The organism is Streptomyces olivoverticillatus (assembly GCF_014203555.1).
GTDB classification, from domain to species: Bacteria; Actinomycetota; Actinomycetes; order Streptomycetales; family Streptomycetaceae; genus Streptomyces; species Streptomyces olivoverticillatus.
The window spans coordinates 327,188-550,896 of the sequence record NZ_JACHJH010000003.1; the positions used below are offsets into that span (position 1 = coordinate 327,188).

Below are 223,709 nucleotides of genomic sequence, written 5' to 3' on the forward strand. Positions count from 1 at the left end.
CACCCTCGCCCCGCTGTCGGCGGCCGGCGTGGGCACCGTCCTGGCCCGCGTCCTGGGCGGTCCCGCCGACGACGCGTTCCGCGAGGCGGCGGCCCGCGCCACCGAAGGCAACCCCGGCGTGCTGCACTCGGTGGCGGGACGCTTCGCCCGGCACGGCTGGCCCGCACGCGTCGACCATCTGCCCCATCTGACCGACAGCGCGGCCGAAGCCGTCAGGGAACGCGCCGTGCGCACGCTGGCCGTGCTCCCCGCCGAACTCCTCGAAGTCCTGCGGGCCATCGCGGTCTGCGGCCGGCACGGCACCCTCGACATGATCGCCGCCCTGGCGGAGCTGCGCACCGTCAGCGCCCGCCGCGCACTGGAACTGCTCTCCGGCACCGGCCTGCTGACCGGCACGGAGCAGCCCGCCTTCCGCGAACCGAAGGCCGCCGAGGCCGTGCTGGCCTGGCTGAGCGCCAACCGCCGCGAGGAGCTGTACGCCCGTGCCGCCGAACACGCCCACCGGGCGGCCGTCCCGGACCGGGGGCTGGCACGGATGCTGCTGGGCGCCCGGGTGCTGGGCACCGCCTGGGCCGTGGACGTCCTGCGCCGGGAGGCCGCACGCCGGCGGTCCGCCCGGGAACCGGCCGAAGCGGCCCGGCTGTTGCAGCGCGCCCTGCGCGAACCGATGCCCCCGCACCTGAGGATCGCCACCGTCGTCGAACTCGCCGAGGCCGTCCTGCCCTCCTCGCCCGAGGCCTGCGACCGCCACCTGCACCAGGCGCTCCTCGCACCGGCCGACGCCGACGCCGGCCCCTCCTGGGTGCGCGCCGCCGAACTGCTCATCGCCCGCGGCGACGTGATCTCGGCCCAGCCGCTGATCGCCCGCGTCACCGACCGCACCCCGGTGCGGCCCCCGGAGCGCGCTGCGCTACGGGCCCTGTACTGGATGGCCGAGCACAGCCAGCCGGAAGCCGCCCACGCGCTCGACCGGCCGCCCGTCGTCGAACTGCCCGAACACCCCACCGCACCCGCCGAAGCCGGGGCCGCCGCCTGGCGCGCCGCCCTGCTCGGCCGCGACATCACCGGCACCAGGGAACTCGCCCGCCTGGCCCTCGCCCCCGGCCACACGGTGCCGCCGGCCGCCCAGATCGCCGCCTGCCACGCCCTCGTGCTCACCGACGACCACGCTGACGCGCACGCGGGCCTCGACGCCCTGCTGCTGAGGGCCGAACACACCCACAACCACCCCGTCGCCGGCGTCGCCCTGCTCGTCACCGCGCTGGCACACCTGCACCAAGGACGGCCCGAAGCGGCCTCGGCCGCCCTCGACCGGGCCCAGGAGGTCATGCCCCCGCACTGCTGGCACCCCCTCATGGCACCCGGCCCGGTCGCCCTGAAGACCCTCGTCCACCTCGAACAGGGCGACGTGGCCACCGCCGAACGCTCCGTGCAACTCGCCCGCGCCGGCTCCACAGACGGCGGTCTGGCCTGGGCCTACCTCCTCTACGCCCGAGGCAGGGTGCAACTGGCCGTCGGCCGCCGCGAGGAGGCACTGGCGGACCTGCTCGAATGCGGCCGGCAGCTCCTCGCCCGGCAAGCGGCCAACCCCGCCGTGCTGCCCTGGCGTTCGGCCGCGGCCCGGGCCTGCGGACCCAACGACGCGATGGCCGCCGCACTCCTGGCCGAAGAGCGCCGCCTCGCCCTCCACTGGGGCGCACCTGGCTCCCTGACCCGGGCCCTGTACGCCGGTGACGAACCCGGCCGCCCGGCGGGCCCCGAACCGTCCGCACCGGCCGGCTGGCAGTACCGCCAAGCGCTCGTCGCCCTGGCCACCGCACCGCTGTCCGCACCGGACGCCATCGGCCCACTGCTGAACGCCGACGGCACCCCCGCACCGGAGCGCACCGCCCTGTCCGTACGCCCCCGGCGCCCGGACACCAGGGCACCCGGCCCCGCTCCCGGCACACTGCCACGCGGCCTGACCGGTGCCGAACAGCGTGTCGCCGCCCGGGCGGCGAGCGGCATGCCCAACCGGGCCATCGCCGCGGAACTGTCGGTGACACCGCGCACCGTCGAACTCCACCTCACCAAGGTCTACCGGAAGTTGGGCATCCAAGGACGCCCGGAGCTGGCCGACGCACTGGGGCACACACCAAGGGAGACGTCATGACACCCCTGCTCGACCGGCAGCGCGAGCTCGACGCGATCACCCACGCCATGCAGGCGGCGGAGCCGGCGCGCGGCGCCCGCGGCGCCCTGCTGGTCGTCACCGGAGGCATCGGCATCGGCAGGACCGCCCTGCTCCGCGCCCTGCCCGCCATCGCCGAACGCCGCGGCACCCAGGTCCTCTCCGCCAGCGGCGCCCTGCTCGAACAGGACTTCCCCTTCGGCGTGGTCAGCCAGCTCCTCGACCCCCTGCTCCCCGGGGCACCCCTCGACCCGCCCGAGGGCGACCCGCACGGCGACTGGCTCGCGCTCGTCGCCGACCGCAGCGCCCGCAGACCCCTGCTGATCCTCGTCGACGACCTCCAGTGGGCCGACCCGCCCTCCCTGCGCTGGCTGGGCTACCTCGCCAAACGGCTCGCCAACCTGCGCGTCACCGTTGTCGTCACCGTCCGCGAGGGCGACCCGCGCTCGGAGGAGCCGCGTCTGCACGACGTCACCGACCGCGCGGCCCACGTCCTGCGGCCCTCCCCGCTGACCCGCTCCGGCATCGCCGAACTCGTGACGGCACGCTTCGGCAGGCCCGCCGACCCCGCCTATGTGACGGCCTGCCACGACGTCACCGGCGGCAACCCCATGTTCCTCACCGCCACCCTCGCCGCGCTGGCGGGCACCGGCGAACCCGTGGCCGCACAGGCCACCGCCGTCCGCACCCAGCGCCTGACCTCCCTGCGCGAGCGGCTCGCCATCGCCCTGGGCTCCCAGCCCGCGCCCGTACGCGAACTCGCCAAGGCCCTGACCGTCCTCGACGAGGGCACCGACCCCGAACTCGCGGGCCGGCTCGCCGGGCTCGACGACACCGGACGGGAAGAGGCCGCCAGAGGACTGCACCGGCTGGGGCTGCTCGCCCCCGGACCCGCACTCCGCTTCGTCCACCAGGCCGTCCGCGACGCCGTCGAGGAAACGATGACCCCCGTGGAACAGGAGGACGTCCACGTCTGCGCCGCCCTGCTCCTGCACACCGGCGGCCACCCCGCCGAACAGGCCGCGGCCCAGCTCCTGGCCGCCACCTCCTGCCAGGACGACTGGGCCGTCGACGTGCTGCGGGCCGCCGCCGAGGCGGCGCTGCGCCGCGGAGCCCCCGAAGACGCGGCCCGCTACCTGCGCAGGGCCCTGCTCGGCAGGTCGCCGTCCGGGTCCGACCGGGCTGCCCTCCTCGTCGACCTCGCCGTCATCGAGCGCGCCTTCGACCCCCTGGCCGCGATCCGGCACGTCTCCCAGGCCCTCCTGCTGCTCCCCACTGCCACCCAGCGCGCCAAGGCGGCCATCCGCATCCCGCCGTCCCTGCTCGGCGGCTGCCCCACGCCCACCGTCGAGGTGGTCGCCAAGGTGGCCGGTGAACTCGGCCCGGCCGAGCTCCTCACCGGATCCGACCGGGAGCTCGCCCTGCGACTGGAGGCCCGGCTGCGCCACGTCGCCGTCATCGGCCCCGGCGAACTCCCCGGCTGCGCCGACCGGTTGCGCGCCCTCGGCCCGTCCCCCTCGCTGCGCACCGCGGCCGAGCGCGAGCTGGTGACCGTACTGCTGCACGGCGCGACCATGACCCAGGGCCTGACCGCGTCCGAGGCCGCCCCCCTGGCCAACCGCATCCTCCAGTACGAGCCCGCCACCCCGGACCACGCCCACACCGCCCTGCCACTGCTCGCCCACGTCCTCATCGCGGCCGACTCCACCGAGACCATCGGCCCGTGGCTGGCCACCGCCCGCGAGCGCGCCCGCCGCGAGAACGCCACCGTCCCGCAAGGCGTCATCGCCATCGAGCTCACCCATGTGCTGCTGGCCCAGGGCAGACTCGCCGAGGCGCGCGCCCAGGCGGACGAGGTGCTCGCACTGGGCGTGGCCAACTGGGCCACCCTGCAGTCGATGACCGCCGTCGTCCTCGTCGCCATCGAGAGCCGGGACACCGAACTGGCCCGGCGGCTGCTGTCCTACCGACCCGAAGGCGCCGACCACGGCTACCGGCCCTCCTCGCTCCAGCTCATCCGGGGCTCCTCCGCGGTCCAGCGCGGCGACCTGCCCACGGCGCTGGAGTACTTCATGGACTGGGGGCGCTCCGCGGAGCGCGCCGACTGGCGCAATCCGGCCGTCTTCCCCTGGCGGGCCTGGGCGGCCGGGCTGCACTACCGGATGGGCGACACCCGCCAGGCCCACGAACTCGTCGACGAGGAGTACGCGCGGGCACGCGCCTGGGGCACCCCCGTGGCCATCGGCCGCGCCCAGCGCGTCAAGGGCGCCCTCACTGCGGGGGAGCGCGGCCTGGACCTGCTGCGCGAGTCCCTGGCCACCCTCGAGGAATCGCCCAACGGCATGGAACGCGCCAGGACCGGCCTGCTCCTGGGCCGCCGCCTCCTCGACGCGGGCCGCCCCGAAGCCGAGACCCACCTGCGTCAGGCGCGCGAGGCGGCCCTGCTCAGCGGGGCGCACTGGCTCGCGGACCGGGCCGGCCGGGCGCTGTCCACCCTGGCCAGCTCCACGGCCTCGGTCGCCGTGGCCGCACTCACCCGCACCGAGCGCCGCGTCGCGGGCCTCGCCGCGCACGGGGCGTCGAACAAGGACATAGCCGAGCGGCTGGAAGTGAGCTCGCGCGCGGTCGAGAAGCACCTGACGCACGCCTACCGGAAGCTGAACGTGGCCGGCCGGTCCCAGCTCGCGGACGTCGCCCACCTGCTGCCGGGCGCCGCGGCCGCATTCCCCGACCGAACCGAACCGAAGTCCAGAACTTACCGCCGGTAACCGAACCTCGGGGCCGCCTCCACAGGGTTAGGCCCCCGGCCTTTTGCAACTCTTGACGGTCTTCACAGGCCGTCCATACGGTCAACTCGGCGGTGCCAAAGGCGGCGCGCCAACCCTGAAAGGCAGGACATGACGCAGGCCGTGCCGGCGACCTTCTCCACCGTCCGCGAGGACTTCTTCAACCCACCGGCCGTCATAAGGGAATTCCGCGAAAAGGCGCCCCTCACCCGCATGGCCTTTCCCGGCGGCCACCCGGGCTGGCTCGTCACCGGCCACGCCGCCGCCCGCGCCGTGCTTGCCGACCCCCGGTTCACCGCCCGGGCCGAGCGCGGTCACCCGCCCGTACCGCGCGCCGCGACCCTGGAGGAATTCCCCGCCCCGCGCCACGGGTCACCGGGCCGCACGGAGAACACCGGCCGGCGCCGCCACCGCGAACTGCTCACGGCCCAGTTCACCCCCCGCAGAATGCGCCGGTTCACCGAGTGGGCCGCAAAAGCCGCCGGGAAACAAGCCGCGGCGATGCACCGCGCAGGCCCCTCCGCCGACCTCGTCGGGGACTTCGCCCTGCCGTACACCTCGCTGGCCCTGTGCGAACTGCTCGGCGTGCCCGAGGCCGACCGCGAGACGTTCCAGCGCGACGTGCACACCTGGGCGCTCCCCGGCACCACCCGCGACATCACCCGCGCCTTCGCCTCCCTCGGCGCCCACCTGCACCACCTGGTCCTCCGCAAGCGCGCCGAACCCGCCGACGACCTCCTCGGCGGCCTGATCGCCGCCGAGCCCGCCCTCAGCGACGAGGACCTGACCTCCACCGCCTTCCTGCTGCTGATCGCGGGCCACGCCACCACCGCCCACCAGCTCGCCCTGGGCATCTTCGCCCTGCTGCAGCACCCCCGGCAGCTCGCCGCCGTGCGCGCCGACCGCTCGCTGACCGACGGGGCGGTGGAAGAGATGCTGCGCCACCTGAGCGTCGTCCACCACGGCCCCACCCGGGCGGCCCTGGAGGATGCGGAGATCGACGGGACGCTCGTCCGGGCGGGCGAGATCGTCATGGTCTCCCTCCCCGCCGCCAACCGTGACCCGGACCACTTCGAGAGCCCCGACCGCTTCGACGTCACCCGTGACGGCACGGGGCACCTCGCCTTCGGCCACGGGGCCCACCACTGCCCGGGCGACCAGGCGGCCCGCATCCAGCTGCGCGCCGGCCTCACCGCGCTGCTCGACCGCTTCCCCGGCCTGCGCCTGGCCGTCCCGCCGCAGGAGATCCCCCTGCACACCGACACCCAGGTCTACGGCGCCCACCGGCTGCCGGTCACCTGGTAGCGGCCTCGGACCCACAGACCACCACGGCACCCGGGCCCGTCCACCGAGGCCCTTCCCCCAGCACCCCCGAAAGGTCAGGTACAGCCAACGTGATAGAGAACCAGCACTTCTCGCGCCGTCGTCTGCTCGGCATGGCGGCCCTCGGCGCCGCCGCCCTCACCGGGGCGACCACCATCACCACCGCCCCCCGAGCGGCCGCCGCCGAGGCCCAAAGCGGTGACGGCGCGTTCGTCCCCGCCGTGGTGATCGGCACCGGCTACGGCGCGGCCGTCGCCGCGCTGCGCCTGGGCGAGGCCGGCGTCGAGACGCTGATGCTCGAAATGGGGCAGCAGTGGGACAAGCCCGGCGCGGACGGCAACGTCTTCTGCGGCATGCTCAAGCCCGACGAGCGCTCCAGCTGGTTCAAGAGCCGCACCGAGGCCCCGCTGGGTTCCTTCCTCTGGCTCGACCTCGTCAACAAGGACATCACCCCCTACGCGGGCGTGCTGGACCGGGTGAACTTCGACCAGATGTCCGTCTACGTCGGACGCGGCGTCGGCGGCGGCTCGCTGGTCAACGGCGGCATGGCCGTACAGCCCAAGCGCTCGTACTTCGAAGAGGTCCTCCCGCAGGTCGACTCCGCGGAGATGTACGACCGCTACTTCCCGCGCGCCAACTCCGTGCTCCGGGTCAACAACATCGACAAGGGCTGGTTCGAGGACACCGAGTGGTACAAGTTCGCCCGCGTCTCGCGTGAGCAGGCGGGCAAGGCGGGCCTGGGCACCACCTTCGTGCCCAACGTCTACGACTTCGATTACATGCGCCGCGAGGCGGACGGCCAGGTGCCCAAGTCCGGACTGGCCACCGAGGTCATCTACGGCAACAACCACGGCAAGCAGAGCCTGGACAAGACCTACCTCGCCGCCGCCCTCGGCACGGGCAAGGTCACCATCAAGACCCTGCACCAGGTCAAGACCATCAGCAGGCAGCGCGACGGCGGCTACGTGCTGTCCGTCGAGGAGATCGACGCCTACGGCAAGCGCGTCGGCCGCAAGGAGATCTCCTGCAAGTACCTCTTCCTCGGTGCCGGCAGCCTCGGCTCGACCGAGCTGCTGCTGCGCGCCCGGGAGACCGGCGCCCTGCCCGACCTCAGCTCCGAGGTCGGCGCGGGCTGGGGCCCCAACGGCAACATCATGACCGCCCGCGCCAACCACATCTGGAACCCCACCGGCGCCCACCAGTCGTCGATCCCCGCCCTGGGCATCGACGACTGGAACAACCCCGACGCCCCGGTCTTCGCGGAGATCGCTCCCATGCCGGCGGGGCTGGAGACCTGGGTCAGCCTCTACCTGGCGATCACCAAGAACCCCGAGCGCGGCACCTTCGTCTACGACAAGGCCAACGACCGGGCGAACCTGCGCTGGACCCGCGACCAGAACACGCCCGCGGTCAACGCCGCCAGGTCGCTGTTCGACCGCATCAACAAGGCCAACACCACGATGTACCGCTACGACCTGTTCGGCAGCAAGCTCAAGAACTTCGCCGACGACTTCTGCTACCACCCGCTCGGCGGCTGCGTCCTGGGCAAGGCCACCGACCTCTACGGCCGGGTCTCCGGCTACAAGAACCTCTACGTCACGGACGGTTCGCTGATTCCGGGCTCGATCGGCGTCAACCCCTTCGTGACCATCACGGCGCTGGCCGAGCGCAACGTCGAGCGCATCATCAAGCAGGACATCGCCGCATAACGCGAACGGTGCCGTCCGCCCGGATCCCTCCGGGCGGACGGCACCGCATGCGTCGCCTGCGTTCCCTACGAGCTCTGCAGGTCGCTGCTGACCTTGCCGTCCTGGGAGATCCAGTCGTCGAAAGCGGTTCCCTTGCCGCGGGTGCTGCTGAGCCGTCCGTCCATGCCGAGCACGACCGCGACCGTACGGCCGCGGGCGTCCTGCGCGACGCCCGGCGTGGCGCGGTGCGCTATCCCCTCGTCCTGGCTCTGCCAGGGACCCGGGCGCCCCGAGCCCGCCGACAGACGCAGCCGGCCCTTGTCGTCGCGGGCGGCGAGCACGGTGGTGGTGCCGGACTGCTCCAGGGCCACCCGCCCGTAGCCGCCGATCGGCTCGCACTGGGTGGTGACCTTCCAGCCGCCGTTGCCCGGCCGGTCGGCGATCACCACGCGCGCGGTGGACGGCTGGCGCATGGCCAGGCGCACGCCGTCGCCGGACAGCGGCGCCAGCGTCAGCGGGCCCGTGGCGGCGGGGAGCCGGGTCGGCTCGGCCATCTGCAGCGCGGCGCCGGGGGAGTCGGAGAACCAGTGGTGGACGGTCTTGGTGTCCGCGGCCACGACGTGGAGGCGGCCCTTGCCGTCGAGCACCGCGTCCAGCCCGTCCTCGACCTTCACCGGCTTCCCGGTGACCGGCAGCCCCTCCCAGTCCGTCCAGTCCTGCCCGCCCTTGCCGGTGCGGAAGCTCACGCCGCCGTCCCAGTTCTTGACGAAGAGGTGGACGGAGCCGTCCTTGTCCGCGACGGCGACGGGGTAGCCCACCTCCATCGAGCGCTCCGGGTCGGATTCCGGCGAGCCGAGCGACTGCCAGGCGTCGAAGGCCGGAACGCCGCCCGGGCCCGTGGTGCCCTTCTGCTTCGCGGTCACGACCTCGCGCAGGTGCGGCTTGCCGGCCGTGGGCAGCACGGTGCGTATGGAGAACAGCTGGAGCGTGCCGTCGGCGTGGCGCAGCGCCTGCACCTGGCCCTCCAGCATCGTGCCCGGGACCGGGGAGGGCTTGGTCCAGGTCCCGCTGCCGGCCTTGGTCTCGGTCCAGCACTGCGCCTGGCCGTCCAGCAGCGCGAAGGCCGCGAGCCGCCCGTCGGGCAGCGGCTGCACCCAGCGCTGGGTGCCGGTCGCCCGGTGGCGCAGGTTGTCGGACCAGCGGGTGTCCTTCGAGCGGTTGCCGACCTTGCGGTCGCCGCAGCCGGCCGGGTCGCCGCAGTCCTTGCCGTCGGCCCAGCCGTAGATGTCGAGGAGCTGGATCTTGTGCTTGGTGGTGGCCCGGTCGAGGCTGTTGGGCAGCAGGGCCACCTCGTAGCCGACGTAGGTGTCCACGGCGGTCGGCCGGGAGTGCTTGCGGCCCCAGTACTGCTCCAGGGCGGCCTGGGCGAAATAGGCCGAAGTCGTATGGTCCTGGTGGTCGTAGTGGGATATGCCCTGCAATACGGGCGGGGTGTTGGGGTAGTGCGGCTCCTGCGCCCGGTGGGTCGGGTTCGGGTCGAGGGTGCGCACGACGGTGGGCTGGTAGCGCTCCAGCACGGCGGTGAGCGAGTCGATCACCTGCTGGCGGCTGTACTGGAAGGTGCGCCGGACCGGGCTCGCGGTGGGGACGAGCGTGGTGAGCCGCGGGGTCGCCCCCAGCCACAGGCCGCGCAGGCTGTCCTTGCGCGGTGCCTTGATGAACCGGGCCTCGATCAGCTCCATGAAGATCAACTGGACCTGCGGGGCGGCTTTGAGGGTGTGCAGCTCGACCTCGAAGCCGCGCAGCAGCGTCATCGGCTCCACCGTCCACGGGCTGAGCCAGTCGCCGGTGGCCATCTGGGCGGTCGCCTCGCGCAGGCCGTTGATCCGCGCCCGGACGAACTCGGGCCGCTTCTCGGGCATCTTGTTGTAACCGGGGGTGCGGGATAGGGCGTTGCGGCCGTCCGACTCACCGCCGGTCATGCAGACGGTGACCGTGGGGGCGCCACTGCGTATGGACTGCTCCAGCTCGGGGTTCATGAAGTACAGCGAGTCGTCGGCGTGCGCCATGATGTGCACGAACGACTCGTTCGTCGCGGCCTTCGCGGGCCGCGCGGGGAACTCCGAGCGGTGCCCCTTGGACGTCGGGGCCAGCCACTGCCAGGCCCCGACCGCGCCCGTTCCGGCGAGCAGGCATCCGCCGGCCGCCTGGAGCACTCGTCGACGGGGTATTCGCCCTGGCACGGGACCTCACCTATCTCCTGCGCCGACAGCGCGGTAGAGCACGGAACAAGGAAAGGGGCGATTGGAAGTCAATCGCCCGCTGATCATGATGCGATCCTATGATCCGCAACCTGCCGTTTCCCCACTGTTGTGTAACAGCCGTGCGACGGCGAGGCATAGATTCCCATGCGATTGGGCAACGTGGCGCCGGGCCGGTCCCGGCGGGGTCGATCTGACGCCGACCGGGGTCAGGCCGGGGGGCTGTCGTTGAGGATCTTCTGGAAGAGGAAGTGATCCCTCCACTCCCCGTCGATGTGCAGATACCCCTTCGCGGTGCCGATCAGCTCGAACCCGCACTTGGCCAGCACCCGTTGGGAAGCCGCGTTGGCGAGGACGGTGCCGGCCTCGATCCGGTGCAGCCCGAGCCGCTCGTCCGCGTCCCGGCACGCGGCCGTCACGGCAGCCGTCGCCAGCCCGCGGCCCGTGTGGCCCGCGGCGATCCAGTAGCCGAGGTTGGTGCTGCGGAAAGAGGCCCGCACGATGTTGGAGAGGTTCACTATTCCGAGGATCTCGCCGTGGCCGTCGGCCAGTACCCAGGGCATCGCCCGGCCGGCCCGGCGCAGCTCGAGCAGCTCCGCGAGCCGGGCCGCCTGTCCCTCCGTGGTGAAGAAGCCGTCCGGCCGGACGGGCTCCCACGGCCGCAGGTGCTCACGGCTGTTGCGGTAGGCCCGGGCCAGGGCCACCGCGTCGGCGGCGCTCACCGGTCGCAGGACGACGTCCGGGGCAAGGGCGATGACAGGAGGGTCGCTGATCATCCCCTCACCGTAGGCCGGTCCGGGGCACGGTGGTGTACCGCGCCCCGGAAGCGTCCGCTCCGGCCGTAGGTCATACCCGGGTATCACCCGGCGGTTGGCTCCCCGGTGTGACGCCCGGCGCCCCGTCCGCCTCCTACGTTCCCCCTCGTCACACAGGAGAACGAGAGGGAGGCGCCATGCGCCGCTTCAAGCGCACACTGGCCGCCGTCGCACTGATGACGACCGTGATGGCGGGCACGGCGGGCTGGGCGGTGGGCGGCGAGCAGAGCGCCGTCACCGGCCCGCCCGCCGGCGCCGGGGCGTGGCGCGCCGACCGCTCCCTCCACCGGCCCCTGCCCGACCCGGCCACCGCGGCACCGGCCGACGTCGCCCGATTCTTCGCCGCCCTCGACGAGACCGACCGGCACCGGCTGGCGGCCCGCCACCCCCTGATCGTCGGCAACCTCGACGGCGCTCCCGTCCCGCTGCGCTACGAAGCCAACAGGCGGGCCATCGAAGACGAACGGGCGAAGGAGCCGGCGGGCAGCGCCCTCGCCGAGCGCTACACCCGCCTCCTGGAGCCCGGCCGTCACCTCCTCGCCTTCGACCCGCGCGGACGGGGTCAACTGGCCGAAGTCTACGGAGACTTGACGACGGCCCGGCATGTCGCGGCCCTCGTCCCCGGCTCGGACACCGACCTCGCCTCCTTCGACCGTACGGACCGCCTCGGCACCCCGGGCGCGATGGCCCGCTCCCTGTACGCCGAGATGGCCCGCCAGGCGCCGCACACCCCGTCCGCCGTGATCGCCTGGGCCGGCTACACGACCCCGGTCGGCGTCGGCCTGGACGCCGCCACCGGCCGCCTGGCCCAAGCGGCGGCCCCTCGCCTGACCCGCTTCCTCACGGGCCTGGCCGCAACGGGCGCCGTGGCGCCAGCCGTCTTCTGCCACAGCTACGGTTCGGTCGTCTGCGGTCTGGCCGCCCCGGCCCTGGACGCCGCGAAGGCGACGGACCTGGTCGTCCTGGCCAGCCCCGGCATTCGCGCCTCCTCGGCCGCCGCCCTGCGCACGGGCGCCCGCGTCTGGGCGGTCCGCCGCAACGAGGCCGACTGGATCGGCGACGTCCCCCACGTCAACGTCTTCGGCCTGGGCCACGGCGCGGACCCGACCTCCCCCTCCTTCGGCGCCCGCCCCGTCCCCTCGGGCGGGGCCCACGGTCACAGCGACTACTTCAGGGAGGGAACCGAGTCGCTGCGCGACTGCGCGGGGATAGCGGTGGGCGAGACGGCCCACCTGCTGCCGCCCCGCTGAACCTCTTACTTCGTACCGCTTATACGTACCGCGCCAACAAGTACTCCGACAGCCCCATCAGCTCGTCGGCCGCACCCGGCGCCAGAGGCGCGCTCGTCAGGTGATCGCAGGCGGCGGCGATGAGCGTGCGGGCCTGGGTGAGGGTGGCGGTGCGGGCTCCCGTGCGTTCCATCAAGGTGGCCGCCCGGTGCGCCGTGGCCTCGGTCAAGGGTGCGGGCGAGGACAGGAGCGCGGCGAGTTCACGGCTGTCCGGGGTGGACGCGGACAGGGCCGCCAGCACGGGCAGCGTCTTCTTCTTGCGGAAGAGGTCGCCGTGTACGGGCTTGCCGGTGGCCCGCGGATCGCCCCAGGTGCCCAGCACGTCGTCCACCGCCTGGAAGGCGGTGCCCAGCAGGCGTCCCGCCTCGGTGAGGGCGAGGACCACCGGCGGGTGCGCGCCCGCGAGGACCGGGCCCAGGGCCAGGGCGCAGCCCAGCAGGGACCCCGTCTTACCGGCGGCCATGGCCAGGTATTCGGGCAGGGTGACGGCCTCCGGGCCGGTCCACGGCCGGTCCTCGAAGAGCAGGTCGTCCGCCTGGCCGTGCACCAACTCCCGCAAGGCCGCAGCCAGCAGGCCCACGGCCGCTCCGCTGCGCGCGCCGCCGCCGCGGGCGAGGGTCTCCGCCGCGAGCGCGAACAACGCGTCGCCCGCCAGCACCGCGGGGCCGGTGCCGAACGCCTTCCAGGCGCTGTCGCGGTGCCGCCGCCGTTCGTCGCCGTCCATGATGTCGTCGTGCACGAGCGTGAAGGTGTGCACCAGCTCCACCGCGACCGCCGCCGCCACGGCCGCCTCCTCGGGTGCCCCCGCGGCCTCGGCGCCGAGGACGGCCAGGGCCGGACGGATCCCCTTGCCCCCGGCGGTCGCCGCGGGGCTGCCGTCGGCCTCGCACCAGCCCAGCGCGTAGCCGGCCATCCGGCGGGGCCAGGGATGCAGGGTCCCGACCGCTTCCTTCAACGCGGGCTCCACCAGCGCCTGGCAGCGTTCCAGCGCATCACGCGCGGACGCGCGCCGGTCCTCCAGCGTGGTTTGTGGTGTCACGGGCGTCCCGCCGATCCCGCGTCCGCGGGGACCAGGCCGAGATCGGTCCGGGCCCGCTCGACCATGTCCCGGGCGTGCCGCAGGCCCAGCCCGTCGAGGGTGCGGTGCAGCTCGTCGAGGTCGGCGGCGGTCGCCGCCCGCTCCCGCCCGAGCCGTGCCTCGGCTTTGACCAGGCCGAGCCGGGCGAGCGCTGTGCCACGCGGCTCGGACATCTTGGTGAACTCGTCCAGCGCACCGGCGTAGACCACGCGCGCCTCCTCGTAACGGCCCGCGCGGTAGAGAACATTGCCGCGCATCTTGTGATTGTATGCCAGCGCGCTGACCAGCCCCATACGGCGGCAGGCGGTCTCGGCGCGGGAGAGCAGGTCCAGCGCCCGCTCGCTCTCGCCGCGCAGCGAGAGCACGTCGGCTATGCCGCGCAGGGCCCAGGCGTGCCCCCGGGTGTCGTCGGCCCGGGCGGCTATCTGCGCCGCCTCCTCGAACATGGCCAGCGCCTTGTCGTACGCCCCGGTGTTGCGGTGGATCTGTGCGATGCCCTCCAGGGCCCACACGGTGTGCCGGGCCTCGCCGCGCCGTCTGGCCTCGGCCAGGAGTTGCTCGTGCAGTTCGGCGACGGCCTGGTAGTCGCCGCGGATCCGGCCGGTCTCGGCCAGCCCGGCCAGCGAGTAGCCGCGGGCCACGACGTCCCCGCCCCGCTTCGCCAGTTCGGCGGCTATGGTCAGCCAGCGCATGGCGAGGGCCAGGTCGCCGCACTGCCGGGCCAGGGTGCCGCCGCTCCACACCGCCCAGGCCATCGCGCCCTCGTCCCCGGCGCGCCGGGCGGCCCGGTAGCTGTCCTTCCACGCCTGCTCGGCCTGTGCCACCCGGCCCAGGCGCCGGCTCGCCTCGGCGACGGCGAGCCCCGCGTGTGCGGATTCCAGGGCGTCGTCGGCCCGTTCGGCCTCCCGCAGCCGGTCCAGCGCCGTGCGCAGGACGTCGTCGAGGGAGGAGTTGACCGAGAGTTCCCCCAGTGCGCCGCGGTATTCGGGGGCGAATGCCTTGCCGTACATGACTGCCTCTCCACTGGCCGTTTCCTGTCTCCCTAGAAGCTATGGCCAGAGATCGGCCGGAGTGATCCGTCCATGAGCCGGTCTGCCCGTACCTCTGCGGACGGGTTCCGGCGGGCGGTGTCATCCCCGAGATGTACACCCCGTGCTACGTGAGTCCACCAGGCACCGGGACGGTGTCATGCATTCCGGTTCACCTGGTAGTTTCAGCGAGTTGATCATGTATACACACCGAGTTAAGGAAGCATCAGTGGCCCGCCACCGTATTCGCCGCTTAGGCCGTCTCGCCGGATGCGCCACGGCCTCGGCCGTCACCCTCGCCGTCCTGCCCGCCGGCCCGGCCTTCGCCGACGACTCCGCCACCCCGCACCTGGACGCGGTCGAGCGGACGCTGCGTCAGGTCTCGCCCGGCCTCGAAGGGGACGTCTGGGAGCGGACCTCGGGCAACAGGCTGGACGCCTCGGCCGCCGATCCGGCCGACTGGCTTCTGCAGACGCCCGGTTGCTGGGGCGACGACAAGTGCACCGAGCGGACCGGGACGAAGCGGCTGCTCGCCAAGATGACCGAGAACATCTCCAAGGCGACCCGCACCGTCGACATCTCCACGCTGGCGCCGTTCCCCGACGGCGCGTTCCAGGACGCCATCGTCGCCGGCCTGAAGGCCTCGACGGCCGCGGGCAACAAGCTGAAGGTCCGCATACTCGTCGGCGCCGCGCCGGTCTACCACCTGAACGTGGTGCCCTCGAAGTACCGCGACGAGCTCCAGGGCAAGCTCGGCAAGGCCGCCGACGACATCACCCTGAACGTCGCGTCGATGACGACGTCCAAGACCGCGTTCTCCTGGAACCACTCCAAACTCCTCGTCGTCGACGGGCAGTCGGCGGTCACCGGCGGCATCAACAACTGGAAGGGCGACTACCTCGACACCGCCCACCCGGTGACCGACGTCGACCTGGCCCTGACCGGGCCCGCCGCCGGCACCGCCGGGCGGTACCTGGACCAGCTGTGGACCTGGACCTGTCAGAACAAGAGCAACATCGCCAGCGTCTGGTTCGCCGCCTCGGGCAGCGGCGACTGCATGCCGACGATGGAGAAGGACGCGGCGCCCAAGACGGCGGCCGCCACCGGCAACGTGCCGGTGATCGCCGTCGGTGGCCTCGGCGTGGGCATCAAGGACTCCGACCCGTCCTCGCCCTTCCGCCCCACCCTGCCGACCGCCCCCGACACCAAGTGCGTGGTGGGCCTGCACGACAACACCAACGGCGACCGCGACTACGACACGGTCAACCCCGAGGAGAGCGCACTGCGCTCGCTGATCTCCAGCGCCGGCAGCCACATCGAGATCTCCCAGCAGGACCTCAACGCGACCTGCCCGCCGCTGCCGCGCTACGACGTGCGCATCTACGACGCCCTCGCCGCCAAGCTCGCCGCGGGCGTCAAGGTCCGCATCGTGGTCAGCGACCCGGCCAACCGCGGCGCCGTGGGCAGCGGCGGCTATTCGCAGATCAAGTCCCTGTCCGAGATCAGCGACGTGCTCCGCAACCGCCTCGCCCAGGTCACCGGGGACCAGCAGCGCGCCAAGGCGGCGCTGTGCTCGAACCTGCAGCTGGCCACCTTCCGCAGCTCCCCGAGTGCCAAGTGGGCCGACGGACACCCGTACGCCCAGCACCACAAGCTGATCTCCGTCGACGGCTCTGCCTTCTACATCGGCTCCAAGAACCTGTACCCCTCATGGCTGCAGGACTTCGGCTACATCGTGGAGAGCCCGGAGGCCGCGGGGCAACTCGACACCAAGCTGCTCCAGCCGCAGTGGAAGTACTCGCAGGAAACGGCCACGGTCGACTACACGCGGGGCATTTGCTCCCTGTGAGCCGGCGGGTGCCCGCACCGCACAGGTGCGGGCACCGTGTCCAACGAGACTTCGGCCGATAAGACCATCCCTTTTCACTCTTTGGTGAACAGAATTTCTCCGGACTCCCGGGGGAGTGCAACCATGCGCTCGCCCGAATCCGATGAGCGAGGAATTCTGGAGACCACATGGAACGATGCGGGGGACGTGCGGTCCGTCGATGGGGAGCGGCGCTGACCGCCTCGGCCGCGGCCGTCGCGATCACCCTCCCGGCGGCCACCGCGCAGGCGGCGGACGGCCCGGCGGGAATCGGCGCCAAGGGCGCCTACCTGCTCGACAGCGGCGCCAACCGGCCGCTGTGGAGCAGGGCCGCGGACACCCGGCGGCAGATGGCCAGCACCACCAAGATCATGACAGCCGTCGTGGTCCTGGACGGCCACGCCGCGGACCTGGACAAGCAGATCACCGTCAAGCAGGCCTACCGCGACTGGGTCGCCGACCACGCCGCCAGCACCGCCGACCTGCGCACCGGCGACAAGCTGACCGTACGGCAGCTGCTCTACGGCCTGATGCTGCCCTCCGGCTGCGACGCCGCGTATGCGCTCGCCGACACCTTCGGCAGCGGCGACACCGAAGAGGAACGCGCCGAGTCGTTCATCGGAAAGATGAACGAAAAGGCCGTCGAACTGGGCCTGCGCAATACCCATTACGATTCGTTCGACGGAATTTCCGCGCACGGCGGCAACTACACCACGCCGCGCGACCTGGCGCAGCTTTCCCGGCACGCGCTCGGAAACGGCACATTCGCCACCGTGATGAAGTCGATGAGCGTCGTGCAGAAGGCGAAGAACGTCGACCGCATCTACACCTGGTACAACACCAACAAGCTGCTGGGTTCCTACCAGGGCGTGATCGGCATCAAGACCGGCTCGACGCGAGCCGCCGGCCCCTGTCTGACGTTCGCCGCCCGGCGCGGCGGCCGTACGGTCGTGGGCGTCATCCTCAACGACCCGACCGGCCGCTACCCCGACGCCGCGAAGATGCTGGACTACGCCTTCCGCACGCGCACGCCCATGAAGCTGCGCCAACTGCCCTTCGGCGCACACGAGGACTGACGGCGGAACCACGACGCCCGGGCTCCGGCGGCCGCGGGCCACCGGAGCCCGGGCGTCGGTGTCAGCGCCCTTCCGGGATGCGCGGGGCGGGCAGCTGAGCCCTGGCCCGGTGCCGGAAGCGCTCGACGGGGTGGCAGTACTCCAGCCCGGCCAGGGGGGCGTCCGAGAAGAAGCGGACCAGCAGGTCCACCAGCTCCTCCGGGCATTCGAGGTGGACGAGGTGGTCGGCATCCCGCAGCGTGGTGAACCGGGCGTCCGCACACTGGGCCGCGACCTCCCGGCTCAGCGCGGGGGTGGCCAGCGGATCGTGCTCACCCGTCGCCACCAGCACCGGCACCCGCACCCCGGGACCGCCGGGCAGCTCGGCGTGGTCGAGCAGCCGCCGGGAGTTCTCCCGGTACTTCACGAGGTCCTCGGCGCTCATGTCGTGCAGGGCGCGGGACAGACAGCGGATGACCGTGGACCGCCGCGAGATTGTCACCCGGGGCGAGAAGCACACCATGCCCTCCAGGACGCTCTCCACGAACTCCTCGCGCTTGCCCTGCTCGGCCATGCGTACGGTGTGGCGGACCCGGTCGCGGACGGCCTCCGTCAGATGCGCCATGGTGCCGACGAGCGCCACCCGCCCGGCCCGCTCGGGGTGGTTGCGCGCCCAGCGGTGGGCCACGGCGCTCCCGTACGAGGTGCCCAGCACGTTGACCGGGCCCGGCGCGACCTTGAGCAGCAGCTGGTCGAGGGCCTCGGCGAGGAAGTCGAATCCGTACCGGGCGGGCAGCCGGTCCGCCCCGCCCCAGCCCGGCAGGTCCACCGTGACCACACTGGCCACTTCGCGAAACCCCTGTTCCAGACGGCCCCATGCGTTCTGGTACTGGAACGCCCCGCCGACCAGAACGATGGGCGCCAGTCTGGCGTCCGGCTGGTGGACGATCCGGCCGCTGTACGCATAACCGTCGATGGTGAGCGGAATAGCCTCTTCCAAGAGTGCGGTACGCGTAGCCAAAGCCGTCTCCGAGTCTCGTGGTTGTCTTCACCTGTGGAACGACGGCCGCGCGGGGACGTTACTGCCGACCGGACCACGTGCCCGGGGAACGGCCGTCCGCTCATGTCCCCATGGCCCGGATCTCCTCCCGGATCAGCTCCGGGATCCGCGCCGCCAGCTCGCGGTGTGCCTGGTCCGTCACGGCCGTCACCACCACGCTCGCGTCGTGCAGGATCATGGTCAGGGCCAGCGGATGGCCGGGACTGAGCGGAGCCAGCCCCGCCACGGCGGCCAGGCGTGCGGAACCCAGCGCGAGCGGACCGGTGTACGTCGCCGCGCTGCTGCACAGCAGCGAGGAGTACAGCGGCGAGTCCGCGTAGCGGCCGAGGGCGTCGCTCAGCAGGCCGTACCGCCGCGGCGCCGACGACACCATCAGCGCCTGCGCCCGGGCCCGCTCCTTGAGCGCCGCCCGCCGGGTGAAGGCGTCGACGGCCGCGAGCCGTTGCACCGGACGCCCCCGGGCGGGCAGCGGCACCCGGACCGTGGCGTAGTGATTGCCCAGCACCACCGTCTCGCCCTCGGTCCGCACGTCGACGGGCACCATCGCGCACACCCCCGGCAGGGGCAGCCGGCCCGTCACCCCCGCGGAGCGCAGCGCCCCGGCCGTCGCGGCGAGGAAGACCGCGTTGGAGGAGGCCCGGCCCGTGGGCAGGGCGTCACGGGCGGCGCGCACTTCCGCCACCGGCATCCGGCTCCAGGAGACAGCGCGCCGGGTGTCCACGCGGCCGTGGAACGGCAACGGCCGGGCCCGGGGCAGGACGTCGGCCAGCGCACGGGCCAGGGCGTGCCGGGGCGGTCCCGGGTACTGCCGTGGGATCCGGGGGGACGACACCGCCCCGGCGGTCGCCTCGGGGGCCGCGAGCAGCGCCCGCAGCAGCGTGATGAGCGACATCCCGTCGAGCAGCGCGTGATGGGCCCGCAGCAGCAGCGCGAAACCGCCCTCCACCGGCACCAGATGCAGCTGCCACGGTGGTCTCGACGGGCCCAGCGGCTGGGCGAGCAGCTGTGCGGCCAGGCCCTCCAGGGCCGCGGACCCGGTGGCCGGGAGCGAGGTGATGTGCTGCGCTGGATCGAAGTCGGGCCCGCCGGTCCACCGCGGCCAGTCGAGATGGGCCGGGTGGAAGCCGGGGGTCAGGCGCAGCCGTGCGTACGGGCCCCAGCGTCGTTGCGCCAGGGCACGCAGCTCCGGCAGCGCGGGCGGGGTGCCCTCGAACCAGGCGAGCAGCCCCGTCGTCATACAGACCGCCCCACTGCTCTGGTGCCGGTGCAGCCAGGCGTCCAGCGGCGGCATCTCGACTCCGGCCGACCGCTCGGCGTCGTGGCGGGACGCGGCGAGGGCCGCGGGCGGCTTGGATGGTGTCATGGTGTCGTCCTCTCGTTCCGGGCTTGCAACAGCGCTACGGCCGTACGCCGAGGCGCGCCCCCGCGCCCGCCTCCGCGATGCCCCGGGCGACCGCGCCCGCCCCGTCCTCCAGGCCCACTCGGGCGGCCAGTTCGGCGGCCCGCAAGGTGTAGCGGGGATCGCCCGTGACACGCCGCAGGGCCTCGGCCAGGCGGTCGGCGTTCAGCCCGGACAGCGGCAGCACCCCCGGGCTCACCCCCAGCCGCACCAGCCGGGCAGCCCACCAGGGCTGGTCGGTCATCACCGGCACCGGCACCGAGGGCACCGCGGCCCGCAGCCCGGCCGCCGTCGTCCCGGCCCCGGCGTGGTGCACCACCGCGGCCATCCGCGGCATGAGCCAGCCGTGCGGCAGCGCGCCGACCGTGATGACGTCGTCGTTGACCACGGACAGCCCGGCCCAGCCGGACTGGACGACACCGCGCAGCCCGGCCTTGCGCAGTGCGCGGGCGGTGATCCCGGCGAGTCGCTCGGGCCCGCCCGGCATCATGCTGCCGAAGCCCACGAGCACCGGCGGCGGACCGGCCGCCAGGAAGTCGGTCACCAACGCGGGCGGCTCCCAGTCCGGGCACTCGTGCGGCCACCAGTAGCCCGCGACCCGCAGCCCGGGGCGCCAGTCGGCCGGGCGCGGCAGCACGACGGGGCTGTAGCCGTGCCAGATGGGCCACCGGCTGCGCTCCCGGTCCGAGCGGAGCCGGTGGCCGCTGCGGAAGGCGAGGCCGAGCCGGGCGTGCAGCGCGCGGTTCGCGGCCCCGTACAGGGCGTCGAGGACGGCATTGGCGGCGTGCCCGCGAAGCCGGTTGGCCTGCCCCGGGGGCTGCCAGGGCGTGGTGCACGGCGAGAATGCGGCCGTCGGGGTGTCGGGCTGCAGGAAGGCCCCCATGCTCGGCAGCCCGTGATACTGCGCCACGACCCTGCCCAGCGGCGCGACCAGCGACGACAGCAGGAGCAGATCGGCCTTGGGATCCACCGCGGAGAGCAGCCCGTCGGCGAGCGCCACGGCTGCGCGCCGGGTGGCGCGTACGAACTCCAGAGCGGCACCCGGAGAACGGCCGGGCGCCCGCAGGCGCTCGTGCGCCCCCAGCAGCTCCTCGAAGGGGTCCGCGCCCAGCGGCCGCATCCGCAGCCCGCAACAGGTCACCACGTCCGCGAACTTGGCGTGCGTGACGATCTCCACGTCGTGCCCTTCGTCCCTCAGCCGGTGCCCGAGACCGGTGTAGGGGGCCACGGAGCCCGTCGTGCCCGCTGTGATGATCTGGATGCGCATGTTCCCCGGCCTTCCTGCCGCCTTGCCGTCTCAACGAGAGGGCACCCGGACCGGATACGGCGCCGTGCTACTTCGCCGCCCCGACGGGCACGGGCAGCGGATTGGCGGCACAGGTGGTGTCGTGCGTGGGAGCCGCGCCGGTGAGCAGGTAGTCGTCGACCAACTTGTCCACACAGGCGTTGTTGTTGTGGTACTGGCCGTGGTCGCCACCGCCGACGACGGTGACCAGGCGCGAGTTGCGCAGCGCCTTGTGGGCGCGCACCGCACCCTCGTAATAAGTCGCGGGGTCGTGCACCGAGTTGAGCATCAGCGTGGTCGGCAGCCCCTTGCCCGTGACCTTCACCTTCGGCGCCGGGGACGTCGGCCAGTACGCGCACACCGACGCGAAGGCCAGCTCGCGGGCACCGAGCAGCGGCAGGGTGCGAGTGTCCTTGGCGCTCTGCGCCTTCCAGTAGTCGGTGTCCCGCGTCCACGGCGTGTCGTTGCAGGTCACCGAGAAGTACTCGGCAAGGAAGTCCGGGCTGAGGTATTCGCCGAACACCTTGCCCGCCATCCCCTTCTCCTGCGGCGTCGCGGTGTCCCAGTGGTCGAGTGCGGCGAGCGAGCCGGCGAGCGCCGGGAAGCCCTGCTCGGCGTTGTATATGGTCCGGATCGCGCCGTTGTCGAGCTGGTTGGCGCCGATCGTCACCGAGCCGATGACCAGCGGCTTGTCATGCAGGGCCTGCCGCTGCTTCTCCCACTTCGCCTTGACCTCCGCCACCGTGCGTCCGTAGTGGTAGACGCTGTCGTACTTGGCCAGCCACGGCAGGAAGTCCTGTTCGAAACGGCGCTGGAAGCTCATGGGCTGGGCCTGCATGAACTCCTCCCACGTGCCGTTGAACGCGATGTTGCTGTCCAGCACGGCCCGCTCGACGCGCTGCGGGAACTCCGTGGCGTAATAGGCGCCGATCATCGTGGCGTAGGAGGGCCCGTAGTACGAGATCTTCTCCACGCCGAGCAGGGAGCGGTACAGGTCCATGTCCCGCACCGTCTGATCGGTGTTCAGGTACGGCAGAAGCCCGCCGCTGCGCTCCTTGCAGTTCTCGGCCAGCTTGCGCGAGCGGTCCAGCACGCCCTTGAGGGCGGCGGGGGAGCGGTCCCGGTAGTCGCCCTGGAGGAAGTCCTGGAACTCCTGGTCGGTCTGGCACACCGCCCGCGTGCTGCGGCCCACCCCGCGCTGGTCGAAGCTGACCACGTCGTAGGCCGCGCCCACCGCGGGCGAGTCCTTGACGAAGCCCTCGGGCCGGCCCAGGCCGGAGGCGCCCGGTCCGCCCGCGGCCATCATCAGCACCCCGCGCCGCTTGGCCGGGTCGCCCGCCCGGTGCCGGGAGACGGCGATGCTGATGTCCGGTCCGGCGTCGGGGTGGTGCCAGTCGCGGGGGACGGTCATCGTCGCGCACTCCAGCGACGAACCCTTGTCGCAGGGCTGCCAGTCGAGGTGCTGCTGGGCGTAGCGGGCCGGGACGGTCGGCCGGGCCTGGGACTGTGCCTGGGCCACGGACGCCGGAAGGACGGCGGCGGCGATGGCCGCCGTGACCACACCGGACAGAGCGGCCGCCGAACGCTGTGACTTACCGAGCTTGAACATCGATCCTCCTGGGCGGGTTGGGCTATGCATCGATGTTCCGCCCCGGCGCGCTCGTGATCGATCCCGCTGCTATCCGTCTCGGGGGTGGTGCTGGTGCCACCCCCGAGACGCAGCGGCCGGCCCGGTCAGCCCAGGTAGTCGATCTGATAGATGTGCAGCGTCTTTGTCTGGTGGCCCAGGTAGATGACGGCGAACACCTCGTCCAGCACGAGCATCCGCATGATTCCGTCGTCTTCGCCGTAGGGCACGGTCGCGGCGAGGGGGTCCGTGCAGGCCGCGGCGAGGACGTCGCTGAGCTGCTCGCTCACCGGCTGGGGGAGCGAGTCCCAGACGGCGGCTATCGTCGCATCGTATTTGAGCGCGTACACCTTGCTCAGGGTGTCAGCTGCAGGCCGCTCCGCGGGAGCGAATGAGGGCAGCGTCCTCCTGCACCTTCTGGGTGATGTCGATCCACTCGCCCGGCACCTCGCCTCCGGCGGCCTCGGCCGCGGCGGCCTGGCGGCCCCGTTCGACCGCGGCGAGCGTGCGTTCGGCGATGCCCTGCCATTTGGCGAACACGGTCAGTACTTCGTGTGCCGGGGCCCGGCCGATCTCGCTGACGAAGCGCCGGGAGAGGTCGGGACTGCCGAGGGCGTCGCGGATGCGCTCGATGCTCCACACCTGGCCGGTGTTCATGGGTCCTCCCCGCGTCGGCGGCTCGACGGCCCAGGGTAGCGAAAGAGCCCCCGCCGTATCAGGGGAACCCTCGGTGGTCGTGCACCGGCGTGCGCACGGCCAGCCCGTACACGCGCCGCGCGTTGCCCGCGCCGATCAGCTCCGCCACCCGCTCCGCGTCCCCGGACGACCAGGCGTCCTCCCGCACCCACCCGGTCAGCAGCCGCGTCAGCGCCTGCCGGAAGAGCTCGACGCCCACGACATAGCGCTCCGGCAGCCCGTGCGCGTCCGTGGAGAACAGCAGCTTCCCGAACGGCGTCAGCTCCAGCGTCTCCGACAGCACCGCCTCGGCACTCGCCCCCACGTGCGAGAGGTTCAGCCCCACGTCCGCGTAGACGTGCGGAAAGACGTTGGCGAGGTAGGCGGCCCCGCGGTGGTACGGATAGCCGTGCAGCAGCACCAGCGTGCAGCCGGTGGGCCGGACCGCTCGTACGAAGTCGGTGAGCAGCAGCGGATCGCAGCGGTGCAGGCTCAGGTCCGGGTCGCCGAAGCCGGTGTGCAGCTGGATCGGCCGCCCGGTGTGTACGGCCGACCACAACAGGTGCCGCAGCAGCACGGGGTCGGTCAGCCGCCCGCCCGGTGCCCGCGTGCCGAGCCACCGGTCGGCCGCCGCCCGCACCTCGGCTTCCCGCGGCGGCTCCGGCGGGAGGTCGAGCCCGAAGCGGTACGCGGCCACCGATTTGAAGCCCACCGCCGTGCCCGCGGCCTTCTCCACCGCGTCGGCGAGGGCGTCGAGGAACGCGGCGCGGCTGCCGGAGCGGTCGGCGATCCGCTCGGCCAGCCACTCCAGGCGGACGATCTCGTGGCAGGCCGCGCCCGCGCCCGCCGCCGCGAGCTCGTGCGGGGCCAGCAGGCCGTCGGTCAGCCCGGTGTCCACCACGTAGTCGGCGATGCCGGTGGAGCCCAGGAGCCGGCGGTTGACCTCGGCGGCGCCCAGTTCGCGGCGCCGCCGCAGGTAGTCCTCGGGCGGGCAGTGCGGTTCGAGGTCCAGGAGGGGCGGGCACCAGCGCCGTACGGCGAAGCCCAGCTGGGTGTCGAAGAAGGTGGTGCCGGGCGCGGGCGGCGCGTCGGACTCGGAGAGGTAGGCGGCGAAGGCGTCGGGTGCGAGGTCGTGGCGGGCCACGCCGTGGCAGTGGTGGTCCACCAGCGGGGGCAGCGGCAGCGGTGCGGACATCAGTACCGCCCGCGGGTGGCGGCCGCGATGTCCTGCGGGGCGACGCCTTCGAAGCGTGCCGCCTCCGCCCTGCGGACCGCGGCAATGGCCTCGAAGAGGGGGTCTCCGAGGGCCTCGCGCAGCACGGCCGAGCGCTGGAAGTGCTCCAGCGCCTCGGCCAGGGAGGTGGGCAGCCGCCGCTGCCCACCGGTGGTGGCGGGGTCGCCCGCGACCGGCGGCGGCAGGGTCAGCCCGGCGTCGATTCCGGCGAGCCCCGCGGCGGTGACCGCGCCGACCACCAGATAGGGGTTGGCGGCCGGGTCGAAGCACTTGACCTCGGCGTTGGCGGCCCCGGACGCGTCCGGGGCGCCCGTGATGAAGCGCAGCGCCGCCTCCCGGTTCTCCAGGCCCCAGCACTGGAACGCCCCCGCCCAGTGAGAGGGTTCGAGCCGCAGATAGCTGGCGGGTGAGGGCGCACCGATGGCGAGCAGCGCGGGCAGTTCGCGCAGCACGCCGGCGAGGAAGGCCTCGCATTCCCGGGTCATGCCGAACGGGCCGTCGCCGCCCCCGCACACATTGCGGTCGTCCCGCCACAGGCTGAGGTGCAGGTGCGCGCCGTTGCCGACCGTGCCCGCCTCGACGACGGGCCCGAAGAAGGTGTCCAGGCCGTGCCGTGCGGACACCGCCCGGATGGTTTCGCGGACCAGCACGACGAGATCGGCCGCGCCGACCGGGTCGGTGGGGGCCACCGACACCTCGAACTGGCCGGGGGAGTACTCGGGATGGATCTGCAGCAGCTCGACGCGCTGTGAGGTGAGCGCGTCCACGACATCGCGCAGGTAGTCGGAAACCTCGACCACACGCGTCATCCCGTAGGCGGGCCCGACGGCCGCATAGCGCAGCTGCCCGCCCTGGCCGTCGGCGTGGGTCGCGACCCACTCGGTCTCGAAACCCGTGCTCAGCCGGAGCCCGCGCGCCGCGGCGCGCTCGGCCATCCGGCGTGCGAACTGCCGCTGGCAGGCCGGGTAGGGGCTGCCGTCCTGCTCGTAGCGGTCGACGGGCGCCCAGGCCCAGCCGGGCTGTGCGGCCAGCAGCGTCAGCCGTTCGAGGTCGGGGAAGAGCCGCAGGTCGCCGTCGGGGCCGCCGATGTGGCGGCTGGTGACGGCGGAGTCGTCGGCGAGGTAGACGTCGAAGACGGGCGACATGCCCACCCCCCATCGGGCCGTCTGCGCGAGCCTGGTGGGGGGGACGGCCTTGACGCGGGTGATGCCCGCGTTGTCCACCCAGGTCAGTGCCACGGCGCGGACGTTCTGCGCGGTGAGCTGCGCCGCCTCCTGTCGAGCCGCCGACTCCGCTTGTTCCCGTTCCGGCCTTGCCACCGCTCACTCCTCCGTCTGGGACGCCGCGCCGCCCGGGTCCGGGCCCGCTCTGCTCGTCTTAGCCGCCTGTGACCGCCCTTACACCTCGGGCTCCACACGCATGTGTCCTTCCGGCGCGGGTGCGGGTGTGCGGTCCGCGCCGGAAGGACCGGTGTGCCGGTGCGTCAGCGGAGTTCGGCGAGCGCTTCCACGGGCGAGGGGGTCCTGCTGCCGGCCGGCGGCTTGGCGGTGCCGCAGTACTCGGCTTGGACGAGCCCGTCGAGATCGGCCGCCCAGTCGTCGTTGAAGTTGAACGCGCTGGTGTGCCGGCCGTCGGCGGTGGAGGTCGCCAGTGACGTGGAGCCGTGGATGCCGCCGCTGTGCATCCAGACCGTCTTGTCGCAGGAGAGCTTGACGGCCATGACGCCGAGGCCGTACCGGCCGCCCGGGATGGCGTCGCCGGTGGGCACGGTGGTGAGGAGCTCCTGCTGCTGGTGCCGGGGGAGCAGGTCGCCGCGCAGCAGCGCCCGGTAGAAGCGGTTGAGGTCGCCGGTGGTGGAGATGATCTCACCCGCGGCCCAGCCCCAGGACGGGTTGAGTTCGGTGACGTCGTAGATCTTGGCGTCCGGGGCTTCGCTGAAGAGCTTGCTGTAGGCGCGGCCGTGCGGGGAGGGCATCCGGACGGAGCTGCCGGGCAGGGTGGTGGAGCGCAGGCCGAGCGGGCGCAGGACGCGCCGGTCGATCTCGGAGGCGTAGGGGTGGCCGGTGACCTTCTCCACGATCATTCCGGCGAGGATGTAGTTGGTGTTGGAGTAGTGCCAGCCCTGGCCGGGTGCGAAGGAGGGCTGGTGCCGCATGGCGGCCGCGACCAGTTCCTTCGGCGTGTGGGTGTCGTAGCGGTGCTCGGGGAAGCCCGTGGAGATCCATGCGTGGACGGTGGGGTCCTCGGTGTAGTTGAAGACCCCGCTGGTGTGGTTGAGGAGTTGGCGGACGGTGATCTTGTTGCCGTCGTGGCCGTGGCCCTGGACGACGCCCGGCAGGTGGTGCTCGACCGTGTCGTCGAGGCGGAGCTTGCCCTCGGCCTCCAGCTGGAGGAGGACGACGGAGGTGAACGCCTTGCTGATGCTGCCGACCCGGAAGCGGTCCTGGGGAAGGCGCGGCCGTCGGCTCTGGAGGTCGGCGACTCCGGCCGAGGCGTTCCAGGTGCCGTTCTTGTCCTGAACCTGTCCGAGAATCCCCGGTACCCCGGCGTTCTTCACCTGGGCCTCCATCGCGGCCTCGGTGGCGGCGTGGGAGCCGTTTCCGTGGGCCGGGTCGGCCGACGCGGTCGTCGTGAGGGCCGCGGTGGCGGTCGCGGCCACGACCGCTGCCACCACGGCTCTGCGTACCGTTCGTATGGTCATCTCTCCTGCCTTTCCGTGCGACGATGCGGTGTACGTCGTGCAGGACTCCGTCAACGGCGGCGACGTTGAAGGGAGTTCGGGGCGGCAGTCGAGATCCGGACACCCTCGTGCACGGCATGCGGATGCGAGCCGAGGTGTCGGAACGTCACTCGTTCGATGGAATGCACAGAAGGTAGTCAGAAGACTACGCTTGGTGTGTGCCACTGCGGGGACCTGCTGCCGGGCCGCAGTCCGCATTGCGGGCTGTGGTGGCGTTGCTGTTGTCCGCGCTGCTGGTGCTGGCCGGAGCGGCGTCCGATGCCCTCGGAGCCGTCCCCGACCGGGAAGAAGCCCCCGCCTCCACCTCCCTGACGGACGCGTCCTTCGACGAGTGCGCCGCGTGCGTGCCCGAGCAGCGTGTTCCGCGTCCCGGGAGGGTGGGGCGGCCGGCGGGCAGGCGTGCCTGCCCGCCGGCTCTGGCGCCTGCCGCCGGGGAGACCGGGGGACTCCCCGGTCGGCAGGCCGCGCCCTCGCGCCCGGGCGAAGCCATTGCCGCTGCCGCCCGGGCGCACCACTCTGTCCTGCGCTGCTGAGCGGAGCCACGTCCCGACCCCTGTCCTGGGGCCGGGACGTCGCTCGTTTTCCCGGAATGCCGGCAGTTACCACAGCAGGAGTGACGTCATGCGCATTGATGCCGCGTGCGCCCTGAGCGCCTATGTGCGCGCCGAGGCCTACCGCGCCCAGCAGCAGCCCACGCTCGACCCCGACCCCGACCCTGACTCCGAGCCCGAAGCCGAGCCCGTCCTGTCCGTTGCCGCGGCAGCGGACAGGACGGCGGCACCGGAGGGCTGTCCGGAGCCCGCCGCCCGTCCCGCGACACGCGGACAGGGAATGTTCGCCCGGATCCTGTCCCTGGGCCGGCGGCCGACCGCCCAGGGGGGAGCCTGACGGCCGGCCGCTGTGTGACGGGCGAGGTCAGTGGTCGCTGTAGCTGACGTCTCCCACGGTCCAGGCGCTCACATCCTCCAGGGCGATGCGGTACATGCCGCCGGTTTCGGGGATGCCCAGGCTGCCCTGGAGGATCCGGGCGAGATGGAAGTGCAGATGGGTCGGGGGTCCGCTCGCCTCGGTGGTCGCGCTGCGGTCCGCGAACACGGCGGAGAACAGCCCCAGACGGTCGGAGTCCCCGAGGACCTCCGCCACGCGCTGTCTCCACACGGTCTCGGGGGCGAGCCGGCCGGTGATGACGGCGCCTTGGACCACCACGGTGAGGGACATCTGGTTGCTCTGCTCCGACTCCACCAGTGCGGCGACACCGGCGAGCAGGGCGTCAGGCTTCGACATGGGCGTTGAGTTTATTGCGGAAGCCCGTAAAAGCGCCGCCAAGTCTCACCCGGCCGGGGGAGAGAGAGGGGCGGCCGGCCTTCCGGGGGCCGTGGCGGCGCTGGCATGCGATTGCGTACCTACCGCCATAAAGTGGGCGGGACCTCGCAGTATCCCTCGTCGAGGAGAGTCGCATGCCCGGCCGTACGCTCAAGGACAAGGTCGTCGTCATCGGAGGAGCATCGAGGAACCTCGGCAGCCTCATCGCCAGGGAGATCGCCTCCGACGGCGCCAAGGTGGTCGTCCACTACAACAGCCCGTCGTCGAAGGACGACGCGATGAAGACGGCCCAGGCGGTCAAGGACGCGGGCGGCGAGTCCGTCGTCCACGAGGCCGATCTGACGAAGACCGACGAGGTCGAGGGGCTCTTCGAGGTCGCGATCGGCGCCTTCGACAAGGTCGACTGCATGGTGAACACCGCGGGCATGGTGATCAAGAAGCCGATGGCCGAGGTCACCGAGGACGATTACGACAAGATGTTTGCCGTCAACTCCAAAGCGGCGTTCTTCATGATGCGCGAAGCCGCCAAACGGCTGGAGGACGGCGGAAAGATCGTCACCGTAGTGACCTCGCTGCTCGCCGCCTACACCGGCCTTTACTCGGTGTACGCGGGCAGCAAGTCACCGGTCGAGCACTTCACCCGGGCCCTGTCCAAGGAGCTGTTCGGCCGCAACATCTCCGTCAACGCCGTCGCCCCCGGCCCCATGGACACCGGATTCTTCTATCCGGCCGAGACCGAGGACTCCATCGCCTTCCACAAGTCGTCGTCGATGAACGGCGAGCTGACGAAGATCGGGGACATCGCGCCCTGTGTGAAGTTCCTGCTCACGGACGGCTGGTGGGTCAACGGCCAGACGCTGTTCGTCAACGGCGGCTACACCACCCGCTGACCCCCACCGGTGAGCACATCGGTCAGGGCCGGAACCGGGAGAGGGACCGCTTCGAGGGCGAAGAGCCGCACCAGCGGCGGGATGCGGTAACGGGGCTCACCGCTCGGCTGCCCGTCCAGGACCTCCACCAGATGGCAGTCGGTCAGGTCACCCACGATCCGGCGCGCCCGGGCGACGCCGCAGCCGAGGACCACCGCCGCACCGTACGAGCTGAACCCCTGCCGCAGGACGCCCGCCAGCCGCGGCAGCGCGCCCTGAGCCTGCTCGTCCAGCAGCGCGAACGACGCCGCCACGGCCGCCCGTACCGTCAGGTCGCCCGAGCTCAGTTCCCGCAGCCGTGTGCGCGGATCGTCCAGCACCTCCTCCACGAGCGTCCGCACGGTCCAGTGCGGGCGGGCGAGCAGCCGGCAGCCGACCGCCCGCAGCGCCAGCGGGAGGTGACCGCACACCTCCGCCACCCACGCCGCGTCGGAGCGCGCCGCGCCCAGCCGCTCCTCGCCGAGCATCCGGGCCAGGAATCGCAAGGACTCCTCCGGTCCGAAGACGCCCACCTCGATGCTGTCGGCATCCGCCAGCGCCGACAGCCGGCGGCGGCAGGTGGCGATCACGGCCGAGCTGCCCACCGCCGGGCGTGCACAGCGGACCTGTCCCTCCGTGACGGCGTCGTCCAGGACGACGAGCACCCGCTTGCGGGCCAGGAACGCGCGGAGCCGGGCGCTCGCCTCTTCCAGGGATCCGAGGCTCTCGTCCGCGGCCCCCACCGAATGCAGAATCCGGTGCACCACCTCGGCCGGCCGCAGGGCCGGGCGCCCGGCGGGGGCCAGCTCCACATACACCTGGCCATCGGGAAAGCGGGCGCGGGAGCGATGGGCGGCGTGCACGGCCAGGGCCGTTTTCCCCACTCCGGGGGGACCCGTGACCAGCATCGGACGACGGGCGGACGACGTCGGTCCGGGCACGGCCAGCGCATTGTCGAAATAGTGCAATTCCCTTTCCCGCGCCGTGAAATCGGCGAGGTCCGGGGGAAGCTCGCATGCCGCATTGCCCTGCGAATCGCAGGGGCCGTACGTGCCGGGATGCGCGGGCGCCCGGACCTCGTACGGGTCATCGGACGCGGTGCCGGGGCCGCCGCCACCGGAGTGCGAAGGCGTGCCGCCGTGCTCCGGCGCCAGCCGGGCCGACCTGGCCGCTTCCGTCAGCCGCCAGACACCTTCCTCGTCCTGGGACAGCGCTTCGGCCAGCAGTGCCACGGACCGCCGCTGCGGCCTGCCCGTCCGGCCGCGCTCCAGATCGCTGATGGCGCGGACGCTGAGGGTGGACGCGGCGGCCAGCTCCTCCTGCGTCATGCCCGCGGCGAGCCGGCAACGGCGCAGAAGCAGTCCGAACGAAAGTCCGCGGTCCTCCTCGACCACCTTTACCCCCTTGGCCGGCTTCCCCCAGGGTAGGGCCATTGTCCCGCCGGTTAAAGCGCCTCAAGTGAGGGTGATAGTCGTACTGTCGGGCCGAAGTCGGCGGAACTTCCGTGAGGCTGCGGGCGGAAACTCATGGAGTGAACGATGGTTTGTGTAGTTCCCTGAATTCACGGCAACCACGTCGACGGAGGAATGCACCCATGGCCACGGACGACACCTTCCGCGTCATCCTGCGGTTCGACGTCAAGCCCGGAAGCGGGCCCGAATTCGAGAAGGTCTGGCTGGGGGTCGGACAGGCGGTCACCGCGCTTCCGGCCAACCGCGGGCAGGTGCTCATGCGCCACAGCGACAAGGCCGACGTCTACTTCGTCCTCGGCGAGTGGGCGTCGGAGGCGGCGTTCCGGGAGTTCGAGCAGAGCGACGCGCACCTGAGGGCTCGCGCCTCGCTCCTGCCGTTCCGCAACGGCGGCAGCATCGAGACGGCGGTGGTGGTCCACCGGCTGCCCGTCTGCTGAACGCGGCGCGGCATGGCGTGAATGCGGGTGGACAGGGCCGGGCGCGGCCGTGAAGGTCGTAACGGCACCGCAACGGCCCATCACCCGAGCAGCCGAGGGGGAGCGCCATGGCCACGCCGGACGCCCGGGGCGTCGTGCTCGCCGTACACGGCGGCGCCGGAGACGCCCTGCACCGCGAGGACACCGACGCCCGCACCGAGAAGGCCTACCACGACGGGCTCGCCCACGCCCTGCGGGCCGGGCACAAGGTGCTGCTGCGCGGCGGCGACAGCGTGACGGCCGTCGAGGCGGCGGTACGCGCACTGGAGGACGAGCCCCTGTTCAACGCGGGCAAGGGGGCCGTGCTCACCGACGACGCCGGGTTCGAGCTGGACGCCTCCATCATGCGCGGCTCGGACCTGGCCGCCGGCGCGGTCGCCGGCCTCCGCCATGTGCGCAACCCCGTCTCCGCGGCCCGCCTCGTCATGGAGAAGACCGAGCATGTGCTGCTCGTGGGCGAGGCAGCCGACGTCTTCGCGGAGCGCAACGGGCTTCTGCCGGTGACCCAGGACTACTTCTGGACGCAACAGCGGTGGGACGAACTGATACAGGCGAAGCAGCCCACCGGAACGGCCGCGCCGCAGACGACCGGAACCGTGGGAGCGGTCGCGATCGACCGGGAGCACGGCCTCGCCGCCGCGACGTCGACCGGCGGCATGGTCAACAAGATGGCGGGCAGGGTCGGCGACTCGCCCCTGGTGGGAGCGGGCACGTACGCCAAGAACGGCACGGTCGCGGCGAGCGCCACCGGCCACGGCGAAGTCTTCATCCGCGGCACGGCGACCGCGACCATCGGCCACCTGATCGAGTTCGGCGGCCGCGACGTGGCGTCGGCGGCCTACGAGGTCGTCGTCGAACGGCTGCCCGGCCTGGGCGGCACGGGAGGCGTGATAGCACTCGACGCCCAAGGTCTGCTGGCGGCTCCGTACAGCAGCGAGAGCATGCTGCACGGCTATGTGACGGCGGACGGAAGGCTGGTGACCAGGGTATTCCCGGACGAGTAGCCGCGGCCCGGGGGAGCACAGCGAGGCACCAGCTTCGCCGATCGGGCGACACTCCGTGCACGTCCGGTCGCCTCCGGGAAGGGTGCACGCGCCGCCCCGCCGTGTGAATCTGGAAGGAAGGGGTCCGTAGTCCAAGAGATCGGATCAGTCATGATCGGGATGCCGTGGAGAAAGCACAAGGAGACCCGCGCCGCCGGTCAGCAGGGTGATCAGCGGGACAAGGCCGCGGGCGCCGTGGAGCAGGAGCGGGAGAAGACGGCGGAGGAGCGCCCCTACAAGCCCGCTCAGGAGCAGGACGTGCTCGGCTGGGGGCACCGCACGGACATGAACCCTCCGTGAATTCGGGTCACCGTCGGCAGCGCTCGACCGCGACCAGCGCGACGTCGTCGTGCAAGGCGCCGCCCGCGTGGTCGAGGAGGTCGTCGTGCAGGCGTTCGACGAGCCGCTGGGGGTCGGTCTCCCGCCAGGCGGCCATCCGCTCGGCGAGCGGGTAGAAGGTGCCCTGCGCGTCGCGGGTCTCGACGACACCGTCGGTGTAGAGCAGGAGCAGATCGCCGGTCGCGTAGGGGAACCGCTCGGGCGTGTAGTCGTCCTCCGTGAGGCTGCGGCCCACGCCGAGGGGGAGCCCGGGATCCAGCACGGCCAGCTCCTCGACCGTGCCCTCGTGCATCAGCAGCGGCGGGGGATGGCCACAGTTGATCAGGTCGACCACTTCCTCGTCGTCGGGGATCTCGAGGATCGCCGCCGTGACGAAGCCCTCGCCGGCCGAGGTGTCGTCGAAGGGCTCCTCCACGTCCCAGTAGACGGTGTTGTGCAGGTGGGCCACGAGCCGGGGCAGCGGCGGGTTCCGGTGGGCGGCGGCCCGGTAGGCGCCGAGGAGCAAGCCGGCGTCGCTGATGGCCGTCAGCCCTTTGCCTCGCACGTCGCCGATCATGATCCGCGTGCCTCCGACGGCGCGGACGGCGGCGTAGAGGTCGCCGCCGATGCGGGCCTCGGCCTCGGCCGCCACGTACACCGCCGCCAGCCGCAGCGGGCCGATCCTGGACGGCAGGGGCCGCAGCAGCACCCGCTGGGCGGCGTCGGCGACCGACCGGGTCTGGTCCAGCACCCTCTCGCGCCGGTCGTACATGAGGCGCAGGCCCACCACGAAGAGGGTGACGACGACAAGGGCGAAGATCTGTGCCTCGTGGCTGGTCGTCGTCACCCCTCCGTGGACGACGCCGATGAACACCTGCGCGACCACGGCCAGCACCCCGACCAGGGCGGTGAGCAGCGGGCTGCCGAAGGCCGCCGTGATCGCCGGGGCCGCGACCAGCAGAGGCCCGAGGTGGATGTTCGGCCCTGCCGCCACGTCGGCCACGACGATCAGCACGATGAGCGCGATCGGGATCACGACCAGCATGCGGTGCGGGCGCCGTGGTTCCACGCGTCCGGTGAGGTGGTGCGGAAGGCGCATGTTTCCTGGATACCTGCACCGCGCCCGTGGCGCCCGCCGGGCGGTGAACAGCACGTTATCGGCCACCTCGGTCACGGACATCCTCATGTCGAGGCTGTCGCCGATGACCTTGCCCGGCATGCCAAGAATGCGGATCATCATGGCATAACAGGCAGGATTGCCGTCCCGGCGGCCGTCCATCACCCCGGGAGTCCGGAGCGGTCCGCACCAGCCCGTATCCCGCCTGTGGCGCAAATGCACCGGTGCCGACCCGGTCATCTCGACCAACATCATTAAGCGCTGCTTCACTTGCGCGGCGGGAGCTCCTTGTCGCCCGATCGGGCGCATTCAAGGGGCTCTCTCTTGACGCATGCGCCCAGATGGAAAGGGACCGGGATGGCGACCGCAGCGCACCGGCAGCAGCCGGAGCAGCCCGAACAGCAGGCAGGCCTGGCGCAGCTCAGCCTGGGTATCGCCGCTGCGCGGAACCTGGCGACCACCACCAAGAGCGTCCCGCAGATGCAGGGCATCAGCTCGCGGTGGCTGCTGCGCATGCTGCCCTGGGTGGAGGTGAAGGGCGGCGCGTACCGCGTCAACCGGCGCCTGGCCTACGAGGTCGGCGACGGCCGGGTCACGTTCGTCCAGGAAGGGGCCACGGTCCGGGTCGTCCCCGCGGAGCTCGGGGAACTGCCGCTGCTGCGCGGCTTCCACGACGACGAGACGCTGCGGGCCCTGGCCGAGCGCTGCCGGCAGCGGGAATACGAACCCGGCCAGGTGATCGCCGAACGGGGCCGGGCCGTCGACCACGTCTATCTCATCGCGCGCGGCAAGGTGGAGAAGGCCGGCACCGGGAAGTACGGCGAGGAGACCCGGCGCGGCGTGCTGACCGACGGCGGGTTCTTCGGCGCCCAGGCGGTGGCCGAAGAGCCTGGCGAGTGGGCGTTCACGGCACGCGCCATGACGGCCTGCACCGTCCTGGCCCTGCCCCGGGACGCGTACAAGGAGGTGGCGGCCCGCAGCGAGCGGCTGCGGGACCACGTCCGGCTGCGCCAGGACGAGAAGGCGCGGCCGCAGAACAAGAAGGGCGAGGCGAACATCGCCCTCGCCTCCGGCCACACCGGCGAGCCGGTGCTGCCGGGCACCTTCGTCGACTACGAGCTTGCCCCCCGCGAGTACGAACTGAGCGTGGCGCAGACGATCCTCCGGGTGCACAGCCGGGTCGCCGACCTCTACAACGACCCCATGGACCAGGTCGAGCAGCAACTGCGGCTGACCATCGAGGCGCTGCGCGAGCGTCAGGAAGCCGAGCTGGTCAACAACCCCGAATTCGGCCTGCTGCACAACGCCGACTACAGCCAGCGCATCTCGACCCACTCCGGCCCGCCCACGCCCGACGACATGGACGAGCTGCTGAGCATGCGGCGGGGCACCAAGGCCTTCTTCGCCCACCCCCGGGCCATTTCCGCCCTCGCCCGCGAGTGCAACAAGCGGGGCCTGTCCTTCGACAGCGCCGACGTCGGCGGCCACCCGGTCCCCGCCTGGCGGGGCGTGCCGATCCTCCCCTGCGGCAAGCTCCCCGTCTCGGAAGAGGGCACTTCCGCCATCCTCGCCATGCGCCTGGGCGAGGCCGAACAAGGCGTGGTCGGCCTGCGGCAGACCGGTATCCCGGACGAGTACGAGCCCGGCCTGAACGTGCGGTTCATGGGCATCAACGACCAGGCCCTCATCTCCTACCTGGTGAGCACCTACTACTCGGCGGCCGTTCTGGTCCCCGACGCGCTCGGCGTCCTCGAGAACGTCGAGGTCTTCCACACCCCGTCCTGACGGGCACCCCGGAACAGAGAGAGAACCGGAACAGAGAGAAGAAGCTGTGTCACTGCTGTCCCGGATCACGGCGCCCACGGCCCGCAACGACGTGGCGCGGCTGGTGTCCACGCTGCTCACCCACCACCAGGGCGTGCGCCGTTCCGCGCCGCAGACGCTGCCCGGAACCGCCCCCCGCCCGACGGGCACCGCCCTGCCCACCGGGCCGACCGGGCCGGGCACCTCCGCCGCCCGTATCGCGGCCCGGAAGGCCTCGAATCCGGCCGGCGCCACCCCCGACGAGCGTGGGGCCGGCGTCCCGGAGCTGTACTGCCCGCCCGCGCTCCGGGACGACCCGGCACTCGGCCGGGAGGTCAACGACCACCTGGTGGAGTGGGCCGACGAGGTCGGGATCTACGCCGGACGGCTCGACCGCGTCCGCGCGGCGGACTTCGGGCGCCTGATGATGCTGGCCCACCCCGACACCGACGACCCGGACCGGCTGCTGGCGGCGGGCAAGTGCGCGCTGGCGGAGTGGGCCACGGACGACTACTACTGCGACGACGAGACCGTGGGCTCCAGGCCCGAACTCCTCGGCTCGCACCTCGGACTCGCCTACGCGGCCACCGACCCCGCCCACCTCCCGGCCCGCTACGCGCCCGCCTGGGAAAGGGACATGCAGAGCGACCCCGTACGTGTCGCCCTGCGCTCGGGCCTCGACCACCTGGCCCGGTACGCGGAGTCGTCCCAGGTGGCCCGGCTGCGACACGAAGTGGCCGTCCTCTTTGTGGGCTACGGCCAGGAAGGCTCCTGGCGGTCCCGGGGCCACATGCCCGGCGTCCACGAATACCTCGCCCACCGCCAGATCAACAGCTTCCTCCCCTGCATCGCACTGACCGACGTGGTGGGCGGCTACGCACTGCCCGCAACCGAGTACGCCGACCCGCGCGTGCGCCGCGCCGTGACGACGGCCGCGACGGCGAGCACGCTCGTCAACGACCTGTACTCGATGACGAAGGAACACGCCTCCTCGGGCGTGGAGTTCAACTTGCCCCTCGTGATCGCCGAGGAAGAGCGGTGCTCGCCGCGCGAAGCGATCGAGCGGAGTGCGGAGATCCACGACGAGCTGGTACGCGCCTTCGAGGCGGAGGCGGCGGCCCTCGCCCTCACCGGCTCGCCGCAGCTGCGCCGGTTCCTCGCGGGTGTGTGGGCCTGGCTCGGCGGCAACCGCGAATGGCACAGCGGCAGCCCCCGCTACAACGCCGCCTGAGCCCGCCCCCCTTTCTTGTCACCACACCCGTCCCCCTGCACGCATGCCGTAAGGAGCACCCCATGACGACCACGCCCGCGCCCGCCGGCGTCCTGCGCACCGCCTACCAGAAGGCCGTCGCGGACTACTGGAACAACGAGAAGGACCCGGTCAACCTGCGCCTGGGCGACGTCGACGGCCTCTACCACCACCACTACGGGATCGGCGACTACGACCCGTCCGTCCTGGAGGGCCCGCAGGAGACCCGGGACGAGCGGATCATCGCGGAACTGCACCGGCTGGAGTCGGCCCAGGCCGACGTCCTCCTCGACCACCTCGGCCCGATAGCCCCGGGCCGGCGCCTGCTGGACGCCGGCTGCGGCCGGGGCGGCACCAGCATCATGGCCAACGCGCGCTTCGGCTGCCAGGTGGACGGCATCTCCATCTCGCAGTCCCAGGTCGACTTCGCAGGCGGCCAGGCCGCCAAGCGCGGCGTGGACGACAAGGTCCGCTACCACTTCGCCAACATGCTGGACACTGGCTTCCCGACCGGTGCCTTCCAGGGCATCTGGAACAACGAGTCCACCATGTACGTGGACCTCTTCGAGCTCTTCGCCGAGCACGCCCGCCAGCTGGCGTACGGCGGCCGCTACGTCACCATCACCGGTTGCTACAACGACGTCACGGGCGGCCGCTCCAAGGCCGTCAGCCGCATCGACGAGCACTACACCTGCAACATCCACCCCCGCAGCGCCTACTTCAAGGCCATGGCCGCCAACGGCCTCGTGCCCATCAACGTCGTCGACCTGACGGCCGCCACGATCCCGTACTGGGAGCTGCGCGCCCAGTCCTCCCTGGCCACCGGCGTCGAGGACCCGTTCCTGACCGCGTACCGCGAGGGCAGCTTCCACTACCTGCTCATCGCCGCCGACCGCGTCTGAGCGCCCCGGGCCCTGCCCGTACGCATCGAGGCCGCCCGGGACGTTCACGCCCGAGCGGCCTCTGGCGCCGGTGCCGCCGGGCACCGGTCACTCTCAGAACTGCGAGTTGTCGAACCAGAGCGCCAGCAGGTCCTCGTCGCCGAGAACCTCGAAGGCGGACGAGGAGCGGTCGACGCGTCCGTAGAGGAGCAGCAGCAGGTCCGCGGCCGGTCCGTGGACGGCGGCGTCGGCCGGCGCGGCGCTCCGGGCATCCGCGGGCTCCAGGCCGAAGCCGTCGGGGCGCAGCCGGACGGTCCAGTCGGCGTCGGTGTCGGTGCAGCGGAAGCGGATGGTCTCGCCATTGCCCCGCAGATGGGCCACGCCGGGGGCGAAGGGCGTCGCGAAGGGCAGGTTGACCAGGAATTCGTCGACGCCGTCGGCCGCGAGGCCCGGGTCGATGACCGGCCGGAGGCCGAGGGCGAGTTCCGCGTCGGCGCGGTGCACCAGGGTCTCGAACAGCATGCGGCGCACCCAGAACCTGGCGTGGGGATCGGCGCCCCAGACCCACATCGGAGCGTCCGGGTCGAGGTCCGCGAACACGCTCTCGGCCTCGGCGGCACTCTCGGCCAGCCAGTCGGCATAGCCGCTCTCCTGCTCCGGCAGCCGCAGCTCCACCTCGCGGCTCGTCGGCCGTTCCTGGACGCGTTGGCGCAGGAGCACGGAGAACCAGCGCTGCACGCTGCCGGCGTGCCGGACGAGGTCGACGAGCGTCCAGCCGGGGCAGGAGGGCACCGGCGTCGCGAGGCTCGCGCCCTTGACCACCGACACGAAGCGGGCGGTCTCCGCGGCGATGGCGTCGCGGTGGGCGGCGGGGGCGGACGCCCAGCCCGCGTGACCCGACTGACCCGAATGATCCGAAGTATTCACCTTGCCGCGTCCCTGATCTGTCCGGCCCGGCGGCCTGACCGGCCGGGCGCCTGTTCGCAGCCTGTCACACAACCCCCGGGCGGCCGCATCCGGGACGCCCGGCGGCCCCAGATCGTCCGGTACGCCGCGCGGTAGCCGCGCGGGTCCCAGGACGTGACCCCGCCGCTGTTGGCGGCCGTCGCGATATGCACGGGGGCGACGTATCCACTGGCGGGCTCGCCCGAGAAGGCGCGGTTGAACTCGTCGACGATCTGCCAGCCCTGCTCGGTGAGCGCCTCGGGCACGGTGGCCGCCTGGAACTGCCTGCTGTTGATGCGCTGGAACGCGGACGGGTCGCCGTCGCCCGCGCCGATGTTGAAGGGGGCGCCCGCGCCCTTCTTGCGGGCCGCGCGCAGGGCCGGGGCGGCGTCGGCGAAGTACACGTCGTTGATGGCGACGGAGTGCGTCCACCGGTCGCGGAAGCGGGAGAGGAGCGAGGAGACCTCTTGGGGAGTGCGGCTGCTGGAGTCCGGGATCGGGATGTTCTCCTCCGACAGCAGCCGCACGGCGGGGCAGGTGGCGAGCTCCTTCTTGATCAGTTCGGACTTGTTCTTGGCGAAGGGGATCGAGGCGTCGGTGAACACGACGACTCCTGCGGTGCCGCGGGAGTCGGCGATGACCCAGTCCGCACTGGCCTTTGCGACGTCCTCGACCCTCGTGGTGACATTGGTGAAGAGCCGTGGGCTCCCGCTGGGTCCGGGGGAGTCGACGGCGTGCCAGCCGATGAGCGGGATGTGCTCCTCGTCGGCCTTCGCGACCTGATGGGACGTCAGGCGCGGGTCGAAGCCGCCGATGACGATGCCCGACGGCCGGAGGGCGATGGCCTGGCTGAAGGCCGCTTCGATTCCGGCCGGGGTGCCCTGGCCGTCGATCACCCGGACGTGCCAGCCGATGGCGTTCGCCGCTTCCTGCACGCCCTTGGCGGTGCCCGCGACGCCGGGGTTGGTCATGGTCTGCGCGACGAAGACGATGTCCTTGCCGGAGACGGCCATGGGGCCGGTGGTGGGGCCGTTCCACGCGAAGTCGGTCTTCTCGGCCTGCCGGACGGCCGCTTGGGCCCGGCCCAGGACGGCGGGGCAGCCGGGCCGCGCCGGCCCGGTGGGGAGGGGCGCGGGGCCGGTCGACGCACCCCGATCGCAGCCGGCGACGACGCCGGCCGCCGCTGCCAGGACGACCGCGCCTGCCAGGGCGGTCCTGCGGTTCGCGAACACGGGGCTCCTCGCGGAGGAAGGTCAGGGGAGCGGACGGCTGGGCGTCACGGGGTGACTCCGGGCCGGTTGGGGGGTGCCGGGGACGGGCCCGTCCGTCGGTGGCGCAGTTGCCGGCGGGCGGCGTAGCCGGCCAGGCCGACGGCAATGAGCAGGGTGACGCCGTTGAACAGCGGGGTGACCCAGAACCGGGCGCCGAGCTGGCCGATGCCCGCGAGGCCGATGGCGAGGATGGACACGGCGACGAGCGTGCCCAGGGCATTGGCACGGCCGGGCCGGATCGCGGTGGAGCCGAGCAGGGCGCCGACGAAGGCGGGCAGCAGGTAGTCCATGCCGACGCTGGGGTTGCCGATCTGCTGCTGCGCGGCGAGCAGTACCCCGGCGACGCCGACGACCAGGCCCGATCCGGTGAAGGCGTAGATCACGTAGCGCCGGGAGGGGATGCCCACCAGCTCGGCGGCGCGGGGGTTGGCGCCGATGACGTACAAGTACCGGCCGAGCGGCAGCCGTTCCAGCATCAGCCACAGCAGGGCCGTGAGGGCGAGGACGTAGAAGGCGGAGACGGGCAGGCCGAGGAACCTGGAGTCGTACAGCTCGGTGAAGGCGGTGGGCAGGCCGTGCGGGCCGGGGACGATGCGGGCGCCGTCGGTGATCCAGCCGGTGAAGGCGTACAGGATGCTGCCCGTGCCGAGGGTGGCGATGAAGGAGTCGATTTTCGCGAATTCGACGACGGCGCCGTTGACGGCACCGATGGCGGCCCCGGCGAGGAGCACCGTAAGGCAGACGAGCGGCCAGGGCCATTCTCCGGTGACGATCAGACGCATCGTCACGACGTGCGCGAAGCCGAGGCCGTAGCCGATGGACAGGTCGAACTTGCCGGTCGCGATGGGGATCGTCGCGCCGAGCGCGAGGATGGCGGGGATCGACTGGTTGGAGAGGACGGCGGAGATGTTGTCCAGGGTGGGGAAGGTGTCCGGCAGGGCGAGGGAGAAGGCCAGGAACAGCAGGGCGGTGAGGGCCAGGAGGCCGTAGGCGCCGATGAGGTGCCCGAAGCGGCGGCTCAGCGGGGGACGGGGCGAGGGGGAGGGGGTCATCGTCCCGTCGTCGTCCCGGTGAGGGCGGCCATGGCCGAGGCGGCGTGGGCGAGGGCGGTGACGGTGAGGGCGTCGCCGCTCAGCTCCGTCGTCACGCTCCCGCGGACGAAGACCAGGGCGCGGTGGCACACGGTGGCGACCTCCTCGAAATCGGTGGAGATGAGCAGGACGGCGAGGCCCCCGGCCAGCGCGTCCTGGATCAGGCGGTGGATCGCCGCCTTGGCGCCGACGTCCACTCCGGCGGTCGGCTCCTCCAGGATCAGCAGGCGCCGGTGCACGCTGAGCCACCGGCCGACCATGACCTTCTGCTGGTTGCCTCCGGACAGGGTGGCGATCGGCGTCTCGCTGTCGTGGGGCTGCACCGAGAACCGCTCGATCAGGGTGGTGGCCTCGGCGCGCTCGCGTCCCGGGCTGATCCAGTGCGAGCCGACGCCGCCCGCGCGCGGGTTGGCCAGGAAGTTCTCCCGTACGGTCAGTTCGGCCGCACACCCTTCTTCCTGGCGGTTGCTGGTGACGAAGCCCGTGCCGGCGCCGACGGCGGCCGCGACCGTGCCCGGCCGGTACGGCCGTCCGCCCAGCAGGATCCGGCCGCCGAGGACCGGCCGGGAGCCGGCGAGGGCGCGGCCCAGCTCCATGTGTCCGGCGCCGGTGAGGCCCACCATGCCGAGGATCTCGCCGGCCCGCAGCTGCAGGCTGACCGGCCCGGTGTGCTCGGTCCGTACGGCCTCCAGGGTCAGCAGGGGCGGGCCCGCGGCCGGGGCGGTGAGCCGGTGGCCGGCCGGTTCGTAGCCCACGATGTCGTGCACGAGCCGGGCGGGGCTGTGGTCGGCGAGCGTGCCGTGGCTGATGAGGCGGCCGTCGCGCAGGACGGCGAAGGTGTCGGCGACCTTGTACACCTCGTCGATCCGGTGGGTGACGAAGACGATGGCGTGGCCGTGGTCGCGCAGGGTGTGCAGGACGTCGAAGAGCCGGGCGCAGTCCGCCGCGGGGAGGCTGGCGGTGGGCTCGTCCAGGACGATGAGCTCGGCTTCGGTGCACAGGGCGCGGGCGATGGCCACCAGGGAGCGCTCGGCGCGCGAGAGGTCGGCGACGGGGGCGTCCGGGTCCAGGTGCGCGGCGACGATGGACAGGGCCTCGGCGCACTGCCGCCGGGTCCGCCGCCAGGACACCAGCCCCGCGCGGCGCGGGTATCCGGTGCCCAGGGCGATGTTCTCGGCGACGGTCATCGATCCGACCAGTCCCAGGTCCTGGTGGATGAAGGACATGGTGCGGGAGGCGGTCTCGGTGCCGAGCGGGTGCCCGGCGACGGTCACCTCGCCCTCGTCCGGGTGGTGGATGCCCGCGAGCACCTTGATGAGGGTGGACTTTCCGGCGCCGTTGGAGCCGAGCAGGGCCAGGATGCTGCCGTGGTCGATGTCGAGGTCGACGCCGTCCAGCGCGAGCGTGCCGCCGAGCTGCTTGCCGAGGCCGCGGATGCGGACGAGCGGCCCGGGGCCACGGCCAGGGAGAGGGCGGAGCTCAGGAGTGTCGCGCACAGACTTCTCCAGGACTGATCAGGACAAGCCGCTGCATTTCCGTCATGCTACGGTCCCGCCGCCCTCCCCGCCGGATGGGCAGTCAGATGGCGGGAATGTCGTCGAAGTCGAATTCCATCTCGACGGTGTCGTGCCGTCCCGCGGTCACCTCCAGAGGGCACTCGGCCCAGATGACCTTGCCGCCGACGGTGTAGCGGGTGCCCCAGGACCGGGAGAGCTGGGCGACGAGGAACAGGCCGCGGCCGCCCTCGTCGGTGGTGGCCGCCAGGCGCAGGTGCGGAGCGGTGCTGCTGGCGTCGGAGACCTCGCAGGTCAGCGTGCGGTCGTAGAGCAGACGCACCTGAATGGGGGCGGTGCCGTACCGGATGGCATTGGTGACCAGCTCGCTGAGCAGCAGCTCGGTGGCGAAGCCGATCTCGTCCAGCCCCCATTCGGCCAGCTGCCGGGTGACCGCGGCGCGGACGGTGGAGACGAGCGCCGGGTCGGCGGGCAGGTCCCAGGTCGCGATCCGGTGCGAGTCCAGGGTGTGGGTGCGGGCCACGAGCAGGGCGATGTCGTCGGCGGGGTGGTCGGGGACCATGGTGCGGACGACTTCCCGGCAGGTGTCCTCGGGCGGGCGGTTCGGGTGGGCCAGAGCGCGGGTCAGCTGCTCCAGGGTCGTATCGAAGTCGCGGTCGCGGTCTTCGATGAGCCCGTCGGTGTAGAGCACCAGCTGGCTGCCTTCGGGGAGGTGGAACTCGGCGGTCTCGAAGGGAAGGCCGCCCAGTCCGAGCGGCGGACCGGCGGGCAGGTCGGCGAAGGTGACCGTGCCGTCCGGGTGGACCAGCGCGGGCGGCGGGTGACCGGCCCGGGCCATGACGCACTGCTGCGAGGTGGGGTCGTAGATGGCGTACAGGCAGGTGGCGCCGATGATGCCGGTGCTGTCGGCGCCGGGTTCCTCGTTGCCCTCCTCCCGGTCGAGGCGTCCCACGAGGTTGTCGAGGTGGGTGAGGACCTCGTCCGGCGGGAGGTCGAGCTCGGCGAAGTTGCGTGCGGCGGTGCGCAGCCGGCCCATGGTGGCGGCCGCGTGCAGCCCGTGGCCGACCACGTCCCCGACGACGAGGGCGACGCGGGTGCTGGAGAGGGGGATGACGTCGAACCAGTCCCCGCCGACCCCGGACTCGGCGGGCATGTAGCGGTGCGCGACCTCGACGGCGTTCTGCTCGGGGAAGCCGTGCGGCAGCAGACTGTGCTGCAGGGCGAGGACCATGCTGTGCTCGCGGGTGTAGCGGCGCGCGTTGTCGATGCAGATCGCGGCGCGCGTGGCGAGTTCCTGGGCCAGCGAACGGTCGTCGTCACCGAAGGGGGCGGGGTCCCGTGAGCGGTAGAAGCTCGCGATGCCCAGGGCGATGCCCCGGGCGAGGAGCGGCACGCTGATCAGAGAGTGGACGCCGTGCTCGAGGATGCGCCGGGCGGCCGCGGGGTCCTGGGAGACCCAGCCCGCGGCGGTCCTCAGGTCGGGCTCCAGCACGGTCGTCCGGTGGGTCAGGCAGCGGAGCTGGGGTGTGGTCGGCTTGAGGTCGACCCGTGCGCCGGCGGGGTAGAAGGGGCAGTCCTGGCGGATGCCGTGGACCACCGTGCGGTGGAGGTCCTTGACGGGGTCGGTCGGTTCGTCGCCGCGCAGCACCGCCTCGGGGAGGTCGATGGTGACGAAGTCGGCCAGGCGCGGGACGGCCATCTCGGCGAGTTCGCGGGCGGTGCGGCTCACGTCCAGGGTGGTGCCGATGCGGGTGCTGGCCTCGGACAGCAGTTCCAGCCGGCGCCGGGCGGCCACGGCGTACTTTCCGACGCCCGGCTCGCCGACGAGCACGAGTCCGCTGGCCGCGTAGGAGGTGGCACCGGGCTCGCCGGCCGACGGGGCGACGGGGGTGAAGGTCTGCTGCGCGAGGAGGTCCTGGGGCTCGAGGGCTTCGCGGGAGAGGGCATCGGTGCTGACGGCCTGTGCGGCCATCGCTTCCAGAGAGACGGCTTCTTCCGCAGCGACCGCTTCGCCTCCTCCCAGGACCGCCTCGGCGGAGACGGCGAGGCGCTGATTCCGCGACGGGAGGACCGCCTCGATGACGACGCCTTCCACTCCGGAGGCGCTGGTCACCGGGCGGCTCAGCAGGGTGACCCGGCGGCCGCCGGGCAGGGACACCTCGACGGCGGCGCGCTGGGCCGTGGAGATCAGCTCGGTGGCCTTCTCCTTGAGGATCATCTGGTCACGCCAGTCCAGCCCGCTCGCGGCAAGCTCGCCCGGCTGCCCGTTGTCGGCCGCATCGCCGGCCGGTACGCGGCTCCTGGCGTCGAGGTACGCCTGCAACAGGGCACGCTCGCGCACCGAGTGCTGCTCCAGCAGCCGCCGTTCGATGGTGCCGGCCGCCCTGCGGATCACCGTGTCCAGCGCCGCATCCGCGTCCGCGGGCGGATAGCCGAGGCAGAGGACGCCCTCGATGCGCCCGTTGAGCAGGTCCCGCACGGGAATCGCCGAGCACGCGTTGGACTGCGAGCGTTCGGCGAAGTGCTCGGCGCCGTAGATGTGGATCAGGTGCCTCTCCGCGAGGGCCAGACCGATGCCGTTGGTCCCCCCGAACTTCTCGTGGAAGACGAAGCCGGGGACGGTCTGGATCTCGGGCAGGTGCCGGACCATGGAGGCTACGCCGAAGCGGCGTTGCAGGATTGCCCCGCGCTCGTCGGCCAGGGATATGTTCACGTTCTTGCCCGCGAACATGGCCTGCAGCCGGTTCAGTACGGGTCCGGCCGCGCGGACCAGGCGGCCGTCCAGGTCGAGGTCCTGGGTGTAAGGGAGCTCGCAGCCTTCCGGGGAGAGCCCCAGCGACTGGGAGCGCTGCCACGAACTGAGGATCGGGCTGCGCACGGCCCCCTCCACCGACGCGCCGCGAAGGAACTGATCACGGGCGAGTACGGGGCCGATGTCGTCCGCCGCGAGCCCCATCCGGATCACTTCCCTCATCGGTACGCGGCCCTATGGCCACCCGTACGTCGAGCAGCTGCGCCGATGTTCCATTTTAGAACTTTGCCGACATAACGGTAATGATTGCGGAGGGCGGCCCACCGCTACTGTCCGTGCCGGCCCGCCTCTTACAGGACCGCGATCGGATTGACGGGCGAGCCCGTGCCGCCGGGGACGTTCAGGGGCGCGACCAGGAGCAGGAACGCGTAACGGCCGGCTTCGGCGCAGGCGGCGGAGAGCGCTTCGAGGTCGAGGTTGTCCAGCAGGGGCACCCCCATCGCCGCGATGGCGAGCGTATGGACGGGGGAGTGCAGGCCCTCGACGGGCGAGGGCCGTACGTCGCTGTCGCCGTCGCTGCCGAGCAGGGCGATGCCGCGCTCGGCGAGCAGGGGCATGGCCTCCACATGCAAGCCCGCACTGGCCGCGTCCAGGTCCCAGGCGCCCACCTCCCGGCGGCGGCGGAAGCGGCCGGTGCGCAGCAGCACCGCGTCGCCCTCGCCGGTCTCCACGCCGAGTGCGGTCTCGGCGGCCAGGATGTCCGCGGCGTGCACGGCCTGTCCGGGCTCCAGCCAGGTCGTGCCCGAAGCGGCGGGCAGGTCGAGGAGCACTCCCCTGGTCACCAGGGAGCCGAGTGCCGCGACGTCGCCGAAGCGGGTGCCTGCAGCCCCGACGAGCTCCCGTGCCGTACCGCCGCCGTAGAACCGGCCGCGGTAGGCGATGTGGGAGAGCGCGTCCAGATGGCTGACGGCTTTGCCGTGGTAGTCGGCGCCGATGAAGTCCTTGTGGGCGGAGGGCTCGGGCGCTACGACGTCGCCGAGGTCGGACATGTAGTGCAGGGCGGGGTTGCCGTTGTCCGGTCCGGGTGTGGTGTCCCACGGCCGTGCCATGGGCACGACTGTCCCGGACCGGACCAGGGCGGCGGCCCGCCCCACATGGTCCGCGGTCACCCGGTTCCAGGCCCCTCGGCCTTCGGGCGCCCAGCGGCCCCAGGTCCGGACCGTCTCGAAGAGAGCGTCGAACTCCCGGCGGGAGACGTGCGGCCCGTTCGGCGCATCGGTGGGGTTGCTGCTCATATGCGACATGATGAGCCGTCGGCCGCCGGATACGGGGGTTCGGCAGGCCGGTCTCCCGGCCGGTCGGTGCAGGTAGTCAGGCGGACGGCCGGGATGCGGCCGGGGAGGCCTCGGGCAGCAGCCCTTGGGCCACCGCGGCGTCCCTGACTTCCCGGTACAGGGCGGTGAGGGTCTCGCTCACCTCGACGCGGGGCAGCTGGAGGCGGTCCAGCGCCTGTGCGTCCGCGCCGACGTCCTGCCAGCCCTGCCCGGTGAGGAGCCGCATGAGGGCCGGATTGAGCCGGTCCACTGCCCGTACGAGCCGGGCTTCGGGCGTCGCCCCGGCCTCGTGCTCGTGCCACAGGGCGAGGAACTCGGCACCCAGTTCTCCCGGGAGCGACGAGAACCGGCGTTGGGCGACCTCTTCCTCTATGCGAGCCTTTTCATTCGTGTGCTGTGCACTGTGCTGAGTGGTCCATGCCGACGGGTCCCCCGCCTCGATTTCCACGAGATCGTGCATCAGGCACATCTTGAGCATCTTCTCCAGGTTGAGGGTGTGCCCGAATTCCCGCTCGAACTCCCGGTGCAGGATCCAGCTGATCAGTGCCAGATGCCAAGAATGCTCGGCCACGCTCTCCTTTCGTTCGGTGGTTGCGTTGTTGTGCCGCTCGACTTCCCGAAGCCGGGCGGAAAAGGCGATGAAGTCGAAAACTTCCCGAAGTTCGTCGTGCATGCCGTTCACCCTTCTTGCCCCGTTTGTTCATCCTGCCGGGGGCTGCCCTGGTCGCGACGGACTCTAGCATCGGCGATCGGTCGACCAACTTTTTCAGCCACATTTCAGACCGCGATGGCCTGACGAAAGGCCACCGACCAGCAGTGACTACTGACTGAAAAGCGATCGGCTGTTTCCGGCTTGTTTTGATTATGGTTCTTGCGTATGCCATTGGCCGACGAAAGGAATTCTCATGGCCAAGTTCTATGCGGGGTCGGAACTCGATGGAGTCCTCGCGGGATTCCGCTCCCGCGGCCCGGCGACGCTCAAGGAATGCCTGGCTCCCGGGACGCTCTGGCAGCCGGTCTTACAGATCACGGTCATGGCGAACACGGCCAACGGCACCAGCGTGTTGACCGGAACCCGCCGCGCCGACACCAACCCCACCCACCCCAACGTCATCAGCACGCCAACCAGCATGCTGCCCCTGGAGTTCGCCCGATGTTACTTCGAGAGCATCGCCGAATCAGCCACGGACCTGCTGCCCGTCCACTTCACGGAAATCCGGGCGGACGATCTGCGGACCATGGCCCGCTTCCCCGAAGCGGCCCGCCGGAGCCCGGTCCCCGACCCCTCCTCGGAGCTGTCGTACCTGGTGGGCGACCTGCTCGCCCGCAAGTTGGGCGCCGGGACGGCCATGGAATCCGCCTCGCGGGAAAATCCGTTGGGGAACTGCCGGTTCTCGATGATCGGAGCCGGTTTCAGCTACGTCGCCGACCGCCCCACCAACGACCCCGAATCCCCCGAGCCGCTGTACGAACCGCTGCTCATGTTCGGCGCAATCCTCGAACTCGACGACCCCACGGTGCTCCCGGAGCACACCGACTCCTACAAGGACCTGTGCTGGACGGCGCCCGACGACTACGCCGAGGGCGTCCGTACGAAGCGCATAGAAAGGTTCAACCCCAAATTCCTGGACATCGCGGATGACGCGGACAGCGACAGCGTCACCGTCTGTGCGCGCGGTCTGTGCCTGCAGACCGCCAACGAGGTTCTCGCGGACCTCGCGGCCAACGGCCCGGCCGCGGTCACCTCCGCATGACCGGCGTACCCGGCATGCCAAGGACGGGCCCGAACCTCGATGGGGACCTCGAGCGGATTCGCTCGGACTTTCCGATCCTGCACCGCAACGTCGGCAGTGCCGGCCACGAGAAGCCCCTGATCTACCTGGATTCCGGCGCGACCTCTCAGCGCCCTTTGCAGGTGGCAAACGCCGAGCGCTTGTTCGTCCAGACGTCCAACGCAGCGGTCCACCGAGGAGCGCACCAACTCTCCGAAGAGGCCACAGCGGCCTACGAAGGCGCCCGCACCCAGATCGCCGGCTTCGTGGGCGCCGACCCCGGCGAAGTGGTGTTCACAAAGAACGCCACCGAGGGAATCAACCTCGTCGCCTACGCGATGAGCAATGCCACGACGGCGGGTGACGACGCCGCACGCTTCCGAGTCGGCCCCGGCGACACCATCGTGGTGACCGAAATGGAACACCACGCCAACCTGATCCCCTGGCAAGAACTGTGCCGGCGTACGGGCGCCACCCTGCACTGGCTCGGCCTCACCGACGAGGGCAGGCTCGATCTCTCGGCCCTGGACGAGGTCATCACACCCCGCACCCGGCTGGTCGCCTTCACCCACCAGTCGAACGTGCTCGGCACGGTCAACCCCGTGCACCGCATCGTGGCCAGGGCCGCCGAAGTGGGGGCGCTCACCCTGCTGGACGCCTGCCAGTCCGTACCGCATGCGACGGTCGACTTCCACGACTACGGAGTGGACTTCGCGGTCTTCAGCGGCCACAAGATGCTCGGCCCCTTCGGCGTCGGCGTCCTGTACGGCCGGCGCGCACTGCTGGAGGCCATGCCGCCCTTCCTCACCGGCGGCTCGATGATCGAGTTCGTGGAGATGGCCGGGTCCACATACGCCCCTCCGCCCCAGCGCTTCGAGGCCGGCGTTCCCGCCGCCTCCCAGGCGGTCGGCCTGGCGGCGGCCGTGAGCTACCTGACCTCGGTGGGGATGGACCGGATCACCGCCCACGAGCGGATGCTCACCCACACCGCGCTCACCACCCTGGGCGGCATCGAGGGAGTCCGCATCCTCGGCCCCACCACCACACAGGACCGGGGCAGCGCGGTCTCCTTCGTCGTCGAGGGCGTCCACCCGCACGACGTGGGCCAAGTCCTGGACGCGCGGGGGATCGCGGTCCGGGTCGGACACCACTGCGCGTGGCCGCTGCACCGCCGCCTGGGGGTCCCGGCCAGCGTGCGGGCCAGCTTCTACCTCTACAACCGCCCCGAGGAGATCGGGACGCTGGCGGAGGGCATCGAGGAAGCGCTGGCGGTCTTCGGAACGAGAAAACCGAACCCGCGACCGCTGACGGGCAAGGGGAACGACGGGCCCAAGAGGACGGCGACATGCACCTGACCGAAGAACACCAGGCAATCATCCTCGACCACTACCGCGCCCCCCACAACAAGGGCCTCAGAGAGCCGTACGACGCCGAATCCCGCCACTTCAACCCGATGTGCGGAGACGACATCACTCTGCGGGTCAGCCTGGAGGCAGACGCGGACCCGGCGGTCATCCACGATGTGTCGTACGACGTGCAAGGCTGCTCGGTCAGCCAGGCGTCGGTCTCGGTCATGACGGACCTGGTCATCGGCCGCTCGGTACAGGAAGCCGAGGAACTCCACACGGAATTCGCCTCGCTGCTGCGCGACCCCCTCCCGGACTCCCTGCCGTGGCCGCCCCACTTGGCCGACGCAGTCGCCTTCCGCGACGTCTCCCGGCACCCGGCCCGGATCAAATGTGCGCTGCTGTGCTGGGTGGCGCTGAGGAAGGCGCTGACCGCCGGCTAGTCGTCGGCGGAGCGGCCGGAACGGACGACGGACGCGGGTGCTGCGCGCGCTCGGCAGCACTGGCGTACGCGAACCAGGGGAGGAAGAACTGGGTGGTCGGGCCGACCGCGAGTGCGTAGAGCACGGTGCCGAGGCCCGCCGTCCCGCCGAGCAGCCAGCCCACCGTGAGCACCGTGAGTTCGATCAGCGTGCGAACGAGCCGGATGGAGCGCCCGGTCACGGCGGACGCGCCCGTCATCAGCCCGTCCCGCGGCCCGGGTCCGAAACGCGCGCCGACGTAGACGGCACCGGCCAGTCCGTTGAGAACGACCCCGCCGACGAGCAGGCCGGCCCGGACGGGCAGCCCGAGGTGCTCGGGGAGGAGCAGGAAGCCGAGGTCGGACGCGCACGCCAGGACGACGACGTTCGCGACGGTGCCGAATCTCGGCACTTGCTTGAGAGGTATCCACAGCAGGAGCACGAGCACACCGACGACCGCGCTGATCGTGCCGAAACTCAGGGACGTGTGGCGCTCCACCCCCTCGTACAGCACGCTCCAAGGGCTGACGCCCAGCGCGGCCCGGACCATCACCGAGAGGCTGAACCCGTAGAGGGCGAGGCCGGCGAACAGCTGAGGGAGTCTGCGCAGCGGCCGTTCGGCGAGGCGGACGTAGGTGAGGGCAGGTTGCATGCTGTTCGCCTCCGCGAGGTGTTCGTCTTCCTTCAAGACCAATGAGGCGAGTCTGTAGAGTGATTGGCCTGAACAACATGGCCAATCCCGGGGGAATGGTTGGTATGGCTCTGCCCGACTCTTCGGCCGGCTCTTTGGCCGACTCGCATCCGCTTCGGCCTTCGGCGGGAAGGGAACGCAGCGACCGGGCACTGGGCAGCCGCCAGCTCGCCGCCATGCTGCCCGACCTCGCCGGAGCACGCCCCGCCTACCGGCACGTGGCCCAGGCGATCGGCGCGCTGATCCTGGACGGACGGATCGCGCTGCACGTCCGGCTCCCCGCCGAGCGGGAACTGGCCACCGCCCTCGACGCCAGCAGGGCCACCGTCACCGCCGTCTACGACCTGCTGCGCGAGCAAGGGTTCGCACGCAGCCGCCAGGGCGCCGGCACATGGACCGACCTGCCGGAGGGCCGCAGCCCCCGCCGCGTCACCCGGCTCCTCGGCCCCGAGGACACCGTGATCGACCTGGCCCGCGCCGCCCCCGGACTGCCCGGACAGGCGCTCACCGACGCCCTCGCTCACATCGCTCCCCAGCTCGCGGAGCACGCGCACACTCCCGGCTACCACCCCTACGGCCTGCCCGAGCTGCGCGCCGCCATCGCCGAGCGCTTCACCCGGCGCGGCCTGGCCACCGTGCCCGAACAGATCCTGGTGACCTCCGGCGCCCAGCACGCCCTCACCCTGGCCATGGGGCTGCTGTGCCGGCCCGGCGACCGCGTCATGACCGAGAACCCGTCCTACCCGAACGCCCTGGAAGCCATGCGCCGGGCCGGGCTGCGCACCGTGCCGGTCCCCGTGACCGACACCGGCTGGGACATCGAGGTCATCGAATCGACCCTGCGGCAGGCCGTTCCCCGACTCGCCTACCTGATCCCCGACTTCCACAACCCGACCGGTTGCCTCATGCCCCGGCAGCAGCGCGTCCGCCTGCTGCGCGCCGCGCAGAGCTCCGGCACCTGGCTGGTCGTCGACGAGACGCTGGCCGACCTGGCACTCGACGTCCCCCGCCCGGAGCCCCTCGCCTCCCACGCCACACCCGGTGGAGCCGGCCAGGTCATCACCATCGGCTCGATGAGCAAGACCCACTGGGCAGGGCTGCGCATCGGCTGGCTGCGCGCCCCGGCGCGCCTGGTCACCGAACTCGCCGGCCAGCGGGTCGCCACGGACATGGGCGGCTCGGTCCTGGACCAGCTGCTGGCCCTGACCCTGCTGGCCCAGGCGGGGGAACTGCTGCCGAACCGCCTGGACCAACTGCGCGAGCAACGCGCCGCCCTCGCCGCCGCCTTGGCCGAACACCTCCCGCAGTGGAGCCGGCAACTGCCGCCCGGCGGCCTGTCACTCTGGGTCGACCTCGGTGAGCCCATCGCCTCGGCGCTCGCCGAACGGGCACTGGACTACGGGGTGCGGATCGAGGGCGGCGCCTACTTCGCCACCGACCCGGGCATTTTCGAACAGCGCCTCCGCATCCCCTACACCCTGCCTCCGGACACCCTCCGCGAGGCCGTGCGCCGTATGGCCAGGGCCCTCGCGGACGGGCCCGCGCTGGCATCCGCTGCCCGGCGATCGCATTGGGTCGCCTGAGTGAGCGCGAGCACCAGGTGGATGTCCGGTTCTCGGCTGTGGAGGAGAGGTGAAGGGCGTACAGAATGCGCCCAGTCACCTACCAACGCCGGCGCCGGAAATCCGCTCATCCACCTGGGAGGTTCCGCCATGCGCTCCGTCACGTTCGCTCCGCTGGCCGGTGCGGCCGTCCTGGCCGCGTCCGTGCTCCTTGCCGCCCCCGATGCCGCGCACGCCGCGCCTCCCGCCACTCACCCCGGGCTGACCTGGGCGAAGCTGGCCGACGGACCCGACGGCAGTGTGCAGGTCGGCAGTGGCGCCTCGAGCAACCCGTACCAAGGCGACACCCCGGCGAGCGCCAGCCTGCCCGTACTCTGCCTGAAGGCCGACGGCAGCCCCGTGCCCGACGGGATCACCCCGGGCTTCTACGCGGGCTGGGCGCAGGGCACCGTCGCCGCCAGCAGACCCGTCCGCGGCTCGCGCCTCAACAGCCGCAATGCCGCGGACAGCGTCTGCCAGGCGGAATTCGGCGCGGGTTGGCGGATGGCCGAATTCCACGACGGCCACTACGGTCCGGACCTCAATGCGACCGGCGGCTGGACCTTCTGGGCGTACGGCACCCTGCCCGCGAACACCCGCATGTGGACCGCCATCAACGATCAGCGCGCCAACCCCTGGGACTGACAAGCCTCGGGCGATCGCTTCACGGACCTGGCGAAAGCATGCCGGCGGCCAGGGCTGTGCCCTCGATCCGGGCGCGGATCTTGGCGAAGGCGGTCTCGCGGGAGGTGGAGGTGTCGTCGGCGAAGGGCGAGAAGCCGCAGTCGTCGCTGGTGCCCAGGCGGTCTGGGGGCAGGTGGCGGGCTGCGGCCAGGACCCGGTCGCGGACCTGCTCGGGGGTCTCCACGCGCGGGTCGATCGGGTCGGTCACCCCGATGAACACGCGGGCGCGGTCGGGCAGATGCTCGGCCAGGACGGCGAGGGCCTTCTCCGGTTCCGGCTCGCTCGCCAGCTGGACGTAGAAGACGCCGGCCTTGAGCTGCAGCAGCCTGGGCAGCAGCAGGGCGTAGTCCACGTCGAGGCTGTGGGTGGAGTCCTGGTCGCCGCCGGGGCAGGTGTGCACGCCGATCCTGGCCAGCTCCGCGGCGGAAAAGCGCTCCAGGACACGGTTGTTGAGCGTGATGAACTGCTCCAGCAGACCGCCGCTCGGGTCCAGCTTGAGCGCGAGGCGGGCCTCGGTGAAGTCGAGCTGCACGACATGCGCGCCGGCATCCAGGCAGCCGCGGATGTCGGCCTCGGTCTCGGCGGTGAGATCGTCGAGGAAGGCTTCGCGGGGATAGCCGTCGATGCCGTCCGGAGGGTAGAGCAGGCTGAGCGCCGAGGGGGCGATGACGGCCTGTTTGACGGGGACGCTCGCATGCTGCTGCGCGGCCGTCAGATAGCGCTCGGCATGCACTGCGTAGCGCATCGGTCCCGCCATGAGGCGGGGCAGCTGCCGCTGGTGTCCGTCGGCGAAGGGGATGACGACACCGTCGGCCGCCAGCCGGTCCAGACCCGCGAGGGGGTAGGTGGCGAAGCTGGGCTTGGACTGCTCGCCGTCGGTGACGACCGGCGAGCCGAGCGCCTCCAGGCGGTGGATGGTGTCGCGGATCGCGTGGTCCTGGGCGGCGGCGAGCTCGGCGTCGCCGATCCGGCCGGCGGCGTGGCCGACCATGGCCGCGAGCAGCTCGGCGGGGCGGGGGATACTGCCGATGGGTTCGGTGGGAATCACCGCGCGGTCCCGGCTCACCGCTTGGCCTCCTTGATCTCCAGCCGCGCCTGACCGCTGTGCCCCTGGATACCGGAGAGGAGGCAGTCGGTGGGCAGCTGTTGGCGGGGCAGCGCGAGGAGCACGTCCCGCCGTACGGACTGGCCCTCGCCGCGCCCCTTGACGACCCGGCCCGACAGCATGACGTCGAGAATGCCGGCGACACGGAGGGTCGAGCCGCTGTCGTACGCGATCAACGACCGCTCGCCGTCGGCATACTTCACGAACTCCGTGATTCGGGGATTGCTCAAACCGTCACAGGACGCTGCCGGTGAGACCCCTTCCAGGAAGCCCATGGCCGGTTCGCTCTTCCGGCCGGATGCGAAGGTGCACACGTACCCGGCCTTCGTGTGGACGCGGGTCTCGTGCGGCAAGAGCGTCAGGGGCGGGTCGTACGTGCTCTCGCTGGCGCCCTCGCACACGATGCCTTCTCTGTGCTTTCCCTCGTCGGCCTGACCGGGTGGAGCCGTCAACCACGACGTGCCGACCAGGACCAGGGAGCTCAACGCCAAAGCCGTGCCACGCCTGCTGGCCATGCACCCTCCAGTGACCCGGATCCGCTACCGACCCCCTGGCTACCCCCGGGCTCCTCGCACCACCCCGGCTCCTCGCAGTGCACCGGCCGCGCGCGCCCCGCGTGCGCGCGGGCCATGTGCCGCGCGCTCCACGTCACCGCGGCGCAAGCTGCTCATGCCGCCTTGAACACCGGGGCACCGGGTAGGGACGGCTGAGCGCAATCACCGCTTTCACGACCAGACTTGACAGAAGGGGATCTGATGGACGACATCACCGCGAAGAAACTCGTCTTCGCCATGCTGGACGCGGACGGGGACGGCGTCATCTCGACAGAGGAGTACGCCGCACGGGCCGAGCGGGTGGCACGGGCGACGGGACGGTCGATGGACGACCCCCTGGTCGTCGCCGCACGCGCATCCGGTCAGCAGGCGTGGGCGGCGATGGACGCGGACGGCGACGGAGGGGTGACCTTCGAGGAGTACGCGGCATGGGCCGGTGCCGAGGCGTTCGACACCGTCTGCAGGCCTGTGCTCGGCGCACTCTTCGACCTCGCCGACACCGACGAGGACGGTGCCTTGAACCTGCCGGAGTTCACGACGCTGCGCACGGCACTGGGAAACCCGGTCGGCAACATCGAATCGGCCTTCGCCGCGCTGGACACCGACGGCGACGGGCGCATCAGCCGTGACGACTACCTCGCCTCGATCCGTGCACACGTCGCCGAAGGAAGCTCCCCTGTGGGCGCGGCTCTCTACCGCATCGAGACGGCGGGTGCCGCAGCGGGAAGGTGAGGGCGCCGACAGTTCGGGTGCACCGGAACCCCCGTCACCACCCCGGACGTCGACCGCATGGGCGAGGCTCCCGCCCGTGTTCCCGGCCGTGTCCCCGCCGACCGCGGGCCGGACCGCTCCGTCCGAGGTCGCGGTGGTGCTCCGCCCGCCCGCGACGCGCCGCGTCGGCTCCGTACGTCCCCCCTTCGGTCCCGTCCGCGCCACCCGGCCGGGCGAACGGCGGCCGGCCCCGCGGTTGCGGGTGCGGGCGCCCGGCCCGAGGGTGGATGTCAAGATCATCGAACCGGCGTATTTCCGGTGAGGGGCGGCGGACCCGCGCGGCTTGGCGGGGCGTCACCCGTGAGGAGCCACGCATGTCCGGATACCGGGAAGTCCTGCGGCACGGCCGCGGGCGCCACAGGCGGCGCCGGCGGACCTCGCTGAAGGCGGCCGTGACCGTCGGCGCGCTGGTGGCGGGCTCGGCGTTCGCGGTGACCGCGATGGACGACCCGCCGCAGAACTGCGATCCGCAGCCTCGGGCCAAGGCCGGCGGCTCCGCCCGCCGTGACGCCGGCCGGGTCGATCCGTGCCCGGCCCGCGCCGTCGGCCCGGCGGGCAAGGCGGGGGACCGCGACGGCCCGGACGGCACACCCCGCGGCGAGGGCGGTACCGGCCACCGCACCCCGGCCCCGCCCGAACCCGAGGGCGTCTACGACCGCGAACGCTGCGGCAACACCTCCGGACGCATCCTGCTCTCCCTGGACGACTGGCCCTACAGCGACCCCGACCGGGCCGTCCGCATCGGCGCCCAGCTCCAGGCGAAGGGTGTCCGCGCCGCCTTCTTCCTGATCAACCGGTACGCCTCCCAGTACCCGCAGATCGTCTCCACGCTGCGGCAGCAGGGCCATTGGGTGGGCAACCACACCTACTCCCACCGGAACCTGCCGGGCCTGAGCGAGGACGAGGTCCAGGACGAGATCAGCAGGGGAGTGCACGGCAACCTGCTGCGCCCGCCCTACGGCGATGCGGGGGAGCGGGAGCGGGAGATCGCGGCCGACCTCGGTTACCGGATCTGCAACTGGACCATCGACACCCACGACTGGGAGAAGGTCGAGGGCGCCATGCGCAGCGCCGACTCGATCCGGACGATAGTCCGGGAGGCGACGACCGGTGAGAAGCAGAACGGCGTCGTCCTCGGCCATCTCTTCAGCAACTTCCCGGAGGCCCTCAACGGGGTGATCGACGACTTGCACGCCCAGGGCTACCAGTTGTGCCGCAACACCGGCCCGGTGGGCGAGCAGGTCCCCTACCCCTTGCAGTGCTGACCGGCCGGCTTCACTCGTAGCGCAGGTACGTGCGCCGGACGGATCGGAACGCCGCCAGTTCCTCCTGCCAGGCCCCGACGACCGCGTCGGTGTCCGCCCCGGCGTCGATCATCGTGCGGAGCCGGGTCGAGCCGGAGAGCTTGTCGACGAAGTGGTCGGGCCGCCAGGCGAAGCCGCTCCAGTGCCGCTTGGCGGCCACCAGCAGGGCGACGGCCGTGCGCACCGGATCGTAGGCGTCGCGGTCGTGGACGTGGAGGTGCGCTCCGCCCACGGTCCGTCCCTGGTACGTGCCGAACGTCGGGACGTAGTACGCCTCCCGGAAGTGCACCCCGGGCAGCCCCGCGGCGTTGGCCGCCCGGGCCCAGCGGCCGTCGAGGCCTTCGGCGCCCAGCATTTCGAAGGGACGGACGGTGCCGCGGCCCTCCGACATGTTGGTGCCCTCGAACAGGCCGGTGCCGGAGTAGACGAGGGCGGTGTCGGGGGTGGCCATGTTGGGGCTGGGCGGCACCCACGGCAGTCCGGTGGTGTCGAAGAAGTCGCCGCGCCGCCAGCCCGACATCTCCACGACGGCCAGCTCCACCGCCTGCCCGGCGGCTTCCGGCACGAACTCGCCGTTGTAGAGCAGGGCGAGCTCGGCGACGGTCATCCCGTGGGCCTGGGCGATGGGGGCCCGTCCCACGAAGGTGGCGAACCGTCTGTCGAGCACAGGTCCGTATGCCTCCCGGGCGCCCACCGGGTTGGGCCGGTCGAGGACGACGAAGCGCTTCTTGGCCATGGCGGCCGCCACCATGCAGTCGTAGAGCGTCCAGATACAGGTGTAGAAGCGGGCCCCGGCGTCCTGGCTGTCGTAGACGACCGTGTCCACCGGGGCCTTGGCGAAGACCTCTCGTAGGCGCTCGCCGCTCTTGAGGTAGGTGTCGCGTACGGGCAGTCCGCTCGCCGGGTCGGTGTAGTCACCTTCGGAGAGCCCGGCCTGCGGGGTGCCGCGGTAGCCGTGCTCAGCGGCGAAGATGGTGGTCAGCCGTACGCGGGAATCGGCGTGCATGACGTCCACGACGCCTCGGGCGTCGGCGGTGACGCCGCTCTGGTTGGTGATGATGCCGACCCGCTGCCCTTCCAGCAGCCGGTAGCCGTCGGCGGCGAGCCGCTCGAACCCGGTCCTTACCCGGGTGGGGGAGGCGTGGCACTCGCGGGGCGCCGCCGCGGCCCGGCCTGGCGTGGTCGTCGCGGTGGTCGCCAGGGTGGTCGTCAGCCCTGCTGCCCCCGTGGTCAGCAGGGCCCGTCTCGAAACCGTCATACCTCGGCAAAGTAGACCATCAATGGCCCAAAGCCGTGTATCTCACCGGAAGTCGGAGCAGACCGTGCAGCGCCATGCTCGGCCGCCAGGCCAGCGTGTCCGGGTCGGCGTCGAAGTCCAGGTCGGGGCAGCGCTCCAGCAGGGACCGGACGGCGACGGCCGCTTCCATGCGGGCGAGCGGGGCGCCGAGGCAGTGGTGTATCCCGTGGCCGAAGGCCAGGTGCCCGCGTGCGTCCCGGCGGATGTCGAAGCGGTCGGGGTCGGGGAAGCGGTGCGGGTCGCGGGAGGCGGCCGCGAAGACGACGATCACCGGCTCGCGGGGGGCGATGGCGGTGCCCCCGATCTCCAGGGGCTCGGTGGCGAAGCGGTAGGCGGAGCGCTCGGCCGGGGATTCGTAGCGCAGGGTCTCCTCGATCGCGCCGGGCAGCAGTGACCAGTCGGCGCGCAGCGCGGCGAGCTGGTCGGGATGGCGCAGCAGCCCGTGGACGGTGCTGGAGATGAGGTTGACGGTGGTCTCGTGCCCGGCGACGAGCAACAGGAAGGCCATGCCCAGCAGTTCGCCGGGGGAGAGGCGGTCGCCGTCCTCCGCGGTGCGGGTCAGGGCGCTGAGGAGGTCGTCCTCCGGGCTCCGGCGCTTGGTCTCGATCAGTCCGGCGAGGTAGCCGGTCATGTCCTGGGCCGCGGTGGTCGCGGCTTCCACGCTGGACGGCATGACCACCTCGTTGGACCACCCGCGGAAGGCGGCGCGGTCGGCCGGCGGCACGCCGAGGAGTTCGCAGATGACGGTCAGCGGGAGGGGGAGGGCGAAGGATTCGACGAGGTCGGCGCGGCCGGTGGCCGGCAATTCGTCGAGCAGCCGGTCAGTGATCTGCTGGATGCGGGGCCGCATGGCCTCGATGCGATGGGCGGTGAACTCCCTGGTGACCAGCGCCCGCAGCCGGGTGTGGTCCGGCGGGTCGGTCTGGAGCATGTTCAGCCCGATGGCGTAGCCGCCGTCGTCCTTCCAGTCCGGCGAGTGGCGGATGTCGTTGGCCAGCCGGGGATCGGTCAGGGCGGCCTTGGCCTCCTCATGCCCGACGATCAGCCAGGCCTCGCGGTCGTCGGGGGTGCGGATCCGGTGGACGGGCCCCTGTTCGCGCAGGTGGGCGTAGAGGGGGTTCCGGTCGGTGTCGAAGTCGGTGCCGGGGGGTGTCAGGTCCTCGAGGGCGGGCGTGGCCATGGGCGGTCCCTTCTGCATCCGGGATATGACTGACAAACATGCGGGGAGGATTCCCCGTTTACAGGCCCGACTGTAGCACTAACCGGGGAGCATTCCCCGAATCGAAAAGCCCATTCGGTCAAGGGAGGGGTCGGGGAGAAACGATCAGTCGGTGCGGGGGCCGCGGGCCCGTACGGGCTTCCGTCCGGCCCACCACGACAGAGCCGGGAGCGTGACCGCCAGCCAGGCCGTGGCCAGCAGCCACCCCGCCACGATGTCCGACGGCCAGTGCACACCCAGGAAGACCCGGGTGGCCGCCACGGTCACCGCCCACAAGCCGCAGCAGGCCGCGGCCACCCGCCCCGCGATGCGCGGGGCCACCCGCAGCACCGCCCACGCCAGCAGCCCCGCAGCCAGGGCGCTGGTCGTGGCGTGACCGGAGGGGAAGGACGCGTCGGACGCCTGGAACGCCCAGTCCGCGGCCGGCGGACGCGGCCGGTCCACGGCGATGCGCACCCCGATACGGACCAGTTGACCGAGCCCCAGCACCGCCATGGCGGCCAGCGCCCCGATGAAGCGACGGCGGCACCCGATCGCACCGGCCGCCGCCACAACCGCATAGGGGAACACGCCCGTGCCCGTATCGGTGATCACATCGGCCACGTGCTGCGCCGCCCGGGTGCGGTGCACGAGAGCCCAGTGATGCAGGCTCTCGTCCACCGCGAAGGGGGCACGGTGCACGGACAGCACCAGCGCCGTCAGCACGCCCAGCACGGCAAGCGCCGCAGCCGCCACGGCCGCCGCCCTCCGCGAGGGCAACCAGCCCTTCACGCGGAGGTCAGCAGGAACGGACGCAGCCGGCCCTTGCGGGCCCGTTCGACCCAGGGCGCGGCCCGGGTGGCGAGCAGCGTCAGCGGCACCGCCAGCGCCACCCCGAGCAGTGCGCCCGCGGCGACGTCGTGCGGGTAGTGCACGCCGACCCACACCCGGGAGGCGGCCATGGCCACCGCCGCCAGCGCGGCCACCGCACCCAGCCGCCGGTCGACGAGCCACAGCGCCGCCGCGGCCGAGAAGGCGATCACCGAGTGATTGCTGGGGAAGGACCAGTCGCCCGAGGCGGGGCAGGACTCCAAGGTGAAGCTGCCCGGCAGCGACCGGCAGGGCCGCTCCTCGCGCACCAGCGACTTCACCACCATGTCCACGCCGTAGACGGCCACCACCACCAGCGGGACGGCCAGCGCACGCGCCATCATCGGAGCGTCCGCGCGCCGAGCCCGCCACCAGGCCATGACCATCAGCACCGCGAAGAGCGCCAGCCCGAAGGCCGACCACGTGGAGACGGTGTCGTTCAGCAGCCAGGGCGCGTGCCGGGCCTCCTCGGTCACGTCCCGGTAGAGCCCGCCGTCGATCCCCGAGCCGTCGAAGGCCAGGGACACCGCAGGAGATATGTACGTCATCGACGACCACCCTCCCCGCCGGCCGGAGCGGAGGCCGCGCGCCGCCGCCCGCGCAGCAGCTCCCACGCCAGCGGCAGCAGCGAAATCAGGACGACCAGGCCGACGATCGGCAGCAGATACCGGTCGACATTCGGCACCGCCGAACCCAGCCCGTAGCCGGCCAGCACCAGGCCGGCCGTCCACAGCAGCCCTCCCGCCGCCTGCCACACCGCGAAGGTGCGCGGCGCGACGCCCAGGGCCCCGGCGAGCGGATTGAGCACGGTGCGCACCACCGGGACGAACCGGGCGAGCACGATCGCACGGGCGTGCCCGTACCGGTTGAGCAACTCCTCGGCGCGCGCGGCTCCTTCGTGGAGCTTCTTGGCGCGGGAACGGGCCAGCAAGGCGCGGCCGCCGCGCCGCCCGAGGACGTAGCCGACCTGGGCCCCGGCCAGCGCGCCGACCACGGCGGCCACCAGCACCTGCGTCAGGTCCAGCCGCGGCCCGGCGTGCGCGCCCGCCCTGCTGAGCAGGCCGGCGGTGAAGAGCAGGGAGTCCCCGGGCAGGAAGAACCCCACGAGGAGCCCGGTCTCGGCGAACAGCACGACGGCGATGCCGAGCGCCCCGAAGGCCGCCAGCAACGACGAGGCATCCAGGACATTGACGGCCAGATCGGTGGCCGGGGCGGCGGCAAGTGGTGCAAGCACGGGTGCTGGGCCTCCCATAATCGAGGGACGGGACCGAGAGTCCCGCCGTCTACAATCCAGTAGACGGTCCACGAGACTGTAGACGATCCATGGGAGGGAGCGGTTCCACGTGACCGAGTCCATACGCCGCCCGGCGGGCGAACTCGAGGCCGCCGTGCTCTCCGCCCTCTGGGCCGCCGAGCGCCCGCTCACCCCGCCCGACGTCCAGCAGGCACTGGACACCCCCCTCGCCCGGACGACCGTCGCCACCATCCTGGCCCGCCTGCACGACAAGGGCACCGTCCGTCGCACCCGGGCCGGGCGCGCCTACGCCTACAGCCCGGCCGTCGAGGACCACGCCGCGCTCGCCGCCCACCGCATGCACAGCGAGCTGGACAAGGAGCACGACCGGCCGGGTGTCCTCGCCCGCTTCGTCTCCCGCCTGACCACCGACGACGAGGCGCTCCTGCGCTCTCTCCTCGAGCAGGCCGCCGTCCCCGGGGACCCGGGGTGATCTGGGCGGTCTGGGCGCCGCTGATCGCGCCCTTCCTCGCCGTCCCCGCCGCCCGCCGCCTCGCCGCCCTCCTGCCGCCGCGCCGGGCCGCACTGCTGCTCGCCGCCTCCACCGCCTCGCTCGCCGTGTTCAGCACGGCCTCGCTCGCCCTGCTGAGCGTGGCAGCCCTGCTGCACCTGCCCTTCGTCGCTGCGCTTGGCCACATCTCGGTGGCACTGCTGCCGCACGACACGGCGTTCGCCGCACCGCTCGGAGCGGCCGCCTGCGGCGCCGCGCTCACCGTGGCCGTCGCCGCGGTCCGCGTCCTGCTGCGCCACGGACGCCAGGTGCTGCGCGCGGACGCCGCGGTCGCGGGGCACTCCAGCGCCGGGGACCTGACCGTCCTGCCGGACGCGGGGGCCGACGCCTACGCGCTGCCCGGCCGCCCCGGGCGGATCGTCGTCACCGCGGGGATGCTGCGCAGGCTGGACGCCGGGGAGCGGGCCGTGCTGCTGGCCCACGAGCGGGCTCATCTGGCCGCCCGCCATCATGTCCTCCTGCTCTGCGCCGAACTGGCCGCCTGCCTGCACCCGGCCCTGCGCGCCCTGCGCGAACCGCTCGCCTTCCAGCTGGAGCGGTGGGCGGACGAGGAAGCGGCCACGGCGGTGGGCGACCGCAGGCTGGCCGCCCGCGCGGTGGGCCGCGCCGCCCTCGCCGCCTCCGCGGCCCCGCCCGGCCGCCGTCCCGACCTGGCGCTGCGCGCGACCGCCGGCCCCGTGCCCCGCCGGGTCGCGGCCCTGCTGGCCGCACCCGCCACCGCCAGCGGGATTCCCGGCCGGGCGGCGTACTGCATAGCGGCCGCGCTGACCGGCTGTCTGCTGGTCTCCGGAGCGGCGACGGCCGACGCGACCAGCGATCTGCACCAGAACATCGAGTCGGCACAGACGGCGGCCGTCACCGGCCGGTGACGGCCGCCGGCACTTCTTCGGCCGGTGCTTCTTCAGTCAGCGCTACTTCGGTCAGCGCTACTTCGGTCAGTGCCGCTTGGTGAACGGCGCGAACGTGTGGCTGAAGTACCAGGGGTTCTGCTCCAGGCCGGAACAGGTGTCGGATCCCTTGGTGCCCGGACAGCCGCCGTTGTCGCGTTGAAGCGCCCAGAACGAGAGGGTGTTGACGCCCTGCGCCGAGGCCCACGCGGACACCGTGGCGGCGTCCTTCGCGGTGAAGGTCTCGGCGGGCCCGTAGTCGTCGATGCCCGGCATCTCCGTGATGCCGGTCATCGCCCACAGCCGGTCGGAGCTCTTCGCCGGGTAGAGCCCGGCGAGTTGGGCGTGCAGGCCGGTGGCCGCGCTGACGGTGTCGGCCGCCATATCGTGCGTGGAGCCGTCGTAGTAATCGAACGTCATGATGTTGACGATGTCGATGTGCGTGCCGTTCGAGACGGCGTTGCGCAGGACGGCCAGACCGCTGTCGGCGAGCCCTTGGGCGGTGGTGGGCAGGGTGTACGAGAACTGCACGGCGCGGCCGGTCACGGCGGCCCAGTCCTGGACCTGCTTGACGGCCTTGTTGCGGCGGTCGATTCCGGCCGGGTTGGTCAGGGAGTTGTCTTCTATGTCGAGATCGAGGCGGGTGACCCCGTAGGTGGTGATCACCTTCTCGTAGGCGGCGGCTATCTTGCCGATGTCGCCGCAGCTGTCGGCGAGTTCCGTGCCGCCGTTGTCCGCCGCGTAACCGCCGAAGGAGGGGATGACGTCGCCGCCGCCGGCCCGGATCGCGGTGACGTCCGTGCCGAAGACGGAGCGGGCGACGGGCCTGCCCGTGTCGCCGTTCCAGTACGGGGTGCACGAACCTTGCGCCTCGGTCTGGAGGAACGCCAGCGTCAGATGCTTCGCCCCCGACTGCGCCGACAGCGCGGCGGGGCTCTCGGGGCCGTAGGTCTCGAAGTAGGGCGCAAAGACATGCGCGGGAAGCGGGGCGGGTCTCGGGGCGGGCCTCGGCGCGGCGGCGGCGGTGGACTGAGCGGATGCCTGTGCCGCGGGGACGCCGCCCGATAGGAGGCCTGCGCTCGCGGCCACGGCGGCCAGCGCGGCGACGAGGGTATGGCGCGATAAGAGTCGTCTCACGAATGCTCCCGGTGGCTGGGTTGTGCACGGGGGTGGGGTGCACAAGGTGGGGGCCGGTACGCGGGAATATCGTTGGACTGGACCAAAGCCGCGTCAAGAGGCGCGGCAGCACGGGATTTCGGCGAACGCCGTGCGAGATCGGGACGGGCGCGGGAAGAGCACCGGGCGAGCACAGGAAATTCCCTCCGTCCCGGGGCCCGTACACCCGGAGCGGAGGGAATTCCGTCGGACTGCCGCGATCGTCAGCCGTTGCCCGAGCCGTTGCCCGAGAGGATCGGGATCTCGTCGAGGATGTGCGACAGCGGGTCGTCGCCGTCGTTGATCGTGGAGTTGTCCGTGCACTGCTGCTGCTGCTGCGAGGTGAGGATCGGCACGTCCTGGAGGCCGATGTTGGCCGCGCCGATCAGGGACTGGATGCCGATCTTGCCGATACCGATGCACGGCTTGTTCAGCGTGCCCTGGATCAGGCTCATCTGCGGGCTTTCCTTGCCCCCGGTCTTGGTGTTGCCGTAGCCGGTCTTCGCACCGTTGGCGTTGGCCACATCCTGGTCGTTGCCGATGGCCATCGCGGGGGTGGCGATGGCGCCGACCGCGGAAGCCGTCATGGCGGCCGTGGCGAGTACCTTCTTGAGCACGTCTATGCCTTTCGATCGATCGGTGATTCCCACCGGGAAGCGACCTGAGTAACTACGCCACATTTGAGAAGTTCCGGACTTTCACTCATTCGAGCCAGTGAAGTAGCCATGGTCAGAGGGCTCTTCCGGGGCAGACGTCAGTCAATCCTTTAAATTGGCCCGCGAATTGAGCGAACCACTATCGCCGGAAGCGGCTCCGGGCTATCTTCGGTCGTGGCCGTACGGGGTGGGCGCGGCCTTCGGCGCCATTTGAGTGACGACGCCGGGACTATGCCGTTCCTGCTGGTAGCGTGCGCCCCGCGGCGGGATTCTCAGCCGTCGGCCCGCTCGGACAGCGCCCCCACAAGCTGCGTCCGGGCGGGCTTTTGGTTACCTGAGCGGGAGGAAGGCCATGACCGTCGAATACATCCGCTACCGCATCGCCGAGACCGAACGCCGCACCGCCTTCGAGAAGGCGTACGCCGCCGCGGCGGAGCACCTCTACGCCGCCCCGCAATGCCTGGGCTACGAGCTCTCGCGGGGCGTCGAGGAACCCGAGCGCTACATCCTGCGCATCGAGTGGACCTCGGTCGAGGACCACGAGGGGGGATTCCGCCGCGGCCCGCATTTCCCGCCCTTCCTGGCCGAGATCCGTCCGTACGTCGACGACATCGAGGAGATGAAGCACTATGAGCGGACGCTGGTGGTGGACAAGAAACGCATGTGACCGCAAGCGCATGTGAACGGCGTGTGACGCGCGCCACCCCCGGTACGGGGCTCGGCGGCTGCCGGAGGCGTATACGCTCGTGGATGTGAACATGCTCGTCAAGCGCCGCCACGTGGACTTCGTCCGCGTCACCAGCATGTCCTGTCGCCGCCACGGCTGACCTTCGCATTCGTGCCGCCCGCCCGTTCCAGGGCCGAGGCCGCCGTCTTCTTCGCGAAGTTTTTGCAGTTCCTGCAGTTCTCGCAGTTCCTCGCACTTTCCTAGCCGCTTCCCGGCCCCGCCCCGTGTCGCCCACCGGCGACCGGTGCCGCGGGCCGCCCGGCCACAGCCGGGCGTGACCGGGCCATCACGCTGTGGACACCCAAATGATCAACGAGCTTCCCGTTCTCGACCTCTCCGCCGCCGCCTCCGCCGACCCGAAGACGCGCGCTCGGTTCCACGACGCCCTGCACACCGCCGCGCGCGACGTGGGCTTCTTCCATCTGACCGGCCACGGCATCACCCCCGCCGAGACCGCCGAGCTGATGGACACCCTCCGCGCCTTCTTCGCGCTTCCCGAAGCGGACCGGCTCGCCATCAGCAACCTCAACTCCCCCCACTTCCGCGGCTACACCCGCATCGGGGACGAGCGCACCGGCGGCAGCCGCGACTGGCGCGACCAGCTCGACATAGGCGCCGAGCGCGCCCCCCGCGTCCCCGCCGCGGACGAGCCCGGCTACTGGTGGCTGGAGGGCCCCAACCAGTGGCCGGCGGCCCTCCCCGAGCTGCGCACCGCCGCCCTGCACTGGATCGACCGGCTCAGCTCGGTCGCCCAGCGGCTGCTGCACGAACTCCTCGCCGCGATCGGCGCTCCGTCCGACTTCTACGACGACGCCTTCGCCGACCGCCCCCACCTGCACCTCAAGCTCGTCCGCTACCCCGGCAGCGCCCCCGACGGCGCCGCCCAGGGCGTGGGCGCGCACAAGGACTACGGCTTCCTGACCCTGCTCCTGCAGGACGAGGTCGGCGGCCTCCAGGTCGAGGGCCCCGACGGCACCTTCATCGACGTGCCCCCGCTGCCGGGCGCCTTCGTGATCAACCTCGGCGAGCTGCTCGAAGTCGCCACCAACGGCTACCTCAAGGCCACCAACCACCGCGTAGTCAGCCCGCCCGGCACCCGCGAGCGCTACTCCGTGCCCTTCTTCTACAACCCGCGGCTCGACGCCCGCATCCAGCCCGTGCCCTTCCCGCACGCCCACCGCGCCCCGGGCGTCACCCAGGACGCGGCCAATCCGCTGTTCGCGGAGTACGGCCGCAACGAGATCAAGGGCTGGCTCCGCGCCCACCCCGGCGTCGCCCGCCGCCACCACCCGGAGCTGCTGGACGCCGGGACGCCCGTGGGCTGAACCGGCCGCGGCCGGCCGCCGCCCGTACCACCAAGATCACACCAAGGTTCCGTCGTCTCTCGTTCAAGGGTTCGTAAGGTGTCCGAAGGGGAACACCTGATACGAGCGCCGAGCGCTTACGGGGGACACGGGGGACGGGGCCATGGGTGGGCTATGGGGTACGGGCGTCGGCTGGCGCCCGGAAATCGCCGGGGACATCGCACGCCCGCAAGGCGTCAACTGGGTGGAGGTCGTGGCGGAGGACGTCTGCCCCGGACACCTCCCCGCCGCTCCTGCGGCTGTGCGAGCGCGGCACGCCCGTCGTCCCGCACGGGGTCTCGCTCGGCCTCGGCGGCGCGGACCGGCCCGACCTCGGCAAGCTGGTCGCCCTGGCCGAGCGCGCCGAAGCGCTGGGAGCGCCGCTCGTCACCGAGCACATCGCCTTCGTCGGATCCGGCGGGCCGCTGACGGCGTCCCCCCGCATCGAAGCCGGGCACCTGCTGCCGGTGCCCCGCACCCGGGACGCGCTGGACGTCCTCTGCGAGAACGTCCGTATCGCCCAGCAACTGCTGCCCGTACCCCTTGCCTTGGAGAACGTCGCGGCGTTCCTCACCTGGCCGGAGAACGAGCTCTCGGAAGGGCAGTTCCTCGCCGAGCTGGTCGAGCGCACGGGCGTCGGCCTTCTCGTCGACGTCGCCAACCTCCACACCAACCACGTCAACCGCGGCGAAGACCCGGCCACCGTCCTCGACGAGCTCCCGCTCGAAGCCATCGCCTACGTGCACGTGGCGGGCGGCTTCGAGCGGGACGGCCTGTGGCACGACAGCCACGCCCACCCCGTCACCCGGCCCGTCCTCGACGTCCTGGCCGAGCTCTGCGCCCGCACCACCCCGCCCGGCGTCCTGCTGGAGCGCGACGACGACTTCCCCGAGGCCGACGAGCTGGCCGCCGAACTCCAGGCGATCCAGGCCGTGGTGACGCGGGCCTCCGCCAAGGACGTACGGACGGGGGTGCCGCAGCGTGTCCGATGACGACCTGGCCGCGGCCCGCGAGCGGCTCGCGCTCGCCCAGCACGCGCTGCTCTCCGCCCTGGTCGCAGGCTCCCCGCCGCCCGAAGGCTTTGACCGCCGAGGCTTGGCCGCCCAGCGTCGCGCGCTGCTCACCAAGCGCGCGCACGTCATCGCCAAGGTGGCACCCGAGCTGCGCGAGATTCTCGGCGCGGATTTCCCGCGCCTCTTCCGCGCCTATGCCCAAGGACGGCCGATGGCAGAGGGATACCGCCGGGACGCAGCGGATTTCGCCCACCATGTGCTCGCCACCACCCGCGATGCCGAGCGGCGACAGCGGCTGACGGTTTGGGCGGCGCGGCAGAGCGATTCCACCCCCGAAAAGCATGGGCTGCTGGGCCGCGTGATGTCCGCCTTGAAGAAGAAAGGCAGCTGACGCATGACCGCCGCATTCATCGTGGCGCTGACCGCCTTGTGCGTACTGTCGGCCTGGCTCATCGGCCTGCGGCTCCAGGCCCATGGCCCGCGCGGCCCGTTCGACGACCTCGCCACCCAAAACTGTCATCGGCTGGACCTGTGGGGCATCGCCTATCTGATGGGCGGCCGTGACCGCGTGGCGGATACGCTGATCGTCAAAACGTACGCCGACGGACGCATAGGCATGGACGACCGCGGCAAGATCAACGTCATCGATGCCAGGGCCGACAGCGCAGAGGAGCGGGCGGTGTTGAGGCACTGCGGCTCCGAATGGAACGTTGCCTTAAAGACCTTGCGCGGAAAACTGCGCAGCGACCCCCTGTCCGACCTCATCGAAAACAGGCTGAGCGAGCCGAAGCTCTTCCTCTCGGAACGCACCATGCGCACATGGCGGATCGTCGCGGGTTTCCAGGTGGCCGCAATAGTCGTCGCGGCAGGCACCAGCTTGGGCATGCTGCTGCATTCAGGCTCTGATCACCGGCCCTTCGCCCTCGTCATCGCGGCCGCCCTGGGCATTGCGCTGCGAGCATTCTGCTCACCGAGCAATCACCGGCAGAGGATGACCGAATACGGCGAGAAGGCCCAGCATCACCTCCGCTCTCGGTCACCCTGGGGCCGACAGGACCCGGATCTCCATCCGGCGGGCCTCGCCGGCGCCGTCGCGGTGTTCGGCACCGCCGTCATCCCCGACAGGACCATGCGCCATCACCTGGAGAACGCCGCCCGCTCGAATGCAATCAGCCGGAGCCGGGCGGCCCGCCGTCGCGCGAGCTCCACGTCTTCCACGTCGTCGTGCGGCGGCGCGACCTGCTCCAGCTACTCCTCGTGCTCCAGCACGTCCAGTTGCAGTGGGGGCAGTTCGAGCTGCTCCTCAAGCAGTTGCTCGTCCTCCAGCTGCGGCGGAGGCAGCAGCTGCTCCTGACGGGACTATGCGCCGGCCCGCCACTCGGCCGCGAAGGCCCGAGCGGGGTTGCCGACGAACACCGCCTCGATGAGTTCCTCCCCCAGCTCGCGCGCCAGCCTCGGCCGCAACGTGCTCAGCAGATACAGCGCCCCCGGGCCCTCGCCACCGGCCGCGCGGGCCGCCGCCGTGGTCGTGTCGCCGCCCAGCAGCAGGCGGTCGCCGAATCCGGCCTCCGCGAGCGCCGCCAGGCAGTCGAACAGCCGCCAGTCGGTTGCATGGTGGGTGCGCGAGGGTCCGTCGAAGGCGAGGTAGGCACCTGCTCGCGCCGCATCCCGGTGCGCCCGGCTGTCGGGGGAGCGGCCCAGATGCCCCAGGACGACGTGTGCCGGAGGCACCTCCAGTTCGCCGCAGAGCAGGTCGAGCACCTCCATCGCACCCGTGCCCAGTTCGAGGTGCACGGCGATGGGGGAGCCCGTTCTGTGGTGCGCATGGGCGGCGGCGGTCATCGTCAGCCGGGCGTGGGCGTCGAGACCGTGGAAGCCTCCGGCGACCTTGATCAGGCCCGCGCGCACCGGCGCCGTCGTCAGATCCTCGACGAAGAGCTCGGCGAGGCGCTCCCTGTCCCGCTGCACCAGTTCGGGTGTGTAGTGGACGGACTGGTGAAGTCCGGTGGCGGCGACCACATGCACCCCGGTCTCCCGGGCCAGCCGGACGAGGTCCGCACGCCGTCGCCCCATCCCGCGCGGCGTCCACTGCACGAGCGCCTGCCCGCCGAGGTCCCGGAAGGCCTGCAGCTCCACTGCGGCGGCCTGAGCGTCGTCGAGCTCCTGGCCCGGCAGCCGCGGGCTCCGCAGGAAGAGGTGGTCGTGCGCATCGCAGACGCCCAGCTCTCCGGCCGGTATGTCGCCGAGCACGGTACGGATGGTGAGCGGTCGTGATTCCTGCGGTTGCATGCAGGGTCCTCCGAGGTCGGAACGTCGAGCATGATCCTTTACGGAGGGCACTGTACGCCGGGCGATGCGCAACCGGCGTGGATCAGATGGCCGTCGGAGCCTCCAGCAGTGTCGGCGTGAGCCAGCGGTTCACAGCGCCGCCGTGGCGGGGCGCAGCAGCGTCGCGATCCTGGCCGCGGAGGTGCCCAGGCCCGTGGGGGCGCCCAGGACGGGCGCCGCGGGGGTGTGGGCCGTGGGTGCAGCGTGGTGCCGCAGCAGGTCCGCTTCCCCGTACCGGTGGCATTCCCGGTGCCAGGTGAGGATCGCGGTCATCCAGTTCTTGAGCTCTTCGGCATGGCCCTCCAGGGCGGCCCGTGCCTCCGCGTCCAGGTCGAACTCCTCGTACAGCGCGGGGAGCTGGGTGGAGAGCACGTGCTGGAACTCCCGCATGCGGGAGCGCATCAGGTCGCTGACGATGCCCAGCGCCTCGGTGCGCCCGCAGTTGAAGAAGTTCTCGACGACGAGGACGGCGTTGTGCACCTCGCCCTCGAATTCGACCTCCTTCTGGTAGGAGAAGACGTCGTTGGTCAGGCAGGCGTAGTCGGCCGCCGCGTTCTCCAGGGCCTGGACGGGCCGGGAACGGTAGACCTCGGGCGGCAGGGTCTTCCCGTGGCCGAACCGGGACAGGGTCATGGTGAGGTCCGAGCCGAAGGTCTTGCGGCGCATCTCGATGTAGTCGACGGGCTCGGGGATGCGGTTCATCCGCTGGTTGTCCAGCTCCCACAGCCAGCTGTCCAGCATGACCTCGATGGCGGCGCGGAAGGCGCGGCGGGCGTCTTCGCCCATGGGGGCCGTGGTCCGCAGCCAGAGGTCGCCCAGTCCGCGCTCCATCGGATTGAGAGGGGTCGGCACGGTCGTGCCGTCGAGCGGCATGAATTCCCGCAACCGGTCGTTGCAGGCCTTCGCGGCCCCGGTGTCGGGGCTGTGCCCGAAGACCACCGGGTAGAGGTCGTCGCCGTAGGTGCCCCAGGTGAGCCAGTCGGTGCCGAGGTCGAGCTCCTCCCGGGTCGCCGCCGGGTGGATGCCCGCTGCGCACAGGCCGAAGTCGTAGTCCCTGAGCTTGGCTTCGGTCCAGACTCCGGACATCGGGTCGCCGGGGGAGGGGTTAAGGAAACCCATCCGGTGTCCCCACTCGATGTTGTGCTTCCGGCTGGCGTCCAGGTGGGGGCTGAGCCGGGTCTCGTACGGCATGTCGAAGTCGGGCAGCGGCAGATGGCCGACGTGCTGGAACGGCACATGGGTGAAGCTGCGCAGCCGGGCCGGCAGTGCGGCCACCAGAGAGGGCACCAGGCGGGCCGCCGAGGTGCCCAGTCCGAGGGGGCCGCCGAGCAGGTCCCCGGCCGTGCTGGAGCAGTCGTCGGACGTGCCGGACCTCTCCGAGGCGCCGTTCATGTAGCGGCTGGAGCGCATGTGCCACTCGTGTCCGCCGGACTGCCAGTCCTGCAGGCCCTTGACGTAGGCGAAGACGTCGGCGTAGGCCTGCCCGTCCAGCCCGTGCTGCAGCAGGAGGGGCTCGACCTCGGTGAGCGCGGTGTGCTCGAACTGCTGGAGCCGGGAGGTCAGCAGGTCGTTCACGGCATCCGCGGCCTGCTGGGTGTCACAGCCGAGGAACCGCTCCAGGACGAGGATGGCGTTGGCCAGCTCGCCCTCGCTCTCGGTCTCCCGCTGGTAGGAGAAGATGTCGTTCCGCAGGTGCACCCCGTCGGCGAAGGTGTCCTTGAGGACCCGCATCGGGCGGCTCGCCGCGATCGCGTCGGGGACCTCGGCGCCCACCGCGTGCTCGACGAGATGGGCTGACCAGGGGGCTCCGCCGACCTTGCGGCGCATCTCGATGTACTCGACGGGGTTGGCGACGCGGCCGTCGTTGATGTTCGACAGCTCCCACATCGACTCTTCGAGCAGGTGCCAGGTGCTCTCCCGGAAGCGCCGCCGCCAGGCCTCAGACATCGTCGGCACCGTGCGGGCCCACAAGTCGGCCAGGCCCGCCTCGACTTGATTGGCCGGCTCCTCGGGAGGGCGGCTGCCGTCCAGCGGCATGAAGGCGGGCAGCCGGTCCAGGTAGGCGCGGGCGGCGTGCATGTCGCCGGTGCGCTTGAACTTGGCCAGGAAGTCGTCGTCGAAGAAGAACACCCACACGTACCAGTCGGTGACCAGGTCGAGCTCCGGACCGGAGGCGTCGGGGTGGGTGTACGAGCACAGCAGCGCGTAGTCGTGGGAGTCGAAGTCCGCCTCGTCCCAGACGCCCGAGCCCTCGACCATCCCGAACTCCCGGGCCCATGCCTTCGAGTGCTCGCGCGCGCCTTCCAGGTGGGGATTGAGGCGTGCCGGGTACGGCATGTAGAACCGGGGGAGCTCGAAGGGGTTCGGCATCGGCGGGCGGCCTCCTCGCGTGAGCCTGGATCGGGTGTCGGCTCACGTTAAGGCGCCCGGGTGCCGGGTGCGGGCAGGTAATGAGTCTTTCCGCTCAATCCGGTGAACACCGGTGCGCTTCCGCTTATCGATCTTCGACGGGGGCGCGGGATCGGAACCTCACAAAAGCTTCCACATCCGCCCAACGTCAAGGGCGCGTGGGCCCGTTGGTGCGACCGGATGTCTTCTTGTGCGCCCCCTCGTTCGGTCGGGATACTCGTTCGCGCAACTCTTGACATGAACGCGACGTACTGGTCCGTTCGTGTGGAACGCCCTCCCGGGCCCGCCGCCCCACCGGCGGCGGGCACACCCCCCTCACAGGAGGTCACGAGTTGAAGGACTCACGCATACCCAAACGGCGCGCGGCCCTGGTGGTCGCCGGGGCCGTGGCCCTGACCACGGCGTCCCTCACCCTGCAGAGCGCCGACGCCGCCGCCCCCATGTCGGCCGTCCAGGCGGGGCAGTTGGCACAGCGCATCGGCGCCGACCGGACCGTGGAACCGGCGGGCTCGTACTACGACGCCGCCGCGCACAAGCTCGTCGTCGACGTCCTCGACCGGGCCGCCGCCGCGAAGGTGCGGGCCGCGGGGGCCGAGGCCAGGATCGTCAAGCACTCGGCGGCCGAGCTGGCTTCGGCCAGACGGACCCTCGGCGCCGAGGCCGCGGTCCCCGGCACCGCCTGGTCCGTCGACCCGAAGACCAACAAGGTCGTCGTCACCGTCGACAGCACGGTCAAGGGCGCCCGGCTGGCGAAGGTCGAGAAGGCCGTCGCCGCGCTCGGCGACAAGGTCGCCGTCAAGAAGACGCCCGGCAGGATCCGGCCGCTCGTCGCGGGCGGTGACGCCATCTGGGGCAGCGGCGTGCGCTGCTCGCTCGGATTCAACGTCACCAAGTCCGGCGAGCCGTACTTCCTCACCGCCGGGCACTGCGGCAACGCCTCCTCCACCTGGTCCGACACCCAGGGCGGCGCCCAGATCGGCACGACGGAGAGCTCCTCCTTCCCCGGCCACGACTACGCCCTCGTGCGGTACACCTCCGACACCGCACACCCCAGCGCGGTCGACCTGTACAACGGCGGCGCGCAGGACATCAGCCGCGCGGCCACGGCGACCGTCGGCGAACAGGTACAGCGCAGCGGCAGCACCACCCAGGTGCAGGGCGGCCAGGTCACCGGCCTCGACGCCACCGTCAACTACCAAGAGGGCACGGTCAACGGCCTGATCGACACCTCCGTCTGCGCCGAACCGGGCGACAGCGGCGGCGCCCTCTTCGACGGCGACACGGCACTGGGCCTCACCTCCGGCGGCAGCGGTGACTGCTCCTCCGGCGGCGAGACCTTCTTCCAGCCGGTGCCGGACGCCCTCCAGGCCTTCGGGGCACAGCTGCCCTGACGGCCGCAGCCGATCGCACGGGTCCCGGCCGGGCTTCCGGCCGGGGCCCTCGTTGTATTGACGAGCGCGGCAGCCGGACCCCGGTGCACATCCCCTTCACCAGTGGCCTGTCCAAAAGCGTGCCAGGACGGAACACTTGGGACGGAGAAGAGGGCAACGGGGGAGGAAACGGTATGCAGCGTCCGGCGGACGGTTTGCGGGAGGAACACCGAACGGAAGTCGAGAGCCTGTTGGGGCGGGCCGTCGAGGAGGAAGTGCGCCGGTCGGGCGGGCGCACGGACGGCGAAGCGCTGCTGCGCCGGGCGTGCGGACAGGCCGATGCCCTGGCGGCCGCGGCCGCGGAGGAGTACGCGGCGTACGTCGGGGCTCTGGACAGCGAAGAGGCATCGGTCCGGCCGCTCGCGGCCCGGCTGTCCAGGGCATCACTCGCCACCCCGGCATGGGTGACCGCAGTGGCCGCGGTGGCCGCGTGCGGCACGGACCTCGGCTTCGGCACCTCGGCGGGCACCGCCGTGGGCACGGGAGCCGTGACGGCCGTGGCCGGGGGCCTGACCGCCGTCGCGAAACTGACGGCCGGGCACTGGCCCGCCGTGCACCGGCGCGCGGCGCGGCGAGGACAGCCCGGCGGGACCGAGCAGCTGCGGCTGCAGTGGCTCACGGCGCTCGAAGTGCGCGGCATCCGGCCGTTCCTGGACCACCAGCGGATGGTCTCGGGCACGCCACGCGGCCGTGGCACAACGGCCGGGAAGGACGCGCACGGCTCCGGTCTCGGGCCGGTGCTGCGCGGTGGGGACCGTAGCGCGGCGGCACACCGGCGCAACGCCCTCGCGCGGTCCTTCGACCACCTTCCGGAAGCCGTGGAGCCGTTCGCGGGACGCCAGACGCAGCTGGCCCGGATCGTCCGGTGCGTGCAGCAGGCACGGGCCGCCATCGACACCAAGCCGACGGTGGTGGTGCTGCACGGGCCGCCCGGCTCCGGGCGGTCCACGCTCGCCCTGAAGGCCGCACACCACCTGCGCGACCAGTTCCGCGGAGCGGGTGTGGTGGATCTACGCGGGGAGAGCCCCGACGAGCAGCCGCTGTCGCCCAGGGACGGACTGATGCAGCTGCTCAACCAGCTCGGCGCCCCGCGCGAACAACTGCTCTTCAGGGAGCGGGCCTCGCAGGAACAGCACATCCAGCGGCTGTCCGAGGTGTACGAACAGCACCTCGCCGGTACGGCGGCCGTCGTCGTGCTCGACGACGCCTCCGACGGCGAGCAGGTCCGCGCGCTGATCCCGCACCGCTCCGACAGCCTGGTCCTCGTCACCGCCCGTACGCCGCTGTCCCTGCCGCCGGACCTGGACGCCTGGGTGCACGAACTGCCGGTCGGCCCCCTGGACCAGGACGGCACGCAGGAGCTGCTGGAGGCCGTGGCCGAGGAGCCCGTGCGGGGCCCGTACGAGGCGGAGTCGCTGGCCCGCGTGCGGGAGCTGTGCGGCGGGCTGCCGCTGGCCTTGCGGATCTCGGGCTCGGCCCTCGGGCCGCGCACCCTGCCCGTACTCGGCGCCGAACTGGCGGCCTCAGGGCAGACCGACCCGGTGGAACGGGCCCTGTGGCTGCGCTACCTGGACCAGAGCGACGGCGCCCGGCTGCTGCTGCGCCGGCTGGCCCTGGCGGGACGGGCTTCCCTGGGCCCCGCGGCCGCGGCAGCGCTGCTGGCCGAGGACGAGAAGGAGGCGGCGGAGGGCCTGATGGCACTGGCCGGGGCCGGGCTGATCGAGCCCGTCCACGCCGACCGCTACCGGATGCACGACCTGGTGCGCTCCTTCGCCCGGGCCCGGCTGCAGGAAGAGGACGAACCCGCCGAGCGCGCCGCCGCTCTGGAGCGGTTGTTCCGCAGCTACGCGGAACTGGCGGACTCGGTCATCCGGATGATCGACGGCAAGACCTCGACCCGGGCGGGCATGTTCACCAAGGGGCCGGCCAGGGTGCACGGCTTCACCTCGCTCACCGCCGCACTGCGTTGGATGGACGAGGAGTCGGGCTTCATCACCTCCACCCTGCGGCACGCGGAAGGAGTCGACCACGCCGTGGTGCTGCACTTGCTGGGCGCCCTGTGCGACTACTGCCTGCTGCGCGGAGACCTCCACCGGCTGGGCGAGCTGAGCGAGCTGACCCAGGCCATGGACCGCGGCCTGCTGACGCGTTCGGTGCAGTGGCGCACGGGCGTCGCGGCCCGCCAGCTCGGCGAGCTGGACAGCTCGCGCGCCACCCTGACCTCGGTGGTCGATCTGTACATGGAGGCCCACAACCAGGCGGGCGCCGCCCGGGCCCTGCGCGACCTGGGCGTCACCCTTCACCACCAGGGGCAACTGCCGGAAGCCGAAGCCAAACTGCGGCAGGCACTGGAGATCCAGACCGCACCCGAGCTGGCCGGCGACCGGGCCTGGACGCTGCACGCGCTGGCGGCGGTCGAGCGCGACCGGGGACGGCCGGCCGAGGCGCTCGCCCACCTGACGGACTCCATGGAACTGCACCGCGAGAGCGAGAGCCTGCACGGCCAGGCGTGGGCACACTTCCAGCTGGGCCAGTTGCGGCTGTGCACCGGCCGGGCGGACGCGGCGCAGACGGAGTTCGACCGGGCCCTGGAGCTGTACCGGCGCACTCAGGACGCCCGCGGCGAGGCCTGGGCACTGACCCAGCTGGCACGCACCGCCCTGGCGAGCGGCGACGCGGAGACGGCGGCGGAACAGCTCCGGCAGGCCGCCTCCCGGCACCGGCAGCACGAGGACGTCCGCGGCGAGGCCTGGACCTTCTACTACCTGGGCCACGCGCTGGAGGAGCTCGGCGACCTCGCGGCGGCGGTGCGCGAACTGGACCGGGCCCGCACGATGTTCAGCCGGATGCGCGACGTCTACGGGCTGGCCTGCGCCCGGCACCATTCCGGCCGCGTCTCCCGCGACCAGCGAGCCGCCCAGACCGGCTCGCTGCGCAACAGCGGCTTCGCGCGCCAGCTGCTGCAGGAGTCCCGGACGGACTTCCAGCGTGCGGGCGTCCCGCACGGCGAGGCATGGTCGTGTCTGGAACTCGCCGTCGTCGACGCGGGCAACGACCGTACCGGCCCGGCGCTGGAGCTGGTGGACGAGGCCGTGGAACTGTTCACCGGCTGCAAGGACCGGCGCGGCGAGAGCTGGGCCCGGTTCCTGCGCTGCAGCCTGCTGCCGTTCACCTCACCCGGTGGATCGGTGGTCGGATCGGCGGTGGCCGAGGAGGAACTGGCCGTTCTGCGGCAGGAGACGGGCACGGGCGACTGGCCGGGCGATCCGGCGCTGGACGAGGCGGCGCAGGCCTACGCCGTGGTGCTGCAGCAGGGCGTCGAACCGGAGTCGGGCTGGCAGGCCTGGCGGCTCGGCATGGTGCCGGGCCGCCGGGCCCGCGATGTCATGGCCGTACCGCTCGGGGGCTCCTGACGGCAGGGTCAGGGGCTGACCGCGTCGAAGCCGTAGCGCAGCGGCTCTTCCGTCACGCGCAGGTCGCGCCGGTAGATGTACAGCGCCGCTATGCGCATCCCGCCGGCCGGGCCCTCCACCGTGCAGGGGTGGGTGACCTGCACCACTCCCGGACGGTGGGTCACGCGGATCGTCACTCCGTCCGCAGGTCCGCCGTGCAGCACGGCCGTTTCGCACTGCGTCATGCCGTCGTGTGTCATGAATCCATACTTTAGAGGTTGCGCAAGCAGTGAAATGTTTGTGCGGGCCGGGAACCGCGGCGTCCGGCCTGCCGTTGGAGACCAGGGGAGAGTGGAGGAGGCGGACCGTGATGGTGCTACGAGGTCGTCGGCGGTGGCTGGTGGCGGCGGTTGTCGCCGTCGGCTGTGTCACGGCATGTGACGCGCAGGGCGGCGGGTCCTCTTCGGCATCGGCGGGTCCCCGGTCACCGAGTGCGTCGGCGCCGGGCTCGCCCGCGCCGTCCTCGTCGGCGCGGTCCGTGAACAACGACCCTGCCCACTTCGCCGCGCCGGTCGTCGCCCGGGCGAAAGAGGCGAAGGTCGATCCTCAATTGCTGATGGCGATCCTCTACAACGAGGCGTACAAGCCGCACGACCCCGACTTGGAGCGGGAGTGGCAGCGCATGAAGCCCGATTCCGCATTCGGCATAGCGAACATGCACAAAGCCGCATTCGACGAGGTCAAGCAGGGGCGTGATTTCGCCGCGCGTTCGTGGCAGGACCTCCCCGACGATCCGGATCTGGCCATCGAGGCCGCGGCCTGGCATTTGCACGACCTGGAGGCGAGTCTGCCGAAGGAGCCGTCCGGCCCCTTCACCAAGGACGAGCTGCTGGCCTTGGGTTACAACACCGGTGCGGGCAATATGGGCGCATTCGCCCGGGGCGTGAAACCCGGCTCGATGGCCCGGTCCTACCTGGATCGTCTCCATGACAACTGGGCCAAAGCCGGACGGGCCGTCCGGCATTAGGCGTGACCCATTCGATCACGGGGTCACTCGAGTGAAACCATTGCGCGGCTGCCGAGCGTCGTCATCAGTGCCCGGAGCCACCGGGCGATTCACGCACGGCAGCAGATTCACACTCGGCAGCATGAGGAAAGGCAGAAAGACACCATGGGCATCATCGGCTGGATCGTCCTGGGGCTACTGGCCGGAGCGATCGCCAAGATACTTCTGCCGGGCCGGGACCCGGGCGGGCTGATCGGCACGACCCTCATCGGTATCGCCGGAGCGTTCATCGGCGGCTGGCTGTCCGCCAAGTTCCTGCACAAGCCGATCAGCAACCACTTCTTCGACGCCGCCACGTGGGGGTCGGCGATCGCGGGCTCACTGGTCCTGCTGATCGGCTACCGCATCCTCTTCGGGAATTCACGCGACTGAGACGTCGGCTGAGACATCAACCGAGACGTCACCGGATGTCGACCGCGGCCTTCCAGTTCACGACGGCGTGAGAACACACGTGGCCGGGGGCGGCGACGCAGTGCCGGACGGCCGCGATGTCGCCGTGGCCGCGCCCGACCGCACGGAGCACCGCGCGAGCGTCACCGCCCGGTGTCGTACCGCCCCCGACGCGGCGGAGCAGGTGGGGCGCGGTGATCGCCAGGTCGCTCCACACCCAGGTGACGCCCTTTTCGCGGAGGCCGGTCAGCCGGACGTCGACCACATCCCCGGGGTGGACGACCACCGTGCGGCCGTCATCGTGGTTCGTCAGCGTGACGGTGCGCGCGGCCGTCGCGGGGTCGGGCGGCCGGGGTGCGGGTACGGCCGTGGAGGCGGATGCCGCTGTCGCGGTCATCGCCAGCCCCAGAGCCAGAGACAGCGTTGCGTACTTCATGGTCTTCATCAGTGACTCCCAGCGGTTGCGGACGGGCCGACCTCCGTCCTACGCCTTCGGAGCAGGCCGCGAAGCGCTTACTCCTCCCATTCAGTCCATTTCGCGAATCACCGGATATGTGCGCGACACCTGCGATCAGTCGGTGGCGAGGCCGTCGACCAGGCGGTCGAGGAAGCGGGCGAAAGTGGCGTCGGGGGTGAGGGGCCGCCCGGGAGCGGCGAGGACTTCGGCCAGCTCCGGGTGGCGGCCGTCGGCGATGACGGCGGCGAGATAGCGGGCTTCAGCCGCGGCGCGGTCCGGTGAGTCCGCGGCCGCGGCCTGCGTGATTTCGTAGGTGACGTGCCCCGAGACGAGTCCCGTGAGCATGCTGAAGACATCCAGCTTCGCCACGCCGTCCAGGCGGGTGGGGCGCAGGGCGCCGAGCGCGCGCTCCAGGAACGCCAGGGTGTTGGGGCCGAGGGACCGGCGGGCCGACAGGGCCGCGGGGAGCCAGGGGTGCCGGAGCATGAGGGCGCGCTGCAGGTGGGCGATGGCCTTCAGGTCGGTGCGCCAGTCACCGGTGAGGGGTTCCGTCGTCGGCAGTTCGCCGCTGACGTGATCGACCATCAGCTCCAGCAGCGTCTCCTTGTCGGGGGCGTAGCTGTAGAGCGACATGACGCCGGCTCCGACCTCGGCGGCGACGCGCCGCATGGTGACCGCCTCCAGCCCTTCGGCGTCCGCGAGGGCGACAGCCGCTGACGTGATCGCCTCGCGGCTGAACGCGGGCTTGCGCCCCCTGCGGGGCTGGGCGGGGGTCAGCCAGAGCTGTTGGGGGTCGACGCCCGTGGCGCCGGACCCGTCTCCGCGGGTCACGATCGTCCTGTTCCCTTCTTCGCTGCCGTGAGGTGCGTACGGACACCATCCAAGCATCAGCTATTCTCGTACTTAGTACGAGAATAGCTGAGGGGGAACGATGACAGCACGCCATCACCACACCGCGCCGAAGCCCGCCTGGACCCCGCCTGCCGGGAAGCCGCCGCGGTCCTCGCGCATGATGAGGGCCACATGGCGCAAACTCCCGGCCAAGCGGTACGACGTCGGCTGGGAGCCGGATCTCGTCGTCCCGGCCGCGGACGGCAGCCCGTTGCGCACGGACCACTACTTCCCCCGCGCGGAAGGCGACTTCCCCACCCTCCTTGTGCGTTCGCCCTACGGCAGGGGCGTGCCCTGGTCGCCCATGTACGGCATCCTCTTCGCCGAGCAGGGCTTCCACGTGGTTGTGCAGAGCTGCCGCGGCACCGGCGGCTCGGGCGGCCGGTTCGACCTGTGGCGCAACGAACCCGCCGACGGCCAGGCCACGGTGTCCTGGCTGCGGGGGCAGCCCTGGTTCAACGGAACGCTCGGCACAATCGGCGCCAGCTACCTCGGCTATGTGCAGTGGGCGCTCGCCCTGGACCCGCCGCCGGAGCTGAAGGCCATGGTGGTGCAGGTCGGCCTCCACGACCCTCACGCCTTCTTCCATGCCGGTGGTGCGTTCCACCTGGAGAACGCCCTCGTGATGGCCCTCGGCATGACGTACCAGCACCAGGGGATGGTGCCCATGACGAAGGCTGCGCTGCGCCTGCAGCGCAATCTGCGCAAGGTCACGAACGCCCTGCCGCTGCGCGGGGCGCATGCGGCGGCCCTCGGCGAAGTGCCCTGGCTGGACGGTGCGATGACGCACCCGGACGCCGACGACCCGCACTGGATCGGTGCGTCCGTGGGTGAGGCGGCGGAGCGGCTCACCGTGCCGACATGTCTGATCGGTGGATGGCACGACGTGATGGCCGACCAGAACTTTGAGCAGTACGGCCGACTGCGCCGAGCCGGATGCGAGACCTCTCTGCTCGTCGGCCCCTGGACGCACACATCCGCATTTCAGCAGGGCTGGGCCGACGTCTTCTCCGAAAGCCTCGCCTGGCTGCGTGCGCATCTGTGCGCCGACCCCGGCGGCCTGCGTCCCAGCAGGGTGCGCGTGCACGTCGGCGGCGAAGACGCGTGGCGGGACCTCGACGACTGGCCGCAGTCCCCGGCGGCGACCCCTTGGTACCCCACCCCGGACGGTGGTCTCACCCGGCAAGCACCCACGGACGCAGCCCCTCTGGCGTCCTTCCGCTACGACCCGGCGGACCCCACCCCCTCCGCCGGCGGGCGCTTGCTCTCCCGCACCGCCGGCCCTCGCGACAACGGCTCCCTGGAGGCCCGGAAGGACGTCCTGACGTTCACCGGACCGCCGCTGACCGAGCCCCTGGACGTCCTCGGCCCGATCACCGCGCTGCTGCGGGTCTCCACGGACACCGGGCACGCCGATGTCTTCGCCCGCCTGTGCGACGTGGACGAACGAGGCCGTTCCGTCAACATCTGCGACGGGCTGGTCCGGCTGCGGACCGCCGGGCAGGAGTCGTCGGAGGCCGCCGTGCCGATGAGCGCCACCGCCCACCGCTTCGCCGCCGGCCACCGGATCCGCCTGCAGATCAGTGGGGGAGCGCATCCGCGCTACGCCCGAAACCCCGGCACGGGGGAGCCGTCGGCCGATGCCGCCGGTCTCGCGCCGGTGCACATCACGCTCCACGCAGATTCGGCATTGCTGCTTCCTCTCACTGTCGATGACGCTCCATAAGCCGCTCTTGGGGTGACCCCAAAGGATTCCCAGGGAAGTTGATCAAGGGTGACTATGGCCTCACACAGTGCAATTGCACACAAGTGGAGTCACATATTCCATGATAACGATCCCATTAAGCAACTCCCTGGGAATCGCCGCGCATTGGAATGGACCTTTAGGGGTGAGGTCGGTAATTCCCTTGATTCCAGGGCGACTTGCCGGAAGTGCGGGCTGATGCATGACCCCTTCCGTGGTGGTCATGTACGCGATATCTCCGTTCCGGACAAGCCTGTCTGACGGACCGTCTCTTCTGGCACACTTCCGGCCACCCACAACTCCCCCGACGGAAAATGAGGTGTGGCTTCGGCCGGGTCCGACGGGGGACTGACAAAGGAACCCCCCATGCGCAGATTCCGTTTGCCGGCCCGTATAACGGGTCGCAGAAAGACTCTCCTGTCCGCCATGGCCGCCGTCCTCTCCGGCGGCCTCATGCTGGGCATCGCCCCCCAGGCCCAGGCCGCCGTCACCGGCACGGTCGTCGGCGGACAGGGCAATTTCAGCACCGTCAACCAGCGTTCCCTGCCGTCGCTCTCGGCCAGCGTCACCGGGACCTCCCCGGTCGGCGACCACATTCCGATGGTCTGCCGCACGACCGGCGACGTCGTCGAGAACAACTCCCGCTGGATCTGGTCCGGCGCGTACTACGTCGCCGACGCCTTCATCAGCGAGGACACCGGCAGCCTGCCGGCCTGCAACGGCGCCCGCCCCACCAACTGGACCGCTCTGAACATCGGCATGCAGAAGCAGGTCCAGAACCAGTGGTGCTGGGACGCCTCCGGTCTGACCATCGCCAACTACTGGGGATACACCCGCTACAACCAGTACGACTTCTGCCGCCTGGCCGCGCAGAACAACCAGCTGGACTGCAACAACCAGCCGGCCACCCTCGACGACATGGCCAACGCCCTCTACAACATGGGCTTCCGCAACAGCGGCACCGACCTCTACCGCAACGCCTCGTTCAGTGAGACCCAGAACGAGATAGCGAACGGTCGCCCCTTCGCCGTCCGCATCGGCTGGACCTCCGGCGGCGGCCACATGAACGTCATCTACGGCTACGACAGCTCCAGCAACATGATCGCGGTCGGCGACCCCTGGCCCAGCACGCAGACCTACACCTGGTGGAACTACTCCACCTACGCCGGAAACAACTCCTTCCGGTGGACCCACTCGCGCATCGGCATCCACGGCTAGGAGAACGACCCACCATGCACCGTACGACCAGACGTGCCGCCACCCTGCTTGCGGCCGCTGCCGCCGCCACCCTCTGCGGAATCGTTCCCGCGCAGGCGGCCGACGGCCCCACCGCTCCCGGCGCGACCGACATCGCCGCCGCTCAGCAGGTGCTGCGCTCCGGCCAGGTCCACGACACCGTCTCCCGCTTCCTGACCGCCGCCGAACACCACGCGCCCACCGGCGGCGCGGACGGCGGCACCGCCGGCGCCCCGCACGGCCTCGTGCAGACGCCCGCCACAGCGCCCGGCTTCGACGTCAAGAAGCCCGTGCCCTTCTACGAGCTCGCGCCCGAGTTCGTCACCGGAAAGGCCAAGCCCACCGCCAAGTCGGCCCTGCGGCTGTCCTACCTCGCCTCCCGCGTCTCGGCCACCGACGGCCACCAGGCCGCCGTGCTGCTCGCCCCCGGGCAGCGAGGACAGGCCTGGCAGCTGGCCGGCATCCGCGACGGCGACGCGGACATCAGCGCCGCCGAACGCGGCACCGACCAGGCGCAGACCTTCATGGAGCCGCAGGTCCACGCCTGGTACAGGCTGACGGGCAGCGGCTCGGTGGAGCCGCTGAACAAGGAGGCCGGTGTCGCCCTCCAGGGCAAGCCGCGCGTCACCCTCGCCGCGTACCAGCAGCTCGTCGCCAAGCGCTACGGCGACAAGCAGCCCGGCTCGGCCTACGACCGCAAGGGTCTCGCCGGCGGCTACGCCCTCGCCGAGGACCAGACTGCCACGGCTCCTTCTCGCGCCTGGGTCCCCGCCGCCTCCGGCGCGGCCGCCCTGGCGGTGTCGGGCGCGGCCGTCTTCCAGCTGCGCCGCAAGCGCCGCTCGGCCTGATTCCGCACGTCCGGCGCTCCGGTCCCCCCAGTGGGGTCCGGAGCGCCGGCGTTCGACGGGTCAGGTATCCGGTGGCGACTGGCGCACTGCGGCCAGTACCGCGTCGGCGACCTGAGCCGCGCCACCGGTGCCGACGGCAGCGGTGAGCGCTCCCCAGTCGGGGGTGGTTTCGGTGGTCTGCCGCAGGGCGGCCAGGATGCGATTGCTCAGCGCCGCCACCACGTGCCCGTCGTCCGCTCGCGCGGCCGCCTTGCCGATCGCCGTGTAGATCAAGTCGAGTGCGTGCTTCTCGCCCTTCGAGCGCAGCGCCAGGGCCTCGTCCTCGCGGAGGACGTCCTCCGGCCAGGCGGCCCGGACGTCGGCGCCGACCGCACGGCTGTGGGCGCGTGCGTTGAAGATCTGACTGAGGTTCTGCGGGGGCAGGCAGACCGTGGGCACTCCCAGGCTGCCTGCCTCCAGCAGAGTGGTGAGCCCAGGAGAGGCCAAGAGCGCGTCGCAATCGGCGAGTTCGGCGAGGAACGCGCGGTGGGGGAGCAGCCCCGCCGTCACGCGCAAGGGGGCCGGGGCCCGCTCGATGAACTCGGCGAGCAGCCCGGCCGGGAGGTTGCCGGCCAGCCGCACCTCCCGCACGCCGTGCGTGGCGAGCGCTTCGAGGACCGCGGGGAGGACGACGCGCGGATAGTTCGTCCAGTCGGCCAGCAGGGGCGCGCGCAGCCCGCCGAGGCTGACGACGACCTTGCGGCAGGGCCGCCCGGCGCGTCGCTCGGCTCTCGGCGCCGGAGGTGTGCCGATGACCGCCTCGACCCAGCGCAGCCCGGGAATGGATGCCAGCACGCCCTCGCACTCGGGTGGAAGCTCAAGGCATCGCTGGGCGCAGTAGACGGTCGCGTCGAGCGGCAGCGCGGGGCGATCGCCGTCGGTCCACAGGAACGGCAGGCTGTCCACGAACACGGTCGGCACGCCCACGGCTTCCAGCGTCTTTGCGACCCGGCCGTCCAGGACGACCACGGCCGCGCGGACCCGGTGGAACCGTACGACCTCATCGACGGTGGCGTGGACGTCCGGCGCGGAGTCCGGCAGGTCGTACCAGTGCTCGACGGGGTGTTCGGCCAGTACGGGCCGGCCGAGGCCCGAGTCGAGTCCGACGAACCGCAGGGGCACCGGTGACCTCTCGCTCAGGGCGGACAGCACCGCGCTCAGCTTGCCCGAGCTGCCCCAGCCGAAATCGACCCCCGACAGGGCCACGGTGACGGGCTCCCGGCCCGGCACCGGGCCGGGCGGACGGAGATCGGGAACGGGACGCATCCGGCTCACGGCGCGAAGTAGGAGTGGAAGACGTTGTCCGGGTCCCACGCGGCCTTGAGCTCCCGCAAGCGGTACCAGGCGTCGGGCGTGTACGAGCGCCGGGCCCGGGAGGCATCGGCAGTCAGGTCCGCCTCGGCGACGTAGTGCCTGCCCTGCCTCGACGGATCCGCCAGGGCCATGGCCTCCCGCAGCCACTGGGCGTTGGCCCCGTCCTCCGAGGGGTCGTTCCAGATCGCGTAGCACACGAGGTAAGACTCCCCGAGCGGGGAGAAGGCCATGCTCCTCAGCAGCCGGGGTTCTTCGGAGACGGGCTCCACCGGCGCGAGGACGAGCGACTTGCCGGAGGGGGCACGGACCACCGCGTCGGCGATGCGGCTCAGCTGCGTTTCGTACGTCTCCTGCGACCACAGCGTGTCCGCGGCGTACCGGTGCGCGGACGGCCATGCCGCGTCGGCGCCCTCGTGCAAGCGGGCGAAGGACGTCGGCTCGGGCGGCTGCCGGGAGACGGCACTGCCGGCGAGGGGGCAGGCCTCCGCCGGCGCGAGGGCGGCGAGGGCTTCCTCGTGCGTCGCGGCGAAGGCGGTCATGGCGACCGCGATCCGCGGACCCGGTGGGGCCGTGGGCGTCGCTTCACCGGACGACGCGAGGACGAAGGCCGTCTCCACGGTGGCCGGGAGTTCGCGTGCGACCCCTTCCGCCCAGGCGGCCACGGCGCCCGTCGCGGCCAGCGGGAAGGCGGAACTCGTGGTCACGATGGACCCCGGCAGGGGGTGCAGGCGGAGCCGGAAGCGCGTGACGACGGCGAAGAAGCCGGGCCCCGCACCACGAGCGGCCCAGAAGAGGCCGGAGTTCTCCGTCTCGCTGCACGTGACCGTCCGGCCGTCGGCGGTGACGGCCTGGATCTCCAGGACGTCGGCGCAGGACGGTCCCCACGCACGGGAGTTCCAGCCGAGTCCGCCGCTGAGCAGGAATCCGCCCACCGCGACGGAAGGGCAGTGGCCCACGGGAAAGGCGAGCCCGTACGGGGTCAGCTCCGCGACCAGGTCCCGTCCGGTGACGGCGGGCCCCACGACGGCCGTCGCCGAGGCGGGGTCGACGCTGCACCGCCGGAGCCCGGAGAGGTCGATCAGCAGGCTTCCGTCGCGGAGCTGGGAACCGGTCCAGTTGTGTCCGCCGGAACGCGTCGAGATGCGGAGCCCCTCCGAGCGCGCATAGGCGAGGGCTTCCGTAACGTCCCGCTCGGAGGCGGCCCGCACGATGGCCTCGGGAAACCGCTCCGGTATGAGGCCGTTCCACACCGCGGCGGCCCTTGCCCTCTCGTACGCCGGGTCGCCCCGCCGGAGCAGGGAGCCTTCGAAGCGCGCCGAGGGCGTGCGTCCGGACGTCATGTGATCAGCCCGAAGATCACGATGAACAGCAGGTAGCAGCACACCACTGCCATGGCTCCCGCCACATGGACGCGGAGGCCGCGCGCACGGCTGGGCACGAGCCAGAATGCGAAGCCCCTGTTCACCAGGGGCATCAGCAGCCACGTCAGTGCGCTGACGCTCAGCATGTTGCCGATGAACAGGCCCACGTGCCCCGGGACGCCGAGCGCGTCGAGCTCGTTTCCCACCGTCAGATTCAGCACCATGACGGTCGGATAGAGCGCCAGGAGCACGGACATGGCCTGCTTCCAGTTGGGCGGCGCGGCGTCCTGCGCGCCCTCGTCGAACCGGAACCAGCCGCTGAACGCGGAACCGACCTTGTGCACGTGGTAGGAGACGAAGTAGGCGCGCCCTTCCTCCAGCAGTCGCTCGCGGTTCTCGGACTCGAGCCATGCGTCGAGGTGTTCGCGGGAGTCGAACCGGAAGACGACGACCCAGTGTTCCTGGACCCCCTCGACCGGTTTGAACATCTCGGACCCCATGAAGCCCGGTGACTTCTCCTGGGCCTTGAGGATCTTCCCCTGCCAGCGCAGGAAGTCCTCTTCCCGTCCGGGCTTCACCTCGTGGGAGACGACGGCGGTGACGGTCTCGGGGGCCTGCTCGGCCGGCGCCCCGCCGCGGAGCACCTCTTGCGCCGGGGGTCCTTCGAAGAGGCCCTGTCCTTCGGCGAGCAGTTCCTTCCGGCGGTCCGATTCCAGCCAGGCGGTCAGATGGTCGATGTCCGAGAAGCGGAAGACGGCCACCCATTCGTTCTCGGAACCGGTGCGGGGCGGGTACACCTCACAGCCTTCGAACCCCTCGAACCCGCGGGCCGCCTCGTTCGTCCTGCTCTGCCAGCGCCGGTACTCGTCGACGCGTCCCTCGCGCACCTTCTGCGAGGTCACGACGGTGGCGCTCTCGGCCGTGGAGTCACGGCTTGCACGTGGACTCACCTTGGGTAGCCTAGTTCTAGGGGGTTTATGTCGCAAATTAGGGCATTTTTCCGCAGGCGGGGACCGACTCCGATCGGAGACTCCGTGATGGAACACAAAGAACTCATGACCGAGGCGGTGCGTCTTGCCGCCGAGTCCGTGCAGAACGGCTGGGGCGGCCCCTTCGGAGCTGTGATCGCCCGCGACGGGGAGATCATCGCGCGCGGGCAGAACCGGGTCCTGCTGACCGGCGACCCGACCTGCCACGCCGAGATCGAGACCATCCGCAAGGCCGTGCAGTGCCTCAACCCCGAGGCGCCGTCGATCTCCAAGGACCATGTGAACGATGCCAACCTGGAGCTCATACCCCGCCCGGAAGGCTCACCGGACGTCGTGTCCGAGCGGGCCCGGATGCTGCAGGGCTGCTCCATCTACATCAGCGGCGCCCCGTGCCCGATGTGCATGAGCGCCATCTACTGGTCCCGGATGGACGCCGTGTACTTCAGCTGTGACCTGGAGGACACCCGGCGCATCGGCTTCGACGACGTCTTCCAGTACCAGGACTTCGCGAAGCCGCTCGACCAGCGGAGCATCAAGATCGAGCAGATGCACCCCGAGCTCGGTGCCCAGGCCTACGACGCCTGGATGAACAAGCCGGACCGGCACCCGTACTGAACGGGCCGTGCAGGCAATGGCCCCGCGAAGCCGCCCGGTTCAGGCGGCCTGTGCGTCCAGAGCGGCGCAGAGCCAGTCGTGGGCGGCCCCGGGGGTCGGTTCCGAAGGCCCCTTCAGTTCGGCGACGAGCTGCCAGTAGCGGTCGATGCGGGGGTCGGCGGCGAGCAGCCCGCTGAGCCTCCGGCGGAAGTCCGCAGTGTCGCGCGCGCCGAGCGAGCGCGCATAGGCGGCGACGAAGCAGTCCAGCGCCTCGCCGTCGTGCGGTGAGCGTTGCGCCCGCATGGGCACTTCCGCCAGTGCGAAGGCCTCGACGAGACCTTCGTAGAGCACGGCCGGGCGGTAGCCCTTCGTGGCCCGGTGCGCTTCGGGCTGGGAGCGCTCGTCGGCGCGGCAGGGGCGCGAGACGAAGGCGTGCAGCCGGGCGAATGCCAGTACCTGGGCCGGGGTCGGATCGTCGGGGGGCTGCGGAACCGCCTGATCCACGACCGCGGCGGCCACTTGGGCCGGGAGCCGCGGCGGCAGCCAGCGCCGCCAGAAGCGCGCCAGCGCGGCCGTGCTGGGCGGGGTGGTCATGCCGCCGATCAGGCGCAGCCGGTCGGCGCGCTCCTCGGGCGAGCAGTCCTGGAGCAGTTGGAGGGCGGCCTCCCGCCAGCGCAGGACGGTCAGCTGCGAGCCGAGCTCCCGCAACTGCCCCGCGATGACGTCCTCCAGCGCATCCTCCCGGTCGAGGACCCGGCTCACTTCCGGCACCGGCAGGTCGAGGGTGCGCAGGGAGCGGATCAGGCGGAGCCGGTCGATCGCGTCGGGACCGTACCGGCGGTGACCGCCGCCGCTGCGGCCCGCTTCCGGCAGCAGACCCCGGTCCGAGTAGAAGCGGACGGTCTTGACGGTGACGCCCGCCTGTTCGGCGAGCTCTCCGATGCTCCACATGGCGTCAGATGACACGGCTTGAACCTCCCCCAGCAGGAGATGCAAATCGCGCCCCCTGCCGATCACATACATGCTTTGACCAGCATCGCAGCCTGCCGGAGATCACCACAAGCCGCCTCTAGGTGATCGTTTGGGAGAAGTTCGGGAGATCATTTTTCCCACACACTCCCCCAGCCCAGATTCGCCAACGCCCGGTCGAAGAGCAGCTGCAGCCCCTCCAGGCGATGCTTGCGCATAGCAGGAGTCGGGCGTCGATAGGTGCCCTTGATGCCAGGGTACTTGTGGCCCATCTGTTCATAGCCGAGAACAGGCTTCACCCCGACCTCCTCCTGCCAGCTGTCGTGTGTCTTGCGCAAGTCCCGGGCAGTAAGCCCAGGCTTGATCGGCTCCCATGCCTCTTTGCCGGCCTTGCTACGAGCGTTGGGGCGGGCATCACGGCCGTCAGCGGCAGGCCGCAGCACACCGCACCAGTGGCTTCGCCACCACAGAACCCCCGTGGGCCGGGTGAAGACGTGTTCGTGCGGCCATCCATCCAGGTGCTCGCGCAGCAGCTTCTCGAGGAACGGCGGGATGTCGATGTCTCGCGCCGACTGCTCATTCTTCGGCGGTTCCAGCCCCCTGAATATCCGTCGTCTGCCGTCCTCGCCACGCACGAGGTACTGGACGAAGGCGCCGGTGTCCTTGTCAACCCGGATCACTGGGCACTCGAAGAAGCCGTCGTCGTACCTTTGGCGTCTGCGCCGCAGAGCATTGGGGCGCCGGAGTCCCACCAGCTCCTCGAAGCGCATGCCAGTCCAGGCAAGGGTGACGAGGTGCAGCCCGACGACCGGTCCTAGGCGCCGCGCGATAAGGAGCACTTCTTCGGGGGTGGCGATGACACCGTCGCCAGCGTCAACCCTGTCGCCGATGTCGTCATCCTGCTCGACAGGGGTGGGCTTGGGTGTCTCGGGTGAGGCAAGGCCGGTGAGCTGGCGCCTATGCAGTGGGTTCACTGTGAGGTGTTGGGCGTCGACCGCTCCCGTCAGGATCTGCGACATGATTTGCACAGACTTCCTAGTCGTCGAGGGGTGACAGGTGAGGGTCCGCGCCCAGGCCTCGACCTCGAACCAGTTGAAGGCGATCAGTGGCGTGTACTCCCATTGAGGCAGGATGTGCGCCTCCAGTCGCTCCCACCGGTTGATCGTGGTCCGGCCGCGAGGCTTCTGTGCAGCCATCCATTCACGCGCCCATACCCCGAAGTGCTTACGCATCAGCTCGGGGTCAACCCAACGGCCGGCCCGGATTGCGGTTTCCTGCTCCTCCCCCCAGCGCTCGGCGGTCTTCTTCGTGGGGAACCCAGCCTCGCTCCCCCACGTACCGTCGGGGCGCTTGTAGCGTGAGCGCCAGGTGACCTTGCCCTTGCTGCCTTTGGCAGTGCTGACACGCTTCTCGGCATACGCCATGGCTGACCTCCATGTGGCGCGTTTTGGCGTTGGGGGGAGGGGCGCGGGTGGGGGACCGCGGCCTGCGTTCCTTGCGGCGCTGGGCGGAGGCGGATACCTCAGGCCTTGTCCGTGCCGGGATCGTCGTCGGTGTTGAGGGCGGCTTGGAGCCGGTCAGCCTCGCGCTGTGAGAAGCGGCGTTCGTCTACGTAGTAGAGGTGCCTGCCGGGCCGCTTGACGATCACAAGTGTGGCGTCGTAGGGCAGGGCAGCGCATCGCAGTACCTGTACTCGCACTGGTCCCCCAGAACCGTTCGAGTGGCTGCCCCGCCTGTCGGTAACGAGTTATGGAACCACACGTCTGCGTCACATGTGGAGTAGTTGACTCGTAGAAGGTTGCGCTATTCGGCGTCAGGCCCCGACGGGTCGTCATCTGCCGTGCCGAGGGCACGGAGCTTGCGCTCGACCCGCTCCCAAGCGGCGACGTTTCGACGCATGCGCTCGGGGCTTGCGGTGGGCTTGCTCTTCACCACGATGACGATCTGTGCGTCCGGCTCGTCCGATCCTTCGGCTGGCAGGTCGATGATGGTGGCGTCGAGGAGGTGACCTTCTCCGAGTGCCTGGCGCACTCGCAGTGGGAGGGCCTGGGAGTCGTCCGTGATCGGCATGGCAGCGTTGTCAGGCTCGGTGTCACTGGCCTTGTAGGTTGGGTCGCCGCCGGCGAGGACGTTTTCGATAGAGCCGGCTTTCCAGCCGAGGGGCGTTTCGAGGGCGCGCAGAGTGTGCGTGATCTTGGCGAACTCCCTGCCTTGCTCGATGGCCTGCACGGTGGCACGGCTGACCCCGATGAGTTCGCCGAGCTGCGGCTGAGTCAGCCCCTTGGCCTTGCGGGCGGCCTGGACTGCTGTACCCAGGCGTCCCCAGTCTCCATTCATGGCTCGACATCATGCCTCATCGCTATGCAACCAAGAAGCTTAGGTTCGGCCTTTTGATGTGCAGTTTAGTAGTCATTTCAAGCATCCAGGGTTGCGTGGCTGCGCCGGGCGCGCGAGGGCGTGCGAGCGCTGGCGCGCGCCCAACGGGCAGGGTTGCGACTAGAAAGTAGTCAGAACGCTTGCCGATGTGGCGCCGACGGGACTAGATTCTAGGTGTGAGACCGAACGGCAGCGCCATCAGGGCGATCCGTCAGGCACGGAAAGTAGGCCTGCGCGGACTCGCTCAACAGACCGGCCGAGACCGCAGCCACCTATCGCGCATAGAACGCGGTGAAGCCGGAGCAAGTGACGACACCATCCAGCGCATAGCAAGCGCGCTGGAGGTGCCGCTGAAAGCCATCATCCACAAGGAGGCGACGTGACCAGCAAGGCCACTAGGGCTGCACTCCCCGCCGCGCAGTCTTGCGAGGGGGAGGCGGAGCTGCGGCACTACAGCCCGGAAGAGGTCCACGAGAAGAAGCTCCTGCCGTTCGCGCCCCGCACCCTTCGGGACAGGGCGACGGCTGGCGAATTTCCGCACAGCATCGGCGGAGGCAAGATCAGCTTTCGCCTCAAGCACATCCGTGAGATCGCAGCTATGTACGACGTCCGGCCCATCCGCGAGATCAAGCCCGTTGTAACAGCCGCCTAGAACGGCAGTCGGCCCCAACCGCCGGGCTCTCACACACCGGCAGCCGGGGCCTAGCGATCACCCCACACCATCCAGAGACGAGGGCAATCACATGCCTGACATCATCCCATCCATCACCGGGAGCAACGAAGCCCCCTACGGTGACCCGCGCCTGCCGGAGCGGTTCTGGCTCAAGGTAGAGGTAGCCGACACCGGCTGCTGGCTGTGGACCGCGAAGGTGCGCTACGGCTACGGACAGTTTTCTCACCGAGTGAACGGTAAAGATCAGTCCGTCCGGGCCCACCGGCACTCGTACACCGTTCTCGTTGGGCCCATCCCCGTCGGGCTCCACATCGATCACCTTTGTCGAACACGGCACTGCGTGAACCCGGCACATCTGGAGCCGGTGACGCAAGGTGAGAACAACCGACGTGCTGGCCAGGCTCGCACTCACTGCATGCACGGACACCCAATCACCAAGGCAAGCACGTACACAGACCCGCGCGGTCGTCGACAGTGCCAGCCTTGCCGGGCTGCCAGGAACCGTAAGTACCGCGCCAGGCGGGCCGCCACCATCTCCGCAGGTGGTGACTCGCGATGACGAACCCGGTCCCCGAGATCCCGGATGTGCCTGACGAGTTCGACCGCATCACCTGTGGCGTTCCGATGGTGAGCGCCTGGCAGGCGATGTTCGCCGAGGCGGAGGAGATGCTCCGCGCGACCCGCCCGGAGGGCTTCGACGTCGAGGAGATTGGCCGCACCGCCTTCCACTGCCTGCCGGAGCGGGAGCGCGACGCCGCCCTCGACGTCCTCTTCTACACGTACTGGGCTGCGCTGCAGTCCGACCGCGAGACCCTCGCCCAGCATGAGAGCGAGGTGCGGTGATGGCGACGACGACCGACCCGCGCCTGGCGACCGCTCTGCTCTTCGACGAGCTTCAGCAGGCCCAGACCGTCGCGGACGGCCGGCTGGCCGAGCAGCGGCACTTCCTCGACGCCGACCCGGACACCGCCGTGCCGTGCCCCGGCATCCCCCACCCGAAGCCAGTGGAGGCCTCTCGTGATCAGTCGTAGCGCATACATCGCGGGCCTGCGAGCCATCGCCGACTGGCTCGACGCCCACCCGGAGGCACCTGCCCCGACGGATGACCGTGTACTCGTGCCGCTGCACACCAACGCTGCGGTCTCCGAGGCGGCCCGATCGCTGGGAGTGACCGAGGTGTACGACAGCGAAGGTAATGCCTCCTTCGACGTGCCGTTCGGCCCGATTGGGTACCGCGCCTACGGATACGTCGACTTCGCTGCGCACTGCGCCCTCCACGACGAGCGCCACGCCCGCAGGTGGGCCGACCAGAACGGCATGACCATCCAGCCCTCAGACGAGGCCCTGGAGAGCGGGGTGGCGTCGTGAGCATCATCGACGACCTGACCGCCGCGTCCCAGGTGCGGGGTCTGCTCGAGGAGGACCGGGCCCAGCTCGCCGCGGTACGCGGGGAGTTCTACGAGATCGACGGCACAGTTTTCGACCTAGGCCGCACGTTCGTGGATGTCACGGGCGGCCGTTGGCAGTGGACCGGGTGCCGTGATGACCGGTCCGTTCCGCTGATGGACTTCCTGAAGCACCCCGGCGACCACAGGGACATGACGGTCGCGGAGCGTGAGCCGGTGCCGCTGGATGAGGTGCAGCGCTGGTTCGGGCCGCTGATTCCCGAGCCTGCCCGGCTGACGGCCGCCGACTACCAGCGGGCCCTCCTCGCCCCTACCCCCAGGGATGTGTTCGGGGGTGCGGCGTGAGCGGGTTCGACGATCTCGACTCCGAGGACTACCTGAACCAGCTGCTCAAGGAGGGGCAGTTCGGCTCGGCCGCGAACTATCTGAAGCGTCTCGCGGCTCTGCGCCGGGAGGAGTTGCCGGTCCATGCGGTGAACTGCCGGTGCCTGCACTGCAAGCGTGAGCGGCTCGACGTGATGCTGCGGCTCCACCGTGAACGGCAGCGCCTGCTGGCGGTGGCCGCATGATCCCGCCGACCGCAGTCGACACCACCGTGCTCCTGATCCTGCTGCGGCGGATCACCGACCTCGAGGACCAGCTCGCCGGAGCCCGCGCCGCGTGCGAGCGGGAGCAGGAGGAGCACCTGGCGTACCGGCGCCAGCACCCCGAACGAGGTGCGCGATGACGCCCGCCGAGTTCCGCGCCACGCTCGTCCGCGGCCTCCTGATGCCGCTCGACCCGCGAACGCTGCTCGACCCACACCACAACGGGGGACCAATGAACGACCTGAACACCGCGGCGCCGACTTGGCTTGCTGAAGCTGAGGCCGACCGCGAAAACTTTGAGCTGGACCGCCTCGCGGAGAAGATGCGCCGCTCGGAACGGCATGCCGCCTTCGTCAACATCAAGCTGCGGGAGCTCGGTATCGAGCCCGTCACCTGGGCAAAGGTCGACAGCTCCGGTGGGCTCGACGCGGCTCTTCTCGTCGATGAGGACTACGAGAACGGCAAATACGCGGTGTACGCCACGTGGGGCGAGCACAACGACGCGGTCGAACTGTGGGCACAGGACTACGAGACGCCTCGCCGTTTCTCGCAGATGCTGAACTCGATCGGCTCGGTCGCCGCGGCCCAGATCGAGGCCCCCAAGGTTCCACCGCTGCCCCGGCCTGACTACCGAGCCCTGGCGCTGCGGGCCGTCAACAGCCTGCGTGAGGACTACGTGGGCTGCGACGCCGCCGCCGTGGCCGCGGCTATCCACGGACTGACCTACGCCGTCCTGCACCTGGCCGAACAGGGGGCAGAGCGATGAACGTCCCGACCCTGCGGGGGTCCCGGCTCGACGACGACCGCCGCAATCAGCTCCTGACGGTGGTCCGTGCGGAGGGCGGTGAATGGACCGCCGGCCGGGCCTGGGCCCTGTACCGCGACCGCGGCTGGGCACCGTGCCGCGCCACCGCCCGCAAGGACTTGCAGGTCCTCGCCCGACGCGGGCACCTCGTCGAACGCGGCCCGGAAAACGGGCGCATCTACACCCTCAACCACGCCAGGAGCCCCCGATGAACGCCTGGTACGCCGTCGGCGTCCTGTGGCTGCTTGCCGGGATCGTGACCCGGTGGCCGCACCTCCTTGACTGGGCCGACCGGCTCCTTGGCCGGGACCGGGACGGGGGCGCGTGATGAGTGGACGCTGCCCCACCTGCGGCGGGACGTTCGAGGACTGCCGGTGCACCTACCCGGACCACGACCCGCGGTCCTGCCACCTGTGCGCTGTGCTGAACCGGCAGCTCGCCCACCCGTCCTACGGCGGCCAGCGCCCGGTTCTCCCCGGACAGCGGAGCCCGTCATGAGCCCGGCCTGGTACGGGTGGCTGATCGTCGGCCTCGTCGGCGTCCTCCTCGCCCTGCTCGCCGCCCTCCCGGACCGCACCCACGACGAACCCGACGACGAGAGGCCGGAGTGAGCACTCCGGTTGTGGCCCGACTGCGGTCCACCTCCTGATCTGGCCCGCCGGCCGTAGATGACCACCGGCTCCGGCGGCGGGCCCCACCACCACACGGCCGCCCGCACACCCCCGCACCGCGGGCGGCCTCCCTCAGCACACCCTGAAGGGAACAACGTGAGCACCAACAGCCCCACGATCCCCGCGGAGACCGCCCGCCACGTGCTCTGGCACTTCGGCCAGGACGGCGGATCGCAGCCCGGCATCTTCACCCAGTACCTCATGCACACCATCGCCACCGCCGACGTGGTCAACACCGCCAAGCTCGCCGACGTCTACCCCGACTACACGGCGGCCATCGTTGCCGCCAAGCTCGACCCCGACGTCATCACCCACCTTCAGAAGATCGCGGCAGGGCTCCGCTGCGCTCGCTGTGGTGACACCGACGGTCCCTTCGACGGCGCTGGTACCAGCCTGCGCTGCGAGGGCTGCATCGGCGGTGCGCAGTGACCGCGCCACCTGAGGCGCCTCCGGAGGTGGTGCCGGGCGTCTACGACATCCCGGCCGATCTCTACCACGAGGACCCCGTTCCCGGCGGGAGCCTGTCCTCCACCGGCGCCCGCAAGCTGCTGCCGCCCTCGTGCCCGGCGCTGTTCCACTTCGAGCTCGGCCAGCCGTCCGTCCCCAAACCGCACTTCGAGGTCGGCACCGCCGCACACCAGCTCGTTCTCGGCGACGGGCCCGAGCTGGTCCTCGTCGACTACCCGGACTGGCGCACCAACGCCGCCAAGGAAGAAGCGGCCGCGGCCAGGGCCATCGGGGCCATCCCGCTCAAGCGGCCCGACTTCGAGAAGGTCCACGCGATGGCTGACGCCCTCCGCGAACACCCAGAGGCAGCGGACCTGCTGGCCCCGGGCAGCGGCGCGGCGGAGCAGTCCCTGTTCTGGCAGGACCAAGCCGCCGGCATCTGGCGGCGGGCCCGGGTCGACTGGCTGCGCCCGGACAAGCTCATCGACTACAAGTCCACGGCCGCCGCCGACCTGGACTCCATCCAGAAGTCCGTCCACACCTACGGCTACCACATGCAGGCCGCCTGGTACCTCGACGGCGCCCGCGAGCTCGGGCTCGTGCCGACCGGCAGCGAGTTCGTCTTCATCTTCCAGGAGAAGACCGAGCCCTACCTGGTCACCGTCGTGACCCTCGACCCGGTCGCCCTCCGCTTCGGCCACGACCGCAACCGCGAGGCCATCGACATCTACGCGTACTGCCGCGCCACCGGCCACTGGCCCGCCTACAGCGACCGCCCCACCACCATCTCCCTCCCGTCGTGGGTGGAGCGCCAGTACCTCGAGGAGATCTCATGACCGACAACACCCGGCGCCTTCCCGCCCCCAGCCGAGTCGGCTTCCAGCAGCAGACCGACGAATACGACGACAGCCCGTTCACGTTCAGGCCCGCCACCCGGGAGCGCGTCAAGGCCCGCATCTCCATCCAGGGCGTCGCCGGCTCCGGCAAGACGTGGACCGCCCTGTCCGTCGCCCACGGCCTGAGCAGGGGCGAGCGATTCGCCGTCATCGACACCGAACGCGAGTCGGCATCCCTCTACCTGGGGATCAACGGCATCGTCTTCGACTCCCTGTCGATGCACCGGTACGACCCGCGCGACCTCGTCAAAGCGCTCGCCTCGGCGGCACAGGCCGGGTACGGCACCGTCGTCGTCGACTCCCTGAGCCACTTCTGGAAGGGCACCGACGGCACTCTCGACCAGGTCGAGAAGGCCAAGTCGAAGTACGGCGGCAACTCCTTCGCGGGCTGGAAGGACGGCACGCCGATGCAGAACGACATGATCGACGCCCTCCTCTCCTACCCCGGCCACATCGTCGTCACGATGCGCTCCCACACCGAGTGGGTTCTGCAGGAGAACAGCCGCGGCAAGAAGGAACCTGTCGCCGTCGGCATGCGCGCCGAGCAGCGCAAGGGCGTCGAGTACGAGTTCGGGGTCGTCGCCGAGATGGACATCGACAACCGGATGCGGTTCCTCAAGTCCCGTTGCCCGGCCCTGCACAAGCAGGTCCTGGACCAGCCCGACGGGGCCCGCGACATCGCCAAGCCGCTGCTGGACTGGCTGGACGACGGCGCTGAGCCCGTCGACACGGCGACCTACATCGACGACGTCAAGTCGGACGAGGCGACCGCTGAGGGGCTGCTCGCCCTGTACCGCGAGGTCGAGTCCCGCGGCCTGCTTGCCACTCCGCTGATGCACCCGGACACCGGCAAGCCGACCAGCCTCGGCGCCTACATCCGCGAACGCGGCATCGCCCTGAAGAACGCCGTCCAGTAGCCCGCCGGGCCGCCCCGCGGCAATCGGGGCGGCCCCGTCACTCATCAGGAGACCACAGCCATGAGTACGGAGTTGTACACGATCGACTTCCGTGAGGATGAACACGGAGTTGAGCACCCCAACGAAGCCCTCTGGATCCCGTCCGGGAAGGACGCCGAGGAAAGCGGCTTCATCAACTCGGATGGTCTGCTCATCGCCGGAGTGGGTCAAGAAGGTGAGCTTCCCGCCGAGTTCATCGCTCTCGGCCACGGCCACACCTGGACTGCCATCTACCAGGCCGCCCTCGAGTACATGCGACGCGTCTGGGGATGGCGCGACCTTCAGAGCGAAACCGGCGTGGCACCCAACGACAACGTCGCTCGCATCCCGCTGCCTGACCGGAAGCACGCCGTCTTCATCCGCCACCCGCACCCCGACCACCCGTGCGGCTGCGAATGGGACGGTCAATGGCGCCTCGTCTACGTCGACCCGAGCGGATCCGGCGCCGTCCCCGTCACCGCCATGCGACGCCCCGGCGGTGCCCGATGACCCGTCACCTCCGCCCCGCGGAGCGTCTGGCCGCCGTTGGCAAGGACGTCACCCTTGCCGAGATCGTGAAGCGGTCGGCCTGGGACCAGCACGTGGTCGAGCAGGCCGTGTTCGCCGTCGGCTTGACCCGGGACGAGTTCAGCTGCAACGACCTCCGCGTCCTCCTACCCGAGCAGGGGCACGGGTTCCTCGGCGCGGCTATCAATTCCCTCCGCGGGTCGGGGGTGATCGAGCACACCGGGCAGATGGTGTTCTCCACCAGCAGCCCCACCCACGGACACCGCATCGCGGTATGGCGCCTCACCAACAAGGGCCGCCTCATCGCAGCCCGGCGTCGCCAGGCCCAGGCGGTGGCGGCATGAACACCCTCGCTGCCGGAATGGCCCTCGGTGTCATCTCCACCAGCGCCGTCATCCTCGCCACCCGCTTCGCCCTCGCACAGGTCCATCGCCGGCCTCCGCTCCCGCGACGCATCGCCGACGCCCGGGCCCGCGTCTCGGGGCGGGGCAGCGCGCCGGAGGATCGCTTCCTCCTCGGCCAGGAGCCACTCGACGACATCGCCATCGCCGACCACGCCGCCATCGGCATCCAGGACATCACCGCATACCTGCAGCGGAAGGAGGAAGAACGGTGACCGCGACAACCAAGCCTCTGCCTCCGCACGGCACCCAGTACCGGTATAAGGGCGCCAAAAACGGTTCATGGACCGGATGTCGCTGCGCTCTTTGTGTGCGAGCCCACTCTCGAGCCTGCACTATGCGCAAGCTCGCCCACATGTCCGGCAAGCCGCCGCTCTACGACGTTGCTCCCCTCGCAGCCCACATCCAGAGCCTGCACGACACCGGGATGAGCTTCGGTCTGATCGCCCGCCGTGCCAACGTTTCCACCAGCACCATCCTGTACATCACCAAGGGGCGCACCAAGAAGTGCCGACGGGAGAAGGCGCAACGCATCCTCGCTGTCCGGCCACGCGATTACGACGACCTGGCGGTCCGGCCGAGCCACGGTTGCCGACGCCGCGTTCAAGCCCTCTACCGCGCCGGCCACGGCCCCGACGCCATCGCCTCAGTAGCCGGGCTCTACACCTCCACGATCAGCGGTCTCGCAAACGGCCATCACGCCACTGTGGACGGACGCACGGCCCGTGCAGTTGAGGCTGCCTACCGCGTCCTGCTGCCCACTATCGGTACGCACCGCAAAGCCCGCGCCCGCGCAATCCAATGCGGATGGGCTCCAGCCGGCGCATGGTCAGACATCGACGACCCGGCCTGCACTCCCGACATCGCCGACGAGATCCCCGATTGGCGAAACCAGCGCCAGGTCGCTGAGGACCGCCGCGCCGAGATCCGCCACCTCTCCTCCTACGGCATCCCCGAGGATGAGATCGCCGACCGGCTCGACATGAACCCCAGGTACGTCCACGACCTCCTCCGCGAGATCCGCAAGCAGGCGGTGGCGGCATGAGCGCCCCAGCCTGGGAGGAGAAGGCTCTCTGCCGGGAGCGGAACGTCGACTTCGCGCCCGAGCTGGCTGCAAAGCGGTACGCCGCCAGGGCGAAGGAAGTTTGCCGCGCATGCCCGGTGACCAGCCCCTGCCTCGCGGCCGCACTCGCTGAAGAACGTGGTCTCAGCAGCCACTTTCGCGACACGGTCCGCGGCGGCCTCACCCCCCGCGAACGTGCCGCCCTCGACCGCAGCCAGCGGCAGAAGGAGAACTCGTGATGTACCACCACGATGACCATGCTCTCTCGCTCATGGACTGGTTTTGCGGCGCGGGCCGCTCCAGCCGGGGGGCACACGCCGTGCCCGGTGTCCGCATGGCCCGCGCCGCGAGGGGGGCCCGGCTGTGATCATCGATGGATTCGCCGGACCTGGAGGATGGTCAGAGGGGCTGCGGCTCCTCGGCCTCCGCGACATCGGCTTGGAATGGGACACCGCAGCCTGCAAGACCCGGGCCGCCGCAGGGCATCTGACCATCCAGTGCGACGTCGCCCAGTACCCGACCGCGCCATTCCAGGGTCGGGCAAAGAAGCAGATCTGGTCTCCGCCATGCCAGGCGTGGTCTCGCGCCGGCAAGGGTCTCGGTCTCGCCGACCAGCCGCTCGTACACCAGGCCGTTCACGACCTCGCCCACGGCCGCGACACCCGGTCGCGTCTCAAGGCGGCCTGTAAGGACGAGCGGAGCATCCTCGCCGCCGAACCGATGCGCTGGCTGTACGACCTGCGACCCGAGTGGGTGTGCATGGAAGAGGTCCCAGACGTGCTGCCACTGTGGAAGCAGTACGCCGAGATCCTCCGCAGCTGGGGCTACTCGGTATGGGTCGGCACCCTGAACGCCGCCGACTACGGCGTACCGCAAACTCGTCGCCGCGCCATCCTGATCGCATCCCGCATGCGGACCGTCACGGCACCCGAGCCCACGCATGCCGAGCGTGCCGAGGAAGCCGGCCTGTTCGGTCCGGGGCGCGCCCGCTGGGTGTCGATGGCCGAGGCTCTCGGCTGGGGTGCCACAGAGCGGGTGGCGCCCACGGTAACCGCCGGCGGGGGGAAGACCGGGGGAGCGGAGCCCTTCCCTTCGCAGGCCCGGCAGGCGCTGCTGAAGGAGCAGGAGCGAGGAGCATGGGCGCTCCGCAACGGCACACAGAAAAACGCAGCTGTCCGTGAACTGGACGAGCCCGCCGGAACCCTGTTTTTCGGGGCCCGCTGCAACGACGTGTCCTGGGTTCTCCGGAACGGCAACCAGCCGAACGCGGCGATACGGACCGTCGAGGAGCCCGCTCCAACGATGGCGTTCGGGAACAACTCGGCTCGGGTCGAATGGGTCCAGCAGCGCCCGGCCACGACCGTGTGCGCCACCGACCGGATCGCCCCGCCCGGCCACCGGGACCGGTCGCCCCAGGGCCAGTCGCAGTTCGCCAGCCCGGAAACAGTCCGCATCACGCAGGCGGAGGCCGCCGTCTTGCAGTCGTTCCCTGCCGACTACCCCTGGCAGGGGACGAAGACCAAGCAGTTCGAGCAAATCGGCAACGCCGTCCCGCCCCTGCTTGCCGCGCACGTCGTGTCCGCAGCCACCGGAATCCCGCTGACCGCAAGCCTGGAGGTGGCGGCGTGACCAGCGCCTTCGAATCACGCTCCCGCCGAAGTGGCGTACCGCTCCAGGTACTCAGCCGCCGCGCGAAGCCGAGCAGGGTCGTCGTTGAACAGGCCGAGACCGGAGTTGCATCCGCTGCAGAGCACGCCACGTATCACGCCGGTGCGGTGGCAGTGGTCGATCGACGGATGGCGGACGCGGCCCGAGCGGGTGACGGTCTCGGTCGAGCCGCAGATCGCGCAGTGGGGGGACGCCAGACCGAGTTCCTCCCGTCGCTTCTCCTCATCAGCGTCGTGCCGTAGCCGGCGCCCATGGGCGAAGCAACTGCGGCAGAGCGAGCGGAACGTGGCCGAGTCCGACCGGCGGTATCCGTTCTCGTCAGTGAGGACGACGTCGCATCGGGCACAGTTCGTGCGCGGGATTCTCATTGCCCGATTCTACCTGCACAGAAGGCGAGTTGGGGAGGCAACGCCGTCACCCCGAACGCCGCCGAGGTCATCCTCTGCGCCCTGGTCGAAGCCATCACCGGCGCGGACATCAGCAGGCACGAGACGACCGCCCTCGAGCCCACCACCGCGTGACCGCCGGCCCCTGACCGGCACCCACACCACCGAACTATCCGCACCTGGCCGGAAGAGGGACCGATGCCCTGGTTCAAGATCGACGACTCGGCGCACTCCCACCCGAAGTTCGTTCGGGCCGGGAACGCCGCGCTCGGTCTATGGATGCGGTGCGGCGCCTACTCGGCACAGCACCTCCTCGAAGGCTGGGTCCCCAAGGAGATCGTCAAACCGTTCAACGGGACGGCCGCCCAGGTCCGCAAGCTCATTGAAGCGGGCCTCTGGCACGCGGCCGGGCACGACTGCCCGCGATGCCCCCAGCCCCCTGTTGGCGACTACCTGATGCACGACTTCTTGGAGGGCGGACGGAACGCTTCCAGGGACCAGGTGGAGGCGAGCCGGAGGGCAGCCGCGGACCGCGCAGCGAAGTCCCGGGCGCGGGGCGCGGAAGCAAAACGCGATTCAAATCGCGCGCGAAATGAATCGGATTCACACTCATTTCGCGCGCGAAATGAACCCCACTTTTCGGGCTCCGCCGCAGGTCAGGAGGGTCTGTCACAGCGCACACCCCTAGATAGCGTTACGCCTAGCCAGGCCATGCCTTTAAAAAGCCTGCAGGCAAGGGGGCCGGAGCAGGCACCTCAGGCCGTCCAGATCCCCGACTGGGCCCAGCCCCTCATCGACGCACTCGGGCGCCGCAACATCAGCGTCAGCTGGGCCCGCCTCAGCAGCATGCAGTGGATCGCCATCCAGGAGCTCATCAAGAAGCGCGGGGTCGACCGCCTCGCCGCCGTCGCCGCAAGCCGCTGGAACCCGCGAGACCCGATCAAGTTCGCCAGCCTCCTGCTGACCATCTGGCTTGAGCACCCCGACCCATCCACCGGGAGCCAGTCCCCGAGCCCGGCGCCGGCCGCACTGCCCGACTGGTGCAAGCACCCCGACTGCGACGAAATCAGCCGCACCCGCGAGACCGAGGACGACCGAGGCATTCGCAGCCTCACCCGCTGCCCTGACTGCCACCCCGACCGCAAAGGCCGTGCCGCATGACCGAGACCGCATGGACCACCGACACCGCCGACACCCCCGAACCCCACAACCGCGAAGCCGAGATGGCCGTCCTCGGCTCGATGCTCCTCGACCGGCGCGTCATCGAACCCATCGCCGCGATCCTCGCTGGCCCGCAGGACTTCCTGCCCCTGAACCACCAGACGATCTACCGCACGATCTGTGACCTGTACGCGGCCAGCCGCGACCCGAAGATCGACCCCATCACTGTGGCCGCCGCGCTCCTCGCCTCCGGCGAACTCACCAAGATCGGAGGTGCCGTCTACCTCCACCAGCTCGTCCAAGCCGTCCCCACCACCGCCAACGGCGAGTACTACGCCGACATCGTCCGCGAACACGCCCAACTCCGCGCCGTCCTCGCCGCAACCCGCCGCGCCACCTACCAAGCCATGACAGCTGCAGCCTCAGCAGCCGAAATCCTCGACACCGCCATGGCCGACCTCCAGGCGGCAGCCGGCGGCGTCAGCCAGGCCGACAACCGCCTCGCCGTCGCCGACCGCTGGATGGAGTTCATCGACGAACTCGAGGCAGGCGCCGATCCCCGCGCCCTCGACACCCCCTGGCACGACCTGAACGACGTCATTGAGCTCAAGCCCGGCCAGCTCGTCACCGTCGGCGCCGCAACCGGCGGCGGCAAGTCACTGCTCGGCATGAACCTCGCCGCACACGTCGCCCTGACCCGCGGCAAGCCCGTACTCGTCGCCTCGATGGAGATGGGCGGCTCCGAACTGATGGCCCGCCTCACTGCGGCAGAAGCAGGCATCACTCTCGACAAGCTTGTCCGCCGCAAGCTCGACGACTCCGACTGGCAGAAGGTCTTCAAGGCGGCGCCGCGGCTGCAGAACGCCGACAACTTCATTCTCGACGACTCGCCGAATCTCACTCTCGGCAAGATCCGGGCTCGTATGCGGTGGATGACCTCCCGTGGCACCGCGCCCGCCATGGTCGTCGCCGACTACCTCCAGCTGATGACCCCCGAGTCAGGCAAGTCCGACCGTACTCGGGCCAACGAGGTGGCTGAGCTGTCCCGTGGCCTGAAGCTCCTCGCGATGGAGTTCGAAGTCCCGGTGATCGCCCTCGCCCAGTTCAACCGCGGCGCCGCCGGACGCCAGCCCGTCGTCACCGACTTCAAAGACTCCTCGGCCATCGAGCAGGACTCCAACATCATCGTCCTGATGCACCGGCCCCTCGCCGAAGACGGCACCGACACCGGACCGAGGGCCGGCGAGATCGACCTCATCATCGCCAAGAACCGCAACGGCGCCTCCGGGCGAACCATCGCCCTCACCTTCCAAGGCCACTACGCCCGCCTCCGCTCCATGGGCCGCGAGTTCTGAGGCGCAGGCCATGACCGACTCCTGCCCTGCCTGCGTCCGCCGCGGCATACCGCCGGCCGCCACCCGCCGCCGCGGCGACACCGTCGTCCACGGCTACCGCTGCCCCGTCTGCGGCCACCAGTGGGCTACCGCCCGCCACTTGCCCGCGTACATCCCGACCCGAAGGAGCGCCGCCTGATGACCGACTCTGCCCAGCACCCCAATGCCTCGTCGCCTGCTGACATCTGGGGCGACTGGCCGCCGACCGCGCCGCCGGTGGACGAGTACTGGATCTGCGAGTTCTGCGACGCCGAAAACCCCTCCTGCCACCCGCTTGTCTGCGGCTTCTGCCACATCCGCCGAGATGCCTGACCCACACCCCCGGCCGCCGCGCGGCCGGGGCCTCACCCAAGGACACCTGATGGACGAGACCAGTGACCTCGACGATTTTCAGGGACTCCCCGCTGCTTCGGCTGCACGCTCGACGAGTGCCGCCGCGACCGTGGCTGCGGCGAATCCGCTGCTGATGGCCGCGCTGGGTGCGGCTGTCCCGTTGCACATGATGAAGCTGAGGCGGCTGAGTTCTCCGCAGTGCGCTGCCATCGCACGTCAGTGCGTGGAGACCATCGGTTTCCAGGGCGATGCTCTGCAATACGGCGGCAAGGGATGCGCCGAGGCATTCAACGCCCTCGCTCGGGGGCTCGCAGCGCTGGCCCTCACGGCTGACGGTGGCGTGACGTTCGCCGGTACCCACTGGTGCCGACGCACTGGCTGCCGGGATCTGCACGGAGACCACCCCACCCGCTACACCGATCACCCGCTGCCGGACCTTCCGCGAGAGGAAGCCGCCTGATGTCCGACAATCGCGCCCCTGTCGTCCACGGCTTCACACTCGCAGACATCGACAGTCTCGCTCGCACCGCCGTCAGTGCAGCACGGGCCGTCGGCATGGACGGCCTCACCCGCTACCAGACGGCCTGGTCCACCATCGCCGAGCACCTAGTCGAAGCCGAGGAGCCCCCGAGCCGCACCGAATTGATCCGCGCCGGATGGAGGGCCATCAACGCCGAGACTGCCGCTTGCCTCCACGCGCGGGGCTATCGCAACGGCCACGCCCACCAGGGCCCGGCAAGCAGCCCCCGATACCTCCAGTACTGGAACACGCCCCTCGAGGACAACGCCATCGACCGCCTGGTCGACCACCTTGCCGCCGTCCAGATCGGTGATCTGTTCACCCGGGCCCAGGGCGAGGCAGTCGAAGCCCTTGCCCGACACGACGACCATGCCCTGGCCGCGGCCTCCCTCGGTATCCCGTACAAGACGTTCGCCAGTCGGCTTAGCGCCGCTCGGCAGCGTTTCCAGGCCGCCTGGTACGCCCCTGAAACAGCCCCGCGCCTCACCCACCATGACAAGCGCTGTGGCAGCGAACCGTCCCGTACACACTGCCGGGCTGGCCACGAGCTGGCCGGAGAGAACCTGAGGATCCAGGTCCGGAGGGGCGGCAAGAAAGAACGCTGCTGCCGCGCCTGCGAACACGCCCGCAGCAAGGCCCGCTGGCAGACCGCCCACCCGGACGGAACGGCCGCGGCCTGATCCCGGACGCCCGTCAGCCCGAGTGGCGCAACTGGAAGACGCCGCGGTCTTAAAAACCGCTCAGCTGCGGGTTCGACTCCCGTCTCGGGCACCCGCCTCCACCTCTCACACACGAGCGCAAGGAGAGCCAGCGCATGACCATCCACATCACCGACGAGATGCCGAACACCTGGGTACGCGCCGTCGTCGACGGTATTGAGGCGCGCGGCTGGGTTGTCGACGACGCCCATGAATCCGCGATCGTCATCACGCTTACCCCCGACGCCGCCGAAGTCCTCTCCGCCGACAGGCACGATCGGTACCTCGTCATCGGCTGGTCCGGCGACGGCGACGCCCAGGGCGTGGTCGAGTGGGGTCTGTCCAGCGACGGCGTCCAGGTGCCGGTCCTGCACCCGCTGGGCGGCACAGACCCTGCCGTGGTCGCCGAGCGCGCACACCGAGCGCTGACTGGCGGCCGGCCAGAGCCACGGAACCTGCGGCATGCCATCCCCTACGCGGCTGCGACGGGGCCCTGCACCTGCCAGAAGGCCTACCCGTGCGGCGGGATCGTCCCGGATGCCGACTGCCCCGAGCACGGCAACCGGCGGGCGCCGGCCATGGGCTGGCACTGGGAAGCCAACTGCCCGCCTTGGACGGGTCGGCCACGCCACCGTCCTGCTGGAGCTGGCCGCCGGGGAGGCGTCGTGACCACCCCGCCCCGCTGGCCGACCGCCGTGGTCTGCGGTTCCACCCGGCACATGGACCTGCTGCACGCGGCCGCCCGTGCTGCGACGCGGCTGGGCTACGCGGTGCACATGCCGCACCTGACCGAGGTGAACGACCGGCTGGCGCTGGAACTGGCTGCGATGTGGCGGGCGCTGATCGCCGACGCGATGGTCGTCGTGATCGTGCCCAAGCCCGACGGCAGCGTGGGCGACGCCACGGCCGGCGAGCTGGCCTACGCCGAGGAACTGGGCAAGCCGATCCTCCGCTGGGACGCGCGTCGCGAGGACGTGGTCTGGTGACCGCGACCTGGTGGGCGGAGCCGTGCCTGTGGGACGACGAGCCGCTGCCGGACTGGGAGTTCTCCGAGCCTGAGCCGGAGCGGGGCGTCGAGGACGTGCCGATCGTGATCGGGGAGACGCTGTGATCACTCCGTACTACGCCGACGACGACGTGACCTTCCACCTCGGGGACTGCCTCGACATGCTGCCCACGTTGCCCGACGCATCCGTTGACACAGTGGTCACGGATCCGCCCTACGAGATCGGCATCGCCCGGCAAGCCTGGGACACCACCGGAATCGCCTACAGCACCCCCATGTGGGCCGAATGCCTCCGCGTCCTCAAGCCGGGCGGACACCTCCTCGCCTTCGCCGCCCCGCGCACCTACCACCGCATGGTGTGCGCCGCCGAAGACGCCGGCTTCCGGGTCATCGACCAACTCGACTGGATCTACACCCACGGCAAACCGAAAGGCACCGACCTCGCACGGGCCATAGACCGGCACCGCGACGACCGCGAGCACGTCCTGCAGGTGACCGCCTGGCTGGCAGCCGCTCGAGACGCAGTCGGCTGGACCAACAGGCAGATCGATGCCCTGTTCAGCTTCTCCGGGATGGGCGGCCTATGGACCACTCAAGGCAGGGCTGCCATCGTCCCCACAGTCGAGCAGTGGGCCCGGCTGCGGGAGGCCTTGGGCTTCGATGACACCGACATTCTGCCGCTCGTCACTGAACTGAACGCCCGTAAGCGGACCGTCGGTGAGGCGTGGGGGCAGCGGGAAGTGATCAGCCGCAAGGCTGGGCAGGCGCGCGGCGCCGGCCTGTACGGGGCGTTCTCGGAGGACCGCGTCGTCTCAGCCCCGCACTCAGAGCAGGCCAAGAAGTGGGCCGGATGGAACACCGCCTTGCGGCCCGCTCACGACCCGGTCCTCCTGGCCCGCAAATCGACCGGCTACGACAGCCTGGTCGGCGGCCTTCTGCGGCACGGGGTCGGCGGCTTGAACGTCGCGGCCTGTCCCGCCGAGGGCGGCGGCTGGCCCACGAACATCCTCCTCGGCCACGACTGCCCACCGGCAGGTTGCTTGCCCGGCTGCCCGGTACGGGAAGTCGGCGACGCTGCCCGCTCGTTTCCCGTGTTCCGCCTGGACTCCAAGACGCCCGCGTCCGAACGGGTCACGGTCAACGGGGTCACGCATGACACCCCCAAGCCCCTGTCGCTCATGCGGTGGCTCGTCCGCATCGCCACCCCGCCCGGCGGCGTGGTCCTCGACCCGTTCGCCGGCTCCGGCACCACCCTCGTCGCCGCCGTCAGCGAGGCCAGGCGCGCGATCGGCATCGAGCGGCACGAGCCCTATGCCCGGCTATGTCAGGTCCGGCTGACCAGCCCCATCAGCCCGTCTCTGTTCGACGGTGCGCTGTGACGCGCCAGCAGCCGGCCACGGTGGAGCAGCTGTTGGTCCTCGCCGACCGCGCGGAACGTTCTGGCGGCCTCACGGCGACCGAAGCGGACCGCCTGCGGCGCGGAGTCCGGGAGCTAGCCGAACGAGCCTCAGAACGGCGCACAGAGCCCCGGAAGAGGTCACGTCGGTCCGCCGCGACCCTGTCTCGACGTCTCGCGGCAGTCGCGAGACTCCACCGCCCCATCATCCGGCGTGGATTCGCGGACTGCGCCGAGTGCTCCGGCTGGGACGGGCACCGCTGCCGCGGACTCGTCACCCCCTGGCCCTGCCCCACCGCAGAGGCTGCGGGCCTAGACCGATCGCCACTCGCGGCCTAGCAGTCGCTCCGGGCCCGGATACGGACCCGCCCTGAACGCCAGCCCCAGCCCCGATTTCCGCGAAAGAGAACCGCAGCCCACCCCGGCTCGGCCGCCACAGGCCGGGCCCCACGGAAGGACATCACCGTGACCGACCCCACCGAACGGCAGCAAACTCACGACGACGAAGGGATCCGTGCCGCCTTCGCGCGGGCGGCACGGATGCCCGAGTTCTCCCCGGACATCCTGGAAGCCGCATCCCAGCGCATCTGGGACGCCACCAACTGGGACACCCTCCACACCGAACGACCGCCCGCCGCGCAGGAACCGGACGCCACCTGACCGCCACCGCCCGGTCGCCCCGGCAGCAGCACATCGCCGCTCCCCAGACCGCCGCCTGCCCGTGCGGCGGCGACTGACTCCAGGAGGCCGACGATGCCTGAGCCAGCCGACCCGATCACCGACCTCGCCCAGCTCGCCACCCACGGGAACAGCGGATGACCAGCTGATTCGCGTCCCGCTGACAGGCAACCCGCAGACGCATCCCAGTCGCGCGTGGAGGTGGGCGGGTCAGGCGCCGGGGTCGACCTTGGAGCTCTCCGATCAGCCGGAGGCGCCTCCTCCGGCGGTGCGCTTCTTGGGCTTGATGGATTTGACGGTGGGCTTTCGCTTCCGTGGCACGTCGTATTCGCGGGCAATGCCGCGGACGGTCTCGCCGGACCACGGCAGGTGGGTGGCGATGGCGTCGGCGGTGACGTCGTAGGTCTTGAGGTCTTGGGCAACTGCAGCCCGCAGCTTCTCGCGCGCTACGTCTGCTGCTTGCTGAGCCTTGGTGTAGGTGTCGAGAGCCTCTGCGAGCTGGGGGCTGGGGGCGTAGTCGGTCATGCGGACATGTTTACACAAGCTGCTTGGCCATGACTATGGGGCTATGGGCGCCGCCACCGTAGAGCACATCAAAGAATCTTGTCCAATCTATTTGGACTACTTGCTTGGCCAAGCGACTTGGATTAAGTTGGAATCGTCGCCAAGGGGGCCCGCATCGTAGGGGAGACAGGATGAACGACACCGATCACGATCAGCCTTACGACGCCGATCACATCGCCATCGTCGACATGGGTCACACCGTCTGGGCGCTGTACATCCCGGACCCGGAGCACGCCAAGGACCCGCAGCGCGTCGCGGACAACCTCCTCCGCCCCGAGTACCGGGACGTCGAGATGGTCGCCGGCATGCAACGCCACTTCAAGAAGGACGGCGCCTGGTTCTCCGGCTGGGTCATCGAGGCTCCGGACGGCAGCAACAGCGACGGCATCCCGAACAAGCGCCAGGCCATGAAGGTGCTCCGCGCCACGATCCGCGACCACTTCGCCCGCTGAACTGCTCCTGCGGCACCTCTGGGGGAACCATGCACCGCACGCTTGCCGTCATCCGCCGCACGATCCGCGCCGCGCTCCACACCGACCCCCCGCTCCGCTACCGGGTCCTGTCCGGCTCGGTTGCCGCAGATGTGGCGGCGGGTCGGCTGATCCAGTGCTCAACATTCCTCACCCGGCTCGGTCTCGACGAGCAGCAGGTGCGCTCGTACCGCTCCTGGTTCGGCCGCTACGCCGCGAAGGCGTGGCGCGCCACCAACGGCACCGAGCCGCAGCGGGTGTGGGCGCTCATAGACAGCCACTGGACGCATGTCGCTGTGTACCCGCCGACGTCGCCCGTGTTCGCCATAGCCATCGAGTCCTACAAGCGCATGGCCGCCCTCGGCCTTCGCTTCGAGCTCGCAGTCTGATTGGAGACCTAGTGCACACGGACATCGCGCGCGTGGTCAACGAGTGGAAGCCCACAACCATCACGATGGCGAACGGCTCCGAGCGGCTGATCACTCACCAGATCATTCGGCGCTTCGCCGAGAAGGTCGAGGTCTCGACTGATGGATGCTGGAGATGGACCGCCGGATTGGTCCCCACCGGGTACGGATCCTTCAAGGCCAAGGGCTTGGAGACCTATCGCGCCTATCGCGAACGCAAGAAGGCCAACCGCGATGCCTAGCGCCCCGGCCGACCCGGCCCTGTACGAGGCGCTGCGCACCTACAAGGCCACCCGCCATCTGCCCGCCGCCGACTTCGCGAGGTGCGCATAGACCAACCTCACTGCCACCCCGAAGCCCGGCCAGCCGACCGAGCGCCCCGCCCGCCGCTTCACGGCCACGGTCAACTGCCCCGACCCGCAGGAGTGCCGGCGGGCCGCCCGCGAGGACCGCAACTACTGGAACGGCCGGTACGACCACACCGATGACCTGGAAGGACTTCGATGAGCTCCACGAACACACCCAGGCGGCATGCCCGCGCTATGGACCTCCCGGGTTACTGCACGCCGCCTCGCGTCCGCGACATTGCCACCCACGCCGGCTCATGGGGGTGGACGGAATCCCATCACGTCGCTCAGGACGACGAGGGCAGGCTGTGGGCTGATGGCACAGCCCATCCCAAGGCCGCCCCATCCGCGCCCCGCAATCTGCAGCGCCTGCTCACGTGGTCGGAGCACGGGCTCGCCGTCTATGTGCCCAGGGACGGCTACCGGCTCCTGGAGCGAATCGACGGCCCCGTTGACGAGCGATGGGTGCCCATCGCCTCCGTCATGCCGGAGCTACCCGCCTACGCCCGCGACGAGTAGCCGGACGGCGTCGACACCGGCGACTGACCTGCAATCCCAGCCACCCTGAGGAGAACATCATGGCCGACCCGAACGTGACGCACCCCACCGTCCGTGACAACCTCCGCGCCTACGCCAACGCCGCCTACGACCTCAACAGCGACCTCCTCGACGAAATCCGGGAGCGCATCCCCGGCCTGGACACCATCGTCGTCGCCGTCGGCGGTGGCGGCCTCTTCGCCGGAATCGCGACCACAGCCCAGCACTACGGCATCCGCGTGATCGCCGTCGAGCCAGAAAACTGCCGAGCGCTGAACGCGGCCCTCGCAGCCGGACACACCATCGACGTCACCGTCGACTCCATCGCCGCCGACTCACTCGGCGCACGCCGCACTTCGGCCATGGCCCTCGCCGCAGCGCAACACCCCAGCGTCCAGTCCATCCTCGTACCCGACGCCGCCATCCTCCAGGCACGCCAAGCACTCTGGGACCACCGCCGCATCGCCGTCGAACACGCAGCAGCCACCGCCCTCGCCGCCCTCACCACCGGCACCTACACCCCGACAGCCAGCGAAACCATCGCCGTCGTACTCTGCGGCGCCAACACCAACCCCACCGACCTCGTTTAGGCACCAGCGCGACATGGCACCCACCCGACCGGGTGGGTGCCATGTCGCGTCTGCCAGCGCACGACCCACGCTGGCTGACACCACCCCGGCGATCCGTGACCGTCACTGAACCTTTCCCAGACCACAGGCCACACGCCAGCAGACGCTTACCGCAACGCCCAGATGGTGGATCTGAATGGCGAGACTGCACGCCAATTACTAACGTCGTTCCTATGTCTCGCATCACAGAAGTAGTGAAAAAGATCCTGGGGCTGGAAGTAGACTACCGAAACCTGGCACCACGCTGGTTTTCTGATGTAAAGCGAAGAGGTGCACACCGCTCGACTGCCAAAATCCCCGACGCAGTCAAAGAAAATATCGGCTTCTATTACTGCCGGATCGAGCTAAACAAATACGGATACTACGTTTCAGAGGTATTGGTTCTCGCAGTATCGGCAAGTATCCCAGTCGCCTCTGCAGCCGGGGCATCGTCCCTAGTATCAGGAACCCTCGGAGGGACGATCGTACTCCTCTCGGGCATCCGCCTCATCTTCCGCTGGCGTGAGAACTGGGTCCGCTCTGCCACCACATACGTGGCTATCGAGCGAGAACTCATGGAATGGCGATACAAGAGGCCGCCCTACGACGGCCTTGACGCCTCAGGCCAATTGGTCGACAGAGTCACGCAGTTGGTGCAGTTGGAAACATCAGCCTGGGCCACATCGCTACGCGCTGGTCTCCACGAAGAATCAAGTCACCCCGGCACCCCATAACTGCCATTGTCAAACCTCCCTACCCGCGCCCAGCGCCTCAAACCGGGAATTCGACGCCCGTGCGCCCCGCGCCCCCACCCGAGCCTCCCAGGCCCGGCACGTCGCCCCCGCAAACGCCGCCACAGCCGCCGGATCCGCCCCTCGCCACGACTCGAACCGCGACGCCCACTCGAGCGCCTCAGCCGGACCACACTCGTCCTCCATCAACCGCACCGCAGTGTTCGCGACATCCACCCACGCCGGACCCGCCGCCGGCATCGCCCAGTCGATCAGCCACGCCCGCCCGTCACCGATAAGCAGGTTGTGCGGATTCGTATCCGTGTGCAGCAACGCGTCACCCAGCAGCAGCTCCCGCTCCGTCGACGACACCGCACCACCCAGCTCACGGTCCACGTACTGCGGAAGCCCCACACCGCTCGGCGCCTTCAGCTTCTGAGCCTCCTCAAGGACCGCAGCCACCAGCGGCAGATCCGCCGAACCCGGTGACAGATCCGCATGCCGGCCATCCACCGCCTCGAAGCCCAGCAGTTCCCAGCCCCCCACCTCGACCTGCCACAGCAGCCGAGGGCTCACTGCCGTCACCACAGCGTTCACCGCTGCCTCCCACGCCTGCCCGGTCCGCCCCCAGACGTCATCGGCAGGCACCCCCTTCACAAACAGCCGGCCGTCCGCCGTCGACAACACCGCCGCAAACCGGCACGTGATCCCATGCGGCACATCCTCAACCACCCCCAGAGAACCCATCCGCGCCACCACAGCCGCCCGAACCTCCGCCGGCAACCCCACCCAACCAGTACGCACCACACAACCTCCCCAACAAAAATGGGGGCCACCAAAATGGCCCCCACCCTGCCGCCATCAGGCAGCAACGTACTGACAACTACGCCGTCGCACCGCACTTCCGGCAACGATCAGCCCCACTCCACTTCACCCACTCGTGATCACACTCATCAGCCACAGCAACACACCCCCTCCCAAATCCCCAGAATCGTCCCGACCCCTCACGAGCCAGGAAGCCTCATACGACGAAACTCAGCGGGATTCCAGCGGCCTTCGCGAGTTCCGCCGTCCGGCCACCACCGTCACGGGTGAACACCAAGCACACGTCCGCACCGGCAGCGACCATGCGCTCGAGCGCCCCATCCCGGAGGTGGATGTCCTGACTCACCTGGACGCCCTGGACACGCTTGCCACACACCCAGTAATGCGCCCACATCGCCGGACCCCGACCACCATGCACAACGACCATCTCCCGGCCAGGCGCCAGCCCAGCAAGGACGCGGTCGAGCTCCCCGTAGACCAGGTGCTGGTTCTCATACGAGGCCCGGCCAGCACTCCGCGACCACTCCTCAGAACCAGCCACAAGCACACGGAACGGGCTAAGCGAACTGACAGTTCCCATCTGAGCCTCCTCGCCGAAAGGACAACCAGGCGGCAGAACCGCCCAGCCACACGAACCACTACGCCCCAAACTCCACACGCGCCGCCACCAATCGCACCCGCTCCCGGTACGCGGCATCATCAAACGCCAGCCGACCGATACACAGCCGCGTGTGCCCGCAGTAGGGAGAATCGAGATCCATCAGGCGGTCAGGATCCACCCGCCACGCCGCACGCTCGAAAGTGAACGTTGACGGCGCCCGCGTAATCATCTGCGAACAGGACCGCGTCTCACCATGACGAGGGATTGCTACGCTGCCGCGGTGATCCTGCCGACCGCCCAAGACATCCGTGCACTGCACCAGAAATACGCACCCACGACCGAGGCGTTCGACCTCGTCTACACCCACTGCGAGATCGTCTGGAGCATCGCCGAACAACTCCTCACCAGCACCGACCACCAGCTCGACACCGACCTGGTACGCGCCGGCGCCCTCCTCCACGACATCGGCGTCTACCAGCTCTACGACCACACCGGCCAGCTCGACCACGGCAACTACATCCGCCACGGAGTGCTCGGCTACGACCTCCTCCGCCAGGAAGGCCTCCCGGAGCGCCTGTGCCGCTTCTGCTCCTGCCACACCGGAGTCGGCCTCACCAAACACGACATCCAGCAACAGAACCTGCCACTGCCCACAGCGGACTTCCTCGCCGAAACCAACGAGGAACGACTGGTCATGTACGCCGACAAGTTCCACAGCAAGACCACACCCCCGAAATTCCTGTCAGCCACGGCCTACTCCGCCTACGTCGCGAGATTCGGGCCAGACAAAGCCAGAGCTTTCCAAGCCTTGCGCGACGAATTCGGCGAACCTGAACTGACGCCCCTCAGCACCCGATACGGCCACACCCAGACCTGACGCCCAAGGGCTCAGCGCAAGCCAACCGTTATCGCACTGGCCACCGGGCGACCCTCATCAGGAACCCACACAAAACCACCAGCACCATCCTCCGGCCACCGCAGATAGTGCCGGTTCCCGTGACCGACGACACTGTCGCCCTCAGCTGCGACGAGCTTCGCTGTCTGCCCGCCATCAAGGAAACACCCCCACGCGAAACGGGAATGAGCCGCAATAGCCCGACGCGCCTCGCTGGCAGTGACCCCAGGGAACACCCGCGAGCCTGGCCGCCCATCGAACAAGCACAGGTGCATACGGCCCTCGACGTCCTGGAAGAGGGCAATGCGCGCCAGCCGCCGGTCCGCGAACGGAGGGACATCCCCCAGCGACGGATCCCGGTTGACCGGATGATTCCCGAAGTCCGCCAACCCCAGAGACGGCCCCACCGAGACCGCAGCATCCGGCAAGACATCCGCATCCAAGGGACCGGCGTTCAGAACCCGCACCACGCTCCTGCTGTCGCGCGGGACAAGGCCAGCAGGACAGCGAAGCACAAGGTCAGACGCGAAGATGTCCAGCCCACCCACCGCCGACCAGTCGGTCGACACGAACACGCCCCGCGTCGCCCGGCAGCCGATATCCACCCACCCGTCCCGCGGAGACATGGCCGGGGTCAGCCGTGAGCCCTCGTCGAGCACGCGCTCGCTACCGGTAACAGGGTGCTGCCGCCTCGAAATAGCCGCGTTCCCGTTCCCGTAGACGAAGCACTCGGCTGGGCGCCCAGTACGCGAACCAGCCCACGGCAACAGCACGCCGTTGAGCACCAGCCGCCCACGGGCTGGCACATACTCCATCGACAAGGCGCCCCCCTTGCAGAGAACCGCCTCACCATCGACCACGGGCAGGCTGACGAACCGGCCGGCCTCGATCACCAGATTCAGACTCGCATTCCGCGGGAAACCTGAAGCGCGATCCGCCAGGAAGAAAAACCCGGCATTCGAGGTAACAAGAGAACCTCGGTCACGAGCGAGAGCATGAATCGGCACCGGGCGAGGCAGCGCATGAAGACCCGCCGTAACACAGGACTCCCAACACACGTCATACACGTTGGAGAAAGCCCCACACCCGAGATCCAGGGAACCCACCCTGAGCTCAACTCCCGGACCCAGCCGCTGCATACGGCAACCAGCAGCCCGGTCAACCTCCACCGCCATAAACGAAGACGCCTCACCAAGCGTCGAAAACGCACGCATGACACCCCTCCCGAAAACGACCAAACACCCCTACCGGCAGAATGGGCGAACCCGTCGACCGGGCGGCGGTGACACCGCCCGGCCACACGGTCACGCGCCCTCGTACTCCGCTCGCGCCGCCACCAGCCGGGCCAGCACCCCGTCCAGCCGGTCACAGTGCGCCCGCACCTGCGCGATCACCGCACCCAGCTCCACCGGATCCAAGCACTCCATCACGTCATCCGGCGCCGGCTCCAGGACCACATGCGGCACCCTGAGACGAGCCTCCGACGAATACGGATCCACCTGGATGTGCGCCGCCAGAATCGGCATCGGAGCCGTCCCGTCACCCGCATCGAACACCGGCACCGTCGTCGACACCGGTTCGCCGAACTGGTGATACAGGTCCTCCAGGAACGCGCCGCGAGCATCCAGGGCGTGATCGCGGGTACAGCCCGACGGACACGATTCCGTGAACACGCCGCCCGTGATCAAAGGGACCGTGAACGAGCCACGGACCGGGACCGGGGCCGACTCGGCGGGACACTGCGGCGGAACCGTGGCCGGAGACACAGGCGACGAGGCCGCGGGCGGCTGGGGCGTGATCGTGGCCGCACTCACAGACACCGGAGCAGGGCAGGGCGGTACATTGGACACGGTGAATCCCCTTTGACGAGACGGAATCACTACTGATCAGCGGGCTGGACCCCGCTGGTTACTGCGGCCGGGCGGCTCCTACACCGCCCGGCCGTACTCGTGTGCCGGGGTGACCTGAGGCCCTCCCTCAGCACCCTCTAACAAGCGCCAACGCAACGGCTAGACCCAGGGTTTTCGAGTTGAACTGTAAAATCCGAGCGAGCCCCGATTCGAGCCGCTCAACCACCTTCCCCTGAGCGTGACCGCGACGGCTAGGGGGTTGGACTTGCGTCTCAGGAAAAGCCAAGTGCAGAGGCCACGGAAATGCGACCGGAGCCGATCCCTCCACAGGCACCTCCGCCCCGAGTGACGACCGTCGGTTCCTGCGGCCGGGCAGATCATGACAGCCCGGCCGTTCTGCTGGAGTCAGGTGTGGCCTGCGAGTGGCCGGAACGTCTCCCGGTGGATGGCTGCCATGATCCGCTGCCCCTGTCTTGGGGTATGCGCGACGTTGCATGTCGGCGACTCGGCTTTGATCGCGGCCTTCTCAGCCGCCTCAGCTTCTTGGCGGGTCGGATACCAAGCCAGCTCGTAGGTGGCTACACGCGGCCACCATGAGTGCTGCTCGGCATGGATTCCCCACCTCGCCATCGGGTTGCGACTCATGCCGATGTACAAGACCTGACCGGTTGAGTCGAACAGGCGGTAGACGGCAGACTCGCTGGCCTTCTTGTCGCCCACTGGAGGGTGAGGGACCTGCCCGCGGTTTCCTGGGGCGCCTGCATGTGGGCTAACCGGCGCCTTGGGCCCAAGCTTGCTGCGCGGTGGCTGATCGTTGACATCGTAGAGGCGGCGGAGCGCGGTGCGATCGGTTCCATCAGGAGTGCTCATCAGTTCCCTTCATCCACAGTTGGGACTCTTGGGCCAGCGCATCCGTGATGCCTCGGATTCCAGCCGGGTGGCGCCGGCCACCCGGCCGTTGATCCTCAGCTAGGGACGCTCTTCACGCGGCCATGCAGCTGTCGCATCTCTCTCAACGGTGTAGGAGACAGCGAATTGCTCGGCAGCCATGCGTGTCTCGTTCACCTCGGCGATCACCTCCTCGTTGCCACGACGGACGCGCGACTCCCGAGTTACAACGAGCACCGGGACGGTTGGCGGGATGCCGAGACGGTTCTGTTCCTCACCATCCGGGAGTCGCGAAGAAATCGTCTCCCTCCACTCGATGGGACCCGCGAAGTGTTCCTCGATCCGGTCGTAGATGCCTCCAGGGCCGGCCTTCTCGGCACCGAGTGCAGGGATCTCTGCAACGAGGCTCAAGGCGATGTAGCTGGTGGCGATCTGTAGAGGGCGCTGGGATCCTTCTGGGCCCATCGCCCGGTCGCGGACAAGAGTGTTCTCGTCGTGCGGCACGCCGAGCAGGTCGGCGATGTGTCGCGGCGGTACGGCAAGGCCACGTGTCGGGGCGCCGATGGCTCGCCATTCCTTCGCGCCCTGGTCGAAGAAGTAACCGATTTCGTCGCGGTAGGCATGACGGTCGCGGACTACGGTCCGGATGTTTGGCCGATGGCGCACCGTCGCACCGACTCGGTGCTGGATCGTGAGGTACCCCTCTGTCTCCAGCAGTCGAAGGGCCTTGAGGGCTGTCTCCTGCGACTTCACCCCGTGGGCCTTGGCCAGTTCCTTGGCAGACGGCAGCGTAGCGCCGGGCGAGTATTCGCCCCGCTCGATCGCATCGCGCACTGTTGCCGCGATGCGCTCGTAGGCCGCCTGCACAGGGGTCTCCTCTCGGTCCGGGTTCACCTTTCGCTCCTAACCATAGTGCAGAACCCCTGCCATAGGGTAGGGTTCTCGCTGTAACGACAAAGCGGCCCCGGTCGTAATGGCGCGGCTACGCCTGACCGGGGCCGGATCTACCCGAACCCCAATCCTGGAGGGCAGATCTGTGTCCCAGCGTAGTACCTCTGCCGTAGGGCAGCCCAGCTTCCTTCGCCCCGCCGTTTCGACCTCGCGTTCCGATGAGGTTCTCCGTCGCACGATCGCAGCGCCTGCGCTCCGCCTGTCTCCGCTTCCGTCGGAGCCGGCTGCTCGTCGTCGTGTGATCGTGTCGCGGGGGTGGTGATGGTGGTGTTCTTGCCGAGGCCGCGTGTGGCTGCGGCGGAGCAGCGGCGTGCTGATGCGTTGTTGGCTCGTATTGCGGTGATTGCTGAGGAGCCGGGTCATCCGAATCGGCCGTCGTTGCCGGTGTTCCAGGTGGCGGCGCGGGATGCGCTGGCGAATGCGGCCCGGTTCGCGGTTCAGCCGCCGGTCCGGGGGTGGGTGTGATGGCCCCGTTGAAGCGCCTGTTGGCGGTGGTGGAGGGCTGGTCGAGGACGACGTCGGTGCCGGGGTCTGCGGTGGTGGCTCGTCTGGAGATTGTGACGGAGTCGGGTGCGGCCGTGTTCGTAAAGCTGTCGCGGGCGCAGGTTGAGCGTCTGGGTCACATGTTCGCTCTGGATGACTCGGTCCAGGCCGCTCACAACGCTTCGGTGAATGGCGGCGGTCATGCCAACGACTGAGCCTGAGCCGCAGCACGGTCGTGCCGAGTCCCGTACCGATGTGCTGGAGCCGTTGCCGCAGCGGCTTCCCGGCGGCTCCCTGTAGCCGCACCTGCTCTGTTCCATCCCGGCACGACCACCTGGAAGGACACCGCTGTGAACAAGAAGCTTGCTGCCGCCATCGAGCGTGACAACCGGCGTGAGGACGCCGGAATGCATGCCGATGATCGCAGCACCTGTTGGACACACCAGTCCTGGGCCGAGGACTGCGAGGACAGGCACGTGCGCCCGACCGCCGGGAGCCTGCTCGCCGAGGCCCGGGAGATCGACCGCATCCGCAACCGCTAACCCGAAGGAGTCCGACATGCCCACAACGCCCCGCCTCGTCACCGTCGACCGGGTCATTGCGAATCACGGTCAGACCGTCGCCAACATCACCCAGCAGACGGTCGCCACCGACCTCCCCGACTTCATCGAGCAGGTACAGCGAGCCGCCAGCATCCTCGGCCTCGGCCTGTCCAGCCACTTCCAGGACGATGCCGACTCCCTTAGCTCTGCCGCCACCTACCTGGCCGACGCCCTCGGCCTGGCCGACAGCGATCCCGAGCGGGCCGTCCTCCTGAGCTGGGCCAACCAACACCTCGATGATCTCGACGAGTCCGACTTCCTCTGACCTGGAAGGACACCGCTATGCCTGAACCCGTTGCACAGCAGCCGCAGGGGACGCATTTCTTCCTCATCACGCTGGATGTTCCGGGCCGTATGCAGTTCACCAGCCACGGCACGTACAACCCGCCCGAGGGAGTGACTCGGCAGGACGCGTATCTGGCGATCCGGCAGCACGTCGTCGAGAGCCGTCCCGAGTTCCAGCAGGCGAACGTGGCGTTCTTCGCCTTCGACCGTAACGAGGTCTGACCGCATTCCCTCCTCCTGCTCTTCCTCTGCTCCACTCACACGATTCGGAGTACGACCATGCCTGAGAACACCACTGTCCGTTCATTTCCGACGCCGTTGGAGGAGATGCGGCGCCGAGCCCAGATCATCGACGCCCGGAACGCACTGTGGCCGTCGGAAGCGGAAGTCGTCGACGCGGAGGCCGCCGTGCGGGCCGAGCTGATCGCCAGCTTCCTCGCCGCGTCGGCTGCTTTCGATCAGGTCGCGGTCGACGGGGCGCTGGCCGAGGCTCGCACCTACGACCTGGCGAATCCCGACGCGCAACCGGTCCTCGACGAGCTGATCGCGATCCACGAGCACTCCGCCGAGGCGGCGTGATGTCGCGGGACTACGTGGGTCGCTCCCGCCGGGGATTCCCGCTGTCGTCTGGTCTGCGGCCGGGTGGCCGGTACGGGTGGGCCTGTGGGTGCGGTGCCAACGGCGAGGACTACGCCGACGGGCAGGACGCGGCACTCGCCGCCCGGTCGCACGCGATGCGCTGCGGCCATCCGGACCGCCGCATCTGCCACTGAACTGCCCGTTCACTGTGCTCCGCGTGCCGGAAGGGCGTGGGGTGCGGTGGCCGGACAGCCCGGCCGGATTGGGGTGCAGATGTTCACCGGTAGTGCGGATGAGCTGCGTCGTCGGGAGCAGGAGGCGCGTGTCCTAGCGGACGAGATCGCGAAGGCGCTGAATGCCCTTGAGGAGTACGGCTGCGTCGCTGTCGGCAGCGGGGAGGTTGTGTTCTCCGGCGGGTCTATCCGGCCGCGTGGTGGCCGCTGGTCGGTCTGCTGACCTGTTGCCCGACCCGCCGGTCTCGTACCGGCGGTGAGGAGAGCCGTCAGAGCTCTGATCAATTCTCTTGGGTGCCGCGTCCTTGGCACCTCCATGCCTGAAGGAGGCTGGAATGTCCCAGTCTGAAGAGGTGGTCGCGTGACCACCACAGATCCTCGCACCGCATGTGTTCTCACCGAGGAAGTGCTCCGGGAGATGGCGGGTGTTCAGGAGCAGATCCGTAACGCGAATTTCCTGGGCGCCACGATTCTCGGCGCTTCGATCACCGGTGCCGGTATCGCTGTTCCGCTGCTGGTGGACCGCGCGCATTCGACGCTGCTCCACCAGCCCGTCGTCGTGGTGGTGCCTGCGGTGGCGGGGGTGGTGGCGATCGTGGCCGCCCTGTGGCAGCTGCTGAACGTGGTGCTGCCCCGCCTCGATGGGTTCGCGACCCGGGCGAACTTCCTGCACTACGCCACCACCGCCCCGGACCGGATCCCGGCGCTGATCGCTGCGGGCGACCCGGCTGCTGAGACTCGGGTGCTGTCCCGCATCGCGACGGACAAGTACCGGGCCCTCGGCCGGGCCGGCCGTCTCCTCAAGACGGCGATCGTCCTCCTCAACACGGCCGCCGTCCTCGCACTCTCACTCTGACTCCGGAAAGGAACGGCCATGCGTCTTGTCGGTCTCCTCGCCCCGATCGTCGTGTTCTGCCTGCTCATCGCCGGGCTGATCACCGGCCACATCCACTAGCCGTCGCAACGTAGGAGTCCTCATGTCCCAGCCCGCCGTTTGGGCCGAAAGGCCTGCCGCCTGGCCGAAGGGCGTCATCGCCCGGTACCTGACCCGCGCCGGCGAAGCACTCCGCGACCCCTCGATCACCGTCGATGTGGTCGGCGGAGGTGAGTATCACGAGAACAACATCTACCGCTGCCGTGCGTGCGGTTCGAAGAGCCTGAATTCTGGGACCAATCTGATCTACGCCGAGGAACAGGCGCACGCGCACGCCGAGAAGTGCCGGGCCGTTCCCCGCCCTGAAGGGGTGTGACGGCCGTGGTCTACGTGCTGTCGCTGCTCGCTCTCGCCGGACTCATCGTGTTCACCCTCTACGCCCTCTTTGCCCGCACCCACTGACTCGTCTGTTCGGAGAGGAACCGTGAACCAGCCCGTGCCCCTGCCGGAGCCCCGTCCGATCGAGTGGCCGCCGCCGTCCGCTGCCGTGGTGGTGCAGCGCGCCCGCACCGCTGCCGACGACATCCTCGCCGCGGCGGAAGCCGAGGCCGCCAAGCTCCGCACCGAGTCCGCTGCCCTGCGGGTCGAGGTTGAGGCGGCCGCGAACGAGGCCGAACGCCGCAAGCAGCAGGCCATCGACGAGCGCGGCCGGGTCACGGCACTCCTCGACGAGGAGGTCGAGGCCGGCCGCCGGTCGGTACGGCTCAGCCAGGAGCGGGCCGCCCAGCTCACCGAAGAGGCCGATGCCCTGCTGGCCCGCGCCCGCGGCGAGGCCGACGAGCTGCTCGCCGCAGCCCGGGAGAACGCGCAGGCACTTGAAGCCGAGAAGACCAGGGTCGCCGCGGAACGCAAGGAGGTGCAGGAGTCGGCGGCCGGGATCACCGCCGACGCGGTCGCCCGGGGGCGGGCCGAAGCCGAGCAGTACCTGGCCGCCGCCCGGAAAGAGGCAGCCGGCATCGTGAGCCAGGCAGAAGGAACGGCTCAGAGCCTGGCCTGCGCGGCGCAGGCCGAGGCCAAGGTCGCCACCGAGGAAGTACGGCGAGCGCGCGAAAAGCTCAGCGAGCAGGATGCGACAAAAGCGCGGCGCGACAAGCAGATCGACGAATGGTCGCCGCGTGTTGCCCTGAGCGCCGTCGTCGGTCTGACAGCGTCCGGCGAGTTCCAGCTCGCGCAGCTTGCCGGATGGCCTCCAGTGATCGCGTGGCTGCTGCCGCTCGGCATCGATGTGTACGTCGTCCAGGCGCTCCGGCGGCACCGTGATGTGAGCGCCGCCCTGATCCTCATGGTCGCCGCGAACGCCATCTACCACCTCGCCGCGGCCGGTCTGTTCGGAGTCCGAGGCGGGCGCCCGGAGTGGTGGCTCCTCGTCGGCGTCGCGGCCATCGCACCGTTCGTGATGTGGCGGCTCCACAAGATCGTCCGGCCCCGCCGCGAACGCCGCCGTAAGACCGACCATGCCGTGGTCTCACATGGGACTGCGGAAGCACTGAGCGTGAAGCGGGTTGAGACCAAACGGGTTGAGACCGGTATGGAGGTCTCAACCGCTCCCGCTCTGGAGCCTGGTGAGACCAGCAATGAGACCTCCGGTGAGACCACGAACCGGCGCCGTGAGACCGCTCGCCGTGAGACCAAAAAGAAGGTGCAGCGGCGGCGTGAGACCAAGCCCCGTGAGACCCGCTCGAAGAAGGTCTCACCCATCGGCGACATCGACTCCGAGATCTCGCAACTGGTCGCTCTCATGCAGGAGCGAGGCGGCACGCTGACGGTCTCACTGGACGACGCGATCGAGACCACGGGCCGATCCAAGGCCACTGCCGCCCGTCGGCTTGAGACCGCCCGAAATCGGTACCGCGAGACCCAGACCGCTTAAAGAAGCCGGAGCCATCCATGAACGAGACCCTGTGCCAAGCGTTGCATGACGACGGCCCGTGCGCACGGAACGCGACGCTGCTGACGCCCGTGCGCCTCTGCGACGAACACAAGCTGACGGTCGCTGCTGCGGTGGTGCAGGAAGCCTTGGCGGCAGCTCTTCGGGACACGCTGATCTCTGGGCGAGCGCTTGAGCCCAGGGCAGCGCTCATGCTGGCCGAGGCCCAGGCAGCTCCGATGCCGACGGTGGATCCGCACTCGGTGCTGGTGTACTTCCTGGCGAACGGCGGCCGGGTGAAGATCGGGTTCACCAAATCGATCTTCAGTCGCGTTCGATCGCTGTCTCTCCGCGACGATGCCGTCCTGCTGCTCCTGAACGGCGGCGCCGAACTGGAACGGGCCCTGCACGCAAAGTTCGCTGAGCACCGCGTCGCCGACAGCGAGTGGTTTGAACTTGCACCAGATGTCGTGCACTTCGTTGCGAGCAAGCGGCCAAAGCATTGCACCGGCATCGGGGCCAGGCCGACCAGGACCAAGACTGAACGAAAGACCCCGCGTCAGGCGAAGCAGGCCGTGCTTCTACGCCGCCGTGAGCGTGTCCGCCGCCTGTACGACGAGCTTGGCAAGCGTCCTGAATGGACCGACATCCGGGACGCGCTCGTCGCCGACAAGCTCGCCCCCAAGGACATCTCGCGGTCGTCGTGCCAGCGCGTCCGCGACGCCATCGAAGCCGACGAACCGGCGCTCGCCGCGCTCGGCCAGCCCAACGTCCGCGCCATCACCGGAAGCTGAACCGTCCGCGCGGAGATCCTCGATCGCACTGAACTGCCCACCCTCGACTGACACCAGGAGAACGCCATGGCAACACCGGCTAGTGCACCCGGAGGCAACACCTTCGAGGAGCGGCGGCAGCAGCGTGCCGCGACCGTGAACAAGACGAAGACGAAGAACGGCGGGGGGTTCTCGCCGACGCTGAACATCAGCATGCAGAAAGGCGGCGGGGGCACCGCCGGGCAGTCCACCGTGGGCGCCAGCGCGAAGGGCGGGGTGCCGGGTTCGGACTTCATGTCGAACGAGGACATCCGCGCGTTCTGCGAGCACCTGCGTAAGGAGGCGCGTAACCGTGCCACCGAGCGGGCCATGGACGCCGATCATCTTGAGGCCATCCTGCGCACGATCCCGGACCTGAGCGGCAGTCTGGGCGGTGCGCGGGCCCGTGCCCGGCGTGTCACCCGGTGGCTGAAGAAGGTCGCGGCGGCGGAGAAGGCGATCCAGAAGTACTCCGCCAGCATCTACGCCACGTTTGAGCGCGAGTTCGAGTCGGAACTCCGAAAGATCGGGAAGGCGCGTCCGCAGCAGCGCTCCGCCCGCAATTTCGGTTGGCGCTGACACCAGCCGTGACCTGCACTGACACCGCCTGACACCTGTACTGACACCAGGAGTGACACCGTGGCTGACAGCCTCAAGGCCGACCTTCGGAAGGCCGCCAAGCACCCCCGCAGCCGGCCGTGGATGGTTGTCGCCGCCGAGCTGCCCGCCACCGTCGCCACCCACGCTCTGTGGGGCGATTCCCCGGTCGCCGCGGTCGGACTGACCGTGGCGGCCGGGGTCCTCACCGCAGCCACCTGGTGGGCCGGCGAAGGAACCAAGGCCGCGCGCCGGATCCACGCCACCATCTCCACCGCCGCAGGGACGACGTACCTGCTCCTGGGGACGGTCACGGACCCCCTCGACCCGGGCCTGCTGTCCGCCCTGGTCATCGGCGGCTCGGTGGCCGCGGGCGGCTGGAACATCCGCCAGGCCCTGCGCATCAACCCGGAGGCGGCCAGGGACGGGCAGCAAGGCGCCGTCGAGACCGGTGTCCTGGTCAAGGCCCTGGGGAACGCCAAGGCAGCGCTGCGCGGGGCCCCGAAGGTCGAGCCGAACAAGGTCACCGCCCCGTACCAGCTCGCACCCGGTGAGATCACCAATGCCGAGGTCGGGCGCCGCATCGACTCGATCGCTTCTGAACTGGGCGTTTCCCCCAACGCGATCCGTATCCAGGCCGATCCCGAGAATGCCGCCCAGGGCCAGATCATCCTCGTGCCGAAAGACGTTCTCACCGATGGCACCGCGTGGCCCGGCCCGTCCCATTTCGGCGGTTCCATCACCGACGAGGTCGTCATCGGCCTGTACGAGGACGGCGAGCTGGAGCGGTTCTGGTTCCCTTACGACGACCAGACCAAGCGCAACGGCACACACTTCCTGGGCGCGGGCATGAACGGCTCCGGCAAGTCCGAGGGCTTCAAGCTCGCGGTCATTGAGGCTCTGACCAGGTGCGATGCCATCGTGTGGGGGGTCGATCCGTCCAAGGGGCGGCAGACGTTCGGCCCGATGCTGCCGTTCATGGACTGGGTCGAGCTGACCGAGGCCGGCGGCAACGGCATGATCGACGCGTTGTCGCAGGTCATCACCGCCCGTGCAGACGCCCTCGGGGTCGCGGGCTTCAAGAACTGGACTCCCGGCGCCTTTGACCAGCTCGGCATTCCGTACATGATCGTGTGGATCGAGGAGGCCGCGAAGTTCTTCCGCAACGGCACCGAGATGGAGGGCCTGGTGATGGAGGCACGCTCCGCCGGGATCTCCGTCATCATCAGTCTCCAGCGCCCGTCGTCCACCTCAATGCCCACTGACGTGCGGGAACAGCTCGGCGGGGTGCTCTGCTTCGGCGTCAAGGGGGCCACCACCGCCGACATGGCCCTGCCCGACGATGTCCGCGACGCCGGCGCCCGCCCCGAAGCGTGGGAGAACCGCAAGCCGGGCTACAACTACCTCGTCGCCCCCGGCGTCGACGAGGAGCGCTACCCGATGAAGGCCCGCACCTTCATCCCCCCGACCGACGAAGAGATCACCGCCGTCCTGTCCATCGCTCCCAAGACCGACGCTGGAGCCGTCACTATCAACGCCGCCGGGGAGGCTTACGCCAACCGCCCCTTCTTCACCGTCGACGACGTCCTGACCAGCAACGGCACCAGCCCCGGCACCCAGCCCAAGGAGTCCATCGTCATGACCAAGGAAGACACCGAAGCCGCCGAACGGGCCCTCCTGGAGCAGCAGGTCGACCGCGAGATCAACGCAGCAGTCGGCACGGACCCGGACGACGACGGGCCAGTGCCCGACGTCGATGCCGACCAGGAGCTCCCGCCCGTCGAGGCCGGCCAGGTCTGGGCGTTCGCACAGGCGCCCGCGCCGGTGTCGGCGGAGAGGGCGCCCGAGGAGGCGTGGGCGGAGCTGGTGGCCATGCTCGCCGAGTACCGCGGGGAGGACCGTGAGACGGTCGGCCCGAAGGACTTCGCCCCCTATGGGAAGGGGTCCCGGATCGGCCGTTCGCGGGCCTGGGTCTCGGAGAAGCTCGGTGACCTCGCCGACGAGGGCATCCACCTCCAGGAGACCGGGCAGCCCGGCGTCTACAAGCTCCTCTACCCGGAGCTGACACCCCTCTGACCTGCACTGACACCAAAATCGTGCAGAGCTGACACCCCTGACATGTCAGAAGGGGTGTCAGCCCCGGCCGAGAGGCCCTTTTTCTTAGGTCACTGCGCGTGCGCGCGCGAGCTGACACCTCTTCTGACACCGTGCTGACTGTCAATGGAGACAAACCGCCATGAAACAGAAGGAAGACGGCACCCGGGCGCGGGTCTTCGCAGCCGCCCTCCGGAACTGGGCGACCATCGACGCCGACCCCGCACCCACCGCCGTCCGCCTGGACATACGCCAGCCCCCCGACTGGGCATACGCCGCCACCATCAACATCACCGCCCGCCAGCACCAGCGCGTCCTGGCCTTCCTCCACGACGACGTCGCCGAGAACAAACCCGGCCACTCCACCCCCGAATGCGCCGCCACCGTCATCAACGCCCTCCTCACCGAACACCGCATCGCCGGACGCTCCCACATCACCGCCGCGGACCTCGTCAACGCCGCACCCCGCATCGGCCGCTCCCGCACCTGGATCGCCGCCCACATCACCGAACTGATCGACACCGGCCGGCTCGGGGAAACCCGCCGGCCCGGACGCTTCCGTCTCTGACCGCCCAGCCCGCCTGAAAGGATTCCCACCGCCGTGAACTCCCTGCCTGAGCCGCTGCCCGGCTGGCCGACCAGTGTCGACTACCAGCAGGCCGCCCATCCCGCGGTCAGGCGGCAACTCGCCCCTTACCAGCCCGCACCGCTGCCCATACCCATGGAGGACCGGCGGGTCGTCGGCTACACCCAACACGGCGGGCTGATGATTCCCGTGTTCGAAGCCCACGCCGAGCCCGTCGTGTACCAGCCCCGTGACCTCACCCCGCGCTCGGTGATCGACCCGATCGCACAACGCCTCGTCGGGGCCGGGGCGTGTGCGGCAGGGGCCGGGTGGGGCTTGTCGGAGGTCATCAACGCGGCCGCGGCCGGCGGGCTAGGGCTCGGGGTTCTTGTCCTGCTGTTGCTCGCGGCACAGTTCCGCGGCGGCACGACGGTCACGCACAACGTCACCAAGAACATCACCAACCACACCAGCTGGTGGGGCAAGTCGCACATGAACCAATGATCAACCGCTGTGTCCGGACCTTGCCCGCGCCGGATGCTCATTCGCTGGCCGCGCAAAGATCCCGGACTGAGGGTCTGGGACGCTCTGACTGATCGACCGGCCGCTCAGGCCGACGCCCTACTTGCTGATTCGGAGTTTGGTGAGTGCGGTGGTCCAGTCGGTGACGATGGCCTGCTGGGCGTCGGCGAGCCGGGTTTTGCCGGAGCAGACCGCAGTGTGGAGCTTGGTCTCGACTGTGTCCTTGGGGTTGTTGGGGCCGCCGCCGGGCTTGTGGCCGGGGGATGGGGGCTCGACCCAGAGGTTGCGGGGGTTGTTGGGGTCGCCGCCGAGTTCGAGGCTGACGAGGTGGTCGTACTCGGCGTCATGCAACGAGCCGGTGTAGCCGTAGGACTTGGCGTTGGCTGTCTTCTCCGGGCCCGTGATCGAGACCGGCGGGCGGATGCCCTTGGTGTAGCCGGACGGGTTGCAGATGGTGTTCTTCAGCGTGGCCTGGGTGACCTTCGGATTCAGCGCTCCCGGCGTGCACTTGAGATCCTCGAGCGGTTCCTTGCTCGCCGTGTACCGGAAGTGACACGTCCCGGCGGGGGGCTGCTTCTGGACCGTGTATTTGGACTGTGGCCCGGGTCCGGTCGGGATGGAGCTGCTGGCCGCGGACTCGGCATGCAGGTCCGCCGCGGCGGCGGTGTTGTGGCTCTTGCTGTCGCTCGACGAGGAACTGGAGCAGCCGGCCAGCGACAGGACCAGCAGCACGGCAGCAGCAGAGGCGGCTTGGGTACGGCGGATGTTCATGGGACCCCCGTGGTGATGTGACAACGGCGCTGCGAAGCTACTCCTCCATTGCGCTGCCGGTACGGCGGGGGCCAGGTGTTATGCCAGTGCTTGGTGGGCACTTGGTTCGGCCTTGGTGCCCGGGGCCCTGAATAGGCGCGGTGGTCGCGGCGACGTCACCTGACCTCGGCGCGCGTCCCGATGGTTCCCTGTCGTGTCGGTGCACACTGTGGGTAGCGCTATGCCCTACGGTCCCACTGCCGCCGAGGAGCCCATCGTGCACAACCCCACCACCGACGACTCCGGGTATGCGTGGCCGACTTGTTCGGCCTGCGGGCGCGAACTCTGGCACACCGAACTCGGCAGACAGGCCTGTCGGCCGTGCGAGAGCCGGACGGCCACCCGCCTCGCTGAGCTCCCCGCATTGTTCGCTCAGCTGAACACCACAGCATCCTTGATGCGGGGGGCCCGGCGGCCCGGCGCCGCGACTTCCGGATCTCGTGTTCCTCCGATCCCGCCCCGCCTCGAGGTGCTTTCCCTCGTCGCGGCCGGCGGGGTCGCGACCCGGCTCCGGGACATCGAGGACGCCTGGCGAGCCGAGCTCCAGTGGGCTATCGCACCCTGGCGCGGAAGCCCGACGGAGGCGGTACCCGGCCACGTGGCATTCCTGCTCAACAACCTGCCCTGGGCTGCCGACGGCTACGAGTCCGTCGACCAGGACGTCGAGGACATCCGCCGCCTCCACGCCGAATGCACCGCCGCCCTGCCCGGCGACCGGAAACCCGGGCACGTCCACGTCGGGCTCTGCCCAGCCGTCCTTGACGACCGGCCGTGCTGTGCTCAGCTCACGGCGTCCGCGGCCAGCCACCGCATCCGCTGCGGCAGCTGCGGCACCGAATGGGTCGGCATGGATGCCTGGCGCGGTCTGCGACGAGCACAGGAGGGCACCGCCTCCCCGGTCAGGTCTACTGCTGCCATCGGCTAGGCCGAACACGCCGAGCAGTACTAGGAATTCAGACTGTTGGCCAGGATGCAGTCGATCCGTGTCATCTCGCGCCGAGTCGCGTGGAGGACTCCGTCGTCAAGGCCGTGCTGGCGGAGCCAGTCATTCACCTCGCTCCAGAGCCAGGCATGCGCCCGGCCCACGGTGCCTTCCGGCCGGGGAAAGGGCTCTTTGTCGGCGAGGCGTGAGCCAGTTGCCCACTGATGAACGTTCTGACGTGAGCGGTCTGTTCGCTCGGCGATCTCCTGCACTCCGACCAGATCGCGGTCCAGTCGCAGCAGTCGCAGGCCGGGAACCAGGTCGCGAGCGATGCAGGCCACGGAGAGCGCGGCTTCGACAGCGTTGTCCCCATGGGAAGAGATACCGAGGAGGCTTTGACCGCCGGCCCGGGAGAGGATGGCATCCAGCTCATCTGGAAGGCGGTCGACTGCTGTGTCGTCGACAGTCGCTCCGTCCACGACGAACGTGAACTCATACTCCATATGAATCCTCTGTGTTGGCGGTCGGAGTGCCCTGATCTGTCAGTATCCGTCAACGAGCTGAGGAGGTTGTCAAGTCGTCAACTGAAATGTAATCTATCGATTTGATGCTGGAACACGCATCGCAAGAGCACTCCTTGGCCTCCACCGTGACAGTACCGGTGGAGGCTTTTGCGTACCCGGGGAGGTCGCATGGTCGCCCACCCCAACCCTGACGGCTTCGATGTCTACGCCGCTCAGATTGAGCGGCAGGACCAGCTCGGCGACATCTGGGAAGCCGCGCGGGCAGCCGGAGTGAAACCCGGCACGATCCGGGTCTGGGTCACCCGCAAGAAGATCGAACCCATACTGCGCGGCGAAGCAGGCGACCAGTTCCACCTGCCCACCGTGATCGAAGCCAGCAAATCCCCCGCAGGCAGGCCAAAGAAAACCGCCGCCTGATCTCCTCGCGGGCTGGTCGAGCACCATGGCGGCAGCTCCCGCCCGCGAGGATCAATGCCTGCCAGTGGGGGCAGGCCGGGACACACGCCTCGATGACCCCCGTCGGCGCGCATCCCACGGTCCGCCCGGTCGCGGTAATGCGGCCGGGCGGACCACCCAAAGGACCAGAAGGCAGGAGACGACGTGCCTGCCGGTGACTCTGATCGACCCACTGCCCTCAAGATTCCCTGCCCGTGGTCAGGCGACGAGAAGGATCCAGTACCCCGCACATACGGAACCTGGCTCTGGCTGTACGAGACGACCCGGAAGCTGCGCCATCTCCTCGGCCTCCATGACTGGCACCTCGTCCCCGCCTACGGGCCCGGCGGCAGGCGCTGCACCTGGTGCGGGACCACAGGCGCTCTTTGACTATCTAGTCCCGGACGCGAGGTGATTCATGCGCCGCCTCGCCACCATTACTCTGGCTGTCGTCGCTCTGCTGGCCGCCGGCATCATCCCGGCACGGGCAGCGGCGCCGAGCTGGCGCCTGAGGTTCTCCGACGACTTCAACACCCCGGTCGCCCGCGGGGCCTTCTCGGACTGCGACCATGCCGTGGACACCCCGCAGGCGTACTGCGGCGGCCTGTCGGGGAGGATGCGCGCGAACTGGTGGGCGTACCCCGCGGGCTGGCCCGACACGGCCACCCAGCGCGATTACCCGGTCGGCGGCTACTACGACCCGGTGACCACCCTGTCGGTATCCGGCGGACAGCTCCACATCCGCATGTGGCGCGGTCCATCGGGCTCCGTGCACAGTGCCACGGTGGTGCCCAAGAAGCTGATGGGGCAGAGGTACGGGCGGTACGAGGAACGCTGGCGCGTCTCGAAGGCCGCCGTGGGGTACAAGTCCGCGCACCTGCTGTGGCCCGTGGACGACGACGGGTGCAGCGAGGTCGACTTTCCCGAGCTGGAATGGACCGGCACCGTCGCCGTGTTCGCCCATCCCTCCACGTGTGGGCAACAGGTGGCCATCGACACCGGGGCCCGGTGGACGTCCTGGCACACCTCCATCGTCGAATGGCGGCCAGGAGACCTGCGCTTCTACCTCGACGGACGGCTCGTCGCCCACACCGCCCGGGGCGTACCAGACGTGCCGATGAACTGGGACATCCAGAACGAATCAGCGCTCAACGGCGACTCCGCCGCCCGCAATTCGTGGGCACAGATGGATATCGACTACGCCCGCGGATGGACTTGGAGCTGAACGCGATGGAGGCATCGGCTATGGCCGTCCCAGCACCTGAGCAGATCTCCTTGGTATCCGCCGGCCTGGTGTGCGGCTTGTGCGGTGTGCGGGCTGTGGTGCACTGGCAACGTCGCCTGACCAGCGCCGAGTTCGCCGCGCATCTCGCCCTTGAAGAGCAACGCCGCGATGAACGTCTCCGCCTCGCTGACCCGGAGCAGCCAGTCCCCGGCTTCGGCCCGCTGCCGCGGACGGCGGAGTGCACCACCCCGGTGTACGCGTGCGCCGTGCACGCCATTGGCCTCGACGCCGCAGCCCTTATCCACCAGAGCACCTGTACCGCACCGAATCCTGTACACCTGCCGGGCTGCGACTGTACCCCTGAACCGGCACCACCCGTCGATCCCGAATCCACCAGGGTGGTACTGCCCGATCACTGGACGGGAGGTTCCTGATGGTGGCCTCGAAAGCTCAGCAGGCAGCGACGGCGGATCGCCGTGGCAGGGCCGTCCGCATGAAGATCGAGGGCCACACCTACACGGAGATCGCTGAGGCTCTCGGCTACTCCTCCCGGGGCGCTGTGTACGTCGACGTCAAGCGGGCGCTGGAGAAGCACGTCATCGAGGAAGGGCTGGCGATCGAGGCGTGGCGGGAGCTCGAGCTCGCCAAGCTCGACGCCCTGCAGAAGGCGATCTGGCCCAAGGCCATGGAAGGGGATCCCCGGGCCATCGAAGCTGCGTTGAAAATCCTCGACCGGCGAGCCCGCATGCTCGGCCTCGACAGCGCCATCAAATTGGAGGTGCTGACCGTTGACGCCCTCGACGCCCAGATCCAGCGCCTCGAGGCCGAGCTCGCAGCTGCCGCAGTCACCCCTGCTGACGGCGAAATTGGAGAAGCTCCGCCGCCTCCGGGAACTGCAGGCTGAGAAGCAGCACCGCGAGACTGAACGCCTCCGCAACATCGACGTCTTCGGGATGCTCGGCTACGTCCCCACACCGAAGCAGCAGATCTTCCACGACGCCGCCGAGTTCGACGTCATGTACGGAGGCAGCGCCGGCGGGGGCAAGACGGTCGGGCTTATGGCCGAGGCCATCCGAGCATGCGTCCGTCATCCTGGCATCCGCGTCGGGGCGTTCCGCCGCACCTACGGTGAACTGCGCGAGAGCTTGCTGGCCGAGCTGTCGAACTTCGGCTACGCCAGTGCCCTGGGAGCTTCCTGGAACGGCACCGAGTACGAACTCCGATTCCCCAACGGCTCACTGCTGATGTTCCGGTACGCCGAGTCCGTCAAGGACGCCTCGAGGCGGCAGGGCGGCCAGTACCAGCTGCTCATCTTCGACGAGCGGACCCTCACCCCGCCCGACGTGTGTAGCTTCCTCGAATCCCGATTGCGGTCCGGCCGGTCCGACATCCCGGTCCTCGGAATCCGTTCCGGCACTAATCCCGGTGGCCCCGGTCATGGAGCGGTGAAGGCCCGCTACATCCAGCCCACGAATTACGGTTCGAGCGTTGTCACCGACGAGCGGGGCCGCACGGTACGGTTCATCCCGTCCAAGCTCGCCGACAACCCCCACGTCAACCCCGAATACGCCGCCGACCTCAAGGCGCTGCCTGAAAAGCTCCGGGCGGCTTTCCTCGACGGGGACTGGGATGTGTTCGCCGGCATGATGTTCCCCGAACTGTCCCGTGAACGGCACGTGGTCGACCCCGTCCCGCTGCCCGCGTCGTGGCGGCGATACAACGGGATCGACTGGGGCTACTCGGCGCCGTGGGCCGTACTGTGGGCCGCAGTTGACGAAGACGGCCGTGTGTGGATTTACCGCGAGCTGTACCAACGACATGTCGGCGAAGCCGAGCAGGCGCGCCGTGTCCTCGCCGCAGAAGCCGAGGGTGAATCGGTTGCGGCCCGGTACGCGGACGACGCCATGTGGGCAACGAGAGGCGACGCCAAGCCGATTGCCACGGTGTACGCGGAGAACGGGGTCGCGCTGACCGAGGCGGGTAAGGGCGGCCGGGTAGCGGGATGGCAGCGCGTCCGGTCGTATCTGGCAGAGGCGCCGGCCTGCCCGCACCACCGTGCCCAGGGCTGGGATACCTGCCCGCGCCTGCATATCTTCTCGACCTGCACCGATCTGTACCGGGAGCTGTCGGATCTGCCGCACGCCACCAAGGGGGATCCGGAGGATGCCGACACCACCGCCGACGATCACGCGGCTGATGCCCTGCGCTACACCTTGATCAACCTGGGGAGCGAGCCGCGCTTCCACTTCCCCGCTCCGGCTCCAGCGGTTACCGAGCTCAATCCCCACGCCACCGGCGGCCGGCCCGCTGCTCCGGTGCAGTCCATGGGCGGTTACCCGATCCTGAACGGCGGTGACCCGTGGGCGCTTTGAACTGGCTCCGCGACCGGTTCGGGCGGGGCGCAGTGCGGGAATCCGTCTCCGAGGCGCTGGAGGCGCCCACCACCAAACAGGTCAGGCGTGCAGGTTTCGAGTACGGCATTCCCCTGAATGTCTCCCCGTCATCGCAGGTCGCCTCCACCTCGGAGCGGCAGCAGATCCTCAACCAGCTCCACCAGGCCTACCTGACCTGCATCTGGGTGTCCTCACCCATCGACCTCATCGCCCGGACCGTCACTGCGGGCGGCGTGCAGATTGTCTCCGACGAGGACATCCCCGAGGGGGAAGTCCCGCCGGACCCGCCGCCGATTCAGCGGCTGCGCCGGCTGCTGCGGTTCGTCAACCCCCACGAGGACATGGTCCAGCTGCTGCGCAACGTAGCAACGGATCTGCTGCTTTTCGGGGATGCGTTCCTGGAGACGGTGACGCTGCTGGGCGAACCGGTGGCGCTGTACACGCTGGACGCCACGACGATAACGGTCATCTCCGACGAGCACGGTGAGGTCACCGGCTACCAGCAGGATATCGACGGGATGCGGCAGGCCCGGTTCACTCCGGAGCAGGTCATCCACATTTCCCTCGATGCGCCGCGCGGCGGCCTGTACGGGGTGTCCCCGGCACAGAAAGCGCTGCTGCCCGTCACTGCCTGGCTTTTCTGGGAAGCGACACTGAAGGAGACCGGCCGCAGGGGCGATCCGCCGCGGGTGCACGTCGACCTGGCGCACCTGCAGGACGCGGACGTGCAGCGGTGGCGCGAGCAATACGCGGTGAACAATTTGGGTCCGAAAGCCGTGGGCGCCCCGGTGGTGACCACCGGTGGCGGTGCTGTTCAGGTGCTGGACCCGCGCAAGGTCACGGACTACCTGGACGCCACCCGCCAGCTGCGGGACGAGATCATCGCCTGCTTCGGATGCCCGCCGGCGAAGCTGGGGATTATCGAATCCGGGAATCTCGGATCGGGCTCTGGGGAGTCGCAGGACAAGACGTTCCGCGTCAACACCATCATCCCCATAGCCAACCTGATCCTGGAGAAGCTCAACTACCACCTGCTGCAGGCTGGTTTCGGCATCACCGACTTCCACCTCGAATTCAGTGAGATCGACTACCGCGATTCAAAAATCGTGGAAGAAATCCGGGACATGCGGCTCCGTAACGGTGCCTACACCCTCAACCGCTACCGCGACGAGATCGGCGAGCCCCCCGTCGACGGGGGAGACGACCCGATCATCCTCGACCGGCTGGGCCCCGTTCCTTGGCAGGACGTCCCCGCCCTGTCCCGGGCCACCATCGCCTGGCGCACCGCCCCCCTCACCGCGGCCGGCGTCAACGGATACGTCCCCGGTGTCCCGGACGCCGACCTCGACCCGACACCGGACCCCACCGCCCCCGTCCCGCACAAGCCAGCGCAACCACAGAGTCCGGAGGACAAACCCGGCCTCGCAGGCGACGCGACCCAGGGCGACCCACCGGAGGAGACATGGGACGACGTCTACCGGCGCTGCCTCGACGAAGCCCTCGCCCGCCTGTGACCAGCAGCCCACAGAATCCGCAGGACGTCCTCACGCCCGAACTCGGCACCGGCTTCCACGTCCGCTGGTACAGGCACCACGAAGGCCGGGCCATCGGCCCGTTCGATACGGTCGACGAGCTCACCAGCTACATGACCCGCCACCGGCTGCCACGTCCGGACGAACTCCTGGCACCCGTCGAATAGGAGGGGCGGGAATCATGGACCACGGCCACCCCACCCGGGCGCAGGACGTCGGACCGCTCATCACTAAACAGATCGGCTGACGGCCCGGTGACGGCCAAGGGGGCGGGCGCGTGGCCGATGCGACGATCCAACTCTCCGCCCTGACCGGGATCTGGCGCCCGGTCTACGCCCACCGCCTAGCCCTGCACGCCACCGCCGACACCGTCGTCCTGGCCGCCTGGAGGAAGGACACGCACGGCATCAGCCTCGGTCCGGCTGTCGCCGCCTGGCGACAGGCTGTCGGTGAATCTACCGACACGCAACGGCAGCATCGGCGGCAGGCCGCAGCCGCCGCCGTCCTGGTCGTCCTGGCCGCCCGGTCATGGCGCCGTACCCGACGGGCACTGGCCACCGCCGCCCAGCGGGCCCACCGCGCCGGATGGGCCGCCGGCCACCACCTGGTCACCCAGGACCACGACGACGACACCCCCTACGACACACCGGGCAGCCAGTACGTGCTCGGAGCCCCGGACATGCCCGACGACACCGCGGACGCCACAGCGACGGCCGTCCTGACCGCCGCGCTGAAGACCACAGCCAACCGCGCCGGGCGCGCCATGGCCGACAGCACCAACGACCCGCAGCAGGATGCCGAGGATGCCCTCGAAGCGGGGCTGGACCTGGCGCTTGCCGCCGACGTCGCCGTGTCGGCCGCCTACGGGGCCGGAATGCTCGCCGCCTACCTCGCCGACGCCGACGCAGCCGTCCAATGGCTGACAGCCGGAGACGAACGCGTCTGCGAGACCTGCCTCAGCAACGAAGCCGCCGGCCCCTACAGCCTGCTCGGCGCTCCGACGCTGCCCGCCCATCCCCGCTGCCGCTGCTGTCTGGCCCCTGCCTGAACCGGACCGGAGGACCCCATGCCCATCACCAACCCGGTGTTCACCCCGGTCGATGCCAGCGGCAACGTGATCGGTGCCTCGGGCAGCCCGACCTCGGTGACGGTCACCAACACCGCTGCGGTGAACGTCGCCAACTCGCCCACGGTGTTCACCGTGGTGCAGCCGCCGACCTCCCAGTACACAGAGGCCGTCCAGTCAAGGACGAGCAACGGCAACACCACAGCACAGACGTGGACGAGCAATGTCGCGCAGGTGATCGTCGGCGTGAACGTGACCGCTTTCACCGGCGGTACCAACGTCGTCATCAGCCTCCAGCAGCAGGACGCCAACAGCGTGTGGCAGACGATCGGCTCCTCGGCCGCGATCACCGCGGTCGGCGCTGCCACGTTCTCCGTCGGGGCGGGCATGGCAACCGGGGCAGTGATCGTCTCCGGCGGCTCCTACCGGCTCACCTGGACCCTCACCGGCACGTTCTCGGCGCTGTCGTTCCAACTGTCAGTGCAGGGCAGGTAAGGGCGCATGTATGAGATCCCGCCGAAGCGGCGTGCAGTCCGACGGGCCGTGACCCGCGCGGACGTCGAAGCCGCAGAAGCACAGGCCACGTTCACCACCCGACTGATCGAGGCCATCGAGACTGACCCCGAAGTGCGGGCCGCGGTCCTCCGCCTGGTCGCTGGCGCACGGCGAATGTCCCGCCCCACCACGACCACGCCCATCCGGCGGGGAGGGACTCGCTGATGACCGCCCGGATCGCCACTGTCTCCGGAACGATGCTCACCCCTGGGGTGTCCCGCAACCGCCGTCTGTACACCGCCGAGCTGATCGCCAAGGCGGCGCGGCGGATGAGCGAGCGCATCGCTGACCCCGAGGGGCTGCCGATCGTGATGCGCACCCATCACGAGGCCGGGGACGACTCGCAGCTGATTGTCGGCAGGCTGACCGACGTGAGGGTGGGGGAGGACGGGGCAGCCCGCTACCGCGCCGACCTGTACGACACTGCGCCCGGCCGGGACATCGCCGCTCTGGTCACGGGGAAGGCTCCGGCGCTGCGGTCGGTGTCCATTCACGGTTATTGGCTCGGCCCCGTCCAGCGCGTCCAGCACGAGGGCGAGAGCGTGACCACAGCGGAGGACCTGGAAATCGACGCCGTCGACTTCACGGCCACACCCGGTGTGACCGGAGCGACGGTGACAGCCGCCTCCTACCTGCCGGATGAAGCCCCCGCCACCGAGTCCGCCGGGCGCACGCCGATCAGCGAATCAGTGCAGGCCAGCGTGGAACGCGTCGGCGAGGCAGGGGCGGAAGAGGCGTACTCGGCCAGGCAGAAGCGGGCGATGGCTGCCAAGGGCCAGGCGATGAAGAACCCCAGCGGTGACCCGTCGTACCCCATCAAGACCAAGTCGGACTTGCGCAAGGCCATCCGGGCGGTAGGGCGGGGCGGTGCCGACCACGATGCAATCCGGCGGCACATCATCCAGCGCGCCACGGCGCTCGGCGTCACCTCGATGCTCCCCGACACATGGAACAAGGACGGCTCCATGAAGGAGAACGCCCTCCGGCTTGGGGAGATCCGCGAGTACTACCCCGACGGGCCCGGCGGAGGCGCCGGCTTCTGCATTGACGCCTACAACGGCCCGATCTCCCTGACGATGCGGGCCTGTGGCATCGACCCGGCCGAGCTCCGTGTCATCACCCAAGCCGCCATGACCGCAGCCGTGGACGCCCTCCAGGCCATGGACCCCGACATGGACGCCGACATCGACATCGACGGTGCACCACATGCCGACACCGATGACGACAACAACGGCGGAGCCGCCGTCAGCCTTGATGACGGCACCGAGACCCTCCCTGCAGTCGACGCCCTCACCGAGACCGCCCCGGCCGCAGCCGCCGGGGAGACCACCACCGAAACGGAGTCCGCTGTGAGCGAGACCGCCCCGGCCGCCGACACGGCGACCCCCGACCGCACTCTCACCGACGCCGACATCCGCGCCCTCGGCGCCCTCTTCGGCACCGCCCTGAAGGAGAACCTCGCACCGGTCCTTCAGGCTGTCACCGAGACCACGGCCCATCCGGCGCCGGCCACGGAGACCACTGAGGCACCCGTACAGGACAAGCCCAAGGTCGGTAGGAAGGCCCTCAAGGAGACCGCGGCCGAGCTGCAGGCGTCCTTCGACGCCAAGCTCGCCGAAGCCCTCACCCGGCAGCGCGACGAACTCCGCGAGGAACTCCTCGCCGAACGCGGCCTCCCACCGCGCAAGGGCTACCGCGTGAACGAGTCCGACAAGCGCGACGACGAGCCCCTGACCGGCGACGCTCTGTGGGACCAGCGAGCAAAGGTCTGGGACCAGTTCATCCCCGGCGGAGCCCCGGCACCTGCCACCACCGCCTGACCCCGCTCCGTCCCGGCCCGCGCAACAAGCCCGGCCGACCCCCTCCACCAGCCCCGCCCGGTGTCCCGGCGGGGCTTTCGCATGAGAAGAGGCAGGCTCCATGCCGACCGAACTGCAGGAAGCGCTGACGCTCGCGTCGGCCGTAACCCCCCTGATCCAGAAGCAGATCGACCCGCTGCTCCTGGAATACCAGCGCCGCTACGCACCCCTGCTCGCAGCGATCCCGTCCAAGCAGTGGGGTTCGACCCAGTACTTCTTCAACCGGCGCACCGCCCGCCCCGACGCCGGCGGCGTCATCGACGGCGGCGCCCGCCCGATCGGCAACAGCACCTACGAGCAGGCCGTCTACAACATCAGGCTCCTGCAGGCCGTCGGATCCGTCACCGGCTTCGCCCAGACCGTCACCCGGGATCTCGTCGGAGACCTGCGTCAGCTCGAGATCGACGGCACCGTCCAGTCCCTGATGTGGACCATGGAGTGCGACGCGATCTGGGGCCACGACGGCGCCACCGCCAACGGCCAGTACCCGATCTACTCGGGCCTGGACTACCTCGTGTCCAACTGGAGCGCGGGCACCGGCAGCAACGCGTTCGTCAACGCCCAGGACATCAACGGCAACTTCGCGCTGAAGAACCTCGACGAGCTGATGGACATCGTCGAGTCCAACGCCGCCATGCCCGTCGGCAGCAACTACATGTTCGTGATGTCGCCCCGCATGTGGTCCAACGTCTCCCAGCTCGTCTTCCCCCAGCAGCGCTTCGCCGCCCCGACCGCCACCATCGGCGCCGGCCTGAACGTGCCCACGTACAGGGACGTTCCGATCGTCAAGAGCTCGTTCCTGGCACCGCGGACGTTCCAGATGGGCACCGTGTCGACCGCGACCTCGACCAGTGGCGGCACCCTGGCGGCAGCGACGTACTACTACCAGGTCAGTGCGGTGATCGCCCGGTTCGGCGAGATCCAGGTCTCCACCGAGGTCTCCCAGACCACCACCGGCTCCACCAGCACGGTGACCCTGTCGTTCTCCACGCCGTCGAACATGCCGGACGCCGGCGCCCCCATCCTCTACAAGATCTACCGCGGCACCGCCACCGGCGCCGAGACCCTCGTCGGGGTCGTCGACGCGTTCGACACCACCGGCACCGCCGTCACCAGCATCATCGACAACGGCACAAACCTCCTCACCAACTCCAGCGGAAACACCGGCCCCTCGGCCTACCAGGGCGGCAACGCCGGAGCAAAGCCCCGCGGCGCCGGCCAGGAGGACATCTACCTCGTCCCGCGCGACCAGAACTTCCTCGTCCGGCCCTACACGCGTGACGTCCAGGTCATCCCGCTCGCCCCCACCGTCACCGCACCCGACACACTCCCCTTCGCCCTGGTCAGCGACACCACGCTCGCGGTCCGGGCGCCGAAGTACGTCGGGCGTTTGAGCCGGGCAGTCGCCAACATCTAGCCCGCCTGTCCCAGGGCCCCTGTCGACGGCATGCAGGGGCTGTGAGGCCGGGCGGCACCGTTCGTGGAGGACAGGGTGCTCACTCAGCCGTTGTGTGTGGTCCATCTGTTCAAGGGCAAGGCGAAGCCCGCCGTCACCGGCGTCAAGGGCTACACGGTGTGCCAGAAGCACCTCTCCTTCCAGGACGCCTTCTTCCGCCAGTGGGAGATCGTCCAGGACCCGAAGCAGGACCCGAAGAAGGGATAGAGCCCATGTGGCTCCGCAAGACACGCCTGGTCCCCGGAAGCGCCCCCGGGGGCTACGAGTGGAACCACCCTGAGGATGCTGTCGAGGTCCCCGACGACCTCGGCCTGGACCTCGTGGAGATTCCCGGTGCCGGATTCGAGGAGGTACCCGCCCCTGCCGCAGGAGGAGAGGATCGGCCGCCGGCCGCCGATGCTGGCGGTGTGACCGAGGCGCCGACGAGACGCCGCAGCCCTCGGAAGTCCGGCCTTTCCGGCACATCCGAGATCGCCGAGTAGGCCTGGGCTGACTGGACAGAGGGGGTGACGGCGGATGCCTGCCGATTCCCCAATCCCGCTGGCGTCGGTCGGCGCGTTCACAGAGGGCCCGTTCGCCAACCTCGTCTCCGGGTTCAGTACGCAGGCCATAACAAACCTGATGTTGCAGGCGACCCGGGCTTGTGAGTCGGCGTGTGACCGCCGTCTGACGCTGTTCACGAACGTCGTGGAGACCCAGCGTGCAGACAGTCTGGATGTGGAGGATGCTCTCGACTCCTACGTCCCGCTCGATCCCACCAGCCAGCTGGGTTTCTCGCGGGCCCAGTCACTTGGCTCCACGCTGCTGGTGCGGCATTGCTGGCTGCGGGAGTTCCCGGCCCGCTATCCGGAGTTGTGGACCGGGTCCATCGCGAGCATCTACTTGTACCGGTCCTTCTCCGGGCAGCAGGCGGTTGCCGCGTCGACGCTCCAGTTCGAGCCGGACACCGGCCATGTCCGCTTCCAGCTCGGCACGTTCGTGCCGCCTGGCACGACGATCCAGGTGACGTACTCCGGCGGCTACAGCACGGTGCCGGCGGATCTGGTGCAGGCGTGCCAGTACATGGCCGCCAGCATGGCGGTGAAGCAGTTGGACCCGGTCGACGGGCGTAGTGGCCATGATCCGGATGCGTTGCGGGCGGACGCGCTGGAGATGCTCGCCCCCTACACCCGGCGGTGACTCATGGTCGGGCCCTCCCGTCAGGGCGTGCATCGCCGAGGGCATCCATTGTCGGCGGCAGCCCGCGCGAACATCGCGGCGCGGCTGCGCGGCCGGCATCATCCGCACCGGGGCCACCGTCTGTCGGCTTCCGCGCGCGCCAAGCTGAGCCGGGCCCTGAAAGGCAAGCACTATCCGCATCGCGGGCACCCGCTGTCCACGGCGGCCCATGCCGCTAGCCGCCGGCCTCGGGCTCACCCTGCGCGGGTGCGGGCCCGTACACAGCACTCCACGGACCCCAACAGCACGCACCGCACGCATCGCACGGCCCCCCAGCGCGCCCATGCCCAGCGCCCTGGGCGACCACGCCGGGCGAGCCACCCGGCCAGTCTCCGGCATCACGGCCGGGTCGGCACGCACCTCGGGGTCAGCCGTCACCAGCGCACCACCCGCGTCGGAGGCCGCCACCGCAGGGGCCATCCCGCCTACCGCGCCCGTCGGCGCAGAAGCCGGAGGCGCCGATGAGCACAGCCGACGCCGTGGACCGTGAGGTCGCGTGGCTGACATCGTCCGGGGACGGCCTGCCTGCGCTGCTCACGAGCGCAGGTGGCCCGTGGGGCAACATCCAGGCGTACCAGCCCAGGACACCTGGCAGGCGCAGTACCAACATCTTCGTTCTGCGCCGTCAGATCCACGAGAAGCGCTTCGCGAACGTCCGCCGGATGCCGACCTACGAGTTCGCCCTCAAATTGATCTGGCCGCTCACCTCGGGGCAAGGCATCGCAGAGGCCGACCAAAGGGCCTTCGATGCCGCGGTCGACAAGATCCTGACCCGTATCGGCGGACTCACGGGCGACAAGAGCCATGGCGGCAGGTTCCGGTCCGTGGCAGAGAACCCGGAGTACGTGACCGTCAGGTTCACCGATCCCGAGCAGACCATGCCGCCCGAGGCCGAATTCCGGGCCGAGATCACATATTTCGCGGACGACATCGAAATCACCGGCTGACCTGCCCTCTTCTGCATTCTTCTCTTCGGCCCCTGCCTGCGCGGGGGCCTTCTGCATGTCCGGAGGCCCCCGTGCTCCAGCGCAACCCCCATCCCTACGCGCTGGACGTGCCGGACATTCCGGCAACCGTCCAGCCCGGCGCCACCGTCGACTGGCCGCGCCTGATCGCCGGATTCGAACCCGTCGCTGACGCATCACCGGCCTCCGAGCTGGATGCCGCGAAGTCTCCGAGGAAGAAGAGCGCGCCGACGGCTGCCGCGGCTGGTGAGGAGTCCACGTCATGACCCAGATCTCCCGCCTTGCCACCCTCGGCCTCGCCAAGGAAGCGGTCGCCGGCACCTGGCTCGCACCGACGGTGGGCATTCCATTCCTCAAGGGCGACTACGAGGACATGTACACCGAGATCAAGGACGAGTCCATCCGGGGCAACGACACGGTGCTGCAGGGCATGTACCAGGGCGTCGTTCACGCTGAATGGCAGCTCGACGTGATGGCATACCCCGATCTGATCGGCCACTTCCTGTGCGGTGTGATCGGCCCGGACGTGGTGACGGCGGGCGTCTCCACGACACTGTCCGCCTCGACCATTGTGGGCGCCACCTCGATCTCGACAGCGGCGACGATCCCCGCTGGCTCCATCATCGCGATCGACACCGGCACCAAACTGGAGTACGCGACGACGGGCACGCCCACTGGGTCCGGCCCGTACACGATCCCGATCACGGTCCCGGCGACGGGCCTGACCCAGGCACATAACTCGGCTGTCACCGTCGTCAGCCAGACGACGCACACCTTCAAGCAGTCCACCACCGCTCTGCCGACGTACAGCCTGACCCTGTACGACACGACACAGACGGTGTCCTGCTCGTACTGCCGCTGCTCCGACCTGCAAATGAAGATCGACCCGAAGGGCGCGGTGTCTCTGGCGGTCAAATACGTCAGCTTCCCTAGCGTCACGCAGACCCTGCAGACGGAGACGTTCTCCACCTACGACCCGCTGCTCGGCTGGTCCTGGAACATGACCAACGGCGGCGCCGCCTCCACCCGCGGTCTGACCTACGACGTGACCGTCAAGCGCGCCACCGAAGCCATCGCCTCGTCTGACGGCACCCAGGCACCCCGGGAGGTGTTCGCCGGCCCCATCGAAGTCGACGGCACCTACAAAGCGATTTTCGAGAACCAGCTCGACATGCAGCTGTACCTGAACTACACGCAGACCGCGGCCACCGCGAGCCTGCAGCAGCCTGTGCCGCGCGGCGGCCAGTCCCTGTCGCTGACGATGTCCAAGTCCGGCTGGTACAAGGGCAAGCGCGACCTCAGCAGTCCTTACGTGCAGGCCGATTTCAGCCTCTCCGGGATCTACAACACCACCGATGGCGGCGCCGTCCAGGCTGTTCTGAAGAACTTCCAGGCATCAGCCTACTGATGATCGACTCCCCGGCCGGGTTGCGCGTGAGGGCGTCGTACCCGGCCGGGGCCTACGCCCTCAATGCCCCACCGCAAGGAGACCCCCGCCCATGCCCGGTTACACGAACCGTGTGATCTTGCTCGAATTCCCCCAGCTCGGCGACAAGGTCTCCGTGCTGCTGCGCAATCCGGTACTCCTGCCGCCCGGGGAGCTCACCCCGGACGACGTGGCTACGGACGCGGACGGGAAACCCGTCGACACCCAGGCCGCCAACACCGCGATGTACAAGGTCATGGCAGGCTTGATCGTCGCGTGGCACGTGTACGACGCCAGTGCGACCGGGGTTCCGGTGGCCATTGACCTCGACGCGGATGACCTCACCGCCCAGCTCGCTGCCTTCGAGACCGCCGAGCAGGTACGCCTGGTCGAGATCACTCCGGAGAACGTCGCGAAGCTGCCGATGGCGATTATCAACCGGATCGGTGAGGAGATCGGCCGGGTCGCGGACCCTTCCTAGGCCCCGGCTCCGAGTACTACGAGGATGTGCTGCTGCCCGTCGAGTCAATCCTTGATGGCACCTGGGCCTCCGACGGAGCCCCCGCAGAATGGGCGGACTTCATCCTGATGCGACGCATGCACTGGTCGTGGGACGAGCTCCAGGCCACCCCGGTGTACGTGCGCCGGTATGCGCTGGATTTCCTCGGCCTGATCGCCCAGCAGGAGCAGGCCGACCAGGAAGCCGCCCAGCGCCGAGCCCGCCAGCAATAGGTGAGGTGATGGCCGTGCCGGAGCTGCGGCCGGGCATGTTCACCCGCCTCGTAACCGAGATCGACCGGTCCGCGCAACTCAAAACACGCACGGTGCTGACCCGCCTGGCCGGAGCGATCGAACGCCAGGCCAAAGTCAACGCGAGTAACGGCTCACACCCCTACGGCACCCGGACGCCGGCACGGCCAGGGGCGGGCCCGGCGGTGATCTCAGGGACGCTGCGCCGCTCGCTCACCCACACCCCCGTTGCGTGGACCGGCGGCGGGTGGGAGACCAAGGTCGGCACGGGCGGCGGTGCCTTCCCGCCGTATGGCAGGGGCCGTACTCCGTCGAGCAGGTACGGGCTCTACCTGGAGACCGGGCTCCGTAACGGTTCCACGTATCCGTTCCTGCGGCCGGCGTTCCGTTTCGGGGTGACCATCGTCGCCCCGCAGTTGTACCAGGCGGTGTTCCGGCCGTTGTGGCCGCGCATCTGATCACGCTCTCCGTCCCGGCCGTACCGATGCGACGCGCAGGGGGTGGGCGAGGTGGCGGATGTCGCCGATCTGTTCGTGATCCTGCGGGCGGAGACCGCGCCGTTCACCTCAGGGATGCGTGCGGCTGCCACCGAGGGCGAGTCCTTCACCGCAAAGATGGGCGGCCTGGGCAACCTGGTGACGAAAGTCGGTGCCGCAACCACCGCCGCCGGAATCGGTATTGCCGTGGCGTCGGTGAAGATGGCATCCGACTTCCAGACGCAGATGACCCGGCTCTATACAGCCGCGGGCCTGACGCAGCAGCAGCTGAAGCAGTTCGGGACGACCGCCGACGGACTCAATTCCCAGGTCCTGAAGATCGGTTCGACGGTCGGGTTCACCGGCACCCAGATGGCCGAGGCCCTCTATCACCCCATCAGTGCGGGCCTGGACCTGCAGTCAGCACTGAATGTGGTGCGCTACGCCGCCGAGGAAGCGAAGATTTCCGGCGCTTCCCTGGACGACACCACGTACTCGCTGTCGTCGGTGATGAAGGCGTTCAACCTGCCCGCCAGGCAGGCGAAGCAGACGATGGCCGAGCTGAATGCCGTGGTCGGCCAGGGCGATATGCGGTTCCAGGACTTCAACCAGTCCATCAAGAACTGGGCGCCCACGGCAGCGCAGATGGGCATCTCCGTCAAGTCCATGGGTGCCGGGCTGGCCTACCTGACGGACCGCGGGAATTCGGCGGAGGTCGCGGCAACGCGGATGACGATGGGCATCTCGATGATGACCACGCCCTCGGCGAAGGCCACGAAGATGCTGGAAGGCCTCGGCCTGGCGTCGACGGACGTGAAGGCGTCCAGCGCCGCCATGCAGAAGGCCATGCAGGAGTCGGGCATCACCCAGAACAAGCTTGCCGCGGACCTGAAGCAGCCCGACGGGCTCTATGTGGCGCTGAAGGACTTGAAGGACGGGCTGGAGAAGGCGGGGGTATCCGGTACCGAGGCGGACAGCGTCCTGTCGAAGATCTTCGGTGGTGGTCGCAGCGACAAAGCCATTATGTCGCTGATGCAGAACCTGGACGGCCTGAAGACCAAATATGACGACATTGCGAACGCTTCGACCCCGGCCAAGTTCGACGCAGCATGGCAGAAATCGCAGCAGACTTTCTCTGCGCAGATGCAGAAGATCAAGGCGGAGGCTGCGAATCTGGGAATTGCCCTGGGGTTGAGGCTGATTCCGCCCATCCAGCAGCTGATCGGCTTCTTCGCGCAGCACCAGGCCGCCACCGAGGCACTGGCCGTGGCGATCGGGGTAGTCCTCACCGGGGCCGTCGTCAAGTTCATCGCCGGCGCTCTCACGCCTTTGATGTCAGGTCTCAGCCTGGCCGGGAAAGGCATCAGTAGTGCGGCCTCGTTGCTGAAGGGCGCGAACTGGGCGTCCGTGGGCCGGTCCTTCGACGGGATCCGGCTGCGGGCCATGTACGCCTGGGAAGGTATTACCTCCGGGGCCGCGAAGGCCGGTTCAGCGGCTGCGGCGTTCGGAAGAACGGTCGCTGCTGCCGCTGTGTCGGCGGGGCGGGCGGCGTGGTCGGGCATGACGTCCGGGCTGTCGGCGATCGGCACGGGCCTGAGGACCGCGGGCACTGCGGCGCTTGAGTTTTCCCGGGGGATGATCGCCTCGGCGGTCGCCGGGCTCCGGGCCGCGGCGGCGTGGACGGCCCAGAAGGTTGCGCTGATCGCGACAGCTGTCGCGCAGAGGGCTGCTGCCGCGGCGCAGTGGCTGCTGAACGCCGCGATGGACGCCAACCCGATCATGCTGATCGTCATCGCGATCGCTGCTCTGGTCGCCGCGCTGATCTACGCGTACTACCACTTCGCGACGTTCCGGGCGGTGGTGCAGGCGGCGTTCCACGCCATCAGCACAGCAGTGTCATTCGTCATCGGCTTCGTGAAGGCGCACTGGCAGCTGCTGCTCATCCTCATCCTGGGCCCTGTCGGCCTGGCCCTGGTCGGGCTCATCAAGTACTGGAAGCAGATCCAGACCGCCGTAACGACCGCCATCACGGTTGTCGTCAACTTCGTCAAAAGCCACTGGCAGCTCCTGCTGATCCTGATCCTGGGCCCCATCGGTCTGGCCCTGGCCGGGCTGATCACGTACTGGAAGCAGATCCAGACGTTCGTGATCAACGCCGTGACGACGGTGGTCAACTTCGTCAAGAGCCACTGGCAGCTCCTGGTCTCCCTGCTCGGCGGACCAATCGTCCTCGCCGTCGTACTGATCGTCCGCTACTGGAACCAGATCACCGCCTTCACCCGGACCGCGTGGTCGGCCATCAGCAGCACCATCACCGGCGCCATCAACCGTGCCAGCAACGCCGTAAGTTCGGCTATCGGCTCCATCGGCAGCCTGATGCGCTCCATCCGGGGCATCGTGACCGGGGCGCTGTCCGGCGCCGGGTCCTGGCTGTACGCGGCGGGCCAGAACATCATCCGAGGGCTCATCAACGGTGTCCAGAGCATGATCGGGGCGGCAGGCGGCGCCATCTCCAGTGTCGTGTCCGAGATCAAGAGCTACCTGCCGTGGTCCCCGGCGAAGAAGGGCCCGCTGTCGGGCAGCGGCAGCCCGGAAATCGGCGGTCGCAACATCGGCGCGCAGCTCGCCAAGGGGCTGCATGCAGCAGTCCCTGGCGTGTCCCTGGCCTCAAGTCGGCTTCTAGGCGCGGTAGCACGCACAAGTGCCGCAGGAATTTCGGGAAGCGGCCTCTCGGCAGCTATGGCAGGAACCGGCGGAGGGACGGCTGTGGTGCACAACCACGTGCATCTGACCGTGCAGGGCTCTGTTCTGTCTGAGCGGGACCTGCGAGACGTCGTCCAGGAGCAGATGCTGCGCCTGGGCATGCGCTCCTCCACCAGCTACACCCCGTACAAGCGGTAGGGAGAGGAGGACAATGGCGCCCAAGCTCAACGGCGTTATCGACAGTTTTGGCGGCATCGCCCTCAACCGGACGCTGTGGAACACCGCGACCGCGGCACCGAATGTTGACCTGGACGCGGCGAACGACCGGGCGTTCGTCACCTGTACGACGAGCTACTACACCCTCGGCTCCGGGACCTGGGACGCCACGGGATCCTCCGCCTTCGCGAAGGTCGCCCCGGCACCGGTCGGGAACGGTTCCACCCAGACGTTCTTCGAGGTCGTCAAGGACGCCAGCAACAAGGCCACGGTCAGTGTGTCCGGCGGGACGCTCACCGTCTCCGTGACCAACGCCGGGACCGCCTCGACCACTACCGTCGGCACTTACGACGCTTACGCCCACGCCTGGTGGCGCATCCGTGAAACCGGCGGCAGCTTCGCTTTCGACACCAGCCCCGACGCCTACACCTGGACCACCCGCGCGACCATCGCCTATACCTGGGCCGCGACCAGCGTCGAGTTGCATCTGACCTGCGGCTACTTCGGCACCGAGAGCGCGGGCATGAAGGCCTTCATCGAACACGTCAACACGACCTCGGGCGGGCTGATCAACGTCAACTGGCCGCTGATTGAGGAAGACTGGGCGCCGTACTGGAACTGCGCCGGCGGCGACAGCCCCCTGGACCGGTATGTCGAGGTCACCCCGCGCACCCGCGGGCGCACCAGCATCCAGCGCGGCCGGCAGTACGAACTCGACCAGGTCCGCGCGGGCGAGTACCAGGTCACGCTCGCCAACACAGACGGCGCCCTCGACCCGCTCAACACCTCGGGGCCGTGGGCGGGCCGAATCATGGCGTACCAGCCGTACCGCAAAAGGGCGCAGTGGCCGCCGACCCGGAACCTGCTCACCCAGGTTGTGGCCACCGGCGGGGATCTCGGCGGGTACAACACCGGCCCCTTGGACACCTCCGGCGCCGGGCAGGATGTCTTCTCCAGCACCGACCCATCGGGCGGCGGGCAGATCCTCGCCGACGGCACCGCCTGGCAGGGCGGCCGTGTGTTGTCCTTCCAGGTCCCCAGCGGCTCCAACACCCCAGAGTGGATCTTCGGCACGCTCCAGACCGGCGTCATCCCCGGTCAGACGTACACCCTGCAAGTACAGGTCAGGGACACCACTGCATCCACCTCTCTGCAGGTGCAGCCCTTCTTCGGCTGGTACACCGCGGCCGGCGGGCCGTCCGCGCTGCCGAGCTCCTACACCTACGGCACCTCCGCCACACTGACCGGCGGCACCACCGCGGCGTGGACGCAGGTGACCCTCACCGCGACAGCGCCCGCGAACGCCGCCGCCATGGTGGTAGGCATCGCGCCGGCTGCAACAGCCGCCGCGACGTGCACCATGCAGGCGGACGGACTGCAGTTGGAGAAAGGCGCCACCGCCACCACATGGACGCCCCCAGGGGTGTGGTACCCGCTGTACGGGGGATTCGTGGAGCGATGGCCGTCCCGCTGGAACTTCAACGGCACCTACGGCACGGTCGAGCCAGTCTGCGTGGACGCCCTCTCGCTGCTGTCCCAAGTCAAACTGTCCGATGCGCTGACCGAGGAGATCAACAACCACAGCCCCCGGTTCCTATACACGCTCCAGGACCCGGCGGGATCCCAGCATGCGGCCGACCAGACCGGCAACAATCCGCCCGCACCCCTGACAACCAGTAAATACGGTCCAGGCTCATTCGTCTTCGGCACGCAGATCACCGCGACCAATCCCTCGACCGGCATCTACACCGGGTCGGCGAACACCGTCGCCACGGTCAGCAACCCCAACCCCGGCGTCAACGCTTTCAGTGCCTCCACCTACCTCTCGCTCAACAAAGCGGGCATCCATGGCCCGGCAGCACCATCGGGCGCGTGGACCCGGATGGCAGCCTGGCGCTACACCGCCGGGTCGAACCCCGCCTCGGACGCCTATTTCTGGTCCAGCACGGACAGCCAGCGAGGAGCAGGGGTTCCCGGCGGCTCGATCATGTACTGGTTCATCAACAGCAGCGGACAATTCACCTTCGCGGAAAACGGGCCCGCGAGTTCAGGAACCTATCTCGGCTTCGTACCAGGCCCTACGACAGCTGCCGACGGGAACTGGCACCTGGCCATCGTCAGCTACAGCCATGCCAACGCCCAGCTCACCATCAACCTGGACGGCGTCAATACCACCTGGCCCGGCCTCAGCCCTACCATGGAAGCGACCGGGCTGGTCAGCGACAACTTCGGCGCCTACGTCGACGTGCCCGGCGGCGGATACTCCAGCCTGAATTTCAAAGGCGACCTCTCGTTCTGCGCTGAATTCCCCTCGGCCCTGTCCACCACGGACATGAACAATCTCTACGCCGCGTGGAGATCGTCCTTCGCAGGCGACTCGACCGACCAGCGATACGCCCGGATCCTCAAATGGGCCGGCTACACCGGCATCTCCAGCATCCAGGCCGGGCTCACCACCGCCATGGGGGCTGCCGACACCAACGGGCAGGACGCCCTCAGCGCCATGCAGGCCGTCGTCGACACCGAGAACGGCGAGCACTTCGTCTCCAGTATCGGCACCGTCACCTTCCGCGCCCGCAGCGCCCGGTACAACGCCATCACCCCGCTCGTTGTCTTCGGGGAGAACACTTCCGCAGGGGAACTTCCCTACGAGGACTGCCAGCTCGACTACGACAGCACCCACCTGTCCAACCAGATCACTGTCACCCAGACCAGCACGAATCAAGTGTTCTCCGCCCAGGACCCCACCAGCATCACCAACTACTTTCCGCGCACCCTCACGCGATCCATCAACTCGTCCTCGGTCCTGGAATGCCAGGACGCCGCTGGCTACCTCCTGAGCCGCTACAAGAACCCGGCCACCCGCATCTCGGTACTGCGGCTGCACCCCTCCGCCAACCCGGCCCTGTGGCCGGTGTGCCTGTCACTGGAACTCGGCATGCGGATACGGGTCATGCGCCGCCCGCCCGGCGCGCCACCGATCACCGTGGACTGCTTCATCGAGCAGATCCAGACCGGCATGGACGACCAGGGCGACGCCACCTGGACGCTCCAGTGCTCCCCGGTCGACGTCACCCCCTACGCCGCGTTCGCGAGCTGGCACACCACGCTCAGGATAACCGTTGCCTCCGGCGTCACCAGCATCACCGTCAATGCCTCCGCGGACACCACCAATCCCCTCAGCGCCCAGCTCGCCGCAGGCCAACAGATCGTCCTCGGCCAGAACACTGCCAACCAGGAAACCGTGACGGTCGCATCCGTCGGCACGACGTCCCCAGGCTGGACCAGCGCGACCGTCACTCTGGCCGCGGCCACCACGAAGAGCCACACCGCTGGTGACGTGATCAGTGAACCGCTCCCGACGGGCGTCACCGATGCCACCACCTGGGATGCCACTACGCAGTTCGACAACTGCGCCTTCGCCTACTGATCAGCGGGCCCGCAAGCCCCGTCTCTCCCGGAGGTGGGGCAATGGCCCGCACCGTCCCCACATCAGCCAGCGCCGTCCCCGGGCAATTCATCACCGGAGCCCTGTGGAATGCGCAGGTCAAAGCGCTCAACGATTTCCTCACAGCGCCACCGGTCTTCTCCGGCTACCAGACCACCGCCCAGTCGATCCCGAACGCCACGTTTACGAGCTTCACCCTCGACACCGAGGTCGTCGACTCCGACGGCGGCCACTCCACCACCACGAACACCTCGCGCTACACCGCGACCGTCCCCGGCACCTATCTCGTCGTCGGTACAGCGGGCTGGAGTGGCGCAACCACCGGCTACCGCCGCTGCCGCATCACCCTCAACGGCGGCGTGGTCCCCGGTGCAGCTGTGGGTACCGACGCCACCAACGCCGTCCTCTGCGGGCAGAGCGTCACCGCCATCGTCGTGATGAACGGCACCACCGACTATGTCGAGGTCCAGGGCGCGCAGTCCTCCGGTGCCGCTTTGGCGGCCTACAACCAGGACTTCGCCCCGTCCATGCGCGTCTACTGGCTCAGCCGCTGACCCAGCCCGCCACCTGCAACTCGCCCCGCCACATCGGGGCCTTTTTCATGCCCGGAGGCATCCCTTGCCCGCCCACAGCCACGACCCGGTCCCGGCCCACAATCAGACCGTCACCAACCGATACATCAAGCGGTACCCAGAACATCCCCACCGCGAGGACGACCCGCACTATGCATTGTTCGAGGCGTACCGGCGCCGCACCCGGCCCACCGCCCGCTGTGCCATGGCCGTCCGCTACGGCACCGCAGCCCACTGTTCCGGCGGGCTCGAACTTCACCATGCCGCCGTGGAGTTCGCGGTGGCCAATGAAGTCGACATGAAGCTGGTCATGCGTGACTTCCCTGAGGTGACCGATCACGAATCCTTCGAAAGATGGCTGGAAGCCGGAGACTCGCAACTCATGTGGCTCTGTGCGCACCACCACCGCGGCAGCGCCGGCGTACACGTGGTCAGCGCTGCCGACTGGGCCGCCGCCCAGTACGCCCCGGACTTCCTCCAGTGACCGCGCCCGTACCGGTGCACCCGCTGGTTCGTCACCCGCATGAATCCCTCAACAACCAGCTGGGCGACCGCATATCGGCCGTGTTCGGTGGCATGGCCACGTTCTGGGTGCTTGTGGGGTGGCAGCTCGGGTGGATGCTCCTCGCCGGCGCCGGGGTGTGGTGGTTCGGGAGCGACAAGTACCCCTATCCGTTCTTGTTGTTCCTCAGCAACCTCATTCAGCTCTGGGCCTTGCCTGTCCTCGGTAATACCGCGAACCGCGCCGACAAGAAGCATCGTGCGAAAGCCGACGCGGACCATGAGGCGCTGACCCACATCGCTCTGCAAGTCGACGCCATCGCCGCCCAGATCGGCATGACCACGGGACGGAAGGAGCCCTGATAATGGGCATCTACGGTCAAGACTGGGCCAGTTATCAGCCGTTCCAACCTGACACGAGTGGGCTGTCCTTCGCGTTCGTCAAGGTGAGCGAGGGCATGTCGTATGTCAACCCCAAGTGGGTGGCGCAGCGCGACCACGCCAAGGCCCACGGTCTGGTGTGGGGCGGGTACCACTACCCCCACATGGCCAACGACCCGGCGGCCGAAGCCGACCATTTCTTGTCCCAGGTCAATTGGGAGCCAGGTGACCTCGTCGTCCTGGACTGGGAGGGCTACGACCCGGCCAACCAGGGCGTTCCGCGCGCCGACCAGGCCGCGTACAAGGAAGCCTGGCTCCGGTACGTCAAGTCCCAGCTGCCGTACAACCGGGTCGGGATGTACGCCAACCTCGATTACTGGCGCAACGTCGACGCCACGGGCTTCTACGGCGATTTCCTGTGGATCGCCACTGCCGGGCACGCGGCGGGGGACCCTGGTATCGCGGCGCCGTGGCTTTTCCACCAGTACTCGGACTCCGGTATCGACCGCGACTACTGCCACCTCGACAGCGTCGACGCTCTCCGCGCCTGGGCCAACCCTTCGACCCCAACCCCTACACCCGCCCCTGAGGAGGACGACATGCCCCAATGGCTCGCCGGAGAGGTCGACCCGGGTGACCAGCCCACCGTGGTCCTGGTGCCGGCCGGATCCGCCTGGGCTCAGTACCAGAACCGCCGCCTGCACCTGGGCATGGACCAGATCGCCCCCACGTCCACAGCGGGCAGCGTCCGCGTCGCCATTCACAACGGCACGGGGTGGCGGAGCATCCAGGCCGTGGCTCTGTCATCGGCCAAGGGCACCGTCGACGTGCCGCTCGCCCCAGGCGACGCGAAGGTCAGCCTCCAGACCGCCGCGGCCGGGGTGGCCTACGCCATCGAAACCTGGTGAACCCCCAACGCCTGCCATCTCCCTCGTCCACCCCCATTCGCCCGCGCCCCCTCCAGGAAGAGAACACCATGCGAATCCTCGGACGTGAGCCAGCCCTGTGGCTCGGCCTCCTCTCGGTCCTCGTCAAGCTGTCCACCGCATTCGGGCTCCCCATCTCCGCCGATCAACAGGCCGTGGTCAACGCCGTGGCGGCTGCTGCGGTCGGAGTGGCCGTCGCAGTCGTTGCACACGACGGCATCAGCGCGGCTGTCCTCGGCTTCGTGCAGGCGGCTATCGCGCTCGCCGTGGGCCTCGGCCTCCACTGGAGCCCCGCGCAGCAGGCAGTGGTGATGTCCGCAGCCGCCGCTGTGGTGGCGATGTTCGTCCGCACTCAGGTGACGGCCCCGGCCCCGGCCGTTGCCCGCCCGCTGTCCCGCCCGGTTTCGAGTATCTGACCGGGGGTGCGCGTGGCCGAGGAGCCGACCCTCGGTGAGCTCGCCCGCCGCTTCGAAGACCGGCTCGCCGATGTCCGCGACGACATTCAGCAGCTCGGTCGGCGTATCGACAGCAAGGTCTCCCAGGAGGTCTACGACCTCCGTCACGAAGCCCTGGCCTCCCGGGTGTCGACGCTGGAGACGCTGCGGGAGAAAGACGCCGAGAAGCTCGTCGCGACACGCAGGTGGTTGATCGGCGCGGTCATTGTGCCGCTCATCGGCGTGCTGCTGCCCGTCGTCATCATGCTCACCCGGGGGTCGTGATGATGCGGTCAAAACTGCGGGCGGAAGAACGGCGATGGCGCCGTGGCGATCTCCTGGCAGTCGTCGGCGCATTGTTGGTGAGCGCAGCCTTGGCCTGGGTGATCTTCCGCATCGAAAGCCTCACCCAGGATCTGGCGACGGCCAACGCGGCCCGGGACGCGCTGGCCCACCAGGTCCAAGGGCTCGGCGAAAAGCCAGTTGCAGGGCCGCCTGGTTCTCGGGGCGAGCCCGGCCGGACGGTCATCGGCCCCCGCGGACCGCAGGGTGAACCCGGATCGCCCGGCCCCGTCGGCCCCAGTGGGCCGCCCGGCAAGAATGGCACGGCTGGCGAAGCAGGAAAGCCGGGACCATCCGGCGCTCCCGGAGCCACAGGCCAAGCCGGTTCGCAAGGTCCTACCGGACCTGCTGGCCCTGCCGGACCTTCGGGTCCTGCAGGGCCGCCGGGAAAGGATGGGGTAGACGGACAGACCTGCCCGGATGGCTACAGTCTGCGGCCACCACCGGACGACCCGAATGCGTTGGTCTGCCGACGTGACGACGCACCTTCGCCCGGTCCGACGTCGCCTCCCAGAGGCTCAGGTGTCACAACCCAGCGCCGCCACTAGGGAACACGAGATCTATGGCGTATCGGCTGAATCAGCACCCGGACCCACCGGACACGCTCTAGCAAGGAAGGCCCCCGCCGCCTGCCGAAGTGCAGGAGGCGGGGGCGTTCTGCTGTGTCCAGTCAGATGGCGACCTTGCGGACGAGCTTGTTCACAGTGGACTGGTCCAGTCCGAGGAGGCGGGCGGCGTAAGACTGATTGCCGCCGCAGTGCTGGACAAATGCGGCGATGCGCCGGGCTCGGTCGTCCGCCAGGCGGTTGGTCTCCTGGACGCTCGCCTCCCACGCTGTGGTCGCCTCGCGGATCTCGTGAACCTGGAGGCTCGTGCGCAGGCCAGCGTCGCTGTTGATGATGTCTGCCATCTCGTCGGCCACGGAGGGAATGAGGTCTCCGTTCTCGTCGAGCGCGTCGGGGAACCAGTCGCCCTCGTCGATCGTGCTGGCTGTGAGGAGGATCTGCGCCTGCTCGCCGGTCTCGGTGGTGGCGTAGCTGTAGGCGACGGTCTCGCCATCGAGGGCGTCTGCTTCGAGGTGGAGGTACTCGCCAGCGGCGGTGACGGCCAGGGTGTCGTAGCGGGAGTTGTGGAAGTCGATGATGTCGGCGCCGGTGAGCAGTCGCATGGTCGTTTCCCCCTCGGGTTGTTCGGCGGGGCCTGTCCCTGCCGACATCAGAACTATGGCACCCCTCCCATAAGGATGTCAATGGGAGGGGTACCATAGCTCTCGACTCTTGATCACATTCATCTAGCGGCACCCGACGGCTGAGGCGCCACCCTTGATAACCCCCACGCAGCGGGGCCTAGTTGGCAAGGCGCGACCTCGATAAGATGCCATATCGCGGGCGAAAAACCGGTAAAATTAGGCATGGCCAGAGAGCTGATCACCGACCACTGGTTCCGCGAAGGCCCCGTCCAGCCCGACGGCTCGGACGGCTACTGGATCTGCGACTACAACGGGTGCGGCCAGCACCGGGGCGACCATCTGCAAGCCGAAGGTCACTGGCGGAAGCCACTCCACGCGTTCGCCCCGCAAGCGCGCTGGCGGCCGACGCACTGTAGGACGTGCGGCCGAGAGCGGCGTCACACGACGCACACCCTGTGGCTCTGGGATCAGTTGGAGCCTGCCACATGACCGCCCTTGCCCACCGCCAGCCGGACGCCACCCTCGCCACCTACGATGCTGCGACGCTCGCCGTCCTCCACGCCATGGAAGAGGCAGCCGAGAAGCACCTCGACGCCATCCGCTCTGAGCCTCCCACAGGTCAGCGGCGGTACTGTGGCATCACGTCCGCGAAGACGGCCTCGCCGGCGTCCACGTGCGCGGCGTTCCGCTGGCCCTTGTTCCGCCGGTTCCAGTAGCCGACCGTGGTGGCCGGGTTGTCGTGGTCGGCGAAGGCTTGGACCTCGGCGAGGGGGACCTCGGCGTCGAGCATGTGCGTGATGCGACTGGCTCGCAGGACGTGCGGGGTGAGCTTCCGGCCGGGCAGCACCTTGGCCTTGCGTCCGAGTCGGGCGAGGAGCCGGGCCACGTCGTGGCGGTCGAGTCGGCGCCCCTCGGAGTCGAGGAGCAGAGGGCCCTCCGTGCGGCCTTCGGTGTGGGCGTCGAGGAGCTCGGCCACAGTGATGGGCAGCGGGAGCAGCCGCTCCTTCTCTTCCTTGCGGGTGAGGTCGATGTACGAGCGGCGACCACGCTCGACTCGAGCATCCATGTCGGCGGCGCACATCTCTGAGACCCGTCCGGCGAGGGTGTAGAGCAGCCTGACGACGAGCTCGTCGAATCCGTTCTCAGCCTGGGTGGCCACGGCTTGGACCTCGTACACCTCAAGCACTGGGGTGCTGCGGGAGGTGTTGCCCTTGTCGACCTTCGGCCGGTCGTCTTGAGTGACGGGGTTCTTGGGCAGGTCGATCTTTTCGGCCGCGTAGGTGTGGAGCGAGGAGAGCGCGTTGAGGTAGCGGGCGATCGTCGTCGGCGGCTTCCCCCTCCCCTCCATGCGCAGGCGCCAGGCCCGGATGTGGTCGGCGGTGAAGCAGCCGAGGAAGAACCGCTCGTGGCCCAGTTCCTGCGCGTAGCCGCCCCAGACGCGGCGGATGTCGTCGACGTAGTTGCGTTTGGTCTGGAGGCTGCCGCGCCGGGTGGACGACAGCCAATCCATGACCATGACGAACGCCTCGGGGGTGACGGCTTCGGCGAGGAGTTCGGCGCGGGGCCGGTAGATGCGCTCCTGCCCACGGCGGTCAACCTGGACGAGGCCGAGGTCATCGACGAGCTTGCGGCGGACTTCCTCGAACAGATCCGACCCGGGCAGCGCGATCGACTGCCCGGGTCGCTGGATGGGGAGCGTCACCGCGACTTCCTCCCCAAGTCTCGACACGGGCAGCCGTCCAGGCAGTCGCTCTCACCCCAGCCAGGGCGCCGCTCGCACGGTCGATCGGTGCGGTGGCCAGCCGTGCAATTCCAGGCCGTGCCTGTGGGATTGAACGAGCCGGGCTGGCCGCACCGCCACCCATCGCGGCCGTACTGCTGAAATGCCGTGGGCGTGGTCCCTTCCTCTATGACGGCTTGACATTGATGTGCGTCGCCTGGGCAGGGGTTGATGGCCGCGTGCGAGGACATGGGCGCCCGGCAGTAGACGCACGTCGGACTGAACCTCTTCAACTCTTCGGGGTCGATCTGACGGAGGAGGTTGGTGAGGTCGCCGAAGTCGTGCCCTGGGTCTGCGAGCGACTGTGCTTCCAAGTGCTGGATGCGTTGCCTCTCCATGGCGACCGCCTCGTCAGCGCGACGGCGTTCCTTGTATGCGGTTTGGAGTCGAAGCCGGGCGCTGTCGAGCTCTCGGGCGATGGCTCGCCCCCCGGCGAGGGAGGACTTTGACATGCCATCAGGATACCAATCTCCTAGCGCATAAGGGAACGTTATGCGCTAGTCCGAGGTGAGAACCCGCTCCGGGTGACAGGTCTCGCAAGGGCGCACTCCCGCCTCGGCGAGGGCGAGCCTGGCCTCGCGGCGGGTGAGGCGGGCGCCACCTTTGGCGAGGATGCAGGTCGAGGTGTGGAGCCAGCTGAGGGGCTTGTCGCGAGGGCTGGGGATGTGCTGAAGCACCCAGCCCTCCGCCTTAGTCTCTTCCTTCGTCGGCTCCAGCCCCTCGATGGCGTCGCGGACCCGCTGGAGCTGCAGCTCCAGGTACGTCTCCAGGGTGCGGAGGCGGGGGAGGTCCGGCGGTAGATCGTTCACATGTTCGAGTCTACTTGGAGTGTCGGGCGGCACGCTTGACCGCCGCCTCGACCTCGAACCTGTTCAGACCTCCCGCCCGCGCATGCTCCGTGATCGCCGCCTGTACGATGCGGGCCGCCTCGCCCCACGCGCGCCACTGCATATCCCACTCTTCGTCGGCCAGGCCGGCGAGCGCCGCATGTGCAGCGTCGGAAGTGCGCTGTAGATCAATCAGCTCATTAGGGATATTCAAGGCATCAGGCATGTGATCGATTTTAGGTCAGCCGGCAGACAGATCACGCCGCCGCACCCCACCTGTCCCGCCGCTCAGCCGCCAGCCACTCCGCACGTAGCGCCTCATACACCAGCCGCTCATCCGCCCGCAGGCCACGCCCACAGCGCGCACGCAAAAAGGCCCGGATCGCCGCATTCACGACAGCACGCGGCCGCACAGACCCACCAGAAGACGTCGATCGAGGCATGACGGCAGCCTACGAGAGGGCACTGACAACGCGATCCGTGTCGGCCAGATCAATCAGGACGGTTTCCGCCCCAGCAGCCACCAGATCCGCCGCGGTACTGCGCCCCGTAGCCACCCCGACCGCACGAACCCCATTGGCCAGCGCCGCCCCCACCCCGGCCGGAGTGTCATCGACCAAAACCGCATCCGACGCCGACAGGCCGGCCCGCTCCAGCGCGATACGCACCAGCTCGGCACGCTCCTCCGCGTCCTCGCCGTAGGCGCCGCTCTCCCACCGGATATGCCGGTCGAGACCGAAGACGCCCAGCTTGACCTCCGCCACAGGCCGCACGTTGCCGCTCACCACAGCCTGCTCGACCCCCGGTAGCGCAGCCAGAGCGTCCAGCGCCGCCGCGGCCCCGGGCAATGCGTGCCCCCGCTCCCGCAGCTCCGCGGCCCGCTGCAGGTGCGCCTCCGCCAGCGCCTCGGCGAAGCGCTCGAAATCCTCCCCGCTCGTCGCCAGGCCGTGCAGCCGCGCCGTCTCCCGGAAAATCACCGGCTCAGTCAGCCCGTCGATCCTCGCCTGCCGCTCCATCCGCCGGCCCGTCACCCGCTCAAACGCGATGCCTGACAGCTCCCGGCCCACCCCCCGGGTATCGATCAGCGTGTGGTCGATGTCCCACAGCACGATCCGACGCAGCCCCATACATCTCCTCCCACCAGCCAGCCCAGCGATGCTGTCACACGAACGAGCCCTCCAGCTGACTACCAGCCACCGCACAGCGCTACCGTGAACTCGCCCACAGATCAACCATGTAGGGGGCCAACTGTGGCCAACCAGGCGGCGTCCATCGGCGCCCGCATCCGCTACTGGAGACACCGCAACGGCGGCCGCTCCCAAGCCGCTATCGCCGGCCTCTGCGGCATCACCGAGGACTACCTCTCCCAGATCGAACGCGGCCGCAAAACCCCCGCCCTCGACGTCCTCCTCGCCCTCGCCCGAGAAATCGGCGTCCCCATCACCGCCCTCCTTGAGGAACAGGCCCCCGCCACGCCGGAGGAGACGCCCACCGTCGCGCCTGACGTCGCCGCCGTCCTCATGGGATACCGCACGCCACCCCCCACCGCTGCAGCGAACCCAGCATCCCTCCGCGAACGGGTTGAGACGGCGTGGCGCAGCTGGCAGACATCACCGAACCGCTTCACCGAAGCCGCCGCCATACTCCCGGGGCTGCTCGCGGACGTCGAATACGCAGTGAGCTCCCACCGAGAAGCCGCGGACGCCTCTGCCCGCCGTGACATCCTGCGCACCGCCGCTGACCTCTACGGACTACTCCGCTCCTACTGTCGCCGTACAGGCCGCCACGACCTCTCCCTCCTCGTCGCCGACCGCGCCTTACGAGCAGCAGAAGACGCCGACGACCCCCTCCGCATCGCCGCCGCCCAATGGAACCTCGGCCACGTCCTCCTTGCCGCCGAGCCTGAAGGTGCTGAGCAGGTCGCCACCCTCGCCATCGAGCATCTCGCCACTACCCCGCAGACCACAGAATCACGGGCACTGGCCGGCGCCCTAGGCCTGGTCACCGTCACCGCCGCCGCCCGGCGGCGCGACTGGTGGACCGCCCGCGAACGCCTCGAACGCATCGACCAGGACGGCAGCAGACTCGGGGAGGGCAACGCCTATTGGACGGTCTTCGGCCCTACCAACATTGAGCTGCACGGCCTCAGCATTGAGATGCTCGCTGGCCAAGCCACTGACGGACTCCGACGCGCAGACAGCATCGACATCAGCCGCGTCCCGTCGCTTGAGCGCCAGTTCACCTTCACCCTCGAAGTCGCATGCTGCTACGACCTCCGCCAGGAAGACGCCGCTGTCCTCGTCCACCTCCTCGACCTCGAGCAGTTCGCCCCGGAGGACTTAGTCCACAACGCGGGCGCCCGCCGCCTGGTCGCCCGCCTCCGTGCTCGAGCCCGCCCCACCTACCGACGCCAGATCGAGGCCCTCGCCGAACGCATCAGCCTCGACCACCACCCAGACCAGTAGACAACCCGGTCTGACAGACCGGGGAGCCAACCCCCGCAGGGCCTACCGTCACCCCACCCAAAGCCCTGCGAGGACAACATGTACGGCAGCGACAGAACACTCGCCAACCCTGACAGCCCTCAGCTTGCGCCAGTGGGGATCCAGTGGGACGCCATCCGCACAGACCGGTACACCGGCCTGGCGGCTCTGGCGGCAATGCAAAAACTGGGCGACAGCGCCGGAAACGTCATCGTCGACCCGGCCGCCCGCCGCATCTACCTGCTCGTCCCCGTCGGCACCGCTGACACATGGCGTCACGCGGACACCCAACCCCTGGGAGCCGGCAGCTATCTCACCCTGCCCTCCCAGAGCCACACCGCACCTCCCGGCCCCTACTGGCTCTCGCCACCCGGGCCACGATGGCGCCTCACCAACCCGAGCACCCTCCAGGCCGCCCTAGACGCGCTGCGCGAGTCTGGCACTGAGCCTTTCCGCGCCGGGATGCCCTTGTCACGGGACGCACGCGGCGACGCCTACATCACCGCCGAATGCAGGCTCGGCCGGCACGCCTACTGCCACGGCAACACGGACATCCGCCGCGCGGGAGCACCCGTTTGGGAAGCTCCAGTCGAACGACTCCGCTGCGGATGCCGATGCGGGCACCCAGCTCAGCGCGACGAGTCGTGTATCACCCACGAATGGGGGTAGCGGTACATGCCCAAGTGGCATATGTATTGCCTGATCAGAGAGCGATGCGCCAGCGATCGACGGGCAGCACGATGTCGGCTGCCTGAACGGGGGTCCCAACCGTGTCATACCGCACCCGCTGCAACAGGAACGCTGCAGCACCCGCTGTCAGGCCCGTGAGCTCTGCCTCCTGCACGGTGATTCTGTGCACCTGCACCTCGCACCGAAAGGACGCGTGCGGTCGACGCCGACCATGGCGCCAAGTTGTGCATGCCCCCACTGTCACGCCCTGCGCGTCAACCAGCTCGACAGCCTCCATGGCTAGCCGCGAACCCACCGGCACTCCCAGGCGCAGCGCCAAATCCTCGATGGCTGATGGTCGTCCCTCCCTGCGTCGCGCGTCCCGCGACGCAGGCCAGTCGGCATCCGGATTGGTAAGGGTGCGCACGGCCGGAGGGTAGGCCACTGTCGGTCGCGCCCGACGCACTCCCTCCAGTAGGCCGTCGGTGCGCAACTTCGCGATGGCGCCCTCGACGACCCCACGGCCAACGCCGTATTGGGTCTGCAGCTGGGCGTGCGAGGGAAGGCGGCATCCAGGGGGCCACTCGCCAGCCTCGATACGTGCACGGAGACGGGCGGCGAGCCGCTGGTACGGCGCACCCATCGGACCCCCACAGCGAACGATCTTGTAAGGTCACGCTATGAGGGTCGCTAAAATCTTCCGCACGGAAGACCTCGATGAACCGTCGAAAATTGCCCCTGAGCTGTGTAGATTGCGATCCGTGCCGCGACGCCGCTAGCTGCGTTGAACCAAGCTTCCCGTCTACTGGTGAGGAACAGCTGGGGCGGTCATCCGTTGATCAGGTACCCCCTAGGACGCGTCGGGGCCGCAGCCAGGCTGCCCCGCCTGATCGGTTCCCGACGCCAAAGCGAGCCCCCCGTCGCGTACAGACGGGGGGCTCGCATGCATGTCTGACCAGCGAGAACACCATGATCAATTGGGCGATATTCGGGAGACGATCACCTGGGCTGACAACGCGGGAGAGCGGGTCTAAGCGTAGTTAGAACGAGAGTCACCGACTCGCCGCACCGCAAGGACCAGGTATGAACGCGGACTTCACCCAGTCCCACCTTGTCAGAGTGGGTCTGGGAAAGCCGCAGTACACGGCTTGAACCTCCCCCAGCAGGAGTTCCTACCGTACCGGCGAAGGCGGACGGTCCGAACAGGGGACCGGCCGTGGACCACGGCGTACGAGGAGACGTTCATGACGGCATTCATCCTGGTACCGGGCGCCCACACCGGCGGCTGGATCTGGCGGGAAGTGGCCGACCGGCTGCGGGAGTCCGGGGGCCAGGCCCATACCGTGACGCTGACCGGCATGGGCGACGACGCGCCTCCCGCCGGCCCCGGCACGGACCTGGAGACGCACATCCAGGATGTGGTGCGGCTGATCGACCGGGTGGACGCGCCGGAGGTGGTGCTGGTCGGCCACTGCTACGGCGTCCACCCGGCGCTCGGCGCCGCCGACCGGCGCCCGGAGCGGGTCGCCCGGATCGTCTACGTGGACACGGCCGTGCCCCAGGGCGGCGCCCCCGCCCTGGAGCTGGTGCCCGATCAGACGGTCCGCGAGCTGCTGCGGCAGCGGGCCGAGAAGGGCGAGGACGACGGGCAGCTCCCGCCGCCGGCTCCGGACGCGTGGCAGAGCTGGGGCAGCGTCGCAGACATCCCCGAGGATGCGCTGGCACAACTGGCCGAGCGCGCCGCACCGCAGCCCCTGGCCACCCTCACCCAGCCGCTTCTGCTGTCGGGCGCGGCCTCGAAGCTGCCGACGACCGGCATCCTCTGCACGGCCAATGGGTCGAGCATCGCCATGATCGAGATGTTGGTGCGGCTGGGCGACCCGCGCCTTACGGCGCTCACCGAACCTTGGGTGAGGTTCTTCGAACTCGGCACCGGACACTGGCCGATGCTCTCCGCCCCCGACGAACTGGCCCGGGTGCTGCTCGGCGCTGCCGCGGACGAAGGCTACCGGCTGTCCCCGGCGGAGCAGCCTGCACACCTCCGCCCCTTCCTCCTGGACGTGCCCGAGCGGCCCCGCGAGCGGGTGGGACGCGTCGATCTCTATCTGCCCGACGCCGATGGCCCCCGTCCGGCGGTGGTGTTCGTCCACGGCGGCCCGGTCCCCGCCGACATGCGGCCGACGCCGCGGGACTGGCCGTCCTTCCTCGGCTACGGCCAGTACGTCGCGAACAGCGGAGCGGTCGGCGTGACGGTCGACCACCGGCTGCACGACCTCGCCGACTACGAGCGGGCCGCCCAGGACGTCGCCGAAGCGATCGAGCTCGTACGGGCCGATCCGCGCGTCGACGAAGACCGCGTCGCGCTCTGGTTCTTCTCCGGCGGCAGCCTGATGTCGGCGGACTGGCTCGCGACGCCCCCGCCGTGGCTGCGGTGCCTGGCCGCGACCTACCCGGTCCTCGCCCCGCTGCCGAACTGGGGCTTCGCCGGCTCCCGCTTCCGGCCCGCGACCGCCGTGCGCACCGCGGGCCGGCTGCCGATCGTGGTGACCCGGGTGGGGCTGGAGATGGCGGAGATCGCGGTGACGGTCGAGGAATTCCTCACCTCCGCCGCGGACTGCGGAGCCGACGTCGAGGTCGTCGACGTGCCGAACAGCCACCACGGCTTCGAGACGATCGACTACACCGACGAGGCCCGCCACGCCGTGGAGCACGCGGTGCGGTCCGTGCTGGGGCACCTGCGGGGCTGAGGCCCCTTCGAGCGTCCGACGGATCCGTACCCGAAGGGCACTGCGGCAGCTCTCAGACCCCGTCGTCGGACATCGCCGCGGACACGGCCTGCGCCCCGCTCGCCTCGCCCAGCGTCCAGCTGGCCAGCAGGCGCAGCGATTCGGCGGAGGCCGTGCCGGGCTCGGCGTGGTAGGTGATCAGGTGCTGGTTCTGGTCCGCGGGCAGCACCAGGGTCTCGCACGAGAGCGTCAGCGGGCCCACGACGGGGTGGTGCAGCTCCTTCATGCCGAAGCCCTTGTCCTGCACGTTGTGGGTGGCCCACAGCGAGCCGAACTCCGGGCTCTTGACGGACAGTTCGCCGACCAGCGACGCCAGCTGGGGGTCGTCGGGGTAGCAGCCCGCGTAGAGCCGCAGGCAGGCCACCGTGTCGGCCGCCTTGCGGTCCCAGTCCACGTACAGCTCGCGGGTGGCCGGGTCGAGGAAGAGGAGCCGGGCCATGTTGCGCTGCTGCGGCGGCAGGGCCGGGAAGTCGCCCAGGAGGGCGCAGGCCAGCCGGTTCCAGGCGATCACATCGGTGCGGCGGCCGAGGACGTAGGCAGGGGTGTTGTCCATGGTGTCGAGGAGGTGCTGCACCGAGGGGCGTACGCGCTGCGGGCGGCCCGGGCCCGGCGGCTTCTTGCCGCACGGTCTGGCCAGGTGGTCGAGGTGGTCCCGCTCGGCCCGGCCCAGCCGCAGCGCGTCGGCTATCGCGTCGAGCACTGCCGTGGAGACGTTCTGTCCCCGGCCCTGTTCGAGCCGGGTGTAGTAGGCCACGCTGACCCCGGCGACCTGGGCGAGTTCCTCGCGGCGCAGACCCGGCACGCGGCGGCGGCCGCCATGCGGCGTCAGGCCCACGTCCTCGGGCCGCAGCCGGGCGCGGCGGGAACGGAGGAACTCGCTCAGTTCGGTGCGCTGGTCCATACCCACCAGTATGCGGGTGGTGTTTCCGGGCCCAGGGTGGTCCTGCCAGTGGTAGGAACGGCAAGCGTAGGCTCAACGGAGTTCTGGCTACGCCCACCGGGCCCCGTGATGATCGATGTCATGACGCACACCACTGTCCACGCATACGCGGCCCCTGCCCCCAAGGCTCCCCTGGAGCGGACCACCATCGAGCGCCGCGCGCTGGGCGAGCACGACATCCTGATCGACATCAAGTTCGCCGGCATCTGCCACTCCGACATCCACACCGTGCGCGGCGAGTGGGGACACGAGACCTTCCCCATCGTCCCCGGCCACGAGATCGCCGGCATCGTCGCCGAGGTCGGCCCCGGCGTCACCCGCTACGCCCCCGGCGACCGGGTCGGCGTCGGCTGCTTCGTCGATTCCTGCCGGGAGTGCGACAACTGCCGCGCCGGCCTTCAGCAGTACTGCACCGGCGAGTCCGGCCCGGTCGGCACGTACGCTGCGACCGACCGTGACGGCGAGTTCACGCAGGGCGGCTACTCCACGCACATCGTCGTGGACGAGAACTACGCCGTGCGCATCCCCGAGGCCCTCCTGCTGGACGCCGCCGCGCCCCTGCTGTGCGCCGGCATCACCCTCTACTCGCCGCTCGCCCACTGGCAGGCCGGTCCGGGCAAGAAGGTCGCCGTCGTCGGCCTCGGAGGCCTGGGCCACATGGGCGTGAAGATCGCCCACGCCATGGGTGCCGAGGTCACGGTGCTCAGCCAGTCCCTGCGGAAGAAGGACGACGGCCTGCGGCTCGGCGCGGACCATTACCACGCCACCTCCGACCCGGCCACCTTCCTGGCCCTGGCGGACACCTTCGACCTGATCCTCAACACCGTCTCGGCGGATCTGGACCTGGACGCCTACCTGGGTCTGCTCAAGACCGGCGGCACCATGGTGCAGCTCGGCGCCCCCGAGAACGCCCTGACCGTCTCGCCCGGCTCCCTCTACCGCAGGCGCCGGTCCTTCGCCGGCTCGATGATCGGCGGCATCCCGGAGACCCAGGAAATGCTGGACTTCTGCGCGGAGCACGGCATCGCCTCCGAGATCGAGCTGATCCCCGCCGACCGGATCAACGAGGCGTACGAGCGCGTGCTGGCCAGCGACGTCCGCTACCGCTTCGTGATCGACACGTCCACGATCTGAGCCCTTCGCAGCGGGCTCGGAGCGGGCGCGCGGCCGGGGACCTCAGTCCCCGTCGCGCGTCCGCCGGTCGTCCTCGGGTCCGCCGCCGGTCTCCTCGCCGCGGGCCTCGTCCAGCTCGCGCATGCGGCGGTGGACGGCCTCGCGCAGGCTGTCGGCTTCCGCCTGCTCGCCGGGCCCGGGCGCACGGCCGGCGGCCAGCCGGTCCATCAGCCGGTGCAGCTGCTCCGCGCGGGCCTTGCTCTCGTCGGCTTCCTTGCCCATGACGGCACCTCCTCGGCGGGGCAGGTCCACGGCCATTGTCCCGCGCCTCAGCTCTCCCAGGTGCCCTCGCCGATGTCTCCGGACAGCACCGCGTCGATCCGGGTCCGCCAGCCGTCGGCGCGGGAGGCGGTGGACTCCTTGACCCGGGCCGTCAGGGCCTTGGCGTCCGAGAAGCGCTGCGACTGCGGGCCGTCGGAGGCGATCCGCTCGTTGGTCTTGGTGTGGGCGTCGATCGCCGACCGCAGGCTGCCCGTGCGCTTGGCCAGCTGGCCGAGGTCCCGGAACTGCGGCTGGTCGGTGCCGAACCAGATCTGCTGCCACCAGTGGTCCGTGACCGGATCCCGCCAGCTGAGGTAGCCGCCGGGCAGGATCCTGCGGGGGCCGTCGAGGTTCCCGCCGAAGCTGTAGCGGACGCTCGGCGCGGACACCGGGTCGTAGAAGTGCGGCGTGATGAAGTCCGACACCAGCAGCCCGTTGATCATGTACCCGTACTTGGCGTCCTCCGGCGGGTCGGCGATCTCCACCAGGAACTCCACCACCCCTTGGTCCGGCTTGGGCGACTGCCCCGACACCAGCCGGTTTCCCCAGGGGTCCCCGAGCATCTCCAGCATTTCGTGACTGGCGGTCAGCGACCAGCTGTCGCTGTACTTGACGAGCGAGAACGGCTGCCCGTTCTTGTCCATGTGGACGCCCGCCGCCCCCGGCGTGCCGATGTCGTCCTTGACGATGACGGGCCAGTAGCCGACCGGGACGTCCTCCAGCTTGTCGAAGGCGTCGACGGTGGCGGGGACCCCCCACAGCGGGGTGAAGTCCCGGGTGGCCTGCTTCTGCAGGGCCGCGGCGACCCGGCTGAGCTGGGAGGAGTCGATCCGCGTCGTCTCCGAGACCAGGGCGAGCTGGGTGAGGAGCATGGGGGAGTTCCGTCCTTTCAAAGGGGGGAGGGGCGTCCGGGCGCTCAGTGCCCTTCGTCCAGGCCGAGGCGCCTGCTGATGCGGGCGTGACCGCGCGCCAGCCACTGCGGAGCCCACCAGTTCAGCCGCCCGGCCAGCACCAGACATGCCGGTACGAGCACGCCGCGCACCAGCACCGCGTCGACCAGCACCGCCGTCGCCAGGCCCGCCCCGAGCAGCTTCAGCATGCTCACCCCCGACGTGACCAGCGCCCCGGTGACCACCGCCACCGCCAGCGCCCCCGTCGTCACCAGCCGCCCGGTGCGCGCGACGCCCTCGACCACCGCCCGCCGGTTGTCGCCGGTGAGCGCGTAGTGCTCCTTGACCCGCGACAGCAGGAAGATCTCGTAGTCGATCGCCAGGCCGAAGGCGATGGCGAACATGAGCAGCGGCATGCTCATCTCCAGCGTCCCGGTGACCGTGAACGCCCCGAGCGCCTCCCGCAGATGCCCGTCCTGGAAGACGCACACCATCGCCCCGAAGCTCGCCCCGAGGCTCAGCGCCCCGACGACCAGCGCCTTCACCGGCAGCAGCACGCTGCCCGTCAGCAGCAGGAGGAGCGCCCAGGTCGTGGCGGCGGCGATGAACGCGGCCAGCGGCAGCCGCTCGCGCACCGCCTCCCGGGTGTCAGCCAGCGCCGCCGCCCGCCCCGTGACCAGCTGGGAGCCGCCCGGCCCCGGCAGCGACCGCAGCCGGTGCACCAACTGCTGCCCCGCCTCCGACTGCGGGTCCTCCGAACCGGCCACCGACAGCACAGCCCCGCGTGCGAACGACGAGCCCGCGGGGCTGCGCATCCAGGCCGTCCGCCCCACCGACGTCAGCCCCTCGACGCCCTGCCGGTACGAGCGCAGCGCCGCCGCGTCCCGCGCCGGGTCCGCGTCCGGCAGCACGACGGTCAGGATCCGCTCGGTGCTGGTGGCGAACTCGTCGCGGATGGCCTGTGCCGTGCGGTGCGCCTCGGTCCGCGCGGGCAGCACGCGCTCGTCGCACAGCCCGAAGTGGGCGTGGGCGAAGGGCGTTGCGAACATCACCAGCACGAGCGCGCACCCGCCGCCGTAGTACAGAGGCCGCCGCATGACGACGCGGGCCACGGTGTGCCAGGCGGGGCTGTCAGCGCGCGGCGGACCCGCAGCGCGCCACCGGGGGAGCAGGGACAGCGGGTCCCAGCGGTCGATGCGGTCGCCGAGGAGCGTGAGCACCGGCGGCACCAGGAGTGTTGCCGCGGCCGCCGCCAGCAGCGCGACGGCGATCCCGGCGCAGGCCATGGAGCGCAGGAAGGGCAGCGGCAGCACCAGCAGCGCCGACATCGACAGCGCCACCGCGCAGGCGGACACGGCCACCGTGCGGCCCGCCCGGCGCGCGGTGCGCCGGACGGCGGGCCCGACGAAGCCGCCGCGGGCCAGCTCCTCCCGGTAGCGGGTCACCAGGAACAGCCCGTAGTCCACCGCGAGCCCGAAGCCCAGGGCGCTGGTGAGGTTCGTGGCGAAGACCGACACGGGCATGAGGCAGGTCAGCAGCCGCAGCAGCGCGAAGGTGCCGACCACGGAGACCCCGCCGATCACCAGCGGGACGAGCGCGGCCACCAGCGAGCGCAGCGCGATCACCAGGATCAGCAGCGTGACGGGCGCCGCGACGAGCTCGGCCCGGATCAGATCGCGATGGCTGACGTGATTGGCCTCCACGCTGACCCATGCGGGGCCGGTCGCGGAGACGTCCAGCACGCCGTGGTCGCCGGTGAGCGGCGGCACGAGGGCGGCGGCGGTCCGCGCCGCGTCCCGGTCGGCGCCCGTGAGGTCCACGGCGACGAGCGCGGCCCGGCCGTCCTTGGCGCGCAACGCCGGATCCTGCGCCCCGTCCGTCCAGTACGAGTGCACGCTCGCCACCCCGGAGGAGCCCAGCAGCTCCCGGGTCAGCCGTACACCCTCGGCCCGCGCCTGCGCCGTGTCGACGCCGCCGGGGGCGCGGACGAGCAGGACCAGGTCGGGGTTGCCGGCGCCGAAGCGGTCGGCCAACAGGTCGCCGGCGCGGGCCGATTCGGTGCCGGTGGCGGTGTAGCCGCCACTGGCCAGCCGTCCGGCCGTGCCGGAGCCGGCCACCGCCAGCAGTGCGGTCAGTACTCCGGCCAGGGCCAGCACGAGCCAGGCGCGGCGGCGTGCGAAGGTGCGGACGTCGGCACGGCGGGCGGCCCTGGCGGCGGCCGATGCGGCGGCCAGGGCGGTCCGGGCGTCCTGCGGCGACGTCACGCTGTTCGGAAGAAGAGGACGGCGTTCTGTCCGCCGAAGCCGAACGCGTTGCTGAGTGCGCCTTCCATGCGGTGGCTCCTCGGTTTCTTGGTCACGACGTCGAGATCGATGGCCTCGTCGAGCCGGTCGAGGTTGGCGGTGGGCGGGATGAGCTGCCTCTCCAGCGACAGGACGGTCGTCGCGGCGTCGACGGCGCCGGCTGCGCCCAGCGAGTGGCCGATCGCGCCCTTGAGGGAGGTGACCGGGGGAGGGGTGCGGAAGACGTTGCCGAGCATCAGTGCCTCCACGCGGTCGTTGAGGGGCGTCGAGGTGCCGTGCGCGTTGACGTGGTGCACCTCGCAGCGGTCGGCGCGGGCGTCGGCGAGCGCCGCGAGCAGGGCGCGGCGCGCGCCCGCGCCTTCGGGGTCGGGCCGGGTGGGGTGGTAGCCGTCGCTGGAGGCGCCGTAGCCGCAGAGGTGGCCGCGGACGCGGGCGCCGCGGGCCCGGGCGTGCTGCGGGCGTTCGAGGATCAGGACGGCCGCGGCCTCGCCGAGCACGAATCCGTCGCGGTCGGCGTCGAAGGGGCGGGAGGCGCCTGCCGGGTCGTGGCGGCGCTGGGAGAGCGCCTGCATCCGGTCGAAGGTGGCGGACGCCATGGGCAGGCGCGCGCAGTCGGTTCCCCCGGCGACCGCGATGTCACAGACGCCGGTGCGCAGCAGGTCGCGCGCGAGGCCGATCGCCGTGGCCCCGGACGCGCACGCGGTGGAGGCCGTCAGACAGGGTCCGAGCGCCCGCAGGTCGGTGGAGACCTCGCCGGCGGCCATGTTCGGCAGCGAACGCACCAGGGCGGTGGGCGAGATGGCTCCCACCCGCCCTTCGGCCAGGTTCCGGTACTCCTTGGGCCACTGGTCCCCGCCGATGCTCCCGGAGCCGATGACGACCGCGACCCGGGTGCCGTCCCAGGCGGCGGTGTCCAGCCCGGCGTCCTCGACGGCCTCCCGGGCGGCGACCAGCGCCAGCTGGATGAACCGGTCGTTGCGCCAGGTGAGCCGCTTGCCCAGCAGCGCCGGGCCGTCGAAGCCGGGTACCTGGCAGGAGAAGTCGACGGGCAGCCCGGCGAGATCGGCATCGCCCCGCGCCAGTCCGAAGCCGGCGCACAGCCCTTCCCAGGTCGCCTCCCGGCCGATGCCGGCCGGGGTCACCATGCCGATCCCGGTGACCGCGGCCTCCCGTTCGCTCACCTGGCGGGCCCGGCCAGTGCCGTGGGTTCGGCCCGGTCGGCGGCCACGGCTTCCGGGCCGGCTCCGGACTCGGCCACCAGTCGTTCGAGATACGCGGCGGCTTCGCCCAGCGTCGTCCCTTCGGGCTCCTGACGTAGCGTCACCTGCAGGTGGTCCTCGAGGAGAGTGATCATCTCGACCCGGGCGAGCGAGTCGATGTCGAGCTGCTCGAAGGTCGAGTCCGGCGTGATCTCCTCGGCGGGGACGCCGAAGTGCTCGGTGAGCAGATGAGCCATCAGGTCGTAGACGGGTTCCATCGATCGTTCTCCTCGATCGGGGGGCCGGTCGCCGAGCGCCAGGCATATCTCGTGTCTAGTGCCATAGCACTCTTTTCCGGTTGTCACGTCCGAGCAGCCTCCCCCGGCGGGTGCCGCCAGGTCCGGCGACACGCGCGCCGCGAGCGGCCGGGTCACCCGTCCGATGCCATGGCCCCGCCTGTGCCGCAGCGGGCGCACCGATGGCCGGGCGCCGGTGCCGTGATGGCATGCTGACAGCGTGAACCGACCTGAAATCCGCCTCAGTTTCGCCCCCGAACTGCACCTCTTCGTCGCCCCCGAGCGGCGTGGCGGCCCGACGACGCTCGTCACCGACGGCTCGTCGAGCCTCGGGCACGTCGTGGAGTCGCTCGGCGTCCCGCTGACCGAGACCGGCGGGCTGCTGGTCGACGGGCGCGAGGTGCCGCCGGCGCACGTGCCGCTCCCGGGCGAGACCGTGGAGGTACGGGCGGTCGCCCGGCCGCAGGCGGTGCCCGGGGCCCCGCTGCGGTTCCTGCTCGACGTGCACCTGGGCACGCTCGCGCGGCGGCTGCGGCTGCTGGGCGTCGACGCCGCGTACGAGAGCGACGACATCGGCGACCCGGCGCTGGCCGCGCTCTCCGCGGCGGAGCGGCGGGTGCTGCTCTCGCGCGACCGCGGACTGCTGCGGCGCCGGGAGATCTGGGCCGGCGCCTACGTCTACAGCGACCGGCCCGACGAGCAGCTGCGCGACGTCCTGGGCCGCTTCACCCCGCAACTGGAGCCGTGGACGCGGTGCACGGCCTGCAACGGTCCGCTGCAGGACGCCGACAAGGACGCGGTGCGGGAGCACCTGGAACATGGCACGCAGCGGACGTACGACGTCTTCGCCCAGTGCATGCTCTGCGGGCGGGTGTACTGGCGCGGCGCGCACCACTCGCAGCTGCAGACGATCGTCGACGACGCGGTGCGCGAATTCGGCGCGGCGGCCGCATAGCGGGGCGCACCTTTCAGCTGCGCATTTCAGCGGTCTGAGGCACGCTGGAGAGGTACAGCAGGAGGTGGACGGCATGCAGACAATCGTTGGATGGCACGTCGAGGTCGAATTCGAAGAGGTCGAGAAAAGAACGCGGGCGGCGGCCATGCTGCGGCTCCCGGACGGCACCGAAATGCGGGCCCGTGCGCACGCCACCCGGCATCCCGACGACCCCGAACAGCTGCGGGTCGGCGAAGAGGTCGCCGCCGCCCGCGCCCTGAATGAGCTCTCCCGCGAGCTGCTCGACAAAGCGGGGCGCGACATCGAGGAGGTCACGCACGTGAAGGCCCACCCGGCCATGTGAAGCACCTCGTGGCGTGCCGTGTACCGAGGGTCCGAGGGCGGTAGTTTTTGCCCGTCCTTTTCCTCGGTGCCGGGAGACGCGGTCGTGTTCAAGGGATTCAAGAGTTTCGTGATGCGCGGTGACGTCGTCACCGTGGCCGTCGGCCTGATCATCGCCCTGGCATTCTCGACCCTGATCAAGGCGTTCACCGACTCCGTGATCAGTCCGATCATCGCCAGCATGCAGGGCGGGCGCGCGCTGGGACTGGGCTGGCAGCTCGGTCACAAGGGCAACAAGGCCACGTATCTCGACCTGGGTGCGTTCATTTCGGCGGTCATTTACTTCCTGATTTTCATGGCCGTCGTCTATTTCTTCATCGTCGTGCCGTACAAGCACGTCCAGGCGCGCCGCGGCATCACCGTGTTCGGCGACCCCCAGCCCCTCAAGGTCTGTCCCGCCTGCCTCTCCGACGACCTGCCGGCCGCCGCCGTCACGTGCAGGCACTGCGCCTCCGAACAGCCGCCCGCCGCGGGCACCCGCACCCCTTGAGGGGCTCCGCCGACCGGCGGGAACGACTTTCGTGACCCCCAGGCACGACCTTCGGTGAACGTCCCGGGTGCGCGGCCGTGCCTAAGGTGCGGGCATGAACGCGACATCCTGGGCCCGTGACCTGTGGCGACGGCTGACCGAGCCGGGGCAGTGGTCCCGGCGCCGGGCGGCCGGAGAGTGCCTGCTGGCCTTCGTCCTCGCCGTACTCGCCGCCTGGGGGGAGTACGTGACCGGGCACGGCTGGGTGCGGGCCGTCGCGGTCGCGGTCGCCGTCGCCGTCCTGTCGGTGGTGCGCCGCGCCCTGCCCGCCACGGCGCTCGTCGCCGCGGGGCTGCTGTGCGGCGGCACCGAGGGCGGCGGGCTGCTGCTGCCCGTGGTGGCCTGGTCCGCCGGGGCGCGGATCACCGGCGTGCTGCGCGCCCTGCTGGCCTTCAGCGCCTCCTTCGCGCTCTACGCCGCGCTCGTCGTCTGGATCGCGCACCCGGGGTGGGTGTGGCTGGCGGTGATGCACACCCTCTTCTTCCTGGTGTTCGCCGTCGTACCGGGGCTCGCCAATCGCTACTGGACGCAGCGCCGCACCCTGCTCGACACCCTGCGCGAGCGCAATGCGCAGTTGCTGCGCGAGCGGCAGATGATCGCCGGGCAGGCGCGGATGCGCGAGCGGCAGCGCATCGCCCAGGACATGCACGACAGCCTCGGTCACCAGCTGGCCCTGATCGCGGTGCAGACCGGCGCGCTGGAGGTGGACCGCGAGCTGACCGGGCGGCAGCGCGAGGCGGTCGGCGTGCTGCGCGAGGCGTCGGTGGCCGCGATGCAGGAGCTGCGCGAGGTCGTCGGGATCCTCAAGGACGGCACGCACGACGAGGGGCAGCCCGCCTCCAGGGTGGTGGCCGGCATCCAGGGGCTCGTCGACGCGGCCGCGGCCGCCGGAATGCGGGTGGGGCTGGAGCGGACGGGAGAGGCCCGCCCGCTGGCGCCCGCGGCCGATCACGCCGCCTACCGCGTGGTGCAGGAGGGCCTGACCAACGCGGCCAAGCACGCCCCGAGTGCCTCGATCACCGTCAGCCTGCGCTACGAGCCGGACTCCCTGGTGGTGGAGGTGGCGAACGGGCCGGCGCCCGAGGGTGCGGGCGGCCGGGCGACGGCCGGCGCCGTCAGTGGCGGGCAGGGGCTGACCGGCCTGCGGGAGCGGGCCCGGCTGGTCGGCGGCATGGTGTTCGCCGGGGCGGTGGAAGACGGCGGATTCCGCCTCGCGGCCGTGCTGCCCTACGACTCCGCGGAGGCCCGGGAAGCCCGCGAGGCCCGGGAGACGACCTTGGTCGACGGCGGGGGCGACTTTCGGCAGCAGTCCTGGGCGGCTGGGCCCGGCGAGGGTGGAGCGGTCATCGACCTGCTGGATCCGCGCGAGGAGTTCAAGGACATCATGAGCACGAAGAAGAGCAACGGCTGCCTGCTCGGCTGCGGCATCGCCCTGCTGATCCTGGTGGCCCTGGCCGTGGCGGCCTTCTTCGGAGTGAGCAAGGCCATCGACGAGACCGACAAGGCGATGGTGGACCCCAGTGTCTACGCGTCGGTGAAGGTCGGCGACCCCGAGGATCAGGTGCGCGAGAAGCTGCCCTCGGGCAAGTCCGTCCTCGTCTCCGACCTCCAGGGCAAGGGCCCGGCCGCACCGGCCGGTGCCACCTGTCTCACCCTGCTGTCCAAGGGCGGTTCCACCGACGTGAATACCGACACCGTTGACCGCTTCTGCTTCAAGGACGGGAAACTGGTCGAAAAGCGCGAGTTCGACGTCAAGAACTGATCAAGGACTCAACCAATTCCGAGCAACAGTGAGCAGGAGACCAGGTGATCCGCGTCATCGTCGCCGACGACGAGCCCCTCATCCGGGCGGGCATCAGGATGATCCTCACCTCGGCCGAGGATATCGAGGTCGTCGCCGAGGCGGCGAACGGACGCGAGGCCGTGGAGCTGGCGCGGCGGCACCGGGCGGACGTCGCCCTGCTCGACATCCAGATGCCCGTGATGGACGGGCTGGCCGCCCTCGCCGAACTGGGCCGCACCGCACCCGGCGTCCGCGCCCTGATCCTGACCACCTTCGGCGAGCGCGACAACGTCCTGCGGGCGCTGCGCCAGGGCGGCGCGGGCTTCCTGCTCAAGGACTCGGCGCCGGCGGAGCTCATCGGTGCCGTCCGGGCGGCCGCGGCGGGCGACGCCTACCTCTCGCCCGCGGCCACCCGGCACGTGGTCGACTCCCTGGCGGCCGGCCCGCCCGCCGCCCGCGGCGAGGAGGCGCAGCACGCCCTCGCGAATGGTGTTGTAGAACTGCCCGATGGAGGTCCAGCCCTCGTCGGCGGGGGTCGCCGGGTGTCCGGGCGGCTCGGCCACGTACTCCGGCCGCTCGATGGTGAGGAAGGTGTCCAGCGCTTCGGTCCCGAAGTGCCGGAGGGCGACGGGCACTTCGTCGCGACTGTAGGGCAGCCGGGCGGGGTAGCCGGTGACGAACGAGGAGTGGGCCACCAGGGGCGTGCCGTCGACCGCGTTGAGGAGGTTGGCGACGAGTGTCATGTGCAGCATCTCTTCGAGCACGACGGCGCGGATGGCGTAGAAGGCGGGCCGGTTGGCGCCGGGGCGCAGCGAGTACATGCCCGTGAGGTAGGGCGGGATGGTGAGGTGCTCAAGGGTCAGTGCGGCCTGGAGGAAGACGTGGAGCTCCGTGCGGTCGCGCGGCACGTGGAACGGCGGCTCCGCGACGCGGTGAAGCCCTCCCGTGATGCCGGGGGTGCCGGTCATGGCCGTCCCTTCGGTCGCGTGCGGAGGGCCGCCGGGCGGTGCAGGCCGGTCAGGTCGCGGTGGATCTGCTCGCAGCTGCGCAGGGCGAGGGCGGCCATCGTCAGTGACGGGTTGGAGGTGCCCATCGAGGGCATGCTGCCGCAGCCGACGGCGTAGAGGTTCGCGTGGTCCCAGCAGCGCTGCCACGGGTCGACCACGGAGGTGGCGGGCGAGTCGCCCATGACGTGGGTGCCCGCGCCGTGCCCGGCACCCTGGAAGACGTAGTCGCGGTCGCCGAAGCGGAACCAGCCGGGCGCAAAGGGGCCGGGGGCGTAGGAGGTGTGGTCCTCGGCGCCGAGGAGGGCGAAGACCCGGTCGGAGACGGCCTTGGCGGCGGCGATGCCGCGTTTGACGTGGTCGGAGAGGTCGTAGGTGAGGACGGGCCGCAAGTTGCCCAGCAGGTCTCGGTGGGCGGGGTCGACGGTCACCCGGTTGCGGGGCTCGGCGTCCTGTTCCATGGCGAACTGCAGGGTGAACTGGCGGCCGACGCGGTGGCCGAGCGTCTCGCGCAGCCGGGCTCCGAACAGGCCCTTGCCGCGCGGCTGTCCGGGGTCGCCGGTGATGCCGAGCAGCCGGGCCACGTCGCTGTCCGGGGAGCCCGCGGGCCAGCCCCAGCCCCAGTTGCCGATCTCGATCCGGAAGGGTGCGCGCTGCCGCCGGGCCGCTCCGGTGCGGAAGCTTTCCAGGCCGGAGGTGGAGCCGGGGCCGCGGAAGGGGCCCGTCGGGCCGTCCAGCAGCCCCCAGGTGAGCAGCGTGGGGTGGTCGAGGAGGTTGCGCCCCACCTGTCCGCTGCGGTTGGCGAGGCCGGAGGCCAGCAGGAGCCTGGCGTTCTCGATGGAGTGGGCGGCCAGCACGACGAGGTCCGCCTCGGCGGTGCGGGTGACGTGGGCGGGGGCGGAGGGGTCCTCGTACTGCCGGTACTCGACGCCCAGGACGCGGCCGTCGTCGCCGACGAGGACGCGGCCGGCCACGGCGCGGGTGACGAGGGTGACGCGATGGTTCCAAGTGACCTGCGTTTTGAGGGGGTTGTACTTCGCCTGGACCGGGCAGACCGGGACGCAGGAGGCGTTGCCGACGCAGCGTTCGCCGTAGTCGGGCAGTCCGACCGCGCCCGCGGGGCGGTAGCCGCGCCCGCCGTCGTGGCGGGGGTCGGGGGTGCTGTTGCGGGCGTGCGGGGTGGTGACCACGCGCAGGACGGTGTCCGTGCCCGCGTCGGCCACCGTGGCCCCGTCGAGCCGTGCGGCCAGCATCCGGTCGAGGTGGCTGCGGGGTATCTCCTTCATGGGGTAGGCGTAGCCGTCGGGGAACGGCAGGCCGATGGCGTCGTGCTGTTCGGCGGCGTCGCCCGCGACGCCCAGCGCCTGCTCGGCCGCGCGGTAGTACGGCTCCAGGTCGCCGTAGTCGAGGGGCCAGTCGCGGCCGTAGCCGTAGGTGCTGCGGACGGCGAAGTCGTCCGGGTGCATGCGCAGCGCCAGGCCCATCCAGTGCAGGGCGGTGCCGCCGGCCGCGCGCAGGTAGTCGCTGGCGTAGGGCAGGGCGCCGTTCTGGACGAAGTAGCCATTCGCCCGGTAGCCGCCCGCGGGCAGGCCTTCGAGGTCGAGGACGCTCGGGGAGGGTGCGGCGGCGTTGGGGCGGTAGGGCGCGTTGGGGACCTTCGCGGGGGCCGCGTAATAGGTGTCGAGGGCGTCGAGGTGGCCGGGCCAGGTGTCCAGGGTCCGGGTGCCGGCTTCGAGGACGAGGACGCGCCAGCCCTGTTCGGCGAGCTGACCGGCTACCAGCGAGCCTGCCATTCCGGCGCCCACCACGATCACGTCGTGGCGCTGCGCCGCGTTCACGCGGGGCATCCCTCGGCGGGCGGGTCCGCCCATGTGCCGAACCCGGGCGCCTTCGCCCCCGGCGGATGCCCGCCGAAGGTCCGCCAGACCAGCCCCTCGGTGTACGCCTCGGGCGAGACCACGAAGGCGGCGTTGGCCGTCTCCCGGCCCAGCTCCCGGTGGGTGGAGCGGGCCAGTTGCGGCCAGACGCCCAGGTACCACAGGTGGGTGACGGCCCGGGCGATGTCCCGTGCGGTCTCGTCGGCGAGCGCGTCCGGATCGCCTCCGGCGGCATCCATGGCATCGATGAAGCGGGCCACGGCGGCGCGGCCCACTTGGCTGATGGTGGTGTCGTGGTACAGCCGGACCATGCCGGTGGCGCGCAGGGCGAATTCGTCGAAACCCGTCAGTTGCCCGGAGATGGCGACGAATCCTGCACATTCCGCTTGTGCTGACTTCGGGAGATCCATCCGGTACCCACCCAACTGTGAGACTTCTGCCTTTCTAGCGCAGAGTCCGCATTGGGTGAAGAAGGGGTTTTCCCCGGACCTACCGCTGCACCAGATCGCTCGGATCCGTGTTGGCCCCGCACACCACCACAGCCACCGTCTCCCCTTCCGACGGGACGTACGGCCCCGATGCCTCCACGGCCGCGAGCGCCGCGGCGGCCGCGTGCTCGACCGCCAGCCGCCGCTCGTCCCACAGCCCCTGCCGCGCGCGGACGATCGCGCTGTCGGGCACCAGCACCGACCGCACGTCCGCCTCCCGCGCCACGGCAAGCGCCGTACGGGACACCCGCCGCGCGCCCAGGGCGTCCGCCGCCACCGAATCCACCGCCACGTCGACGACGCGCCCGGCCTCCAGCGCGGCGTGCAGCGCCCGGCAGTTCTCCGGTTCGACGGCCACCGTCCGCACCCCGTGGTGCCGGGCGGCCGTGGCGACGCCCGCGAAGAGCCCGCCGCCGCCGACCGCCACGACGACCGTGTCCAAGCCGGGGATCTGCCGCCGGATCTCGTCGAGGAGGGTGCCGGCGCCCGCGGCGATCAGCGGATGGTCGTAGGCGTGGCTGGCCAGCGCGCCCGTCGTCCGCTCGAAGTCCCGGCAGGCCGCCAGCGCCGCGGCGTACTCGGTGCCGACCAGCCGTACGTCCGCGCCGTAGCCGCGGAGTTTGGCGACCTTGACGTGCGGGGCGTTCTCGGGCAGGAAGACGGTGGCCCGTACACCCTGCCGGCGCGCGGCCCAGGCGCATGCCAGTCCCGCGTTGCCGCCCGAGGCGATGGTCACGCCCGCTTCGGGCAGGGTGCCCGCCTCGCGGTGGGCGGCGAGGAAGTTGTGGGCACCGCGCGCCTTGAAGGAGCCGGTGTGCTGCATGTGCTCCAGGGCCAGCCAGACACCGGAGTCGTCCCGGGTGACGGTGACGGGCCTGACGTGACCGGACACCCGGTCGGCGGCGCGCTTGACGTCGTCGTAGCTGAGGCGGTGGTGCACGGTGTCTGCTCCTTTGCAGGGAGGGGTCACTTCGACGATACGGCGCCCTCTCCCGGGCCGGTCGCGCCGCCTGGCCGGAAACGGGCGGACGCCTAAGGCGTGCCGGCCCCGAGCAGCACACATGCCGCTTCGCGGGCCTGAACTGCCGCTTCGGCGTCGCCGGAGAGGGCCGCGGTGGTGATGGCCCCTTCGGCGAGCAGCACCAGATGGTCCGCCAGCGGCGCGGCGGCGCCCGCCTCGGCGACCAGAGCGGCCAGATAGGCCCGGAAGGCATCCTTGTGGGCGCGGGCCGCGGCGGCCACCCCGGGTGCGGTGGCACCCAGCTCGCCGCAGGAGTTGACGAACGCGCAGCCCCGGAAGCCAGGTTCCGCGAACCAGTCGCCGAGCCAGTCGAAGACCGCCAGGATCCGCTCGCGCCCCGGGGGGCGGGCGTCGGCGTACTGCCGCAGCGCGGCGCGCCAGCGCTCGTCACGGCGCCGCAAATACGCCTCCACCAGCGCTTCCTTGGAGGGGAAGAGCTGGTAGAGCCGCTTGAGCGAGATGCCCGAGGCACTGCGGATCGCATCCATGCCCACGGTCTGCAGGCCGCGGGCGTAGAAGAGCTCCTCGGCAGCGTCGAGGGCCCGGCCCGCCAGCGCCTCCTGTGTCGCCGTCTCCATGCGGTCATCCTCCCCTTGCCCGAGAACCATCGTTCTCCTACGCTACCCGATCATGTGGAGAACGCTCGTTCTCCGCGCGAGGAAGAACATCGAGGGAGAGCCATGCCCGACAGCAAGCCGCCGCTTCCGCCGTTCACCGCCGAGACGGCCCGGCGCAAGGTCCAGGCCGCCGAGGACGCCTGGAACAGCAGGGACCCCGAACGGGTGGCGCTCGCCTACACGGTGGACTCCCAGTGGCGCAATCGCGACGTGTTCCTGTGCGGCCGCGAGGCGATCACCGAGTTCCTGCGCGAGAAGTGGCGGCGCGAGCTCGACTACCGGCTGCGCAAGGAGCTGTGGGCGTACACCGACGACCGGATCGCCGTGCGCTTCGAGTACGAGTGGCACGACGCCGAGGGCCGGTGGTTCCGCAGCTACGGCAACGAGAACTGGGAGTTCACCCCGGACGGCCTGATGAGCAAGCGCTACGCCTCCGTCAACGACGTGCCGATCGCGGCGAGCGAGCGGCGCCTTGCCCCTCGGTGCGGGCCGTTTGCCTGACCGGCCGGGCGCGCCGCCGGGGCGGGGGCCCGGCGGCGGCCGATGCTGTGCGCGTGAGACGTCTGTGGGCCGCGATGCTGACGGCGGCGCTGGCCGTGGGGACTTCACCGGGTACGGCATCGGCCGGGAGCGCGCGCCGTGCGGCGGCCTCCCCCGTCGTGGCGGCCGATCAGGCCACGCGGGCCGTCCATGTGCTCGACGGGGGGCTCACGCAGTGGGACGCCGGGGGCGACAGCCGCGGGGTGCTGTGGTCGTGGAGCGCCGACGGGCAGCAGGAGCTCGGGGACCTGGATCCCGACTCCTCGTGGACGAACCCCAGCGAGGCGAAGTTCCGGGAGCTGGACGGGCGGCGCTATCTGCTGGCGACGGCCTCGGGCGGGCTGGCCGCGGTGGTGGGCTATCCGGACCGCGAGGTGTACTGGGCGGCCGACACCGGCACCGGCAATGCGCACAGCATCGACCTGCTGCCGGACGGGAACGTGGCGGTCGCGGCCAGCACCGGCGGCTACGTACGGCTGTACGCGGCCTCCGCCGGACCCCGCGTCACCCGGCATGCGCAGGTGGCGCTCGCGGGTGCGCACGGGGTGCACTGGGACCCGGGGACGCGGCTGCTGTGGGCGCTGGGGTCACGGGAGTTGGTCGCGCTGAAGGTGTCGGGGTCCGCGGGCGACCCGGCGCTTTCGGTGGCCCGCCGGGTCGACCTGCCCACCCGCAACGGACACGACCTGGCCCCGGTGCTCACCGCGCGGGGCCGGCTGTGGGTGACGACCGCCTCGGCCGTGTACCAGTACGCGACGGCACAGGGGCGCTTCGTGTCCTACCCCCTGCAGTCGCGGATCAGCGGTCCGGGCGTCAAGAGCATCGGGGACGACCCGAGGACCGGGCAGGTGCTCCTCGCCCGGCCCGAACCGGGCAACCCCTGCGACTGGTGCACCTCGACGCTGACGCTCTACCAGCCCGACGGCACCCGCACCCTGCTGCGCGGCGGAGTGTACAAGGCGCGCTGGTGGACCACTGCCCGCGGGCAGTGAGCGCCGCCGGGGCACGCCTAGCGGACGGCCGTGGGTGGCGCTTCCCGCAGCCGCGCCCGGACGTCGGCGGCGGCGTCGAGGCTGCCGGGGACCTGCTCCCACAGGGCCAGCAGGGCGGGCGCGAGGAGGCGGGCGCGCTCTCCGCTGTGCTGCCAGCAGTAGTGGGCCCGCTTGAGCGCGGCGAGCGCCTCGCCGTCGGTGGGTCCGCCGCGCAGGATGCGGTGGGAGGCGGCCGACATCCACAGTTCGGCAGCGCGCGGGTGATCCCCCGCGAGGCGGGCGAGATCGGCGCGCACCTCGACCCACAGCCCGGCCTCCGAGCTGTGCGGGCCGTGCCGGCGGAGCGCCTGCTGCTCCCAGGCGGCGGCCATGGCGGCGGCCTCGTTGTGCCGGCCTTCCCGGGCGGCGGTCAGGATGCGCGGCAGGGGGTCGCGGTCCTCGGGCGGCGGGGCATCGGCCACCGCCGGTACGGGCTCGGGGGCCGGGGCGGGAGCCACGGCGGCGCGGTTGGCGAGGACGGAGCCGCCGCCTCCGTACTGGAGGGCCAGGATGCCTTCGGGGAGCCCGGCTTGGGCGAGGGCCAGCTGGTGGAGCAGGGCGGGATCGAGGGTGGGGCCCGCCGTGGGGTGCCCGACGGACAGGGCGGTGAGGAAGGCGCGGGTGTAGGGGCCGGCCTCCAGCGGGGGCTTGGCCGCGGCGGGGGCGACCACCCCGGTCAGCGGCAGGCCCTCGGCCAAGCGTCCGTCGTGGGCGGCGGCGGTCACATGCGGCCAGGAGTGGGCGTCCGCCTCGGCGTCGATCAGCAGCAGGGTGGGCCCGGCGTGCTCGCGCAGCGTGCGGGTGAGCCACTGCCAGGGCAGGCCCGTGTAGCGGACGGTGGCCGGGGTGCTGTCGCGCAGTGCCAGGTGCAGCTCGGTGCTGCGGCGGGTGGGGATCATCAGATGGCCGGTCACCCACACCAGCAGCGGGCCGGGCACTCGTACGGCGTCCTGGAGGTAGGCGAGCACGCTCTGCGGGCCCGCCATGGCGGGGAGCTGCACGATGTCGGCCGAGGGGGCGGCGAGGAAGCCGCGGGGGCCCGCCCCGGCGATGGCGTGCGCCGTCGGGTTCGGCAGGGTGCCCCGCCGCCGGTCGGGGGTGCCGTCCAGCAGCAGAACACAACCGTGGGTCGGGTGGTCCAACGCGTTCTTCCTTCCGGCTGGTTCACAGATGCGTGACGCAACTGTAGGCGCCGGTGCCGGAGCCGAGGACGGTAATGGCCGCACGGCCGGTGCGGACGTCACCCGCGCTTGCGGGCCACGGAGCGGGCGCGCCGCTCCTCGGTGCGGATCCTGCGCTCCTCGGCGGCCTTCTTCACGCCCTCCGCGCGACGTTCGGCATAGCCGTTGGGCTCGACGACGTGGAAGCACTGACCGCAGACGTACCCCCCCTCGGGACCCTCGATCACCGGGTTCAGGCAGTCTTTGCAGAGCATCGCGGCAGCATTCGTCTGGGGGATGTCGGAGCTGTCCATTATTTACCGGCGGCACCACAGTTGTTGCACGACCAGCCGCCGTCGGATCCCTGGATCACGGGCGCGCCGCAGCGAGTACAGTTCACGTCTCACCCCTCCCCCGCTCATCATGGCACCCGGCCGATCCGGCCGGAAGAACCGGCTCGGGATCGACGGGGGCGGCCTGACGATGGCCGGATGACGACGGTCCGGGCCTCACGGGCCCGGACCGTCGGCCGTCGTGCGCGGCCCGTGCCGTCAGCCCATCGCGCTGCGGGACTCGACGCTGTTGTCCAGTGCGCTGCGGTTGAGGGACCGGCAGAAAGGGACGTCCGGGGCGTTGGCGATGTACTTGCCGGAGACCCAGGTGCTGCGGTCCTTCAGGAGGTACCAGAGCGTGTTGCCGCCCACGTCCTGCGCGTGGACCTTGCACCGGAGCGCGAGCGGGGCGTTGTGCTTGAGGACCCCCCGCACGGACGAGTCGGTGCTGGGGTACGCGCGCTCGTTGATGCCCGATGCCGCGTTGACCGTGCCGTTGGGTTTGGTACCGGTACCCGGGCCGGGGGTCGCGTGCACCGGAGTGACGGCCAGCAGCGATCCGCCGAGCGCGGCGGCCGCCAGCAGGCCGGCCGACAACTTGCCGCCGCGGCTCGCGAATGTCCAGGACATGGGAACTCCTCTGTGCGAAGTGGATACAGCATTGCCCCAGTTCCACACAGAAAGAGGGGATAAACCAGGACATACGGATGAATACTCGCAGGTGGGGTTACTTCTTCGCCCGGCTGGGCTGCACCCGTTTCGGCTCGCCCTTCATCTTCGGGTGCTCCGGCGGGTAGGGCAGGTCCCCCAGCCCGTGGTCGCGCTCGTCCCGGGCGGCCAGCTCCAGCGCGGCCTCCAGGCCGCAGGGGTGGGCGTCCATGTCCGCGTGGACGTCGCCGAGCTCGGCGAAGCGAACGGGCATGGTCGCCAGGTCGAAGTCCTCGGGCACGGCGTCGGGCAGCTCCTCCCAGCGCAGCGGCGCGGAGACCGGGGCACGCTCGCGGGGGCGCACGGAGTAGGCGCTGGCGATGGTGCGGTCCCGGGCCGTCTGGTTGTAGTCGACGAAGACCTTCTCCCCGCGCTCCTCCTTCCACCACGCGGTGGTGATCCGCTCCGGCGCGCCCCGCTCCAGCTCCCGGGCGACGGCGATGGCCGCGCGCCGCACCTGGACGAAGGTCCACTGCGGCGCGATGGGCACGAACACGTGCAGGCCGCGCCCGCCGGACGTCTTGGGCCAGCCCGTGAGGCCCAGCCCGGCCAGCACCTCCCGCAGCTCCAGCGCGGCTCGCACCGCCTCCGGATAGCCCGTGCCGGGCTGCGGGTCCAGGTCGATGCGCAGCTCGTCGGGGTGGTCGGTGTCGGAGCGGCGGACCGGCCAGGGGTGGAAGGTCAGGCAGCCCAGGTTCGCCGCCCACAGCACGGCCGCGGTCTCGGTGGGGCAGATCTCGTCGGCGTACCGGCCGCTGGGGAAGGCGATCCGGCCGGTGGGGATCCACTCCGGCAGGTTCTTGGGCGCCCGCTTCTGGAAGAACGACTCCCCCTCGACCCCGTCGGGGTAGCGCTCCAAGGTGGTGGGCCGGTCCTTGAGCGCTCGCAGGATGCCGTCCCCGACGCTCAGGTAGTAGCGGGCGACGTCGGCCTTGGTGAATCCGCGCCGGGGGAAGTAGACCTTGTCGGGATTGGACAGCCGTACCGTCCGCTCGCCGACGGTGAGCTCCAGCGTCTGTGCCATGTACACACGCTAGGCGGCGCCGTGTCGCCACGCCTGTCGGCGGGCGCCGCCCCGGCCGGGCCCGCACAATCACGACCATGGACCTTCCGGTGATGCCTCCCGTCGAGCCGATGCTGGCCCGGTCCGCGGCCACCATCCCGCCCGGGATGCAGTACGAGGCCAAGTGGGACGGCTTCCGGGCCATCGTCTTCCGCGACGGCGCCGAGCTCGAACTGGGCAGCCGCTCGGGCAGGCCGCTGACCCGCTACTTCCCCGAACTCGTCGCCGTCCTGCGTGAGCAGCTCCCCGAGCGCTGCGTGCTGGACGGGGAGATCGTCATCGTGCGCGGCGGACGGCTGGACTTCGACGCCCTGCTGGAGCGCATCCACCCGGCCGACTCGCGCGTGCGGCACCTGGCCGAGGTCACCCCGGCGTCCTTCGTCGCCTTCGACCTGCTCGCCCTGGGCGACCGGTCGCTGCTGGCCACGCCCCAGCGCGAGCGCCGGGCCGCGCTGACCGAGGCGCTGCGCGGCGCCCGCGACCCGCTGTTCACCGCACCCGCCACCGACGATCTCGACGTCGCCCGGCGGTGGTTCGCCCAGTTCGAGGGGGCGGGCCTGGACGGGGTGGTGGCCAAGCCGCCGGAGCTGCCCTACCGGCCGGGCGAGCGGGTGATGGTGAAGGTCAAGCACGAGCGGACCGCCGACTGCGTCGTCGCGGGTCTGCGGCACCACAAGAGCGGACCGGTCGTCGGCTCGCTGCTGCTCGGGCTGTACAACGCCGAGGGCCGCCTGCAGCACGTGGGGGTCTGTGCCTCCTTCCCCATGCGCCGGCGCCGGGAGCTGATGGACGAGCTGGAACCGCTGCGCATGTCCGACGCCGCAGGCCACCCCTGGCAGGAGTGGGCCAGCGCCGAGGCGCAGGCGGCCGACCGGCTGCCCGGCGGGCCCAGCCGCTGGACCGGCAAGAAGGATCTGTCCTGGCTCCCGCTGCGCCCGGAGCGGGTGTGCGAGGTCGCCTACGACCACATGCAGGGCGACCGCTTCCGGCACACCGCGCAGTTCCGCCGCTGGCGCCCGGACCGGGAGCCCTCCTCGTGCACGTACGCACAGCTGGAGGAGCCGGTGCACTACGACCTGGCCGAGGTGCTGGGCGGCCGGGCCTGAGCCTGCGTCAGCTCGTACGCGCGTCTTCACTGACGGCACGTCAGCCGCAGTCTTTCTCCGGGCTGGTTCCCCTTTCGGCGCATCGTCCTACCCGGACGGCCGCGCAAAACAGGAACTGACGGGTCGACAGATCCAGGCTGGACGGAACTGCTGCCGCCCGATGGAAGGGGTGACGCCCATGGCCGGGGCGTATCCGACCCGCTTCGCCTCCGGCGCACGACGCGGTGCCGCCCTGGTGGCCTGCGCATGCGCCGTGTGCCTGTCGGCCTGCACCGGGCCGTCCGCCGCCGCCGACGCGGCCGACGGCCCGGACTCCCCGTTCTGGGTGGAGCCCGCGGGCCGGGCCGCCAAGCAGGTGCAGACGTGGCTGGAGCGGGGGCGGGAAGAGGACGCGGAGGCGATGCGGCGCATCGCCGACCGGCCGACGGCGGTGTGGATGACCGGCGGCGACCCCCGGGAACAGGTGGGCGAGGTGACCCGGGAAGCGGAGCGGGCCGGGCGGATCCCGCTGCTGGTCGCCTACAACATCCCGCAGCGCGACTGCGGCCAGTACTCCTCCGGGGGCGTGCGGGACGCCGCGGCCTACCGGAGCTGGGTGGCGAGCGCCGCGGCCGGGATCGGCGGGCGCAAGGCGTGGGTGGTCCTCGAACCCGACGCCATCGCCCAGTGGGCCTCGGGCTGCGTGCCCGCCTCCGCCGCCGGGGAACGGCTCCGGCTGCTGTCGGAGGCCGTACGGACGTTCAAGCGGCAGCCGGGGACGTCGGTGTACATCGACGCGGGCAACGCCGGATGGATCTCCGACCAGCGGCTGCTGGCCGAGGCGCTGACGAAGGCGGGGGTCGCTCAAGCCGACGGCTTCGCCCTGAACGTCTCCAACTTCCACACCACGCCCGTCACCCGGGAGTACGGCGACCGGCTCTCGGCCCGGCTGGGCGGGGCCCACTACATCATCGACACCAGCCGCAACGGCAACGGCCCGCTGCCGCCGCCCGCGTCCCGGCCCGGCCCGAGCCCCGCACCGGGGCCGACCGCCCTCGCCGCGGACGACTCGGCGGGCACCGGCACCGGCAGCGGCGACGAGGCGTGGTGCAACCCGCCGGGCCGGGCGCTGGGGACGCCGCCCACCACGGCGACCGGCGATCCGCTCGTCGACGCCTTCGTCTGGGTCAAACGCCCCGGGGAGTCCGACGGCGCCTGCCGGGGCGCCCCGCCCGCCGGGCACTGGTGGGCCGAGTACGCGCTGGGCCTGGCCAAGACCGTCCCCAGCGTCCCGGCACAGACCCCGCCCGCACAGACTCCGCCCGCCGCCCCTGTTTCCGTGCCCGCGCCCGCGGTGCCGGCCCCGGCCCCCGCTCCGGCGGCGCACCCGTGAAGCCGGGGGCGGCAGCGCGGATTGCCGCGCTGCCGCCCCCGTCCGCTCGTCAGGCGATGTGCACCCAGGCCGCGTTGGAGGGCGTGCCCGCCCGGTCGACGACGAAGACCATGTACCAGCCGACCGGCACCAGCGAAGGATCCTCCGGAATGGTCACGGCCAGCGCGCCGCCCCGGGGCGTGGCCGTCAGAGCGATGGAGCGCTGCTCGACGTCGGTGGCGTGGGTGACCGCGCTCGGCCGCATCAGCCGCACCTTGGCCGCCTCGCGCGGGGAGGCGCCGGGCAGGGTGACGGTCGTCCCGCGCCCGGCCTCGATGACGCCGGTGCCGAGGGCCGGCCGGTGGGGGCGGTAGAGGTACGGCGGGGTGTAGACCTCGATGCGCTTCTCGAAGGTGCCGACCCGGGTGTCGTCCTTGTCGGCGAAGAGCGGGTTGGAGCCGAACACCGCGATCCGGCCGTCCGGCAGCAGCAGGGCCTCGGAGTGGTAGTCGCGGCCGACGGTAGGGTCGGCGGCGGTGCGGAAGGTGCGGCTCGACGGGTCGTAGAACTGGGCGCGCAGGATGTCCGAGCCGCGCTTGCCCCGGTAGTCGCCCGAGCCGCCGGTGGTGAAGACGGTGTCGTCGGGGGTCAGCACGGCGTTGAGGTAGCGGGTGGCCCGCGGCAGCGCCGGGCCCGGGGTGTAGCGGGGGGCCTCGGCCTTGAGGTCGGCCACGGCCGTGCGCCCGCTGGACCGGTGGGACTCGCCCACCCCGCCGCCGCCGAGGATCATCACCTTCTGGTCCTGGGCGGGGGGCAGCAGCACCGAGGCGGAGGTCTCCGTCATGTCCTGCTCCGGCAGGCCGGGCACGGGCGTGAAGGTGTTGTTCTCCGCATCCCACAGACCCGGCGCGCGGCCCTGGTCGGCGGGCCCGTAGCCCGCGTTGGAGCCGGAGTAGAACAGCCGCCCGCCGCCGGTGAGGAACAGCGCGGGGTAGGTGGGGAAGTACCGCTGCGGCCCGGCGGACCAGGTGCGGGTCCCGGGGTCGTAGATCTCGTTCTTGCCCGGGATGATCTCGCCCATGTCGTCCAGGCCGGAGACGGCGAGCACGCGCCCGTCCTTGAGCGTCACCAGCGTCGGGTACCAGCGGGCCTCGGACATGGGGTCGACGGGCACGTAGCGCTCGGCCACGGGATCGAACTCGAAGGCCTCCTTGAGCCCCTGGAAGTCCTTCTTGTCCAGGCCCAGCTTGGCCGCCAGGCCGTAGACGTCCTGGGCCTCGCGGCCCTCCAGCCCCTTGATGCGGTACTGGTCGGCCGTGTTGGCGACGCCCTCCTCGCCCTCGGCGACGGCCTCCACGTACACCCGGGCCTGGGAGGCAGTCACCATGACCCGTTTGCGGCTCGCGTCCTCCTCGTCGGTGACGATCTTCCTGGCGCGCGGGACGAGGACGGGCACCTGGGAGCGGTACTGTCTGCCGCCGGACCCCTCGAAGAGGGTGCCCGCGGGGAGGATCCTGGCCTCGTCGGGGTTCTCGTTCTTCACCAGCATCGCGCCGCCCGCCCGCCGGACGTCGCCGGTGAGCTTCTCGTAGCGGGCGGTGCCGCCCGCCACCAGCAGGCGGCCGTCGGGCAGTTGGGCGTGCCCGGCGCAGAACATGTCCTTGGGGGTGGGGATCTCCTTGAAGGTGTTGCGCACCGGATCCCACAGCACGCTCTGGAAGGTGCCGGCCTTGAAGTTCTTCTCGTCGTTGCCGGAACCGGCGATCAGCAGCACCTTGCCGGTGTGCAGCAGGGCCGCGTGGATGGCGTTGACGCGGTAGCGCTCGGGTACGTCGACGACGTCCCAGTGCCCGTAGCGGGCCTTGTACGTGCTCTTGTTGACGGTGTAGTCGTGCCAGGCCCGCTCGGCGAAGCCGGTGGCCGCGGGTCCGTTCGCCGCGACCAGCGCCAGCACCGCCGCCGTGCCCAGTGCCGCGCGGCGCGCCTTCGCCTGTCGGAAGATCCTCACCACGCCTCATCCCCTCGGCCGGCTGCGCGTGTCCACGGCCTTGGCGGGGGCCGGGATCGGCTCGCGGCGCTCCAGCCACCACTCCCGCCACAGCTCCCCCTGCCAGACCGCGACCGGTCCGAGCGCGGTGATCAGCGCCAGCAACCCCCAGACCTGCATGGCCGTGTGGGTGTGCCCGAACAGCGCCGACGAGGCGAGCATCACGATGAAGGTCCCGGCCCACATCAGGTGCGTGCGGAAGGTCGCCACGCAGTCGGGGCTGGCCGCGGCGCCCTTGGGCGTGACCACGAAGCGCGGGCGCCGCCGCAGCAGCGCCTCGCCCAGCGAGCGCGCGTACAGCGGCGCAGCGAGCGCGGACATCACCATGCCCGCCGCTCCCGAGGATCCGGCCGGTTCGTGCGGGCTGACGTTGTGGCGCCGGTTCCACAGGTACAGGCCGATCTGCAGGGCCGCCGCGTCGCAGTAGAGCATCAGCCACACATGCGGCTCCACCGTGACCCCGGAGGCTCCGAGACCGAGGAAGAGCACGCAGGTCAGGGCGCCGAGGACCCAGTTCAGCGCGGCCATCGGGTAATAGGCGGTCATCAGCGCGTAGTTGAGCACCCGGCCCGGCGGCAGCGCCCACACCGCCCGCCAGAACTGCCGCAGCAGCGTCTCGTACGTCCCGCGCGACCAGCGCAGCTGCTGGGAGAAGAAGTCCGTCCACGTCGACGGCCCCTCCCCCACCGCGAGCACGTCGGGGGTGTACACCGACCGCCAGCGGCAGCCGGTGGCGGGGTTGCGGCGGCGGTGGATCTCCAGGCCGGTCGCCATGTCCTCGGTGATGGAGTCGTAGAGCCCGCCGATCTGCCGCAGCACGCTGATGCGCACGCAGTTGCTGGTGCCGACGAACATGGGCGAGCCGTAGGCGTTGCCCGCGCGCTGGATCAGCGCGTGGAAGAGGAACTGCTGGCTCTCGGCGGCCTTGGTCACGGCGGTGGTGTAGTTGCCGTAGACCTGGGGGCCGACGACGAACGCCACGTCCGGGTCACGGAAGTAACCGAGCATCCGCTCCAGGAAGTTGGGCAGCGGGACGTGGTCGGTGTCCACCATCGCCATGAACTCGTAGGCTTCCCCGTGCGCGTCCAGCCAGGAGTTGTAGTTGCCGTGCTTGGTGCGGGCCCGGAAGCAGCCGGAGGGCTGGTTCCAGCGGTCGACGCCCTTGCGTGTGAAGTGTCTGACGCCCAGCCGCCGGCACAGCCGCTTGGCCTCGGGGTCGTCGCCCTCGTCCAGCAGCCAGACGTCCAGGATCCCGTCGTGCGCGATGCGCACCGCCCCCTCCAGGGTGGCCCGCACCATGGACAGGGGCTCCTTGCCCGGCACGAAGGTCGTCAGGAACGCCACCCGCGTCCCCGGCTGCGCGCGCACCGGCACCGGGTCCCTGGCCACCCAGGTGGCGTGTGCGTTGGAGACGACGTTGACCACCCGGAACAGCTCGATCAGCCCGATCGACACCAGCATCACGTGGTCGGCCGCGCGCTCCCAGGCACCGACGTAGTCGCGGTAGAGCCAGTGGCCCGGCGACATCAGCCAGATCAGCAGCCCCAGACAGACCAGCGGGGCGGCCCCCACCAGGAGCCTCACCCCCACTCCGCCGCCCTCCCCGCCGAGCAGCCGCCGGTAGCGCACGCGGTAGACGCCGTCGGGGGGCTCGGTCAGCTCCCCCGCCAGCCGGCTGAACCCTGTGTAGTCGTAGCGGGCCGGGGCGCTCGCCCGCGGCCCCGCACCCGGCCCGCCGGGGCCGTCCGCGCCACAGGGGCCGGGGCCCCCGCCCCTGCCTGTCCCGGGCGGGCCCAGGGCGGGTGGGCCATCCGGGGGCTTCGCCGCGTCCGGGCACTCCCGGGCCGCCGCCAAGCGCGCTCCACTCGCCGAAATCGCCACTTCACACCCCCAGCCACTAAGGGACACGGGACAAGGGCAGCCGTCGGGCGCTGTGTGCAGCACACCAACCGACAACAGCGGAGAAAAACTAACAAAACGGACCTACGATGATGTGACAACCGCACCGAAGATCGCATCTTCATCACCCACATGGCCCACCCGCCCGAGCGGTGCCGGGCTCATCCGGCGGATACGGTCGGATGACGGTCCGATGGAGCCCCCCGTTCGGCCGAAGTGCTCTAGAATTGCGGAATTCTTCAATTCACTACTTCTACGGATCGTGCGAATCGTGCGAGAGGAATCGGACGAGCCGCGTAGGGGGCCGCAGTGAGTGCGTTCGCCGAAGCGATGCGGGAGCGGGTGCGCGCCGCGCGCGCCGCGCTGGCGGCGGCACGGGCGGCCGACGACGTCTTCGCGACGGCGGTCGCGGAGGAGGAGCTGGACGACGCGCTGCGGCTGGCCGATGCACACGGCGTGACCACGAGGGACGACGAGGACGGGCGGGGCAGGAGTTGATCGGGGTGCGGGTACCGCTCTACCAGGCGAAGGCGGAGTTCTTCCGGATGCTCGGGCACCCGGTGCGCATCCGGGTCCTCGAACTCCTGCAGGACGGGCCGATGCCGGTGCGCGAGATGCTCGCCGAGATCGGGATCGAGCCCTCCAGCCTCTCCCAGCAGCTGGCGGTGTTGCGGCGCTCGGGCATCGTGACCGCCACCCGCGAGGGCGCCACGGTGGTGTACGCACTGGCCGGCGGCGACGTGGCGGAGCTGCTCGCGGCGGCCCGGCGCATCCTGGCGCAGGTGCTGACGGGACAGGAAGAACTGCTGACGGAACTGCGCGGCGCCGAGAGCCGGGCGGGATCCGCAGCGTTGACGACGACGAGTGGAGAAGAGCAGTGACGAACGGCGGTGCCGCCGACCGGCCCACGACCCCCGCCCCCGTGCCGAGGGATCTTGGCGCGGGGAGCGAGGAGTACAAGGAGCGCTGGGTCGCCTGGCGGGTCCTCGTCTACGTCGTCGTGGGCCACTTCCTCGCCGGGTTCATCTGGCTGCTCTTCTACCTGGGCGCCCACGCCAAATAGGTCACAGGTCGTTGCCCGCGTAGGAGAGGTTGAAGCTCTTGTTGGCCAGCGGGAAGTCCGGGACGATCGTGTCCGCCAGCGCGACGGGCAGTGCGGGCCAGTTGAAGAAGGACGGGTCGGCGATCTTCACCCGGCGCAGCGTCCCCTCCGGCCCGGTCTCGACCCGCGTGGTGATCGTGCCGCGCCAGCCCTCGACGATGCCGACGCCCGAACCCGGCTCGGCGAGCCCGGAGCGCGGCGGCCGGGCGACGGCCCGCCCCGCGCTCAGCCCGTCCGCCAGGTGCTCGGCCAGCGCCAGCGAGACGTCGGTCTCCTCGGCCCGGACGAGGAAGCGGGCCAGCACGTCGCCGGTGGTGTGGACGGGGACGGTCAGGGCGGCGCCGTAGTCGTCGTAGGCCGGGTGGGAGATGCGGGCGTCGCCCGGCAGGCCGCTGGCGCGGGCCGCATAACCAAGGCAGCCCAGGTCCCGGGCGGCTTCCGGACGCAGGCGCGCGGTGCCGGTGAAGCGGTCGCGGACGGTGGTGTGCCCGAGGGCGAGGGTGACGATGGAGCGGATGTCGTCGCCGACGGCCCGCAGCCGGGCCGCCGTGGGCACGCACAGCAGCTCGCTCCCGCCGAGCACGACTCCCCCGCGCAGCAGCCGGTGCCCGGTGACCTCCTGGTTGAGCCGCAGCAGATGCTCGCGCACCCGCTGCGTCTGGGCGTTGAGGATGCCGTGGCCGACGTCGTTGCAGAGCGCGCCGAGGTCGGCGACGTGGTTGTGGAGGCGTTCGAGTTCGAGGAGGAGGGCGCGGGCGCGCCGGGCGTCGTCGCTCACGCCGAGCCCGGCGGCCTCCTCCACCGCGAGGCAGTAGGCGAGGGCGTGGCCGACGGCGGTGTCGCCGCTCACCCGCTCCGCGAGCGGCAGTCCGCGCTCGGGCGTGCGACCTTCGAAGAGCTTCTCGACTCCTTTGTGGACGAACCACAGCCGGGCCTTGAGCTTGATGATCGTCTCGCCAACGACGGAGAACCGGAAGTGGCCCGGCTCGATGAGCCCGGCGTGCACCGGCCCGACGGGGATCTCGTAGACGCCGTCGCCCTCCACTTCGAGGAAGGGGTACGGGCCTTCGGACTCGGCGAAGGGCGGCGGCGGGCCCGCGTCGGGCGCCATCGGGTACCAGCCGCGCGGCCAGTGGAAGTGGCGCACCAGGCGGTGCGGGAGCGGGTGGTCCAGAGGGACGATGCCGTAGAGGTCGCGCATCTCGCGCTCGAAGCGGCCGCCGGGGAAGGACAGCCGGGCCAGGGTGGGCAGTTCGGGGGCGTCCGCGTCGAGCCTTACGTGCAGTTCGGTGCGGGTGTCGGGCGGGCCGGAGACAAAGAGGTAGACCACGCGGACGGCACGGCCGCCCGGCGCGCCGGGGCCGTCGTGGTGGGCGGCGACGAGCGCCAGGCGGTGGCCGTCGAGCAGCAGCTCGGCCGCGCGTCCGGGCAGTTGGGCGAGGTCGGCGTCGACCACGGTGCGGGCGGTGAGGGTCGCGGTCATGGGTCAGTGGCCTCCGATGATTGCGGCCGCCGCGGTCAGCAGGCGGGTGAGCGGTCCGGTGGCGGTGCCGAGCGCGGCGCAGCCGAGCAGGCCCGCGGCGAGCGGGAGCCCGGCCACCGCACCGAGCCGCACCGGCGGCCGGCCGCCCGGCGGCGGGCCCAGCAGCATCCGGGCCGTGCGGATGCCCAGCGCGGCGAAGGACGTGAGGACGAGGGCCAGGGCCGCGGCGAGGGCGGCCGCGCAGTACGGGCCGGCGGCGAATCCGGCGCGGGCGAGGCCCAGTTCGGCGGCGAAGAGGGCGAACGGCGGCAGGCCGAGCAGGGCGATGACGGCCAGCGCGAAGGCGGTGCCCAGCGCCGGTGCCTCGGCCAGCAGCCCCCGCACCCGGCCGATGCGGCTGGTGCCCCTCAGCCGCACGATGTGGCCCGACGCGCAGAACGCCACCGTCTTGGCCAGCCCGTGGCCCAGGATGTGCAGCAGGACGGCCACGGCGGCCAGCGGGGTGCCGACGGCGGCGCCGAGGGCGATCAGGGCCATGTGTTCCATGCTGGAGTAGGCCAGCATCCGCTGGTGGTCGCGCTGGCCCAGCAGCAGGGCCGCCGCCAGCGCCAGGGTGAGCAGGGCGAGCCCGGCCAGCAGGACGCGGGTGTAGCCGCTGCCGAGGGCGGCGTCGGCGATCACCTTGTAGCGCAGCAGTCCGGTGAAGGCGACCGAGGACAGCACGCCGGACATCAGCGCGGCCACGGGGGCGGGCGCCTGGCCGTAGGCGTCGGGCAGCCAGGCGTGCAGCGGGGCGAGCCCGGCCTTGGCCCCGAAGCCGAGGACGACCAGGCCGGTGCCGAGCCGTACGACGGCGGGGTCGAGGCGGTCGGCCCGGGCGGCGAGGGCGGGCCAGTCCAGGGCGGAGGCCTCGGAGATGCCCGCCTGGCGGGCGGCGTAGTAGAGGAGCACGGTGCCCAGGAAGGCCAGGGCGATGCCGGCCGAGCAGATCACCACGTACTTCCAGGCGGCCTCGACGCAGGCCCGGGTGCGCCGGTGGCCGACCAGGAACGCGGTGAGGATGGTGGTGGCCTCGATGGCGGTCCACAGCACCCCGAGGTTGGCGGCGAGGACCGCCGCGCTCATGGCGGCGAGGAAGGCGTGGACCAGGACGTGGTAGCGCCGCACGGTGGGCGGGTCGGCGTCCTCGCGGGCGAGGTAGCCGGGGCTCGCGGCGCAGGCGAGGGTGGCGACCGCGCCGATGGCCAGCAGCATCCACACCGACAGCGCGTCGGCGCGCAGCATCCGCCCGTAGGCGGTGGCCGCTCCGTGGGCCGGGACGGTCACGGCGAGCGCGGCGCCGCACAGGAGGATGGTGAGGGGGGAGAGCAGGCCGAGCCAGGCGGCGGGTCCGCCTGCGGCCCGGGCGGGCCGGCGCCGCGCGGCGTAGGCCGCCGAGGCCAGCAGCGGCCCGGCCACGGGGGCGGTCAGCAGGGCGGTGGTGAGGGCGTGGGTCATCGGTCGCTGAGCTCCCGCATGTCGTCGAGGCCGGTCCCGCCGAAGGCGGCCCGCATCCGGGTGGTGAGGATCCGCAGCACGAGCACGGCGAGCAGGACGTCGAAGGAGACGCCGAGTTCGACGATCAGCGGCACTCCGGAGGCGGCCAGGAAGGCGGTGGCGGTGATGCCGTTGTCCAGCAGCAGGAAGCCGACCACCTGGGCCAGGGCGCGGCGGCGGGTGACGAGGGTGAAGAAGCCGATGAGGACGACGGCGAGCCCGACGGGCAGGGCCCGGGTGGCGGGCGTGGGGTTGAGCTCGACCAGGGGCCGGGCGACGGCGTAGGCGAGGAGGGTGAGCAGGGCGGCGCTCAGCAGGGAGGCGGCGACGTTCACCAGGGGTTCGGTCTCGCGGGCCTCGCTGACGTCCTCTTCGTAGGGGTGGCCGGGGGCCGGGGCGAGGGCGGTCAGGGCGCGGCGCATCAGCAGCGGAAGCAGCCCGGCCCGCAGCACGCCGATGCCGGTGGCGACGGCGAGGACTTCCCAGCGCCTGTCGTAGGTGCCGAGCAGGGCGGCGACGGCGGCCAGGGCCACGCCCTGGAGGGCGAAGACCCGGACGATGGAAGCGAGCTGCCGCAGCCACAGCACCACGACGGCGGCCAGCAGGAAGGCCCCGCAGGCCAGGTCGAGGAGCTGGGTGTAGACGGCGTCGTTCATGGGGTCCCCCTCATTCGCCCGTCAGGAAGTACGAGGCGGTCACCGCGAGCAGGGCCAGCAGGAAGGAGCCGGCGAGGAGTTCGGGGATGCGGAACAGCCGCAACTTCGCCCAGAACACCTCGGCGGCCGCGAGGGCGGCGCCGAGGAGCGCCACTTTGACGGCGAACAGCACCAGGCCGAGGGCGACGGCCGCCGCGGAGGCGGTGGTGGCGATCCCCCAGGGCGCGGCGAGCGAGGCCAGCAGGCCGAGCAGGACGGTCAGCCGCATGTGGGCGCCCAGTTCGACGAGGGCGAGGTCTGGTCCGGCGTACTCCAGGACCATCGCCTCGTGGACCATGGTCAGTTCGAGGTGGGTGGCGGGGTTGTCCACGGGCAGCCGGCCGGTCTCGGCGAGGACGGCGACGGCCAGCGCGGCGGTGGCCAGCAGGCCGGCCGGGGAGGCGAGCCGGGCCGAGTCGTGGATGCCGCCGGAGACGATGGCCGCGAGGTTGGTGGATCCGGCCGGTATCGACAGGGCGAACACCGCGAGGAGGATGGTGGGTTCGACGAGGGCGGCGACCGTCATCTCGCGGGAGGCGCCCATGCCGCCGAAAGCGGTCCCGGTGTCCAGGCCGGCCAGGGCCAGCGCCACGGTGCCGAGGGCGAGCAGCGCCACCACGAGGATGAGGTCGGAGCGGACGCCGGCCGGGGTGGCGGTGGAGGCGAGCGGCATCAGGGCGGCCACCACGGCGGTGCTGGCCACCAGCAGCAGCGGTGCGGTGCGGAAGGCGGGGCCGGTGCCGACGGGGGTGATGGGTTCCTTGCGCATCAGCTTGCGCAGGTCGCGCCACGGCTGGGCGATGCCCGGCCCGGCCCGGCCTTCCAGGCGGGCCCGTACCTGCCGCATCAGCCCGGCCAGCAGCGGGGCGCCCGCAACGACCGCCGCGACCTGGGCGGCCACCGCGGCGGGCCCGACGGCCCCGGCGGCGTTCACGCGCCCACCGCCAGGGCGAGGAGGAGGGCGACGAGGCCGAAGAACCCGTAGCCGAGGTAGAGGTGCACGCTGCCGGAGGCCAGCCGTCGCGAGGCGCGGCCGAGGCCGGTGACGGTGTCCAGGAACGGGCGGTAGAGGCGGTGTTCGATGCGGTCGGGGACGCGGCGCTGGTAGCGCACGCGCTCGACGAGGTAGGCGGATTCGCTGATGGGCGTGACGTTGACGTCCTGTTCGGGGGCGAGCACGTCGTCGAAGACCCGTTGCAGGGGTTCGGCGAAAGAGGTCGCGGTGTAGGACATCCGGGCGGTCGGCGCCCCGCCGCCGCAGTCCCACAGCCGGGCGTTGCCGCGGCGCCGGCGCCGTGCCGTCAGGCGGGTCAGCGCGGACACGGCGGCCAGGGCGGCCGTCAGCGCGCAGGCGACCCACAGCGGGGAGAGGGAGGCGGCGAGCCGGTCCAGCCGGACGCCGAGGGCGCCGCCGGTCAGCGGGCGGCCGTCGGCCAGCCCCGCCGCCGCGACGGCGCGGGACAGCCCGTCACCGAGCAGGCCGGGCACGAGGGCCAGGGCCGCGCAGGCGGCCGCGAGGAGCCCCATGCCGGCCAGCATCGTGGGTGGGCTCTCGGCCGCCTCGGCGGCCGGGGCGCTGCGGGGCCGGGCGAAGAAGCCGACGCCGAGCGCCTTGACGAAGACGGCGGCGGCCAGCCCTGCGGACAGGGCGATGACCGCGACGGCCAGGGGCAGCACGATCGCGGTGAACACGCCGGGCACGGCCAGACCGTGGATCATGGACTGGAGCAGCAGCCATTCGCCGAAGAAGCCGTTGCCGGGCGGCAGGGCGACCGCGCCCAGCGCGGCCACGGCGAAGAAGGCGGTGGTGGCGGGCATCCGGGCCCGTAGTCCGCCCATCCGGTCCAGGTCGCGCACCCCGGTCGCGCGCAGCACCGAGCCCGCCGCGCAGAAGAGCAGGGCCTTGAAGGCGGCGTGGTTGACGATGTGCAGCAGGGCGGCGGCCAGGGCGAGCGAGGCGGCCGCGCGGTTGCCGGTGGCGTGGAAGAGCCCGGCGGCGCCGACGCCGACGAGGGCGAGGCCCAGGTTCTCCGAGGTGGAGTAGGACAGCAGCCGTTTGAGGTCGGAGGCCACGGCGGCCTGCAGGACCCCGTAGACGGCGGAGAGGGCGCCCGCGCCGAGCACCAGCAGCCACCACCAGCGCGGGCCGCCGCCGAGCAGATCGAATCCGGTGCGCACGATGCCGTAGACGCCGAGGTTGACCATGGCGGCGCTCATCAACGCCGAGACGTTGCCGGGGGCTTCGGGGTGGGCGCGCGGCAGCCAGGGGTGCAGCGGTACGGCGCCGGCCTTGGAGGCGCAGGCGGCGGCGACGAGCGTGAAGACGGCTCCGCGGGCGAGGGGCGGCATCCCGGCCGCGCCCGCGCGGAGGGCGGCGAAGGTCTCGCCGCCGGCGCCGGCCGCGAACAGCGCCAGCCCGGCCAGCAGGAGGACGAATCCGAGGTGGGTCATGGCGGCGTACCAGATCCCGGCGGCGCGGACCGCGGCCTGCCGGGCGGGGCTGCCCGCGCGGTGCCCGGCCAGGACGAGCAGCAGCGAGGTGAGCGCCATCGTCTCCCACAGCAGCAGGAAGGTGGAGACGGAGGCGGCCGCGGGTACGAGCACCAGGGCGAGGGCGAAGACCGGCAGGACGGCCTGGGCGCCGCGGGAGGCGATGCCGTGCGGGCCGTGGCCCGCGGCGTACCCGATGCCGTAGACGGCGACGGCGAGGACGACGGCGCCCCCCACCGCCATGAACAGTCCCGAGAGGGCGTCCACGGCCAGGTGGATCCCCGCGGGCGGCAGGAGGCCGGGGAGCGAGGCCGACCAGCGGCGGCCGCCGAGGGCGGCGGTGCCCGCGGCGAGTGCGGCGGCGCCCAGCGCGGCGGTGCACACGCCGGCGGTGACGGCGCGGGCCCGCGGGGGAAGAGCCGCCCCGGCCAGGGCTGCTGCGGCGGCGAGGCCGGCCACCGTGACCGTCGCGGTGGCGATGACGTTCACGGGGCGCTCACCCCGCGGGTATCGGGGGGACGGTCTTCCGGCACGCCGCTCACCTGCCGGTAACGGCGCGCAGCGCCGCGACGATCCGCTCCGGTGGGGGCGGGCAGCCGGGCACCTGGAGGTCGGTGGGCACCACGTCGGCGACGGCGCCCTCGACGCCGTGTCCGCCGGCGAACTCCCCGCAGTCCAGGGCGCAGTCGCCGACCGCCACCACCAGGCGGGGCCGGGACATCGCGGCGACCGTGCGGCGCAGCGGCTCTGCCATGTTGCGCGTCACCGGGCCGGTGACGAGGGCGACGTCGGCGTGCCGGGGCGAGGCGACCAGGCGGGCGCCGTACCGCTCGGCGTCGTACACCGGGCCGAAGGCCGCCGCGATCTCGATCTCGCAGCCGTTGCACGACCCGGCGTCGATGCAGCGCACGTGGGCGGAACCGCCCAACTGGCGGGCGGCGCGCGGCGGATCGCCGGACGGCCGGGGCGGTGCCGCTTCCGCCACCCGCCCGGTGTCTTGGATCTTGCGCAGCAGGCTCATGCGGACTCCCTGTACCTCAGCGCCGGGATGACGTGGCGATGAGAGGTAAACGGTCCGCACCCCCCGTCGGGTTACGGCGCGGCATTCACGAGGACAGGTGATAACGGATTGGCCAAGACCCGGGTGGAAGCGGTATCGGGGCACACCTCTTCCGCATAGCCGCTTGTCCTATGCCAGTGCGATAAAAGGCCCCAGAGCTGGGCTTCACTTGCCGGGAGCTTCGCCGTGACGGCCGAAACCTCTCCGGTCCGTGCACCAACCCGCAGGTCAGCACCGTGGGCCATCGCACGGAACCCGCGTCGCGCACGGCTTGCCGCTGCTACTGTCCCGCGTCATGGAGCAGCTGTTCACCCATGACGAAATCGTCCGTATTGAGGCCGCTGCACAAGAAGTCGGCTATTCCTCGCGCGAATGGGTGCGCGATGTCGTACTCCAGCGCCTCCAAGGCGAGTGGCGGCACGATCTCGAAGATGCCGTATGGCCGGTCACGGTGCACCGCCGGTCCGGCGGGACCCTGCAGGAACTGCATCACGCGGGCTGCTGGGTGCCCAAGGGCGAGGAGGACACCCTGACCACGGCCGAGGCCCGTGACCAGGTCGCCACGCACGAGGTCCGGCCGTGCGACGCCTGTCAGCCGGAGCGGTTTCTGGTCCCCGTCGACTGAACGGGGCCTCCGTACCGGGCCGTTGCCGAGACCCCCTCGGCACCCGGCGCGGAGGCCGTCGGGGCATGTGCCGCCACCTGACGGCATGTGACGTGATTGCACCGATTACCCTCTCCCCGTCAAGATCGAATACGGTGGCCCGGGGGGATACAGGGCATGAGGATATGGACGCGGCTCACCGGGTGGGCAACGCTGCTCGTGGGGTACGCGACCGTGCTGGTTGCGGTGGTGCCCTACCGGGAACTGCCGCCGAAGCGGCAGCAGCTGTGGCTGCTCGGCGCGACCGCCGCGTGCGCGCTGTGCTGGATCCTGGCCTCGGCCCTGGTACGGGCCCGCAGACGCACGGCGTTACGCAAGAAGACGTGGCGCAGGAGACACGAGCCCTGGCCCGAAGCCCGCTCCTCGCATCTGCTCTGCTGGGTCCTCGGCTTCGGCATCGCCCTCACCAGCGCGGCCGCCCTGTGCCAGGGGGTCGGTCCCGACGGCGGCGACGGCGCCTGGCAGGCCCGGGTCCAACGGGCCGGCGGCATGGCGTACGACCTGCCCGTCCAGCGGGTCGTGGGCAGGCCGCACCCGGCCGATCCCGAGGCGGGCCGCACCGACGAGTACGAGTCGACGGTCGTCGTCAGGGTGCCCTTCACCTCCGGCGCCCGGCAGGTCACCCTCGACGGGGTGCGCACCCACGGCCAGCCGGAGGCCGGCGCCACACTGCGGTTGCGGTACGCGCCGAAGCAGCCCGGCCTCGGCGTGCGCCAGGTGCCGGAGAACGACATCGGCTCCTTCGCCGGGCGCGTCATCGCGCTCCCGGCCATCTGGATCGTCGCCCTGGCGGCGGGGCTCGTCACGGCCATCGCCCTGCACCGGCGCGAGGCCGGCGTCCGGCGCTCCCGCCGCTTCGAACCGTGGGTGCACCTGCCGGCCGCGGCCGTCCTCGCGTGCGGTGCGGCGCTCATCGTGCCGCTGCTCATCGGCTTTCCGGCCACGGACACGGGCTGGGCGCTGGCCTGTGCGGCGGCAGCCACGCCGTGGCTGGCCCTGACGTGGGTGGCGAAGACCAGCTGAACGCCCGGGAGTCCGCCCGCCGCCCGGCTCCTTCCCGGAGCCGGGCGGCGCGGGCGGCCCGGACGTGACGGTCAGGAACGGCGGCGCCGGAAGGCCCGGCTGATCAGGAAGATCGCCAGGACGATCAGCGCCACCACCATGAGGACGCCGACGATGACGATGATGAGCAGGGCCTTGCCGAGCCTGCTGAAGAAGCCCTTCTTTTTCTTCTTCTTGGCCTTGGCCGCCAGCTTGTGGTGAGCCGCCGCAGCGTGGTGCGTGTGCTGCGCCACCGTGGTGGCCGTGCCCTGCGCTGCACCGGCCGCTTCCGTCGTCACCGCGGCGGTGCCCGCACCCGTCGCGGCGGCGACGGCCGCCGCGGGGGCGGGGGCGCTCGTGGCCGAGGCGGGCGTGGCCAGCAGGGCGGCCCCCAGCGTCAGGGCGATGAGGGCGGACACCCTGCGGGCCAGGCGGCCTCGGTACCGTCCGTCGTTCTGCTGTGCGTTCTTCATCCACGCCCCCATGGGTTGGTGCTGATGACTGTTCTCGATGCCCTGCGGGGCCGCGGGGCGCCTCCATTATCGGCACAGCCGCGCGGCGCCCAGCAGGGCGCATCACCGGCGCCCGGCACACCGGGCGCATCCCGGCACTGCGGACAAGGGGGCTGCCGCTGGGCAAACCACCGTGCGGGACGGGGAAGAAGAGCCAAAAAGGCCGGCGCCGCACCACGCTGTCGCGGGGCGTCGCCGGCCGTGCCGGGGAGGGGCGGTCAGCCGCTCTTGCGGCGGAACGAGCGCTGGCCGCCCGCCTTCCCGTGAGTACCGTGGATCTTGGATCCGTCGCGGCTCTGGCCGCTCGCGTTCGCCTCGGAAGCGTGGCTGCGCTTACGGTCCAGCGCCTCACGGAATTTGCGTTTCACATCGTCTTCGCGACTCTGGCCATCGGCCGGGTTGTCCGTCATCAAAGCCTCCTGATCATCCGGGCGTTCGTCACAGCTTCGCACATGCGGCTGTCACGGTTCTGCCAATTATGGCCCCGGACCTGCGGCGCGGCCCGCCGGGGTGGTGGCGTCAGGTGACCGTCTGGTCGCCGTCGGGTACGTCCTCGACGCTCACCCGCACCGCCTTGGGCAGACCGAGGCCGGCGGCCACCGCGCGCGCCAGACCGTCGGGGTCGGGCCGCTGCGGGTACGGGACGCTCTCGCCCTCGCCGTAGCTCTCGATGGCCTTGGTGAAGTAGCCGGGGTACCAGGCCCCGACGGCTCCCCGGACCTCGACGGCGGCGACCGGGCGGCGCGCCATACGGCGCTTGACGGCGGCGAGGATCTCGTCCGACCGCAATTCGCCCGGCACTTGGAAGAGGCTGGCGTGCGCGCCGACCTTGGAGCCGTCGCGGAGCCGGACGGTGATGGTCAGACAGCTCGTCACGCTGGGATAGACGATCGTGCCGCCCGGGCCGGTCTCCGCGACCTGTCCCTCGGTGATCCGCACCGGGGCGGGCAACGCCGCACGGCCGGCCGCCGCGGGCTGCGGCAGGGCCTCGGCCACCCCGCTCGTGCAGAGCGGGAGGACGAGCGCGGCGGACAGGACGAGCAGGGAACCGCCGAGGGCGGCCCGGCGGGGGACGGATGCTGTGGATCCGTGCTGAACTGGCACGTCGCTCCTGGAAGTCGGGGTGCGGACCCCGACATTCTAAAGATCCGCCGCCCTGAAGATCATCCGGATCCTCAAGACCATCCAGGCCGGCTCACACGGCCGGGGCGTCCGGTTCGAAGCGGCTGCGGACCGCGGTCTGCACCTCGGCCTCCTCCGCCGGATCGGCTGCCAGCCTGCGCAGTTGCTCCACGACGCGGGCGTCGGCCGTGGTGGCGTGATGGGCGGCGAGCTCGCGGGTGGACTCCTCGCAGTCCCACAGGCACTCGACGGCGAAACCGGCGGCGAAGGACGGATCCGTGGCGGCGAGGGCCCGTGCGGCCCGGCCGCGCAGATGGGAGGAGGCCGTCTCGCGGTAGACGTGGCGCAGCACCGGGGCGGCACAGGTGATCGCGAGCCGCCCGGCCCCGTCGACGAGATCCCAGAGCACCGGAGCGTCGCAGCCTTCGGAGCGCACGGTCCGCCGCAGGGCGGCGAGGACGAGCGCGCAGTCGTACTGCGCGCCCCGGCAGGCGAGCATCCCGGCCGCGGCGGCGCCGAGGGCGTCGGTGCGGTGGATCCAGGCACGGGCGCGCTCGAGGGCCGCCGTGCTGCGCATCCGCTCGAAGGCGGTGACCGCGGCCTCGGCGACGAGGCCGCTCGGGTCCGCGGCGGCGGTCTCGATCAGGTCGAGCGCCTGGGGGTCGTGGTGCTCGGCGAGGTAGCGCAGCGCGGTGGCGCGGGCGGCCTCGGGGCCGAAGGCGGCGGCCTCGATGATCTCCAGCCGGTCCTCGGGCCCGGCGACCGCGGTGAGGCAGCGGGTGGCCGGGACGTGGCGGTGCTGGGTCGGATGCAGGGCCAGGCCCTCCTGGGCCCAGTCGAGGACCTCGCGCACGCTCCAGCCCGGCCGGGGGCCGGAGGGGCGCAGCTGGCGCTGCCAGCGGTCGAAGGAGCCCTGCTCCTGTGCGGCGCGGACGCGGGCGGCCGTGGCGGGTGAGCGCCGGTCCTCCGCCCACAGCCGCCAGGGCCGGGGCTCGAAGGCGTCCCGGACGGCGGCGGCGAGGGCGGACTCGCCCTCCGGGCCGGCGGGGAAGCGGGCGAGGACGGATGCGCCGAGGGCGGTCAGGGCCGCGTCGTCGTCGCGCAGGGCGAGCTCGTCGAGGGCCCAGGCCCAGTTGCCGCCGGTGGCGGCGTAGCGGCGCAGCAGCGCGAGGGCGTCGTCGCGGCCGTAGGAGGCCAGGTGGCCGAGGACGGCGAGGGCCAGGCCGGTGCGCTCCTCGGCGGTGTCGAACAGGTCGTCCATGTGGAAGAGGTGCTGTTCGATCTCGCCGAGTCCGCCGTCGAGCTCCAGGTACAGGCGCGCGTAGTAAAGGGAGCGGTTCTCGACCTGCCAGTCGTGCCGGGGGTCGCGAAGCACGCAGTGGTTCAGCGCGGCGAGCGCCTCGGCCCGCGGCGCCGCGAGGGCATGCAGGGTCCCGTCGCCGCGGCCTCGCTGGAGGAGGCCGAGCAGGGTGCCGCTGGGCGCTATGTCTGGATCGAACATGGGGTCAGCATCCGGTGCGGGGAGTCGGCTGGCAACGGGATTTCCGTCGTCCGGCATTCTTGCCGGTGTCCACTGGTGTTACGCCTGGTGAACCGTGGAATCAGGGGTTTTCCCAAGCGCCCCGCAGCCTACCCGGAGTGGCGTATTCCGCGGAGCCGTGTCGGATTTGTCGCAGTCCTGCCCCGGGCATATGCCCTCAGCACCACCGTATCGGGTATTGCCAAATCCCTTACGGGCCCTCGCTCACTGTGCAAGAGTCGTCACAGCAGACCTCCCACCGGCCGGACCGGCGGACCCCGGAGCCGGCCGCGCCGCGCCTGTATCGGAGTACGTATGCCGTCCCCACTGCCCGCGGATCGTTCCGCCGCCGAGCCGCCCGAGAGCGGCCCTGTCGACGCGCTCATCTCGCAGACGCAGCGGCTGCGCGGCGGCATCGACGCCGTCCGCCGGGAGACCGCGGCCGACGCGGAGCGCTCGGGCGATCCGCAGCTGCGCTGGCAGCGCGCCCTGTGCGAGCTGGCCGCGCACCACGCGGAAAACCTGGGGGAGCATCTGGGGCAGCTGCGCCAGGGCCTGCCCGCGGCGGAGCTCGCCGCGGCCGGTGCCGCGGGCGCCGCCACGCTCACCGCGCCGCGGCTCCCCGAGCAGGCCGTGGGCCAGGCCCCGCCCGCCGCCCCGGCAAGCGGCCGGGTGGGCAGTGCGGAGTGGAATTTCCTCACCGACGAGGTCACCTGGTCCGAGGAGCTCTTCGAGCTCTTCGGCCGCCGCCCCGAGGACGGCGCCCTGACACTGGACGAGCTCCCCTCCTGCCTCCTGGAGGAGGACCGGGAGCTGCTGACCGCCCTGGTCACCGACTGTCTGGTCGACGGGAAGCCGATCGACGGCGAATTCCGCATCGTGAGCGGCGGCGGATCGCTGCGCACGGTGCACATGATGGGCGAGCCGGTGCTCGACGCCGACGGCTGTACGGCCTCGATGTGGGCCGTCCTCCGCGACGTCAGCGAGCTGCGGCGCAGCCAGCAGGCGGTGCACGAGACCCGTGACTCGGCGCAGCGCCGGCGGCAGATCGCGCAGACGGAACACCGGCTTGCGGTCGAGCTGCAGGAAGCCGTGCTGCCACCATGGCGCGGCTCCCTGCGGTTCCCGCACGAGGAGAAGGCCGCCCGGGGCGTCCCGGACCCCCGCGACGCCGTCGGCGCCCTCGACCTGGCCGCCCACTACCTGCCCTCCGCCACCAGCAGCCTCGTCGGAGGCGACTGGTTCGACGCCATGCGGCTGCCCGGCGGGCAGACCCTGCTGACCGTCGGCGGCCTCACCGGGCACGGCGTGACCGCCACGTCCACCATGGCCATGCTGCTCGGGGCGGTGCGCGGCATGGCCGTCTCCGGCGCCGAGCCGGGGCCTTTGATGGGCTGGCTCAATCACCTCCTGGACGCCTCCGTGCAGCCCGCCCTGGGCAGCGCGGTCTGCTGCCGCTACGACCCGGCGACCCGGACCATGGTCTGGGCCCAGGCCGGCCACCCCGCCCCGCTGCTCTTCCGCGACGGGACGGGGCAGCGGCTCCTGCCCCCCGAGGGGGTGCTGCTCGGCGCCGTCAGCGATGCCGCCTATGCGCAGGCCGAAGAGGCCCTGCGCCCTGGTGACGTCCTGCTGCTGCACACCGACGGGCTGACGGCGCGTCCCGACACCGGGCGGCTGCTGGAGCTCGCACCCCGCTTCGCCGCGGCGAAGAACGCCCAGGAGTGCGTACGGGCCGTACTGGAGGAGTGCGGCGGCCGGGAGCGCAAGGACGATGCGTGCGTGCTGATCGCGTGCATCGGCTCGTAGCGCCGCCCCTCACCTCATAGCGCCGCCTCTCACACGGACGCGGTTCCCTTCTTGCCCCGCCCCTTGGGCAGCGCCCGCTTGATGTCCTCCCGCAGGTCCTCGATCTTGGGGTAGCCGGCGTACTTCCCGGTGAGCCGGTACATCTCGCGCAGCCGGTCCCAGGTGCGGTGCGAGGAGGTGTCCCCGATGGTCAGCAGCGCCATCCGCGCGTACCGGTCGGCCTGTTCGGGGTCGTCGGCGATGAAGCAGGCCGAGGCGATCGAGATGTGGTCGAAGATCGTGGAGCGCTGACGGCCGTCCTCGCGCATCTCCAGCGCCGCCTTGGCATGCCGCTGGGCGATGCCCGCCGCCGCCGGGTCGTGCTCGGCGAGCGTGCGGTAGACCAGCCCCTGCATGCCGTGCAGATCCGCCTCGTTGAACAGCTGCATCCAGCACGGCGGCGGCACGTCCGTCTTGTCCGAGACGAAGAGCTCCTCGGCCTCACCCAGGGTGCGGTGCACCGCCTGGCTGCGCCCCATGGACGCCTGGGCCCAGGCCTCGATGGTGGCGAACATGGCGCGGGTGCGCGGCAGCGCCTCGTCGCCGGCGCCGGACTTGGCCAGCTTCATCAGATCGAGGGCGTCCTGGGGCCGGCCCAGGTGCACCATCTGCCGGGCGCAGCGCGAGAGTGCCTCGCCCGCGCGCGGCCGGTCGCCGCCCTCGCGCGCCGCGTGGGCGGCGATCACGAAGTACTTCTGGGCGGTGGGCTCCAGGCCCACGTCGTGCGACATCCAGCCGGCGAGCACCGCGAGGTTCGCGGCGACGCCCCACAGCCTGCGCTGGAGGTGCTCGGGGTGGCGGTAGGAGAGCATGCCGCCCACTTCGTTGAGCTGGCCGACCACCGCCTTGCGCTGCAGCCCGCCGCCGCGGGAGGCATCCCAGAGGCGGAAGACTTCGACCGAGCGCTCCAGGGCGTCGATCTCCGTCGAGCCCACCGGGGCCGCCTCGTAGCGGTCGAAGCCGGCGGGATCGGCATGGGCGGTCGACCGCAGGGGGTCGTCGAAACGGGGGGCGTCGGAAGCGAGGACCGGATCGGAGTGCAGCCAGTCGTGCATCGCGCCCGTGATTGCTGAGCCTGCGGCGAGCGCGGCGCCCGCGCCCACCAAGCCGCGTCGGTTGAGCATGAGGTCCATTCCCGTGAATTCGGTGAGGACCGCGGCGGTCCGCTCGGGTGGCCACGGCAGCCCGTCGGGGGACTGCCCCTTGCCCGCACGCCCGCGCCGGCCGAACCCGAGGTCCTCGATGGTCACGACACGTCCGAGGCGCTCGGTGAAGAGGGCGGCCAGCACTTTCGGCACGGGATCGCGGGGGGACTCCCCCATGTCGATCCAGCGCCGCACCCGCGAGGTGTCGGTCGCCAGCTGCGGATGGCCCATGACCGCCGCCTGCCGGTTCACTAGTCTCGCGAGCTCGCCCTTGGACCATCCGGCCAGGCCGAACAGGTCCGCCAGGCGGGTGTTGGGTTCCCTCGTCACGTCAAGCCCCCAGGTTCCTCGGCTGACTTGAAGGTACTCGGGCGGTCATGGGCCAAGCGAGTATTCGCCAGGGTTCGCCAGGGTGCGCCACATGGTGTGCCACCCGCGGTCCAGTGTGATGTAGGAACGCGCAACCCCGACCATCCGGAGCCGTCGGCATTCCCCAGGGTGCTCGACGGGCCGGGGGCCGGGAAGCGCCGTAATTCGCCGACACGAAGGGATCTGTTCCGCCCATGTATGCAGCATCGACCTCCGTGTCCGCTCCGCCCCGGCCGCTCCGCCCCCAGCAGAGCGGCAGCGGGCCGTACCTCGACCCCTCCCATGCCGTGGGGGCCGCGTTCGGGGGCGCACGGGCGCGGAAGGCTCCGGGGATCGGCGCCCAACCGCTCAGCGGGAGAATCGACTTGTCCGGCCCCCAGGGCGCGCAGCTGCGTACGGTGATCTCTTCGGTTCATCGCATCTGCCCCGAGTTCAACCCCGTCCAGGTGCTCCGCCGGGGCAGCCGCTCGATCCTGCTGGTGGGCACGACCGGTCGCAGCACGGCCGTGGCCAAGTGTTTACTCGACCACTCCCCTGCCTGGACCGAGCGGTTCCAGCACGAAATAGCCACATACCGCGCGTTCGTCCGGCACCGCCCGCCGGTCCGGGTGCCCCGGCTGATCGCCGCCGACCCCGAAAGCTGCACTCTGGTCATCGAGCGGATGCCCGGCCGCCCGGCCGCCGTCCAGCGGCATCCGGTGGACACCATCCCCCGCGCGGACGTCCGCGCGGCGCTGGGTGCGATCTGCCGGGTCAACCTCTGGCGGCCGCCGGCCGGGATGTTCGACATGCCGCTCGACTACGGCAAGCGCATCGCCCGCTACCACGAGCTGGGTCTGCTCACCGATCGTGACCTCGGTGACCTGCAGAAGCTGCTGCACGGCCTGGCGCATGTGCAGGGCCAGTTCTGCCATGGCGACGCCCTGCTCTCCAACATCCTGCTCTCGCCCGCCGGACCGGTGCTGGTCGACTGGGACCACGCCGGCTGGTATCTCCCGGGGTACGACCTGGCCACCTTGTGGACGGTGCTCGGGGACGCCCCGGTGGCCCGGCGTCAGATCAGCCAGCATGCACAGGCCGCGGGGCCGACGTCCCGTGACGCCTTTCTGGTGAACCTGATGCTGGTGCTCACCCGTGAGATCCGGACGTACGAGACGGCGGTCCAGCGCGCCATGCACGAACCGGCGACGCCCGGCGCCGCCGAATCGGGTGAGGAGCAGCGGCTGGTGCTGCGCCGCCTGCACGACGACTGCGCCATGGCCCGGCGGGCCGTGCGGGCCGCCGTCGGCACGCGCTGAGCTCCTGATCCTCCAGCGTCCACACGCCGCGCGGCCAACTCGCGCGGCGTGTCGGCGTTCCCCCGTTCGGGGCCATTGCCACGCCCGGGGAAGGCGGCCGACAGGTCGGTGCCGCCACACGCCCACGACGGGAATCCCTCCGTCGTGGGCGTTGACGCGCGTCACACCGCCACCGCAGTCTGATGACCGCCACCCCCAGCGGGATTGACGGATCGTCTGCTCGGCCGGTTGATCTTGGTAAGTTCGGTCCGCAGGCCTGATCGCATATCCATCACTCCAGCGCACGGCACGGCCCGTCCTGAGGAGGCCGCATTGCGAGGATCCGCACCGGAATCACGGAACGCACCCCGGAGAGGCTCACGAAGAAGCCGCCGTTACCTGCGGGCGGCCGGCGCCGCCGCGTCGGCCGCCCTGCTGCTCCCCATGGTCTCGGCCCACCCCGCCGCCACCGCCGCGCAGCCGCACAGCGACACCCTGCAGAAGGAGTTCGCGGCCGCCGCGGCCGGACACCAGGTGCCCCTGAGCGTGCTGCTCGGGCTCTCCTATCTCGAATCCCGGTGGGATTCCCACGGTGGTGCGCCCAGCGTCACCGGCGGCTACGGCCCCATGCACCTCACCGATGCCGCCACGACACTGGCAGCCCTGCCGCACCACAGCGATGCCGGTGAGGACGCCCGCGGGGACGCCGGCCGCCCGCACGCCGTCCCGCGCACGGCCCTCCCGGCGCCCGCCACCCTCCCCGCCAGGCTGCGCACCCTGGAGCGGGCCGCCTCGCTGACCGGGCTGTCCGCGAAGGCCCTGCGGGAGAGCTCCGCGGCCAACGTCCAGGGCGGCGCGGCCCTGCTCGCCGCCGAACAGAAGCGGCTGGGCCTGCCGCTGAGCGCCGACCCCGCCGACTGGTACGGCGCCGTGGCCGGTTACTCGGGCGCCTCCGACGCCGCCACCGCCACCACCTTCGCCCATGACGTCTTCGACGCGATCCGCACCGGGCGGCGGCGCACGACGGACACCGGCCAGAGCATCACCCTCGCCGCGAGCCCTCAGCTCGCGCCGCGCACCGAGCAGATCGGGCAGCTCAAGCTGGGCACGGTCACGGACACCGGGGTCGAGTGCCCGCGCTCGGTGGCGTGCGAGTCGATCCCGGCGCCCTACCAGCAGCTGGACGGGAAGGACTACGGCAACCACGACCTCGCCGACCGGCCGGCGTCGCAGAAGGTCGACTTCATCGTCGTCCACGACACCGAAGGGACCTGGGAGACGACGATCAAGCTGATAAAGGATCCGGCGTACGTCTCCTGGAACTACACCGTCCGCTCGGGCGACGGGCACATCGCCCAGCATGTGCCGACCAAGGACGTGGCCTGGCACGCGGGCAACTGGTTCGTGAACGCCAAGTCGGTCGGCATCGAGCACGAAGGGTTCCTGGCCCAGCCCGACGCCTGGTACACGGAGGAGATGTACAGCACCTCCGCCCGGCTGGTGCGGTATCTCGCGCAGAAGCTCGGCATCCCGCTGGACCGCCAGCACATCGTGGGGCACGACAACGTCCCCGGCACCGTCCCGTCCACGATCAAGGGGATGCACACCGACCCGGGTCCGTACTGGGACTGGGACCACTACTTCGAGCTGATGGGCAAGCCGTTCCGGCCGACGGCGGGCCCCTTCGCCCCCATGGTCACCATCCGGCCCGACTACGAGGACAACGAGACGGCCTACACCGGCTGCACCGGGCCGAACGAGCCGTGCCCCGCGCACGGGTCCGGCGCGGTCCGGCTCTACACCGAGCCCCGGGAGGACGCCCCGCTGATCCGGGACATCGGCCTGCGCCCGGACGGCAGCCCGTCCACCACCGACGTCAACGACACCGGCGCCCGCGCCTCCACCGGGCAGCAGTTCGCCGTCGCCGACCGGCTGCGCGGCTGGACCGCGATCTGGTACCTGGGGCAGAAGGCCTGGTTCCGCAACCCCTGGTGGGACCCGGTGACCCTGGGCGCCCGCGGCAAGCTGGTCACGCCGAGGGCCGGGCTGAGCGAGATCCCGGTCTACGGGCGTGCCTACCCCGAGGCGGGCGCCTACCCCGCGGGCGTGCCGGTGCAGACGGTGACGCCGCTGCCGTACAAGCTGCTCGCCGGGCAGGCCTACGTCCTCGGCCAGACGTCGCCGAGCGAGTATCTGTGGGCCACCACCTTCGAGCCCGCCGGGCACCGGGTGGTCCGGGGCAAGGACGTCTACTACGAGATCCAGTTCGGGCACCGGGTGGCCTTCGTCAAGGCCTCCGACGTGTCGGTCAGACCCTCGGGCCGGTAGACCGGCCGCGGCAGACGGCAGGAGCCCCGGCACGACGAGTCGTGCCGGGGCTCCTTGCGCAGTGCGGGGCGCGCGGGCGCGCTAGCCGGCCTGGAACATCTCCGCAGGCAGCGGCTTGAGCAGCTGGTAGAGGTCGTCGGTGATCGGACGGTCCCAGCTGGCGATGGTGACGAGCACGCCGTCGCTGCGGTCGAACTGGGTGCAGGAGATCCGGCCCTCGGAGCACTTCAGCCGCCGCACGATGAGGAGGTTGTCCTCGTGCATGACCGGCACGTCCTCGGTCTCCAGCACCTGCACCGGCTCGTCGTTGCCCAGCGCGGCCAGGAGCTGCGCCACCTCGAAGGGCACCTGGCCCTCGGACAGCTCCCGCGCCGGGGAGCCCTCGGGGAGGTTGCCGATGATCATCGCCGGGCCGCGCCCGCCGAACAGGTCGTAGCGGAGGAAGACCCCCTGGCAGCTTCCGTCGGGCGCGGGCAGCAGCCCGGCCCCGAGGTCGCCAGGCCAGTCCCCGGGGTCCATGGCGAGGACGTCGAAGTCCGGCCCGGTCGGGGTGGCGGCGCTGCGGCGGCGGAGGAACGACATGCCCACATCGTACGTGCCCCTCCCCACCGCACGCGCCCGGGGAACCCGCTCGGGCGGTGCGCGTCCGGGTGCACGTCTAGACGTACCGGGCGGCGAGGCGCTCCAGCAGCCCGACGGCCTCGGCGGCCCGCTCGTAGGGCACGAAGAGGTGGTCGTGGTGGAAGCCCGCCACGACGTTGCAGCTCAGCCCGGCCTCGGCCAGGGCCTGGGCCACGGCCGCCGTCAGCCCGACGGCTTCCAGCGCGGAGTGCACCCGCAGGGTGATCCGCCCGGCCACGTAGGAGTACTCCAGCCCCGCCGCGTCGGCATCCTCCTGCCGTACGACAAGGGTGAGCCCCTCTTCCTCCGCCACCGTGACCACCGGACGGACGCCTTCGGGCACGCCACCGTCCACCACGGCATAGACGAAACGGCCGGGATCGAGGTGGGGCCGCATGCTGCCGAGCAGCTTTCTCAGATCGCGTTCTCCTGCCACGCAGCCATCCTACGCGGGGGCACCGACAGCACAGCGGATACAGTCCGGCCATGGCGACCGGCACCCTCGACTACTGGAACCACGGGCTGACGCAGATACCCGACGCCGTCTGGCAGTCGGAAGGCCTGCGCGTGCTGATCGTGGCCGGCAACGAACTGACCGAGCTGCCGCCGCGCATCGGCCAACTGACGGACCTGCACACGCTCGACCTCGGACACAATGCGCTGACGGACGTGCCCGAAGCACTGGGGGACCTGACCGGGCTGAGCCGCTTCCTCTACCTGCACGACAACCGGCTCGCCACACTGCCCGCCGCCCTGGGGCGCCTGACGGCGCTCCGCTATCTGAACGTCGGCGGGAACAGGCTGGGCGAACTGCCCGGCGAACTCGGCGGCATGAACGCCCTGGTGGAGCTGCGCGCCCAGGACAACCGGCTGGCCCGTCTGCCCGATGCCCTCGGCCGCCTGGCACACTTGCGCGAGCTGTGGCTGCGCGGCAACGTGCTGACGGGCCTGCCGCAATCCCTCGCCGCGCTGGGTGAGTTGCGCATGCTGGAGCTGCGGGACAATGCGCTCGGCTCGGTGCCGGAGGCGCTGCGCGGGCTGCCGTTGTTGCGCTGCCTCGACCTGCGGTCGAACCGCCTGACGGAACTCCCCCACTGGCTCGCGGACTTGCCCTCGCTGGAGAAGCTCGACCTGCGGTGGAATCCGCTCGCACCCGCGACCGGGCTGCTCGATGCGCTGGCGGCGCGCGGGTGCGTGGTCCTGCACTGAGGCCGAAAGGGCGCTACGTCAGGTCGAAGGCGCCGTCGCGCGCCTTGAGGACGAAGGCGCGCCACTCGCCCGGCGAGAAGATCACCGCCGGGACGTCCGGCTCGCGCCGGTCCCGCATGGCGATGTAGCCCTCGACGAAGGCGATCTGCACGTTCCCCCGCCGCCCCTGCCCGCTCGACTGCCAGGTGGCGTTGGCGAGGTCGAGGTCCGGCTTCACTTCGCCTGCCAGTCGTTCAGTCGTGCTCTCCGCCACGTCCGCGCTCCTCCCGGTTCGCCTACCCGGACACACCCTAGCGACCGGCGCCGGTGCCGGACAGGCCGCCGACGCCGGGTCCGCCGGGCACCGGCGAAAAGCAGTGAACTGCCTGCACACACCCGGCTTCAGGTGGTAGGGCGGGTGTCCGCCACCAGCCACATGGAGAAGAACTGCGCACCCCCGCCGTACGCGTGCCCAAGTGCCCGTCGCGCGCCCGGCACTTGGCGCTCCCCGGCCGCGCCGCGCACCTGGAGTGCGGCCTCGGCGAAGCGGAGCATGCCGGAGGCTCCGATGGGGTTGGCGGACAGGACGCCGCCGGAGGGGTTGACCGGCAGATCCCCGTCCGCTTCGGTCGCCCCGGACTCGGTGAGCTTCCAGCCCTCCCCCTCCGCGGCGAAGCCGAGGTTCTCCAGCCACATCGGCTCGTACCAGCTGAACGGCACGTACATCTCGACGACGTCGATCTCCCGGCGCGGGTCGGTGACGCCCGCCTGCCGGTAGACCTCGGCGGCGCAGTCGCGGCCCGCCCGCGGCGAGACGAAGTCCTTGCCGGCGAAGAGCGTCGGCTCGCTGCGCATGGCGCCGCCGTGCACCCAGGCGGGCGGGTGCGGGGCGCGCGCCGCGCCGGCGGTGCCGGTGAGGACCATGGCGCAGGCGCCGTCGGAGGAGGGGCAGGTCTCCGAGTAGCGGATGGGGTCCCACAGCATGGGCGAGGAGCGCACCCTCTCCAGCGTGATGCCGTGCTCGTGCAGGTGGGCGTAGGGGTTGCGCAGGGCGTTGCGGCGGTCTTTGTAGGCCACGAGCGTGCCGATGCCTTCGGGTGCGCCGCTGCGGCGCATGTACGCCCGTACGTGCGGGGCGAAGAAGCCGCCGGCCCCGGCCAGCAGGGGCTGTTGGAAGGGGACGGGCAGCGAGAGCCCCCACATGGCGTTGGATTCCGACTGCTTTTCGAAGGCCAGGGTGAGGACGGTGCGGTGAACGCGGGAGGCGACGAGGCTCGCGGCGACGAGGGCGGTGGAGCCGCCGACGGAGCCGGCGGTGTGCACGCGGAGCATGGGTTTGCCGGTGGCGCCGAGGGCGTCGGCGAGGTAGAGCTCGGGCATCATGACGCCCTCGAAGAAGTCGGGGGCCTTGCCGATGACGACGGCTTCGACGTCCGCCCAGGTCAGGGCCGCGTCGTCGAGGGCGCGGACGGCCGCCTCGCGCACCAGTCCGGCGATGGAGACGTCGTGGCGGGCGGCGGCGTGCCGGGTCTGGCCGATGCCGACGACGGCGACGGGTTCCTTGCTCACGGGCGCTCTCCCTCCAGTACGGCCACGAGGTTCTGCTGGAGGCACGGCCCCGACGTGGCGTGGGCCAGCGCCCGGTCCGAGGCGCCCCGGTGGATGCGGGCGGCGGCTTCGCCGAGCCGGATCAGGCCCGTGGCCATGACGGGGTTGGCGGCGAGCGCGCCGCCCGAGGGGTTGACGAGGACGTCGTCGCCGAGCCGGAGCGCCGTGCGCAGGACGACTTCCTGGGCGGTGAAGGGCGCGTGGAGTTCGGCGGTGTCGACGGGTGCGGTGAAGGCGCCGGCGTGCTCGGCGGCCAGCCGGGTGGAGGGCGAGTCGGTGAGGTCGCGCACGCCGAGGCCGTGGGGTTCGATGCGGTGGTCGATGCCGCGGATCCAGGCGGGGCGCGGGCAGATGCGGCGTGCCGTGTCGTCGGCGGCGAGGACGACGGCGGCCGCTCCGTCGCTGATGGGCGGGGCGTCGTGGGTGCGCAGCGGCCGCAGCAGGTGGTCGGCTTCGAGGAGGCGCTCGGCGGGGGCGGAGCCTTGGAGCTGGGCGTGCGGATTGGCCGTGGCGGCCCGGCGGTTGCGTACGGCGATGCCGGCGAGGGCGCGCTCGTCGGTGGCGCCGGCGTCGATGAGCGCCTGCGTCTGGAGTGCGGCGAGGGCGATCGGGTCGGGCCACAGGGGGGCGACGTAGTAGGGGTCGAGCTGCCGGGTGAGGACCGCGCGCAGGTCCCCGGGCGAGGACTTGCCGCAGGCGTAGACGAGTGCGGTGTCGGCCTCGCCGGTCAGGAGCTTGACCCAGGCCTCGTAGAGCGCCCAGGCGCCGTCCGTCTCCACGTGGGATTCGGCGATCGGGGGCCAGGCGCCGACGCTGTCGAGCGCCATGGTGAAGGAGAAGGGGCGGCCCGCGAGGTAGTCGGAGGAGCCGGAGCAGGTGAAGCCGGGGGTGCCGGGGTCCAGGCCCGCCTGGTCGAGCACGTCGCGGAGCACGGGCAGCAGCATCTCCGCCTCGGAGGTCTCGGGGGTGCGGCGGCGGTGGTCGCTCTGGGCGAAGGCGACGATGGCGACGTCCCGCGTCACAGCAGCTCCTTGTAGGCGTCGTAGGGGGCGTCGGGCTCGCCGGTGGGCCGGTAGTGGTCGGGGTGGCGGGCGCCTTCGGTCCATACGGGCTCGACGCGCATGCCCATGCGCACCCGGTCGTAGGGGATGCCGGCGATGCGCCCGTGGAGGGCGAGGTCGGCGCCGTCGAGGGCGATGTGGGCGTAGACGTAGGGCACGTCGATCTCCAGCCCCTTGGCCTTGATGTTGACGACGCAGAAGGTGGTGACGGTGCCGCGCGGGCCGACTTCGGTCTGTTCGTCGGTGGGGGTGCCGCAGGTGGGGCAGGCGCCGCGGGGCGGGACGTGGACCTTGTGGCAGGCGGGGCAGCGCTCGCCGAGGATGCGGCGCCCGGCGAGGGCGGTGAGGTAGCGGGTCTGGGCGCGGCCGGGGGTGTAGGTGTAGTCGAGCCGGGCGGAGGTGGTGATGCCGGTGACCGGGTCGGCGAAGGCGCCGGAGTGCGCGGTGGCCCGGGGCGCGGCCGGGCTGTCGTACGGTTCGAAGCAGGCGATGTCGGTGATGGCGCCCGTCCGGCGGACCGCCCAGCGGATGCGCACGCGCAGGCCGGTATGGACGGCGTCGGGTCCGGGCGCGTCGAGGGCGTGCAGGAGTGCGGTGTCGGCGCCGTCGAGGCGGACGAGGACCCAGGCGAAGGGGGTGGCCAGGGGCTGCCCGCGGCGTGGGGCGGGGTTCCAGGCCCAGGTGGTGACGGTGCCGGTGGCGGCGGTCTCGACGAGGTCGCGGATCTCCTCGGCGGTGACGGGGTCGTATTCGACGGGCGGTACGAGCACCCTGCCGTCGCGGGTGCGCACGCCCAGGACGGTGCGCTCGCGCAGGCCGGTGAGGAACGCGCTCTGGACGGGGCCGAGGGAGCGGGTGAAGGGGAACTCGACGACCAGGGGGGCGGTGAGGGTCTCGGGCGTGGGTCCGGGCATCGGCGGCCGGTCTCCCTTCACGCGCGCCGGTAGACGGCGGGGCGTTTCTCGGCGAAGGCGCGGGTGCCTTCCTTGGCGTCGGCGGTGTCGAAGATCGGCCTGCCACGCTCGAGTTCGAGCCGGAGGCCGTCGGCTTCGCTGAGGGCGGCGGTGTCGTGGACGCAGGCCTTGACGGCTTCGACGGCGAGCGGGCCGTTGGCGTTGATCAGTGCGGCGGTTTCCAGCGCTCGTTCCAGCGCCGTGCCGTCGGGGACGACGTGGCCGATCAGCCCGATCCGGGCGGCCTCGGCGGCCGGGTAGGGGCGGCCGGTGAGGAGCATTTCCAGGGCGTGGGTGCGGGGGATCTGGCGGGCCAGGCGGACGGTGGAGCCGCCGATGGGGAACAGTCCGCGCCGCACTTCGAACAGGCCGAAGGTGGCGCTCTCGCCCGCGATGCGGATGTCGGTGCCCTGGAGGATCTCGGTGCCGCCGGCGACGCAGGGACCTTCGACGGCGGCGATGACGGGTTTGCGCGGCCGGTGGTGCCGGAGCATGGCCTTCCAGTGCAGGTCGGGGTCGGCCTTCAGCCGGGCGCGCACGGGGTCGCCCGGGTCCGTGCCGTGCCCGGAGAGGGCCTTGAGGTCCATGCCGGAGCAGAAGGCGCCGCCCGCGCCGGTGAGGACGACGCTGCGGATGGCGTCGTCGGCGTCGGCGAGCATCCAGCCGTCGTGGAGGCCGACGAGCATCGGCAGGGAGAGGGCGTTCCTGGCCTCCGGCCGGTCGAGGGTGAGTACGAGGGTTGCTCCGACGCGCTCGACGGTGAGGTGTTCGGTGCCGGCCATGGCTGTCCTTCCCCTGGCGGTCGTCGGTCGGTCCCAGGCCCAGAACAGGGTGCAGGAGGCGGGGGCGCGGTTCAATAGTTTTCTGACGCTACGTCAGATTCTTTGCCCGGACCTCCCTTCCCCCCTCCGGCGGTCGGCGCTCTAATGACGGCCGTGGACTACAACCTCGCGGATCTCTTCGAGTCGGTCGTGGGCATGGTGCCCGGCAGACAGGCGCTGGTCCACCTCGCCCTGCCCGGGGACGGCGCCGAGCGCAGGCTGACGTACGCGCAGCTCGACGCGGCGGCGGACCGGCTCGCCGGGCACCTGTACGACAGCGGAGTCCGGCCGGGCGCGCACGTGGGGCTGCACCTCTACAACGGCGTCGAGTACCTGCAGTCCCTCTTCGCGTGCCTGAAGATCCGGGCCGTCCCCGTCAACGTCAACTACCGGTACGTGGAGGACGAGCTGGCCTACCTCTACGACGACGCGGACCTGGTGGCGCTGGTCTTCGACGCCTCCTTCACCGCGCGGGTGGCGGCGGCCCTGCCACGGGCGCCCCAGCTGCGCCACCTGGTCCGGGTGGGCACCGCCCCGGCGTCCGCGCCCGAGCCGCACATCGCGCCCGTCGCCTTCGCCGAGGCCGAGGCTTCCGGCCCGGCCGGGCGGGCGGCCGGCCGGCGCTCCGGCGACGACCGCATCGTCATCTACACCGGCGGCACCACCGGGCTGCCCAAGGGCGTGGTGTGGCGGCAGGAGGACCTCTTCTTCTCCGGCCTCGGCGGCGGCGCACCCACCGGGGAGCCGGTGAAGCGGCCGGGCGAGCTGGCCGAGCGGGTCGCCGCGGGCGGCGAGGGGCTGGTCTTCTTCCCGACCGCGCCGCTGATGCACGGCACCTCCATGCTGACCGCCCTGATCGCCTTCGGCTACGGCCAGCGGATCGTCCTGCACCGCAAGTACGCACCCGAGGAGGTGCTGCGGACATTCGCCCGGGAGCGGGTCACCTGCGTCTCGCTGGTGGGGGACGCGATGCTGCGGCCACTGCTGGACGCGCTCGAAGGGCCGATGCGCGGTACGGACTGCTCGTCGCTGCTGAGCGTGAGCAGCTCCGGGGCGATCCTCTCGGAGAGCGTCCGCGCCCAGTTCGCACGGCTGCTGCCCTCGGTGGCGCTGCTGAACAACTTCGGCTCCTCGGAGTCCGGCTTCAACGGCACCGCCACGGGCGAGCCCGGCACCGGCTTCCGGCTGCGGGTCAACGACCGTACGTCCGTGGTGGACCCGGTCACCCACCGGCCGGTGGAGCCCGGTGCGGTGGGCCGGATCGCCCAGCGCGGCCATGTGCCGCTCGGCTACCACAACGACCCCCGCAAGACCGCCGAAACGTTCTTCCAGAGGGGCGGCGAGCGGTGGGTGCTGCTCGGGGACATGGCGACCGTCGATGCCGACGGCATGGTCACCGTCCTCGGGCGCGGCTCGCAGTGCATCAACACCGGGGGCGAGAAGGTCTTCCCGGAGGAGGTCGAGCAGGTGCTCAAGGGGCACCCCGCCGTCTACGACGTGCTGGTCGCGGGCGTGCCGGACGCCCGCTGGGGACAGCGCGTCACGGCCGTCGTCCAGCCGCGCGAGGGGGCGGACCCGCCGACCCTGGCCGTGCTCCAGGCGCACTGCCGGGCCCACCTCGCGGGCTACAAGGTGCCGCGCAGCGTCGTCCTGGCCGCGTGCATCCGGCGCTCGCCGAGCGGCAAGGCGGACTACCGCTGGGCGCGGGCGGTGGCCGAGGCGCCCGACGCCCCGGAGTGAGGGCGCGCCGAGCCCGTGACATCATGCCGCTCGCGGCTCTTCCGGCGCCCGCGGCTTTGCCGTGTCTTGACGGACGGGACACCTCGTGTGCGGCAAGTGGACACGGCGGCCTTCGCAGGCGTTGGGGCGGTGGTGGCCGCGGCGCCCTTCACTGAGTCCGCCGTGCGATCCCCGCCCCCCTGTCCTAGGAGACGCCTTGACCCCCTTGTCCCGTCGTGGATTCCTCGGCGCGGCCGCCGGCGGCAGTGCCGCCGCGGCCCTCGGCGCACTGCCCTCCTCCCTCCAGCAGGCCATGGCCGCCACCGGTGGCGGCGGCACCCTGGACGACGTCGCACACGTCGTGATCTTCATGCAGGAGAACCGGTCCTTCGACCACTACTTCGGCACGCTCAAGGGCGTACGCGGCTTCGCCGACCGTTCCCTGCTGCGCTTCCCGGGCGGCTCGGACGTCCTGCGTCAGACCAGACTGGGCCCGCTGGGCGGTGGTGTCCTGATGCCCTGGCACCTGGACCCGGCCACCACCGACGCCCAGCGCGTCCGCGACCTCGACCACGGCTGGTCCGGCACGCACAGCGCCTGGAACGGCGGCAGATACAACAACTGGATACCGGCCAAGTCCGCCTGGACCATGGGCTACTACACACGGGCCGACATCCCCTTCCAGTTTGCGCTGGCCGAGGCGTTCACCGTGTGCGACCAGTACTTCTGTTCCGTGCAGGGCCCGACCAACCCCAACCGGCTCTACCAGTGGACCGGCACGATCGACCCGGGCGGCAAGCAGGGCGGTCCCGTCACGGACAACTCCGAGAAGGGCTACGGCTGGACCACCTACGCCGAGCGGCTGGAGGCGGCGGGCGTCTCCTGGCGGGTGTACCAGCAGCAGGACAATTACGACGACAATCCGCTGGCCTGGTTCAAGCAGTTCCAGAGCGCGAAGCCCGACTCCTCCCTCTACGTCAACGGCCTGCAGCGCCGCTCGGCCGACGCCTTCGCCCAAGATGTGGCGGCCGGGACGCTTCCCGCGGTCAGCTGGGTCGTCGCACCCGAGAAGCAGTCCGAGCACCCCGCCTACCCGCCCGCGTACGGCGCGGACTTCACGGCCAAGTACGTGCTGGAGGCACTGGCCGCGCACCCGGAGGTGTGGGCGAAGACGGTCGTCTTCCTCAACTTCGACGAGAACGACGGCTTCTTCGACCACGTGGCCCCGCCCGTGCCGCCCGCCGGCACCCCGGACGAGTTCGTCGGCGGCGCCCCGATCGGGCTCGGCCCGCGCGTGCCCATGACCGTGGTCTCCCCGTGGAGCCGGGGCGGCCACGTCCACTCCGAGGTGCTCGACCACACCTCTCCCCTGCGGTTCCTGGAGAACTGGACGGGCGTGAAGGAGCCGAACATCTCCGCCTGGCGGCGCACGGTCTGCGGCGACCTCATGAGCGCCTTCGACTTCGACTCGAAGAACGTCTCCTTCCCCGCGCTGCCCGACACCGCGGCCCTCGTCGCCGCCTGCGACCGGCAGGACGGGCTGCCCGACGCCACCCCGCCGGCCTCCGCGCCCCGCCCCGTCCAGGAGCCGGGCACCCGCCCCTCCCGCGGCACGGGCTACGGCTTCGACACCACCTCATGGACGGACACCGCCACCAACCGCGTGTGGTTCAAGGTGGTCAACACCGGGACGCTGGGCGCCGGTTTCACCGCCTATACGGTCAACTACCGGGCGTACGGGGCGTGGCACTACACCGTGCCGGCCGGCGGCAGTGCCAGCGACTACTTCAGCGCCCTGACCTACGGCGGCGGCAAGTACGACATCGACCTGCACGGGCCCGACGGCTATCTGCGCGGCTTCAAGGGGGACGTCCGCACCTGGAAGGACGCCGCCAAGGGCCATCCGGAGGCGGCCCTCTCCCCCGACCCCGCCGCGCCGGGCACGCTGCGCCTGACGCTGACCAACGCGGGCGGCGCCCCGGTGGTGTTCACCGTCTCCGACGGCGGAGAGACCACCACCGTCGCGGCAGGCGACAGCGCCCGTCTGACGCTCACCGCCGGGCCGGACGGCTCCTACGACGTCAGCGTCACGGCCGACGTGGGCGACGGCTTCGAGCGCCGCTTCGCGGGCCGTACGTACGCCTGACGGCCGGCCGACCCGTACCGGCCCGTGCCGCGGAGGAGTACGCGCGGACGATGGTCACTCGTTCGGGTGTCTTGACGGCCGCCCCGCCCTGCTGGTTTGTTTGATCCCGAGCGAAACGACCGAATGATCGGTCGGGCGATGGATACGGGGCGGAGGCATGCCATGACCGGCACCCGGGAGTCGCGGGGCGAGGCCCTGGACGCGGGAGAGCGGCTGTCGCGCGAGGAGCTGACGGCCCTGCAGCTGCGGCGTCTGCGCGCGACGTTGCAGCACGCCTACGACCATGTCCCCTTCTACCGGCAGTCCTTCGATGCCGCCGGGCTGCGGCCCGAGGACTGCCGGACCCTCGGCGACCTCGCCCGGTTCCCCTTCACCACCAAGGCGGACCTGCGCGACCACTACCCCTTCGGGATGTTCGCCGTGGACCGCTCCCGGGTGCGGCGCATCCACGCCTCCAGCGGCACCACGGGCACGCCGACCGTCGTCGGCTACACCGACGGCGATCTCGACGTGTGGGCCGATGTCGTGGCCCGCTCCATCAGAGCGGCGGGCGGCCGCCCGGGCGACATGGTCCATGTGGCCTATGGCTACGGCCTGTTCACCGGCGGCCTGGGCGTCCACTACGGCGCCGAGCGCCTGGGCTGTACGGTGATCCCCGCATCCGGCGGCATGACCGCACGGCAGGTCCGCCTCATCCAGGACTTCCGCCCGCAGATCATCATGGTCACG

The 223,709-nt window shown here is 70.8% G+C and carries 229 protein-coding genes, 1 tRNA gene and 4 pseudogenes (2 of these 234 running past the window's edge); 138 read left to right on the forward strand and 96 right to left on the reverse strand.

From position 1 onward, the window contains the following. The 4 genes from FHS39_RS12000 to FHS39_RS12015 form a co-directional block, all read left to right on the forward strand. Positions 1-2,152: the 3' portion of an AAA family ATPase gene (locus tag FHS39_RS12000; protein WP_184349254.1), read on the forward strand. 593 nt of this gene lie to the left of the window's left edge; the window shows 2,152 of its 2,745 coding nt (coding positions 594-2,745); its start codon lies beyond the left edge, outside the window; its stop codon occupies positions 2,150-2,152. Continuing rightward, a complete protein-coding gene (locus tag FHS39_RS12005) occupies positions 2,149-4,938 on the forward strand; it encodes a LuxR C-terminal-related transcriptional regulator (RefSeq protein ID WP_184349255.1) in 2,790 nt (929 codons plus the stop codon). The genes FHS39_RS12000 and FHS39_RS12005 overlap by 4 nt, the downstream gene beginning before the upstream one ends. 129 nt (positions 4,939-5,067) lie before the next feature. Continuing rightward, positions 5,068-6,261, forward strand: coding sequence for a cytochrome P450 (locus FHS39_RS12010; protein WP_184349256.1), 1,194 nt, complete (start codon positions 5,068-5,070; stop codon positions 6,259-6,261). A 131-nt stretch (positions 6,262-6,392) separates the two neighbouring features. Beyond that, positions 6,393-7,988: a GMC oxidoreductase gene (locus FHS39_RS12015; RefSeq protein ID WP_184349681.1), complete on the forward strand. Its 1,596-nt coding sequence runs from the start codon at positions 6,393-6,395 to the stop codon at positions 7,986-7,988. Positions 7,989-8,053: 65 nt separating this feature from the next. On the opposite strand, the gene FHS39_RS12020 is transcribed toward FHS39_RS12015, so the two are convergent. Together FHS39_RS12020 and FHS39_RS12025 are read right to left on the reverse strand one after the other, a co-directional pair. Beyond that, positions 8,054-10,183, reverse strand: a complete 2,130-nt coding sequence (locus FHS39_RS12020) for a PIG-L family deacetylase (RefSeq protein ID WP_343069528.1) — start codon at positions 10,181-10,183, stop codon at positions 8,054-8,056. A gap of 254 nt (positions 10,184-10,437) precedes the next feature. Further along, the gene (locus FHS39_RS12025) at positions 10,438-11,004 is read right to left on the reverse strand and encodes a GNAT family N-acetyltransferase (RefSeq protein WP_184349258.1); all 567 of its coding nucleotides are present in this window, start codon (positions 11,002-11,004) and stop codon (positions 10,438-10,440) included. A gap of 176 nt (positions 11,005-11,180) precedes the next feature. Between FHS39_RS12025 and FHS39_RS12030 the strand changes: the two genes are divergently transcribed. After that, complete coding sequence (locus FHS39_RS12030) at positions 11,181-12,293, forward strand: alpha/beta hydrolase (RefSeq protein WP_184349259.1); 1,113 nt, start codon at positions 11,181-11,183, stop codon at positions 12,291-12,293. Between the two features lie 19 nt (positions 12,294-12,312). Here FHS39_RS12030 and FHS39_RS12035 read toward each other — a convergent pair whose 3' ends face one another. Further along, the gene (locus FHS39_RS12035; protein WP_343069529.1) at positions 12,313-13,371 is read right to left on the reverse strand and encodes a polyprenyl synthetase family protein; all 1,059 of its coding nucleotides are present in this window, start codon (positions 13,369-13,371) and stop codon (positions 12,313-12,315) included. Further along, positions 13,368-14,420 (reverse strand): tetratricopeptide repeat protein, encoded by a 1,053-nt coding sequence (locus FHS39_RS12040; protein WP_184349260.1) that lies wholly within the window; start codon positions 14,418-14,420, stop codon positions 13,368-13,370. The genes FHS39_RS12035 and FHS39_RS12040 overlap by 4 nt, the downstream gene beginning before the upstream one ends. A gap of 247 nt (positions 14,421-14,667) precedes the next feature. Here FHS39_RS12040 and FHS39_RS12045 point away from each other — a divergent pair, with 247 nt between their 5' ends. Continuing rightward, on the forward strand, positions 14,668-16,287 hold the full coding sequence (locus FHS39_RS12045) for a phospholipase D-like domain-containing protein (protein ID WP_343069530.1): 1,620 nt from the start codon (positions 14,668-14,670) through the stop codon (positions 16,285-16,287). Positions 16,288-16,454: 167 nt separating this feature from the next. Continuing rightward, entirely contained in the window at positions 16,455-17,381 is a 927-nt protein-coding gene (locus tag FHS39_RS12050; RefSeq protein WP_184349262.1) for a D-alanyl-D-alanine carboxypeptidase family protein, read from the forward strand. 61 nt (positions 17,382-17,442) lie between these two features. Here FHS39_RS12050 and FHS39_RS12055 read toward each other — a convergent pair whose 3' ends face one another. The 9 genes from FHS39_RS12055 to FHS39_RS12095 all read right to left on the reverse strand — a co-directional run bounded on the left by FHS39_RS12055 (position 17,443) and on the right by FHS39_RS12095 (position 27,341). Next, positions 17,443-18,381: an alpha/beta fold hydrolase gene (locus FHS39_RS12055; protein ID WP_184349263.1), complete on the reverse strand. Its 939-nt coding sequence runs from the start codon at positions 18,379-18,381 to the stop codon at positions 17,443-17,445. A gap of 100 nt (positions 18,382-18,481) precedes the next feature. Further along, positions 18,482-19,783, reverse strand: a complete 1,302-nt coding sequence (locus tag FHS39_RS12060) for a wax ester/triacylglycerol synthase domain-containing protein (RefSeq protein WP_184349264.1) — start codon at positions 19,781-19,783, stop codon at positions 18,482-18,484. A 34-nt stretch (positions 19,784-19,817) separates the two neighbouring features. Continuing rightward, complete coding sequence (locus FHS39_RS12065) at positions 19,818-21,086, reverse strand: glycosyltransferase (RefSeq protein WP_184349265.1); 1,269 nt, start codon at positions 21,084-21,086, stop codon at positions 19,818-19,820. 67 nt (positions 21,087-21,153) lie between these two features. Continuing rightward, a complete protein-coding gene (locus tag FHS39_RS12070) occupies positions 21,154-22,713 on the reverse strand; it encodes an alpha/beta hydrolase (protein ID WP_184349266.1) in 1,560 nt (519 codons plus the stop codon). A gap of 125 nt (positions 22,714-22,838) precedes the next feature. Further along, on the reverse strand, positions 22,839-23,081 hold the full coding sequence (locus FHS39_RS12075) for a hypothetical protein (protein WP_184349267.1): 243 nt from the start codon (positions 23,079-23,081) through the stop codon (positions 22,839-22,841). Positions 23,082-23,094: 13 nt separating this feature from the next. Further along, complete coding sequence (locus tag FHS39_RS12080) at positions 23,095-23,388, reverse strand: hypothetical protein (protein WP_184349268.1); 294 nt, start codon at positions 23,386-23,388, stop codon at positions 23,095-23,097. Between the two features lie 58 nt (positions 23,389-23,446). Further along, on the reverse strand, positions 23,447-24,601 hold the full coding sequence (locus FHS39_RS12085; RefSeq protein WP_184349269.1) for an amidohydrolase family protein: 1,155 nt from the start codon (positions 24,599-24,601) through the stop codon (positions 23,447-23,449). Next, positions 24,601-25,959, reverse strand: coding sequence for a type I glutamate--ammonia ligase (locus FHS39_RS12090; RefSeq protein WP_184349270.1), 1,359 nt, complete (start codon positions 25,957-25,959; stop codon positions 24,601-24,603). The genes FHS39_RS12085 and FHS39_RS12090 overlap by 1 nt, the downstream gene beginning before the upstream one ends. A gap of 164 nt (positions 25,960-26,123) precedes the next feature. Further along, complete coding sequence (locus FHS39_RS12095; RefSeq protein WP_184349271.1) at positions 26,124-27,341, reverse strand: serine hydrolase domain-containing protein; 1,218 nt, start codon at positions 27,339-27,341, stop codon at positions 26,124-26,126. 660 nt (positions 27,342-28,001) lie between these two features. On the opposite strand from FHS39_RS12095, the gene FHS39_RS12100 reads away from it, so the two are divergent. After that, entirely contained in the window at positions 28,002-28,268 is a 267-nt protein-coding gene (locus FHS39_RS12100) for a hypothetical protein (RefSeq protein ID WP_184349272.1), read from the forward strand. A gap of 27 nt (positions 28,269-28,295) precedes the next feature. Here FHS39_RS12100 and FHS39_RS12105 read toward each other — a convergent pair whose 3' ends face one another. Continuing rightward, positions 28,296-28,664 (reverse strand): hypothetical protein, encoded by a 369-nt coding sequence (locus FHS39_RS12105; protein WP_184349273.1) that lies wholly within the window; start codon positions 28,662-28,664, stop codon positions 28,296-28,298. Positions 28,665-28,837: 173 nt separating this feature from the next. On the opposite strand from FHS39_RS12105, the gene FHS39_RS12110 reads away from it, so the two are divergent. Next, the gene (locus tag FHS39_RS12110) at positions 28,838-29,593 is read left to right on the forward strand and encodes an SDR family oxidoreductase (protein WP_184349274.1); all 756 of its coding nucleotides are present in this window, start codon (positions 28,838-28,840) and stop codon (positions 29,591-29,593) included. Here FHS39_RS12110 and FHS39_RS12115 read toward each other — a convergent pair. Next, on the reverse strand, positions 29,578-31,005 hold the full coding sequence (locus FHS39_RS12115; protein WP_184349275.1) for an NB-ARC domain-containing protein: 1,428 nt from the start codon (positions 31,003-31,005) through the stop codon (positions 29,578-29,580). The two genes, FHS39_RS12110 and FHS39_RS12115, sit on opposite strands and share 16 nt — an antisense overlap. A gap of 200 nt (positions 31,006-31,205) precedes the next feature. Here FHS39_RS12115 and FHS39_RS12120 point away from each other — a divergent pair, with 200 nt between their 5' ends. The 3 genes from FHS39_RS12120 (at position 31,206) to FHS39_RS12130 (ending at position 32,902) form a co-directional block, all read left to right on the forward strand. After that, entirely contained in the window at positions 31,206-31,520 is a 315-nt protein-coding gene (locus tag FHS39_RS12120; RefSeq protein WP_184349276.1) for an antibiotic biosynthesis monooxygenase family protein, read from the forward strand. A gap of 107 nt (positions 31,521-31,627) precedes the next feature. Then, a complete protein-coding gene (locus FHS39_RS12125) occupies positions 31,628-32,563 on the forward strand; it encodes an isoaspartyl peptidase/L-asparaginase family protein (protein ID WP_184349277.1) in 936 nt (311 codons plus the stop codon). Between the two features lie 159 nt (positions 32,564-32,722). Next, on the forward strand, positions 32,723-32,902 hold the full coding sequence (locus FHS39_RS12130) for a hypothetical protein (protein WP_184349278.1): 180 nt from the start codon (positions 32,723-32,725) through the stop codon (positions 32,900-32,902). A 7-nt stretch (positions 32,903-32,909) separates the two neighbouring features. Here the strand turns inward: FHS39_RS12130 and FHS39_RS12135 are convergent, their stop codons facing one another. Further along, positions 32,910-34,157, reverse strand: coding sequence for a SpoIIE family protein phosphatase (locus FHS39_RS12135; RefSeq protein WP_343069532.1), 1,248 nt, complete (start codon positions 34,155-34,157; stop codon positions 32,910-32,912). A gap of 237 nt (positions 34,158-34,394) precedes the next feature. Here FHS39_RS12135 and FHS39_RS12140 point away from each other — a divergent pair, with 237 nt between their 5' ends. From FHS39_RS12140 to FHS39_RS12150, 3 genes are all read left to right on the forward strand, one after another. Then, positions 34,395-35,822, forward strand: coding sequence for a family 2B encapsulin nanocompartment shell protein (locus FHS39_RS12140; RefSeq protein ID WP_184349279.1), 1,428 nt, complete (start codon positions 34,395-34,397; stop codon positions 35,820-35,822). Between the two features lie 46 nt (positions 35,823-35,868). Continuing rightward, positions 35,869-37,071 carry a family 2 encapsulin nanocompartment cargo protein terpene cyclase gene (locus FHS39_RS12145; RefSeq protein ID WP_184349280.1) on the forward strand — a complete coding sequence of 401 codons (1,203 nt, stop codon included), beginning with the start codon at positions 35,869-35,871 and terminating at the stop codon, positions 37,069-37,071. A gap of 62 nt (positions 37,072-37,133) precedes the next feature. Next, positions 37,134-37,991, forward strand: a complete 858-nt coding sequence (locus tag FHS39_RS12150) for a geranyl diphosphate 2-C-methyltransferase (protein ID WP_184349281.1) — start codon at positions 37,134-37,136, stop codon at positions 37,989-37,991. A gap of 93 nt (positions 37,992-38,084) precedes the next feature. On the opposite strand, the gene FHS39_RS12155 is transcribed toward FHS39_RS12150, so the two are convergent. The 7 genes from FHS39_RS12155 to FHS39_RS12185 form a co-directional block, all read right to left on the reverse strand. Further along, the gene (locus tag FHS39_RS12155; RefSeq protein WP_184349282.1) at positions 38,085-38,897 is read right to left on the reverse strand and encodes a maleylpyruvate isomerase family mycothiol-dependent enzyme; all 813 of its coding nucleotides are present in this window, start codon (positions 38,895-38,897) and stop codon (positions 38,085-38,087) included. After that, the gene (locus FHS39_RS12160) at positions 38,894-40,147 is read right to left on the reverse strand and encodes a substrate-binding domain-containing protein (protein WP_184349283.1); all 1,254 of its coding nucleotides are present in this window, start codon (positions 40,145-40,147) and stop codon (positions 38,894-38,896) included. The genes FHS39_RS12155 and FHS39_RS12160 overlap by 4 nt, the downstream gene beginning before the upstream one ends. A gap of 44 nt (positions 40,148-40,191) precedes the next feature. Beyond that, positions 40,192-41,238 carry an ABC transporter permease gene (locus FHS39_RS12165; protein WP_184349284.1) on the reverse strand — a complete coding sequence of 349 codons (1,047 nt, stop codon included), beginning with the start codon at positions 41,236-41,238 and terminating at the stop codon, positions 40,192-40,194. Further along, positions 41,235-42,773, reverse strand: a complete 1,539-nt coding sequence (locus FHS39_RS12170) for an ATP-binding cassette domain-containing protein (RefSeq protein WP_184349285.1) — start codon at positions 42,771-42,773, stop codon at positions 41,235-41,237. The genes FHS39_RS12165 and FHS39_RS12170 overlap by 4 nt, the downstream gene beginning before the upstream one ends. Before the next feature lie 82 nt (positions 42,774-42,855). Further along, a complete protein-coding gene (locus FHS39_RS12175; protein WP_184349286.1) occupies positions 42,856-45,765 on the reverse strand; it encodes a SpoIIE family protein phosphatase in 2,910 nt (969 codons plus the stop codon). 128 nt (positions 45,766-45,893) lie between these two features. Further along, on the reverse strand, positions 45,894-46,838 hold the full coding sequence (locus tag FHS39_RS12180) for a cyclase family protein (protein ID WP_184349287.1): 945 nt from the start codon (positions 46,836-46,838) through the stop codon (positions 45,894-45,896). Between the two features lie 76 nt (positions 46,839-46,914). After that, positions 46,915-47,550, reverse strand: coding sequence for an HD domain-containing protein (locus FHS39_RS12185; protein ID WP_184349288.1), 636 nt, complete (start codon positions 47,548-47,550; stop codon positions 46,915-46,917). A gap of 232 nt (positions 47,551-47,782) precedes the next feature. Here FHS39_RS12185 and FHS39_RS12190 point away from each other — a divergent pair, with 232 nt between their 5' ends. From FHS39_RS12190 to sufU, 3 genes are read left to right on the forward strand one after another with little or no spacing between them, the layout of a single operon-like run. Continuing rightward, complete coding sequence (locus tag FHS39_RS12190) at positions 47,783-48,631, forward strand: hypothetical protein (protein WP_184349289.1); 849 nt, start codon at positions 47,783-47,785, stop codon at positions 48,629-48,631. Further along, positions 48,628-50,004, forward strand: a complete 1,377-nt coding sequence (locus FHS39_RS12195; RefSeq protein WP_221462686.1) for a cysteine desulfurase — start codon at positions 48,628-48,630, stop codon at positions 50,002-50,004. Before FHS39_RS12190 ends, FHS39_RS12195 begins: the two co-directional genes overlap by 4 nt. Further along, complete coding sequence (gene sufU / locus FHS39_RS12200) at positions 49,995-50,438, forward strand: Fe-S cluster assembly sulfur transfer protein SufU (RefSeq protein WP_184349290.1); 444 nt, start codon at positions 49,995-49,997, stop codon at positions 50,436-50,438. Before FHS39_RS12195 ends, sufU begins: the two co-directional genes overlap by 10 nt. Here sufU and yczE read toward each other — a convergent pair. Beyond that, on the reverse strand, positions 50,383-51,108 hold the full coding sequence (gene yczE / locus FHS39_RS12205) for a membrane protein YczE (RefSeq protein WP_246470158.1): 726 nt from the start codon (positions 51,106-51,108) through the stop codon (positions 50,383-50,385). The genes sufU and yczE overlap by 56 nt on opposite strands. A gap of 104 nt (positions 51,109-51,212) precedes the next feature. Here yczE and yczR point away from each other — a divergent pair, with 104 nt between their 5' ends. Together yczR and FHS39_RS12215 are read left to right on the forward strand one after the other, a co-directional pair. Beyond that, positions 51,213-52,730: a MocR-like transcription factor YczR gene (gene yczR, locus FHS39_RS12210; protein ID WP_184349291.1), complete on the forward strand. Its 1,518-nt coding sequence runs from the start codon at positions 51,213-51,215 to the stop codon at positions 52,728-52,730. A gap of 129 nt (positions 52,731-52,859) precedes the next feature. Then, complete coding sequence (locus tag FHS39_RS12215; RefSeq protein ID WP_184349292.1) at positions 52,860-53,393, forward strand: flagellar hook-length control protein; 534 nt, start codon at positions 52,860-52,862, stop codon at positions 53,391-53,393. A gap of 19 nt (positions 53,394-53,412) precedes the next feature. Here FHS39_RS12215 and FHS39_RS12220 read toward each other — a convergent pair whose 3' ends face one another. Further along, entirely contained in the window at positions 53,413-54,498 is a 1,086-nt protein-coding gene (locus FHS39_RS12220) for a cobalamin-independent methionine synthase II family protein (RefSeq protein ID WP_343069534.1), read from the reverse strand. Beyond that, positions 54,495-55,052: a hypothetical protein gene (locus FHS39_RS12225; RefSeq protein WP_184349293.1), complete on the reverse strand. Its 558-nt coding sequence runs from the start codon at positions 55,050-55,052 to the stop codon at positions 54,495-54,497. The genes FHS39_RS12220 and FHS39_RS12225 overlap by 4 nt, the downstream gene beginning before the upstream one ends. Before the next feature lie 240 nt (positions 55,053-55,292). On the opposite strand from FHS39_RS12225, the gene FHS39_RS12230 reads away from it, so the two are divergent. Beyond that, positions 55,293-55,823, forward strand: a complete 531-nt coding sequence (locus FHS39_RS12230) for an EF-hand domain-containing protein (protein ID WP_184349294.1) — start codon at positions 55,293-55,295, stop codon at positions 55,821-55,823. 353 nt (positions 55,824-56,176) lie between these two features. After that, positions 56,177-57,127 carry a polysaccharide deacetylase family protein gene (locus tag FHS39_RS12235; RefSeq protein ID WP_184349295.1) on the forward strand — a complete coding sequence of 317 codons (951 nt, stop codon included), beginning with the start codon at positions 56,177-56,179 and terminating at the stop codon, positions 57,125-57,127. 10 nt (positions 57,128-57,137) lie between these two features. Here FHS39_RS12235 and FHS39_RS12240 read toward each other — a convergent pair whose 3' ends face one another. The 5 genes from FHS39_RS12240 to FHS39_RS12260 all read right to left on the reverse strand — a co-directional run bounded on the left by FHS39_RS12240 (position 57,138) and on the right by FHS39_RS12260 (position 61,783). After that, complete coding sequence (locus FHS39_RS12240; protein WP_184349296.1) at positions 57,138-58,424, reverse strand: exo-beta-N-acetylmuramidase NamZ family protein; 1,287 nt, start codon at positions 58,422-58,424, stop codon at positions 57,138-57,140. A gap of 19 nt (positions 58,425-58,443) precedes the next feature. Beyond that, positions 58,444-59,643 (reverse strand): cytochrome P450 family protein, encoded by a 1,200-nt coding sequence (locus tag FHS39_RS12245; RefSeq protein ID WP_184349297.1) that lies wholly within the window; start codon positions 59,641-59,643, stop codon positions 58,444-58,446. 144 nt (positions 59,644-59,787) lie between these two features. Further along, a complete protein-coding gene (locus tag FHS39_RS25845) occupies positions 59,788-60,417 on the reverse strand; it encodes a phosphatase PAP2 family protein (protein WP_184349298.1) in 630 nt (209 codons plus the stop codon). Between the two features lie 32 nt (positions 60,418-60,449). Then, positions 60,450-61,079, reverse strand: a complete 630-nt coding sequence (locus FHS39_RS12255; protein ID WP_184349299.1) for a phosphatase PAP2 family protein — start codon at positions 61,077-61,079, stop codon at positions 60,450-60,452. After that, positions 61,076-61,783, reverse strand: coding sequence for a DedA family protein (locus FHS39_RS12260; RefSeq protein WP_184349300.1), 708 nt, complete (start codon positions 61,781-61,783; stop codon positions 61,076-61,078). Before FHS39_RS12260 ends, FHS39_RS12255 begins: the two co-directional genes overlap by 4 nt. A gap of 91 nt (positions 61,784-61,874) precedes the next feature. Here FHS39_RS12260 and FHS39_RS12265 point away from each other — a divergent pair, with 91 nt between their 5' ends. Beyond that, the gene (locus FHS39_RS12265; RefSeq protein WP_184349301.1) at positions 61,875-62,258 is read left to right on the forward strand and encodes a BlaI/MecI/CopY family transcriptional regulator; all 384 of its coding nucleotides are present in this window, start codon (positions 61,875-61,877) and stop codon (positions 62,256-62,258) included. Next, the gene (locus FHS39_RS12270; RefSeq protein ID WP_184349302.1) at positions 62,255-63,205 is read left to right on the forward strand and encodes a M48 family metalloprotease; all 951 of its coding nucleotides are present in this window, start codon (positions 62,255-62,257) and stop codon (positions 63,203-63,205) included. Before FHS39_RS12265 ends, FHS39_RS12270 begins: the two co-directional genes overlap by 4 nt. A 78-nt stretch (positions 63,206-63,283) precedes the next feature. Here FHS39_RS12270 and FHS39_RS12275 read toward each other — a convergent pair. Then, positions 63,284-64,321, reverse strand: a pseudogene (locus FHS39_RS12275) (chitinase); the annotation flags it as partial. Between the two features lie 281 nt (positions 64,322-64,602). Then, entirely contained in the window at positions 64,603-64,995 is a 393-nt protein-coding gene (locus tag FHS39_RS12280; protein WP_184349303.1) for a rodlin, read from the reverse strand. A 391-nt stretch (positions 64,996-65,386) separates the two neighbouring features. On the opposite strand from FHS39_RS12280, the gene FHS39_RS12285 reads away from it, so the two are divergent. The 4 genes and pseudogenes from FHS39_RS12285 (at position 65,387) to FHS39_RS12305 (ending at position 69,471) form a co-directional block, all read left to right on the forward strand. After that, a complete protein-coding gene (locus FHS39_RS12285; protein ID WP_184349304.1) occupies positions 65,387-65,701 on the forward strand; it encodes a putative quinol monooxygenase in 315 nt (104 codons plus the stop codon). Between the two features lie 365 nt (positions 65,702-66,066). Further along, complete coding sequence (locus FHS39_RS12290; protein WP_184349305.1) at positions 66,067-67,086, forward strand: isopenicillin N synthase family dioxygenase; 1,020 nt, start codon at positions 66,067-66,069, stop codon at positions 67,084-67,086. A gap of 142 nt (positions 67,087-67,228) precedes the next feature. Then, positions 67,229-68,508 (forward strand): annotated as a pseudogene (locus FHS39_RS12295) (multinuclear nonheme iron-dependent oxidase). A 3-nt stretch (positions 68,509-68,511) separates the two neighbouring features. Then, on the forward strand, positions 68,512-69,471 hold the full coding sequence (locus FHS39_RS12305; protein WP_184349307.1) for a TIGR04222 domain-containing membrane protein: 960 nt from the start codon (positions 68,512-68,514) through the stop codon (positions 69,469-69,471). A 5-nt stretch (positions 69,472-69,476) separates the two neighbouring features. Here the strand turns inward: FHS39_RS12305 and FHS39_RS12310 are convergent, their stop codons facing one another. Continuing rightward, entirely contained in the window at positions 69,477-70,406 is a 930-nt protein-coding gene (locus FHS39_RS12310) for a phosphotriesterase family protein (RefSeq protein ID WP_184349308.1), read from the reverse strand. A 129-nt stretch (positions 70,407-70,535) separates the two neighbouring features. Further along, entirely contained in the window at positions 70,536-72,815 is a 2,280-nt protein-coding gene (locus FHS39_RS12315; RefSeq protein ID WP_184349309.1) for a terpene synthase family protein, read from the reverse strand. A gap of 371 nt (positions 72,816-73,186) precedes the next feature. On the opposite strand from FHS39_RS12315, the gene FHS39_RS12320 reads away from it, so the two are divergent. Next, positions 73,187-74,245: a S1 family peptidase gene (locus FHS39_RS12320; protein WP_184349310.1), complete on the forward strand. Its 1,059-nt coding sequence runs from the start codon at positions 73,187-73,189 to the stop codon at positions 74,243-74,245. A 173-nt stretch (positions 74,246-74,418) separates the two neighbouring features. Further along, positions 74,419-77,697 carry a tetratricopeptide repeat protein gene (locus tag FHS39_RS12325; RefSeq protein ID WP_184349311.1) on the forward strand — a complete coding sequence of 1,093 codons (3,279 nt, stop codon included), beginning with the start codon at positions 74,419-74,421 and terminating at the stop codon, positions 77,695-77,697. Positions 77,698-77,705: 8 nt separating this feature from the next. Here FHS39_RS12325 and FHS39_RS12330 read toward each other — a convergent pair whose 3' ends face one another. Further along, positions 77,706-77,936 carry a hypothetical protein gene (locus tag FHS39_RS12330; RefSeq protein ID WP_184349312.1) on the reverse strand — a complete coding sequence of 77 codons (231 nt, stop codon included), beginning with the start codon at positions 77,934-77,936 and terminating at the stop codon, positions 77,706-77,708. A gap of 278 nt (positions 77,937-78,214) precedes the next feature. On the opposite strand from FHS39_RS12330, the gene FHS39_RS12335 reads away from it, so the two are divergent. Further along, positions 78,215-78,703: a transglycosylase SLT domain-containing protein gene (locus tag FHS39_RS12335; protein ID WP_425507771.1), complete on the forward strand. Its 489-nt coding sequence runs from the start codon at positions 78,215-78,217 to the stop codon at positions 78,701-78,703. A gap of 144 nt (positions 78,704-78,847) precedes the next feature. After that, a complete protein-coding gene (locus FHS39_RS12340; protein ID WP_184349313.1) occupies positions 78,848-79,114 on the forward strand; it encodes a GlsB/YeaQ/YmgE family stress response membrane protein in 267 nt (88 codons plus the stop codon). Between the two features lie 28 nt (positions 79,115-79,142). Here FHS39_RS12340 and FHS39_RS12345 read toward each other — a convergent pair whose 3' ends face one another. Continuing rightward, a complete protein-coding gene (locus FHS39_RS12345) occupies positions 79,143-79,577 on the reverse strand; it encodes a hypothetical protein (RefSeq protein ID WP_184349314.1) in 435 nt (144 codons plus the stop codon). Positions 79,578-79,703: 126 nt separating this feature from the next. Then, a complete protein-coding gene (locus FHS39_RS12350) occupies positions 79,704-80,420 on the reverse strand; it encodes a TetR/AcrR family transcriptional regulator (RefSeq protein WP_343069538.1) in 717 nt (238 codons plus the stop codon). 100 nt (positions 80,421-80,520) lie between these two features. Between FHS39_RS12350 and FHS39_RS12355 the strand changes: the two genes are divergently transcribed. The 3 genes from FHS39_RS12355 to FHS39_RS12365 all read left to right on the forward strand — a co-directional run bounded on the left by FHS39_RS12355 (position 80,521) and on the right by FHS39_RS12365 (position 84,308). Beyond that, complete coding sequence (locus tag FHS39_RS12355; RefSeq protein WP_246470159.1) at positions 80,521-82,206, forward strand: CocE/NonD family hydrolase; 1,686 nt, start codon at positions 80,521-80,523, stop codon at positions 82,204-82,206. Positions 82,207-82,650: 444 nt separating this feature from the next. Continuing rightward, positions 82,651-83,442, forward strand: a complete 792-nt coding sequence (locus tag FHS39_RS12360; protein WP_246470161.1) for a papain-like cysteine protease family protein — start codon at positions 82,651-82,653, stop codon at positions 83,440-83,442. A 14-nt stretch (positions 83,443-83,456) separates the two neighbouring features. After that, entirely contained in the window at positions 83,457-84,308 is an 852-nt protein-coding gene (locus tag FHS39_RS12365) for a hypothetical protein (RefSeq protein ID WP_184349316.1), read from the forward strand. A gap of 60 nt (positions 84,309-84,368) precedes the next feature. Here FHS39_RS12365 and FHS39_RS12370 read toward each other — a convergent pair whose 3' ends face one another. From FHS39_RS12370 to FHS39_RS12380, 3 genes are read right to left on the reverse strand one after another with little or no spacing between them, the layout of a single operon-like run. Then, positions 84,369-85,613 carry a hydroxymethylcytosylglucuronate/cytosylglucuronate synthase gene (locus FHS39_RS12370; protein ID WP_184349690.1) on the reverse strand — a complete coding sequence of 415 codons (1,245 nt, stop codon included), beginning with the start codon at positions 85,611-85,613 and terminating at the stop codon, positions 84,369-84,371. Positions 85,614-85,618: 5 nt separating this feature from the next. Then, on the reverse strand, positions 85,619-87,001 hold the full coding sequence (locus tag FHS39_RS12375) for an FAD-binding oxidoreductase (protein ID WP_184349317.1): 1,383 nt from the start codon (positions 86,999-87,001) through the stop codon (positions 85,619-85,621). Beyond that, complete coding sequence (locus tag FHS39_RS12380) at positions 86,998-87,972, reverse strand: antibiotic biosynthesis monooxygenase (protein WP_343069539.1); 975 nt, start codon at positions 87,970-87,972, stop codon at positions 86,998-87,000. Before FHS39_RS12380 ends, FHS39_RS12375 begins: the two co-directional genes overlap by 4 nt. A gap of 87 nt (positions 87,973-88,059) precedes the next feature. Here FHS39_RS12380 and FHS39_RS12385 point away from each other — a divergent pair, with 87 nt between their 5' ends. Further along, the gene (locus tag FHS39_RS12385; RefSeq protein WP_184349318.1) at positions 88,060-88,626 is read left to right on the forward strand and encodes a tRNA-specific adenosine deaminase; all 567 of its coding nucleotides are present in this window, start codon (positions 88,060-88,062) and stop codon (positions 88,624-88,626) included. A 39-nt stretch (positions 88,627-88,665) separates the two neighbouring features. Here the strand turns inward: FHS39_RS12385 and FHS39_RS12390 are convergent, their stop codons facing one another. From FHS39_RS12390 to FHS39_RS12405, 4 genes are all read right to left on the reverse strand, one after another. Next, the gene (locus tag FHS39_RS12390) at positions 88,666-89,556 is read right to left on the reverse strand and encodes a MerR family transcriptional regulator (RefSeq protein WP_184349692.1); all 891 of its coding nucleotides are present in this window, start codon (positions 89,554-89,556) and stop codon (positions 88,666-88,668) included. A 149-nt stretch (positions 89,557-89,705) separates the two neighbouring features. Beyond that, complete coding sequence (locus tag FHS39_RS12395) at positions 89,706-90,998, reverse strand: site-specific integrase (RefSeq protein ID WP_184349319.1); 1,293 nt, start codon at positions 90,996-90,998, stop codon at positions 89,706-89,708. 98 nt (positions 90,999-91,096) lie between these two features. Then, positions 91,097-91,273, reverse strand: a complete 177-nt coding sequence (locus FHS39_RS12400) for a hypothetical protein (protein WP_184349320.1) — start codon at positions 91,271-91,273, stop codon at positions 91,097-91,099. 104 nt (positions 91,274-91,377) lie between these two features. Continuing rightward, on the reverse strand, positions 91,378-91,911 hold the full coding sequence (locus tag FHS39_RS12405) for a helix-turn-helix transcriptional regulator (protein ID WP_184349321.1): 534 nt from the start codon (positions 91,909-91,911) through the stop codon (positions 91,378-91,380). A 215-nt stretch (positions 91,912-92,126) separates the two neighbouring features. Here FHS39_RS12405 and FHS39_RS26045 point away from each other — a divergent pair, with 215 nt between their 5' ends. From FHS39_RS26045 to FHS39_RS12505, 20 genes are all read left to right on the forward strand, one after another. Continuing rightward, positions 92,127-92,333, forward strand: coding sequence for a helix-turn-helix domain-containing protein (locus FHS39_RS26045; RefSeq protein WP_184349322.1), 207 nt, complete (start codon positions 92,127-92,129; stop codon positions 92,331-92,333). Continuing rightward, entirely contained in the window at positions 92,330-92,602 is a 273-nt protein-coding gene (locus FHS39_RS12415) for a hypothetical protein (protein ID WP_184349323.1), read from the forward strand. Before FHS39_RS26045 ends, FHS39_RS12415 begins: the two co-directional genes overlap by 4 nt. Positions 92,603-92,693: 91 nt before the next feature. After that, on the forward strand, positions 92,694-93,182 hold the full coding sequence (locus FHS39_RS26050) for an HNH endonuclease signature motif containing protein (protein ID WP_184349324.1): 489 nt from the start codon (positions 92,694-92,696) through the stop codon (positions 93,180-93,182). Beyond that, the gene (locus tag FHS39_RS12425; protein ID WP_184349325.1) at positions 93,179-93,466 is read left to right on the forward strand and encodes a hypothetical protein; all 288 of its coding nucleotides are present in this window, start codon (positions 93,179-93,181) and stop codon (positions 93,464-93,466) included. The genes FHS39_RS26050 and FHS39_RS12425 overlap by 4 nt, the downstream gene beginning before the upstream one ends. Next, positions 93,466-93,654: a hypothetical protein gene (locus FHS39_RS12430; protein ID WP_184349326.1), complete on the forward strand. Its 189-nt coding sequence runs from the start codon at positions 93,466-93,468 to the stop codon at positions 93,652-93,654. Before FHS39_RS12425 ends, FHS39_RS12430 begins: the two co-directional genes overlap by 1 nt. Continuing rightward, complete coding sequence (locus FHS39_RS12435; protein WP_184349327.1) at positions 93,641-93,991, forward strand: hypothetical protein; 351 nt, start codon at positions 93,641-93,643, stop codon at positions 93,989-93,991. The genes FHS39_RS12430 and FHS39_RS12435 overlap by 14 nt, the downstream gene beginning before the upstream one ends. Continuing rightward, on the forward strand, positions 93,988-94,374 hold the full coding sequence (locus tag FHS39_RS12440) for a phiSA1p31-related protein (RefSeq protein ID WP_184349328.1): 387 nt from the start codon (positions 93,988-93,990) through the stop codon (positions 94,372-94,374). The genes FHS39_RS12435 and FHS39_RS12440 overlap by 4 nt, the downstream gene beginning before the upstream one ends. Beyond that, positions 94,371-94,598: a hypothetical protein gene (locus FHS39_RS12445; protein ID WP_184349329.1), complete on the forward strand. Its 228-nt coding sequence runs from the start codon at positions 94,371-94,373 to the stop codon at positions 94,596-94,598. Before FHS39_RS12440 ends, FHS39_RS12445 begins: the two co-directional genes overlap by 4 nt. Continuing rightward, on the forward strand, positions 94,595-94,756 hold the full coding sequence (locus FHS39_RS12450; protein ID WP_184349330.1) for a hypothetical protein: 162 nt from the start codon (positions 94,595-94,597) through the stop codon (positions 94,754-94,756). The genes FHS39_RS12445 and FHS39_RS12450 overlap by 4 nt, the downstream gene beginning before the upstream one ends. Further along, positions 94,753-95,382: a hypothetical protein gene (locus FHS39_RS12455; protein WP_184349331.1), complete on the forward strand. Its 630-nt coding sequence runs from the start codon at positions 94,753-94,755 to the stop codon at positions 95,380-95,382. Before FHS39_RS12450 ends, FHS39_RS12455 begins: the two co-directional genes overlap by 4 nt. Then, the gene (locus tag FHS39_RS12460; RefSeq protein ID WP_184349332.1) at positions 95,379-95,633 is read left to right on the forward strand and encodes a hypothetical protein; all 255 of its coding nucleotides are present in this window, start codon (positions 95,379-95,381) and stop codon (positions 95,631-95,633) included. The genes FHS39_RS12455 and FHS39_RS12460 overlap by 4 nt, the downstream gene beginning before the upstream one ends. Before the next feature lie 555 nt (positions 95,634-96,188). Further along, positions 96,189-96,521, forward strand: coding sequence for a hypothetical protein (locus FHS39_RS12465; RefSeq protein WP_184349333.1), 333 nt, complete (start codon positions 96,189-96,191; stop codon positions 96,519-96,521). Further along, positions 96,518-97,375 (forward strand): PD-(D/E)XK nuclease-like domain-containing protein, encoded by an 858-nt coding sequence (locus tag FHS39_RS12470; RefSeq protein WP_184349334.1) that lies wholly within the window; start codon positions 96,518-96,520, stop codon positions 97,373-97,375. Before FHS39_RS12465 ends, FHS39_RS12470 begins: the two co-directional genes overlap by 4 nt. Beyond that, a complete protein-coding gene (locus FHS39_RS12475) occupies positions 97,372-98,352 on the forward strand; it encodes an ATP-binding protein (protein WP_184349335.1) in 981 nt (326 codons plus the stop codon). The genes FHS39_RS12470 and FHS39_RS12475 overlap by 4 nt, the downstream gene beginning before the upstream one ends. A gap of 60 nt (positions 98,353-98,412) precedes the next feature. Beyond that, complete coding sequence (locus FHS39_RS12480) at positions 98,413-98,880, forward strand: hypothetical protein (RefSeq protein WP_184349336.1); 468 nt, start codon at positions 98,413-98,415, stop codon at positions 98,878-98,880. Next, a complete protein-coding gene (locus tag FHS39_RS12485) occupies positions 98,877-99,242 on the forward strand; it encodes a hypothetical protein (RefSeq protein ID WP_184349337.1) in 366 nt (121 codons plus the stop codon). The genes FHS39_RS12480 and FHS39_RS12485 overlap by 4 nt, the downstream gene beginning before the upstream one ends. Beyond that, positions 99,239-99,514, forward strand: a complete 276-nt coding sequence (locus FHS39_RS12490) for a hypothetical protein (RefSeq protein ID WP_184349338.1) — start codon at positions 99,239-99,241, stop codon at positions 99,512-99,514. Before FHS39_RS12485 ends, FHS39_RS12490 begins: the two co-directional genes overlap by 4 nt. A gap of 140 nt (positions 99,515-99,654) precedes the next feature. After that, on the forward strand, positions 99,655-100,344 hold the full coding sequence (locus FHS39_RS12495; RefSeq protein WP_184349339.1) for a hypothetical protein: 690 nt from the start codon (positions 99,655-99,657) through the stop codon (positions 100,342-100,344). After that, positions 100,341-100,601: a WhiB family transcriptional regulator gene (locus tag FHS39_RS12500; RefSeq protein WP_184349340.1), complete on the forward strand. Its 261-nt coding sequence runs from the start codon at positions 100,341-100,343 to the stop codon at positions 100,599-100,601. The genes FHS39_RS12495 and FHS39_RS12500 overlap by 4 nt, the downstream gene beginning before the upstream one ends. Before the next feature lie 124 nt (positions 100,602-100,725). Next, positions 100,726-101,991 carry a DNA cytosine methyltransferase gene (locus FHS39_RS12505; protein WP_184349341.1) on the forward strand — a complete coding sequence of 422 codons (1,266 nt, stop codon included), beginning with the start codon at positions 100,726-100,728 and terminating at the stop codon, positions 101,989-101,991. A 14-nt stretch (positions 101,992-102,005) separates the two neighbouring features. Here FHS39_RS12505 and FHS39_RS12510 read toward each other — a convergent pair whose 3' ends face one another. Continuing rightward, a complete protein-coding gene (locus tag FHS39_RS12510; RefSeq protein WP_184349342.1) occupies positions 102,006-102,398 on the reverse strand; it encodes an endonuclease domain-containing protein in 393 nt (130 codons plus the stop codon). Positions 102,399-102,614: 216 nt separating this feature from the next. Here FHS39_RS12510 and FHS39_RS12515 point away from each other — a divergent pair, with 216 nt between their 5' ends. From FHS39_RS12515 to FHS39_RS12560, 11 genes are all read left to right on the forward strand, one after another. Beyond that, positions 102,615-103,577, forward strand: coding sequence for a hypothetical protein (locus FHS39_RS12515; RefSeq protein WP_184349343.1), 963 nt, complete (start codon positions 102,615-102,617; stop codon positions 103,575-103,577). Continuing rightward, complete coding sequence (locus FHS39_RS12520) at positions 103,574-104,932, forward strand: replicative DNA helicase (protein WP_184349344.1); 1,359 nt, start codon at positions 103,574-103,576, stop codon at positions 104,930-104,932. The genes FHS39_RS12515 and FHS39_RS12520 overlap by 4 nt, the downstream gene beginning before the upstream one ends. Positions 104,933-104,942: 10 nt before the next feature. After that, a complete protein-coding gene (locus FHS39_RS12525) occupies positions 104,943-105,110 on the forward strand; it encodes a hypothetical protein (RefSeq protein ID WP_184349345.1) in 168 nt (55 codons plus the stop codon). After that, complete coding sequence (locus FHS39_RS12530) at positions 105,110-105,283, forward strand: hypothetical protein (RefSeq protein ID WP_184349346.1); 174 nt, start codon at positions 105,110-105,112, stop codon at positions 105,281-105,283. Before FHS39_RS12525 ends, FHS39_RS12530 begins: the two co-directional genes overlap by 1 nt. Before the next feature lie 49 nt (positions 105,284-105,332). Continuing rightward, entirely contained in the window at positions 105,333-105,764 is a 432-nt protein-coding gene (locus FHS39_RS12535; protein WP_184349347.1) for a hypothetical protein, read from the forward strand. Next, positions 105,764-106,504, forward strand: coding sequence for a hypothetical protein (locus FHS39_RS12540; RefSeq protein WP_184349348.1), 741 nt, complete (start codon positions 105,764-105,766; stop codon positions 106,502-106,504). Before FHS39_RS12535 ends, FHS39_RS12540 begins: the two co-directional genes overlap by 1 nt. A 16-nt stretch (positions 106,505-106,520) precedes the next feature. Beyond that, positions 106,521-106,595, forward strand: a tRNA-Leu gene (locus FHS39_RS12545). Positions 106,596-106,638: 43 nt separating this feature from the next. Then, the gene (locus tag FHS39_RS12550; protein ID WP_184349349.1) at positions 106,639-107,508 is read left to right on the forward strand and encodes a hypothetical protein; all 870 of its coding nucleotides are present in this window, start codon (positions 106,639-106,641) and stop codon (positions 107,506-107,508) included. Beyond that, a complete protein-coding gene (locus FHS39_RS25700) occupies positions 107,505-107,633 on the forward strand; it encodes a hypothetical protein (protein ID WP_281396811.1) in 129 nt (42 codons plus the stop codon). Before FHS39_RS12550 ends, FHS39_RS25700 begins: the two co-directional genes overlap by 4 nt. Beyond that, entirely contained in the window at positions 107,630-108,907 is a 1,278-nt protein-coding gene (locus FHS39_RS12555) for a DNA methyltransferase (protein ID WP_184349350.1), read from the forward strand. Before FHS39_RS25700 ends, FHS39_RS12555 begins: the two co-directional genes overlap by 4 nt. 482 nt (positions 108,908-109,389) lie before the next feature. Then, the gene (locus tag FHS39_RS12560) at positions 109,390-109,584 is read left to right on the forward strand and encodes a hypothetical protein (RefSeq protein WP_184349351.1); all 195 of its coding nucleotides are present in this window, start codon (positions 109,390-109,392) and stop codon (positions 109,582-109,584) included. Between the two features lie 261 nt (positions 109,585-109,845). Here FHS39_RS12560 and FHS39_RS12565 read toward each other — a convergent pair whose 3' ends face one another. After that, on the reverse strand, positions 109,846-110,127 hold the full coding sequence (locus FHS39_RS12565) for a hypothetical protein (RefSeq protein WP_184349352.1): 282 nt from the start codon (positions 110,125-110,127) through the stop codon (positions 109,846-109,848). A 170-nt stretch (positions 110,128-110,297) separates the two neighbouring features. Here FHS39_RS12565 and FHS39_RS12570 point away from each other — a divergent pair, with 170 nt between their 5' ends. From FHS39_RS12570 to FHS39_RS12590, 5 genes are all read left to right on the forward strand, one after another. Next, a complete protein-coding gene (locus tag FHS39_RS12570; RefSeq protein WP_184349353.1) occupies positions 110,298-110,618 on the forward strand; it encodes a hypothetical protein in 321 nt (106 codons plus the stop codon). A gap of 29 nt (positions 110,619-110,647) precedes the next feature. Further along, entirely contained in the window at positions 110,648-111,025 is a 378-nt protein-coding gene (locus tag FHS39_RS12575) for a hypothetical protein (RefSeq protein WP_184349354.1), read from the forward strand. An 11-nt stretch (positions 111,026-111,036) separates the two neighbouring features. Next, on the forward strand, positions 111,037-111,285 hold the full coding sequence (locus tag FHS39_RS12580) for a hypothetical protein (protein ID WP_184349355.1): 249 nt from the start codon (positions 111,037-111,039) through the stop codon (positions 111,283-111,285). Between the two features lie 683 nt (positions 111,286-111,968). Beyond that, a complete protein-coding gene (locus FHS39_RS12585; RefSeq protein WP_281396812.1) occupies positions 111,969-112,517 on the forward strand; it encodes a pyridoxal-phosphate dependent enzyme in 549 nt (182 codons plus the stop codon). Between the two features lie 212 nt (positions 112,518-112,729). After that, positions 112,730-113,269, forward strand: a complete 540-nt coding sequence (locus FHS39_RS12590; RefSeq protein ID WP_184349358.1) for a DUF4231 domain-containing protein — start codon at positions 112,730-112,732, stop codon at positions 113,267-113,269. Between the two features lie 9 nt (positions 113,270-113,278). Here the strand turns inward: FHS39_RS12590 and FHS39_RS12595 are convergent, their stop codons facing one another. Both FHS39_RS12595 and FHS39_RS12600 read right to left on the reverse strand, forming a co-directional pair. Then, positions 113,279-114,013, reverse strand: a complete 735-nt coding sequence (locus FHS39_RS12595) for a phosphotransferase (protein ID WP_184349359.1) — start codon at positions 114,011-114,013, stop codon at positions 113,279-113,281. A 274-nt stretch (positions 114,014-114,287) separates the two neighbouring features. Continuing rightward, a complete protein-coding gene (locus FHS39_RS12600; protein WP_184349361.1) occupies positions 114,288-114,671 on the reverse strand; it encodes a hypothetical protein in 384 nt (127 codons plus the stop codon). Positions 114,672-114,972: 301 nt separating this feature from the next. Between FHS39_RS12600 and FHS39_RS12605 the strand changes: the two genes are divergently transcribed. Further along, positions 114,973-115,569, forward strand: coding sequence for an HD domain-containing protein (locus FHS39_RS12605; protein ID WP_343069540.1), 597 nt, complete (start codon positions 114,973-114,975; stop codon positions 115,567-115,569). Between the two features lie 11 nt (positions 115,570-115,580). Here the strand turns inward: FHS39_RS12605 and FHS39_RS12610 are convergent, their stop codons facing one another. The 4 genes from FHS39_RS12610 to FHS39_RS25710 all read right to left on the reverse strand — a co-directional run bounded on the left by FHS39_RS12610 (position 115,581) and on the right by FHS39_RS25710 (position 119,192). Beyond that, complete coding sequence (locus tag FHS39_RS12610) at positions 115,581-116,480, reverse strand: hypothetical protein (protein WP_184349364.1); 900 nt, start codon at positions 116,478-116,480, stop codon at positions 115,581-115,583. Positions 116,481-116,891: 411 nt separating this feature from the next. Then, the gene (locus FHS39_RS26055) at positions 116,892-117,467 is read right to left on the reverse strand and encodes a DUF6907 domain-containing protein (protein ID WP_425507772.1); all 576 of its coding nucleotides are present in this window, start codon (positions 117,465-117,467) and stop codon (positions 116,892-116,894) included. Between the two features lie 375 nt (positions 117,468-117,842). Continuing rightward, positions 117,843-118,157, reverse strand: a complete 315-nt coding sequence (locus FHS39_RS25705; protein ID WP_184349367.1) for a GIY-YIG nuclease family protein — start codon at positions 118,155-118,157, stop codon at positions 117,843-117,845. Positions 118,158-118,406: 249 nt separating this feature from the next. Next, on the reverse strand, positions 118,407-119,192 hold the full coding sequence (locus tag FHS39_RS25710) for a GntR family transcriptional regulator (protein ID WP_184349369.1): 786 nt from the start codon (positions 119,190-119,192) through the stop codon (positions 118,407-118,409). Positions 119,193-119,749: 557 nt separating this feature from the next. On the opposite strand from FHS39_RS25710, the gene FHS39_RS12630 reads away from it, so the two are divergent. From FHS39_RS12630 to FHS39_RS12690, 13 genes are all read left to right on the forward strand, one after another. Beyond that, positions 119,750-119,974 carry a hypothetical protein gene (locus tag FHS39_RS12630; protein WP_184349371.1) on the forward strand — a complete coding sequence of 75 codons (225 nt, stop codon included), beginning with the start codon at positions 119,750-119,752 and terminating at the stop codon, positions 119,972-119,974. Between the two features lie 135 nt (positions 119,975-120,109). Beyond that, a complete protein-coding gene (locus FHS39_RS12635; RefSeq protein ID WP_184349372.1) occupies positions 120,110-120,301 on the forward strand; it encodes a hypothetical protein in 192 nt (63 codons plus the stop codon). Positions 120,302-120,317: 16 nt separating this feature from the next. After that, complete coding sequence (locus tag FHS39_RS12640) at positions 120,318-120,626, forward strand: hypothetical protein (RefSeq protein ID WP_184349386.1); 309 nt, start codon at positions 120,318-120,320, stop codon at positions 120,624-120,626. A 17-nt stretch (positions 120,627-120,643) separates the two neighbouring features. Then, on the forward strand, positions 120,644-120,868 hold the full coding sequence (locus FHS39_RS12645) for a hypothetical protein (RefSeq protein ID WP_184349387.1): 225 nt from the start codon (positions 120,644-120,646) through the stop codon (positions 120,866-120,868). A 57-nt stretch (positions 120,869-120,925) separates the two neighbouring features. Further along, positions 120,926-121,225: a hypothetical protein gene (locus tag FHS39_RS12650; protein WP_184349389.1), complete on the forward strand. Its 300-nt coding sequence runs from the start codon at positions 120,926-120,928 to the stop codon at positions 121,223-121,225. Positions 121,226-121,819: 594 nt separating this feature from the next. Further along, complete coding sequence (locus FHS39_RS12655; RefSeq protein WP_184349390.1) at positions 121,820-122,314, forward strand: Pycsar system effector family protein; 495 nt, start codon at positions 121,820-121,822, stop codon at positions 122,312-122,314. A 121-nt stretch (positions 122,315-122,435) separates the two neighbouring features. Beyond that, positions 122,436-122,708 carry a hypothetical protein gene (locus FHS39_RS12660; RefSeq protein WP_184349393.1) on the forward strand — a complete coding sequence of 91 codons (273 nt, stop codon included), beginning with the start codon at positions 122,436-122,438 and terminating at the stop codon, positions 122,706-122,708. Between the two features lie 174 nt (positions 122,709-122,882). Then, positions 122,883-124,262 carry a coiled-coil domain-containing protein gene (locus tag FHS39_RS12665; protein ID WP_184349395.1) on the forward strand — a complete coding sequence of 460 codons (1,380 nt, stop codon included), beginning with the start codon at positions 122,883-122,885 and terminating at the stop codon, positions 124,260-124,262. 17 nt (positions 124,263-124,279) lie between these two features. Next, complete coding sequence (locus tag FHS39_RS12670; protein ID WP_184349396.1) at positions 124,280-125,053, forward strand: GIY-YIG nuclease family protein; 774 nt, start codon at positions 124,280-124,282, stop codon at positions 125,051-125,053. Between the two features lie 66 nt (positions 125,054-125,119). Next, positions 125,120-125,650, forward strand: coding sequence for a plasmid transfer protein TraA (gene traA, locus FHS39_RS12675; RefSeq protein ID WP_281396816.1), 531 nt, complete (start codon positions 125,120-125,122; stop codon positions 125,648-125,650). A gap of 60 nt (positions 125,651-125,710) precedes the next feature. Continuing rightward, a complete protein-coding gene (gene traB, locus FHS39_RS12680) occupies positions 125,711-127,744 on the forward strand; it encodes a plasmid transfer protein TraB (protein WP_184349400.1) in 2,034 nt (677 codons plus the stop codon). Between the two features lie 160 nt (positions 127,745-127,904). Further along, a complete protein-coding gene (locus tag FHS39_RS12685) occupies positions 127,905-128,330 on the forward strand; it encodes a hypothetical protein (protein ID WP_184349401.1) in 426 nt (141 codons plus the stop codon). Positions 128,331-128,363: 33 nt separating this feature from the next. Further along, positions 128,364-128,831 (forward strand): hypothetical protein, encoded by a 468-nt coding sequence (locus tag FHS39_RS12690; RefSeq protein WP_184349403.1) that lies wholly within the window; start codon positions 128,364-128,366, stop codon positions 128,829-128,831. Between the two features lie 117 nt (positions 128,832-128,948). Here FHS39_RS12690 and FHS39_RS12695 read toward each other — a convergent pair whose 3' ends face one another. Further along, positions 128,949-129,620 (reverse strand): hypothetical protein, encoded by a 672-nt coding sequence (locus FHS39_RS12695; RefSeq protein ID WP_184349405.1) that lies wholly within the window; start codon positions 129,618-129,620, stop codon positions 128,949-128,951. A 637-nt stretch (positions 129,621-130,257) separates the two neighbouring features. Between FHS39_RS12695 and FHS39_RS12700 the strand changes: the two genes are divergently transcribed. Further along, positions 130,258-130,584, forward strand: a complete 327-nt coding sequence (locus tag FHS39_RS12700) for a hypothetical protein (RefSeq protein ID WP_184349407.1) — start codon at positions 130,258-130,260, stop codon at positions 130,582-130,584. Between the two features lie 20 nt (positions 130,585-130,604). Here FHS39_RS12700 and FHS39_RS12705 read toward each other — a convergent pair whose 3' ends face one another. Further along, the gene (locus FHS39_RS12705) at positions 130,605-131,084 is read right to left on the reverse strand and encodes a helix-turn-helix transcriptional regulator (RefSeq protein WP_184349408.1); all 480 of its coding nucleotides are present in this window, start codon (positions 131,082-131,084) and stop codon (positions 130,605-130,607) included. Positions 131,085-131,273: 189 nt separating this feature from the next. On the opposite strand from FHS39_RS12705, the gene FHS39_RS12710 reads away from it, so the two are divergent. From FHS39_RS12710 to FHS39_RS12835, 27 genes are all read left to right on the forward strand, one after another. Further along, a complete protein-coding gene (locus FHS39_RS12710) occupies positions 131,274-131,522 on the forward strand; it encodes a MerR family transcriptional regulator (protein WP_184349410.1) in 249 nt (82 codons plus the stop codon). Between the two features lie 436 nt (positions 131,523-131,958). Further along, positions 131,959-132,765, forward strand: coding sequence for a glycoside hydrolase family 16 protein (locus tag FHS39_RS12715; RefSeq protein WP_184349412.1), 807 nt, complete (start codon positions 131,959-131,961; stop codon positions 132,763-132,765). Then, on the forward strand, positions 132,756-133,199 hold the full coding sequence (locus tag FHS39_RS12720) for a hypothetical protein (protein WP_184349413.1): 444 nt from the start codon (positions 132,756-132,758) through the stop codon (positions 133,197-133,199). Before FHS39_RS12715 ends, FHS39_RS12720 begins: the two co-directional genes overlap by 10 nt. Before the next feature lie 59 nt (positions 133,200-133,258). Beyond that, entirely contained in the window at positions 133,259-133,669 is a 411-nt protein-coding gene (locus FHS39_RS12725; RefSeq protein ID WP_184349414.1) for a hypothetical protein, read from the forward strand. Then, on the forward strand, positions 133,632-135,137 hold the full coding sequence (locus FHS39_RS12730; protein WP_184349416.1) for a terminase large subunit domain-containing protein: 1,506 nt from the start codon (positions 133,632-133,634) through the stop codon (positions 135,135-135,137). The genes FHS39_RS12725 and FHS39_RS12730 overlap by 38 nt, the downstream gene beginning before the upstream one ends. Beyond that, positions 135,134-136,672, forward strand: coding sequence for a phage portal protein (locus FHS39_RS12735; RefSeq protein ID WP_184349418.1), 1,539 nt, complete (start codon positions 135,134-135,136; stop codon positions 136,670-136,672). The genes FHS39_RS12730 and FHS39_RS12735 overlap by 4 nt, the downstream gene beginning before the upstream one ends. Next, complete coding sequence (locus tag FHS39_RS12740; RefSeq protein WP_184349420.1) at positions 136,669-136,857, forward strand: hypothetical protein; 189 nt, start codon at positions 136,669-136,671, stop codon at positions 136,855-136,857. The genes FHS39_RS12735 and FHS39_RS12740 overlap by 4 nt, the downstream gene beginning before the upstream one ends. Before the next feature lie 110 nt (positions 136,858-136,967). Continuing rightward, the gene (locus tag FHS39_RS12745; RefSeq protein WP_184349422.1) at positions 136,968-137,738 is read left to right on the forward strand and encodes a hypothetical protein; all 771 of its coding nucleotides are present in this window, start codon (positions 136,968-136,970) and stop codon (positions 137,736-137,738) included. A gap of 18 nt (positions 137,739-137,756) precedes the next feature. After that, positions 137,757-138,251, forward strand: coding sequence for a hypothetical protein (locus FHS39_RS12750; protein WP_184349424.1), 495 nt, complete (start codon positions 137,757-137,759; stop codon positions 138,249-138,251). A gap of 224 nt (positions 138,252-138,475) precedes the next feature. After that, positions 138,476-140,131: a DUF4258 domain-containing protein gene (locus FHS39_RS12755; protein WP_184349426.1), complete on the forward strand. Its 1,656-nt coding sequence runs from the start codon at positions 138,476-138,478 to the stop codon at positions 140,129-140,131. A gap of 100 nt (positions 140,132-140,231) precedes the next feature. After that, positions 140,232-141,587: a hypothetical protein gene (locus FHS39_RS12760; protein ID WP_184349428.1), complete on the forward strand. Its 1,356-nt coding sequence runs from the start codon at positions 140,232-140,234 to the stop codon at positions 141,585-141,587. Positions 141,588-141,662: 75 nt separating this feature from the next. Continuing rightward, positions 141,663-141,833, forward strand: coding sequence for a hypothetical protein (locus FHS39_RS12765; protein ID WP_184349429.1), 171 nt, complete (start codon positions 141,663-141,665; stop codon positions 141,831-141,833). A 309-nt stretch (positions 141,834-142,142) separates the two neighbouring features. After that, positions 142,143-142,805, forward strand: a complete 663-nt coding sequence (locus FHS39_RS12770) for a hypothetical protein (RefSeq protein WP_184349431.1) — start codon at positions 142,143-142,145, stop codon at positions 142,803-142,805. Positions 142,806-143,305: 500 nt separating this feature from the next. Next, positions 143,306-143,791, forward strand: a complete 486-nt coding sequence (locus FHS39_RS12775; protein ID WP_184349433.1) for a hypothetical protein — start codon at positions 143,306-143,308, stop codon at positions 143,789-143,791. Positions 143,792-143,862: 71 nt separating this feature from the next. Then, positions 143,863-144,075, forward strand: a complete 213-nt coding sequence (locus FHS39_RS12780) for a hypothetical protein (protein WP_184349434.1) — start codon at positions 143,863-143,865, stop codon at positions 144,073-144,075. Beyond that, complete coding sequence (locus FHS39_RS12785) at positions 144,072-145,217, forward strand: phage tail tube protein (RefSeq protein ID WP_184349436.1); 1,146 nt, start codon at positions 144,072-144,074, stop codon at positions 145,215-145,217. The genes FHS39_RS12780 and FHS39_RS12785 overlap by 4 nt, the downstream gene beginning before the upstream one ends. 91 nt (positions 145,218-145,308) lie before the next feature. Continuing rightward, complete coding sequence (locus FHS39_RS12790; RefSeq protein ID WP_184349438.1) at positions 145,309-145,716, forward strand: hypothetical protein; 408 nt, start codon at positions 145,309-145,311, stop codon at positions 145,714-145,716. Between the two features lie 116 nt (positions 145,717-145,832). Next, complete coding sequence (locus FHS39_RS25715; RefSeq protein ID WP_281396820.1) at positions 145,833-145,967, forward strand: hypothetical protein; 135 nt, start codon at positions 145,833-145,835, stop codon at positions 145,965-145,967. 8 nt (positions 145,968-145,975) lie between these two features. After that, positions 145,976-146,443: a hypothetical protein gene (locus FHS39_RS12795; protein WP_184349440.1), complete on the forward strand. Its 468-nt coding sequence runs from the start codon at positions 145,976-145,978 to the stop codon at positions 146,441-146,443. A gap of 51 nt (positions 146,444-146,494) precedes the next feature. Then, the gene (locus tag FHS39_RS12800; RefSeq protein WP_184349441.1) at positions 146,495-149,362 is read left to right on the forward strand and encodes a phage tail tape measure protein; all 2,868 of its coding nucleotides are present in this window, start codon (positions 146,495-146,497) and stop codon (positions 149,360-149,362) included. A gap of 13 nt (positions 149,363-149,375) precedes the next feature. Beyond that, positions 149,376-152,810 (forward strand): hypothetical protein, encoded by a 3,435-nt coding sequence (locus tag FHS39_RS12805; RefSeq protein ID WP_184349443.1) that lies wholly within the window; start codon positions 149,376-149,378, stop codon positions 152,808-152,810. Positions 152,811-152,851: 41 nt separating this feature from the next. Then, complete coding sequence (locus FHS39_RS12810; protein ID WP_184349444.1) at positions 152,852-153,382, forward strand: hypothetical protein; 531 nt, start codon at positions 152,852-152,854, stop codon at positions 153,380-153,382. Between the two features lie 64 nt (positions 153,383-153,446). After that, positions 153,447-153,884, forward strand: a complete 438-nt coding sequence (locus FHS39_RS12815) for a hypothetical protein (RefSeq protein ID WP_184349446.1) — start codon at positions 153,447-153,449, stop codon at positions 153,882-153,884. Then, positions 153,881-154,264 (forward strand): DUF1003 domain-containing protein, encoded by a 384-nt coding sequence (locus FHS39_RS12820; RefSeq protein ID WP_184349447.1) that lies wholly within the window; start codon positions 153,881-153,883, stop codon positions 154,262-154,264. Before FHS39_RS12815 ends, FHS39_RS12820 begins: the two co-directional genes overlap by 4 nt. A 2-nt stretch (positions 154,265-154,266) precedes the next feature. Continuing rightward, entirely contained in the window at positions 154,267-155,190 is a 924-nt protein-coding gene (locus FHS39_RS12825) for a glycoside hydrolase family 25 protein (protein WP_184349449.1), read from the forward strand. Between the two features lie 68 nt (positions 155,191-155,258). Beyond that, a complete protein-coding gene (locus FHS39_RS12830) occupies positions 155,259-155,624 on the forward strand; it encodes a hypothetical protein (RefSeq protein WP_184349450.1) in 366 nt (121 codons plus the stop codon). A 12-nt stretch (positions 155,625-155,636) separates the two neighbouring features. Next, positions 155,637-155,927 (forward strand): hypothetical protein, encoded by a 291-nt coding sequence (locus FHS39_RS12835; protein WP_184349451.1) that lies wholly within the window; start codon positions 155,637-155,639, stop codon positions 155,925-155,927. Positions 155,928-156,654: 727 nt separating this feature from the next. Here FHS39_RS12835 and FHS39_RS12845 read toward each other — a convergent pair. The 5 genes from FHS39_RS12845 to FHS39_RS12865 all read right to left on the reverse strand — a co-directional run bounded on the left by FHS39_RS12845 (position 156,655) and on the right by FHS39_RS12865 (position 160,907). After that, positions 156,655-157,152 carry a hypothetical protein gene (locus FHS39_RS12845; protein ID WP_184349452.1) on the reverse strand — a complete coding sequence of 166 codons (498 nt, stop codon included), beginning with the start codon at positions 157,150-157,152 and terminating at the stop codon, positions 156,655-156,657. Between the two features lie 640 nt (positions 157,153-157,792). Beyond that, the gene (locus FHS39_RS12850; protein ID WP_184349453.1) at positions 157,793-158,875 is read right to left on the reverse strand and encodes a tyrosine-type recombinase/integrase; all 1,083 of its coding nucleotides are present in this window, start codon (positions 158,873-158,875) and stop codon (positions 157,793-157,795) included. A 575-nt stretch (positions 158,876-159,450) separates the two neighbouring features. Beyond that, entirely contained in the window at positions 159,451-159,762 is a 312-nt protein-coding gene (locus FHS39_RS12855; RefSeq protein ID WP_184349454.1) for a DUF6233 domain-containing protein, read from the reverse strand. 10 nt (positions 159,763-159,772) lie between these two features. After that, positions 159,773-160,006 (reverse strand): hypothetical protein, encoded by a 234-nt coding sequence (locus FHS39_RS12860; RefSeq protein WP_184349455.1) that lies wholly within the window; start codon positions 160,004-160,006, stop codon positions 159,773-159,775. A gap of 226 nt (positions 160,007-160,232) precedes the next feature. Then, the gene (locus FHS39_RS12865) at positions 160,233-160,907 is read right to left on the reverse strand and encodes an HAD family hydrolase (protein WP_184349456.1); all 675 of its coding nucleotides are present in this window, start codon (positions 160,905-160,907) and stop codon (positions 160,233-160,235) included. A gap of 123 nt (positions 160,908-161,030) precedes the next feature. Here FHS39_RS12865 and FHS39_RS12870 point away from each other — a divergent pair, with 123 nt between their 5' ends. After that, complete coding sequence (locus tag FHS39_RS12870) at positions 161,031-162,245, forward strand: helix-turn-helix domain-containing protein (protein WP_184349457.1); 1,215 nt, start codon at positions 161,031-161,033, stop codon at positions 162,243-162,245. A 721-nt stretch (positions 162,246-162,966) separates the two neighbouring features. On the opposite strand, the gene FHS39_RS26060 is transcribed toward FHS39_RS12870, so the two are convergent. After that, positions 162,967-163,575 carry a GntR family transcriptional regulator gene (locus FHS39_RS26060; protein ID WP_184349458.1) on the reverse strand — a complete coding sequence of 203 codons (609 nt, stop codon included), beginning with the start codon at positions 163,573-163,575 and terminating at the stop codon, positions 162,967-162,969. 601 nt (positions 163,576-164,176) lie between these two features. Between FHS39_RS26060 and FHS39_RS12880 the strand changes: the two genes are divergently transcribed. Continuing rightward, positions 164,177-165,679: an alpha/beta hydrolase gene (locus FHS39_RS12880; RefSeq protein ID WP_184349459.1), complete on the forward strand. Its 1,503-nt coding sequence runs from the start codon at positions 164,177-164,179 to the stop codon at positions 165,677-165,679. A gap of 52 nt (positions 165,680-165,731) precedes the next feature. Here the strand turns inward: FHS39_RS12880 and FHS39_RS12885 are convergent, their stop codons facing one another. Then, complete coding sequence (locus FHS39_RS12885; protein WP_184349460.1) at positions 165,732-166,619, reverse strand: helix-turn-helix transcriptional regulator; 888 nt, start codon at positions 166,617-166,619, stop codon at positions 165,732-165,734. Positions 166,620-166,739: 120 nt separating this feature from the next. Here FHS39_RS12885 and FHS39_RS12890 point away from each other — a divergent pair, with 120 nt between their 5' ends. After that, positions 166,740-167,792, forward strand: coding sequence for an NAD(P)-dependent alcohol dehydrogenase (locus FHS39_RS12890; RefSeq protein ID WP_184349461.1), 1,053 nt, complete (start codon positions 166,740-166,742; stop codon positions 167,790-167,792). A 42-nt stretch (positions 167,793-167,834) separates the two neighbouring features. On the opposite strand, the gene FHS39_RS12895 is transcribed toward FHS39_RS12890, so the two are convergent. The 5 genes from FHS39_RS12895 to FHS39_RS12915 are packed head-to-tail and all read right to left on the reverse strand — an operon-like array spanning position 167,835 to position 172,762. Further along, entirely contained in the window at positions 167,835-168,053 is a 219-nt protein-coding gene (locus FHS39_RS12895) for a hypothetical protein (protein WP_184349462.1), read from the reverse strand. 47 nt (positions 168,054-168,100) lie between these two features. Continuing rightward, the gene (locus tag FHS39_RS12900; RefSeq protein WP_184349463.1) at positions 168,101-168,964 is read right to left on the reverse strand and encodes a hypothetical protein; all 864 of its coding nucleotides are present in this window, start codon (positions 168,962-168,964) and stop codon (positions 168,101-168,103) included. Positions 168,965-169,008: 44 nt separating this feature from the next. Then, the gene (locus FHS39_RS12905; protein ID WP_184349464.1) at positions 169,009-171,246 is read right to left on the reverse strand and encodes an MMPL family transporter; all 2,238 of its coding nucleotides are present in this window, start codon (positions 171,244-171,246) and stop codon (positions 169,009-169,011) included. After that, positions 171,243-172,466, reverse strand: a complete 1,224-nt coding sequence (locus FHS39_RS12910) for a beta-ketoacyl-ACP synthase II (protein WP_184349465.1) — start codon at positions 172,464-172,466, stop codon at positions 171,243-171,245. Before FHS39_RS12910 ends, FHS39_RS12905 begins: the two co-directional genes overlap by 4 nt. Continuing rightward, positions 172,463-172,762 carry an acyl carrier protein gene (locus tag FHS39_RS12915; RefSeq protein ID WP_184349466.1) on the reverse strand — a complete coding sequence of 100 codons (300 nt, stop codon included), beginning with the start codon at positions 172,760-172,762 and terminating at the stop codon, positions 172,463-172,465. The genes FHS39_RS12910 and FHS39_RS12915 overlap by 4 nt, the downstream gene beginning before the upstream one ends. Positions 172,763-173,000: 238 nt before the next feature. On the opposite strand from FHS39_RS12915, the gene FHS39_RS12920 reads away from it, so the two are divergent. The 5 genes and pseudogenes from FHS39_RS12920 to FHS39_RS12940 form a co-directional block, all read left to right on the forward strand. Further along, positions 173,001-173,735, forward strand: coding sequence for a Mut7-C RNAse domain-containing protein (locus tag FHS39_RS12920; protein ID WP_184349467.1), 735 nt, complete (start codon positions 173,001-173,003; stop codon positions 173,733-173,735). Between the two features lie 73 nt (positions 173,736-173,808). Then, complete coding sequence (locus tag FHS39_RS12925) at positions 173,809-174,078, forward strand: DUF1876 domain-containing protein (RefSeq protein WP_045932994.1); 270 nt, start codon at positions 173,809-173,811, stop codon at positions 174,076-174,078. 84 nt (positions 174,079-174,162) lie between these two features. Continuing rightward, the gene (locus FHS39_RS12930) at positions 174,163-174,606 is read left to right on the forward strand and encodes an MscL family protein (protein WP_184349694.1); all 444 of its coding nucleotides are present in this window, start codon (positions 174,163-174,165) and stop codon (positions 174,604-174,606) included. A gap of 94 nt (positions 174,607-174,700) precedes the next feature. Continuing rightward, on the forward strand, positions 174,701-176,407 hold the full coding sequence (locus FHS39_RS12935; RefSeq protein WP_184349468.1) for a sensor histidine kinase: 1,707 nt from the start codon (positions 174,701-174,703) through the stop codon (positions 176,405-176,407). Positions 176,408-176,451: 44 nt separating this feature from the next. Further along, positions 176,452-176,910: pseudogene (locus tag FHS39_RS12940) on the forward strand (response regulator); the annotation flags it as partial. Positions 176,911-176,943: 33 nt separating this feature from the next. Here FHS39_RS12940 and FHS39_RS25415 read toward each other — a convergent pair. From FHS39_RS25415 to FHS39_RS12965, 5 genes and pseudogenes are all read right to left on the reverse strand, one after another. Further along, positions 176,944-177,396, reverse strand: a pseudogene (locus tag FHS39_RS25415) (ferritin-like domain-containing protein); the annotation flags it as partial. Next, positions 177,393-179,279: a GMC family oxidoreductase gene (locus FHS39_RS12950; RefSeq protein WP_184349469.1), complete on the reverse strand. Its 1,887-nt coding sequence runs from the start codon at positions 179,277-179,279 to the stop codon at positions 177,393-177,395. The gene FHS39_RS12950 and the pseudogene FHS39_RS25415, both read right to left, overlap by 4 nt. Beyond that, positions 179,267-179,719 (reverse strand): hypothetical protein, encoded by a 453-nt coding sequence (locus tag FHS39_RS12955; RefSeq protein ID WP_184349470.1) that lies wholly within the window; start codon positions 179,717-179,719, stop codon positions 179,267-179,269. Before FHS39_RS12955 ends, FHS39_RS12950 begins: the two co-directional genes overlap by 13 nt. Before the next feature lie 79 nt (positions 179,720-179,798). Beyond that, on the reverse strand, positions 179,799-180,737 hold the full coding sequence (locus FHS39_RS12960) for a serine/threonine dehydratase (protein ID WP_343069545.1): 939 nt from the start codon (positions 180,735-180,737) through the stop codon (positions 179,799-179,801). Between the two features lie 92 nt (positions 180,738-180,829). Beyond that, positions 180,830-181,396 (reverse strand): TetR/AcrR family transcriptional regulator, encoded by a 567-nt coding sequence (locus FHS39_RS12965; protein WP_184349472.1) that lies wholly within the window; start codon positions 181,394-181,396, stop codon positions 180,830-180,832. Positions 181,397-181,498: 102 nt separating this feature from the next. Here FHS39_RS12965 and FHS39_RS12970 point away from each other — a divergent pair, with 102 nt between their 5' ends. Further along, a complete protein-coding gene (locus FHS39_RS12970; protein ID WP_184349473.1) occupies positions 181,499-181,936 on the forward strand; it encodes a nuclear transport factor 2 family protein in 438 nt (145 codons plus the stop codon). A 53-nt stretch (positions 181,937-181,989) separates the two neighbouring features. Next, positions 181,990-182,967 (forward strand): DUF6528 family protein, encoded by a 978-nt coding sequence (locus tag FHS39_RS12975; RefSeq protein WP_184349474.1) that lies wholly within the window; start codon positions 181,990-181,992, stop codon positions 182,965-182,967. Between the two features lie 17 nt (positions 182,968-182,984). On the opposite strand, the gene FHS39_RS12980 is transcribed toward FHS39_RS12975, so the two are convergent. The 4 genes from FHS39_RS12980 to ligD all read right to left on the reverse strand — a co-directional run bounded on the left by FHS39_RS12980 (position 182,985) and on the right by ligD (position 186,230). Then, complete coding sequence (locus tag FHS39_RS12980) at positions 182,985-184,148, reverse strand: hypothetical protein (RefSeq protein ID WP_184349475.1); 1,164 nt, start codon at positions 184,146-184,148, stop codon at positions 182,985-182,987. Between the two features lie 98 nt (positions 184,149-184,246). Next, a complete protein-coding gene (locus FHS39_RS12985) occupies positions 184,247-184,441 on the reverse strand; it encodes a hypothetical protein (RefSeq protein WP_184349476.1) in 195 nt (64 codons plus the stop codon). Between the two features lie 276 nt (positions 184,442-184,717). Further along, entirely contained in the window at positions 184,718-185,128 is a 411-nt protein-coding gene (locus FHS39_RS12990) for an SH3 domain-containing protein (protein ID WP_184349477.1), read from the reverse strand. A 97-nt stretch (positions 185,129-185,225) separates the two neighbouring features. Further along, entirely contained in the window at positions 185,226-186,230 is a 1,005-nt protein-coding gene (gene ligD, locus FHS39_RS12995; RefSeq protein ID WP_184349478.1) for a non-homologous end-joining DNA ligase, read from the reverse strand. A gap of 77 nt (positions 186,231-186,307) precedes the next feature. Here ligD and FHS39_RS13000 point away from each other — a divergent pair, with 77 nt between their 5' ends. Together FHS39_RS13000 and FHS39_RS13005 are read left to right on the forward strand one after the other, a co-directional pair. Continuing rightward, complete coding sequence (locus FHS39_RS13000; RefSeq protein ID WP_184349479.1) at positions 186,308-187,375, forward strand: ATP-dependent DNA ligase; 1,068 nt, start codon at positions 186,308-186,310, stop codon at positions 187,373-187,375. Between the two features lie 178 nt (positions 187,376-187,553). Then, on the forward strand, positions 187,554-188,747 hold the full coding sequence (locus FHS39_RS13005) for a glycoside hydrolase family 6 protein (RefSeq protein ID WP_184349480.1): 1,194 nt from the start codon (positions 187,554-187,556) through the stop codon (positions 188,745-188,747). Positions 188,748-188,796: 49 nt separating this feature from the next. Here the strand turns inward: FHS39_RS13005 and glxA are convergent, their stop codons facing one another. Both glxA and FHS39_RS13015 read right to left on the reverse strand, forming a co-directional pair. Beyond that, positions 188,797-190,734: a radical copper oxidase GlxA gene (gene glxA / locus FHS39_RS13010; RefSeq protein ID WP_343069546.1), complete on the reverse strand. Its 1,938-nt coding sequence runs from the start codon at positions 190,732-190,734 to the stop codon at positions 188,797-188,799. Between the two features lie 6 nt (positions 190,735-190,740). Beyond that, positions 190,741-192,627, reverse strand: a complete 1,887-nt coding sequence (locus FHS39_RS13015; RefSeq protein WP_246470166.1) for a glycosyltransferase family 2 protein — start codon at positions 192,625-192,627, stop codon at positions 190,741-190,743. A gap of 354 nt (positions 192,628-192,981) precedes the next feature. Here FHS39_RS13015 and FHS39_RS13020 point away from each other — a divergent pair, with 354 nt between their 5' ends. Genes FHS39_RS13020 through FHS39_RS25850 form a run of 3 tightly spaced genes read left to right on the forward strand, consistent with a single transcriptional unit; the run spans position 192,982 to position 193,735 of the window. Continuing rightward, the gene (locus tag FHS39_RS13020) at positions 192,982-193,170 is read left to right on the forward strand and encodes a hypothetical protein (RefSeq protein WP_184349481.1); all 189 of its coding nucleotides are present in this window, start codon (positions 192,982-192,984) and stop codon (positions 193,168-193,170) included. A 5-nt stretch (positions 193,171-193,175) separates the two neighbouring features. Beyond that, entirely contained in the window at positions 193,176-193,553 is a 378-nt protein-coding gene (locus FHS39_RS13025) for an ArsR/SmtB family transcription factor (protein ID WP_045932642.1), read from the forward strand. Further along, the gene (locus FHS39_RS25850) at positions 193,550-193,735 is read left to right on the forward strand and encodes a DUF6126 family protein (protein ID WP_045932641.1); all 186 of its coding nucleotides are present in this window, start codon (positions 193,550-193,552) and stop codon (positions 193,733-193,735) included. The genes FHS39_RS13025 and FHS39_RS25850 overlap by 4 nt, the downstream gene beginning before the upstream one ends. A 1-nt stretch (position 193,736) precedes the next feature. Here FHS39_RS25850 and FHS39_RS13035 read toward each other — a convergent pair whose 3' ends face one another. From FHS39_RS13035 to FHS39_RS13060, 6 genes are read right to left on the reverse strand one after another with little or no spacing between them, the layout of a single operon-like run. Next, positions 193,737-195,257: a hydrogenase large subunit gene (locus FHS39_RS13035; protein ID WP_184349482.1), complete on the reverse strand. Its 1,521-nt coding sequence runs from the start codon at positions 195,255-195,257 to the stop codon at positions 193,737-193,739. Positions 195,258-195,260: 3 nt separating this feature from the next. Then, positions 195,261-196,754: a proton-conducting transporter transmembrane domain-containing protein gene (locus tag FHS39_RS13040; protein WP_184349483.1), complete on the reverse strand. Its 1,494-nt coding sequence runs from the start codon at positions 196,752-196,754 to the stop codon at positions 195,261-195,263. Further along, positions 196,751-197,449 carry a hypothetical protein gene (locus FHS39_RS13045; RefSeq protein ID WP_184349484.1) on the reverse strand — a complete coding sequence of 233 codons (699 nt, stop codon included), beginning with the start codon at positions 197,447-197,449 and terminating at the stop codon, positions 196,751-196,753. Before FHS39_RS13045 ends, FHS39_RS13040 begins: the two co-directional genes overlap by 4 nt. Before the next feature lie 10 nt (positions 197,450-197,459). Beyond that, positions 197,460-198,422: a respiratory chain complex I subunit 1 family protein gene (locus FHS39_RS13050; protein ID WP_343069547.1), complete on the reverse strand. Its 963-nt coding sequence runs from the start codon at positions 198,420-198,422 to the stop codon at positions 197,460-197,462. Continuing rightward, positions 198,419-200,467 carry a proton-conducting transporter transmembrane domain-containing protein gene (locus tag FHS39_RS13055; protein ID WP_184349485.1) on the reverse strand — a complete coding sequence of 683 codons (2,049 nt, stop codon included), beginning with the start codon at positions 200,465-200,467 and terminating at the stop codon, positions 198,419-198,421. Before FHS39_RS13055 ends, FHS39_RS13050 begins: the two co-directional genes overlap by 4 nt. 49 nt (positions 200,468-200,516) lie before the next feature. After that, positions 200,517-200,999: an NADH-quinone oxidoreductase subunit B family protein gene (locus FHS39_RS13060; RefSeq protein WP_045932636.1), complete on the reverse strand. Its 483-nt coding sequence runs from the start codon at positions 200,997-200,999 to the stop codon at positions 200,517-200,519. A gap of 334 nt (positions 201,000-201,333) precedes the next feature. Here FHS39_RS13060 and FHS39_RS13065 point away from each other — a divergent pair, with 334 nt between their 5' ends. Both FHS39_RS13065 and FHS39_RS13070 read left to right on the forward strand, forming a co-directional pair. After that, positions 201,334-201,663 (forward strand): DUF6233 domain-containing protein, encoded by a 330-nt coding sequence (locus tag FHS39_RS13065; RefSeq protein ID WP_184349486.1) that lies wholly within the window; start codon positions 201,334-201,336, stop codon positions 201,661-201,663. A gap of 156 nt (positions 201,664-201,819) precedes the next feature. Then, positions 201,820-202,725: a hypothetical protein gene (locus FHS39_RS13070; protein WP_184349487.1), complete on the forward strand. Its 906-nt coding sequence runs from the start codon at positions 201,820-201,822 to the stop codon at positions 202,723-202,725. Positions 202,726-202,796: 71 nt separating this feature from the next. Here the strand turns inward: FHS39_RS13070 and FHS39_RS13075 are convergent, their stop codons facing one another. The 4 genes from FHS39_RS13075 to FHS39_RS13090 all read right to left on the reverse strand — a co-directional run bounded on the left by FHS39_RS13075 (position 202,797) and on the right by FHS39_RS13090 (position 205,878). Then, on the reverse strand, positions 202,797-203,216 hold the full coding sequence (locus tag FHS39_RS13075; RefSeq protein ID WP_184349488.1) for a hypothetical protein: 420 nt from the start codon (positions 203,214-203,216) through the stop codon (positions 202,797-202,799). Between the two features lie 257 nt (positions 203,217-203,473). Then, positions 203,474-203,665, reverse strand: coding sequence for a DUF5302 domain-containing protein (locus tag FHS39_RS13080; RefSeq protein WP_045932632.1), 192 nt, complete (start codon positions 203,663-203,665; stop codon positions 203,474-203,476). A 109-nt stretch (positions 203,666-203,774) separates the two neighbouring features. Beyond that, positions 203,775-204,359 (reverse strand): hypothetical protein, encoded by a 585-nt coding sequence (locus tag FHS39_RS13085; protein WP_343069548.1) that lies wholly within the window; start codon positions 204,357-204,359, stop codon positions 203,775-203,777. Between the two features lie 91 nt (positions 204,360-204,450). Then, positions 204,451-205,878: a HEAT repeat domain-containing protein gene (locus FHS39_RS13090; RefSeq protein ID WP_184349489.1), complete on the reverse strand. Its 1,428-nt coding sequence runs from the start codon at positions 205,876-205,878 to the stop codon at positions 204,451-204,453. Between the two features lie 333 nt (positions 205,879-206,211). On the opposite strand from FHS39_RS13090, the gene FHS39_RS13095 reads away from it, so the two are divergent. After that, entirely contained in the window at positions 206,212-207,705 is a 1,494-nt protein-coding gene (locus FHS39_RS13095) for a PP2C family protein-serine/threonine phosphatase (protein WP_184349490.1), read from the forward strand. Between the two features lie 29 nt (positions 207,706-207,734). Here FHS39_RS13095 and FHS39_RS13100 read toward each other — a convergent pair whose 3' ends face one another. Further along, positions 207,735-209,219, reverse strand: a complete 1,485-nt coding sequence (locus tag FHS39_RS13100; protein ID WP_184349491.1) for a DNA-binding protein NsdB — start codon at positions 209,217-209,219, stop codon at positions 207,735-207,737. A 233-nt stretch (positions 209,220-209,452) separates the two neighbouring features. Here FHS39_RS13100 and FHS39_RS13105 point away from each other — a divergent pair, with 233 nt between their 5' ends. After that, entirely contained in the window at positions 209,453-210,556 is a 1,104-nt protein-coding gene (locus FHS39_RS13105) for an aminoglycoside phosphotransferase family protein (RefSeq protein WP_184349492.1), read from the forward strand. Positions 210,557-210,868: 312 nt separating this feature from the next. Continuing rightward, the gene (locus tag FHS39_RS13110) at positions 210,869-212,863 is read left to right on the forward strand and encodes an N-acetylmuramoyl-L-alanine amidase (RefSeq protein ID WP_425507773.1); all 1,995 of its coding nucleotides are present in this window, start codon (positions 210,869-210,871) and stop codon (positions 212,861-212,863) included. An 81-nt stretch (positions 212,864-212,944) separates the two neighbouring features. Here the strand turns inward: FHS39_RS13110 and FHS39_RS13115 are convergent, their stop codons facing one another. Beyond that, positions 212,945-213,445, reverse strand: coding sequence for a hypothetical protein (locus tag FHS39_RS13115; protein ID WP_045932646.1), 501 nt, complete (start codon positions 213,443-213,445; stop codon positions 212,945-212,947). Between the two features lie 76 nt (positions 213,446-213,521). After that, positions 213,522-213,920: an ACT domain-containing protein gene (locus tag FHS39_RS13120; RefSeq protein WP_184349494.1), complete on the reverse strand. Its 399-nt coding sequence runs from the start codon at positions 213,918-213,920 to the stop codon at positions 213,522-213,524. A 50-nt stretch (positions 213,921-213,970) separates the two neighbouring features. On the opposite strand from FHS39_RS13120, the gene FHS39_RS13125 reads away from it, so the two are divergent. After that, positions 213,971-214,693 carry a leucine-rich repeat domain-containing protein gene (locus FHS39_RS13125; RefSeq protein ID WP_184349495.1) on the forward strand — a complete coding sequence of 241 codons (723 nt, stop codon included), beginning with the start codon at positions 213,971-213,973 and terminating at the stop codon, positions 214,691-214,693. 13 nt (positions 214,694-214,706) lie between these two features. Here FHS39_RS13125 and FHS39_RS13130 read toward each other — a convergent pair whose 3' ends face one another. The 5 genes from FHS39_RS13130 to FHS39_RS13150 all read right to left on the reverse strand — a co-directional run bounded on the left by FHS39_RS13130 (position 214,707) and on the right by FHS39_RS13150 (position 219,076). Beyond that, positions 214,707-214,946: a DUF397 domain-containing protein gene (locus FHS39_RS13130; protein ID WP_045932624.1), complete on the reverse strand. Its 240-nt coding sequence runs from the start codon at positions 214,944-214,946 to the stop codon at positions 214,707-214,709. A gap of 128 nt (positions 214,947-215,074) precedes the next feature. Continuing rightward, on the reverse strand, positions 215,075-216,241 hold the full coding sequence (locus tag FHS39_RS13135; RefSeq protein WP_184349496.1) for a thiolase domain-containing protein: 1,167 nt from the start codon (positions 216,239-216,241) through the stop codon (positions 215,075-215,077). Beyond that, entirely contained in the window at positions 216,238-217,302 is a 1,065-nt protein-coding gene (locus FHS39_RS13140; protein ID WP_343069549.1) for a thiolase domain-containing protein, read from the reverse strand. Before FHS39_RS13140 ends, FHS39_RS13135 begins: the two co-directional genes overlap by 4 nt. Then, complete coding sequence (locus FHS39_RS13145; protein WP_184349498.1) at positions 217,299-218,255, reverse strand: Zn-ribbon domain-containing OB-fold protein; 957 nt, start codon at positions 218,253-218,255, stop codon at positions 217,299-217,301. Before FHS39_RS13145 ends, FHS39_RS13140 begins: the two co-directional genes overlap by 4 nt. Before the next feature lie 17 nt (positions 218,256-218,272). Beyond that, positions 218,273-219,076 (reverse strand): crotonase/enoyl-CoA hydratase family protein, encoded by an 804-nt coding sequence (locus tag FHS39_RS13150; RefSeq protein ID WP_184349499.1) that lies wholly within the window; start codon positions 219,074-219,076, stop codon positions 218,273-218,275. Between the two features lie 153 nt (positions 219,077-219,229). On the opposite strand from FHS39_RS13150, the gene FHS39_RS13155 reads away from it, so the two are divergent. The 3 genes from FHS39_RS13155 to paaK form a co-directional block, all read left to right on the forward strand. Beyond that, positions 219,230-220,855 carry an AMP-binding protein gene (locus tag FHS39_RS13155; RefSeq protein ID WP_184349500.1) on the forward strand — a complete coding sequence of 542 codons (1,626 nt, stop codon included), beginning with the start codon at positions 219,230-219,232 and terminating at the stop codon, positions 220,853-220,855. A gap of 196 nt (positions 220,856-221,051) precedes the next feature. Next, positions 221,052-222,980 (forward strand): phosphocholine-specific phospholipase C, encoded by a 1,929-nt coding sequence (locus FHS39_RS13160; protein ID WP_184349501.1) that lies wholly within the window; start codon positions 221,052-221,054, stop codon positions 222,978-222,980. A gap of 162 nt (positions 222,981-223,142) precedes the next feature. Next, a protein-coding gene (gene paaK, locus FHS39_RS13165; RefSeq protein WP_184349502.1) for a phenylacetate--CoA ligase PaaK crosses the window boundary here: on the forward strand, positions 223,143-223,709 show its start. The gene runs 738 nt beyond the window's last position; the window shows 567 of its 1,305 coding nt (coding positions 1-567); it begins with the start codon at positions 223,143-223,145; its stop codon lies beyond the right edge, outside the window.

What these genes read in the sequence shown, in the direction of transcription:
- FHS39_RS12005 (WP_184349255.1), top strand. Translation starts at nt 2,149, where the DNA reads ATGACACCCCTGCTCGACCGGCAGCGCGAGCTCGACGCGATCACCCAC.
- FHS39_RS12010 (WP_184349256.1), top strand. Translation starts at nt 5,068, where the DNA reads ATGACGCAGGCCGTGCCGGCGACCTTCTCCACCGTCCGCGAGGACTTC.
- FHS39_RS12015 (WP_184349681.1), top strand. Translation starts at nt 6,393, where the DNA reads ATGGCGGCCCTCGGCGCCGCCGCCCTCACCGGGGCGACCACCATCACC.
- FHS39_RS12025 (WP_184349258.1), bottom strand. Translation starts at nt 11,004, where the DNA reads ATGATCAGCGACCCTCCTGTCATCGCCCTTGCCCCGGACGTCGTCCTG.
- FHS39_RS12030 (WP_184349259.1), top strand. Translation starts at nt 11,181, where the DNA reads ATGCGCCGCTTCAAGCGCACACTGGCCGCCGTCGCACTGATGACGACC.
- FHS39_RS12040 (WP_184349260.1), bottom strand. Translation starts at nt 14,420, where the DNA reads ATGTACGGCAAGGCATTCGCCCCCGAATACCGCGGCGCACTGGGGGAA.
- FHS39_RS12050 (WP_184349262.1), top strand. Translation starts at nt 16,455, where the DNA reads ATGGAACGATGCGGGGGACGTGCGGTCCGTCGATGGGGAGCGGCGCTG.
- FHS39_RS12060 (WP_184349264.1), bottom strand. Translation starts at nt 19,783, where the DNA reads ATGACACCATCCAAGCCGCCCGCGGCCCTCGCCGCGTCCCGCCACGAC.
- FHS39_RS12065 (WP_184349265.1), bottom strand. Translation starts at nt 21,086, where the DNA reads ATGCGCATCCAGATCATCACAGCGGGCACGACGGGCTCCGTGGCCCCC.
- FHS39_RS12070 (WP_184349266.1), bottom strand. Translation starts at nt 22,713, where the DNA reads ATGTTCAAGCTCGGTAAGTCACAGCGTTCGGCGGCCGCTCTGTCCGGT.
- FHS39_RS12080 (WP_184349268.1), bottom strand. Translation starts at nt 23,388, where the DNA reads ATGAACACCGGCCAGGTGTGGAGCATCGAGCGCATCCGCGACGCCCTC.
- FHS39_RS12085 (WP_184349269.1), bottom strand. Translation starts at nt 24,601, where the DNA reads ATGTCCGCACCGCTGCCGCTGCCCCCGCTGGTGGACCACCACTGCCAC.
- FHS39_RS12095 (WP_184349271.1), bottom strand. Translation starts at nt 27,341, where the DNA reads ATGACCATACGAACGGTACGCAGAGCCGTGGTGGCAGCGGTCGTGGCC.
- FHS39_RS12100 (WP_184349272.1), top strand. Translation starts at nt 28,002, where the DNA reads ATGCGCATTGATGCCGCGTGCGCCCTGAGCGCCTATGTGCGCGCCGAG.
- FHS39_RS12105 (WP_184349273.1), bottom strand. Translation starts at nt 28,664, where the DNA reads ATGTCGAAGCCTGACGCCCTGCTCGCCGGTGTCGCCGCACTGGTGGAG.
- FHS39_RS12110 (WP_184349274.1), top strand. Translation starts at nt 28,838, where the DNA reads ATGCCCGGCCGTACGCTCAAGGACAAGGTCGTCGTCATCGGAGGAGCA.
- FHS39_RS12120 (WP_184349276.1), top strand. Translation starts at nt 31,206, where the DNA reads ATGGCCACGGACGACACCTTCCGCGTCATCCTGCGGTTCGACGTCAAG.
- FHS39_RS12125 (WP_184349277.1), top strand. Translation starts at nt 31,628, where the DNA reads ATGGCCACGCCGGACGCCCGGGGCGTCGTGCTCGCCGTACACGGCGGC.
- FHS39_RS12130 (WP_184349278.1), top strand. Translation starts at nt 32,723, where the DNA reads ATGCCGTGGAGAAAGCACAAGGAGACCCGCGCCGCCGGTCAGCAGGGT.
- FHS39_RS12135 (WP_343069532.1), bottom strand. Translation starts at nt 34,157, where the DNA reads ATGATCCGCATTCTTGGCATGCCGGGCAAGGTCATCGGCGACAGCCTC.
- FHS39_RS12140 (WP_184349279.1), top strand. Translation starts at nt 34,395, where the DNA reads ATGGCGACCGCAGCGCACCGGCAGCAGCCGGAGCAGCCCGAACAGCAG.
- FHS39_RS12150 (WP_184349281.1), top strand. Translation starts at nt 37,134, where the DNA reads ATGACGACCACGCCCGCGCCCGCCGGCGTCCTGCGCACCGCCTACCAG.
- FHS39_RS12165 (WP_184349284.1), bottom strand. Translation starts at nt 41,238, where the DNA reads ATGACCCCCTCCCCCTCGCCCCGTCCCCCGCTGAGCCGCCGCTTCGGG.
- FHS39_RS12175 (WP_184349286.1), bottom strand. Translation starts at nt 45,765, where the DNA reads ATGAGGGAAGTGATCCGGATGGGGCTCGCGGCGGACGACATCGGCCCC.
- FHS39_RS12180 (WP_184349287.1), bottom strand. Translation starts at nt 46,838, where the DNA reads ATGAGCAGCAACCCCACCGATGCGCCGAACGGGCCGCACGTCTCCCGC.
- FHS39_RS12185 (WP_184349288.1), bottom strand. Translation starts at nt 47,550, where the DNA reads ATGCACGACGAACTTCGGGAAGTTTTCGACTTCATCGCCTTTTCCGCC.
- FHS39_RS12190 (WP_184349289.1), top strand. Translation starts at nt 47,783, where the DNA reads ATGGCCAAGTTCTATGCGGGGTCGGAACTCGATGGAGTCCTCGCGGGA.
- FHS39_RS12195 (WP_221462686.1), top strand. Translation starts at nt 48,628, where the DNA reads ATGACCGGCGTACCCGGCATGCCAAGGACGGGCCCGAACCTCGATGGG.
- sufU (WP_184349290.1), top strand. Translation starts at nt 49,995, where the DNA reads ATGCACCTGACCGAAGAACACCAGGCAATCATCCTCGACCACTACCGC.
- yczE (WP_246470158.1), bottom strand. Translation starts at nt 51,108, where the DNA reads ATGCAACCTGCCCTCACCTACGTCCGCCTCGCCGAACGGCCGCTGCGC.
- yczR (WP_184349291.1), top strand. Translation starts at nt 51,213, where the DNA reads ATGGCTCTGCCCGACTCTTCGGCCGGCTCTTTGGCCGACTCGCATCCG.
- FHS39_RS12215 (WP_184349292.1), top strand. Translation starts at nt 52,860, where the DNA reads ATGCGCTCCGTCACGTTCGCTCCGCTGGCCGGTGCGGCCGTCCTGGCC.
- FHS39_RS12225 (WP_184349293.1), bottom strand. Translation starts at nt 55,052, where the DNA reads ATGGCCAGCAGGCGTGGCACGGCTTTGGCGTTGAGCTCCCTGGTCCTG.
- FHS39_RS12230 (WP_184349294.1), top strand. Translation starts at nt 55,293, where the DNA reads ATGGACGACATCACCGCGAAGAAACTCGTCTTCGCCATGCTGGACGCG.
- FHS39_RS12235 (WP_184349295.1), top strand. Translation starts at nt 56,177, where the DNA reads ATGTCCGGATACCGGGAAGTCCTGCGGCACGGCCGCGGGCGCCACAGG.
- FHS39_RS12240 (WP_184349296.1), bottom strand. Translation starts at nt 58,424, where the DNA reads ATGACGGTTTCGAGACGGGCCCTGCTGACCACGGGGGCAGCAGGGCTG.
- FHS39_RS12245 (WP_184349297.1), bottom strand. Translation starts at nt 59,643, where the DNA reads ATGGCCACGCCCGCCCTCGAGGACCTGACACCCCCCGGCACCGACTTC.
- FHS39_RS12255 (WP_184349299.1), bottom strand. Translation starts at nt 61,079, where the DNA reads ATGACGTACATATCTCCTGCGGTGTCCCTGGCCTTCGACGGCTCGGGG.
- FHS39_RS12260 (WP_184349300.1), bottom strand. Translation starts at nt 61,783, where the DNA reads ATGGGAGGCCCAGCACCCGTGCTTGCACCACTTGCCGCCGCCCCGGCC.
- FHS39_RS12285 (WP_184349304.1), top strand. Translation starts at nt 65,387, where the DNA reads ATGACCGTCGAATACATCCGCTACCGCATCGCCGAGACCGAACGCCGC.
- FHS39_RS12290 (WP_184349305.1), top strand. Translation starts at nt 66,067, where the DNA reads ATGATCAACGAGCTTCCCGTTCTCGACCTCTCCGCCGCCGCCTCCGCC.
- FHS39_RS12305 (WP_184349307.1), top strand. Translation starts at nt 68,512, where the DNA reads ATGACCGCCGCATTCATCGTGGCGCTGACCGCCTTGTGCGTACTGTCG.
- FHS39_RS12310 (WP_184349308.1), bottom strand. Translation starts at nt 70,406, where the DNA reads ATGCAACCGCAGGAATCACGACCGCTCACCATCCGTACCGTGCTCGGC.
- FHS39_RS12315 (WP_184349309.1), bottom strand. Translation starts at nt 72,815, where the DNA reads ATGCCGAACCCCTTCGAGCTCCCCCGGTTCTACATGCCGTACCCGGCA.
- FHS39_RS12325 (WP_184349311.1), top strand. Translation starts at nt 74,419, where the DNA reads ATGCAGCGTCCGGCGGACGGTTTGCGGGAGGAACACCGAACGGAAGTC.
- FHS39_RS12330 (WP_184349312.1), bottom strand. Translation starts at nt 77,936, where the DNA reads ATGACACACGACGGCATGACGCAGTGCGAAACGGCCGTGCTGCACGGC.
- FHS39_RS12340 (WP_184349313.1), top strand. Translation starts at nt 78,848, where the DNA reads ATGGGCATCATCGGCTGGATCGTCCTGGGGCTACTGGCCGGAGCGATC.
- FHS39_RS12345 (WP_184349314.1), bottom strand. Translation starts at nt 79,577, where the DNA reads ATGAAGACCATGAAGTACGCAACGCTGTCTCTGGCTCTGGGGCTGGCG.
- FHS39_RS12355 (WP_246470159.1), top strand. Translation starts at nt 80,521, where the DNA reads ATGACAGCACGCCATCACCACACCGCGCCGAAGCCCGCCTGGACCCCG.
- FHS39_RS12360 (WP_246470161.1), top strand. Translation starts at nt 82,651, where the DNA reads ATGGCCGCCGTCCTCTCCGGCGGCCTCATGCTGGGCATCGCCCCCCAG.
- FHS39_RS12365 (WP_184349316.1), top strand. Translation starts at nt 83,457, where the DNA reads ATGCACCGTACGACCAGACGTGCCGCCACCCTGCTTGCGGCCGCTGCC.
- FHS39_RS12370 (WP_184349690.1), bottom strand. Translation starts at nt 85,613, where the DNA reads ATGCGTCCCGTTCCCGATCTCCGTCCGCCCGGCCCGGTGCCGGGCCGG.
- FHS39_RS12375 (WP_184349317.1), bottom strand. Translation starts at nt 87,001, where the DNA reads ATGACGTCCGGACGCACGCCCTCGGCGCGCTTCGAAGGCTCCCTGCTC.
- FHS39_RS12385 (WP_184349318.1), top strand. Translation starts at nt 88,060, where the DNA reads ATGGAACACAAAGAACTCATGACCGAGGCGGTGCGTCTTGCCGCCGAG.
- FHS39_RS12390 (WP_184349692.1), bottom strand. Translation starts at nt 89,556, where the DNA reads ATGTGGAGCATCGGAGAGCTCGCCGAACAGGCGGGCGTCACCGTCAAG.
- FHS39_RS12395 (WP_184349319.1), bottom strand. Translation starts at nt 90,998, where the DNA reads ATGGCGTATGCCGAGAAGCGTGTCAGCACTGCCAAAGGCAGCAAGGGC.
- FHS39_RS12405 (WP_184349321.1), bottom strand. Translation starts at nt 91,911, where the DNA reads ATGAATGGAGACTGGGGACGCCTGGGTACAGCAGTCCAGGCCGCCCGC.
- FHS39_RS26050 (WP_184349324.1), top strand. Translation starts at nt 92,694, where the DNA reads ATGCCTGACATCATCCCATCCATCACCGGGAGCAACGAAGCCCCCTAC.
- FHS39_RS12425 (WP_184349325.1), top strand. Translation starts at nt 93,179, where the DNA reads ATGACGAACCCGGTCCCCGAGATCCCGGATGTGCCTGACGAGTTCGAC.
- FHS39_RS12430 (WP_184349326.1), top strand. Translation starts at nt 93,466, where the DNA reads ATGGCGACGACGACCGACCCGCGCCTGGCGACCGCTCTGCTCTTCGAC.
- FHS39_RS12450 (WP_184349330.1), top strand. Translation starts at nt 94,595, where the DNA reads ATGATCCCGCCGACCGCAGTCGACACCACCGTGCTCCTGATCCTGCTG.
- FHS39_RS12455 (WP_184349331.1), top strand. Translation starts at nt 94,753, where the DNA reads ATGACGCCCGCCGAGTTCCGCGCCACGCTCGTCCGCGGCCTCCTGATG.
- FHS39_RS12460 (WP_184349332.1), top strand. Translation starts at nt 95,379, where the DNA reads ATGAACGTCCCGACCCTGCGGGGGTCCCGGCTCGACGACGACCGCCGC.
- FHS39_RS12475 (WP_184349335.1), top strand. Translation starts at nt 97,372, where the DNA reads ATGACCGACAACACCCGGCGCCTTCCCGCCCCCAGCCGAGTCGGCTTC.
- FHS39_RS12480 (WP_184349336.1), top strand. Translation starts at nt 98,413, where the DNA reads ATGAGTACGGAGTTGTACACGATCGACTTCCGTGAGGATGAACACGGA.
- FHS39_RS12485 (WP_184349337.1), top strand. Translation starts at nt 98,877, where the DNA reads ATGACCCGTCACCTCCGCCCCGCGGAGCGTCTGGCCGCCGTTGGCAAG.
- FHS39_RS12490 (WP_184349338.1), top strand. Translation starts at nt 99,239, where the DNA reads ATGAACACCCTCGCTGCCGGAATGGCCCTCGGTGTCATCTCCACCAGC.
- FHS39_RS12495 (WP_184349339.1), top strand. Translation starts at nt 99,655, where the DNA reads ATGTCCGGCAAGCCGCCGCTCTACGACGTTGCTCCCCTCGCAGCCCAC.
- FHS39_RS12500 (WP_184349340.1), top strand. Translation starts at nt 100,341, where the DNA reads ATGAGCGCCCCAGCCTGGGAGGAGAAGGCTCTCTGCCGGGAGCGGAAC.
- FHS39_RS12510 (WP_184349342.1), bottom strand. Translation starts at nt 102,398, where the DNA reads ATGAGAATCCCGCGCACGAACTGTGCCCGATGCGACGTCGTCCTCACT.
- FHS39_RS12515 (WP_184349343.1), top strand. Translation starts at nt 102,615, where the DNA reads ATGCCCTGGTTCAAGATCGACGACTCGGCGCACTCCCACCCGAAGTTC.
- FHS39_RS12520 (WP_184349344.1), top strand. Translation starts at nt 103,574, where the DNA reads ATGACCGAGACCGCATGGACCACCGACACCGCCGACACCCCCGAACCC.
- FHS39_RS12525 (WP_184349345.1), top strand. Translation starts at nt 104,943, where the DNA reads ATGACCGACTCCTGCCCTGCCTGCGTCCGCCGCGGCATACCGCCGGCC.
- FHS39_RS12530 (WP_184349346.1), top strand. Translation starts at nt 105,110, where the DNA reads ATGACCGACTCTGCCCAGCACCCCAATGCCTCGTCGCCTGCTGACATC.
- FHS39_RS12535 (WP_184349347.1), top strand. Translation starts at nt 105,333, where the DNA reads ATGGACGAGACCAGTGACCTCGACGATTTTCAGGGACTCCCCGCTGCT.
- FHS39_RS12540 (WP_184349348.1), top strand. Translation starts at nt 105,764, where the DNA reads ATGTCCGACAATCGCGCCCCTGTCGTCCACGGCTTCACACTCGCAGAC.
- FHS39_RS12550 (WP_184349349.1), top strand. Translation starts at nt 106,639, where the DNA reads ATGACCATCCACATCACCGACGAGATGCCGAACACCTGGGTACGCGCC.
- FHS39_RS12565 (WP_184349352.1), bottom strand. Translation starts at nt 110,127, where the DNA reads ATGACCGACTACGCCCCCAGCCCCCAGCTCGCAGAGGCTCTCGACACC.
- FHS39_RS12570 (WP_184349353.1), top strand. Translation starts at nt 110,298, where the DNA reads ATGAACGACACCGATCACGATCAGCCTTACGACGCCGATCACATCGCC.
- FHS39_RS12575 (WP_184349354.1), top strand. Translation starts at nt 110,648, where the DNA reads ATGCACCGCACGCTTGCCGTCATCCGCCGCACGATCCGCGCCGCGCTC.
- FHS39_RS12585 (WP_281396812.1), top strand. Translation starts at nt 111,969, where the DNA reads ATGGCCGACCCGAACGTGACGCACCCCACCGTCCGTGACAACCTCCGC.
- FHS39_RS12590 (WP_184349358.1), top strand. Translation starts at nt 112,730, where the DNA reads ATGTCTCGCATCACAGAAGTAGTGAAAAAGATCCTGGGGCTGGAAGTA.
- FHS39_RS12595 (WP_184349359.1), bottom strand. Translation starts at nt 114,013, where the DNA reads ATGGGTTCTCTGGGGGTGGTTGAGGATGTGCCGCATGGGATCACGTGC.
- FHS39_RS12600 (WP_184349361.1), bottom strand. Translation starts at nt 114,671, where the DNA reads ATGGGAACTGTCAGTTCGCTTAGCCCGTTCCGTGTGCTTGTGGCTGGT.
- FHS39_RS12640 (WP_184349386.1), top strand. Translation starts at nt 120,318, where the DNA reads ATGCCCACAACGCCCCGCCTCGTCACCGTCGACCGGGTCATTGCGAAT.
- FHS39_RS12645 (WP_184349387.1), top strand. Translation starts at nt 120,644, where the DNA reads ATGCCTGAACCCGTTGCACAGCAGCCGCAGGGGACGCATTTCTTCCTC.
- FHS39_RS12650 (WP_184349389.1), top strand. Translation starts at nt 120,926, where the DNA reads ATGCCTGAGAACACCACTGTCCGTTCATTTCCGACGCCGTTGGAGGAG.
- FHS39_RS12660 (WP_184349393.1), top strand. Translation starts at nt 122,436, where the DNA reads ATGTCCCAGCCCGCCGTTTGGGCCGAAAGGCCTGCCGCCTGGCCGAAG.
- FHS39_RS12670 (WP_184349396.1), top strand. Translation starts at nt 124,280, where the DNA reads ATGAACGAGACCCTGTGCCAAGCGTTGCATGACGACGGCCCGTGCGCA.
- traA (WP_281396816.1), top strand. Translation starts at nt 125,120, where the DNA reads ATGGCAACACCGGCTAGTGCACCCGGAGGCAACACCTTCGAGGAGCGG.
- FHS39_RS12685 (WP_184349401.1), top strand. Translation starts at nt 127,905, where the DNA reads ATGAAACAGAAGGAAGACGGCACCCGGGCGCGGGTCTTCGCAGCCGCC.
- FHS39_RS12695 (WP_184349405.1), bottom strand. Translation starts at nt 129,620, where the DNA reads ATGAACATCCGCCGTACCCAAGCCGCCTCTGCTGCTGCCGTGCTGCTG.
- FHS39_RS12705 (WP_184349408.1), bottom strand. Translation starts at nt 131,084, where the DNA reads ATGGAGTATGAGTTCACGTTCGTCGTGGACGGAGCGACTGTCGACGAC.
- FHS39_RS12710 (WP_184349410.1), top strand. Translation starts at nt 131,274, where the DNA reads ATGGTCGCCCACCCCAACCCTGACGGCTTCGATGTCTACGCCGCTCAG.
- FHS39_RS12715 (WP_184349412.1), top strand. Translation starts at nt 131,959, where the DNA reads ATGCGCCGCCTCGCCACCATTACTCTGGCTGTCGTCGCTCTGCTGGCC.
- FHS39_RS12725 (WP_184349414.1), top strand. Translation starts at nt 133,259, where the DNA reads ATGAAGATCGAGGGCCACACCTACACGGAGATCGCTGAGGCTCTCGGC.
- FHS39_RS12750 (WP_184349424.1), top strand. Translation starts at nt 137,757, where the DNA reads ATGCCCATCACCAACCCGGTGTTCACCCCGGTCGATGCCAGCGGCAAC.
- FHS39_RS12755 (WP_184349426.1), top strand. Translation starts at nt 138,476, where the DNA reads ATGACCGCCCGGATCGCCACTGTCTCCGGAACGATGCTCACCCCTGGG.
- FHS39_RS12760 (WP_184349428.1), top strand. Translation starts at nt 140,232, where the DNA reads ATGCCGACCGAACTGCAGGAAGCGCTGACGCTCGCGTCGGCCGTAACC.
- FHS39_RS12770 (WP_184349431.1), top strand. Translation starts at nt 142,143, where the DNA reads ATGCCTGCCGATTCCCCAATCCCGCTGGCGTCGGTCGGCGCGTTCACA.
- FHS39_RS12775 (WP_184349433.1), top strand. Translation starts at nt 143,306, where the DNA reads ATGAGCACAGCCGACGCCGTGGACCGTGAGGTCGCGTGGCTGACATCG.
- FHS39_RS12785 (WP_184349436.1), top strand. Translation starts at nt 144,072, where the DNA reads ATGACCCAGATCTCCCGCCTTGCCACCCTCGGCCTCGCCAAGGAAGCG.
- FHS39_RS12790 (WP_184349438.1), top strand. Translation starts at nt 145,309, where the DNA reads ATGCCCGGTTACACGAACCGTGTGATCTTGCTCGAATTCCCCCAGCTC.
- FHS39_RS25715 (WP_281396820.1), top strand. Translation starts at nt 145,833, where the DNA reads ATGCACTGGTCGTGGGACGAGCTCCAGGCCACCCCGGTGTACGTGCGC.
- FHS39_RS12795 (WP_184349440.1), top strand. Translation starts at nt 145,976, where the DNA reads ATGGCCGTGCCGGAGCTGCGGCCGGGCATGTTCACCCGCCTCGTAACC.
- FHS39_RS12805 (WP_184349443.1), top strand. Translation starts at nt 149,376, where the DNA reads ATGGCGCCCAAGCTCAACGGCGTTATCGACAGTTTTGGCGGCATCGCC.
- FHS39_RS12810 (WP_184349444.1), top strand. Translation starts at nt 152,852, where the DNA reads ATGGCCCGCACCGTCCCCACATCAGCCAGCGCCGTCCCCGGGCAATTC.
- FHS39_RS12825 (WP_184349449.1), top strand. Translation starts at nt 154,267, where the DNA reads ATGGGCATCTACGGTCAAGACTGGGCCAGTTATCAGCCGTTCCAACCT.
- FHS39_RS12830 (WP_184349450.1), top strand. Translation starts at nt 155,259, where the DNA reads ATGCGAATCCTCGGACGTGAGCCAGCCCTGTGGCTCGGCCTCCTCTCG.
- FHS39_RS12845 (WP_184349452.1), bottom strand. Translation starts at nt 157,152, where the DNA reads ATGCGACTGCTCACCGGCGCCGACATCATCGACTTCCACAACTCCCGC.
- FHS39_RS12860 (WP_184349455.1), bottom strand. Translation starts at nt 160,006, where the DNA reads ATGCCTGATGCCTTGAATATCCCTAATGAGCTGATTGATCTACAGCGC.
- FHS39_RS12865 (WP_184349456.1), bottom strand. Translation starts at nt 160,907, where the DNA reads ATGGGGCTGCGTCGGATCGTGCTGTGGGACATCGACCACACGCTGATC.
- FHS39_RS26060 (WP_184349458.1), bottom strand. Translation starts at nt 163,575, where the DNA reads ATGGGTGCGCCGTACCAGCGGCTCGCCGCCCGTCTCCGTGCACGTATC.
- FHS39_RS12880 (WP_184349459.1), top strand. Translation starts at nt 164,177, where the DNA reads ATGACGGCATTCATCCTGGTACCGGGCGCCCACACCGGCGGCTGGATC.
- FHS39_RS12885 (WP_184349460.1), bottom strand. Translation starts at nt 166,619, where the DNA reads ATGGACCAGCGCACCGAACTGAGCGAGTTCCTCCGTTCCCGCCGCGCC.
- FHS39_RS12890 (WP_184349461.1), top strand. Translation starts at nt 166,740, where the DNA reads ATGACGCACACCACTGTCCACGCATACGCGGCCCCTGCCCCCAAGGCT.
- FHS39_RS12895 (WP_184349462.1), bottom strand. Translation starts at nt 168,053, where the DNA reads ATGGGCAAGGAAGCCGACGAGAGCAAGGCCCGCGCGGAGCAGCTGCAC.
- FHS39_RS12900 (WP_184349463.1), bottom strand. Translation starts at nt 168,964, where the DNA reads ATGCTCCTCACCCAGCTCGCCCTGGTCTCGGAGACGACGCGGATCGAC.
- FHS39_RS12915 (WP_184349466.1), bottom strand. Translation starts at nt 172,762, where the DNA reads ATGGAACCCGTCTACGACCTGATGGCTCATCTGCTCACCGAGCACTTC.
- FHS39_RS12925 (WP_045932994.1), top strand. Translation starts at nt 173,809, where the DNA reads ATGCAGACAATCGTTGGATGGCACGTCGAGGTCGAATTCGAAGAGGTC.
- FHS39_RS12935 (WP_184349468.1), top strand. Translation starts at nt 174,701, where the DNA reads ATGAACGCGACATCCTGGGCCCGTGACCTGTGGCGACGGCTGACCGAG.
- FHS39_RS12950 (WP_184349469.1), bottom strand. Translation starts at nt 179,279, where the DNA reads ATGCCCCGCGTGAACGCGGCGCAGCGCCACGACGTGATCGTGGTGGGC.
- FHS39_RS12955 (WP_184349470.1), bottom strand. Translation starts at nt 179,719, where the DNA reads ATGGATCTCCCGAAGTCAGCACAAGCGGAATGTGCAGGATTCGTCGCC.
- FHS39_RS12965 (WP_184349472.1), bottom strand. Translation starts at nt 181,396, where the DNA reads ATGGAGACGGCGACACAGGAGGCGCTGGCGGGCCGGGCCCTCGACGCT.
- FHS39_RS12970 (WP_184349473.1), top strand. Translation starts at nt 181,499, where the DNA reads ATGCCCGACAGCAAGCCGCCGCTTCCGCCGTTCACCGCCGAGACGGCC.
- FHS39_RS12985 (WP_184349476.1), bottom strand. Translation starts at nt 184,441, where the DNA reads ATGCTCTGCAAAGACTGCCTGAACCCGGTGATCGAGGGTCCCGAGGGG.
- FHS39_RS12990 (WP_184349477.1), bottom strand. Translation starts at nt 185,128, where the DNA reads ATGTCCTGGACATTCGCGAGCCGCGGCGGCAAGTTGTCGGCCGGCCTG.
- ligD (WP_184349478.1), bottom strand. Translation starts at nt 186,230, where the DNA reads ATGGCACAGACGCTGGAGCTCACCGTCGGCGAGCGGACGGTACGGCTG.
- FHS39_RS13000 (WP_184349479.1), top strand. Translation starts at nt 186,308, where the DNA reads ATGGACCTTCCGGTGATGCCTCCCGTCGAGCCGATGCTGGCCCGGTCC.
- FHS39_RS13005 (WP_184349480.1), top strand. Translation starts at nt 187,554, where the DNA reads ATGGCCGGGGCGTATCCGACCCGCTTCGCCTCCGGCGCACGACGCGGT.
- FHS39_RS13035 (WP_184349482.1), bottom strand. Translation starts at nt 195,257, where the DNA reads ATGACCGCGACCCTCACCGCCCGCACCGTGGTCGACGCCGACCTCGCC.
- FHS39_RS13040 (WP_184349483.1), bottom strand. Translation starts at nt 196,754, where the DNA reads ATGACCCACGCCCTCACCACCGCCCTGCTGACCGCCCCCGTGGCCGGG.
- FHS39_RS13045 (WP_184349484.1), bottom strand. Translation starts at nt 197,449, where the DNA reads ATGAACGACGCCGTCTACACCCAGCTCCTCGACCTGGCCTGCGGGGCC.
- FHS39_RS13060 (WP_045932636.1), bottom strand. Translation starts at nt 200,999, where the DNA reads ATGAGCCTGCTGCGCAAGATCCAAGACACCGGGCGGGTGGCGGAAGCG.
- FHS39_RS13065 (WP_184349486.1), top strand. Translation starts at nt 201,334, where the DNA reads ATGGAGCAGCTGTTCACCCATGACGAAATCGTCCGTATTGAGGCCGCT.
- FHS39_RS13070 (WP_184349487.1), top strand. Translation starts at nt 201,820, where the DNA reads ATGAGGATATGGACGCGGCTCACCGGGTGGGCAACGCTGCTCGTGGGG.
- FHS39_RS13075 (WP_184349488.1), bottom strand. Translation starts at nt 203,216, where the DNA reads ATGAAGAACGCACAGCAGAACGACGGACGGTACCGAGGCCGCCTGGCC.
- FHS39_RS13080 (WP_045932632.1), bottom strand. Translation starts at nt 203,665, where the DNA reads ATGACGGACAACCCGGCCGATGGCCAGAGTCGCGAAGACGATGTGAAA.
- FHS39_RS13090 (WP_184349489.1), bottom strand. Translation starts at nt 205,878, where the DNA reads ATGTTCGATCCAGACATAGCGCCCAGCGGCACCCTGCTCGGCCTCCTC.
- FHS39_RS13095 (WP_184349490.1), top strand. Translation starts at nt 206,212, where the DNA reads ATGCCGTCCCCACTGCCCGCGGATCGTTCCGCCGCCGAGCCGCCCGAG.
- FHS39_RS13105 (WP_184349492.1), top strand. Translation starts at nt 209,453, where the DNA reads ATGTATGCAGCATCGACCTCCGTGTCCGCTCCGCCCCGGCCGCTCCGC.
- FHS39_RS13115 (WP_045932646.1), bottom strand. Translation starts at nt 213,445, where the DNA reads ATGTCGTTCCTCCGCCGCCGCAGCGCCGCCACCCCGACCGGGCCGGAC.
- FHS39_RS13125 (WP_184349495.1), top strand. Translation starts at nt 213,971, where the DNA reads ATGGCGACCGGCACCCTCGACTACTGGAACCACGGGCTGACGCAGATA.
- FHS39_RS13145 (WP_184349498.1), bottom strand. Translation starts at nt 218,255, where the DNA reads ATGCCCGGACCCACGCCCGAGACCCTCACCGCCCCCCTGGTCGTCGAG.
- FHS39_RS13150 (WP_184349499.1), bottom strand. Translation starts at nt 219,076, where the DNA reads ATGGCCGGCACCGAACACCTCACCGTCGAGCGCGTCGGAGCAACCCTC.